The following is a 223,424-nucleotide window of genomic DNA, read 5'->3' as shown; positions in this document are numbered from 1 at the left end:
TGGAAACCGGCGTCGATCGAGCCGATGTACTCGCGCGGGATGCGACCACCGGTGACGGCGTTCACGAACTCGTACGTCTTCTCGTCGTCCAGATCGAGGGGCTCGATGTTGAACTGGATCTTGGCGAACTGGCCCGATCCACCCGTCTGCTTCTTGTGGGTGTAGTCGTGCTTCTCGACGGCCTTGCGGATCGTCTCGCGGTACGCCACCTGGGGCTTGCCGACGTTCGCCTCGACGTTGAACTCGCGCTTCATGCGATCCACGAGGATGTCGAGGTGCAGCTCGCCCATGCCCTTGATGGTCGTCTGACCGGTCTCGGGGTTGAGCTCCGTGCGGAAGGTCGGGTCCTCCTCAGCGAGCTTCTGGATGGCGACACCCAGCTTCTCCTGGTCGGCCTTGGTCTTCGGCTCGATGGCGACCTCGATGACGGGCTCGGGGAACGTCATCGACTCGAGGACGACCGGCGAGGCCGGGTCGGTCAGGGTGTCACCGGTGGTGGTGTCCTTCAGACCGATGACCGCGTAGATGTTCCCGGCGGTCACCGAGGCGACGGGGATCTCCTTGTTGGCGTGCATCTGGAAGATCTTGCCGATGCGCTCCTTCTTGCCCTTGGTCGAGTTGACGACCGCGGAGCCGGAGTCGAGGTGACCCGAGTAGACGCGCACGTAGGTGAGGCGACCGAAGAACGGGTGCACGGCGACCTTGAAGGCCAGGGCCGCGAACGGGTCGTTGGCGTCGGGGTGACGCTCGATGATCGTGTCGTAGTCCTTCGGGTCGTGAGCCTCGATCGAACCCACGTCGAGCGGGTTCGGGAGGTAGTCGACGACCGCGTCGAGCATCGGCTGGACGCCGCGGTTCTTGAAGGCCGAGCCGCAGAGGACCGGGTAGATCTCGGAAGCCACGGTGAGCTTGCGGATCGCGCCCTTGATCTCGGCGACCGTGAGCTCCTCGCCGCCGAAGAACTTCTCGAGCAGCGCGTCGTCGGTCTCGGCGACGGTCTCGAGGAGCTGCTGACGGTACTCGTCCGCCTTCTCCTTGAGGTCGGCCGGGATCTCCTGGATCTCGTAGGAGGCACCCATGGTGACGTCACCCTTGGAGTCGCCCGCCCAGACCAGTGCGCGCATCTCGACCAGGTCGACGACGCCGATGAAGTCGTTCTCGGCGCCGATGGGCAGCTGGATGACCAGCGGCTTCGCACCGAGACGGTTGATGATCGTGTCGACCGTGAAGTAGAAGTCGGCGCCGAGCTTGTCCATCTTGTTGACGAAGCAGATGCGCGGGACGTTGTACTTGTCGGCCTGACGCCACACGGTCTCGGACTGGGGCTCGACGCCCTCCTTGCCGTCGAAGACGGCGACGGCACCGTCGAGGACGCGGAGCGAGCGCTCCACCTCGACCGTGAAGTCCACGTGACCGGGGGTGTCGATGATGTTGATCTGGTTCTTGTTCCAGTAGCAGGTCACGGCGGCAGACGTGATCGTGATGCCGCGCTCCTTCTCCTGTTCCATCCAGTCGGTGGTCGAGGCGCCGTCGTGCGTCTCGCCGAGCTTGTGGTTGACGCCCGTGTAGAACAGGATGCGCTCGGTCGTCGTCGTCTTGCCGGCATCGATGTGCGCCATGATGCCGATGTTGCGGACCTTGCTCAGGTCGGTGAGCACGTCTTGTGCCACAGGAGTGTCCTTATCTTTTCGTGCAGTCGTACTGCGCGGAGGGTTTTGACAGGCTCAGGGACGCGGATGGGTCCCTGAGCCTGCCGAAGGTTTACCAGCGGTAGTGAGCGAACGCGCGGTTCGACTCGGCCATCTTGTGCGTGTCCTCACGGCGCTTGACCGCGGCACCGAGGCCGTTCGACGCGTCCAGGATCTCGTTCTGGAGACGCTCGGTCATCGTCTTCTCACGACGACCCTTGGCGTAGCTCACGAGCCAGCGCAGCGCGAGGGTGTTCGCGCGGTGCGGCTTGACCTCGACCGGCACCTGGTAGGTCGAGCCACCGACACGGCGGCTGCGGACCTCGAGGGTGGGGCGCACGTTGTCGAGCGCCTTCTTGAGGGTGGCGACGGCGTCCTGGCCGCCGTTCTTCGCCTCGACGCCGCGGAGGGCGCCGTAGACGATCGACTCGGCGAGCGACTTCTTGCCGTCGACGAGGATCTTGTTCACCAGCGAGGTGACGATCGGAGCGCCGTATACCGGGTCGTTGACGACGGGGCGCTTGGGGGCGGGACCCTTACGAGGCATCTAACTCAACCCTTCTTCGCGCCGTAGCGGGAACGAGCCTGCTTACGGTTCTTGACTGCCTGGGTGTCCAGGGCGCCACGGACGATCTTGTAACGCACACCGGGGAGGTCCTTGACACGACCGCCGCGGACGAGCACCAGCGAGTGCTCCTGCAGGTTGTGACCCTCACCGGGGATGTACGCGGTGACCTCGGTCCCGTTGCGGAGCTTCACACGAGCAACCTTGCGCATCGCCGAGTTCGGCTTCTTCGGGGTGGTGGTGTAGACGCGGGTGCAGACCCCGGCCTGCTGCGGGTTCGACTTCAGGGCGGGCGCCTTGGTCTTGGTGACCTTGGGCGAGCGACCCTTGCGAACCAACTGCTGAATGGTTGGCACGTTCTCTCCTCATAGTGCTGCACGGTGACAGCGTGATGGGTTTCACATCATGACCCACCGGCACGCCGGAACCGGCGGGCTTTGTGGTGTGGTGGGTATGCCGTGGAGGCGGACCGGCAGGTGCCGACGCCCGGTGCGCACGTCAAGACGTGCACACACCTGATCAAGTGTAATGCCGCGTAACCTGACGGTCAAATGAGCGCGACCCCGCGGCTAGGCGCCGTCGGGGTCGAACGGCGAGTCCAGCGACTGGGTCAGCTCGGCCAGCAGCGCCTCGATCTGCGGCTCGACGTGCTGCGAGATGGCGGCTTGGATGTGCAGCCGATGGCGCAGGAGGATGCCGCAGATCTCGCGTCCGACCATGTTGGCGTACTCGTCGGCGAGTGCGACCTCCTGACGCAGCGCGATCTTGGCCTCTTCCGTCAGGGGCGGGAGGGGCGGCAGCTGATCGGCGGCGTCATCGGCGAGCCCGGCGATCGTGAACAGGAAGGGGGCGCCCGGCACCGGCTCCGGATCGAGCGGGAGGCCGTCGAACTCGGGGTCGAGGTCCTCGGACGGCCGATAGCTGCGCGCGCGGTTGCGGGCGGCCTGATCGTCGAGCTCGCGCTGCAGCATCGGGAGATTCCGGGACGTGTAGTCGGCGACCGCGTGATCGACGATCGTCTTCATCCGGGTGGACAGACCGTGCTGCACGCCGTGCGGCGTGTTGGCGCCGATGCCGGCGGCCGACAGGATCGGCGATCCCAGGCAGCGGCGGCAGGGCGCGACGCGTCCGCGATGAGTCGCCGGTTCCCAGCGCGGCACCCAGCGCAACCAGGCCTCGACGGCCTGGTCCACCTGCGTCTCCAATGAGCGCTCCACCCCTCCAGCGTACGGCGCGTCGCGCGGCAGCGCCGCGATTTCCCGCGTCACGGCGGGGCGTCACTCGTCTTCGTCGCCCTCCCAGGGCCAGCGCGGGCGTGCGGAGCGGGTGCGGCGCAGGGCGATGCCGCCCCACGCGGCGATCGCGGCCGCCAGCAGCAGCACCGCGCTCGCTCCCCCGCGGACGAGGTCTCCCGCCACCGCCGTGGCGAGGATGACGTTGCCGACGCCGATGAGCACCGCCGCCCAGACGCCGACGAGATGGGCGAGCCCGGCGACAAGGGCGATCGCGATCGTCGCGACGAAAGACGGATGCTGTCGACGGAGTGTCGACCACAGCGCGACAGCGAAGGCGACGACCGCCGCCAGCATCCCGGTGACGCCGGGGACGGGGCCGAGCCCCGGCACCGCGATGACGTCGGCATCCGTCAGCAGGCTCACCGCGCCCAGTCCGCACACGGCGAGGGCGAAGAAGCCGATGGTGGCGAAGACGAGCGCCAGGACGGCCGAAACCCCCGCGGACTCGGGTCCGCGGGGGTTCGGCGTGGTGGAGTCCGTGATTACCTCGCGAGCGTCGGACCGGCTTCGAGGGTGCGCTCGTACTCGCGCTGCGCCTCGGCGTTGTACTCGGTCTTGCGTGCTCCGCTGCGCGCGACCCAGGCACCGAACCAGATCGTCAGCTCGCGGGCGAACACGAAGGCGGCGATCGCGAGCGGCGCGAGGAGCTGCGAGCCGACGAGATCGAGTCCCTCGGATGCCGTGAGCTTCCAGAACGGGGCCTCGAAGAGCTGGCCGAGGATGTGCCCGGCGTAGGCGATCACACCGACGACGATGCCGAAGACCACCCAGAGGCCCCAGCGTCCGCGGTTGATGATGGCGCCCAGCAGCCAGAAGCCGAGGAAGAACACCACGACCGGCGTCCAGTACCCCCAGGTGAGCAGCGGCGCGACGAGGGCCTCGCCGATGTTCTGTCCGGTCACGTCGCCGGCGATCGCGCCGAAGCCGATCGTGGCGCCGAGGTAGAGGACGGCGAAGGCGACGGTCGCGAGCAGGCCGATCGCACCGGCCGTGCCGCGGTTCCCACGGTCGCGCGGAGGCTCGGGAGCTTGCACGAAGATCGGCTGCGGAGCCTGCGCCGACGCGGCGACCAGCGGCTCCGAGGGGACGATGCGGGTCTCGGTCAGATCTGCGGACGGCGCGTAGGCCGTGTCGGCGACGGCCGTGTCCTCGCGGTCGTAGGACGACACGCGGTCGTACGAGGCGGTGGCGTCGTCGTGCCGCGAGACCGGCGGGACGAACGCTGCGGTCGTATCCGCGTCGGAGTAGTCCGTGGCGCCGGCCGACGTCGATCCGGACTCCGCGGGAGTCGGCGACGAGAACAGGCCGGGGTGCTCGCGCTCCGCTTCCTCGAACGCGGCGAGGTCGGGGTCGACGGGCTTGCTCTCCGTCGAATCGGGCGCGGTTCCGGGAACGTCCGCACCCGCCGCGGCGGCGGCGTCGAGCCCGGCGTTCGCGCTGCCGACGACGTCGTCGACGTCAGCCGGCTTCTCGGGCTTGTGAACCTCAGGGTCGCTCATGGGATGCGCCTCTCATCGGATGTGTGCAGTGCGAGGCTACCGCCGCGCGGGCGGCCGCTCACGGAGGCGTGCCGACGTGTCGGCATACCGCTGGATTCCCGGGTTTCGGTCGGGTTGCCGTCAGGGGAGCGCGCTGCGCAGCGCATCCCCGGCGAACTCGGCGAGGACCGGGAGGATGGGGATCGAGAACCACACGAGGGCGCCGATGATCCCGGCGCACATCACGCCGGCCACCCAGCTCATCGCGAGGTTGCGTCCACCGACCCGTGCCATGTCTCCACGGTAGGCCCGCGCGGGCGGTCGCACCGGCCGCAACGCCGATCAGCGGGCGCCGCGGGACCCACCGACTCAGCCCTTCGTGGCCCCGGCGGTGAGCCCGCCCACGATGTACTTCTGCAGGAAGAGGAACAGGATCATCACCGGGATCGCCGCCATCACGGCGCCCGCCGAGAACGCCGACCAGTCCGCGTAGCGCGGATTCGCGACGAGCTTCGTGAGCCCGACGACGAGCGTCTGCTGCTCGACGTCGACGAGCATCACGCTGGCGATCACGTACTCGTTGACGGTGCCGATGAAGGACAGGAGTCCGACGACCGCGAGGATGGGCGCGACCAGGCGCAGGATGATCGTGAAGAAGATGCGGGCGTGGCCGGCGCCGTCGATGCGGGCCGCCTCGTCGATCTCCTTCGGGATCGTGTTGAAGAAGCCGTACATCAGGTAGGTGTTCACGCCCAGCGCACCGCCGAGGTACACGAGGATGAGCCCGGTGTGCGTGTTCAGACCGATCGCGGGGAACCAGTCCCCCAGCGTCGACATCAGCAGGAAGATCGCCACCACGGCGAGCAGCTGCGGGAACATCTGCACCACGACGATCGTGACCAGTCCGACCCGGCGTCCGGCGAATCGCATGCGCGAGAAGGCATAGGCCGCGCAGGCGCCGATGAACACGGTGACCGCTCCGGTGACGACGGCGACGAGCAGCGTGTTCAGGAACCACAGCCCGTACGGATTCTGCGGATCGCTGAGGATGCGCACATAGCTGTCGATGCCGACGGCGGAGAAGAGCCGATTCGAACCGGTGAGCGTGCCCTTCGGATTCAATGAGGCCGAGACGACGTACAGCAGCGGGAAGAGCGCGAAGGCGCTCACGACGATCGCGACGAGGTGGCGCCATCCGGTGTCGGCGAACCAGGCGCCGAAGCTGCGGCGGCGCGGGGCGATGATCTCGGTGCTCATCAGTTCAGCTCCTCGAGGGCCTTGGTCTTGCGGAAGCTGACGATCGAGATCGTCGCCACCACGATGAAGATGAGGATCGTGAAGGCGGATGCCAGGCCGTAGTCGCGAGCCTGGCCCGTGAACGCCACCTTGTAGACCATCGAGATCAGGATGTCGGTGTGCCCGACCGGGATCGAGACGTCGCTGAAGCGCGGCCCGCCCTTGGTGAGCATGTAGATGAGGTTGAAGTTGTTGAAGTTGAACGCGAACGACGAGATCAGCAGCGGGGCGACCGTCACCAGCAGCAGCGGCAGCTTGATGCGACGGAAGACCTGCCACGGGTTCGCGCCGTCCATGACGGCTGCCTCGTTCACATCCTCGGGGATGCCCTGCAGCGCGCCCATGCAGACGAGGAACATGTAGGGGAAGCCGAGCCACAGGTTCACCAGCAGCACCGAGACCTTCGCCAGGGCCGGGTCGGTGAGCCACGGGATGGATGCTCCGCCGAAGATGACCTGGTTGATGAACCCGAAGCTCTCGTTCATCATGCCGGCCCACACGAGCGCCGAGAGGAACGCGGGGAACGCGTACGGGAGGATCAGGATGATGCGGTAGCCGTTGCGGAACCGCATCCGGGTGTTGTTGAACACCAGGGCGAGGAGCAGCCCCAGGAAGAAGGTGGACGCGACCGAGATCAGGGCGAAGGCGAAGGTCCAGATCGTGACCGAGATGAGCGGACCGCGGATCGACGCGTCGGTGACGGCGCGGACGAAGTTGTCGAAGCCGACCGTCGTCTGCCAGCCGGGCAGGAGCTCCTCCCCCGCGTCGGAGGTGAACGCCCCGGCGCCGGTGTCGGAGTAGACGGTCCCGGTGCGGGTGTCGGTGATCGCGTCGGCGTCCGCGTCGTACTCGAGCGTCGAGACGTAGAGGTAGCCCTTCTGCCCGTCCGGGGCTCGCAGGCTGCCGTCGTTCGGGTCGTCGCTGAACGGGACGGAGAGCTTCTCGAGCTCCTCCGAGAGCGTGAAGACGGTCGCCAGCGGCAGGGTGGTCCAGCCCTCGACCGAGACGGCCTGGCCGCCCTCGAAGTCGGCCTCGACCTCCTGCAGCGGCTGCTCGGCGGTGCCGAGGAGCGCGTCTCCGGTCTCGGGGTCGGTGACCAGCAGCCCGTATCCGCCGAACTGCTCGACGACGGTCACCGGGTACGTGGGCGAGTCCTCGACCCGCTCCTGCGCGGCAGCGAGGAGCGAGGAGATGGCCTGATCCTTGGTGCCGTTGTGACCGGTGCCGTAGTTCGTGAACCCGATGTAGCCCGTGTAGAGGAGCGTGAAGACCTGGAAGACCACCAGGAAGATGATGCCGGGGGTCAGATACTTCGCCGCGATGCGCTTGCGGGAGAAGTAGAGGTAGTTGACGAGGACGGCGACCGCGACGACGATCCCGAGGATCAGCCACTCCTGGTGCGTGAAGAGCACGAACGCCGCGTAGAGCGCGATCGCATCGACGACCGCGAGGAGCAGGATCTTCAGCAGCAGCCAGCCGATCGGGCCGGATGCCGCCTCGGCGATCCTCGCTGCCTGTCGCTGACGCGTGGTGGGCGGAGCCGTGGGCTCGACGGTCTCTGTCATGTCGTCCTCGTCATGATCCTGCCGGGGCGGGCGAAGGACGCCCGCCCCGGCAGAGTCGGTTTCCAGCGGTTACTTGATCGCGGCGGTCACGTCGTCGACGAGCTTCTGCCACGTCGTCGCCGGGTCCTCGCCATTGATGATGGCCGCCTCGGCGACGCCCCAGAACTGCCAGACCGAGCCCATGGCCGGGATGGCCGGCATCGGGACGGCGTCGGCACCGACGGCCTGGAAGCCGGCGATGATCGGATCGGATGCCGCGGAGTCGGCTGCAGCGGTGAGCGCGGGCAGGATGTTGCCGGCCTCGAACAGCGCGAGCTGAACCTCCTCCGTGCCGATGTAGTTCACGAGGAAGTCGTTGGCCGCGACCTTGTTCTTCGACTCGGAGCTCACGAAGAACCCCTTCACACCGGCGAACGGCGAGGCCGTCTCACCCGTGGGGCTGGGAACGGGGTCGATCGCGACGTTGATGCCGGCGTCGACGGCCGCCCCGACGTTCCACGGGCCGGTCAGCCAGAAGGCCGCGGTGCCGTCGAGGAACTGCTGCTTGGCGATCTCGCCGTCGATGTCGGTGTTCAGCGTGCCCGCGGCCCCCTGCGCGGCGAGCCAGTCGGCGAATGCCGTGCCGCCTGCGCTGCCGAGCTGCAGGTCGGTCGGGTCGTAGCTGCCCGACTCGTCGGTGCCGAAGACCGGAGCGCCGAAGGCGGTCTGGAACGGGTAGAGGTGGTACGGGTTGCCCTCGGCGCCCTGCTCCACCACGAACGCGCCCTTGGCGATCATGTCGTCGAAGCTGGTGGCTGCCGCGGGAACGAGGTCGGCGTTGCGCAGCACGGCGATGTTCTCGACCGCGTACGGGAGCATGTAGACGGTGCCGTCATAGGTGGCGGCCTGAAGTGCGACCGGCAGGTAGTCGGCGGAGCTGTCGCCGAGCTCGAGCGGCGCGACGACGCCGTTCGTGGAGAGCTCGCCGAGCCAGTCGTGCGCGCCCATGACGACGTCAGGGCCCTTTCCGGTCGGCACCTGCTGGATGAAGTCGTCCTTCATGTCGTCGACGGACTTGCCGACGAGCTCGACCTTGACGCCGGTCTTCTCCTCGTACGAGTCCGCGGCGCCCTGCAGCGCGTCGACGCGCTCCGCGTCGACCCACACGGTCAGCGCGCTGCCCTTGTCGCCGCCGGACGAGTCGTCGCCGCTGGTCCCCGTGGCGCAGCCGGCGAGCGTCAGAGTCGAAACGATGGCGATCGCGCCCGCGGCGACGATGCCCCTCTTGTTCACCTTCATTGGTGTGTGCCTCTCTCGGTGCTGATGGCCTGCAGTACTGCAAGCGCTTACAGTATGCATCGAGATCGAGTGGATTCACAATGCAAGAAGGCGTTGATATCAACCTGTGACCCGGCCTCGTGGCGGAAGAAGAGATGAAAACGCTTCCACGAGCTCGCACAAACCGCAGTCTCGATACACTTCTCCTATGGCTGACAGTTCCTTTGACATCGTCTCGAAAGTGGATCACCAGGAGGCCGAGAACGCTCTCAACCAGGCCCGCAAGGAGGTCGAGCAGCGCTACGACTTCAAGGGCACCGGGGCATCCATCGCGTGGAGCGGCGAGCAGATCCTCATCATCGCCAACTCCGAGGAGCGCGCGAAGGCCGTGCTCGACGTGTTCCAGTCCAAGCTCATCAAGCGCGGGATCTCTCTGAAGAGCCTCGACGCCGGGGAGCCCTTCGCGAGCGGCAAGGAGTTCCGCATCGTCTCGAGCCTCAAGGACGGCATCTCCTCCGAGAACGCGAAGAAGATCAACAAGATCATCCGCGACGAGGGTCCGAAGGGCGTGAAGAGCCAGATCCAGGGCGACGAGCTGCGCGTGCAGTCCAAGAGCCGTGACGACCTCCAGACCGTGATCAGCCTGCTCAAGGGCTCCGACCTCGAGGTCGACCTGCAGTTCATCAACTACCGCTGACCCTCTCGCCGGGCGCGACGCCCGGGTGCAGCGCGACGAGACGATTCATCGGATGCCGTGGCATCGGATGAATCGTTTCGTCATATCCGGATCGCATACCGATATATCGGAATGCGTGCCTGAGACTGAGAGGGGTCGCTTCTCGATGCGACCCACGACGCGCCAGCCGCGTGACGTACTGTCGTCGAACGGCCCCGCGCTCTCGGAATCGCGGGCCTCCCCCCGTGGGGACGGGGTTCGCGGCGGTTCCGCGCGACCGCGTCGGATGCGGCCGGCGGGCGCTCCGCGTCCGTCGGCCGCAGAGAACTCCGTCAGCGTCCTCGCGAGCCGCCGTGGCGCCCGTGCGTCATGTTCCGTGCGCGAGGACTTATGCGCGTAGTGTGTTGGCATCCTGCGCGATCTGTGATGAGAGGCCCACCCGGGCGCATCACGTAGCAGGAGAAGGAAGAGCAATTGGGGGCGGGGGTCCATGGGCAGCATGGGAACGAAGAACGTGGGCGAGAACAAGCAACTGCTGGCGGAGGAGGTCTTCCAGCACATCGGCCGGCAGATCGTCGAGGGCACACTGGCCCCGGGGCAGCGCATCCGCGATCTCGACGTGGCCGAGCGGATGCACGTCTCCCGGACGCCGGTGCGGGAAGCGCTGCAGCGCCTGGAGCGCCTGGGGATGGTGACGATGTACCCGAGTCGGTACACCGAGGTCACCGAGGTCACGACCGACACCGTGGCACAGTCGCTCGCCTTCGCGGGGTACCAGGCGGGTATCGCCGCCCGCCTCGCCGTCCCGCAGCTCAGCGCCGCGCAGCGCGCGCATGTCGCCGGACTCGTGGAGGCGATGTACGACTCGCTCCATGACAGCACGCTGACCACCGACACACGCTGGGACGTGTTCGCCTACCTCGGCGCGCACAGCCAGAACGCCCAACACTGCACGGTCATCGAGGAGACGACGGTCGCGCTCCTGCGCAATCTCCGTCACTGGACCGTGCCCGTCGACGACCGGGAGCGGATGCTGCAGGTCTACGTCGAGTTCCATGACGCCGTCCTCCGCGGCGACGGGGATGAGGCGGAGCGCCTCACCCGGGCGATGCACTACCTCTGAACGAGCGCTCCGCCGGACGCCTGCCAGCCGGTGACCCAGCGCTCGAGGCGCCGATAGGCGTCTTCCCTCGCCTCGCGCCGTGAGAGGAAGACGTCGTGCAGCGCCCCGTCGATCCGCTCGACGGTCACGGACGATCCGAGGCGCAGGGCCGCGCGCGCGATGTCGTCGACCACCAGCACGGAGTCGGCCGCGGTGAGCTCGTCCGACCAGCGGGTGGGCACGGCCGAACGGGCCGAGAGGAGCACGCACACCGGAACGGGGATCGAGAGTCCCGACGCGACGGTGCGATGGCCGGAGAGGATCGCGTGCAGCCAGCCGGCGTACACCGCCATCGTCTGGGTGGGGCGCCAGAGCGGATTCACCTCCATGGGATCGTCCGGATCGGCGACCTCCTGCTGCGCCCTCGAGTAGAAGCCCAGATCGACCTGAGGGGCCACCTCCCGCGGACGGAGCCGTGCCTGCAGCTCGACCATCGGCGCGATCGCCGCACGCACCGGGGCGATCTGGAACTCCAGCCACGGGCTGTTCAGGATCACCGCGTCCGCGGCATCCGGATGACGCGATGCCCACAGGCTCAGGGTCAGTCCGCCCGTCGAGTGACCGAGGAGCACGAGCCGTCGGCTGTCGCTCCCGTCGATCGCGTGACCCATCGCATCGAGCGCTGCAGCGATGTCCTCGTCGTAGGTCGCGAGATCGGCGACGTAGCCCGGCGTCTGGCCGTCGCGGAGACTGCGACCGTACTTGCGCAGGTCGAGCGCGAAGAAGCGCGCTCCCCTCGCCGTCCAGAACCGGGCGAGGCGCTTCTGGAAGAAGTAGTCGGACCACCCGTGCACATACAGCACGTCGACGTCATCCAGCAGGGGGCGCCTCCCCCGCAGCCGATCCCACCACCCCTGCGCGGGCGGCAGCGCCCGCACGAGAGTCGCCACGACCGGTCCCTGGTCGTCGTCGCCGAGCTCGAGGGTGAGCTGCTCGAACTCCTCGCCGAGAACGTCTGCGATCCAGTCGGCCATGCGCTCCACCCCCTGCGGCCAGGCTAGCCGAGGACGCTACTGCGGCGCCGGACGCCCGACCGTGAAGTTCTGCACGACGTGCTCGGCGACCTTCGTCAGGTCGGAGATCCCGGAGCCCTCGAAGGTGGTGAGGCGGATCCAATCGGAACCGACGCGCACATCGAGGACGGGGCGATCGAACTCGTCGACGCCGCGGAGCGCGGCATCCGCTCCCTCGATCTCGACGGCCGTGCCGCCCTCGATCAGCTCGAAGGCCCACGCGCCGCCGGGGAGCGTGGTGATCGTCAGGTATCCCTGCGACTCGTACTCGCTCTCGCCGGAGGCGTAGTAGCAGATGCGCGAGCCGTTGACGGCCTGGTAGACCTCCGACGGGATGCCCCAGCCCCCGAAGGAGTCGATGAGGAACACCTCTGTGCCGAGTTCCTCGGCGAGTTCGTCCTTGGTCAGGAACTGCGCGCACTCCACGCCGACGATGTCGCTGGGGGCGAGCTCGACATCCTTGCTCGTCGCGACGGCCGCGGCGGCGATGCGGCGAAGGCCCTCGTCGATGCGCGCGGCATCGCCGGAGCCGACCTCCGGCTCCATCATCTGAGCGGAGACGAGCACGTCTCCGTCGAGCACCTGGAAGACGCAGATCCCGTTGTCCTCGCAGCGCGACTCCTCGCCCCACCATCCGCCACGGGACTCCGCACCCGTGATCACGGTCTGCGCCCGGGGAACGACCGTGACCTCCCAGCTGCGCGAGTCGTCTCCCGTCGAGCAGGCGATGCCGCCGGCGCGCTGGAACGCGTACAGCGCGGGTCCGGGGTACCAGTTGGGCATCGAGACGCGCGAGAGGGTCTCCTCCACCGCCCCCGCCGGCGCGCCGACGAGAGCGGACATCTCCGCCGCGACGTCGTCGCACGTCACGTCGAACGCGGGCGTCGGCGCGACGATCGGATCCGAGGTCGGCGTCGGTGTCGGGCTGGGCGACGGGTCCACGGATGCCGTGGGAGTAGGCTCCGGCGTCGGTGCACATCCCGACACGAGGAGCAGCGCCACCGCGCCGAGGATGAGGAGAGGTCGCCGTCGCATGCTCTCAGCCTAGGAGGACAGCCCCGACACGAGGGGATCGGCTCGCAACGATCGGATGACGGTGCTACTCGCCGCGCGAGACCCGCACCATCTCGTCGCGCGGGACGACCTTCACGCGAGCGCGCTCGTGCGGTGCGCCGAGACCGATCTCGTGCTCGTCCAGGCGGTGCCATCCCTCGAGGTCGGTCCACTTCACGCCGCGCTCCTGCAGGAGAGCGGGGATCGACTCCTCCGAGGGGTCCTCCGGCTGCCACCACGACCCCTGGTCGTTGATGATATGCCGGACGGTCTCCATGGCGTCGGACTTGGTGTGACCGATCAGGCCGACCGGTCCGCGCTTGATCCAGCCCGTCGCGTAGATGCCGGGCACGCGCTGGTTGGAGTCCTTCGCGAGCACCTGCCCCTCGCGGTTCGGGATCACGCCGTGCTTCTTGTCGAACGGCACTCCGGGCAGCGGCGAGCCGAAGTAGCCGATCGCGCGGTACAGCGCCTGGATCGGGACCTCGCGCAGCTCACCGGTGCCGACCGCGCCGCCCTCGCCGTCCGGCTGGGTGCGCTCGTACACGAGCGCCGCCACGCGGCCGCTCTCGTCCTTGCGGACCTCGACGGGCCGCGCCCAGAAGTGCAGGTGCAGGCGTCGCGATGCGGTGCCGCCCGCGTTGTTCACCGAGTCGCGCTTGCGCCACGACTGCAGGACGCGGTCGATGACCATGACCTGCTTGTTGCTGGCGACCGCCTCCTTGGAGGCGTCGTCGTAGTCGAAGTCCTCGTCGTAGACGACCATGTCGACGTCGCGGAGCTCGCCGAGCTCGCGCAGCTCCAGCGGCGTGAACTTCACCTGCGCGGGGCCGCGGCGCCCGAACACGTGCACGTCGGTGACCGCGCTCGCCTGCAGGCCCTCGTAGACGTTCGCCGGGACCTCGGTGACGAGCAGATCCTCGGCATGCTTGGCCAGCATCCGCGCGACGTCGAGCGCCACGTTGCCGTTGCCGATCACGGCGACCGATTCGGCATCCAGCGGCCACTCGCGCGGCACGTCGGGGTGGCCGTCGAACCAGCTGACGTAGTCGGCGGCGCCGTAGGAGGCGACGGCGTCGACACCGGGGATGTCCATCGACGTGTCCCGGATGGCGCCGGTCGCGAAGATCACGGCGTTGTAGTGGTGCTTGAGGTCTTCGAGCGTGATGTCCTCGCCGAAGCGGACGTTCCCGAACAGGCGGATGTCGCCGCGGTCGAGCACATCGCGGAGGGCCGTGATGATGCCCTTGATGCGGGGGTGATCGGGGGCGACGCCGTAGCGGACGAGGCCGTAGGGCGCCGGAAGCTGCTCGAACAGGTCGATGGAGACGTCGAACTTGCGCTCGGCCTTCAGCAGGATGTCCGCGGCGTAGATGCCTGCGGGGCCCGCACCGACGATGGCCAGTCTGAGCTTGGTCATAGGAGGTCCTTTCGTGTGCCGTCGCGCCCGTCGTGCGACCGCGTGGGTCGCATCGCCGGATTCAGCTGGAGCGATCGGCGAGGGTCTCTGCGAATCGGGTCAGCGCCTCACGCACCGTGCCGCGCGGGAGCGGTCCGAGCGCGTCGATCGCGTCCTGCGTCCAGGCGTGGGCGAGTTCCAGGGTCTTCGTCGTCACGGCGTGATCGCGCAGCTCGTCGAGCGGTCCGTCGAGGATCGCCGGATCGGCGCCGTCGGCGATGAGCGCCACACCGGCATCGATACGCGCGCCGAGGTCGATCGATGTCGCGTCCGTCTCGGCCTTGAGCAGCAGGTACGGCATGGTGGGCACGCCGGCACGCAGATCGGTGCCCGGGACCTTGCCGGTGTCCTCGGGCTTCGCCGAGAGGTCGATCACGTCGTCCATGAGCTGGAAAGCGACGCCGATCTTCTCACCGTAGACGCGCATCGGCTCTTCGTACTCCACGGGAGCGTTCGAGAAGATCACGCCGCCCTGCGTCGCGGCGGCGATCAGCGAACCCGTCTTGTCGGCGAGCACCTGGATGTAGAACTGGATCGGATCGTCGTCGGGCTGCGCGCCGATGGTCTCGTGCATCTGGCCGAGCACGAGTCGTTCGAACGTGTCGGCCTGGAGACGGATGGCGCGCTCGCCCAGTCGCGACATGAGCTGGCTGGCGCGGGAGAACAGGATGTCGCCGGTGAGGATCGCGATGCTGTTGCCCCAGACCGCATGCGCGGCGGGGACCCCGCGGCGGCGATCGGCGCCGTCCATGACGTCGTCGTGGTACAGCGAGCCGAGATGCGTGATCTCGAGCGCCTTGGCGACGTCGATCACCTCGTCGGTGTTGCCGTCGCCGAGCTGCGCGGCGAGAAGGGTCAGCACGGGACGGATGCGCTTGCCACCGGCCTCGTAGAGATAGCGGCTGGCGGCGTCGGCGAGCGGATCGGCGACGCGCACGTCTTCGGCGAGTCCGGTCTCGACGCGCTCCAGACCGTCTTCGATGGCGCGCGCGACGCGGCGGGCGGCGGGGCCGATGAAGACGCGATCGCTGAAGCCGAGACGGCTCGCCAGTCGCGAACCCGGGGCGATGGGGCTCGAAGTCACGGTCCCAGCCTACCTTCGTCGGGTGCGGCGGTTTGCGCCCGGGATTCTCACTCGGGCTTGCGCGCTCTGTGGAGGGCCACGATGCCGAAGGAGAGGTTGCGATAGGCCACCTCGGCCCAGCCCGCCTCGCGGATCCAGGCGGAGAGCTTCTTCTGGTCGGGCCACTCCCGGATGGACTCGTTGAGGTAGTCGTAGGCGTCGCCGTTCGTCCCCGCGACACGGGCGACCCGGGGCAGCACCTGGTCGTTGTAGAACCGGTAGGCGCCGCGGAAGAGCTTGCCCGGAGGCGTGGAGAACTCGTTGATGACGAGGCGGCCTCCCGGCTTCGTCACGCGGAGCAGCTCGCGGAGCGCCTTCTTCGGATCGCTGACGTTGCGCAGGGCGTACGACATCGTGACCGCGTCGAACTCGGCATCCGCGAAGGGAAGGTCGGTCGCGTCGGCCTGCACGAAGGAGAGGTTGCGCATCGCGCCGTGTCGGCGCTGTCCCTCGGCCAGCATCCCCGGTGAGAAGTCGGCGGCGACCACCTCTGCGCCGCTGCGGGCGAGGGATGCCGACGACGATGCGGTGCCCGCCCCGAGGTCGAGGATGCGCTCCCCCGGCTTCGGCGCCACAGCCCTCGTCGTCGCCGCGCGCCAGAGCGCGTCGTTGCCGAAGGTCATCGCCGTGTTGGTGCGGTCGTAGCCGGCGGCGACCTGGTCGAACATGCCGCTGACGCGGGCGGGGTCCTTGCCGAGATCGGCGCGGTTCTTCTCGTTCGGGGTCACGCGTTCAGTCTAGGCGCGAGGTCCAGGGCTTCGAGGCGATCGAGCCAGGCATCGGCGGTGGCATCGTCGAACGGCGCGATCTGCGCGCGGACCCGCTCTTCGAGATCGAGCGCGAGCGCCTCGAGCCGTGTCATGATCTCCGCCGGGTACCCGTACTGCAGGCTGTGCTCCGCCCACTCGTCGCGATCGTCGACCCAGGTGCCACGCTCGCCCTCGACGCGCACGACATCGAGGTCCATGTCGATGCCGGTCGCGAGAAGCGGCTCCGCCGACCACCGGACATCCCATCCGAGGTCGATGTAGATGCGCATGCCGTTCGGGTGATCGCGGTTGACCGTGAGCGCGAAGTCGGTCTGCCGCGGCACGAGCGTGACGTTCGGGCCGGCGGCGACGAACTGCGCGCCGGGACGGGCGCTGCTCCACCCGACCGGCTGCCCGATCCAGTCGCCCCACTCGTCTGAGCCGAGGTACACGCACTCGTGGCGCCAGTGCGGCGCACCGTTCCACTTTCGCCACTGGAAGATCATCTCGGCACCTGTGGCAGGACGTGCATCGCTCATGCGCCCACCCTACGACGGCGCGGTTCCGGTCATCCGCGCGGCATAGGCTGGAGACGTGCACACCACCCACCTGGTCGTGGAGACCCGCGAGATCGACCCGGTCGAGGACCTCCTGGCCTACGCGGATCCCGCCCACCCGCTCGCCTGGCTGCGCCGCGGCGATGGCATCGTGTCGGTCGGCGAGCCCCTCGCCGCGATCCGCCCGCCCGCCGGAGACGAGCCGCGCGGCGCAGCCCTCGCCACGTTTTGGCGCGGCATGGCCGCCCAGGCGGAGATCGATGACGCCGTCGGCCTCCCCGGCACGGGGCTGGTGGCCTTCGGCGCCTTCGCCTTCGATGAGGAGTCGGCCGCCGACAGCGTGCTCGTGGTGCCCACGAAGGTGCTCGGTCGCCACGGCGACCGGTTCTGGGAGACCCGCATCCGCGTCGCCGGAGCATCGGATCCCGACGAGGAGTTCGCCACCCACCCGTACGGACCCCACTGGGCGGGCACTGTCGGCCCCGGTGCGCAGAGCCCGCAGGGCTACCAGGACTCCGTCCGCGCCGCGCTCGCGCGCATCGCCGGCGGCGAGCTGAGCAAGGTCGTGCTGGCCCGAGACCTCACCGGCAGCATCCCGGCCGGCTCCGATCTGCGCCGCCTGGTCCGCGCCCTGTCGACGGGCTACCCCGACACCTGGGCGTTCGCGGTCGACGGGCTGATCGGCGCGAGCCCCGAGACGCTGGTGACCGTGCAGAACGGCACCGTCACGGCCCGGGTCCTCGCCGGCACGATCGGGCGCGGGGCCGACGCGGATGCCGACACCGCGGCATCCGCTCATCTCGCCTCGAGCACGAAGGATCTCGACGAGCACCAGTACGCCGTGCAGAGCGTGCTCGCCTCGCTCCGCCCGCACACACGGGCGCTCGCTGCGAGCGAGCAGCCGTTCCTGCTCAAGCTGCCGAATCTGTTCCACCTGGCGACCGACGTCGAGGGCGAGCTCGGAAACGGCGAGTCGGCGCTCGATCTCGTGCGGGCGCTGCATCCGACCGCGGCGGTCGCCGGGACGCCGACGGCGGCCGCGATCGCCGCGATCCGCGACCTCGAGCCCTTCGACCGCGGCCGCTATGCGGGGCCGGTGGGGTGGGTGGATGCCGCGGGCAACGGCGAGTGGGCGATCGCGCTGCGCTGCGCCCAGTTCACCGCGGCCGCCGACGACATCCGGGTGACCGCCTATGCGGGCGCGGGCATCGTCGCCGGTTCCGACCCGGAGTCGGAGCTGCTCGAGACCAGGGTCAAGTTCCGCCCGCTGGTCGACGCCCTCGCCTGACGCGTTTCGTCTCGTCGCTGCGCTCCTCGCTCAACGACCGGTAGGGGTCAGCTCGCGGCGAGGCGCTTCTTCTCCGCCTCGACGTCGAAGTCGGCGCCCGGCCATTGCGGATCGATGTCCTCGAGAGCCGCGAGCAGCAGCTCCTGCACAGCCAGACGCGCGAACCACTTGGAGTTCGCCGGAACGACGTACCAGGGTGCGGCCTCGGTGGACGTGCGGTCGAGAACGGTCTGGTAGGCCTCCATGTACTTCGGCCACAGCAGTCGCTCGTCCACATCGCCCGGGTTGTACTTCCAGTGCTTGTCCGGTCGTTCGAGGCGCTCCATCAGCCGGGCCTTCTGCTCCTCGGGTGAGATGTGCAGCATGACCTTGACGATGCGGGTGCCGGACGCCGCGACCCGTGCCTCGAACTCGTTGATCGCGGCGTAGCGGCGCTCGATCTCGGGCCCGTCCGCGAGCTGGCGCACGCGTCCGATCAGCACGTCCTCGTAGTGGGACCGGTCGAAGACGCCGATGAATCCGGGCTCCGGCAGGCGCTTCTCGATGCGCCAGAGGAAGTCGTGCGAGCGCTCCTCGGCCGACGGCGCCTTGAAGGCCGCGAGCGAGACGCCCTGCGGGTCGACGCCACCGACGACGTGCCGCACGATCCCGCCCTTGCCTGCCGAGTCCATGGCCTGCAGCACCAGGAGCACGGAGTCCTGGGCTGTGCCGACCCGGCTCTCGGCGAAGAGCCTCTCCTGCAGGTCGTTGAGTCGCACGAGCCCGGCGGCGAGATCCTTCGCCCCCTGCGCCTTGCCCTCGTCGTAGCCGGGCTTGCTGTCGGGATCCACGTCAGCGAGGCGGAAACCGTCGCCGACTCGCAGCAGGTTCGTCCAGGTGTGCGCGTTCATACGCACATCCTGCCAGTCAGCGGGCCAGCGGGACCTCGATGATCTGACGACCGCCGCGTGGCGAGGTGAGCGCCTGGTCGAGCGCAGTGCGCGTCGTCACCCGCTGGTACTCCCAGCCGTAGGCGAGTGCGAGGTGCTCGAGCCGCACGGTGTGCGGCGTGTAGAAGGCCCGGTCGAGATCGTTCGGACGGGCGGATGCCGCGACCTCGAGCGCATCGAAGATCGTGCCGCCGCCGTCGTTGCCCACGATCACCTGCAGCCGGGGTTCGGTCTCGTCGGGAGGGAGCAGCAGCGCGCCGACATCGTGCAGGAAGGCGAGGTCGCCGAGCAGCACGCGGGTGATCCCCGGGGCGCCGGCGGCCTGGCTGGCGAGGGCGATGCCCGTGGCGGTGGCGATCGTGCCGTCGATGCCGGCCAGCCCGCGGTTGGCGTGCACCGGGACCTTCTTGCCGGCGAGCACCGCGTCTGCGACGCGCACGAGCCGCGACGATCCGAACATCAGCCGATCGTGCGGCCATGTCGCCCGCCACACGGCGTCGACGAGGAGCTCCCGGTCGAGAGGACGGCGGACGGCGTCGAGCTCGGCCTTGACGGCCTCGCGGCGGGCGGCGAAGTCCTTCGAGGCGAGCCCCTCGGGATCCGGGGCATGCTCGCTCAGGTCGACGACTTCGGCCGCGGAGGCCGCGAGCCATTCTCCGAGCCAGGCGCGGTCGGCGTCGCCGTCCGCGACGGCGACGGCACCGACGGCGAGGGTGCGGCCGTTGAGGTTGAGCTCCTCGCCACCCCGGCGCACGGCGACGACATCGACGCCGTCCCGCGACAGGAGCGCGGTCACCTCGCGGCTCAGCGTCGGATGGCCCAGGACGACCACCCGCTCGATGCGGCCGCCGAGGTCGTCGCGCCGCAGGAGCGCCCGGTAGCCGTGGACGAGCTGGCGGCCGAAGCGGGATCCGCTGACGATCTCGGCGATCAGGGGCCAGCTGCCGGCGTGCGCGATCTCCTCGGCGGCGGCTCCCGCGTCGGCGCCCGCGACGACCACGGTGCGAGGTCCGCGCTCGAGCACGAAGGACTCGGCGGGGATGGGGCGAGGGGCGTCGCCGGAGACGATCGAGAGCTCCGGTGGCAGCCCGGAGAGCGGCTCGCGGGACGGCAGGTTCAGATGCACGGGTCCGGCGACACCGGGGAGACCGGGCGGGGAGTCCGAGCCGCCCATCGCCGCCGCGACCGCGCGTGCGGCAAGGCCCGACCAGTCACCGTCGCCGGGGACGGGCGCGTCGATCTGGTCGCGCACCCAGCGCTGGAAGAGTCCATCCTGCCGGGTCGCCTGATTCGCCCCGATGCCCCGGAGCTCGGGCGGGCGGTCGGCCGTCAGCAGCAGCAGTGGCACCCCGGAGTGGAAGGCTTCCATCGTCGCCGGGAGCAGATTGGCGACGGCCGTGCCCGACGTGCACAGCACAGCCGCGGGCACGCCCGTCTCACGACTGATTCCGAGCGCGGTGAATCCGGCCACGCGCTCGTCGATGCGCACGTGCACCCGCAGGAGCCCCTCGTCGGCGACGCGCACCGCCGCGAGCGCGAGCGCCTGCGACCGGGAACCCGGCGAGAGCACGACGTCGCGCACGCCGTGCGCGACGAGATCGGCGAGCAGCGATGCCGCAGCATCGGTCGCCGGCGATGAGGTCACGGGCGCGGATCCGCGGCGGGAGGCTCGTCGGTCTCCTCGTCGAGGCGGGCGAGCTCCTCTTCGAGGCGCTTGATGCGGGCATCCTGCTCGGTCTTGCCGATGCTCTGGAGGAACGTGGGGTCGTCGTCGGGTGCGAGCACACGACGCTGGCCCTGATCGTTCGCGCGACGGCGGCCGATCGTGAACCAGAGGATGCCGCCGATGACGGGGATCAGCACCACGATGGCGATCCAGGCGGCCTTGGGCACACCACGGTGCCGCGTCGCCGGCTGCACAGCGCAGTCGACGATGCTGAACACCCAGAACACGGCGGCCAGGAAGCCCCCGACGATCAGTAGTCTCGCCACCCTTACAGTGTAGGCGCGTCGGCAGGCGCCCGGCCCCGGGGCCGGGCGCTCACCGGAAGTACCCGTTCCGTCCCGCCGCGGGCGGGTGCATGATGTCGGTATGGGCGAGCGCTCCTCGCCGGGGTCCTCGTCCGCGGACGGCAGCGAGGGCACGGCATCCGAGGTAGAGCGCACCGCACCGGCGACGGAGTCGGATGCGGCGCTCGCTCGGCGCGCGCAGATCCTGGCGACCGAGCACTGGGGGCTGCTCGCCGCGCGCAGCACCGCCCAGAGCGAGGTGCTGACCCGCATCACGATCTTCCTCACCCTCGTGTCGGCGGGACTCGTGACGATCGGGGTCCTGGGGCAGGCCTCGGGGTTCTCCGGATGGTTCGGCGGCGCATCGATAGCGATCCTGGCGTTCCTGAGCCTCATCGGCTTCATGACGCAGGTGCGGGTCATGAACGTCTCGGAGGAGGACATGATGTACGTGGTCGCCATGAACCGGCTCCGCGGCGCGTACGTCGACCTCGACCCGCACGTCGAGGAGATCTTCCTCGCCTCGACGTACGACGATCAGGACGGCATGAAACTGACCTACTCGTTCCTGCGGCGCCGCAGCGTCAGCATCCTGCTGGGCAGCTCCGTGATGCTGCTGATCGTGGTCAACGCCTGCGTGACGGGGCTCCTCGTCGGCTCGGCCATCGTCGCGGGCGGCGGGACGTTCGAGTGGGCCGTCGGCGTCGGGATCGCCGTCGGAGCGGTCTTCGCCGCCGGGTTCATGACGTTCGGCGGCGTGGGGTTCCGCTCCGCCTGGAAGAACTACGTGCCACGCCGCAGCACGCCCGCACCGACGCCGCGGTCACAGCGCTGATCCCGGACCGCGCGTCGGCCGGCCGATGATCAGGAATCGCGGGGGCGTTGACGCAGCTGCTTGACGTCGGTGCGGCGCTGCTTGGCCTTCAGCCGCCGTTCCTTCGAACCACGGCTCGGCTTCGTCGGTCGGCGCGACGGCGGCGGCGGCCGCAGCGCCTCGGCGACCAGGGCGGCGAGACGGGCGCGAGCGGCATCCCGATTGCGCAGCTGGGCGCGGTGCTCGGATGCCGCGATCGTCAGGACCCCGTCGACGAGTCGCCCGCTCAGCCGCTCGAGGAGACGCTCGCGCTGCGCCGGGGTCAGCGCCGAGGAGCCGGCGGCGTCCCAGACCAGCTCGGCACGGGAGTCGGCCGTGTTCACGCCCTGCCCGCCGGGCCCGGATGACCGGGAGAACCGCCAGGACAGCTCCGACTCCGGGATCGTGACCCCCGCCGTGACCCGGAGGCCGGGTCGATGAGGAGCGGCCATGAGACCATCATCCTCCCCCCGCACGAGGGCGGGCGACCCGGCGCGGCATCCGATCTCAGGCGACGACCGGAGCCTGCTCGACCGGCGCTGCGCTCGGCGACCTCTTCGCCGTGTTCGCGATGTGCGCACGACTCACGACGATCACGGCGACGATCATGAGCGCGGCGCCGAGCCAGTACGGCGCGGCGTGACTGATCGTGACGTAGAGGGCGCCGGCGATGAGCGGCGCCACCGTGCCCATCGCCGCGTTGAGGGACTGCGTCGCGCCGCCGAGCCAGCCCTGCTCGTCGTCGCCGACCGCGTTCGACATGGCACCGTCCATCGCCGCCTGCGAGGCCCCCTGCCCTGCGGCGAGCAGGAGCGCGCCGACGATGAACAGCCACGGCTGCGCGAAGATCGAGGCCACGACGGCGAGCCCGATGAGTCCGACCATCTGGGCGACGATGCCGCTCACGATGACGCCGCGCTCGCCCATCCGCGGAAGCAGGATGCCGAGCAGGACGCCCTGGATCAGGATGTCGATGATGCCGACCGCCGCCGTCATCAGCCCGATCTGGGTCGGCCCCCACTGGATCGAGTCGAGCGCGAGCACGCTGAAGTTGTTCACGAAGAAGCCGAACGGCAGGGCCAGGATTCCGAAGCCGATCATCAGTCCACGGAGCTCCCGACGGCCGAAAGCGTTCTTGAACACGGCGAACGGCTGGACGTCGCGCAGGGCGATCGCGCCGATGCGGTTCTCGGGCTTGAGGCTCTCGGGGAGCAGGAAGATGCTGAGGATCGCGATGGTCAGCGCCACGGCGGCGGTGAGGAAGACGGGGAGCTGGATGCTGATCGCCGCCAGGAGTCCGCCGATCGCCGGGCCGATCATCATGCCGATCCCGGAGAGCGCACCGAGGAGGCCGAATCGCTGCGCGCGTTTCTCGGGCGGGGTGATGTCGGCGAGGTACGCGAAGAGCGCCGGCAGGTCGCCCGCCGTCATCCCCTGGATGACACGCGCGAGCACGAGGACCCAGAGGGCACCGCCGATGCCGAACAGCGCCATGGAGAACGCCGCGCCGAATGCGGCGGCGATGATGACGGGCCGGCGACCGAAGCGATCGGAGAGGCGTCCGAGGAACGGCGCGATGAGGAAGGCGCAGAGTCCGTTGACGGCCTCGAGAATGCCGACCCAGATGGCCAGGTCCTTCTCCTCCGACACGTACTGCAGGACGACGAAGGGAAGAACGGGGAGGACGACCGTCATCCCGATGACGGTGAGCATCGTGAGAACGATGAGCATGACCCAGGCGCGCTTCGCACCTCGGACGGGGAGAATTGGTGAAGTCATACCGAAAGTGTATCGATACCAGTTTTGGTGTCAAGCCAGTTTTGTATCGAATGCGCGGTAGGCTGAGCGCATGGCATCCACCGAGCAGCCGTCCGCCGCGCCGATCGGGCGCAGAGAGCGGAAGAAGGCCGCGACGCGCAAGGCGATCTCCGACGTCGCGACGAAGATGTTCCTCGAGCGCGGATTCGACAACGTGAGCATCCGCGAGGTCGCAGACGCCGCAGACGTCTCCCCCACGACCGTGTTCGCGCACTTCCCGCAGAAGGAGGCGCTCGTCTTCGACGAGGACGACGAGCAGCGCGACCGGCTCGTCTCCGCCGTGCGCGACCGGCCGGAGGGCAGCACGATCAACCGGGCGATCCACGACTTCTACGCCGCCGAGATCCGTGCCAACGTCGACGAGCACGGTAATGACGTCACGCGCATCTTCCTGCGCTTCCTCAACGAGACTCCCGCACTGCGCGACTACGCGGCGAAGATGTGGCTGCGGCACGAGGACGCGCTCTCCGCCGCCATCGCCGAGGAGCTCGGCCTGCCGGGACCCACCGCCGAGACCCGCGTCTACGCGCGCTTCGTGCTGCAGATGCAACTGCTCGTCAACGAGGACGATGACCAGCTCGGCACGCTCGACGCCGGGTTCGCGGTGCTGGAGAGCGGGTGGGCTCCGATAGAGGCACGCCTCACCGCCTCTCGCTGATCGGTTGCTCTCCCGGCGGGCGTCCGCCAGTGTGGAACCACCCTCACCCACATCCCCAACGAGAGACCATCCGTGTCATCACAGGCCCCCGTCTCGCCCCTCACCCGACCGACACCGAGACGCCTGCAGGGCGGTCGGATGGGATCCCTCGAGATCGCGCTGATCTTCATCGGCATCCTCGCCGCGCTGACCGGCGTGATCGTGATCACCGTCGGCGCCACGGGCGCCGGTGACCCGGTCGCGGGCATCGGTCTGGTCGCGCTCGCGTGGATCTGGGCGGTCGCCGGGATCATCGCCTGGTGGCGGAGACCGACCAACGGGATCGGCCCGCTGCTTCTGATCGGCGCCGTCTCGGTCTTCCTCGTCAGCACGGGGTACGTCGGTGCTCCGGGGCTCTTCTGGGTGAATGCCGTCTTCGCGACCACCCCGCTGGGTGTGGCGATCCACCTGCTCATGGCGTTCCCGTCCGGCCGCGTGCGCGGACGCCTGGCGGTGCTCGCCGTCGTGCTCGGCTACGTGACCTGCATCGTGTTCGACACGGCGCGCGCCCTCACGGAGGGCACCGCGGCATTCGAGCTGCTGTCGTTCCTGCAGAGCGTGCTCGGCCTGACGTCGATGGCCCTGGCCGCGATCGTGCTCGCGCGCCGCCTGCGGGCGGCGGACGCCGCCCATCGGCGGGTGCTGCTCCCCCTGTTCACCTACGGCCTCCTCGCCGTCGTCTGCCTGCCGCTGCTCCCGAACCTCCTGTTCCCAATGGGCGTCGGATTCGACGTCGTCGTCTCCCTGCAGGGTCTGCTGCTCGCCGGGCTCCCGATCGCCTTCCTCCTCGGCGTGCTCCGCGGCGGCTTCACACGCACCACCCCGCTGGAGGCTCTGAGCGAATGGCTCGCGATCCGCGGGGCCAGCCGGCCCGCCGTCGCCCAGGCGCTCGCGACCACCGTCGGTGACGACACGCTCCGTGTCGCGTACTGGGACGCCTCCCGCGGTCAGTACATCGACGAGCGCGGCGAGAGGGCACCGGTCGATCCGGATGCCGCCGACCCCGACCGGGCCTGGCTGCAGGTGCGGGTCGACGACGAGCTCGTCGGCGGCATCGAGTACGACGCGCGCATGATCGCCGAGCCCTGGCCGGTGCGCCGCGCCGCCGAGGTGCTCGCCATCGCCCTCGACCGCGAGCGCCTGACCACGCAGCTGCTCGTCAGCAACGAGGCGCTCACCCGATCCCGTGTGCGCATCGTCGACGCCGCCGACCGCGAACGCTCGCGCATCGCCCGCGACCTGCACGACGGGCTGCAGATGCAGCTCGTCCTCCTCGGGATCGAGGCCCAGACCATCGCGGACGCCGCCGCGGAATCGGCGACGACCGGAGACATCGAGAAGCTGCGGCGCGGCATCGACCTGGCGGCGGCGGACCTGCGCCGGCTCGTGCACGACGTGCTGCCGGCGGCGCTGCTGGAGCGAGGGCTGGTGGCCGCGACCGAAGACCTCGTGGATCGTCTATCGGTGCCCGCCACCCTCGTCGCACAGGTCGACGAGACGGCCATCACGACGTCGACCGCCCACACGGCCTACTTCATCATCGCCGAGGCGCTGTCGAACACGGTCAAGCATGCCGATGCCTCCCATGTGCGCGTGACCCTGGACCAGCGCGACGGCCGGATCGCCATCGCGATCGAGGACGACGGCGTCGGCGGCGCGCGGATCGGGGCCGGCGTGGGGCTGCGGGGCCTCGCGGACCGGGTGGATGCCCTCCAGGGCACCATCGCGATCCGGTCGGAGCCGCTGCGCGGCACCAACATCGAGGTGGAGCTGCCATGCGCGTCGTGATCGGCGAGGACGAGGTGCTGCTGCGGGAGGGCATCGCGCACATCCTCACGAATGACGGATTCGAGGTGCTGGCAGCCGTCAGCGACGCTGTCGAGCTCGAACGCGAGGTCGAGCGCCATCTGCCCGACCTGGTGCTCACCGACATCCGGATGCCGCCCACCCACACCGACGAGGGGCTCCTCGCCGCGCTCCGGATCCGTCGCGCCCACCCGGGCATCGGCGTGGTCGTCGTCTCGCAGCATGTGCAGCGCCGTTACGCGGCCGAGCTCCTCGAGGACGGAGCCGGCGGGTTCGGATATCTGCTCAAGCAGCGGATCTCGGATGTCCGCACGTTCACGGCGGACATCCGCCGTGTCGCCGCCGGAGGCACCGCGCTCGATCCCGAGGTGGTCTCGGTGCTGGTCGCGCGGGCGAGCCGCGGAACCTCCGCTGTGGCGCACCTGACCCCGCGACAGGTCGAGGTGCTGGGCCTGATGGCGCAGGGCCGCAGCAACGCCGCGATCGCGGCCCAGCTGGTGCTGAGCGAGAAGGCCGTGGTGCAGCACACCTCGAGGATCTACGACGCGCTCGGCCTGCCGGTCGACGCGGACGATCACCGTCGCGTGCTCGCGGTCATCCGCCACCTGCAGGCCGCGGTCCCGCCCGCGCCCTGACTCGCAGGACACCGACGGGACCTCGGGCTCGCGTCAGAGGCCGTACATCTTCTCGATCAGCGACCGGGCGATGAGGGCAGCCGCCGGATTCCCCTCCATGTTCGGCGCGAGCGTGGCCCAGACGACCACGGTCACGTCGGTCTCGGGGTCGTACCCCATGAACGAGTTGTACCCCGGCATCTCGCCGATGTGCCCGTAGAACGACCCCATGCCGGCGACGCCCCAGCCGTACGCACCCTCTCCGTCGGACGGCTGGACGCTCTCGATGCGCTTCTGCTGCATCTCATCGCTCAGCACTCCGCCCCCGCCGAGTGCCTCGACCCACGTCGCGAGCTCCGGCGCGGTCGAGATGCCCGCCCCCGCGGACCACGCCCAGGACGGATTGTCGTCCGTGTGATCCGTCGGCAGCAGCTCCCCCGCCTGCGCCGCCGCGAGCTCATCGGCCGGCAGTGCCGAGCCCTCCATCGTGTCGACGTTGTTCGAGAACATGTAGCCATGGGCCACCGGCTCGGCGATCGACGCATCCGCGAGCGCGGGGAACGACGTCTCGGTGAGGCCCAGCGGCTCGAACAGCCTCTCCTGATAGATCTCGGGCAGCTTCTTCCCCTCGAGCTGCTCCGCGATCAGCCCCAGCAGGACCGTGTTCGTGTTGGAGTACATGTACCCCTCGCCCGGCGCGAAGTACGGCTCCCCCGCCAACCCCATCCGCACGAGCTCCTCCGGGTCCCACACCCGGTCGGGAGTCTCATCCAGCGCCGCGTTCAACTCGAGAGTCGTCGTGTAGTTGAACAGTCCGCTGCGCATCGTCAGCAGCTGCTCGATCGTGATGTTGTCGCCGTTGGGCACGTCGGGACGGTACTTCGACACGGGATCCTCGAGGGCGATCCTGCCGTCCTCCACCAGCTGCAGGATCACGGTGCCGGTCCAGGTCTTGGTGTTCGACCCGATGCGGATGTGGTCGTCGAGCGTGACGGGCGTCGAGCCTCCCCACTCCGTCACGCCGTACGGCACCTCGATGTCGCCGTCCGGAGTGCGCACGATCACCACGGCGCCCGGCAGCATCATCTCCTCGGCCTGCTCTTCGAACATCGCCGTCAGCGTCGCGGCATCGAACTCCACGGCGCCGTCTGCCGCTGCCGAGGGCTTCGCGGATGCCTCCGGCGCGGGCGCCGCGCACCCGGCGAGCCCCACGGCGACCGCCGCGGTCGCGACGACCGCGAGCAGGCGCTGCGACCGCGATGCTCCACGCCGCAGCGCTGATCTCTCGTAACCCACCATGTCCTCGACACCTTCCCCTCGGGTCTGCGGGCATGCAGAACCTCGATCAGTCTCCCGTGCGGCAGAGGCGGGGGCTATGGACCTGGGTCCCCTCTCGATCAGGGACCGGGGTCCATTGCGGACGACACCCCTCGGGGAGAAAAGTGGGCATGATGGGCCACCGCCCTCGGAATCCGACGCTGGGAGACCCCATGACACACCACATCCGTCGTCCGCTGCTCGCGCACACGCACGAGCGCGCGCGAACACCCCGATCCGATCGGCGCACCGTGGCGGGCATCGCCGCCGTCGGAGTCATCTCCCTGCTGCTGGCAGGGTGCGCGGGCTCCACCGCTCCGGAGGGGAGCGCGACGCCGACGGCCACGGACTCGCTCCGGCCCGCGGCGCCCGAGGGCGAGCTGCCCGCCGACCTCCAGACGGAGCTGCAGGAGATCGTCGACCGGACGATGGCCGAGTACGACGTGTCGGGCGCCGCGGTCGGCGTGTGGATTCCCGGCGAGGGATCGTGGACCTCGGCCGTCGGCCTCGCCGACATCGATGCCGACACGCCTGTGTCGCTCGACATGACCTGGCCGCTGCGCAGCGTCACGAAGTCGTACACCGTGACCCTCATCCTCCAGCTCGTCGACGAGGGGAAGCTCAGCCTCGACGACACGATCGGCAAGTACGTCGACGGGATCGCGAACGGCGACAGCATCACGATCCGCCAGCTCGCCGACATGTCGAGCGGCAACGCCGACTACACGTCGACGGAGGCCTTCGGCGCCGCCTACAGCGCGGACGAGGCGAGGATCTTCACTCTCGCCGAGCTGAACGACTTCCTCGTCGGCCAGCCGGCGGCATTCGCCCCCGGCGAGCGCAAGGTCTACACGAACGCGAACACCAACCTCCTCGGCGCCGTCGTCGAGAAGGTGACCGGTCAGCCGTTCGCGGACGCGCTCGACGAGCGGATCCTGCAGCCCCTCGGCCAGAGCGGCACCCGCTACACCCTGGACGCCTCCACCTGGACGGATCACCCGAACGGCTACGTGCTGCTCGACGGCGAGCAGGTCGTGCAGAACGACAACCTGTCGATCTACGGACCGGCGGGATCGATGGTGAGCACGCTCGACGACGCGCGCGTCTGGGCCGAGGCGCTCGGATCGGGGCTCCTGCTCGAACCGTCGACGCAGACCGAGCGGCAGAGCGGCGCTCCCCTCGAGGAGGGACCGCCCTATGACCAGTACGCACTGGGTATCGGCGAGACGAACGGCTGGTGGGGGCACAACGGCGAGGGACTGGGATTCACGGCTGCCGTGTTCCACGACCCCGAGACCGGTGCGAGCATCGCGGTGTTCATGAACGCCTCCAACGTGGTGCCCAAGGCCCACCCGGCCGATCAGACCTTCCGTCGGATCGCCGAGGCCCTCGCCGCCGGGAGCGGAGAATGACCCCGGGGTCCCTCCGCCGGGGGGCGGCGGCCGCCGCCGTGGCGGGTCTCTTCCTGGTCGGCACGACGGCCTGCACCGCCGAGGACGCCGCGGATCCGAACTCCGTCGACGGTCTGCCCGATGCCGCACTCGCGGTCATGAACCAGGAACGGTACGAGCACGCCACCTGGTCGATCGCGGTGACCGACCTCGAGACCGGCGAGGAGCTCATCGATCTCGGCGCGAACCGGATGGTCGAGCCGGGCTCGTTCGTGAAGACGTACAGCGCGGGCGCCGCGTGGCTCGAATGGGGACCGGACCACACCATCACGACGCCCGTCAAGCGCACCGGCGAGATCACCGCGGGAGTCCTCGGCGGCGACCTCGTGCTCGTCGGGATGGGCGATCTCACGATGGGCGGGCGCACGAAGGACGACGGGACCGTCGACTTCGCGAACCTCGACCACAACGACGCGAACTTCCTGCCCGGTTCGAGTCTCACCCCGCAGGACCCTCTCACCGGACTCGACGACCTCGCGGCCCAGGTGAAGGCGGCGGGCATCGACTCCGTCGCCGGAGACGTGCTGGTGGACGACCGTCTGTTCACCGGCAAGCTCGGCGGCCAGGCGGTGACCCCCATCATCGTCAACCAGAACCTGGTGGACGTCATGGTGCACCCGTCCGAGCCCGGTGAGCCTGCCACCACCGAGATGGTGCCGGTCGTCTCGCCGTGGATCGTCACATCGACCGTCGAGACCGTCGAGGCGGGCGGCGTCACCGCCATCACCCTCGAGGACTCCTCGCGCGACGGCGAGGTCGTCGTCTCAGGCACCATCGCCGCCGACAGCGTGCCGCAGCTCAAGTCCTACGCGTTCGACGACCCTGCCACGTTCGCGCGCACGGCGTTCATCGAGGCACTCGGGCGCGCGGGCGTGGCGGTGGGCACCGATCCCCTCGCCACCAACACGACCGAGACCCTCGCCGACTTCGCGGCCGTCGAGGCGCTGCCCTCGGTCGCCGAGCTGGAGTCGCTCCCGCTCGAGGAGGAGGTCACGTATGTGATGAAGATCAGCTACAACCGCGGTGCGCAGACCCTCGTCTGCCGCCTGGCCGTGGAGCGCGGCGAGACCGACTGCGACAAGGGCATACCGATCGCCGGCGAGATCTGGAAGGAGGCGGGCCTCGACGTCACCGGAGCGTCGCTGATCGACGGCTCGGGCCTGGAGGGCAACTACGTCACGCCCGCCAACGCCCTGCAGATCCAGACGCTGATGGCGGAGCGTCCCGATGCGGAGCGCTGGAAGGCCACGATGCCGGTGCTCGGTGTCGACGGCTCGCTCGTCATGGTCGAGGCCGACGGCCCTGCTGCCGGCAAGGTGTTCGCGAAGACCGGAACCCTCCTCAACAGCGACCCGTTCAACCAGAGGTTCCGCCTCTCCACGAAGACGCTCGGCGGCGTGATGGAGACGGCCTCCGGTCGCGACCTCGCGTTCACGATCATCGTCACGCAGGGGTTCCTCCCCGATCCGAACGGCATCCTCGACGCGAACGACGACGTCGGCGCGGTCGCCGCGATCATCCAGCAGGCGTATTGATCGGCTTCCGCCGACACAGAAGAGGACGCCCGGGCCTGAGCCCGGGCGTCCTCTTCTGTGCTGTCGCCGACTACTCGGCCGGGTGGTGCCGACGGCGCCGTGCGAACAGGAGCAGCCCGCCCGCGATCGTGAGGCCCGCCGCCAACGCGAACGTCAGCACGTCAGCGGTTCCGCCCGTCTGGGCCAGCGAGCCCTTTCCGGACGTCGCGCGTCCCGCCGCTGCGGCTGCTGCCGCGGCAGCTGCCGGATCGAGATCCGTGAGGGGCGGGTTCTGCACGCCTCCCACGCCTCCCGGCGTCCATCCGGGGATCGGCTCGCTCTCGTCCCAGAAGTTCCAGTTGTCGAGTCCGACCCGCGGGAAGTCGGCGATCACGTTCTGCAGGATGTAGAGCCTGTCTCCATGCAGAACGTAGATGTCGCCCTCGGTGTGGATCATCTGCGGTGCGCCGACGATGAAGGCGCTGCGACCGGGCTTGATCTCGACCTCCTGCTCATCGGTGTACGAGGTCTCGTTCGCGATCTCGTAGCCGAACGAGGCCTTGATCTCGGCCTTGTACTTGACACCGAGCCCTCCCTCGATCCCGAGCGTCAGCTCGGTCCCGAAGGATGTCGTGGTCGACTGCTTCGACGTGAACTTGAAGATGTGCTTGATCGGCTCGGGGTGCTCCATGTTGCCCCACTTGGGCGACATCACCCGATGGGTCCCCGGCTGCTGCACGACGGTCGCGAGCGAGAGGTCGCAGTCGTCCGGCCGGTTCGTGCACACGTCGCGGTAGAGCTCGCTCTGACGCGGGCGCTCCGTCGCCGGGATGACGATGATGTCGCGCTTGGCCACGATGATCGTCGCCGCCAGATGACCGCTGTCGACTCGATCGCCGGTCGCCGTGCAGGTGTACGGCGTGGCCCGCGGGCTCTTGAGGTCCTGCCACGGCGTCGAGCCCGTGGGATCCACATCGAAGATCCAGCACGACGTCTGGTTGCTCCCCGAACGGTTCCGGCTCACGATGCCGGCGATGTAGTACTTCGACGGGACCACGGTGGGCACCCCGGCGACGTCCTTCGTCTCCTGGATCCGGTAGGAGAACCACGTCTTGGCCGTGTCGGGTTCGACCGAAGCCTTCGTGTCGGACTCGCGCTGGAGCGTCGAGAAGGTGGTGGTGCCGCCCGCGACGACGTTCTCCGTCCCCGCGATCCGGAACGGCTGCTCGAAGGTGAAGTTCCCCTCCGAGAGCGACACCGGGCCGACGGCGTGGATCGTTCCCGACGACTCGACGTAGCGATTCATCTCGATCGCGAACGTGTAGCGCACGTTCGGGAAGCTCTGGGTGCGGTGCGGGAAGCACGTGTACGGCGCAGGGGTCGCGACCACTCCGCCCGCACGCGGGTCGCCCGTGAAGACGTCGCACTCCGCGTAGCTGGTTCCACCCTCGACGTGCATGCGCGCCTGGATCCAGGTGCTCTCATTCGGTGCGTGCGGCATGTCCATGCGGACCTTGTAGACGACCGTCGCATCGATACCCGTCGCGGCGGCGTCGGCGTAGGTCCCCGTCACGTTGAAGACGTTCGTCGCGGTCGCCGAGACGCTGCCGGGCACAGCGGAGACGTGCCCCTTCGTGGTCCCGGTGAGCGCCCCTTCCACGAGCGTGACCCGGTACAGGTCGACGCTCGCCCAGAGCGTGGCGTGCTGCTCGGCGAGCGCGCCGACGCCACCCGCGTCCTCAGCGGCGTCATCAGCGGCGTCATCAGCGGCGTCATCCTGCGGGACGACCGGCGCCTCTTCCTCGTCCGGCACGACCTCGTCGAGTCTCGGCTCAGGAGCGGCGCCCTCGTCGTCGGACGCCTCCGGCACACCGGCATCCGGCGTTCCCTCGGCATCCGGGGTTCCCTCGGCATCCGGCGTTCCTTCGGCATCCGACGGCGACACCGCCGGATCGACTGCCTCGACGATCGACTGTTCGGCCGACCCGTCGTCGGCGGCGGCGGGAAGCGCGAGCGCGCTCCCCATGGCGAGCGATGACGCGATCAGCATCCCGGCTGTCACGATCGCGGCGGCCTTTCTTCGTATTCCCATGTTCTCGTCCCTGGAGTCGGTCGCTCCGGTGCGAGGCACCCGAGCACGGTGAGTGACGCGGCGCGGCACTCCCGATCCATGCTCCGGGGCGCCCAAGGTGCACACCATGGACCTGGGTCGCGCCTGTGCGCGGGCAGGACCGGGGTCCTCGCCGAAAGGGGACTCAGGTCGCTTGTTCGGTGCCGGGCCGTGCAGGAGGGTGAGATCTGATCGCAGTGCACACCCTGCTCTCTCGAGAGGGACTCCCTTGTCTTCAGACCGCTCCATCTCCCCCCTCACCGATCCGACGCCGCGCCGGCTGCAGGGCGGGAGGGTGGGTTCGCTCGAGCTCGCCCTGATCTTCATCGGCCTGCTCTCCGGACTCATCGGCGTGATCGTGCTCGCGGTCGGGGCGGATGCCGGCGGCAGCCTGTTCGAGGTCGTCGAGTTCGTGGTGCTCTTCTGGATCTGGGTGGCTGCGGGCATCTGCGCCTGGTGGCGCCGACCGACGAACGGGATGGGCGGTCTGCTGCTCATCGGCGCCGTCTCGATCCTGCTCGTCGCGACGGGGTACCTCGACGCCCCGGCCCTGATCCCGCTCTACAAGGTCTTCGGCAGCAGCACCCTCGCCGTCGCGGTGCACCTGCTGCTCGCCTTCCCCTCCGGACGGCTGCGCGGCCGCTTCTCGACGTTCATCGTCGTGTACGTCTACATCATCGCGATCGGATTCGGCACCGCGCGAGCACTCGCGGAGGGGACGGCGGCCTTCGGTCCCCTCTCGTTCGCGCAGACCTGGCTCGGGCTCTCGGCGATGATCATGGCGGCGATCGTGATGGTGCGACGTCTGCGCGCCGCCGACCCCGCCCACCGACGTGTGCTGCTCCCGCTCTTCGTCTACGGCATCATCGCCGTCGTCGGGCTGCCGAACGTTCCGAACATCCTGTTCCCACTGGGCGCCTCACCGGTACTGATCGTCTCGCTGCAGATCCTGCTCCTTGCCGGTCTCCCGATCGCCTTCCTCCTCGGCGTGCTGCTCGGCAGCTTCATCCGGACGACGCCGCTCGAGGCGCTGAGCGAGTGGCTCGCCATCCGCGGGGCGAGCCGTCCGGCGGTCGCGCAGGCGCTCGCCACGACGCTCGGCGATCGCTCGTTGCGGGTCGTCTACTGGGATGCCGCACAGCATCGTTTCGTCGATGAGGACGGCGCCGAGGTCGCGATCGACGAGACCGACGGCGAGCGCGGCTGGCTCCAGGTCGTCGTCGACGAGGAGCTCGTCGGCGCCGTCGAGTACGACGCGCGGATCATCGCCGACCCGTCTCCCGTGCGCCGGGCCGCCGAGGTCCTCGCCATCGCCCTGGACCGCGAGCGCCTGACCACGCAGCTCCTGTCGAGCAACGAGGCGCTCACCCACTCCCGCATCCGCATCGTCGAGGCCGCCGACCGTGAGCGCTTCCGCATCGCCCGCGACCTGCACGACGGCCTGCAGATGCAGCTCGTCCTCCTCGCGATCGAGGCGCAGACGATCGCCAACTCGGCCTCGGACTCCTCCGTCACCGGAGAAGTCGAAGCCCTCCGCCACGGCATCGACGCGGCCGCCGCCGACCTGCGACACCTCGTGCACAACGTCCTTCCGGCCGCGCTGCTCGAACAGGGGCTCGTGGCCGCGACCGAGGACCTCGTGGATCGACTCGCCGTTCCCGCGACCCTGCACGCCGAACTCGACGAGACGATGATCGCCACCTCGACCGCCCACACCGCGTACTTCATCGTCGCCGAAGCGCTCTCGAACACGGTCAAGCACGCGCGGGCGTCGAACGTGCGCGTCACGATGGCGCAGCGCGACGGTGTCATGCGGCTCGAGATCGAGGATGACGGGATCGGCGGCGCGCGCATCGGTGCGGGAGTCGGCCTCCGTGGTCTCGCCGACCGGGTCGAGGCGCTCAAGGGCACGATCGAGATCCAGTCCGAGCCCTCGGCCGGAACGAATGTGAGAGTGGAGCTGCCATGCGTGTCGTGATCGGCGAGGACGAGGTGCTGCTGCGCGAGGGGATCGCGCACATCCTCGCGCGGGACGGCCTCGACGTGCTCGCGAGCGTCAGCGACGCGGCGCAGCTCGAACGAGAGGTGGCGCGTCACGCGCCCGACCTGGTCGTGACCGACATCCGGATGCCGCCGACGTACACGGACGAGGGCCTCGTGGCCGCGCTCCGCATCCGTCGCACCCACCCCGACATCGGCGTGGTCGTCGTGTCGCAGCATGTGCAGCGCCGCTACGCGACCGAGCTCCTCGAAGGAGGGGGCGGAGGCTTCGGGTATCTGCTCAAGCAGCGCATCGCCGACGCCCACACGTTCACGACCGACATCCGTCGCGTCGCCGCCGGCGGCACCGCGCTCGATCCCGAGCTGGTGTCGGTGCTGGTCGCGCGGGCGAGTCGGGGCACCTCGGCGATTGGCCGTCTGACGCCGCGTCAGGTCGAGGTGCTCGGCCTGATGGCCGAAGGGCGCAGCAACGCCGCCATCGCCGCCCAGCTGGTCCTCAGCGAGAAGGCCGTCGTCCAGCACACCTCGAACATCTACGACGCCCTCGGGCTCCCGGTCGACGCCGACGACCATCGCCGTGTGCTCGCCGTCATCCGGCACCTGCAGGCGGCCGTTCCCCCTGCGCGCTGAGGCGGGTTGCCGGCGCAGTTCGGGCGTGGACGCGGCGACATCCGAGGCTCAGGCGAGCTGGCGTCGGGCCTGCGCCGCGAAGGCTCCGTCGTGCGCCATGAGCTCGTCGAAGGTCCCTGATTCGAGGACGCGCCCCCGCTCGAGGTAGTAGATGCGGTCGGCATCCATCACGGTGCTCAGTCGGTGCGCGATCACGATCCTCGTCACCGAGAGGCGGGCCAGGCTCTCGGCGACGACCGCCTGCGTCACGTTGTCCAGCGCGCTCGTCGCCTCGTCGAAGAGCAGGATGCGCGGGTCCCCCGCGAGCGCTCGGGCGATGAGCAGCCGTTGACGCTGTCCGCCGGACAGCGTCGACCCGCCCTCCGAGACGACGGTGTGCATGCCCATGGGCATCGCGCGCACATCGTCGGCGAACCCCGCCCGCTCCGCCGCGCGCCAGGCGGCATCGATCCCGAGACCGACGGCATCCCCGAGGATGTTCGTGAGGATCGACCCGGGCAGGGGTTCGACCGTCTGCAGCACCACCCCGAGCTGCCGCCGCACGGCGCGCAGGTCGAGGCCGGCGAGATCCTGGTCGTCGAGATAGACGCCGCCCTCCTCGGGCGCCTCGAATCCGAGCAGGAGACGTCCGAGGGTCGACTTGCCCGAGCCGGAGGGACCGACGAGGGCGACCGCGCTGCCGGGAGGGACGCTGATCGACACGTCGTCGAGCACCGCCGGACCCTCCGGGTCGTAGCGGAAGGTGACGCCGCTGAACTGCACACCCCCGCGCAGCTCACCCGGCTCGGCCTTGTCGGCGTCGTCCTCCGGGTGCTCCTGCAGCACCGGCAGCACGCGCGTCATGCCGGGTGCCGCCTGCACGAGCTGCGTCACCACGGCGATGATCGAGAGCACCGCGCCGATCACCTGCCCGAAGGCGGCGTTGATCGCCAGGAACTCGCCCGGCCCCGCGAGCGGCGGATCGCTGAGCCCGACCGCGGCGAACAGCACGAGAGACGCGATGACGGGGAACGTGGCCATCGCCACGATCGACACGTTCTGCGCACGACGGACCCCGTTCTGCGCCGCCCGCCGCGCGCGGAACCGCTCGGCCCAGCGCTCGAAGGCCTTCTCGTGGGCTCCCGCGACCCGGAGCTTGCCGATGCCGGACACGAACTCCATCACGAGTCCGCTCAGCTGCCCCGCCGTGTCCTCCACGGCCCTCGAGCGCCGCAGCTGCGCCCTGCTCGAGAAGACGACGAACGCGGCGAGCACGGCGAGCAGCAGCGTCGCGATCATCCCGAACGCGACACTGTAGAACCAGATGAGACCGAGACTCAGCACGGTGGTCGCGACACCGAGGAGAGCGACGACGGCACCGCTCCCGAGCACCTGCACGATGGTCTCCACCGACTGCATCCGCACCGCGAGGTCACCGGACGAGTAGCGGCGGAAGAACGTGGCCGGCAACGAGAGCAGCCGATTCCAGACCGCCGCAGCGAGGAACGTGCTCACCCTCCCCTGCACGCGCAGCACGGCGATCGCCGTGGTGAGCTGCAGCAGGGCACCGGCCACGGCCGCCACGATCAGGGCGAGCGACAGCTGCAGGAGATCCGGCAGGTCGGCCTCGGGGATGACGGTCCCCACGATCCGCCCGGTCACGATCGGAACCGCGAGCGCCACGACGGCCGAGCCGAGCGCGAAAGCGACCAGGCGGGTGATGTCGCGACGGGAGTGGAGCAGGGCATCGCCGAGCAGTGCCGACAGCGACACCGCTCCTTCGGGGAGGGGCCGGTACACGACGACCGCATCCGCATCGATGGTCGAAGCGACCTTCTCGTCGACCAGCACGCGCGCCCGCGTCTGCGGATCGATCAACTCGTATCGTGTGAGTCCGCGGGGCAGCAGCGCGACGGGTGCGCCGCCGTCGACGAGGTGCGCGAGCATCGGGCCGGTGCTGTGCGTCCACCATCCGCGGGTCAGGCTCACGCTTCGCGTGCGCACCCGCGCGCGGCGCGCCAGCGTCGAGAGTCGATCCGTGATCCCGGCTTCTGCGGGCACCGGCGCGGAGGTCACCCCGAGCGACCGGGCGATCACGGCGAAAGCGGCGTCGAGAGGGTCACCGGCGGCCACGCCCGCGGCGACGGGATCGGGCCGTCCGACCAGGGAACGAAGGCTCTCGAGGCCGTTCGCCATCGACGACATCCGGCCCATACGCCGGGCACACACGCGCGCCGTCCCGTCGAGCTCGACGGCACGGCGTCGCGTCCGGATCGCCCGGAGGAGTCGTTCGGCGGCGTCCGCCGGCGCGGGCACCTCCTCCTCGGGCTTCTCTTCGTCGAGCGCCTCGTCCTCGGGCGACTGATCCTCGAGCGCCGCGGTCATCTCCTCGATCCACGAATCGCGCTCCGAGGCGCTCGGCGCGTCGAGCTCTCGGACGACCGTGCCCGCCGACCCGACCGCGAGCACGTCGACCTCGGACGCGCCCTGCCGAGGGATGCCGTGCACTCGGCCGCCCGCTCCGACCGTCCGCAGATGGATGCGCGGTGCCGACGTCGCGGCGTCGAACGAGGCGAACACCTCGAGCGCGCCGTGCACGACGAGCCACGATCCGTCGGCGCCCGAGAGCAGCAGCGGCGTGTTCGCCCCGACCGCCGTGCCGCTCGCGACCCGCTCCCCGCTCATCGGACACCCGCCTCGGCCGAGAAGAGGAGGCTGTACGGGCCGCCGCTGCCGATCATGTCCTCATGGGTCCCGCGCTCGACGATGCGCCCGCGGTCGAGGACGATGATCTCGTCGCAGTCGCGGATCGTGCTCAGCCGGTGCGCGACGATCAGCGTCGTGCACCCGCGCCGGCGGATGTTGCGGTCGATGAGCTCCTCCGTCGTCGGGTCGAGGGCGCTCGTGGCCTCGTCGAGGATCAGGATGCTCGGCTCCGCGACGAGCGCGCGGGCGATCTCGAGCCGCTGCGCCTCTCCGCCGCTGAAGTTGCCGCCGCTCTCGCGCACGTCCGCCGAGTAGCCGCCCGGTCGTCGTGCGATCTGGTCATGGATCAGGGCGTCCTGCGCCGCGCCGACGACACGCGCCGCCGGGATGCTCGCGTCCCACAGCGTGAGATTGTCGCGCACCGAGCCGCTGAACAGCCGGATGTCCTGGTCCACGAGGGCGACCGACGCGGTGATGGTGTCGGTCGGCCAGGAGTCGCGCGGGCGTCCGTCGAACAGCACCTCCCCGCTCCACGGCGCGTGGAGTCCCGCCACCAGACGGCTGATCGTCGACTTGCCGCTGCCCGACCCGCCGACGAGGGCGACGCGGCTTCCCGGATGCACCGCGATGTTCACGGCATCCAGCAGCGGCGGCTCGAGCGGGCTGTATCCGAAGGTGACGTCGCGCAGCTCCAGCATCCCCGCGAGCCGCACCTCGGGGTCCCCGTCCCCGCGCTCGTCGTCGTCGTCGACCACCGGGTTCGCCAGCACGTCGTCGAGCCGCTCCAGGTCTCCGCCGATCTCCTGCAGCGTCCCGCCGAGCTGCACGAAGCGCCCGATGGGCTCGGTGGCTCTTCCCATGAGGGTCTGGAAGGCGATGAGGGTGCCGAGACTCATCGCTCCCCCGATCACCTCGCGCCCGCCCCAGCCGAGGATCGCCGCCGTCGTGAGCGCGGCGATCAGCGGCGGCGCGACGGACAGCGGCAGCGAGGCGCGTCCGAGCCGCTGCGTGCCCGAGACCGTCCGCGCATGCAGGCCCATGATCTTCGTGAACAGGTCGGATTCGCGACCCGCCGCCTTGATCGACTCGATCGAGCGGATGCCGCTCATCGCGCTTCCGAGCAGGAGACCCTGGTCCTGCAGCATCCGCAGCACCTCATCGCGCCGTCGGGTTCCGACCGCGCGGAGGATGAGCACGTTGAGTGCGATCCCGACGACACCCAGCAGCGCGAGACCCGGGCTGTAGCCGAACATGACGACGAAGTAGAAGATGACGACGACCGAGTCGATGAGCGCGGTGGCCACCTCGCTCGACAGCAGCACAGCGACGCGGTCGTTGCGCGGCACACGGCCCGAGATCTCCCCCGGCGAGCGCGCGGCGTGGAACGGGATGGGCAGGCGCAGGACATGCCAGAGGAAGGCGCTCGAACTGTGCAGCGAGAGCTTCGTCTCGAGTGCGAGGAGGTAATGCTGCCGGAGGGCCGTGAGCAGTCCGATGGTCGCGGCGGCGCCGGCCAGAAGGCCGAGGATCGGCCAGATCGCCCCCGGCGTCTCAGCGACGAGCACCTGGTCGACGAACGCCTTCATCAACACGGCGGTCGCCAATCCGGGGATCACCAGGGCGAGGCCGGCCAGCACCACGTAGAGCAGTCCGGAGAGCGAGTGTCCGAGGCGCCGCCCGAGACTCGTCAGGAGCGGTGGCGGCTTCCCGCCCTTCGCGAACTCCTCGCCCGGCTCGAGGCGCAGGACGACTCCGGTGAAGCTCTTGTCGAACTTCTCCTCCGTGACGGTGCGCGAACCGACGGCCGGATCCTTCAGGAACCACCGGCCCGGCGCGTACCCCTCCACCACGAGGAAGTGATTGAAGTTCCAGAACACGATCGCCGGCAGCGCCCCGACACGGAGCTCGTCCGGCTCCTGGCGGTGGCCGGTCGCCGTCATGCCGTATCGCCGCGCGGCCTTGACGATGTTGCTCGCCTTGACCCCGTCCCGCGAGACACCGCTCGTCTCGCGGAGCTCGTCGAGGGGGACCCAGCGCCCGTGATGGGCGAGGACCATCCGCAGCGACGCCGCTCCGCACTCGGCGGCCTCCATCTGGATGACGGTGGGCACGCGCTCGCGCCGCGCCCGGGGGATGAGCGTCACGGGACGCGCGGTCGGCGACGGAGCGGTCGAGGTCATCCTGCGGCGCGATCGGCCGGGAACAGGAGGGTGATCGGGGTCTGCGAGGCGATCGTCACCGTCGAGTTGACCAGTGTTCCCGCGCTCAGCTGTTCGTCGGGGCCCTGACCGGACGTCCAGGCGTAGCCGCTGGGCGTATCCGCCGGGGTCAGCGCCACCTCGACCTGGAACACCGGAGCCCCGCCGACGACGATGCTGGTGATGTCGTCGTTGTTCAGGAGCGCTCCGACGCCGGCGCGCGTGGCCGGATGGGATCCGACCCGCGTCACCGTGCCGAGCAGCAGACCGTAGTCCTCCGGTGCGACCGTCGTCACCGCGATCTGCACCGACATCCCCGGCTTGATGGGCTGACTGCCCGCCACCGGGATGTACACGAACGACCGGAGCTCATCCTCGGGCTGGATCGAGACGAGGGTCCCGCCCGCTGCCACCGCATCGGTGGGATACGCGAGCACCTCCACCACCTCGCCGCTCGCGCTCGCCGGGATCTCGACCTCACCGGACGGGGTCTCGACCACGGCGACCGGCTCGCCCCGCGACACCTGGTCTCCCGGCGACACGAGCATCTCGGCGACCACGCCCTCCTCGGGCGACAGGCTGTTCGAGCTGCCGTACTGCGTGGCCAGCACTCCGGCCGCCGGCATCGTGGTCAGGACCGTGCCGAGGAAGCACCACACGATGAAGGCCACCAGCACGAGCCCGACGGCGGCGAGCGCCAGCCACCCGGCAGGCCGCACCAGCCGCACCTCGGTGTCGAGCTGCTCCGGACTGGAGAGGTGCGCCATCGCGCTCGCGCGGTACACCGGCGAACTCACCATGGCCTCCTGTCCTGCGCCCCGATCCTGCCGGCGCGCTCTCCCCGAAGCCCCCACGATGGCACCGGGTGCGTTCGGGAGCCATAGACCCAGGTCCCCTGGGTGCTCACGATCCGAGCATCAGCTCGCCGACCGATGTCTCTGCGAGCGGATCGGTGCCGGCGGCGCGGGAGAACGCCTCGCTGTCGCCTCCCCCGAGCGGGCAGCTGCCGAGGCCCATCGCGGTGGCCGCGAGCTGCATGGTCTGGTAGACGACGCCGACGTCCTTCAGGAGGAGCGCGTACGCGATGCTCTCGTACTTCCACGACAGTCGGGCGAAGTCGGCTGCGAGGATCACGAGCACGGGCGGGACAGCGACGGCACCGGATGCGCGGCGGGCCTCTTCGAGGAGATGGGAGACGAGGGGGCCGGCGGGAGCCACGAGCTCCAGCCGATGCCCGATCGGGTCGTAGCGGTAGAGACCGCCGTCGACCCCGTCGCAGGCCGAGATCGCGAGGTACGTGATGAGCTCGCTGATCCCGCCCGCCGCGGCGTGCGGGCGATCCAGTCGCGGGTATCCGTGCGCACCCGCTCCGGCGGCGATCTCGCGGCGCACCCGGACCGTGCGGAAGAGGAACTCGCCCAGTCGCGCGAGATCGAGCGGTGCGAGCTCTCGTCGGGATACGCGCTCCTCCGTGGCTCGCGCGAGCGGCACGTCATCGACCAGGAGCCGCTCCAGATCGGGGCGGGGCAGAGCGATCCCCGTCCGCCCCGCAGCATGCCGCAGGGCGGCCGGCGCCGGATGCCGCTCCGCGAAGCGGAAGGTGCCCCCGCGAGCATGGTCCCCCCTGCCGCCTCTCGAGCGCGCGTGCAGCTGCAGGTCGTGCGGCTCCCATGGCGCGATAGCGGGATCGCGATCCTCCCGCGCGGTACCGTCCTGATCGACCTCGACGAGGAGGCCTGCGGCGCACAGGTCGGCCACGAGCCGGGGATCGTCATCGCCTCGCGCGACCGGGCTGTGGGCGAAGGACAGGACCGTCGCCCCCGCCGCGGCCGAGAGCTCGACGCGCATCGACGCGATCGGCGATTCCAGCACGAGAGCGTCACCCCGGCGAGCCAGGTGGGCGAAACGCGACAGACGCGCTCGCGCCCAGGGAGCCGGCGGTTCGCGGGCGAGATCAGGAGCGTCGGCGTGCACCGGCACGAACACCGCGAGGAGCGACCCGTCCGCGGCGATGTGGCGGAACTCGATCAGCCCCTGAGCGATCGCCCGTCGGCTCCACAGCAGCCACCGCGCCCGTCCGAGCGGGTCACCGGCATCTGCCACGGCGTCGAGCGTGGCCGCATCGGCCTGGCCTGCCCGGAGGCGATCGAAGGCGCGGCGTTCCGGCGTCCCCGACCGCGGCACGGCGAGGGCGGACCGCGATCCTCGGAGGACGGATGCCGATCCGTGCGCAGCCGGAACCTCGACCACCTCGCCGCGCAGAGCGAGAAGCGCCCGCGCGTTCACAGGAAGAAGGGGATCGGGTTGAGCTCGGCGGGGGTCCTCGGCCGGTCGAGCCAGCCCAGCTGGACGGGAACGTCGTAGAGCCGCCCCTCGGCGAGACGCGACCAGAAGGGCCGCAGTCCCGGCACGATCACGCGCGCGACCGGGAGTCCGATGTCGGGTCGGGTCTGATCGAGCACGAGCAGCGAGAGCCCGGCGCGCTCGACCCGCTCGCGGCAGAGGCGCACGTCCTCCGCGAGATCGGGGCCCATCAGACTCGGATGGTCCACGAGCCGCCAGGGCTGCGCGCCCGGGTCCGCCACGAAGTGCGGCTGATCCTCGATGGTCGCCGTCCGCAGCCACGCGACGAGCTCCTCATCGGCATCCAGGAAGGCGGCATCCTCGAGGTGCTCGTCGGTCGTCGACATCTGCCCGATCTCACCGAGCGCCCGCGTGATCGCGACCAGCGGATCGAGATGGGCGCCGAACCCCATGAGCAGCGCCTCCGGTGAGCCGGCGGTGCGGCGCGAGATCGCCGCGAAGGTCGGGATGCCGAGATCCGTCGTGACGTCGATGGCCCAGATCTCGCGTCCCTTTCCGGCGTACTCGCGCACCACGCCGTCGATCCACGGATCCCCGAAGCTCCCGAGATCGACGGCGGGGCGGCGGACGCGGTTGTACCACCACATCGCGACTCCATCGCGTTCCACGAGCTCGAAGAACCCCTGCAGGATCGCCTCGGTGAGCGTGTTCCCTGCGGCGCATCCGTTCGAGTTCGACGAGATGCCCATCTCCCGCGCTCCCGGGGTGCCGTAGTAGCAGAGCGCGGTGGGCAGCAGCAGCTCGCGGTCGTCGCTCAGCGACCAGACCGGCGTCCAGTCGATCACCGCGTCCTCGTCGAAGCGGGCGGGCACGCGGTTGAACCACCCCGCCCCGGCATCCGTCGTCCCCGCCCCGTCGAGCTGATCCTCGCTGAAGAGCATGACGCGGTTGGGGTGCAGCGCTCGATCTCCGAGCCTGCGGAGACTCCCCCTCACCGTGTGCTCCTCCCCCTGACGCATCGAGGAGTACCTCTCGAGCGCCTCGGCGAGCGCGCCGGTGCGCGCCTGCTCCCGTGTCGCGCCCTTGCCCGCCGAGCGCGCGCGCACCGTCAGATCGAGGGTCAGGAGGTCTTCGGGCTCGAGGCCGAGGTTGGATCCGGCGGACCAGACGTGCATGCCGTCGTACCGGGTCGCCTGCTCCTCGAGTTCGGCGACGGCGCCGGAGAGGGCGCTGATGTGATGTCGGAATCGGCGGAACGTCTCCTCGGGTGTCGCGGTGCGCAACCCGCCGCCGACCTCGAGCCTCGCCCTCTCGGGACTCGGCTGCACCCGCGAGGTCGGCGGCGGTGTCGGATCGCCGCACGCGGGGCACTGCGGTCGGCGCACGACCACGTGGGGCGAGGTGGTCCAGTCGGCGACCGCCAGGCGGGCGATGTGCGACGATCCGGATGGCGCATCCGCGATCTCGAGGGGAGCGATGCCGCGCAGCACCTTCGCGACCTCGAGAGCGACGAGCCGCCCGACGAGCCCTGCAGACCGTTCGGTGGAGAGCATCGGCACCGTGAGCGGGCTGCCGTCGTCCGCGCCGAGCGCGGCATGGATCCTTCGTCGCGTGCGGCGCCTGTTCATCAGGCACTCCCAGCACGCCGTCTCACCCGGTCGGAAGAGCGGACCCATCCAGACGTCGTGCGCATCGGGGCGCACGAGCACCCACGGCACGCCGCTCGCGAGGCTCGACCGGTTGATCTGCTCGAGCGCCTGGTCGGTGTAGTCGTCGGCGAGGACGAGGCGCAGATCGGCGGAGACGGCGAGGAACGACGACGCATCCCGCGACACGTGCACGACGGCGGCGTCGTCTCGCAGTGCCACCGCGATGACCTCGAGGATGTCGTCGGGCACCCCGGCCGTCGCGAAGACGGCGACGGTCTGGAGCGAAAGGCTGCGATCGTCAGCGCCGAGTCCGGCCCAGAACGCCCGCTCCCGGTCGCCGGCGTGGTCGGTGTGCGGCGCGATCACTCCGCGCCGGTGCAGCTGGTGGATCGCGAAGAGCACGCGTTCGGCCGCATGGGCGCCGGCGAGCGCGGCCACGATCCCGTCGGATGTGCGGGTGCCGTCGACCAGCCCGAGGACCGCATCGAGCACGGCGCCGCGCAGCAGCGAGGAGTCCTCCCCCTGCAGCACGACGACACCGGCCCCGTCGAGTGCACGGACGACGACCCGGGGATCGAGCGCCCACGGAGCCCCCTCCGGCGGTGTGACCCGCGCCGTGGATGTCGCGGTAGCGGAGATGGTCATCGGAGAGGTCCGTTCGACGTCGGGAGCGGGAGAGGACGATGATCGCCGTGCGGTGCGGCCTCGAGGCACAGCACGGCACGGCGATCTCGTCAGCGCGGCGAGCCGACTACTTCTTGCCCAGCTTCCCGTAGTCCTCGGGACGCGACAGCTGCGGGTAGTAGAACCCGCCCGCGACCGAATCGAGCGCCTCGTCCGAGAGTTCGCTCGGACGAGCAGGCAGGGAGATGTTGATCACGTCAGCGGTGTCTTCGTTGACGACGACACGCTTGCCTGCCGGCAGTTCGACGCCCTCGGCGAGGAGCGTGGCGCCCGGGTCGGCGAGGAGTCGGGCACGGAAGTCGTCGTCGGCCCAGGCCTTGGCGATGATCTTGGCGTAGTCGTTCTGTTCGGACATGAGAACCTCTCGTTCACGTGCATCGGATGTTCGAACGCGGAGAGCCCCCGCTCGATGACCTCAACGATCCCCGCTGGGCGCCCGCACGACCATGGACCTGAATCCCCTCTCCGTGATCGCGCACCGGTCTCCCCTCCCGCCGAGAGGACGCACCGTGACGAAGGGGCGACCTGCGTCCATGGTGACGCCGTGCTGTGCCGTCACACGATGGACTGACAGACCGCAGCGCCAGCCCGGCGGCATCTGTCGAAGGGATGGAACGGTGGACGATCACAACGAGGAGAAGCCGACCTCGGCCTCCGGGGAGCTCACCGACGAGCAGCTGGCGGAGGTGGCCGGAGGGAGCACCGCCCCGTCCACGCCGATGCCGGACGCGAACCGGATGAAGCCCTATCCGCCCTGGCCGGGATCACTGCAATCGACCGAAACGGAGCCCACATGACCGACACCTCCCGCCCCGCCCCGCGGAGCGCGACCGCTTCCGAAGCGAGCATCCTGCCCAGCGACAAGCCGGCCACGCGCTCGCTCGGCCTGGCCATCGCCAGTCTCTTCTTCGCGCTGTCCGTCCCCATCCCGGTCTGGGGTCTGTTCATGCTCTTCCTGGCCGCGCCGCTGGGGATCGCCGCACTGATCAACGGGCACTCCTGGCTCAAGGCATCCCGGATGTCCGCGCCGGGACGGCGGAAGGTGCAGACCGCGCTCGTGCTCGCGTACATCAGTCTCGCGATCTGCGCCCTCACGACCCTCTTCTGGGTGATCACCATGGCCGTGCCGCGCTGAGGCGCCGGTCACTCGCGAACGAGAAGGGCCGCGATCTCCGGGGAGGGAGATCGCGGCCCTTCTGACGTGGACGCGACGGCGGGAGTCGAACCCGCAACGCCGTCAGATATGAGCTGAGGCCCGGGACCGCCCGGATCGCCGCGATGGAGACGACGTTACCGGGCCGTGACCTTCTTGGCCAGGATCGTTGCCTGAGATAACCCGATGAGTCTTCCGATGACTCCTCCGATCGTGCGGAGTCGTTCGGGATCCCCGTCGGCGGTCGGGTGTACCGTCACGGGCATGGCCCCTGCGCTCGACTCCGCGACCACCGCGCAGAAGACGCATCGGTACCTGCGGCTGTCGCTCGTCTTCGTGGTCTTCGCGCTCCTGGTGAGCGTGACGCTCGAGACGGTCGTCGTGTCGTGGGATCCCGTCTCCTTCGGCTGGGAGCCGCTCCCCTCGATCAGCCACTACTTCTACACGCCCGCACGCAACGTGTTCGTCGGGGCTCTGATCGCCGCTTCGCTCGCACTCCTCGCACTGTCCGGACGCAACCGGGCGACGATCCTGCTCGACATCGCCGCCCTCTTCGCGCCGCTCATCGCTCTCGTGCCGACGGGTATCGACCCCGAGCATCCGATCGACGGGCTCACCTGCCCCGGCACGGAGGAATGCGTCCCCGCCGCGTACCTCGATGATGTCCGCGCGGGTGTCGCCGCCTATGCCGTCGTCGTGATCGTCGTCGTGCTCACGCTGGCCGTGATCCGCGCGAAACGGGGAATCACGACGCCGGGTTCCGCCCTCGTCTCCGTCATCGCCGTCGTCACGGCGGTCGTGATGGCCGGCCTCGCCTTCCTCCCTGGGCTGAACGCCGACTTCCCGTTCAACTTCTGGCCGTACCCGCCCAGCATCCACTTCGCCGTGACGCTGATCTTCTTCGGGATCTTCGCCGCCGTGCCGATCCTGCACTCGCGCGGGCCCGTCGACGAGACCGAGACGCCGCCGACCGCGCGGCAGAGATCCGTCTATCGCTGGGTGGCAGGACTCATGATCGCGGATCTGCTGCTGCTCCTCGCCGCCTTCGTCTTCCGCGAGCAGCTGGGCGACGTCCCGCTCGTGCTCCTCGGCGAGACCGTCGCCCTCAGCCTCTTCGCGTGGTTCTGGTGGGTGCAGACCTTCCAGCGCTGGGACGACGCGAATCCGCCGAGTCTCACCTGAACGGCACCGCTGTCACGCCCGCGCCGCCGGCGTCGGCCGGTCGATCGCCCGCAGCAGACGCTCCACCGCCTCGCGCAGCTCGGCGCGATCCTGATCGGGGAAGGTGATCGCGTACTCGACGCCCTCGGGGATCCAGAGGAACGCGTACATCGCCTCGCGCCAGTCCGACCCGCCGATCGGCCACCGGGTGTGCGTATCCCCCTCGGCCGTCGCGCCCTGCCACCAGGGCCCGAAGCGGTCCTGCATCTCGGCGAGCGGCAGTTCCATCACGGCATCCCCCTCGACCTTCTGCGGCGACCACGACGACGCGATGAGCACCCGCTCCTCGATCTCCGCCTCGGTGATCTCCCGGCGCGGGAACAGGACGCGGGTGTGCTCGACCGATTCGATCCGGTCGACGCGGAACGTGCGCCAGTCGTCTCGATCGAGATCCCAGCACAGCAGGAACCACTTGCGCCCGGCGGGTGCCAGCGCGTGGGGCTCGACGCGGCGGATGCTCTCCGCACCGGCCGCGTCGACGTACCGCAGGCGCAGCCGCTCGGTGTCGCGGGTGGCGAGGGCGATCTCGCCGAGCACCACGGGCGAGACCACGGGACCGTCGCCGATGCGCGGGGTCTGCACCGAGGCCGCGAGCGCGTTCACGCGTCGACGCAGCGCCTGCGGCAGCACCTGCTCGAGCTTGGCGAGCGCGGTGAGCGTGACCTCCGGTCCGCCGACGAGCTGCTGCGTGGCCGCGACCCGCAGCCCGATGGCCATCGTGACGGCCTCGTCGTCGGTGAGCAGCAGCGGCGGCACGGCGCTCCCTGCTTCGAGGCGGTAGCCTCCTGCGGCTCCGGGCGTGGATTCGACCCGGTAGCCGAGCTCGCGCAGGCGGTCGACGTCACGGCGCACGGTGCGCTCGGTGACGCCGAGCCGCGTCGCGAGTTCGGTTCCCGGCCAGTGCCGATGCGTCTGCAGCAGGTTGAGCAGGGCGAGGGCTCGAGAGGTGGTGTCGGACATGTCTCACAGATTGCCAGACATCGCGGACAGGATCTGTCCTGGTTGCCTTCTAGCTTCGAAGTATGACGAACGAATCCATCATCGAAACCGAGGGCCTCACCAAGGTCTTCACCGTCAAGAAGAAGAAGGTCGAAGCCGTCACCGACCTCTCCTTCACAGCCGCCCGCGGCGAGCTCGTCGCGTTCCTCGGCCCGAACGGCGCCGGCAAGTCCACCAGCCTCCGGATGCTGACGACGCTCATCCCTCCGACCGCCGGCACCGCGCGGGTGGTCGGGCACGACATCAGGACGGATGCCGCCGGCGTCCGCGCCCGCATCGGCTACGTCGGACAGCTCACGAGCGGCAGCTTCTCGCAGCGCGTGCGCGACGAGCTGCTCAGTCAGGGCTCGTTCTACGGCATGTCGAAGCGCGACAGCATCCGTCGGGCCGATGAGTTGATCGAGTCGCTCGACCTCTCCTCGTTCGCGACGCGGAGCGTGCAGCAGCTCAGCGGCGGGCAGAAGCGCCGGCTCGACATCGCCCTCGGCCTGATGCACGCCCCGCCGCTGATCTTCCTCGACGAGCCCTCCACCGGACTCGACCCCCAGAGCAGGGCGAACCTCTGGGAGCACATCCTCGATCTCCGCACCCAGCACGGCACGACGGTCTTCCTCACCACGCACTACCTAGAGGAGGCCGACCGCTACGCGGAGCGCGTCATGGTCATGGACAAGGGCCGCATCATCGCCGACGACAGCGCGACGGCCCTCAAGGCGACGCTCGCCGGCGACGTGCTCACCTTCGGCTTCGCGGATGCCGCGACGGCGGCGAGCGCGCACCCCGTGGTCGCCCGCCTCAGCACCGCGAAGGTCGCGCTCGACGGCGACGCCGTGTCACTTGCCGTGCCGGACGGCGACCGGCTGCTGCCCGTGATCGTCCGCGAGTTGGATGCCGCGGGCATCTCCGTCACTCGGGCGACGGGCGTGCCGCCGACACTCGACGACGTGTTCCTCGCGCTCACCGGCCGCACCCTCCGTGAGGCCGGGGAAGGGGCGGATGCCGAGAACGAGACATCCGATTCCGACGCGGCAGACACCGCTTCCGAGACCAGCAAGACAGGAGTCCTCTCATGACCGCCATCGACACGCTCGTGCGCCCCAACCTCGCGCGCGACACGAGGAACGTGCTCACCCGCGAGCTCAAGCCCGTGATCCGCGATCCCTTCACGCTGATCTTCAGCCTGCTGCAGCCACTGATCTTCCTGGGGCTGTTCGCGCCGCTGCTGATCGGCGACTCCGGGCGTCCGGCCGGCGAGACGCTCGCCTGGTTCGTGCCGGGGGTCCTGGTGATGATCGTGCTCTTCGGCACCGGAGCCACCGGATCGAATCTGCAGTACGAGATGATGACCGGCTCGCACGAGCGCACGCTCGTCGCCCCGCTCGCCCGCTCCTCGCTGCTGGTCGGGCGCGCACTCAAGGAGATCGCGCCGATCGTGGTGCAGGCGCTGGTGATCGTCCTGATCGCGTGGCCGTTCGGGTTCGCCGCCGACATCCCGGGCCTGCTCATCGGACTGGCGCTGCTCGCCGTCTTCGGCGTGGGGCTCGGGTCGCTGTCCTACTCGCTGGCCCTCGCCACGAAGGACCGCGAGTGGCTGTTCTGGGGCGTGCAGCAGTCGCTCATCTTCCCGCTGCTGATCCTGTCGGGCATGCTGCTGCCGCTCGACGACGCTCCGGGCTGGATGCGGGCCGTGGCCTCGGTCAACCCGATCAACTGGGTCGTGCAGGCCGAACGCGCCCTGTTCGCGGGCGACCTCGGCGACATCACCGTGCTCTGGGGCTGGGTGTCCGCGCTCGCGGTCGCGATCGTCGGACTCGTGGTCGGGGTCCGCGCGATCAAGCGCAGCAGCTGAGTGCACAGCATTCGAAGCACAGCCGAGCGGGCCGTGGCGTCGGGAATCCCGGATGCCACGGCCCGCTCGCGGCGTGTCCGCAGGCGAATCGCCGTGCGCGCGAGACTTCGTCCGTATTTCCCCTGGCAGAGCGGATGCCGCTGCACAGCCGTCAAGAGCCTGAGGCAGCTCGTCGAATGGGGCCCCGGATGTCCGCGCCGCGGGCTCAGCGCCGGATCGAGTCGTGGAACGGGTTCGGCTCGAGCGTGAAGTCGGTCGACGGGTCGGCCCAGGTGCCGCCGTCCGACGGCTCCCGACGACGGCGCACCGCCGACAGAGCGCGCGTGGCCGGTGCTCCGACCGTCAGCGCCAGCCCGCCCCGGAGCGACCGGTCCTCGCGCCCGAGCACGCTCGCCCGATGCCACGCGTCGTGCAGAGCACCGCCTCGCGCTGCGGGGACGCGACGGTGCGGAAGGGCGCCGGCCCGGCGCATCGCCACGAGCTCCTCCACCCGCTGCCACCAGTCCGACTCCGCCTCGGGATGGAAGTAGTTGTCCCGCAGCCAGTCGGGGTGCGGATGCCGGAAGCGACCGGCCACGACCTCGTTCCGCCCGCCGAGCAGGCCGCTGCCCACGAACACCGTGTTCAGGAGGCTCTTGCTCACGCCGAAGGAGTCGAGCGCGATCACCGGGATGCCGAGGGCGGTCGCCTCGATGGCCGCGGTCGAGCTCACGGTGACAAGGCCCGCCGCGCTCTCCAGTGCCGACGCCATCGAGTCGTACGAGAAGACGAGGTTGCGGGGTCGGCGGGGCGGAAGCAGGGCGACGTAGGGATCGCGTTCGAGATGCGTCTCGGCCTCCCCCGGTCGCGACCGCAGCTTCACCACGACCCGACGGCCGGGATCCGCCTCGGCCGCCCGCACGAGAGTCGCGGCGATCTCCACGCGCTCCTCGTGCGCGACCGGCACGAGCGCCTGGGCCGCGAACACGATGTCGGTCGCCGGCGGACGCACCGCGACCGGCAGCGGCGGACGCTCGGCGACCGCGACCCCACCGGGACGAGCGGCGAGCGCCTCGACGCGAGCGCGCTCGGGACGCAGCATCCGCTGGCGTCGGCGCGCGAAGGGGAGGGTCGCGAGCGCTGTGGGCATCGTGACGCCGATGTGACGGCCGAGTTCCGCGAAGGCGCGCGCCTCCCGGTGCGAGTGGACCACCAGCAGATCCGTATGCCGCCGGTAGTCCAGCGCTCCGCGCTGCGCGGGGATCGCCATGCCGGGGAGGCCCGAGATCGTCACCGGCCGGTGCGTCAGAGAGTCGATCACTCGTCCCATGAGCCGGACGAACGGTCCGCGACCCGCCAGCAGCACCACATCGGGGCGCTGGCCTTCCAGCCATCCGGCCGTCTCGGCGAAGCTCACGCGCGTGACATCCTCGGGGCGCAGACCGGTGCCGGCGAGGGCCGTGCGCTGCTGCTCGACGCTGGCGGTGAGCGGAGTACGCACGAGGAGCAGATGCGGCCGAAGCCCCGGGACGCCGCCGAGGAGGGCAGCCGACCACTTCACGAACGAGTCGGCATCCGCGATCGCTATGACGCGGATGCCCGCGGCATCCGTCATGCGGGGATGCGGCGGAGCTTCGCCATCGGCGCGCGCTCGCTGTCGAACACCCGCTTGACGCCGTCGCCGAGCGCCTTCTCGATCACGCGGATGTCGCGGACGAGGTGCTCGAGACCGGTGGGCTCGAGAGAGGCGGCGTGGTCGGACCCCCACATCGTGCGGTCGAGCGTGATGTGGCGCTCGACCGCGACCGCGCCGAGCGCGACCGCCGCGAGGGAGATCTGCAGCCCGCGCTCGTGGCCGGAGTAGCCGACCGGCACGCCGGCGTAGCGGTCGCGGAGCGTCGAGATCACGCGCAGGTTCGCCTCCTCCGGCTCGAGCGGATAGGTCGAGGTGGCGTGCATCAGCACGACGCGATCCGTGCCGAGCGTGTCGAGCGCCCGGTCGATCTGCTCGATCGTCGACATCCCGGTGGAGAGGATGACGGGCTTGCCGGTCTCGCGCAGGGCGACCAGCAGCTCGGTGTCGGTGAGGCTCGCCGAGGCCACCTTGTGGGCGACGACGTTGAGCTCTTCGAGGAAGGCGACGCTCGGCACATCCCACGGCGAGGCGAACCAGTCGAGGCCCTGCATCGTGGCGTGGTCGCCGATCTCGACGTACTCGTCGCGGCCGAACTCCACACGGCGCCGGTAGTCGAGATAGCTCATGGTCCCCCACGGCGTCTCGCGCGGGACGTCGCGCATGTGCTCGGGGGTCGAGATCTCCGGCGTGCGCTTCTGGAACTTCACAGCGTCGGCGCCGGCGCGCGCGGCGACGTCGATGAGCCGCTTCGCGATGTCGACGTCTCCGTTGTGGTTCAAGCCGATCTCGGCGATGACGTAGGCGGGACGGCCGCCGCCGATCACCCGTGAGCCGATGCTGACAGTCATGATTCCTCCGGTCGTCGAACGGCCCTCGCGGACCCCTCCCTCCTGGGTACGCGGCGGGGGTGAACACCGCGCGACCGGAGGGTTACCGGCGGCGGTCAGCTCGACAACACCCGCTCGACCAGCTCGCGAACAGCACCGTCGCCGCCGCGACGCCGCAGCACGACGCGGGCCTCCGCGAGGACCAGCGGATGCGCATCCGCGACCGCGATCGGCCAGCCGACGATGCGCAGGGCGGGGAGGTCGTTGACGTCGTTGCCGAGATAGGCGATGTCGGCGAGGGGCAGATCGTTGTCGTGCGCCCAGACTCGCAGGGCGGCCTCCTTGTCCTCGATGCCGTGCAGCACCGGGACGCGCAGTTTGTCGGCGCGCGCGCGGACGACGGGATTGACCTCGGTCGACAGGATCAGCATCGGCACCCCCGCCCGGCGCAGCAGCGCCACGCCCATGCCGTCCTCACGGCTGACGCGCACGCGCTCCCCGCCGTCGGCGTCGATGATCGCCGTGTCATCGGTGTGCACGCCGTCGAAGTCGGTGACGACGGCCCGCACCGGGATCGGGCCGACGGTGTCATGCAGTGCGGCGAGCGCACGCGCGATGCGCAGCTGGTGCTCGTCGTCGATCTCGATCGCCGTCCACTCGGGCACCTCGGCGACGCGGGTGCGCCCGAAGAAGCGGTGTCGGCTCTGACGGAACCCCTCGGCGCGGAAGACGTAGAAGGCGCCCGTCTCGAGGTGGTGCGGCTCCCGGTCCTGACGCCGCGGCCGGTGCGATGCGTCGTGGTTGATCGCGACCGCCGCGCCCTCGGCGTCGCGCCGCCACAGGAACCCATAGGTCTGGTGCGCCGAGAAGACGCTGTCGGCGCGATCGGCGCGCACCTCGTCGACCGCTGCGGACAGGTCATCGCTCGGGATGAAGGGCGACGTCGCCTGCAGGAAGGCCACGATGTCGAAACGCTCGCCGTCGGCCTCGAGTGCGTCGAGCGCATGCAGGATCGCGCTCTCCGATGCGGCGGTGTCGCCGGAGAGCTCTGCCGGCCGACGGACCACCCGCGCGCCGGCCGCCGCGCTCACCGCCGCGATCTCCTCGTCGTCCGTCGAGACCACGACCAGGTCGATGGTCGCCGCCACTGCCGCCCGCACCGCGCGCTCGACGAGGGGAACACCGCCGACCCGCTGCAGATTCTTGCGCGGGACCTGCTTCGATCCACCGCGCGCCGGAATGATCGCCACCGTCCTCGGCACCGTCGTCTCCACCGTCGTCTCCACCGTCATCTCCCTCGTATCGCCCGCCATGCCCGCCCGACCCTGCGGCGAGCGCCGATGGCCGTGAGCCGCCACTCCTCGACTCTGCCCACTCCCCCGGCAGGGCGCAGCATCCGTCGCACGATGCCGTCGGCCGGGGCCCCGGGCAGCCGCAGGTCGGCGAGCCTCTCCGGCGCGAAGTACCGGTCGCGCTCGCGCGCATCGAGCCCGCGGAGGAACTCTTCGGCCCGGGGTCGCAGGTGCCCGGCGAGCTCCGGCTGCATCGAATAGCCGACCGCGTCGACCAGCAGCTGCAGGCGTGCGGGATCGGCGTACGGCGAGCGCTCGCGGGTGAGGGCGTCGACGATGGTCGCCGGGATCCTGTTGCTGTTCTCGAACGGGGTCAGCCGCCGGAGCACAGTATCGGCGCCGGCCGCACCGATCGCCCGGCCGAACAGCGCGTGCACGGTCGGGAGCGCGGTGGAGAACCCCGCCACCACGGCCACGGCGTCGAGCCGCTCGGCCAGCAGCTCGGCGGCGAGGCCGCCGCGATACTCCTCGAAGGCCGCACCCTGCGCCGTCGCCCGCGCCCGCACCGCATCGGTCAGCAGCGGAGGAGCCGACGGATGCGGCTTGAAGACGATGCGCCGTGGCGACCACCGTGCGGCGCGGTCGATCATCTGCTCCTGGAGGGCGATCTCCTCGGCGGGGCTCATCAGCCCGAGGGCCGAGAGGTACTGCCCGAGCACGAGCACGGTGGGGAGCTCCTCGTCGAACAGGGCGTCCGTCTCCGCGGCATCCGTCTCCGCGGCATCCGTCTCTCTGAGCGCGGCGGCGAAGACCGCGGGAGGCACCGGCACGATCTCGGCGTGCGGCGATCCGACGAGCGGGCGCACACCGGGCACGACGTCGGCGTGCACGACGCGTCCGATGCGGGCGGCGACCGTGTGCGGCAGGCGCACCCGCATCGGCGAGTAGGTCATCAGGCCGTCGCCGATCACGGTGATGCGGGCGTGCGGGAACAGCGACATCAGCGTGCGCGCCGGTGCGACCTGCGGACTCTGCACGAACAGCTCCAGATCGTGCGGATCCAGCGACCAGACGCGGGTGAGGAGGCGCTCGAGGATGGGCAGGTCGCCGTCGGACGGTTCCCACGAGCTCGGATGCAGCGGCCCGAGGATCCCCTCGAGCTCCTCGATGCGACCGAACCGCTCCCGCAGGGAGCGCAGCGCCGGGTCGACGGCGATGCCCACGGTGGTCTCCGGGACGCGCGACGAGGTGAACGGGACGAGGAGGCGGTCGACATGCTCGGGCGTCGTCGTGTCGAGCAGCCCGGCATCGATCGCCGCGGACGCCGTCGCGAGTCCGTAGGCGCTGTGCAGGGCGAAGAGCTGGGTCACGACGCCCTCCCCGCCTGCCGGAGCACCCGTGCGAGCACGCGCCGACGCGGGCCGTCGAAGCGTCCGAGCACGGCGGTGACCTCGGCATCGGGGAGCCTCGCCAGCACGTCGCGGATGCCGGCGCGCATCTCGGCACGCAGCGCCGGTCGCATCCTCCGGGCGCGCACGAGGTGGTGGGAGCTCAGCGCGAGCGCGGTCCACACGGCCTTCGCGCGGAAGCGGTCGGCTTCGGAGTCCGTGTCGACGGTGTCGAGCACCTGGTGCATCGCCTTCGCGAAGTCGAGCTGGCGCCGATCCCGCACCTGCGTCAGCGAGGTCGTGACACCGCGCCGGTAGAGCAGCGCGGGCGCGTCGACGACGGCGAAGCTGTCGGCCCGCAGGTGCAGTCGCCAGATCCACGGGCGGTCCTCCGCCGTGAACAGGCCGGGCGGGAAGGCGGCCAGGCCGCGGTCGATGATCCGACGGTGGAAGAGGCCCGCCCACGCGAAGGGGTAGTCGACCATCGTGGACTCGTTCTCTGGGAGGATCGCCTCCCGCGCCGGTGTGACCTGCTCGCGCCAGGGGTGCGGCGCGCGCACCAGAGCGCGACGGCCCGCGGTCACCGTGACGTGGTCGGTGCGGAGGAAGTCGCAGCCGAGTTCGCCGAGCCGCGAAGCGAGCACCTCGAGGCGCCGCGGCTGCATCCAGTCGTCGCCGTCGAGGAAGCAGAAGGCCTCTCCCTCGACATGCGCCAGCCCCTGGTTGCGCGCACTCGCCAGCCCGCGCGGCCGCGGATTGCGCACCAGCTCGGCCCGCCCGAAGCGCTCCGCGTAGCGCTGCATGATCGACCCCGTGTCATCGCGGGATCCGTCGTCGATCGCGACGAGCTTGAGCGCAGACGGGTCGGCGAACTGGCGGGTGAGCGTCTCCAGCGTCGTCCCGATGTACTCGCCGGCGTCCTTGGCAGGCAGGATGACGGTGACGAGGGGTGTGCGCACGGATCTCCCGGTGGTGAGCGGTGTCAGGCATGGTGTCAGGCGTTCGTTGCCGACCGGGGACGCGCAGGTGAACGCGCGGTGTCCTGCGCGGTCTCCCCGCGCCGCGCGTGGGCGAGTTCGCGCCGCGGCCTCCGATCGGCGACGATGGACGGCATGCTCTGGCCCTTCGGATCGACCTGGCGCCCCGTGCGCCAGAAGCGGCGCGACACCCTGGATCTGCGGTGGCTCAGCGCCCGGTCCTGGACTCAGCGCTGGTACCCGCAGGGCATCGATCTCGGCCTCTGGCGCGGGCGGCGCACCCTCGCCGTCAGCTGGTTCCGCCAGGACCGCGCCAGGAACCACCTCGCCTCCCGGGTCGCCTTCGTCGATCTGGAGCGGTCACGGCACCTCGACGTGCTGCTCGCGGTGGATGACGACGACGGCGAGCTCCTGCCGGCGCAGATCCACGCCGGCGGGCTCGCCTGGTTCGACGATCGCCTGTTCGTGGCGGCGACCGGTCGCGGCATCTGGGAGTTCGACCTCTCCGACATCCGCCGCGTGCGCGGCTCCCTCGCCCGGCGACTGGCCGGAGCCCGCGGCCGCGGCTGGCGAGCGACCGCGCTGGTCGCGGTGCGGACCAGGGTGCATCCGGTGGATCTGCGGTGCTCCTACCTCGGCCGCGTTTTCGACGCCGACGGCGAACCGCTGCGCCGCGTGCTCATCGGCGAGTACCGCACCGACGGCAGCGGCCGGATCGGCGAGTTCGACATCCCGGATGGCGACGATGACCGATTCGAGGAGGCGGAGCGCTTCGCCCCCGGCATCCGCTCGATGCAGGGCGCCGTCCGCTGGGGAGACCGCTATTTCGTCTCGCAGTCGGACCGGCTGCGCCCCGGCATCCTCTGGCGCGGCACGCGCGACCGACTCGAGCGAGACCCGGTCTCCCTGCCTGTCGGCTGCGAGGACCTCGCGCTCGATCCGGACGAGAGGCTCCTCTGGTCGCTCGGCGAGCATCCGTGGCGACGCGTGGTGCGCGGCATCCCGTTCGCCGGCCTCGGCATCGACGGCTGAGCGGTCGGGGAGCTCATAGGGCGCGAACGTAGACTGACGGGGTGAAGAAGACCGCCCCTTTCCTCGTCTACACCGTGCTGCGGCTGCTGGCGTTCCTCGTCCCGCTCGCGATCCTCTGGTTCTTCTTCCCGATCTTCCGCGAGTTCTGGTGGCTCGCCGCGATCTTCTCGGCCCTCATCGGCGTGAGCATCTCGATGCTGTTCCTGCGCGCCCCCCTGACCGATGCCTCCGCTCGCCTGCTCGAGCGTCGCGAGAGCCGCACCTCGGGCGCCCGGACCGACGCGGACGCCGAAGCCGAGGACGAGGCGATCGACGGAGACTCGAGGGCCTGAAGCTCGCTCGCTCTGGGCCTCTTCGTGAGCCCGCCGAGCCACCCCTCTCTGCGCGAACGGGCCCCGTGAATCCGCTCTCAAGGGGCGGGTTCGTTTCCCAGGGGCCGGTTCGGCGAGTGGCGGATGCCGTCGTCAGCCGACGAACGCCCAGAACAGCGCGCCCGCATACAGCAGCGCGGTGAGCGAGGTGAGCGCGAGGGCGACCACCAGCTCGCGCGGCTGACGATAGGTCCACACGATCAGGATGGCCGGGAGTCCCGCCAGCAGCGCGAGCAGCGCGATCCAGGCGATCGGGAACAGCAGAGCGAGGAACACCGCGATTCCGAACGGCGCGAGCACGAAGAGCGTGAACAGCACCTGGGTCGCGCGACGGCCGATCAGCACCGTCAGGGTGCGCTTGCCGACCTCGCGGTCCTGATCGATGTCGCGGAGGTTGTTGGCGAGCAGCACCGCGCACGCGAAAAGGCCGGCCGCGATCGCCCCGAGCCACGCCTGCTGCGGCAGGTCGAAGATCTGCACCCAGGTGGTGCCGAGCGTGGCGACGAGCCCGAAGAAGACGAAGACGAACACCTCGCCGAGGCCGTAGTACCCGTACGGGCGCTTGCCGCCGGTGTAGAACCAGGCGGCGACGATGCAGGCAGCGCCGATGGCGAGCATCCACCACTGTCCCGTCCGCACCACGATCGCGACGCCGACGGCGGCGGCGAGGGCGAAGAAGATCAGTCCGATGATGAGCACGGTGCGCGGCTTCACCCGGCCCGAGGCGGTGAGACGCGCGGGTCCGACCCGGTGCGCATCGGTGCCGCGGATGCCGTCGCTGTAGTCGTTCGTGAAGTTCACGCCGATCTGCAGCAGCACGGCGACGGCGAGGCAGGCGAGCGCGATGACCCAGTGGAACTCCGGTCCGGTGCTGCGCGCGGCTCCGGTGCCGATGACCACGGGAGCCACCGCGAGCGGCAGGGTCCGCAGGCGCGCAGCGCCGATCCAGTCGGACGCCGTGACGGGGCCCGCTTCGATCACCGGGCGCTTCGCGGGGTTGCCGCTGCGCTTCGCCGGGTTGCCGCTCGTGCGGGCCGGGGTGCGCTTCGCGCCCGTGCTCTTCTTCTTGCGCTGTGAGGATGCTGCCACGCAGGGAATCCTACTGGCCGCACCGATGCGGGCCCTTCGACCAGCTCAGGGACCCACTCGCTGGGTCGCTGAGCCGCTGGGTCGCTGAGCCGGTCGAAGCACTGCTGGGTCGAAGCATCGCTGGGTCGCTGAGCCCGTCGAAGCGTCAGGGATTCGGGTTGCTGTCCTTGCCGTCGAGCCAGAGCGTGTCGGACTTGTCTCCGTGCGCGCCGCCCTTGCCGACGTGCTTGTCGCTGATCTTGGGCCCCTTGAGGATCACGTGGACCATCGCCTGCGCGTGTCCGTGCCCGAGGCTGTACTCCTCTTTGAGCCAGTTCAGGACGACGGTCGACTTGGTGGTCTCGTCGAAGCCCTGCTCCTTCGCGAGAGCGATGAACTGCCGCGGGGTGAGGCCGGTCTGGGTCTCGACCTTGTCGAGGTATGCCTGGAAGGACATCGTGTTCTCCTGGTGTCAGTCCTCGTCGAGGAACGTCTGGATGATGGTGGCGGATGCGTGGATGCCGATGATCTTCAGGACGCCGTCCCCGACGTTCGTGAAGCAGTGCGGTGTGAACGCGGGACCGGTGGCGGTGTCTCCGGCGCCCGCGACGAAGGTGTCGTCGCCGACGGTGATGCGAGCGGTGCCCTCGAGCACGACCCAGGTCTCAGGATAGGGATGCCAGTGCAGGCCCGGGCCCTCGCCCGGCTGATTCTCGACATAGAAGTACGAGACGGCTGCGCCGTGCTCGGCGCCGACGAACCGGCGGCTGCGACCGGTGCCGATACGGATGTCAGCAGCGGCGATGATTCCTTCGGGGAGGAGTTCTGTGCTGTTCATGGCTCCAGTCTCGACAGCCGCCGGAGCCCACCCTAGAGTTTCGATGTGGATCGAAACAGCGTGCCGGTCGAGGGCGTCGAGCATCCGGATCACCGGGTCGAGTTCCACCTGAGCCCGGGAGACATCCAGGCGGTGCGCTTCGGCATCTCCCCCGGACACGAACTGGCCCACGCGGTGCGCGTGCTGCGGCGGCCCGAGCAGCATCCGCTGCAGTGGGGATGGCTCCGCGTCGTCCGCGACCGCCTCCCGCGCGACGCCTTCGGCCTGCTCGTGGCGGTGATCGGCGACGACGGGTATCTGCCCGACTTCCTCACGGCAGCTCCGCACTGGGACATGACCCCGGAGGCCGAGCTGGCCGCCCTGCGCGATGCCCCGCTCGACGGGATGCGCGTGGACTTCGGCAAGATGGTGCTCCGTTCGACCGGCGCGCGGCAGCGGGCGCTGCGCGAGATGCAGCACGATCCCGCTCGCGCGCGGCGCATGATCGCCGACGCCTGGTCGGAGGTGTGGGACGCCGCGCTCGCGCCGGTGTGGCCGCAGCTCGAGCGCCTGCTGCGCGCCGACGTCGCGGTGCGATCCCGCACGATCGCGACGGCGGGCATCGCGCGCATGGCCGGAGCCCTCCACCCGCAGGTGAGCTGGGGCGCAGACGCCGTGCGGGTCTCGCTCCGTCGGCACAGCGAGCAGGTCGACTGCCACGGCAGCGGGCTCGTGCTCGTGCCGTCGGTCCTGTCGTCGTGGGGGTGCATGGTGCTCACCGAGCCGCCGGCGCAGCCGACCCTGTTCTATCCCGCGCGTGGAGTGACCGCCGGCTGGGCACGAGACGAGACCGAGATCGCGGATGCTCTGGGCGCCCTGCTCGGCCCCGCCAGAGCCGGCATCCTGCTCCGCGCGGGGACCGCGCGCACGACCTCGCAGGTCGCCAGGGAGGCCGGGATCGCGGCGTCGACGGCCTCGCATCATCTCACCGTGCTCCGCGAGGCCGGGCTGATCGCCAGCGAGCGCGACGGCGCACGGATGCTGCACCTGCGCTCACCCCTCGGCGAGGCCATGGTCGGCGCGGTGCTCTGAGGCGGGCGGAAGTCTCCCGGGCGGCTACGCCTCGGTGGCCAGCGGGATGATCGGCCGGTGCTCGTAGTACGTCTGCAGGACGACCGTGGTGCGGGTGCTGACGTTCGCCGCCGTGCGCACGTCGCGCACCAGTTCCTCGAGCGCGCGCGGCGAGGCGACGCGCACGAACAGCATGTAGCTCGCATCGCCCGCGATCGAGTGGCATGCCTCGATCGCGTCGAGGTGCTCGAGCAGTTCGGGGGCGTTGTCGGGCTGCGCCGGGTCGAGGGGCGTGATCTCGATGAACGCGGACAGCGGCGTGCCCACCAGTTCGGGATCGAGGATGGCACGGTAGCCGGAGATCACGCCGCGCGTCTCGAGGCGACGCAGTCGCGACTGCACGGCAGAGACCGAGAGACCGATCGCCTCGGACAGCTGGGACAGCGTGGCCCGGCCGTCGCGGGCGATCTCCGCGACGATCGCGCGGTCGACAGAATCATCCATGGATGTAAGATTATCGTCAGTATTCCGTTATGACCGGAAAATTTCCGGCATTCCTCAGGATCGGAGGTCCCGATGTCCATCATTTCCGCCAACAGCTCCGCTGCACAGGCCATCGTCGGCGAACCCGAGGTCGTCGAGGACACTTCGACAGGCTCAGTGCAGGCGCACTCTGCATCGGAGGGCGTCGAGGACTCCGCCGCCTGGGCGCAGTTGAAGGATGCCGCGATCGCGATCCGCGAGCTGCAGGTCAAGGACGGTTCGATCCCGGAGGCATCGACCGACTCGGCCGTCCACGGGAAGGCCACCGAGCTCGTCGCGGCCATCACCGCCGGCATCCGCGCTCTGGCTCCCGTGTTCCCCCACGACGCCGACTACCTGGCCGCCTCGATCGTCGACTTCGACCGCTGGGCGTCGGAGGGCTTCGGAGTGCCGGACTTCCTCGACTCGCTCGTGGCCTTCCAGCCGCAGCAGCACCGCGTCGACGGCATCCGCCACCTCGTGGTCTTCCCGATGTACACGCAGAACGGTTCGAGCGACCGCCTCGTCGAGGCGCTCATCGTCGAGACCATCTGGCCGGAGTTCATCGCCGACCTCGAAGCCGGCGACTACGGCAACAAGCTGTTCGTCTCGCTGCGCCTCGTGGACTTCACCCCCGGCTACGACACGAACTCGGCCGTGCTCTTCCCCGAGACCGTCGCCATGCGCGAGATCCCGTCCTTCACCTGGGGTGCGATCTTCCAGGACCGCGAGGCCGCGCGCTACCGGCGCGTGACCCGTGCCGCCGCCGAGATCACGAAGCTCGACCTGCCGGAGCGCGCCGCCGCGATGCTCGACGACCAGGCGCTGACCGAGCGCGCGTTCGTGATGTGGGACATCATCCACGACCGCACGCACATGCGCGGCGACCTGCCGTTCGACCCGTTCATGATCAAGCAGCGGATGCCGTTCTTCCTCTACTCGCTCGAGGAGCTGCGCTGCGACCTGACCGCGTTCCGCGAGTCGGTGAAGATCGAGCGGTCGCTCGCCGCCCGCGCATCGGCCGGCGAGGACCTCACCGCGATCGAGCAGGAGACGCTCGACCAGGCCGGTCTCGTGCAGTACGCCGTGATCTTCGACCGCATCTTCCGGTTCGCGATCACGGGCTCGCGCGTGCGCAACTACGACGGCCTCGGCGGACAGCTGCTGTTCGCCTGGCTGCACCAGCGCGGCGTGCTGCACTGGACCGACACGGCCCTCGCGTTCGACTGGGACGCTGTCCCCGATGCGGTCGTCGCTCTGGGCGACGCGATCGACGAGCTCTACTGGCGCTCGATCGACCGTCCGAAGACCGCGCACTGGCTCGCGGCCTACGACCTGGTCCGCAGCGTGCTCACGCCGCACCCGGCGTCGAACTGGGCCCGCGGGCTCTCGGACGAGATCCTCTCCGGAGCCCCGAAGGGCTACACCGACGCCGTGCTGGACGACGAGTTCCCGCTGTCGATGTTCTTCGAGGCCCTCGACAAGAAGATGAAGCCCGTGATCGAGTCGACGGTCGGCATCCGCGGCACCGACGACTGATCCGCCGCCGACTTCTGCGGCCATTCCGAACTTCTGCGGCCATTCCGGGCCGGATCGGCCGCAGAAGTTCGCCTCATCCGCGAAAGTTGAGCACATGACCGTCATCGACCGCACCATCGTCCTCGCCGGAGCGACCAGCGCCTCCGGCCTCGCCGTCGCAGGGGCTCTGCTCGACGCCGGCGCGCGCGTCGTCGCCACGGGCCGCTCGGTCGAGCGACTTCGGCCGCTGAAGGATGCCGGTGCCGAGATCGAGGTCGCCGACGCGACGTCGCTCGACGACATGACCGCTCTCGCTGCGCACCTCGGCTCTGTCGACGGCGTGATCCCGCTCGTCGGGGGCTGGCGCGGCGGCGGCGGACTCGCCGGGCAGGCCGACGAGGACTTCCGTGCCCTGTTGCCCGCACTCGAGGCGGTGCGTGCGACGAGCCGCGCCTTCGACGGAGCGCTGCGCGCATCGGATGCCGGGCGATTCGCGATGGTCTCCGCGACAGCGGTGGCTCGACCGCTCGCCGGCGGGGCGAACTACGCCGCGGTGAAGGCTGCCAGCGAGGCGTGGACCCGCGCGGTCGCGCAGGGGTACGCGAAGGCCGCGCGGGATGCGGACGAGCCGCTGCGCGCAGCATCCGTCGTCTTCCGCGCGAAGGCTCTCGATCCGGCCGCGCTCGCGCCGGCGATCGTCGCGCTGTGGGACTCGGATGCCGCCGAGCTCAACGACCGGATCGTCGACCTGGCCTGAGCTCGCGGTGGGCGGCGGTGCAGCAGCGCCGTCAGATCGACCGCTTGGGCAGTTCCGGAGGCGACCCGCGCACCGGTGCAGGCGCATCGACACCTCGCTGCTCGGGCAGCTCTCGCTCATCACCTGCATCGCCCGCCGCGGCTTCCGGAGTGCTCGTGCCCTGCCCATCCTCATCTTCGGGCATCGGATCCGGCGCGGTCGCGTACAGCTCGGTGAGGTGGCGATACGAGCGCGTGAAGAAGGCCAGCGTGGCGGCGACGACCATCACGAGACCCGCGAACAGGCAGATCAGCGCGATGCCGCGCGCCTCTCCCTCGCCGAGCAGCCAGCCCCACTGCCGCTGCCCCGCGGAGCTGTCCATGTACGGGATGATGAGGAACTCCGCGAGCGGCGCGATGAGGAAGGCGGTGATCGGGGCTGCCGCCGCCTCCATGGCCGCGGCCACGCCGAACACCCTCCCCTGGCGTTCGAAAGGCACGACCTTCTGGATCACGGTCTGCTCTGCGGCCTCGACCGGCGGGACCAGGGCCATGTAGACCCACATGCCGATCACGTACAGCGGCCACCACTCGCGCAGCATGAAGACCGAGCCGAGCAGGCCCATCGCGATGACGACGAGCAGCATCGTGCGCACGGGTTTGCGCCCGAGGCCGAACTTCGCCACCAGGCCGCCGCCGATCAGGAACCCGGTCGAGGCGAACGCCAGAGCGAAGCCCCAGGTCTGCGCGTCGAACAGCGTGAGCCCGTACGGGTCCATCAGCGCCATGTAGACGCCGCCGATGAGGTTGTTGAACGTGGAGAAGATGATCAGGGCGAACAGCCCGGGCGCGAGCCGGATCGCCTGCACGCTGCCACGGAAGTCCAGCGCGCTCTTGCCGTTCGGATCGGGTTCCGGCGTGCCCTCGGGGATGCGGATGAACAGCAGGTGGCCGAACGTGACGGCCATCGCCCCGATCGCGATCGCGAGCGTCCATCCCATGCCGAGGAACCCGATCGAGAGTCCGGAGAACACGCTCGTCACCAGGAACGCGATGCCCTGCACGGTGCCGACGAGTCCGTTGGCGTTCGCGCGCTTCTCCTCCGGCACGAGGAGGGTGACCGTGGTGGACAGCGCGATGTTGCGCAGCTGCTCGATCACCCCGCCGAACAGGATGATTCCCGAGAACAGCCAGAACCAGGGGCCGCCGAGGTCGAGGAGCGGCGCCTCGCCCTGCCAGACGTAGAGCACGCCGGCGATGAGGAACGCCACGGCCGAGATCACGCTCGACAGCAGCATGACCGTGTGCTTGCGGTGCCGATCGACGATCGTGCCGAACAGCATCGCGAAGAACGCGATGAAGAGCATGTAGGCGCCGCCGATGATGCCGGTCGCCAGCACGGACTGCGTCTCGATGTACACCCAGAACGTGAGCGCGAACCACAGGAAGCTCGTCGTCACGTTCGCGATGAGCGTGTTGACGAGGACGTTGGCGAATGCGGTCTTCGCTGCGGTGCGCTCCATGTCTCCGAGGGTAGGACGAGCCTCGGACATCCGGAACCCCTCCGCGGTGCCCGCCCCCGTCATCCGGGACATAGGCTTGTGCGGTGAGCCTTACGCATGACCCCGCGATCCGGGGATTCGCCAGTGACAACTACTCCGGCATCCACCCCGAGGTCCTCGCGGCGATCGCCGCGGCGAACGGGGGCCACCAGGTCGCCTACGGCGAGGACGCGTACACCGTGCGCCTGCAGGAGGTCTTCCAGGCGCAGTTCGGCGAGGGCGTGCAGGCGTTCCCGGTGTTCAACGGCACCGGCGCGAACGTCACGGGCCTGCAGTCGATGCTCCCGCGCTGGGGTGCGGTGATCGCGGCCTCCACCGCGCACATCAACGTCGACGAGGGCGGTGCCCCCGAGAAGATCGGCGGATTCAAGCTGCTCACCGTCCCGACCGACGACGGCAAGCTCACCCCCGAGCTCATCGACCGCGAGGCCTGGGGCTGGGGCGACGAGCACCGCGCGCAGCCGCTGGTGGTCTCGATCACGCAGTCCACCGAACTCGGCACCCTCTACACGGCCGACGAGATCCGCGCGATCGCGGACCATGCCCACGAGCGCGGCATGAAGCTGCACCTCGACGGCGCGCGCCTGTCGAACGCCGCCGCTGCCCTCGACCTGCCGCTGCGCGCCTTCACGCGCGACGCCGGCGTCGACGTGCTCAGCTTCGGCGGCACGAAGAACGGCGCGATGCTCGGCGAAGCCGTCGTCGTGCTGAACCCCGCGGCATCCGACGGTCTCATCTACTCGCGCAAGTTCAACATGCAGCTCTCCTCGAAGATGCGCTTCGTCTCGGCCCAGCTGATCGCGCTGCTCGAGGGCGACCTGTGGCTGCGCAACGCCCGGCATGCCAACACGATGGCCGCGCGCCTCCGGGCATCCGTCGAGGCGGGCATCGCCGACGGCTCGATCCGCGGCGTCTCGTTCACGCAGCCGACCCAGTCGAACGGCGTCTTCGCGACGCTCCCCGACGGCGTCGCCGACAGCCTGCGCGAGTCCTTCCGCTTCTACGACTGGGATGCCGCGCGCAACGAGGTGCGCTGGATGTGCAGCTTCGACACCGAGGAGTCCGACGTCGACGCGTTCGTCGCGGAGCTGTCGCGCCTCACCACGGCCTGAGCCCACGGCCCTCGCGGCTCAGGCCGGCCCGCGGCGCGTCAGGATTCGACGACGCGGGTGAACTCCTCGCGCGTCGTCTGCAGATGCGCGCGCATCGCGGCATCCGCAGCCACGGCATCGCCACGGCGCACGGCCTCGAGGATCTGCTCGTGCGCGTCCCAGCTCGACTCCTTCACGAAGTCGAAGCTGATCAGGTCGACGGGCTCGAACATCCGCACCCTCGCCTCCTCGACCGCGTCGCGCACGAAGGAGTTGCCCGACGCCTCGGCGAGCGCGATGTGGAAGTCCGTGTCGGCGATGCGCGACTCCGCCTTCGTGGCGGCCTCCGCGAGGTCGCGCTGAGCCTGCGCCATCGCCTCCAAATCGTCCTCGCTGCGGCGGACAGCGGCCAGCGCCGCCCCGCCGGATTCGACGATCGCGCGGAACTCGGTGAGCTCGCCGATCTCGCCTGAACGCGTGCGGACCTCTTCGCGGATGAGCCGCGGGTCCAGTGCGGCATCCTGCACGATCGCGCCGCCGGAAGCGCCGCGCGAGATCACGATCTGACCGCTCCCCTCGAGGATGCGCAGGGCCTGCCGGAGGGTCTCTCGCGAGACGCCCAGCTGCTCGGAGAGCCGCCGCTCGGGTGGAAGTCGATCGCCGGGCCGGATGCGCCCGAGCGCCATCTCGCGCCGCAGGAAACCGGCGACGGCCTGGTACCCGGACACGGGCTGCAGCACCGCACGGGAGAAGTCGTGCGGCGCGTCGTCACGCTCGCTCATCCGCACTCCTCCGGTCAGAGGGGGAGCCCTGGGCGATCGGAGCCCACGACCTGCTTCCCTACGAAGAAGTCAAGCACATCGTCGTCTCCGTGCCCGCCGAGACCGCTCGCGCCGAAGAAGCTCTGCGCCGATTCCGGCGACATGTCGAGAACGCTCGTGCCGTTGACCTTGACCTCTCCTGCGACGAGCCGGGTGCCGAGTGCGGTCGCGGCCTCCTCGTCGGCGCCGAACACGTAGCCGGCGAGCCCGACCTGGCCGGTGTTCGCGAGGGCGACGGCTTCGTCCTCGTCGGCGTAGCCGCCCACGAGCAGCATCGGTCCGAACACCTCGTCGGCGAGACCCGGCCCGTCGAGCACCGCCACCGTGGGCGCGAAGAACCAGCCCTGCGCCGGGGTCTGCGAGACGCTCAGCACCTCCGCGCCGGCCTCCCTCAGCCGATCCCGTTGCGCGGCGAGCTCATCGCGGCGGCCGGCGAAGGCGACGGGCCCCACCTCGGTCGCGTCGTCGAGGCTCGATCCGATCGCGCGCCGTCCGAACTCGGCGATCAGCAGTCCCGCCAGCTCGTCGCGGCGTGCCCGGTCGACGAGCACGCGCCGCGGCGCCTCGCACCACTGGCCGGACAGCTTGAGAACGCCGTCGGTCAGCGCCTTCGCCGCAGCATCCAGGTCGGCATCCGCGCGGACGATGGCGGGGTTGTTGGAGCCGAGCTCCAGCTGCAGCCGGGCGAAGCGCGGGGCGGCCGTCGCGGCGATCGCCCGGCCCGTCGGCGTGGATCCCGTCATCGAGATCGCGGCGATCCGCTCGTCCGCGACCAGGGCGCGTCCGATCCCTCCGCTGCCCTGCACGAGCCCGACCACTCCGTCGGGGATGCCCGCCGCGTGCACGCCCTCGAGCAGCAGCTGGGCGCTCCACGGCGAGAACGACGAGGGCTTGAGCACGACGGTCGCTCCCGCCGCGAGCGCGAACGCCGTCTTCTTGACGGCCATCGCCGACGGCGCGTTCCAGGGCAGGATCAGCGCGGTCGGACCCCACGGCACCCGGTGCAGCCGCACGCCGCCCTGCGCGGAGGGCAGGTCGCGCACGTCGCCGACGGCCGCCGCGCGCTGTGCGGCATCCCGCAGCGTCGCGCCGTTCGCCCCGCCGAACAGTCGCGTGACCGAGATCGGGACGCCGCTGTTGAGCGCATCGAGGCGGGCGACCTCCTCGGTGCGCTCGTCGAGCCAGTCGGCGAGGGCGATGAGCTTCTCGGCCCGTCGCTCCGGTGCGAGACCGCGCCAGCGCGCGTCGTCATGCGCCTCCTGCGCGGCGGCCACCGCGCGGTCGACCTGCTCGAGCGTGCTCGACGCCGACGCGGCCAGCGGCTCCGCTGTGTTCGGGTCGTGCAGCCACGTGCCGTCGCTCTCGGGGCTCTCCTCGGCGACGCCGCCGATCCAGGTGCGCAGGGCGGGGTAGGTCATGTCAGATCCGATCGAAGTAGCGGTGCAGGTCCCAGTCCGTGACGCGGGACATGAACGTCGTCCACTCGTGCTCGAGCAGGACCTGCTGGTGCGAGATGACGTCGGGAGTGAGGAGCTCCCGCACCAGTGCACTCTCGCCGAACAGGATGCTTGCCTGACGCGGGTCCGCGGGCATCGCTCCGTCGCCGGGCAGGTCGTACGCGCTGCCGGTCACGGGGTCCGCGAGCGCGGTCTCCTTGTCCATCCCGTCCCGCGCAGAGGCCAGGAGCCCGGTGAGGGTGAAGTACGGGTTCGTGTCGGCCCCGGGGAGGCGGAACTCGAACCGCAGGGCCTTCGGCGAGTGCCCGACCACGCGCACGGTTGTCGTGCGGTTGTCGAAGCCCCAGGTGCGCCCGTTCCCCGCCACGTCCGCGGAGTTGCTGCGGCGGTAGGCGTTCACGGTCGGGGCGTACCACGCCATCAGTGCGGGAGCGTGCTCGAGCGCCCCGGCGATCGCCGCCCGCATCCGCCCGCTGAGGTGATCCGCGGCCGACTCGTCCCAGAACACCGCCGCACCCTGCTCGTCCACGAACGACACGTGCACGTGGCAGGACGACCCCGGCTGGTCGTTGAGCGGCCGGGCCATGAACGTCGCGGACATCCCGGCGCGCGCCGCGGTGTCGCGCACGGCCAGCTTGTAGAGCGCGTGCCGGTCGGCCATCTCCAGCGGATCCCCGTACTCGAACGTCATCTCCCACTGCCCGAGCCCCCACTCGCTCTGCGCGGTCTCGACCAGGATGCCGCTGGCCCGGAGGTCGGAGCGCAGCTTCTGGAAGAACGGCTCGTAGAGGTTCCCCTCGTGGATCAGGAAGTCCGAGGGGGTGAGGGTGGTCGGGTCGAGGTCGCGGAAGCCGGAACGGCGAAGCTCCCGAGGATCATTGCGGAACAGGTAGAACTCGAGCTCGGTCCCCGCGAGCGGGGTGAGCCCCCTCTCCCGGATGCGCGCGAGCTCCTGTTTCAGGAGCACGCGCGGCGAGATCGGCATGGGCTCGTGCGAATGCACGTCGACCGGGTCGGCGAGGCAGATCGCGACGCCCTCGAGCCACGCCGCGGGGCGGAGCGTGTCGAGATCGGGGATGAGCGTCACGTCGGGCACGCCGTTGTGCATGCCGCAGAGGGCGAACCGATTGGCGTCGATCAGCTCGAGCCCCTGCTCGATGTCCCACGACCACGCGCAGGTGCAGATGTCGACGCCGTTCTCGACCACACGGCCGAACCCCTCGACGGGGATGCGCCGGCCGACGAGCCGACCCTGCATGTCGGGCGTCGCGACGATCACCGTGCGGATGCCGGCGGCCTCGAGCTCATCGGGCGCGAGGCGTACATCATCGATCATCGTGTCAGCCACCCTCCGTCGACAGGGAGCTGGATGCCGTCGATCCAGGACGCCTCGTCGCTGAGCAGCCAGGATACGGCCGACGCGATGTCGGCGGGGAGCCCGACCCGGGGCACGAGGAGGCGCTGCTTCATGAACTCCAGTGCCTCGTCGCTCGTGACGCTCTCGTAGTCGAAGAAGTCGGTGGCGATGGGGCCAGGCGCGACGCAGTTGACGCGGATGTTCTTCGCGGCGAGCTCGACCGCCAGAGCCTTGGTGAGCATGGGCACCCCGCCCTTGCTCGCGTTGTAGTGCGGCTGCGCGGTGCCGGTGCTCGTCACGACGACGAGAGCCTCGACCGTGGAGAGGTTCACGATCGCGCCGCCGCCGGATTCGGCGATGAGCGGGGCGATCTCCTGGGCGACGAGGAACTGCCCCTTGAGGTTGATGTCGAAGACGAAGTCCCATGCCTCCTCCGTGAGGGTCTCGAACGAGTGCTCCGTCACGACGCCGGCGTTGTTGATCAGCAGGTGCAGCGCTCCCCATTCCTCACGGGCGCGCTCGACGGCGGCGCGGATCTGGTCCCGCGACCGCACGTCGACCACGGCGGCGAGGGCGGTGCCACCGGCTTCCTCGATGAGGCGTACGGTCTCGGCCGCACCGTCTGCCGAGACGTCGGTGACGAGAACCCGGGCGCCCTCGCTCGCGAGGCGGAGGGCCGTCTCCCGTCCGATTCCGGAGCCTGCGCCGGTGATGAAGGCGTTCTTGTCTGCGTGTCGCATTTCTTCTCCCTGTTCGGTGACGACCGTGTTCGGTGACGACTGTGTTCGGTGACGACTGTGTTCGGTGACGCCTAGGCGACGTTCTGCGTGGCGGACGCGACGCCGCGCGTCGCGCGGGCGGCTGCCTGATCGACCAGCCAGCCGAAGACGGGATCGGTCCCGAAGACCTCCGGATGCCACTGCACCCCGACGACCGGGAATCCCTCGAGCTCGATGGCCTCGACGATGCCGTCCGGCGCCCAGCCGGTCACCACGATCCCGCTCCCCGGCACGTCGACGGCCTGATGGTGGAACGAGTTGACCCGTGTCGTCTCTCCGTAGAGGGCGTGCGCGACGCTGCCCGCTGCCGTGTGCACGTCGTGCACGCGGTGCGCACGGGGGTAGGCGTACGAGCCGTGCGACTCTCCGTCGCCGTAAGCGAGGTGCGGATGGAGCGTGCCGCCGCGGACGACGTTGAGGAGCTGCGCGCCGCGGCAGACGCCCAGCAGAGGGACGGCTCCGTCGATCGCGGCCTCGATGAGTCCGGCCTCGAACTCATCACGCTGCGGATCGATCTGCGGCGTGAACGGTCCCGGCGTCCGACCGTAGCGGCGCGGGTCCACATCGTCGCCGCCGACGATCACGACGCCCTCGAGGCGTTCGACGAGCTCCGCCGGCGCAGCATCCATCGGTAGGTGCACCGGCAGGCCGCCGGCGTGGAGGACGGATGTCGAGTACTCGCTGAGATATGCCTCGAGCGGCGCGTCGGCGAAGCCGTGCGGTGCGCCGATCGCGGAGCCCCGCAGTCGTCGACCGGAGATGCCGATCAGGGGGCGGGCCAGGGCGGAGGTGCCGATGATTTCCATCCTTCGTCTGCAGTGGTCGGGGGCCTGGGTCAGGCGTTCTCGTCGAAGCGACGCATTATCTGCGCGTACGCCTCGGGGGCCTTCGCCCGCATGACGGCGGCCTGCACGAGGCCGATCACGGGCGCGAGGACGACGACGGCCACCAGCGTGACGCTGATCGGCCCCCAGGCGGGGTTCCCCTCTGCATCGACGTCGCTCACGAGCAGGGGGAAGTTGGCGGCGATGAGCACGGCGGAGACGGCCAGCCCGAGGAAGCCCAGGGTCGGAGCGATCACGGTGTGCCACGGGCTCCGCAGCTGGCGCGTGCGGCCGAAGTACACGACGACCGCGAGGCAGGTGACCGCCATGAGGATGACGATCGCGAGCGTCCCGATACCGGCGAACCAGGCGAAGATGTTCTCCGGCGCGAAGCCGATCAGCGCGAGCACGATGATCGCGAGGCCGGAGGTCGCCACCTGCACGATCGAGGCGACGTGCGGTGAGCCGTGGTGCCGGTGGACGGCGCCGACGCGGTGCGGCAGCACGCGGGCGTTCGCCATCGCGTGGTGGTAGCGGGTCAGCACGTTGTGCAGGGACAGGACCGCCGCGAACATGCTGCCGAGGAACAGGATGGCGACGGCGATCGAGCCGACCGGGCCGAGGTACTGTTCGGTCACGCGGGCGATCAGCGTCGTGGGGTCGGCGGCCGCCTCGTCGATGATCGCGCCTTCGCCGACGCCGATCACGATCGCCCAGGCTGCGAAAGCGTAGAACACGCCGATGACGATCGCGGAAGCGTAGGTGGCGCGCGGGATCGTGCGTTCCGGCGTGCGCACCTCGTCACGGTAGACGACCGTCGACTCGAACCCGATGAAGCTCGCGATGGCGAACATGAGGCCGAGGGCGGGAGCGCCCGAGAGCACGTTCTCGAGCAGGAACGAGCCGTAGGTCACGCCCTCCGCTCCCCCGGTGACCAGGATCACGATGCCGAGCAGCACCACGATGCCGATCTCGGCGAGCAGCACGACCACGAGCACGCGGGAGCTGAGCTCGATCTGCCGGTACCCGAGCGCGCCGACGATCGCCACGGTGGCGAGCGTGAGCAGCCACCACGGGATCTCGGGGCCGCCCAGGAGGGCGATGCTGGAGCTGATCGTCGCCCCCAGGTAGGAGAACACCGCGATCTGCACGGTCGTGTAGCAGATGAGGGCGAGGTACGCCGTGGCGAGGCCCGGGGTACGACCGAGTCCGTGCGTGGCGAAGACGAAGAACGAGCCCGCCTTGGGGAGATAGCGGCTCATCGCCGTGAGACCCACCGAGAAAAGCAGCAGGATCACGGTGGCGACGAGGAACATGACCGGGAAGCCGATGCCGTTCCCCACGAGATAGCCGATCGGCACCAGGCCGCCGACCACCGTGAGCGGCGCCGCCGCGGCGATCACCATGAAGGTGACCGAGACCGCCCCGAGGTTTCCGCGGAGGCTGCGGTCCTGTGCTGTTCCTGCGCTGCGCGACGTCGTTGTCGAAGCATCCATGCGAACATCCTTTTGCCGATTGGACTAATGGTCTACTTTCTAGCCCATTAGTTCAACCGGCGCAAGAGTCGCACGACGAAGAGGCCCCTTCTCCTCCCGTCATCACGCGAGAGGCAGGGCCGCAGACGGCGCGTTCGGTGTGGCTAGCGCAGCAGCCCGAGGTTCGCGAGAGCCAGGCGGATGAGCGTGCCGCGGCCGCCCTCCATCTCGGCGGCGACCGCGTCGGATGCCGCGGCCTCCGGCGGGAACCAGGTCACCTCGAGCGCGTCCTGACGCGGCTCGCAGGTGCCCGTCACCGGCACGACGAACGCCAGCGACACCGCGTGCTGACGGTCGTCGTGGTATGCGCTCACGCCCGGGATGGGGAAGTACTCCGCCACCGTGAACGGCAGCGGCTGCGGCGGGAGCAGCGGGAACGCCATCGGGCCGAGGTCGTTCTCGACGTGACGGAAGAGCGCGTCGCGGATCGTCTCGCCGAAGCGCACTCGACCGGACACGATCGTGCGGGTCATCTCGCCCATCGGCGTCGAACGCAGCAGGATGCCGATCTCGGTCACCTGCCCGGACCCGTCGGTGCGCACCGGGATCGCCTCGACGTAGAGCATCGGCAGATGCCGACGCGCCTCTTCGAGCTCGATGTCGCTCAGCCACCCGGGATTCGAGCGGGGTGCCGACGGATTCGCATCGCGGAAGGCGCCGAGACCGTCGTCTTCGGGTTCCGGGTCGGGATCAGGTGTGCGGACGGACATGTGTCCTTTCTACCAGCCGCGCCTGACCGTGCGAGGTGGGGCGCGTCGGATGCCGCTGGCAGGATGTCGGTGTGAGCGAGAACCTGACGATCGACGACGCCGCGACGAGATGGTCGTCCGAAGAACGAGGACGGATGCCGCTGCTCGTGCTCCTGCACGGCTACGGCGCCGACGAGCACGACCTGTTCGGCCTCGTCCCCTACCTGCCCGACGGCATCGCCGTGGCATCCGTCGCGGCTCCCCTCGCACCGCCGTGGCCGATGCCCGGCCGCTCGTGGTATCCGATCGAAGGACTCGACGGCCGGAGCCCCGACGCGGTGACATCCGCGGCCGAAGCGTTCCTGCGCTGGCTCGAGACCGCGGTCGGCGACGCCCCCTCGGTCGCACTGCTCGGCTTCTCGCAGGGGGCTGCGGTCGCGCTGCAGACCCTCCGCCTCGCGCCGGAGCGCTTCGGCGCGATCGTGGCGCTGAGCGGCTACGCGTCGCCCGGGCCACTCCCCCGCGATGAGGAGCTCCGGGAGCTGCGCCCCGCCGTCTTCTGGGGCCGCGGAACGAACGACGACGTCATCCCTCCCGCCCTGATCGACCACACCGCCCAGTGGCTGCCCGACCACTCCGAGCTCTCCGGCCGCGTCTACACGGGGCTGACGCACAGCATCTCCGAGGAGGAGCTCGCCGACGTGCGTCTGTTCCTCACCAAGTGGATCGACGGGATCGTCGCGTCCTGACCTGCGACACGCCCGGGGTTGCGCGTCGCGACACGCCCGGGTATCGTCGATGCGTCCTGTCCGCCGTGTCTGGAAGTCCTTTGATCTGATCCGTCGCCTCCGCGCCCCTCTTTCCGCGCGCTGACCCGACGACCCTTCGACAGGCTCAGGGACCCATCCCGTTCCGGGACCATCCCCTTCCGGGACCATCCCGCTCAGGGACCATCCCGCTCCGGGACCGCCCCGCGCAGGGACCGCCCCGCGCAGGGACCGCCCCGCTCCGGGACCATCCCGCTCCGGGACCATCCCCTTCCGGGACCCTTCTGCCTCTCCAGGACCTTCCGCCTCCGCTCCGACCGCTCGCGGCTCGTGACCGAGGTCCGGCGTCAGTGCACCCTCGCACTCGACAGGAGACATCCCATGTCACAACCCACCCTTCACGCGTCGGTCACTCTCGACCGACTCACCTTCACCTGGCCGGACGGCTCGCACGCTCTCGACGGACTCTCGGGCGCCTTCGGCTCCGGGCGCACCGGTCTCGTCGGCCGCAACGGCGCCGGGAAGTCCACGCTGCTGCGCCTGATGGCCGGCGAACTCGAACCGACATCGGGCGTCGTCACGGCATCCGGCGATGTCGCGTACCTTCCGCAGCAGCTGACGCTCGACGTCGATCGCCGCGTCGCCGAGCTCCTCGGCGTGTCCGAGGCGCTCGACGCGGTGCGCGCGATCAGCACCGGTGACGTCGACCCGGCGCACTTCGACGCGGTCGGCGACGACTGGGACATCGAGGCGCGCGCCCAGGCGTCGCTCGCAGAGGCGGGCCTCGCCCCGGACTTCCTCGACCGCCGGGTCGGCGAGCTCTCGGGCGGCGAGGCCGTGCTGGTCGCGATCGCCGGCATCCGCCTGCGTCGTGCGCCGATCACGCTCCTCGACGAGCCGACCAACAATCTCGACCGCGACGCCAGGGCGAAGCTGGGCGCGATGGTGCAGGCCTGGAAGGGCACGCTCATCGTGGTCAGTCACGATCTGTCGCTGCTCGAGCTCATGGACGACACCGCCGAGCTGTACGCGCAGAGCCTGAGCGTCTTCGGAGGCCCGTACTCCGAATGGCGCGCCTGGCTGGATGCCGAGCAGGATGCCGCCAAGCAGGCCGAGGTCACCGCCGCGCAGGCGTTCCGCAAGGAGAAGCGCCAGCGCATCGAGGCCGAGGTGAAGCTCTCGCACCGCACCCGCACGGCGAAGAAGGCCGAGATCGAGAAGCGCGTCCCGAAGATCATCGCGCATGGCCGCAAGATGGCGGCCGAGGTGTCGGCGGGCAAGCTCCGCACCGAAGTCGGAGCGAAGGAGGAGGCTGCGCGCGCGACCCTCGACGAGGCCGGGCGCCGGGTGCGCTCGGACGCGTCGATGAAGATCGAACTGCCGGATCCGCAGGTCTCCCGGTCGCGGCGCATCGCGATGCTCGGCGACGAGGAGCGGGCGTGGGTGCTCCAGGGCCCCGAGCGCGTCGCCCTGATCGGGCGGAACGGGGCCGGCAAGACGACCCTGCTCGAACGTCTGGTCGCCGGTGCACCGCAAGTCGGCGTTCACGATTCAGCAAGAACTCGCGACGACGGCGCGGATCCGGCGATCCCGACCGAATCCGGCGCGTTCTTGCTGAATACGGAACGGCCGCCCCTCGTCGCCGAGGCCCTCACCGACCGCATCGGCTACCTGCCGCAGCGGATCGACGGCCTCGACGCGGACCGCTCGGTGTTCGAGAACATCGCGGCTGCCGCCCCGCAGGTGCCCGAGAAGGAGCTGCGGAACCGGCTCGCCCGGTTCCTCATCCGCGGTGCGACCGCCGAGCGCCCGGTATCGGCGCTCTCCGGCGGCGAGCGCTTCCGGGTCGCTCTGGCGAAGCTGCTGCTCTCGGACCCGCCGCCGCACCTCGTGGTGCTCGACGAGCCGACGAACAACCTCGACATCGATACGGTCGACCAGCTCGTCGAGGCCCTGCGGGCCTACCGCGGAGCCGTGCTCGTCGTCAGCCACGACGATGCGTTCCTGGCGCGGCTCGACCTGGATCTCACGCTCGAGATCCAGGCCGACGGCACGCTGAGCGAGGTCTAGCTCAGCGGAGACACCCACCACGGCACGACTCCCACGGCGACCTGTCGGAGCGTGCCGTCCTCCTGCAGCACGAAGAGGGTGTTCGGGTACCAGGAGTCGGGGGCGGCGGCGAGGACCGCCGTCGTCCCCGACGGTCCGGTGATCGCGCGCACGGCATCCGCACCCATCTCGACCGTGTCGACGAGCTGTCCCGTCGCGATGTCCACACTGCTGAGCAGCCTCTTGTCGGCGTTCACCGATTCCCGATGCTGCACGAGTACGAACCCGGTGCCGGATGCCGCAGGGGCCGGGATCGACTCCCCGGTCAGTCGGCTCGCCGCCTCGAGGAGAGCCTCGATGTCGTCGGGATCGACCCCGGTGAAGTCGCCCTCCAGGAACTGGCCGGTGTCGAGCATCACGCCGGGACGCGGCTCCGCACCCGTCTCGGGGAGGATCTCCGCGTCGACCAGTTCGGTGCGGCGGACGAGCTGCTCATCGGACGACGTGATCACCAGGGCGTCGCGATCCACCGCCGCGGAGAGCGGCTCGATCGCGAAGGTCGTGCCGTCGGGGGCGATGGCCGTGTCGACGAAGCGCGTGAGCGCGCTGGTGTCCAGGAACGCCGAAGCGCTCAGCGTGCCCTGCCAGCGGCTCGCCACCGCGGCATCCGCCGGCTGCGCATCCAGCGCGCCGACAGGGATCTGCACGAATCCCCCCGAAGCGGTGAGTGCCACCACGGCGTTCGCCTCGGCGTCGTAGCCGTAGGCCGAGGCGGAGAGCACCGCGTCGGCGCCGAGCCCGGAGATGCCGGTGCCCTGCGCCTCGATCGCCCCTGTCGCCGCGTCGAGGATCACAAGGCCCTCGTCGGTGCCGATGTAGACCCGCGACGAGTCGCCGGCCAAGGCGACCGCCTCGCTCGCGAGCTCCTCGTTCAGCCGCTGGTCCCACAGGGCCTCGCCGTCGGAGAGCCGGATCGCAGTCGCCCGCGTCTGGAAGATGGACTCGAACAGGCCGGGACGGGAGGAGTCGGCGTAGACCACGACGGCCACGTCCTGCTCGTCGATGCTGAGGACGGCGGACCCCGGCAGGATCTCGACATCGCGGGTCGGCGGCGTGGAGATCCAGGCGACCAGGGCGATCGTGCCTCCGACGAGGACCGGCGCCAGGAAGAAGCCGAGGAACCGCAGCCGGATGCGCCGGCGCACCTTCCGCGGGTCCCGCGGCCCTCGCGTCGGCAGCGACGTCGACTGCAGCGGCAGGACCGTGGTGCCGTTGAGCACATATCCTCGCGACTCGTTGGTGTTCATGTCGCCAGGATGCCGTGGCGCGCGGGATCTCCCGATCACGGGTTCTCCGTCGTGCGCGCCCGAGCGGACCCTCTCTCTATAGGCTGGCGACATGAGTGCGCCTGCCGAGCTCACACCTGTGAGCGCCGACGTCGATGCGGTGGTCGCGCTGTATCCGCGGGCCCAGGTGATCGCGCAGGCATGGCAGGAGCTGGGCGACGGCGTCGCCCCGTTCAGCAACGGCTCCGGGCGCCCGCTGGCGCGCACGATGAAGCTCATCCTCGACCCGCTGGTGATCCGCCCCGTGCAGAATCCCGGTCTCGCGGGCGGCACGCTGACCGCCGAGGCCGCCGACGAGCTCCGGGACCGCATCCGCGCCGCGCGCGTCGAGCTGGCGGCGGCGTCCGCCTGGTTCCTGGAGCTCAAGGCCGCGCGGCGGCGGTTGCGCATCACCGAGGGCAATCCGCAGGAGAAGTACTTCCAGCGGTGCTACGAACTCGCCCGCAACGCCGGGGCCCCGAGTCACGATGCGGATGCCGTGGCCCGCGAGGTCGTGTCGGAGATCGCGCAGGCGTCCGGCGACTCGCTGCTCGCGCAGGTGCGGCAGCTGCTGCGCGACGGGGACGAGACCCCGCGGCTGGTCGCCGAGCTCGCCGACGCCTGGGCATCGCGTCCGACTCCCGGGGCGCACCCGGTCGCGCTCGACGCGATCGCGCGAGCTCTCGACGCCTGCACCGGCGACGGACCCGACGCGGACTTCGCCGCGCTGATCGAGGCGGATGCCGGGACAGCGGCCGCGTCCGCGCTCGACGGCGACGGCGCGGCCCGGGCGCTGGGACTGACGCGGAACCCCGCGCCGCTGCTGCCCTCTCTCGGCGGGACGGCCTCGAAGCGCGATCTGCCGCTCCCGTTCGACCGGTCGATCTTCGAGCGGCTGTTCGCCGCCCTGTCCGGCGGTGCCGCCCCTGAGCTGGCCGTCGACGCCCGCGGACTCGTCGAAGAGGAGATCCTCCGGTCGGCACGCGCGTGGGAGCTCGGCGAGGAGGAGAGCCGCGTGGCGATGGTGCTCGGCGTCGAGGCGAGTCGTGCTCTCGAGGCGGCCGAGGTGATCGACGCGCAGCGTCTCACCGCCGCGCACCGCCGGCTCGCCGCGCGCTGGCGGCGTGAAGCCTATGTACGGCGGGCGCTGCGGCTGCCGATCGAGTTCAGCGGGGTGCCGGCATCCGTCGTCGCCGACGTCCGCGACGTGCGCCGCGGCTATCTGCGGCGGCTCTGGGTGCGCCTGCACGGACGGGAGCTGCGCGATCAGGCGATCGCGGCGGATGATCTGTGGGATCTGCTCGACGGCGTGCTCCGCTCGGTCGTGATGGATCAGCGTCAGCGGCTGAAGGTCGCGATGGGCCGCGGAGCTGTCGGGGCCATCGGATCGGAGGCGGCGTGAGCACGCTGATCCGGGTGCGCGACGGGGTCGCGCACCTCTCGTCCGGAGTCTCCGGGGTAGAGGATCCCTCGTTCCTGACGGCGATCGTCGAGGGCGCCGGCGCACTGCTGCACTGGGACGCGACCGCGGGGGCGAACTGGCCGGATGCCGACATCGACGACATCGCGGCGGCGAGCGGATGGCTCGCCGACGTCTACGGTCCGGCGGTCGCCGCTGCCGCGTCGTCGGAATCGGACGCGGCCGTCGAGATCGCGGACGCCGATCCCGGCATCGTCGAGGCCGTGCTCCGGCTCGGGCACCTGGCATGGGCGCGCGCGTGGTGGCCGGCGGGCGCACGGATCCCCGCCCTCGACCCCGCACTGCTCGCGGCGGAGATCGCGCTGACGAGCCACCTCGTCTCGCATCTTCTCGACGACGAGGATGCCGTCGAGCACGCCCTGCGAGATGCGGCCGATGCCGCCTCCCGGCTCGCGGCGCTCCCACTCGCCCTCGCTCCCGACGGCGCGGCCGTATCGGCGGAACTCGCCGAACTGGCCGACGACCACGGCATCGCCCTCCTGCCCGTCACGACCGCCCGGGAGGAATGGGCGCTCGCGGCGGGTGGTGCAGGGCCCGCCTCGGCCGGGATCGAGCTCGCGACGGGTGCGGATGCCGTGCGCTGGGCCGACGTCCCCGCCCAGTCCGTCGACGCCGAGGGCGAGGCGCGCTGGTGGCTGCGGCAGCACGACGGACGCATGACGCTGCGCGTCGAGGTCCCGGCGGTCGACGCCGATGTCGCGGCGACGACGCTCGCGGCGCGGTTCGGACCGTCGGATTCCGCGGTCGATCTCGCTCTCGAACGCGTCGGCGACCGGTTCTCCGGAGAGACCGATGTGCCGGCATCCGTCGCCTTCCTCCCCGCCGGCGAACGCACCCTCTGGGTCCACGATCCGGTGCTGGCGCCGTCGCCGGGAGCGCCGGAGACCGCCGAGGCTCGCGACACCGTGATCCGGTTCGCCGCCGATCGCCTCGAGTCTCCGAGCACGTCGCTCGCGGAGCGCAGCGCAGGGGCGAGCCGGTGAGCGACGAGGAGGCCCGGCCACCGAGCGCGATCCGCGGACGCATTCCGGCGACGGCCCGCTGGAAGAGCGGGCGCGACATCAACAACGCGGCCGCGATGCTGCTGCACGAGGGGCGCGTCGACGAAGGGGCCGCGAAGCTGCGCGAGGCGGTGGCGCTCACACGGGTGGACGACATCGACGGCGAGGGGCTCGATCTCCGCGCGCGAGCACTGTTGAATCTGGCCTCGGCCCACGAGTTCGGCGGGGACCTCGACGGCGCCCTCCGCCTCACCGACGAGGGGCTCGACGCGGCCGCGCAGGCCATCGCCCTCATCGGCGACGAGCGTGCGACCCGCACGGTGCAGATCAACGGGATGCTGTCGCGCGCACAGACCCTGACGCTCATGGATCGCCTCGACGAGGCACTCGACGGCATCGCCGATGCCGAGGCCCGGCTCGACGACCCTGCCGACGACGAAGTCGACCAGCACGACCTGCTCGCCTTCGCGGTGCACAACGCCCGCACCGCGGCGCTGATCATGACCGGCCGCCTGCAGGAGGCCGAGGACGAGGCGAAGCGCGGCCTGGCCATCGCCGTGACGGTCGGCCCCGAGCTCTCCGGACACGCGTACGCCAACCTCGGCGTGATCGCCCAGCGCACCGGCGACGATGCCGCCGCGCGCGAGTATCTGCAGCTCGCGCAGCACGCCCAGGAGCTCGGCGGTGATGCCACCGGCCGACAGCTCGCGATCGAGAACCTCGCGCGGGAGGCGATGCAGGCGGGCAGGCACCGCGAGGCGGAGGACGGATTCCGGAAGGCGGCCGAGCTCGCCGGGCGTATCGGCCTGAAGACGCGGCTCGCCGCCAGCCGCACGGGGCTCGCCGCCGTGCAGCTGCAGGCCGGCCGTGCGGGCGCCGCCGCCAAGACCCTGCGCGTCCTGCTGAACGACCTCGGGCAGGATGCCGCGGTGCACGAGCGACTCGAGGCACAGGCGTTCCTGGGCGACGCGGAGTCGGCGCGGCACCGGTACCCGGCGGCGGACGACGCCTACCGGGCGGCCCTCGACCTCACCCGTTCCGCGAGCGAGCGCGCGCGGGTGAATCTGCGCCGCGCCGAGATGCACGCCGAATGGGCCGCCATGTCGATCACCTCGCGGTCTCGGATGCTGCGCCTGGAGAAGGCGCGCGATCTGGCCGTCCCCGTGCTGCTCGTCACCGAAGCGCTCCGCGACGGCTTCGCCCCCGGGGGCACGCGCGAGCGCTGGAGCCTGCAGGTCGCGGCGCCCGCACGCGAGCTGGCGTTCCGGCTGGCGCGCACGCTCGGAGACGCCGCGCTGCTGTTCGAGCTCGTGGAGAACGCGGCCGCCGCCGTCACGCTGCAGGCGGTCGCCGAGACCGCCGACACCGCGCCCTCCACCGGCGCGCTGCTGCCCTTCCGGATTTCTGAGCCCCCGTCCGAACCCGACGCGCCTTCCGACGCGCTGCCTTCCGACGACCTCGACCAGCTGCCCGCCGCGGCCGCCGGGCTGGCAGGCGGGCTGGCGGGCGGCGCGTCGGCGACGGCATCCGTCCGGTTCGCGCCACCGCCGCGCGTCGTCGCGATGCCGGGGGCAGCCCCCGTGCTCGCTGCCTGGATCGACACGGCAGAGGCCGAGTACGGCATGACCCTGCGATCGACGACGGTGGTGGCGACGTGGTGAGCGGGGGCAACTGGCGCGACATCCCGCAGCTGGGCGCCCCGCTGCCGATGACCCGGACCGACGGCGACGCCGTGCTGACCGACCTGCCGCCCGGCGTCCGTCCGACCGCCCGGCTGCGCTACATCGACGCCGACGACCTGCTCGTGAGTTGGGTGTGGGAGCACCAGCGCAGCTCGCCGCGCATGACGATCATCCCGCGCGCGCACGTCGCACCGGTCATGGACGAGCTCGCGCAGGCGCTTCCCTCCCCTCTGCCGGGCGAGAGCGGGCTTCAGGCGCTGCAGCGCGCACTCACGGATGGTGCGCTGCTCGATCCCGAGCGCGAGCAGTCCCTCGCGGCCCAGCTCGCCTCTGTGCTGGTCCCGTCGTGGCTGAGCGCCGAGCTGAACACGCTCGCACAGGCCGGGCTCCGACCGCTCCTGCGGGTGCAGCTGTCGCCGTCGACCGCGCAGGTGCCGTGGGAGCTGATGGGCATCTCGGGCGGCGAACGCGGCATCGACCTGGCCGATGTCTCGGTGCTGCTGCCGGCGACGCTGCGCAATGATCCCGCGCGCACGATATCGCCGTGGTCCCCCTCGTCGCCCGTGGCTGCTGTGCTGGACCCCGTGGTGCCCGGGTTCTCCGCGACCGGAGAGCTGGGGAGCGTGCTGGGTCCCGTGTCCGAGGGGTCGCCGCTCGCGAGGGCGATCACCGACCTCGGACCCCGACGGGTGCCGTTCGGCGAGACGTTCCGCCGGGCGGACATCGGTCGTCTCGCCCTCGCGGATGCGGTGGTCGATGCGGGGAGACTCCTCTATGTCGGGCACGTCACCGCGTCGACGCACGCCCTGGACGCGCGGCTGCATCTGTCGGACGGGGCAGATGCCCCGGGCACCACCCCGCTCATCGGAGCGCATCGGCCGTACTCCGCCGCCGAGATCGCGCTGGGCGGAGCAGGTCTCGCACCCCTCCGCGCACCGAACCGGGTGGCCCTGATCGCGTGCGACTCCGGCACGGACCTGCGCTTCGCCGAGCCCACCGGACTCGTGGCCGCCTTCCTGCACAGCGGCGCGGAGTACGTGACCGCCACGCGATGGACGCTGCCCACGGAGGCGGGGCTGCGCCGTCTCGTGCCGGGTCTCGGCGAGCGCGCCGAGGGGATGCTGACCGAGGCGATCGTCGCCGTGAACGCGGCGCACGAGCAGGACGACCCGATCAGTGCGCTCGGAGCCTGGCAGCGAGAGCGGCGTGAACTCTGGACCTCGACCGGCGACCCTCGTCACTCGCCGATCATCTGGGCCGCGTTCGCGACCGCGTGGGCCCCGGCACCGGCACTGCTCTGACGGCAGGTCTCACACACGTCTCGATCTCATCGCCTTCGTGTGGGCGAGCGCGGGGTCGGCGGCGAGCAGCTCGTATTGCTCGGATTCGCGCGGCACGAGCGCCACGCGACCTTCGGCGTCATGATGGATGCCCCAGCCGTAGCGCTTGCCGAGGGGCGAGGAGCGCAGACACGGCTGCCCCTTCGAGAAGAACTCCTCGCGTGCCGCGGCGTCGTCGACGGCGATGCCCCGCCGGAATGCATGCGTCTCGAAGATCACGTCGTCGGAGGTGCGACTGTAGGGCTGTTCCACGATCAGGCGATGATGCAGGGCGGCGATCGACGGCGACTCCGCCAGCGGCGGCTCTTCCGCGTGGTCGGTGGGGCAGTCCTCTGCGACCTCGATGAAGGTCTCGCGATAGTTCGTCGTGTGCGTCACCATGGCCTCAGCATCGCGCACAGGTCGGACATCCGTCGAGTGCGCCGTCAATCCCCGCCCCGATGTCGGTGGTCTCGGGGAAGATGGACGGATGGGGGATGTGCTCGAGCGCTTCACTCCGGCCACGCAGGACTGGTTCCGGGGTGCGTTTCCCGCGCCCACGCCGGCCCAGGCCGGCGCGTGGGACGCGATCTCCGCCGGCAAGCACGCGCTCGTGGTCGCTCCGACCGGTTCGGGAAAGACCCTGTCGGCCTTCCTCTGGGCGATCGACAGCGTGTTCCGCGAGCACATGGCCCCTTCGACAGGCTCAGGGACGCAGGGGAAGCCGTCGAAGTCGGAGAAGCTCTCCAAGCCAGAGAAGCTCAAGAAGGATGCCGCGCGCACCCGCATCCTCTACATCTCGCCATTGAAGGCCCTCGGCGTCGATGTCGAGCGCAACCTCCGCTCCCCACTCATCGGCATCGGCCAGTCGGCCAGACGCCTCGGGCTGCCCGCGCCGTCGGTCACGGTCGGCGTCCGGTCGGGTGACACCACCTCGAGCGATCGACGCAAGCTCGTCTCCGACCCGCCCGACATCCTCATCACGACCCCCGAGTCGCTGTATCTGATGCTCACCAGTCGCGCCGGCGAGACTCTGCGCGACGTGCACACCGTGATCATCGACGAGGTGCACGCGGTCGCGGCGACCAAGCGCGGTGCGCACCTCGCGGTGAGCCTGGAGCGCCTCGACGCCCTGCGCGCCTCGCACGGCAACGCGACCGCGGCGCAGCGCATCGGCCTGTCCGCGACCGTGCGCCCGATCGACGAGGTCGCCCGATTCCTCGGGGGTTCGGCTCCCGTCGACATCGTCGCCCCTCCGGCGTCGAAGACCTTCGAGCTCTCGGTGGTCGTGCCGATGGACGACATGACCAATCCCCCGCCGCCGCCGGGCCCTTCGACAAGCTCAGGGACCCCGCCCGCGGAAGACGCGGAATACACCGAGGTGACGGGTTCCGTCTGGCCGCACGTCGAAGAGGCGATCGTCGACCGCATCCTGCAGAACAACTCGACGATCGTGTTCTCGAACTCCCGGCGTCTGGCCGAGCGGCTGACCGGCCGCCTCAACGAGATCTACTCCGAGCGCATCGGGGCCGCGCTGCCTGCCGCCACCGTCCCCGCCGCGATGATGGCGCAGGCGGGCGCGACCGCGGGCGCCGATCCGGTGCTCGCCAAGGCGCACCACGGCTCGGTCTCGAAGGAGCAGCGGGCCCAGGTCGAAGAGGAGCTGAAGTCAGGCGTGCTCCGCTGCGTCGTCGCGACGAGCAGCCTCGAGCTCGGCATCGACATGGGCGCGGTCGACCTCGTGATCCAGGTCGAGGCACCGCCGTCCGCGGCATCCGGTCTGCAGCGCGTCGGGCGTGCGGGCCACCAGGTCGGCGAGATCAGTCGCGCGGCCCTGTTCCCCAAGCATCGCGGCGACGTGCTGCACACCGCGATCGTGACCGAGCGGATGCTCGCGGGCCGGATCGAGGCGATCCAGGTGCCGCGCAATCCGCTCGACATCCTCGCCCAGCAGACCGTCGCGGCGAGCGCGCTGGGCGCGATCAGCGTCGAGGAGTGGTTCGAGACGGTCCGCCGCTCGGCGCCCTTCCAGTCGCTGCCGCGCTCGGCGTACGAGGCGACGCTCGACCTGCTCGCGGGTCGGTTCCCCTCTGACGAGTTCGCCGAGCTCCGCCCGCGGCTGGTCTGGGACCGCGATGCCGGCACCCTCACCGGGCGTCCGGGCGCGCAGCGGATCGCGGTGACCAGCGGCGGCACGATCCCCGACCGCGGGCTCTTCGGCGTCTTCGTCGCGGGCGAGGGCGCCGGCCGCCGCGTCGGCGAGCTCGACGAGGAGATGGTCTACGAGTCGCGGGTCGGCGACGTCTTCACGCTCGGCACCACCAGCTGGCGGATCGCCGAGATCACGCACGACCGCGTCAACGTGATCCCGGCATACGGGCAGCCCGGCAAGGTGCCGTTCTGGCACGGCGACGGCATCGGGCGCCCGTTCGAGCTCGGCGAGGCCCTGGGCAAGTTCTCTCGCGAGGTCGCGGCGGCGACCCCCGAGAAGGCGGCGCAGCGCCTCATCGAGGCGGGCCTCGACGAGCAGGCGCGCACCAACCTCATGGCCCACCTCACCGAGCAGCGAGAGGCTACCGGCACCCTGCCGACCGATCGCACCCTCACGGTCGAGCGCGGGCACGACGAGGTCGGCGACTGGCGTGTGATCCTGCACTCGCCGTACGGCATGAAGGTGCACGCGCCCTGGGCTCTGGCGATCAACGCCCGCATGCGCGAGCGCCTCGGCGTCGAGGGTTCGGCGGTCGCGAGCGACGACGGCATCATCGTGCGCATCCCGGACGCCGAGGCCGAGCCGCCGGGCGCCGAGCTGTTCGTGTTCGACCCCGACGAGCTCGAGGTCCTCGTCACGCAGGAGGTCGGCGGTTCCGCACTGTTCGCCTCGCGCTTCCGCGAGTGCGCGGCACGCGCCCTGCTCATGCCCCGCACGAACCCGAACCGCCGCAGTCCGCTCTGGCAGCAGCGCCAGCGCTCGGCGCAGCTGCTCGAGGTCGCCCGGCGTCATCCCACGTTCCCGGTCATCCTCGAGACGCTCCGCGAGGTGCTGCAGGACGTGTACGACCTCCCGTCGCTGCGCAGACTCGCGACCTCGATCGCCGACCGCCGCATCCGCCTGGTCGAGACGCAGCCCGGCCAGCCCTCGCCGTATGCCCGCGACCTGCTGTTCGGGTACGTCGGCGCCTTCATGTACGAGGGCGACTCGCCGCTCGCCGAACGCCGCGCCGCCGCGCTCTCGGTCGACCCGGCTCTGCTGGGCGAGCTGCTCGGCACGGTCGAGCTGCGCGAGCTCCTCGACCCCGACGTCATCGCGCAGTTCGAGCGCGAGGCTCAGCGGCTCGACCCGGAGCGGCGCGCCCGCGGCCTCGAGGGCGTCGCCGATCTGCTGCGCATGCTCGGCCCGCTCGATGCCGACGAGGTCGCCGCGCGCCTCGATCCGGAGACGGTCAGCTCCTCGGCATCCGCTCTTCTCGATGAGCTGATCACCACCCGCCGCGCGATTCCCGTGACGATCGGCGGAGTGAGCCGTGTCGCGGCGATCGAAGACGCCGGGCGCCTCCGCGACGCGCTCGGCGCCGCGCTTCCCACGGGCATCCCGGTCGCCTTCCTCGAGCCGCTCGCCGATCCGCTCGGCGACCTCGTCGCCCGGCATGCCCGCACCCACGGCCCCTTCACGACGGATGCCGTCGCCACCCGCTTCGGCATCGGCGCGGCCGTCGCCCGACACACCCTCCAGCGTCTCGAGAACGCCGGTCGGCTCACGAGCGGGTACTTCCTTCCCGAGGCCGCCGGTTCCGGGTCCGACATCGAGTGGTGCGACACCGAGGTGCTGCGGCGCCTGCGCATGCGGTCGCTCGCGGCGATCCGCGGATCGGTCGAGCCGGTCTCCCCCGAGGCGTACGCGCGCTTCCTGCCTGACTGGCAGCACCTGGGGCGTCCGCTCGAGGGCCTCGACGGGGTGCTCACGGTGATCGAGCAGTTCGCCGGCGTCCCGATCCCGGCGAGCGCCTGGGAGTCCCTGGTGCTCCCGTCGCGCGTCCGCGACTACTCCCCCACCATGCTCGACGAGCTGACGACGGCCGGCGAGGTGATCTGGTCGGGCCACGGCACGCTGCCCGGTCGCGATGGCTGGGTCTCTCTGCACCCGGCTGATCTCGCGCCGTTCACGCTTCCCGAGCCGGATGCCGAGATCGCGACCGATTCGCTGGAGGCGCGCGTCCTCGCCGCGCTCCAGGCGGGCGGCGCGTACTTCGCGAGCCAGTTGAAGGAGATGGCCTCCGCCGAGAACGAGCAGTCCGTGCTCGAGGCCCTGTGGAACCTCACCTGGTCGGGGCACGTCACGAACGACACGTTCGCACCGATCCGCTCGTTGCTCGCCGGCGGTTCGCAGGCGCACAAGGTCACCCGCCGCGCCCCCCGGGCCCGCGCCTACCGGGGCATGTCGCTCACCCGCACCGCCCCGCGGCCCGCATCGATCGGCGGACGCTGGTCGGTGCTGCCCACGATCGAGACGGATGCCGCCCGTCGCGCGACCGTCACCGCAGGACTGCTCCTCGACCGCTACGGCGTTGTCACGCGGGGCGCCGTGCAATCCGAGGGTGTTCCCGGCGGATTCGCCCAGGCGTACCGCGTGCTCGCGGGCTTCGAGGAGGCCGGGCACTGCCGTCGCGGCTATGTGATCGAGCGGCTGGGCGCGGCGCAGTTCGCGGCATCCGCCACGGTCGATCGACTGCGCACCTACGCCGGGCTCGCCGATCCGCCTCCGCGCGCCGCCGTGACCCTGGCTGCGACCGACCCGGCCAACCCGTACGGCGCCGCGCTCGGGTGGCCCAAGCGCGACGAGGTGTCGCATCGCCCCGGGCGCAAGGCCGGCGGTCTCGTCGTCCTCGTCGACGGAGCGCTCGTGCTCTACCTCGAGCGCGGCGGCCGCACCGTGCTCTCGTTCAGCGACGACGGCGCCGTGCTGCGCGCGGCGGCGTCCGACCTCGCGGCGACGGCGCGGGCCCGCCGGCTCGACACGCTCACCGTGGAGAAGATCGACGGCGAGGGCGTCTACGGGACCGAGCTCGCCCTCGCCCTGCAGGAGGCCGGCTTCGTGGCGACGCCACGCGGCTACACCCTTCGCAAGGCCGTCTGAACGTTGGAGTGGTACCATATATGGTACGAGAAGGGACCGATATGGCCATCACCACCAGCGAAGCACGACGAGACCTCTTCGGGCTCATCGAGCGCGTGAACCTCGATCACTCCGAGGTGGAGATCACGTCGCGCCGGGGCTCTGCCGTCCTCATGTCGAAGGCCGAGTACGACTCGCTCATCGAGACCACGCACCTCCTCCGGTCCCCCGCGAATGCGAACCGCCTCCTGTCCGCCCTCGCGGCCGCCCGGGCGGGCGACGTCGCGGAGCACGAACTTTCCGAGGCATGAGTCAGCGACTCCTCGTCTGGACCGCCGAGGGCCGGGAGGACTACGTCTACTGGCAGACGCAGGATCGACGCTCTCTCAAGCGCATCAACATGCTCATCGCGGACGTGCTCCGAGACGATCCGTTCGACGGAGTCGGCAAGCCCGAGCCGCTGAAGCACGTCCTGGCAGGGGCCTGGTCGCGGCGTGTAGACGAGACGAACCGCCTCGTCTACACCGCGACGGATCACCACGTCACGATCCTGCAAGCCCGCTACCACTACTGACCTACGCTGAGAGCCATGATCCGAGAGTTCGCCGCCGGCATCCGCACCCTGCTCCGCGGGTTCGGCCTGTGGCGCACTCGCCCTGGACTGATGAACCTCGGTCTGATCCCCGCGATCATCACGATCGTCGTCCTGGGAGCGGTGCTGATCCCCCTGGCCCTCAACATGACCTCGATCGCGGCCTGGATCACGCCCTTCGCCGAGGAGTGGCCGGCGCCGTGGAAGGGCCTGGTCCGCGGTGCGGTCGGGTTCGTGGTCGTCGTCGCGGCGCTCGCGCTGTCGAGCGCCGTGTTCACCGCGCTGACCCTGACGATCGGCGACCCGTTCTATCAGCGCATCTGGCACGCGGTCGAGGTCGAGCTCGGCGATGCCCCGCCGGAGGACGGCGGGGGCTTCTGGACCACCGTGGCGGAAGGTCTGCAGCTGGTGGTGCTGGGCATCCTGATCGCGATCCTCGTGCTGCTCATCGGCCTCATCCCTGCCGTCGGCGGATTCCTGGGCCCGGTGGCCGGTGTGGTCCTCACCGGGCGGCTTCTCGCGCGCGAGCTCACCGGCCGCGCCTTCGATGCCCGCGACCTCTCCCCCGCCGATCGCGCGACCCTGTTCTCGGGGAGCCGTGCCCGGGTGCTCGGGTTCGGCGTCGCCACCCAGCTCTGCTTCCTCATCCCCGGCGGTGCCGTCGTCGTGATGCCGGTGGCTGTCGCCGGGAGCACGATGCTCGCGCGCGACATGCTCGCCCGGACCGCCCTTCCCTCGGGCCATTCGACAATCTCGGGCCCCCAGGTCCCGGGCTCAGGGCCCCAGGTCCCGGGCTCAGGCACCCACGCGCTCCCGGACACGCCCGGAGCCTCCTGATGCCCGAGGGCGACACCGTCTTCCGCACGGCGCGGCGCCTCGACGACGCGCTGGCCGGGGGCGAGGTCACGCGCTTCGACCTCCGGGTGCCGCGCTTCGCGACCCTCGACCTCACCGGTCAGCCGGTCCATGGCGCGGCCTCGCGCGGCAAGCATCTGCTGCTCCGCATCGGCGACAGCACGCTCCATTCCCATCTGCGCATGGACGGCGCCTGGTTCGTCTACCGTCCGGGCGAGAAGTGGCGTCATCCGGCGTTCAAGGTGAGGGCCATCGTCGGGACGGCCAAGCGCGAAGCCGTCGGCGTGGACATCGCCGAGATCGAGGTCGTGCCGACCCGCGACGAGGCTGAGCTCGTCGGATATCTGGGACCCGATCCGCTCGCCGACGACTGGGACATGGCCGAGGCCGTCCGCCGCCTGGGCGCTGACACGCGCAGCATCCACGTCGCCCTCCTCGACCAGCGCAACGTCGCGGGGTTCGGGAACGAGTACGCGGCGGAGCTCCTGTTCCTGCGAGGAATCCTTCCGACGACCCCGACACCGGAGGTCGACGTCGCCGCCCTCCTCTCGCTCGGCGTCCGCACCATCCGCGCCAATCGCGATCGCCCTTCCCGCACGTTCACCGGCATCGACCGCCCGGGCCAGGCCGCGTGGGTGTACGGACGCTCCGGCCGCCCCTGCCGACGCTGCGGAACGAGGGTCCTGCGCGGCGAGCTCGGCGCCGATCCGACCCGCGAGCGCGTCACGTTCTGGTGCCCGTTCTGCCAGCGCTGACGCGGTTCTCCGACCCCGCCGACACACATCCATCCGCGGGAATGAATCCGCGCGTCCTGTGGTTGTTGATATATCCGGGGAAACTCCGGAACACGGGAGGAATCGTGGGCAAGAACTACGTCGACATCGAGAACGACCAGGGAGCGACGCTGCGGTACCGCAAGCACGCCAACGGTCGCGGTCTCGTCGCGCATGGAGCCAAGGTGCACCCGAAGGCGCACGTCGAAGCCGGCGCGTACATCGAACCGGGCGCGCGCATCGGCGCCGGAGCGACCATCGCTCGCGGCGCGTGGATCGAACCGGATGCCGTGATCGGCGAGGGTGCGCACATCGAGGCGCACGCGCACATCGGTCAGGGTGCCGCCGTCGGCGACAACGCGTACGTCGGTGTCCGCACCGAGGTCGGACCCGGAGCGCGCATCGTCCGCGGCGCACGCATCGGCGACGACGAGACGGTCGCCGCCGGACTCACCGTCGCCACGACGTCGAAGGGCCTCTGGCTCGCCGCCTGAACGCGCGGAGGCATCGCCGACCCTCAGAGCAGGCGACGCTCCGACGCCCACACGGTGAGCTCGTGCCGTGACGAGAGCTGCAGCTTGCGCAGCACCGACGACACGTGGGTCTCGACCGTCTTGATCGAGATGAAGAGCTCCGAGGCGACCTCCTTGTAGGCGTAGCCGCGAGCGATCAGCCGCATGACCTCCTGCTCGCGCGCAGAGAGGCGGTCGAGCTCGTCGGTCGCGGTGGCGATCTCTCCGGCGACCGCGCCGAAGGCGTCGAGGACGAAACCCGCGAGCCTCGGCGAGAACACCGCATCGCCGCCGGCCACGGCGTGCACGGCGCGGCTCACCTCGGCACCGGACGACCCCTTGGTGATGTATCCGCGGGCCCCGGCCCGGATCACCCGCACCACGTCGGCGGCGGCATCCGACACGCTCAGCGCGAGGAACCGGGACGCCACCGGCATCGACCCTCGGATGACGGACTCCCCGCCCGTGGAGTCGTCGCCGCCTCCGCCGGGCAGATGCACGTCGAGCAGCACGACGTCGGGCTGCGTCTCGCGGATCACCGCGATCGCCGACGGCACGTCGGCGGCCTCCCCGACCACGTCGACGGTCGCGTCGAGATCGGCGCGGAGGCCGGAACGGAAGATCGAATGGTCGTCGACGATCACGATCCGGATGCTGTCAGCCACGGTCGCCCTCCTCTTCGCGGCGACTCTGCGCCGTCGGCTCGTCCTGCGGCGGGCCCGCCGGGTACGGGGCCGCTGAGCCGCGCGGCGCCGTCGTGATGCGCAGATGCACCTCGGTGCCGTTCTCGTCGCTGCGCAGGGTGCCGGAGCCGCCGGCACGCCGCATGCGCCCGATGATCGACTCGCGCACACCCAGCCGGTCGCTCGGCACGTCGTCGAGCCGGAATCCGGTGCCCCGATCGCGGACGAACACGTCCACGCCGGTCGCGCTGCCCTCGATGTACACCGAGATCTCGCCCTCGGCATGCCGCGCGGCGTTCAGCATCGCCTCGCGTGCCGCGGCGGCGAGCTCGCCGCTCGCGCGCTCCGTGGACAACCCGGCCGACACCACGTCGATCCGCACCGGGTAGTCGAGCTCCAGTCCCCCGGCGTAGTCGCGCAGGTCGGTCGCCAGGTCGCTGTCGGCGGGGGCGTCGCCGTCGTACAGCCAGGCGCGCAGCTCGCGCTCCTGCGCTCTCGCCAGACGCGCCGCCTCGCTCGACGCGCCGGCCCTGTTCTGGATCAGCGCGAGGGTCTGCAGCACGGAGTCGTGCAGATGCGCGGCCATCTCGCTGCGCTGCTCCTCGCGGATGCGTCGGACCCGCTCCCCCGCGAGCTCACGCCAGCGCGGGATCAGCGTCGACGAGATGACGGCGAGGAGTCCGGCGAGCGGGATCAGCACGAGCGCGACCCCGCTGCTGCCCACGGGGCTCGTGAGGAGCAGGCCGAACAGCAGCGCGAGGAGCAGGGCCGAGAGGATCCGCAGCGTCATCGTGTGCCGCGGACCGCGGGCCGTATCGGTCCGGTCGATCAGGGTCGCCCAGAGACCGGCGCCGGTCGCGAGGGCCACGGTGGCGAACACGACGACGGCGGCGGCGTCCGACGGGACGGCTCCGTCGATCCCGCCGACGCGGGCCTGCCAGAACACGACGATGAGCGTGCCCACGACCGCCGGCGCGAGCAGCAGCCAGGCCACCGGCATCCGTCTCGACGGCGATTCCTCGCCCTCCGCCCACGGCGCGAACGTCCAGCACCAGGCGTAGAGGAGGATGCCCGCGCCGCCGCACACCGCGAGAGCGAGGAAGAGCGCGCGCACCATCCAGACGCGCACGCCGAGGTGACGGGCGAGACCGGCGCTCACACCGGAGACCAGGCAGTCGCGGTCGCGCGTCAGCGCGGGTCGGGGCGCGCGTTCGGACGCCGCGACGCGGGAGGGTCGCGCGGAGGCGGGCGCCGAAGAGGACATGTCGACATCCAATCATCCGGGCCGGTCATCCGGGGCGTCCCCCGGCCAGAATCAGGGGTCGCTCAGGGGTTCACCCCATGGCAGGGAGGGAGTCTCCACCGTCAGGATCGAATCATGACGATTCCGACTGCGCCTCCGCCCCCCGCCGACCACGCCGATCCCGGCGCAGGCTCCCCGGGTCCGGTCGCCCCGCAGGGTGCCGAGCGCTTCCTCCTGTGGGTCGCCGGTCTCGGCGTCGCCCGCTCCGACGGATGGCTCGGCGGAGTCGCCGCAGGCATCGCAGCGCGGCTGCGCATCGACCCGCTCATCGTGCGCGGCGTGCTCGTGGTCGCGGCGCTCTTCGGCCTGCCCGTGATCTTCCTCTACGCCGTGGCCTGGGCCCTGCTGCCCGATGTCGACGGACGGGTCCACGCCCGCGACCTGCTCCGGCAGGACTACCAGCCGGTGCAGCTCGGCATCCTGGGGATGGCGATCGTCGGACTCATCCCGACGGCGCCGCTCACCGGCCGGCTGTTCGGGTTCGGCTACGAGAGCTGGTCGGCGCTCGCGCTGTTCGGCTGGATCGTCGGCCTCGTCGTCGTGGGCGGCCTGCTCTTCCTGATCGTGCGTGCTGCGAGCCGCACCCCGGGTGCTTCCGCGCCTGATCTGCCGATGGCTTCCGCAGATCAGGCGGCCCCGGCCGCGTCCGCCCCCCTCGTCGGTTCGGGTACCGCCGAGGGGGCGGACGCCACTTCCGCACCCGCTTCTGCACCCACCTCCGCACCCGCACAGCCGTTCGACGGCGTCGGAGAGGTTCCCCCCGCACCCCCGGCGCCCCTGCCTGCCGGCGTCCAGGACCCCGCCGACGTCGCCGCGTGGCGCGTGCAGCACACGGCGTGGAAGGAGCAGGACCAGGCCTGGCGCCGCCGCCAGCAGGATGCCGAGCGCGCCGCCCGAGACCAGCTCCGCCGCGAGCGCCAGGCCGAGGCCGCGGTGTTCGCCGTGGAGGCCGCCGAGAGGCGCCGGATCCGCCGCGCCTCGAACCCTCGCGCGGGCTTCGCGATCGTCGCATCCGTGATCGGCCTCGCGATCGTGACCGGTGCCGTCGTCGGGCTCTGGAGCGGCGCAGACGGCTCGGGCGGCGCGCTCGGCCTGCTGTCCGCGGCCCTGGTGCTCGCGCTCGGGATGATCGTGGCCGGCGCGTTCCGTCGGCGGAGCGGCTTCCTCGCCTTCACGACCGTGCTCACGCTCGCGGGCGGGCTCGTCGCCGGCGGCTTCTCCGCCTTCCAGGACGTGACGCTCGGCTGGGCATCGATCTCCAACAACGAGGCCGCTCACGTGCGGCAACCGTTCGGAGAGCTCTCCATCACCCTGAACAGGCACGATGGCGCGCCCCGACCGATCGTGGTCGAGAAGGGCACCGGCAGCACCTGGATCTCGGTCGATCCCGGCGTGCAGCTCGATCTGCGTGCCATGCTCGGGACCGCCGACGTGAGCTGGGTCCGCGTGGAGGCCGACACCGGCATGATCATCGACAGCGGCATCTGGACCGGCACGGAGCGCGGCGGCGAATCGGTCGTCTCCGAGGTCATCGGCGCGGAGAACGCCACGACGACCACCGTGCAGCGCGTGACCATCGCGCAGACCAGCGGCGAGATCAACATCACCGTCATCGAACCCGAGGAAGAGGACCAGCGATGAGCATCCCGACGACGACCCCCGCGACGACCGTCGCATCCGCTCTCCCCGCCGAGACGCCGACGCTGCCGCGCACGCGCTGGGCGGCCATCATCTGGGGGCTCCTGTTCGCCGCCGTGTCGGCGATCTCGCTCTGGCTGATCGCCGACGACGACCGCCGAGCGGGCATCTCCGACTGGGCGCTGTCTCTCACGCCCGTCACGATCACGACCCTCCTGATCCTGACGATCGGGGTGCTCCTGCTCGTCGCGGGCGCGTCGGCCCTGCTCCGCCGGGTGCAGCGCGGGAACGCGGCCCGCGGCGAGCAGCATCCGCTCGGCCACGTTCCCGCCGAGTAGGCGCCTGCCCGCCGGGGTCGTCCGCCCCGGCGGGTACCCTGGACCCCATGGCGAAGCATGCACGACGACCCGGACGCGGAACCGGCAAGCCGACCCCCGTGCGTCGGAACAAGGCCGCTCCCGCCGAGCGCTTCCCGCCCCCGAAGCCTCCGCGCAAGACCGCGAGGACCGATCAGAAGGTCGTCTTCGACGCCCCCGCATCCGACTCCGAGGAGCCGCGCACCTTCCGGCTCGGTGTCGTCCCGGGCGCGACGCCGGGCAGGTGGGTCGACGCGTGGAAGCAGCGGATGCCGCGCGTGCCGCTCGAACTCGTCCCGATCGACGTCGCCGGACAGCGTGCCGCGATCGACGAGCTCGACGCCGCCCTCGTACGGCTCCCGCTCACCGACCCGTCCCTGCACATCATCACGCTGTACGACGAGATCCCGGTCGTGGTCGCCGCCGCCGATTCGCACCTCATGGCCGTCGACGAGCTCACCGCGACCGACCTGGAGGGCGAGGTCGTCATCGGCCTGACCGACGACGTGCTCGGCCCGCTCGATCTGCCGGGCACCGTCCCGGCCGCATTCGCGCCGCTGCCGACGCATGAGGCGATCGCCACCGCGGCATCCGGGGTCGGCATCCTGATCGTGCCGATGTCGCTGGCCCGGATGCACCGCCGCAAGGACGCCGACCACCGGCGTCTGGTCGACGGGCCGACGTCGACCGTGGCCCTGGTCTGGCCCCGCGAGCGCACGACGCCCGACGTCGACACCTTCGTCGGAATCGTGCGCGGTCGCACCGCGAACTCCTCCCGGTGACGACACGGGCGGTCGCGTCCCCGCACGATCGTTAGAATCTCCTGATGGCCTCGCTTCTCTACGTGTGCGTGCGACCCGAGACCGGGGCGGCGGATGCCGAGCACGCCTCGTTCCGGCGGGCGCTCGGCGTCGACGTGGTCGACCGCCTGGATCTGCTCCAGGAGCCGCTCGACCCTGCGCGCCTGCGGGGCTATCGCGGCGTGGTCGTCGGCGGATCCCCGTTCAACGTGACGGACGAGGCGAAGTCCGTGGTGCAGCAACGGGTCGAGGCGAATCTCGAGGCGCTCGCCCGCTCCGCCATCGCCGGCGAGATCGCGGTGTTCTTCACCTGCTTCAGCATCGGCGTCGTCACACGGATGCTGGGCGGCGAGGTCGTCACCGACAGGCCCGAATCGGCCAGCGCCACCGTGATCGAGACGACTCCGGAGGGCGCGGAGGATCCGGTCTTCGGCCCCAGCGGGCGAGCCCTGACCGTGTTCACCGCTCACAAGGAGAGCGCGGCGAGCACTCCGCCCGGAGCCGTGCTGCTCGCGACCAACGAGGTCTGCCCCGTGCAGGCATACCGCGTCGGGACCCACCTGTACGCCGCGCAGTTCCACCCGGAGCCCACACCGCGTGACTTCGCCGACCGTATGACGTTCTATCGCACGACCGGCTACTTCGACCCCGACGAGTTCGATCGCGTGCAGGGGCAGGTGCTCGCGGCATCCGTCACCGAGGGCGCAGCGCTCCTCCGCCGGTTCGCCGAGACCTTCGCCTAGTCGGCGCCTCCGCGCAGCAGCTCCACCCGTTCGCGCAGGTATGCCTCCAACGGCATGAACCCGCCGGCGGCGCTCCAGCGCACCGAGGGAACGCCGTCGATCAGCGCGAGCGGACCGGACGCCCCGCCGGCGTCCACGGCATCCACGTCGATCACGCTCCATCCCACGTGCACCACGTCGCCCTCGTGGAATCCGCCGCGCAGCGCCTCCGCCCGCCGCTCCGCCCGCGCCCGCGCCGACTCGGCGCTGTAGCCGCGGCGTCCGGGATCCGCCGCCCGCAGCACCTCGGCGGTCGCCAGGGCATGCGTCTCGGTCAGCAGCAGCGCGCCCAGGTGCCACGCCTCGCCGACGCGCACGATGCGCCGGCCGCGCCATCGGGATTCGCGCTCCTCGCCGAGTCCTTCCTTCGGGGCGCCGGCGAGATGCCGGACAGCCTGGGTGAGCAGAGCGCTCGCGGTCATCACAGCTCCCCCTGGATACGTTCGTCTGCCGGCTTCGGGCCCGTGATGCGCGACCGCTCGCCGCGGAGGGTGATACCCACCAGCGGATAGATCAGCACCGACAGCATCCCCGCTCCGACCAGGGCGGCGCCCATCCCGGAGTCGATCATGTGCTGGTCGACGCCGATCGCCGCGACCGCCACGATGATCGGGAGGCCCGTCGCGGCGAGGAAGCCGAGCGCCGCCCGATCGCGGATGCTCGCCCCCGTCGGCGCGGAGACCTGCGCGGCCGCACCGCGGATCACGAGCATGGCGATCAGGAACACCGGCACGAGCCAGAGGGCCGCCGGCGACGTGACGAGGGCCTGCAGGTCGAGGGCGACACCGGTGGAGAGGAAGAAGATCGGCACGAGGAATCCGAACGCGATCGCCTCGATCTTGCTCTCCACCACCTCGGCGTCCTTCTTCGGCGCGCGCGCCATGAGGATCCGCCAGATCGCGCCGGCCACGAATGCCCCGAGCAGCATGTCGAGATCGAGCATGACGCTGAGTCCGACGAGCGCCGCGATGAGGAGCAGCACGAACCGCACGGCGAACTGCTCCGAGGTGTGCAGGGTCGCGCGCACGAGCCCGTGGAGGCGCCCGGGAGGAATGCGACGGGCCAGGAGCACGGCGAGCCCGGCCAGGATCACGAAGCCGAGGAGCACGGCAGCGGCGATCGGCGTGGCCCGCGTGCTGAGGAAGATCGAGATCGCGATCAGCGGGAGGAACTCGCCCACGGCGCCGATCACGCTGATGGCCTTGCCGAACGGGGTGTCCATCTCGCGCGCATCGCGCAGGATCGGCATCAGGGTGCCGAGCGCGGTCGAGCTCAGCGCGATGCCGATCACGACCATGCCCTCCCCCGGCGCGAGCAGGAATCCGAGGGCGATGCCGGCTGCGACGCTCAGGATCCAGCCGAGCGAGGCGCGCGCGAGCGGCTTTCCCGAGACCGCGCGGAAGTCGATCTCGGAGCCGGCGACGAAGAAGAGCGCGGCGAGCCCGAAATCGCTGAGCTTGTCGAGGAGCGGGCCCGGCTCGACCCACCCCAGCACCGCAGGCCCCACCAGGATGCCGAGCACGAGCTCGAACACGATGATGGGCACGCGCACGACCGGTCGGACACCGCGGGCGAGGAGAGGCGCCGCGACGGCCAGCAGGGGGATCAGCACCAGTGCCAGGTCGCTCGCGTCCACGGTCTCAGAGTAGCGACGCCGGGCGGCGATTCGCCCGGCGGCCTGCATCCACGGCAGAATCGATGCACACCCTCGAGGAGCCTCCATGTCTCAGCCCGATACCGCCCGCCTCCTGATCGCCTGCGATGACCAGCCCGGCATCGTCGCAGCGGTGGCCGGAGTGCTCGCTCGGCACGGCGCGAACATCATCTCGCTCGACCAGCACTCGACGGACTCCGAGGGCGGGCGCTTCTTCCAGCGCACGGTGATCCACCTCGACGGCCTCGCCGCCGCGCGCCCGGCGCTCGAGACCGACATCGCCGCTGTCGCCGAGCGCTTCGGCATGGAATGGTCGCTGCACGACGTCGCCCGCCGCAAGCGCGTCGCGATCTTCGTCTCGAAGTACGACCACTGCCTGATGGAGCTGCTCTGGCGCACGCAGCGCGGCCAGCTCGACATCGACATCACGATGGTCGTCTCGAACCACCCCGACCTCGCCGAGGCGGTGCGCTCGTTCGGCGTCCCGTTCGTGCACATCCCCTCGGGCGACAAGCAGCTCATGGAGCAGCGCCAGCTCGAGCTGCTGCAGGGCAACGTCGACCTGGTCGTGCTCGCCCGCTACATGCAGATCCTCACCGACGACTTCATCGAGCGGCTCGGCGCCCCGGTCATCAACATCCACCACTCCTTCCTGCCCGCGTTCATCGGCGCGAACCCGTACGCGCGAGCGAAGGATCGCGGGGTGAAGCTGATCGGCGCGACAGCGCACTACGCGACGGCCGACCTCGACGAGGGCCCCATCATCGAGCAGGACGTCACGCGCGTGACGCACTCGGAGTCCGCAGCGCAGCTGCAGAGCCGCGGCGCCGACGTCGAGCGCCAGGTGCTCGCCCGCGCCGTGCAGTGGCACGCCGAGGATCGCGTGATCGTGCACGGCAAGTCCACGGTCATCCTCTAGCGCAGGCGCAGGGAGCGCGTCAGGCTCTCGCACCGATGATGTCGACGGCGAGCCCATGTGATGCCGCAACCAAGCGCTTGTCGTTCGTCCACAGCTCTGTGCAGCCGGCCAGCTGAGCGGCAGCGAGGTGCACAGCATCCGGGGTCTTCAGGCCGAAGTCCGCGCGCAACTCGGCGGAGCGGATGAAGACTGCCGCATCGAGATCGATCGTCGCCATTCGCTCGAACGCACCCAGGTAACGGTCCCGCAGCTCGGCGTTGCGGTCTTTGATCGGACGAACGAGGCACTCGTGAAGCGCGAGGGGACTCGAGACCACCGCGACATCGATCTCCTTGAGCGCACGTCTCACGGCATCGCCCCTGGGGCCGCTGTCTTCGAGCGCGTAGATCAGGATGCACGAATCGAGATAGATCATTCCCAGGCGTCCCGGCTCTCGGCGATCTGGGCGTCAAGATCTGCAGCGGAACGAGTGAGCCGGTCCGGCAGCGGGTGCTGCTCGATCCATTCGACGAGGAACCGCCCGCTGTGCACGACATCGACCGGGCCGATGGGGACGATCTTCGCCACCGGCGTTCCGCGCTTGGTGATCACCACCTCTTCGCCTGCCTGGGAGTCGGCGATCAACCGCGAGAGGTTGTTACGCGCTTCGAGCACGTTGTAGATGGACATATGGCTAGCCTAGCCATCTTCCTGGCTAGGCTCCAGGGTCACTGATCGACGGGAACCCCCGCCACGAGCTCCGCGAAGACCTCGGCCGCGGTGTCGTGGCGGATCAGCGGGGCGACCTGCCCCATCCACAGACCCTGCAGCTCGCCGAGGCCCTGCTGATTGGCCGCGGTGCGGAAGCGCCCCGTCAGCCAGTTCTGCATCGGGAAGGGCGCGATGGTCCCGCTCGCCTCGATCGCGCGCACCACGCGGTTGCGCGCTCCGCGCGCGAGCCGGCCGCTCATCGCCCGGGTGAGCACGGTCTCGTCGGCGGCGGTGGCGCGGATCGCGGCACGGTGCGCGTCCGTCGTCGCGGATTCGTCGGTGGCCAGGAACGCCGTCCCGACCTGCACGCCTGACGCGCCGAGAGCGAAGGCCGCAGCGACACCTCGCCGGTCCGCGATGCCGCCCGCCGCGATCACCGGCACATCCACCGCGTCGACGACCTGCGGGATCAGCGCGAAGGTCCCGACCAGCGAGTCCTCGGCCGGGCGCAGGAACGAGACGCGGTGCCCCGCGGCCTCCATCCCCGTCGCCGCGATCGCGTCAACGCCCGCCTCGGCGAGAGCTGTGGCCTCGGCGACCGTCGTCGCCGTTCCCACCACGCGGATGCCGCGGCGGCGGGCCTCGTCGATCAGCTCGGCCGACGGCACCCCGAAGACGACGCTCAGCACCGCGGGCGAGATGTCCCAGATCGCCTCGAGCTGCTCGTCGAGCGACGGCAGGTACTGCTCCGGCCGCCCCGGCACCTCGACGCCGACCGCCTCGTAGAAGGGCTCCAGCGCCTGGGCGAACACCGTGTGCTGGGCATTGGGTGCGACCTCGTCGCCCGTCGGGAGCCAGATGTTGACCCCGAACGGCCGGTCGGTCGCGGCGTGCAGCTCAGCACCGGTCGCCCGGATGCGGTCGCCGTCGTAGCCGTACAGCCCGAACTGGCCGAAGCCGCCCGCGTCGCTCACGGCGGCGGTCAGCCCGACAGAGGAGAGTCCGCCGTACGGACCGAGGAAGATCGGATGCTCGATGCCGAGCAGCGCGCGAAGGTCACTCATGCTTCGACGTTACTCCCGCCGCGAACAGGGTGGATCGAGGCCGACATGGCCCGCCGGCCGATGCTAGCCTCGCTGCAGGAGAGGAGAGCGCGCATGAGCGAGTGGTTCGGGCAGATGCTGAGCATCCTCGCGACCGCGCTCGGGCTCGTCTCGATGCCGGATGCCGCGGCCCTCGGCCTCGCGGTGGCCCTCCTCGCCGTGACCGCCCTCACGCTCGCCGTCGTGCTGAGCGTGCGTCCGATGCTCGGCGCCGACGAGCCGCATCCGCTGCGCGCCATCGACGTCGGAACGCTTCTCTCGCAGAGCGATCCGGATGCCGCGGGCCACCCCCGTCCGCGGGCGCCGGGAGTCGCGACCGCCGCGTAGTCCGTTCACTCGGGATCGCGCGGCCTTCGCCGACCCTTCCCGACGTCTCGAACGGACACCTCCATGGACCCCTTTGCCTTTCCGCCCCTCGCCGCCCTCCTGAACGCCGCCTACGGCGCCCTGGTCGGCCTCTCCACGCTCCTCGAGCCCCTCGCCGGGGCATCCGCCGCAGCCCTCGCCGTCGTGCTCGTCACGCTGCTCGTGCGCGCCCTGCTCATCCCCGTCGGCATCTCGCAGGCCAAGGCCGAGCAGACCAGGTCCCGCCTCGCCCCGAAGCTGCGCGAGCTGCAGCGCCGCCACAAGAAGAACCCGGAGCGCCTGCAGAAGGAGACGCTCGCGCTGTACCGCGAGGAGAACACGTCCCCCTTCGCGGGGATGCTGCCGGTGCTCGCGCAGGCGCCCGTGGTCGGCATCCTCTACACGCTGTTCATCCGCACCGACATCGCGGGGCACGCGAACGACCTGCTCGCCCATGATCTGCTCGGTGCGCCGCTCGGCACGAGCCTCGTGTCGGCGCTCTTCGGCGGGACGGCCACGCCGTCGACCTGGCTCGTCTTCGGCGCCCTGCTCCTCGTGATGATCGCCGTCGCGGAGGTGACGCGTCGCGTCTTCCAGCCGGCGCCGATCGAGGGCGACGACTCCCCGCTGAACTCGCCGACCATGCTGCGCGTGGTCTCCGCGATGCACTACCTGACCGCGGTGTTCGCGGTGTTCGTGCCGCTCGCCGCGGCGCTCTACCTGACCGTGACCGTCGTCTGGACGCTCGTGCAGCGCGTCATCCTGCGGCGGCGATTCCCGCTCGCCGTCCCGGTGCGGGGCTGACGTCAGTCGGGCAGCGGGATCGGCGCCGTGAACGGGCCGGACCCGCTGTCCGTCCGGCGTTCGCGGCGCACGCCGAGCGTGGTGCCGACGCTCGCCGCGATCACGAGCACGACGGCCAGCATCCGCAGCGGGGTCGCGTCCTGTCCGAGGATGAGCCAGCCGGCGAGCGTGGCGAAGGCGGGCTCGAGACTCAGCAGCACACCGAACACGCGCTGCGGCAGCCTCCGGAGCGCCGCGAGCTCGAAGCTGTACGGGATGACGGACGACAGCACGGCGGTGATCGCGGCCAGCAGCAGCAGCTGCATGTCGCCGGCGACGATCGACACGGTCGGAACGCCCACCGGCAGAAGCAGCACCGCCGCCACGACGAGACCCATGGCCAGGCCGCTGCTGCCCGGGATGAGCGCGCCGACCTTGGCGCTCATCCGGATGTACATGATCCAGAAGCCCGCGGCTATGAGGATGAACACGACGCCGAGAGGGTCGAGCGGCTCGGCGCCGATCAGACCGTCGATCCCGAGCAGCGCCATGCCGAGGAGGGCGACCCCGACCCATGCGGCGTCCGCGAGTCGCCGGGTCAGCACCGCGGCGAGCACGAGCGGCCCGAGGAACTCGATGGCGACCGCCGGCCCGAGCGGGATGCGGTCGATCGCGGCGTAGAAGAAGCCGTTCATCGCGGCCAGCGACACTCCGAAGAGAGTCGCGGCCAGCCACTGCCTGCCCGTCCACCGTCGGGGGCGCGGTCGCACGATCACGACCAGCAGCAGGGCGGCGATCGCGACCCGCAGAGAGGTCACTCCCCACGGGCCGAGGACCGGGAACAGCTGCGCGGCGACCGCCGCGCCGAAAGGCAGGGAGAGGCAGGAGCCGACGACCAGCGCGACCCCGACGAGGGGACCGGATGCCGCGGGCTTCTGCACTCCCCCAGCCTAGGCGCGATCGCCGGGGCGACCACGCCGCGCCGGCAGTTCCCGCGGTGTCAGAGCGCCTTTCCGCCGGTGACCGCGATCACGGCTCCCGTGACGTACGACGACTCCGCCGAGGCCAGGTGCACGTAGGTGCCGGCGAGCTCCGCCGGCTGACCGGCGCGCCCGAGCGGGGTGTCGGCCCCGAACGTCGCGAGGCGCTCGGCATCCCATCCGGTGGCGGGGATCAGCGGCGTCCAGATCGGGCCGGGCGCGACGGCGTTGACCCGGATGCCGCGCGGTCCCGCCTCTTCGGCGAGCGCCTTGACGAAGGCCACCTGGGCGGCCTTGGTCATGGCGTAGTCGATGAGCCCCGGCGACGGCTGCGACGACTGGATCGACGAGGTCACGATGATGCTCGCGCCGGGCTCGAGGTCAGGGTAGGCGGCCCGCGCCGTGAACACGAGGCCGGCGAGGTTCGTGTCGAAGACGCGGCGCATCCGCTCGGTCGGAAGGTTCTCGAACCCGTCGATGTCGTGCTGGTAGGCGGCGTTCAGCACCAGCACGTCCAGCCCGCCGAACTCGCTCCTCGTGCGGGCGACGATGTCGGTGGCGAAGGCCTCGTCGCGCAGGTCGCCGGCGAGGCTCAGGCCCTTGCCTCCGGCCTCCCGGACGAGGGCGAGCGTCGCGTCGGCATCCGCCTGCTCCTCGGGCATGTGGGCGATCGCGACATCGGCGCCCTCACGGGCGAAGGCGATCGCGACGGCGCGGCCGATGCCGGAGTCGCCGCCGGTGATCAGAGCCCGCCGGCCGTCGAGGCGGCCGTGCCCGACATAGGTCTCCTCGCCGTGGTCCGGCGTCGGGGTCGTGTGGTCCGTGAGCCCCGGCTGGTCCTGCTGCTGCGCGGGGAAGCCCTCTTCGCGGTGGGCGTGCCGGGGGTCGGATGTGCTGTCGGCCATGCTGGCTCCTCGTCTGCTCGGCGTGCGCTCGAGCAGGTGTCGCCCGGGCGTCAGCGACGAGCCTCCCCGACGGCTTCCGCCGCGGGCAGGGGGTTGACAGCGGCGTCCGCCGGGCCGAAGGTGCCGGCTGCTACACCGGTGCGCCGGCCGGGGCGTCTCCTGCGCCCGCCGCCTCGCCCGCATCGGAGGGTTCGGGCACCAGGTACAAGCCGCTCGGCGCGTTGGCCGTGAAGGCGAGAGCCTCGATCCAGGCGCGGTTGATCGAGGGCTGACGGCTGCCGAAGTACTTGAAGACGAGGGAGCTGTTGGGCTGGATCCACACGGTGGTCCGTCCGCCGCCGACGCTCGCATCCTCGCGCCAGCTGAAGGGGAACGGCTCGCCGCGACGGAGCTTGGCGGTGATGACGAGCTGCAGGTGTGTGAGGGCGCGATCCTCGATCTCGGTCTTCACGCCGCCCTCGTAAATGAACTTGCCCATGTGCTCCTCATTCTCCCGGTGCGGCGGCCCGACGAGTCTTGTCTGATTCGTCCTCGTCTGCGTAGCGTAAAGCCTATGGGCATCCTGTACTACGGTGACGCAAGGAATCCGATCCAGATCGACGATCTCGTGCTGGCGCACCTCAAAGTCGTGATCGCGACCAAGCTGCGTCGGAACGAGAGCTTCACCCTGTCGTGGCGCCATCCCGAGGGCGATCCCGACGGCCGTTCGACGATCTGGCTCCACCCGTCGATCCCGCTGCGGTTCACCTTCGACGACCCCGTGGCCCCGGAGCTGGAGCCCGAGTGGATCACCGCGATGGCGACATCGGCGAACTCCAGCGGCGGGATCACCCTGCTGACCGCCGACATGATCCCGAAGGACGAGCGCGACGAGACGGACGCCCCGTGAGGGCGAAGTCAACCCCCTCACGCAGAACGGTGCCCGCCGCCTAGCGTGAAGGGACCGATCCGAGGAGGCCACCGCCATGAACGCACGACACATCGACGACCGCCCCGATGACGGCTACACGCCGACGACCACGCATGCCGAATGGGGTGCCGGCAACCCGCTGCTGCGCATCACGCGCGACGATGAGCGGTCGGAGTTCGCACTCGAGGCCGACGTCGTGCGCATCGGCTCGGCCGACGGCAACGAGCTGCGACTGCCCGACACGGATCCCGTGCACGCCACGATCACGCACGACGAGCGCGACGAGTACGTGCTGACCCTCCACGGCGAGGGCGAGATGAACGCCAACCCCGCAGCGGATGCCACGCACGAGGGCGATGCCACCGAGACGCTGCGCACCGGCGCGCGGTTCACCGCGGGGCCGTGGACGCTCGTCTTCGCGCGCGAGGAGTTCGCCGATCACGGTCGCCCCTTCGGCGGCCGCAAGGGTGGCGAGTACTCCGACCAGCCCCTGCAGCCTCCGCGTCCGGATTACGCCGCCGGCGAGGCGCCGGAGTCCGCCGACGAGCCGCAGCCGGAAGACCCCGCGTCCACCGATGCTCCCCAGACGAATGAGCCGCAGTCCGCGCCCGACCGGGGCGTCTGACCGCGCCAGCCGACACGAGCACCTGACCCGACGAGCAACCGACCGGGAGGACCGTTGAGCGACGAGGGCGGCTCCGCCGACATCATCCGACTCGGCGAACGTGCCGAGGCCCACGGCCTGAGGGTCGGCGTCGCGGAGTCGCTGACGGCCGGCCGACTGGCGAGCGCGGTCGGTGCCGGCCCCGACGCCTCGCAGTGGTTCGCCGGCGGGGTGGTGGCCTACCTCACCGATGTGAAGGAGCGCGTCCTCGGGCTGGTGCCGGGCACCGACCCGTGTTCCGCCGCCGCCGCGGAGCAGCTGGCCGTCGGCGCCCGGGAACTCCTCGACGCCGACATCTGCGTCTCGACCACCGGCGTCGGCGGTCCGGGCTCCGAGGGCGGGCATCCGGCTGGGACCGTCTACCTCGGATGGGCCACCGTCGACGAGGTCGGACATCGCCGCCTCGCCCTCGACGGCGATCCGGAGGACATACTCCGAGCGACCGTCGAGGCCGCGATCCGGATGCTGACGTTCCATGCCGACGGACTCGAGCCCGCACGTCCCGGGCACGCGATCGAGGGCGACGGGCCCGCCTGATTCTGCCTGTTCCTGACCGCTCCCGTCGGCCTCAGCGCCCGGGCACGAGGCCGATGCGCAGCGGTGCCTCCGGACCTGCGGCCTCGACGAGGGCCTCGTCGATGTCGAGCAGGGATCGGACGGCGCCGACCGCGTCGGCGAACGGATAGGCGCGACCGCGGCCGGCGAGGAACGCCACCGCCTCCGCCAGCTCCGCGCCGGTGTAGTTGTGGATGCCGGCGACGGTGACCAGGCGGCGCACGATGCTCTCCGCGTCGAACGGCGCGGGGTCGGCCGGGAAGACGCTGCCGACGAGCACGACCGTCCCGCCGACCGCGACCCCGTCGAGCGCGGCCACCACCGCGTGCCCCGACGCCTCGATGACGACGTCGGGTTCGCGCGGGAGGGCATCCGCAGCGCCGAAGCGCGTGGCCAGCGCCCGCCGTGCAGGGTTCGGATCGAGCACCTCGACCGTCGCTCCCTGCTCCGCCGCGATGGCCGCGGCGGACAGCCCGACGAGACCCGCGCCGTGGATGCGCACCGTCGCTCCGTCGAGGTCGTGGTCCCGACCGGCGCGCGCCACCGCCGCCCACGCCGTCGCGGTCGCGCAGGATGCCGGAGCGAGGACGGATGCCGGCAGCGCCTCCGGCACGCGGACGATGGCGGTGCCCTCTCGGAGCTGCACGTGGGTCCCGAACGCGCCGGTGAGGTCGCCGTGCGCGCCGACGCGGTCGTGGCCGTACTTGCCCAGGGTCCGGCATTTCTGCGGAAGGCCCTGCAGGCACCGGTCGCAGCTCGCGCACGAGACCGTGACCGACCAGACCACGCGGTCGCCGATGCGGAGCGGAGTGCCGTCGACCGCGTTCGCCCCGGAGTCGCCGGTCGCGATCACGCGGCCCACGCTCTCGTGACCGAGCACCAGGGGCGTCGGCGCCGACCGGCGTCCCTGCACGGTGTGCACGTCGGAGCCGCAGATCGTGGACATCTCGACGGCGACCAGCACGTCGCCGTCGGCGAGGGCGACCCCCGGCACCGCGATCGTCTCGTGCGGATGCCCCTCGCCGACCCACACCATCGCGGTCGCCGCGGGGCGGAGGGCCACGTCGCGCCGGTGGCCGGGCGGACGGATCAGCAGCGTGCCCATGTCGCGCCCGCGTCTCAGGTGGCGGGGACCGCGCGCAGCAGTCCGCGGTCGGCGAGCACGTCGCGGAGGACGGTGACGTCGTCGAGCACGGCATCCGCTCCCGCGCCCTCGAGAGCGACCCGGTCGTGGGCGCCGCTGAGGACGCCGGCGACGAAGCCCGCGCCCGCACGGCGTCCGGACTCGACGTCGCTGACGGTGTCGCCCGCGACGCCGACCGCCGCGACGGAGGACGTCTGCGTGCGGAGCAGGGCGGTGAGCACCAGGTCGGGGGCAGGGCGGCCGCGGCCGGCGTCGACCGGCGAGAGCACCAGGTCGACGAGTCCGTGCCAGCCGAGCCCGTCGATCAGCGCGTCGCGGGTGACCGGCGCGAAGCCCGTGGTCAGCACGACCGTGAGCCCGGCGTCCTTGAGCCCCTGGATCGCGTCGGCCGCACCCGGGATCTCCGTGACGCCCTGCTCGGCGACGATCTCGGCGTACGCGCCCTCGAAGGCGGCAGTGGCACGCTCGGCTGCCGCGACGTCGCCGCCGGCGAGGTGGGTGAAGACGTCGATCTTGGACTGGCCCATGGTGACGCGGACGTGGTCGAGCGCCTCGGCCCACGGCATCCGCTCGGCGACGCCCGTGCGCTCGGCGGCGCGCTGGAACGCCTGCTCCACGACGCCGTCGTCGAGCACCGTGGTTCCTGCCATGTCGAGGACGACGAGTTCGAGGGGAGTTGTCGTGGTCATGATCTTCCTTCCATTGCGGGTGCCCACCCGAAGGCGGCGGTGAGATTCTCTTCGGCGAGCCCCAGACCCGTGGTCATTCCGATGCCGGTGGTCGCGGCGAGCACCAGCGCTCCCTCCTCGCCCCGTTCGATGAGGAACTCCTGCGCGCCCTTGGCGTACACGCCCTGCCACCGCTCGAGCACGCGCGGCGTCGGCATGTCGAACAGAGCCTCCGCCTCGGCGAGGAACGCCGTGAACGCGGCCTCGGGCTGGAAGGGGGCGGGCGCGATCGCGGTCGCGTGGGAGTCGCCGATGATGAGCGAGCCGTCCGGCAGCTGCGTGTACATCTGGTTGAGGTCGAGGGCGGCGAGATCCGGCCGTTCGGCGTGCAGTCGATCGCGCAGTGCGGCGGACTCCGGACCGCCGGCGAATCGCCCGTACCGCACCAGCGACCAGCCGGTGAGCAGCGGGGCGGAGAGCGGATGCCGGAGCGTCACGGCCGCGCGCATCATGTCCAGCGCGCAGCGGACGATGCCATGGCGTTCGGCGACCTCCGGCAGCAGCTGATCGATGTCGTGGTTGACGGCGACGACGACGTTCGCGCAGGTGATAGTTCCGCGCGTCGTCTCGACGCGACCGGCTCCCAGCGCGGTGACGGCCGTGCGGAACCGGAACTCCACGCCCAGCGCCGCGAGGTGACGCACGATCGCAGCGGCCGCGGTGCGCGGGTCGGTCTGCAGATCGGTCTCGATGCGGGCGCCGCCGAGGAGGCCCTCGCGTCGCAGCGGCGCGAGGCGGAGCAGTTCGTCGGCCTCCAGCATCCGGATGCCACCGTCGCCGGCGGCCGCCTCGAGAACGGCGAGCTCGTCGTCATGGCGGGCGGCGACCAGCGTGCCCGACTCCCGCAGCCAGAACCCGGCGTCCTGGGAGAGGCGCAGCCAGAGCTCGCGAGAGACGTCGGCGTAGCGCCGGGCCTCTCCGGTCTGCGCCCCGATGCAGAGGTGCCCGAAGTTGCGGATCGTGGCTCCTGTCACGGCATCCGCACGGTCGACCACGATGACGCGAAGGCCGCGGCGGACCGCCCCATACGCGGCGCCGAGTCCGACGATGCCGGAGCCGACGACGACGAGGTCGGCGGAATCAGGTGACGTGGTCATCGGAACACCTTCCGCATCCACATGGCGAGACCCTCGACGACGAGCACGGTGGCGAGGATCATCAGGACGATCGCGGTCACGGTCTCGTACCGAGAGCCCTGGCTGGCGTTGAGCAGGTAGTAGCCCACGCCGCCGCCGCCGACGATGCCGAGGATCGTCGCCGCGCGGATGTTGGTGTCGAGCATGTAGAAGCTGTGACCGATCAGGGCCTGCATCCCCTGCGGCACCGTGGCCGACGTGTAGGTCTGCAGGCGGGTGGCGCCGACGGCGCGCAGCGCGCGCTCCGGTCCGCGGTCGACCTCCTCGAAGGAGTCGGCGATGAGCTTGCCGAGCAGGCCGACGCCGCCGATGGCGAGCGCGATGACGCCGGCCTGCGGACCGAGCCCGGTGACCACCACGAGCACGATCGCGAGGATGAGCTCCGGGATGCCCCGGATGCCGACGAGCAGGAAGCGCGCGGCGCCGCGCGCCCCGGGGCTCGGCGCGACGTTGCTCGCCGCGAGCGAGCCGAGGATGAGCGAGGGAAGCAGGGTCAGCACGGTCGCGGCGAGTGCGATCGCGACCGTGTCGCGCATGGCCTCGAACATGACGCTCGCGTCGTAGCTGCCGAAGGAGGGCGGCCAGAACTTCACGGCGACCTCGGGGAGCTTGCCCCAGAAGGTGAAGAAGTCGAGCCAGTTGATCTGGCTCACGACGACGCTGCCGACCACGATAAGCACCGCCACGACGCCGGCGATCGCGTGGCGCACACGCTGCGCCGTCCACGGGCGGCGCACGGCTGTCGCGGGGCTCGCCGCCCAGGCGGGACGCTCGGTCGATGCGGCTACAGACCCCCGCGAACCGAGGCGCGGGTGCAGCAGGCGGTCGATCCACGAGCGCGTCTGCTTCTGCTGTCCGAGCATCGCACCGCGCACCATGCTCGAGACGATCTCCATGACGATGCAGAGGATGAAGATGACCAGGGCGATGCCGAGACCCTTGCCGTAGTTGAGTGCCTTGAACGCGTAGGACATCTCGAGTCCGAGACCCGCGACGCCCACATAGCCGAGGACCACGCTGCCGCGGAGGTTGATGTCGTTGCGGTGCAGCACCGTCGCGACCCAGCTGGGGAGCACCTGCGGGAGGATGCCCGAGGTGAACTCCTGCAGCTTCGAGCCGCCGGCGGCGCGGATCGCGAGGCGGGGACCCTCGTCGATCTGCTCGATCGCATCGGCGAACATCTTCGAGATCATGCCGATCGAGTGGATGCCGATCGCCAGGATGCCGGGGAGCGTGCCGAGCGAGAACATGAGCACGAAGGCCATCGCGAGCACGACGTCCGGAAGCGCGCGGGTGAGCACGCCGATGAAGCGCGCCGCCGCGCGCCAGCCGTTGCCGGGCGTCGTGTTGGACGCCGCGAGGTAGGCGATCGGCACCGAGAGCACCGCGGCGAGCAGGGTGCCGACGAGCACGAGCCCGACGGTGAGTGCGATGAGCCAGGCGAGATCGCCGGGCTCCGGGAACGACAGCCCGCCGACGCGTGCCAGGAAGTTCTCGGCGTTGCCCCAGCTCTGTGCCATCGCGGGGAGCGAGATCCCGACCTCGTTCACGGCGAGGATGCCGATCACGAGGAGGGCGAGCAGCGTCAGCGACGCGGCGATCCGCTCCGGGGAGACGGCGCGGCGCGGCGCGCGCTCGGCGACATCACCCGGGGTCCCCGAGCCTCCCCCCTGGGTCCCTGAGCCTGCGCCCTGGGTCCCTGAGCCTGCGCCCTGGGTCCCTGAGCCTGCGCCCTGGGTCCCTGAGCCTGCACCCTGGGTCCCTGAGCCTGTCGAAGGGCGCACGACCGTCATGACGCCGCCACCTGCGACGCGGCATCCGCCAGTTCCATCGTGACGGCGGCGATCTCGGCGGTCGTCGTCGCGACCCGGCCGTAGATCTCCATGACCTCGGCCTTGGTGAGGTCGGTCGTCGGCATGTCCAGCACGATCTCGCCGTGGCGGAGCCCGACGATGCGGTCGGCCCAGGAGATCGCGAGGTCGACCTGGTGCAGGCTGCAGACCACGGTGAGGCCTTCGTCGGCCGCGATCTCGCGGATGAGTGCCATCACCTGGTCGCTCGACTCCGGGTCGAGCGAGGCGACGGGCTCATCGGCGAGCAGGATGTCGGGCTTCTGCATCAGGGCGCGCGCGATGGCGACCCGCTGCTGCTGTCCGCCGGAGAGCGTGTCGCTGCGCTGGTAGGCGCGGTCGAGCAGGCCCACCCGATCGAGGTGCTCGAGTGCGGTGAGCTTCGCGGCCTTCGAGTAGCCCCAGAGGCCGAGGCGCGGACCGCGGACCCCCGAGAGCGACCCGGTGAGCACGTTCTCGAGCACCGTGAGCGAGGGCACGAGCTCGAACTGCTGGAAGATGAAGCCCACGCGACTGCGCAGGTTGCGCAGCGCCCGACCCTTCAGCGTCGGCACCTGCCGGCCCAGCACCTCCACCGACCCGGCGGTCGGGAGCTCGAGTCCGTCGAGGTGGCGGAGAAGCGTCGACTTGCCGGAGCCGCTGAGGCCGAGCAAGACGACGATCTCGCCCCGGGAGACCTGCAACGAGGCATCCTTCAGCGCCGTGGTGGACCCGAAGGTCTTCGTCACGCCCTCGAGACGGATGAGGGCATCGGATGCCGCGTTCATGGGTTTCTCCTGGTGAGATCGAGCGAGAGATGGATGGCCCTTCGACAGGCTCAGGGACCCACTGGGTCGCTGAGCCGGGGCCCCGCGCCCGGAGGCTCCCGGCGGCGCCGAAGGCGCCGCCGGGAGGGGGCGTGGGGATCGAAGCGCACGGTCGAGCGGGCTGCGGGGCGTCAGCCCTGGCACTGCTCCGCTTCGGTCTCCTTGCAGATGTCGCGGATGAGGTCGTAGTACGCGTCGTCGACCGGCTTCGTGGCGTAGAACACGCTGCGGAACGAGTCGGAGTCGGCGCTGTCGATGCCGGCTGCGATGATGTCGTCGATCGTGATGTCGGCCAGGCCGTCGATCAGCTTCTTCGAGACGTCCTCGGGGAGGGTCGAGGAGTAGACCAGCGGGGCGCCCGGCACCATGGTCTCGTCGATGACCTTGACGGCATCCGACTTCTCGACCTCGGAGTCCTCGGCGAATCCGGCCTCGCACTCGACGCCCTCACCGGTCTTCTGCACGCTGACGTCGTGCTTGCCGGCGAAAACGGGGGTGATGTCGGTCTTGGGGTCGATGCCCGCCTTGAGCAGGTTGTACGAGGGGAAGAGGTAGCCCGAGGTCGAGGACGGGTCGACGAAGCAGACCTTCTTGCCCTTGAAATCGGCGATGCTGGAGATGTCGCTGTCCTTGGGCACGATCGCCTGCGAGTAGTACCCGGGCTCCTGGCCCTCCTCGGTGACGATGGAGGAGATCGGGGTGAGCTTGGCACCGTTGTTGGTGGCGGTGACGTAGGTGAAGCCGGAGAACGATGCGACGTCGACCTTGCCGGCGACCGCGGCCTCGATCAGCGCGGCGTAGTCGGTGGACTCGTGGTACTCGACCGTCTTGCCCGAGATCTCGGCGATGTAGTCCATCAGCGGCTGGTAGTTCGTCTCGGTGTCGACCGAGTCGGGCACGACGCCGAAGACGAGGGTGTTCTCGTCGACCGCGAAGCTGCTCGTGGACGACGACTCGTCCGCTCCGGGGGTGCCGGTGGCCTCGGCCGAGCCGGAACAGGCGGCGAGGCCGAGGGCGAGGATCGCCGCGCCGGCGAGGGCGGGGAGAGCGCGAAGCTTCATGAGGACCTTTCAGGGTGGGAGGGGTGAGCCACGAAGACTCTCGCACGCGCTCCATCGAGATATGTACCTAACTTGGAAGAGTTCAGCGGTCGTTTACCCGGGATTCTCCTGAATGAACACTGACGGAACGAGGCGCGGCCCGCTGAGGTGGTGAAGTAATGTACCTATGTGGCTGAAGCTGTGTACACCCAGATCGCGGACGACCTCCGCGACCAGATCGTCGCGGGCGTCTTGCGTCCGGGCGATGACGTCCCGACCGAGGCGGAGCTCGCCGAGAAGTGGCGCACGTCGCGCGGCCCGATCCGGAACGCGCTGGCGGCGCTCCGGAGCGAGGGGCTGATCGAGACGAGCCGCGGGCGGCCGGCACGCGTGGTCGCACGGAAGGCGAACCAGGCCGTCGACGTCTCGGTGCCGTTCACGCGATGGGCGCGCGAGCTGGGCGTCTCCCCCGGCGCTCAGACGCAGGAGCTGAGCCTGCGGCGCGCCGGCGACATGGCCGCCGCGCTCGGCGTGGAGCCCGACGACACGATCGTCAGCGTCGTCCGCCTCCGACTTCTCGACGGGCGCCCGACGATGCTGGAGCGTCTCGCGTACACCGAGGTCGCGGGCCGGCGGCTCTTCGAGGTCGACCTGGACGAGGTCTCGATCACCGAGCACCTCGCGTCGGTCGGGCATCCGATCGTGAGCCTGCAGCATGTGATCGACGCCGTGGCGGCGGACGATCAGGATGCCGCGCTGCTGCGGGTGGCTCGCGGGACGCCGATCCTGCGGCTCAGCCGCACGTCGCGAGACGCGGAGGGCCGGATCTTCGAGGCGTCGGAGGACCGCTACCTCAGCGAGGTCGTGCGCTTCACCGTCGCGGCATCCGGGATCTCGAACGACGGCCACTACATGAGAGCGGTGGGCGGCTAGCGAAGGAGCGCAGGCGCCCGGATGTCGGTCTGGCGACAGCGGGCGCAGCGAAGTAGCGGTGTCCGGAAGGACAGAAGGCGATCGCGAGCGCGCAAGTGTTTCAGAAGCCAGAAAGACCGCGCTCGCGATCGCAGCGCTGGGGACGCTTTATTCTGGGGAGGTTTCAGGATATGTGCCTGGAGAGCCCGATTTGTAGGGCCAAAGGTCGAGACCTTTAGTGGACTTTCGTCCAATATCGCGGAGATGCCACGCGATTCATCGGCCTACTATACCCCGCCGCGCGTCAGGCGATGGGAAGGCGGGCGGACACCAGCCAATGACCGTCGACCTCGCCCGCGCTGAACTCGCCACTCGCGCCGATCACCCGCTCCGCCATCCGTCCGAGACCCGTGCGGCTGGAGGACAGCTCGCGTCGGGGCGTCGTCGGGAGCGGGCTGCGCAACGTGAGCGCGGCCGCGTCGTCATCGAGTTCGAGACGGACCAGCACCTCTCCGGGGCCGGCGTACTTCAGGATGTTGGTGGCGGACTCGCGCACGATCCTCGCGAGCACGATCTCCGCAGCACGCGGGATGCGCTCATCCCGGAGGTCGCCTTCGAGACGCACCGGGTGGCCGGCGGATTCGAATTCCTGCCGCGCCTCGTCGATCGCGTCGGCGAGGTCACCCGTCTGCATCTCGGCGGACCGCGGTCCGTCGTCCGCGAGCTCGATCACGAATCGGAGATCCGCCATCGCCTTTCTCGCGGCGACGCGGATCGCTTCTCGCGAGTCGTTGCTGGTGGAGGGGTCCTCGAGCATCTGCACATGCAGCGCCACCACCGTGAGGTGATGGGCGATGCTGTCGTGCAGCTCGCCGGCGATCCACCGTCGCTCGGCGAGCACTGCTTCTTTCTCCTGCTCTGCCTGTTCGATCAGCTGCAGTTCCAGTCGGCGACCTCGTGCGAAGGCCAGCCGCAGGGCGAAGCCCACGGCGCCTGCCACGGTGGCGAAGACGAGGTACAGCCCGACGTTCACGTTCGCTTCGGCGTCGCCGTTCGCGACGAGCGCCGCCGCCACGAGGAACGCGCCGGTGTAGGAGAGGATCAGGGAAGTCCACCCCAACCGCATGACCAGCCCAGCGGCGACAGCGGCGGCGGTCAGAACCTGGAGTTCAGACCCGGGGATGAAGGACAACGCGAACACGGCACCGAGGGCGCATGTCGCGATGAGAGGTTTCCAGAGGTAGAGCGTGAACGCGGCCGTCGAGGCGATGCTCACGAGCAATGCGATCGGGTTTACCCCTGGTGTCGTGAAGAAACCTATGAGATCTGTGGCGACGGTGATGGAGACGATCACCAGGACGACGATCCGCTCGATGGTGCTGAGCTTCTCACCCCGGGCCAAGCGGAACGTGTCCGCGGATGCCCGGTCTGAGTGGTCGAAGGCCATGTTTCACTATCTCCTATTCGCCAGGTACTCTAGCTGTGAAGACCAAAGAACTTGCCAACCTGCTGCCAGAAAGTCATAACATTCACCTCATTTCCTAGTCGTTTGTCGATGTCTTTACCCATCTTCTCGGCGAAGCACAGTGAGCACATCTGACTTGCAGCTAGACCTTTTTGGCCAAAGGTCTACATGCGAGCGGCCCGAAGCAGCCGCCGTTAGGCTTCCCTCATGCCTGACATCCGAGTCCTGATCGTCGACGACGACCCATTGGTCCGCTCGGCGCTCTCGCACTTCGTCTCTCGCGACCCTGAGATCAAGGTCATCGGGCAGGCCGAGGATGGCGTCGAGGCCATCGCCACGGTGGAGCGCGAGCAGCCGGACGTGGTCATGATGGACGTGCAGATGCCGGAGATGAACGGCATCGAGGCGACGGGCGTCATCGTCGAGCGGTGGCCGCACGTGCGGGTCCTCGCCGTGACGACGCTCGACGGACGCGACACGGTCCTGCCGATGCTGAGCGCCGGAGCATCGGGGTACCTGCTCAAGGACTCCAGCGCCGAGGAGATCGTGATCGGCGTGCGCGAGGTGCACAGCGGCCAGAGCTCGCTGTCACCGCGGATCGCATCGATGCTCATCAAGCACGTACGCGATTCCGAACCGCTCACCGGGGACGCGACAGACCTCGAGCCGCTCACCGACCGGGAGGCGGAGGTGCTCCAGTGCCTGGCGAAGGGCATGTCCAACGCCGAGATCGCGCGGGCCCTCATCGTGTCCGAGGGGACCGTGAAGGCGCACCTCGGACGCATGATGTCGAAATGGCACCTGCGGGACCGCGTGCAGATCCTCGTCGCGGCCGCGCACGCCGGGCTCGTGAACTTCCGCTGACGAAGCCGCGTGCGGGCCCGGGCGACGGAGTCGACCCGCTCCGCTCACACGGCGAGCAGCACGATGCCGAGGACCACGACCAGTGACGCGCCGATGCGCCACCAGGGTCGCGATTCCCGCAGCACGAACACCCCGAAGAGGCTGACGAGCACCACGCTCACTTCCCGCAGGGGCGCGACCAGCGCCACGGGGGCGATCTGGATGGCGGTGAGCACGAGGATGTACGACAGCGGGGACAGGATGCCGAACACGAGGATCCGCCGCCAGTGCAGGCGACCGAGGGCCCACACGGCATCCCACCGCCGACGCACCGCCACGGAGTAGAACGGCACCTGCAGCAGAGTCGTCCCGACCATGAACGCGACCGGGGAGAGGTTCCAGGTGCGCACCGCGTGCGCGTCCCAGATCGTGTAGATCGCGATCGCGACACCGGTGAGCAGCCCGAACAGCAGGCCGGGATCGATCCGACGGGTCCGCGCTCCGGTCCCGCGGTCGACGAGACCGATCGCCACGACGCCGACGATGATCGCCGCGACGCCGACCAGTGCGACGACCGACGGCCGCTCGCCGAGCAGCAGCACGGCGACGATCACCGACAGGAACGGTCCCGTTCCCCGCGCGGTCGCGTACACGGTCGACAGGTTCCCTTCCCGGTACCCGCGCTGCAGCACCACCATGTAGCCCACGTGGAGGGTCGCGGAGACCCCCACCCCGAGCACGAACGATCCGAGGTCGTCGGCGCCGAGACCACCGGTGAACGGCACCGCCCCGATCCACACGACGGTGCTGGACACGGCGCCCCACCACAGGAACGGGAAGCCCGCTCGGCTCACGCCGTGCGCGATGACGTTCCATGCGGCGTGGGCTATCGCGGCGCCGAAGACCAGGACGAACGCGAGAGGGGACATGACGAGACCCTTCCGTCCGACGCGGGCGCGACGAACAGGGTCCTCCGGGCTTTTGTCCTGTCAGATGACGGCTCGCCTGCGGAGGCGGACCGTGGCGCCGCTCGGACCAGACGGGACGGACCCCGGAACCCTAGGCGCTATCGCGGTACACCATAACCCATCGTCGGGAACGGGAGATGAACAGGACGAACGCGTTGCGCCGCCTACGATCGAAGGACACCCCTGCAGGAAGGTCACGACATGCCCGTCACCCCGGACGCTCTCGCCCACGCCGAGGACCTCGCCGACTTCGTCGCCGCCTCTCCGTCGAGCTACCACGCGGCTGCCGAGGTCGCCCGCCGCCTCGAAGGCGCCGGATTCACCCGACTGCAGGAGGAAGAGGCGTGGCCTGCGCAGCCCGGCGGGCGCTTCGTCGTCGTCAGGGACGGCGCCACGATCGCCTGGGTGGTGCCGACGGATGCCGCGGCGACCACGCCCGTGCACGTCTTCGGCGCGCACACCGACTCCCCCGGCTTCAAGCTCAAGCCGCAGCCGACCACCGGTGCCCGCGGATGGCTGCAGGCGGCGGTCGAGGTGTACGGCGGTCCGCTGCTCAACTCCTGGCTCGACCGCGAGCTGCGCCTCGCCGGACGCCTCGCCCTCGCGGACGGCAGAGTGGTGCTCGCCGACACCGGTCCTCTGCTGAGGCTGCCGCAGCTGGCCATCCATCTCGATCGCGGCGTCAACAACGGGCTCTCCCTCGACAAGCAGACCGAGACGCAGCCCGTCTGGGGCCTCGGCGACCCGACCCAGGCCGACATCCTCGCGGAGCTCGGTGCGTCCGCCGGCGTGACGGCATCCGATGTCCGCGGCTACGACGTCGTCATCGCCGACACCGCGCGCGGCGCCGTCTTCGGCAAGGACGACGCGTTCTTCGCCTCCGGACGCCTCGATGACCTCGCGTCCGTGCACGCCGGAGTCGTCGCGCTCGGTGAGATCGCCGCCCGTTCGACAGGCTCAGGGTCCCGTGCGGGTCGCCCCGTCGCGGTGCTCGCCGCCTTCGACCACGAGGAGCTCGGTTCCGAATCCCGCTCAGGAGCGGCCGGCCCCTTCCTCGAGGACGTGCTCGAGCGCCTCTACGCCGGACTCGGCGCGGACGCCACCGACCGCCGTCGGGCGTACGCATCGTCCTGGTGCCTGTCCAGCGACGTCGGCCACTCGGTGCACCCGAACTACGTCGCCAAGCACGACCCGGTCGTGCAGCCCGTCCTCGGGTCGGGCCCGATCCTCAAGCTGAACGCGAACCAGCGCTACGCGACGGATGCCGTCGGCACGGCCGCGTGGCGCGAATGGTGCGAGCGGGTCGGGGTCACGACCCAGGAGTTCGTGTCGAACAACGGCGTGCCGTGCGGCTCGACGATCGGCCCGATCACCGCCACCCGGCTCGGCATCCGCACCGTCGACGTCGGCATCCCGATCCTGTCGATGCACTCCGCGCGCGAGCTCGCCGGCGTCTCCGACCTGTACGACCTCTCGCGCACCGCGGAGTCGTTCTTCACCGCCTGACCCCGATTGCCGCCCCCGGCACGCTCGCGCAGTGCCAAGATGTGTCCATGACGGACATCAAGCCTGCTCTCATCGAGCGCGCGGGCATCGAGATCATCCCCGAATCCGAGCGGAACGCGAAGCCCCGCGACCTGTTCTGGCCCTGGTTCGCAGCGAACGTGTCGGTCTTCGGCATGTCGTACGGGTCGTTCGTGCTCGGCTTCGGCATCTCGTTCTGGCAGGCGACCCTGGTGTCGATCATCGGCATCGTGGTGTCGTTCCTGCTGTGCGGACTCATCGCCATCGCCGGCAAGCGCGGCTCGGCGCCGACCATGGTGCTCTCCCGGGCCGCGTTCGGCGTGCAGGGGCAGAAGGTGCCCGGCATCATCTCGTGGCTGACGTCGATCGGCTGGGAGACGTTCCTCGCGATCCTCGCCGTGCTCGCCACCGCGACGATCATCACGCAGCTCGGCGGCGACGGCGACAGCGTCGCGCTGAAGATCATCGCGACCGTGATCGTCGCGGCGCTCATCGTGACGGCATCCGTCCTCGGGTACCACACGATCATGAAGCTGCAGTCGGTGCTCACCTGGATCACCGGCGTCGTCACCGTGCTCTACATCATCCTCGCGGCGCCGAGCATCGATCTCGCCGCCGTCATGGCGCGTCCCGACGGCGGCATCGGCCAGGTCGTCGGCGCCCTCGTCATGGTCATGACCGGATTCGGCCTCGGCTGGATCAACATCGCCGCGGACTGGTCGCGCTACCAGAAGCGCACGGCATCCGATGGCGCGATCGTCGCGTGGAACACGATCGGCGGCTCGGTGGCTCCGGTGATCCTGGTGGTGTTCGGCCTGCTGCTCGGCGGCTCGGACGACGACCTCATGAACGCGATCGCCGCCGACCCGATCGGCGCGCTCGCCTCGATCCTCCCGGTCTGGGTGCTGGTGCCGTTCCTGCTCACGGCCGTGCTCGCGCTCGTGTCGGGAGCGGTGCTGGGCATCTACTCCTCCGGGCTCACGCTGCTGAGCCTCGGCATCCGCATCCCCCGCCCCTCGGCGGCGGCGATCGACGGCGTGATCCTCACGATCGGAACGGTCTTCGTCGTCTTCTTCGCGACCGACTTCCTCGGACCGTTCCAGAGCTTCCTCATCACTCTCGGTGTGCCGCTCGCGTCGTGGGCCGGCATCCTGATCGCCGACATCCTGCGCCGTGGGAAGGACTATGACGAGGATGCCCTGTTCGACTCGGCCGGCCGCTACGGCGCCTGGGATTGGACCTCGATCGGCACCATGATCGTCGCCTCCGTGATCGGCTGGGGCTTCGTGATCAACAACTTCGCCGCCGATGCCCCCTGGAACAACTGGCAGGGGTACCTGTTGGTCCTGATCGGCGGCAAGGACGGCGAGTGGGCCTACGCGAACCTCGGCGTCTTCTTCGCGCTGGTGCTGTCGTTCCTCGTGACGTACTTCGCGCGCGCCGCGAAGATCCGGCGACAGGAAGAGGCGTGAGCCCTTCGACTGGCTCAGGGACCCAGGGACCCGGTGAGCGAGGCGCGCTCGACCACTCCCCGGTCGTCGAGCGAGGAGCGCAGCGACGAGACGAGACGCCAGGCCCCGACGCCTGGCTGGTCGTGATCGACCCGCAGACGATCTTCGCCGCACCCGACTCGGCCTGGGGATCGCCGTTCTTCGCCGACGCGATGCCGCGCATCCGCGCCCTGGCCGATGCCTTCGGCGAGCGCGTGATCGTGACGCGGTGGATGCCGACGGCCGACCGCTCGACCTCCTGGGGCGCCTACTTCGCCGCGTGGCCCTTCGCCGACCAGCCGCCGACCGATCCGCTGTTCGCCCTGGTACCCGAGGCGGTCGGGCTGTCGCCGCATCCGACGCTGGATCTGCCCACGTTCGGCAAGTGGGGCCCGGAGCTCGAGGCCCTGGTCGGGCGAGCGGCGCGTGTCCTGCTGGCCGGGGTGTCGACCGACTGCTGCGTGATCTCCACGGCGCTGGCCGCGGCGGATGCCGGGGCACACGTGACCATCGCCGCCGACGCCTGCGCAGGGTCGACGGCCGAGAACCACGCCGCGGCGATCCAGGTCATGGGCCTGTATCCGCCGCAGATCACCGTGAGCGACACGGCATCCGTCCTCGCGGCGCGCTGAGCCCTGTCCCGATCTGCATACCCTCTCCCGATCTGCGGGCGAATTCCCCGAAACCATCCGCTGATCGGGACGGACTCCGCGAATCGGGACCCCGGTCAGGCCGCAGCCCGCACCGCCGCGGCGATGCCGGCAGGCGACCCCTGCCACGGGGCGCCGTGCCCGGGCAGCACCCACGACGCCGACACCCCTGCCAACCGGTCGAGCGAGCTCATGGCCGTGTCGGGCTCGTCGGTGAACGGCGCCGGCTGAGCGCCCGTGCGACCGGTGAGCACGTGGCGTGTGGTGAGCGCGTCACCGACGAAGACCGCGTCGGCGACGGGCACGTGCACCGCGATGCTCCCCGGCGAGTGGCCCGGCATCCCGAGGATCACCGGAGCGCCGGGGAGAGCGAGCACGTCGCCGTCCGCGACCTCGACGACCTCGCTGACGTGGTGCGTGCGCAGGGCGTTCTTGCGGATGCCGTAGGCGAAGAAGCCCAGCGTCGGTCCGAGCCGTGCCGGCCCCATCGCCGTCTTCGGCTTCTCCCCGGTGCGCACGCGGTGGGCATCCGCCGCATGGATGAAGACGGGAACCCCGGCCTCCCGGCGCAGGCGCTCGGCGAACCCGATGTGATCGCTGTCGCCGTGCGTCAGCACGAGGCCCCGGATGTCGGACATCGGACGCCCGATCTCCGCCAGCTCGGCCTTCAGGTCGTTCCAGTGCCCGGGGAGTCCCGCGTCGATCAGCGTGATCCCCTCCGGGACGTCGATGAGGTACGACGCGACGATGTCGTTGCCGAGCCGATGCAGGTGCGGTGCGAGCTTCATGGCGGATTCCTTCCGGGGATGTTTGCGATGGCTACGATACGTAGCTATGATGGCTATTGTCAATAGCTATCAAGGAGTTCCCATGCCGACACCCGATCGGACCTCGCTCGAGCAGATCATCGCCGCGGGCCGCGAGATCCTCGACGCCTCCGGACCCGCCGGCGTGACGATGCAGGCCGTCGCCACGCGCGTCGGCGTGCGCGCTCCTTCGCTCTACAAGCGTGTGCGCGATCGCGACGCCCTGCTCTCGGCCATCGCCGAATCGATCATCGACGAACTCACCGCCCGCCTCGAAGCCGCGGATGCCGATCTCACCGACATCGCGGGCGCCTATCGGTCGTTCGCCCGGCAGCAGCCCGAGGCGTTCCGGCTCATGTTCAGCGCGGCCGCGCCGCATGCCGCTCTGCAGCGCTCGGCCGCCCCGCTCATCCGCGCGGCATCCGCCCTGGTCGGTGACGATGACGCGCTCGACGCCGCCCGCCTGTTCACAGCCTGGGCGACGGGCTTCCTGCAGATGGAGCTCTCCGGCGCCTTCCGACTCGGCGGCGACGTCGACCGCGCCTTCGACTACGGGCTGCGCCGACTGATCGCCGGGCTCACGGCCTGACGAGCGGCATCCGTTCGCGTTCCCGGGTCGGGCTTGCCCTCAGCCTCACGCCGAGAGGTGGGGCCGAATCAGCGATGGGGCCTCACCACGCGGTCCAGGCCGCCCACAGGTCCGCGTACGGGCCCGGCGCGGCGACCAGCTCGTCGTGCGTGCCGGACTGCACCACGCGGCCGTCCTGCATCACCAGGATGCGGTCGGCGGTGACGGCCTGACTCAGCCGGTGCGCGATCACGATGCCGGTGCGTTCGCCGATCGCAGCGAGTGCGGCCTCGTCGAGCAGCTCGGCATCGGCGGATCCCGCTTCGGCGGTGGCCTCGTCGAGGATGACGACGGATGCCGCGGCGAGCGCGACCCGCACGAGGGCGAGGTGCTGCGTCCGCCCCGGAGTGAGCGGCACTCCCGCCTCTCCGACGACCGTGTCGAGGCCCTCCGGCAGCGCGAGGATCCACCCCGCTCCGAGCTCGTCGATGACCCCGCGCACCCGCTGTTCGTCGGCGTCGCTGAAGAGCGCGAGGTCGTCGCGGATCGAGCCGGCGAAGACATGGGGCTCCTGCGTCAGCATCACCACAGCGTCGCGCAGATCGTGCGGATGCCAGGCCTCGATGTCGACCTCGTCGTGCCGCACCGCGCCCTCCCCGTGTGGCAGAGCGCCGGCCAGCACCCGCGCCAGAGTCGTCTTGCCCGCGCCGCTCGCACCGACGACGGCGATCTTCTCCCCCGGCTCCGCCGACATCGACACCGCGTCGAGGTCGCGCTGTCCCGGCCGATGCGCGAAACCGAGCTCGCGCACATCGATCGCGCCTCTGCGCGGTGCCGCGACCCCGTCTCGCGGGGCGGGCGAGGGCAGACCGATCACGCCGAACAGCCGGGCGAGGCTCGCGCCGGCATCCTGCAGCTCGTCGATCCGGAACAGGAGCGTCCCCATCGGCCCGAAGAGGCCGAGGAAGTACAGGGCGGCGGCGGTCGCAGCCCCCAGCTCGACCTGACCGTCGGCCACGAGGAAGTAGCCGACCACGAGCACCGCGGACAGACCGACCAGCTCGGCGCCGTTCAGGAAGACGTTGAAGTCGTTGCGCACCTTGGTCGCCCGGACCTCGAGCCCGATCGCGTCTTCGCTCGCCTCGGCGATGCGCTCCAGATGCCGTTCCTCCGTGCGCAGCGCCAGCACGGTGTCGACCCCGCGCACCGCCTCGATCGTGCGCTGTCCGCGCTCCGCGACCACGGCCCGGTGCCGACGGTAGACCGGGGCGGATCGACGCAGGAACCAGCGCAGCGAGAAGTACTGCACGGGAGCGGCCAGCAGGGCGGCGAGGGCGAACCGCCCGTCGAGCAGCCCCATGCCGGCGAGGCTCAGCACGATGCCGAACAGCGCGGCCAGGAAGGCCGGGAGCGCCTCCTCGACGACCTGCCCGACCGCACGCACGTCACCGGAGAGGCGGGCGACCAGGTCGCCTGTCCCGGCGGCCTCGATGCGAGCCGTGGGCTGTGCCAGCGCCGTGCGGAACGCGGCCTCCCGCACCTCGCGGATCGTGCCCTGGCCGAGGCGCGCCAGCAGCACGCGTCCCGCCCAGGTGAGCGCGGCACCCGCGGTGAGCGAGCCGACGAGCGCGAGCCCGTAGGGCAGCAGCGATCCGCCGCCCCGGGTGATGTCGTCGACCATGAGGCCGATGATCCAGGGGGCCACGAGCGCCGCACCGACGCCGGCGCACAGGGTGACCAGCGCCAGGATCGTCAGGCCCCGGCGCCGACCCAGCGCGGCGAGCAGACCGCGGGCGGTATCGCGACCCGAGGCGATGGGCAGCTTCTCGTCGATCATGACGCCGCCCTCCTCAGGTCGTGCACGCGATGACAGGCCGACAGCAGGGATGCCCGGTCCGTGAGCAGGACGATCGTGCGACCTTCGCCGGCGAGCCCGGCCGCGACCTGCGCCTCGGTGATGGGGTCTATCGCGGTGGTCGGCTCGTGCAGCACGAGAAGGCGCTGCGGCTGGTGCAGCGCACGGGCGAGCAGCAGGCGCTGGCGCTGCCCTCCCGACAGCCGCAGCCCGCGTTCCCCGATGCGCTCGTCGAGACCGTCGGGCAGTCGGTGCACGACCTCGTCGAAGGCGGATGCCGACAGGTGGGCGTCCTCAATCGTCTCGGCGATGTTCTCGGCGGCCGAGCCGGTGAACACGGCCGCGTCGTGCGGCGGCGCGAACACCAGCGCCCGCAGGCCCTCGGGTCCGAGGTGGATCGCGTCGATGTCGTCGACGACGAGCTCGCCCGCGTCGGCCTCCCTTCGCCCGCCGAACAGGTGGGCGAGATCGGAGATGCGCTCCGGGTCCGCACGGATGCCGGTGATCTCGCCGGCGGCGATGTCGAGGCGTCGCCCGTCGACGACCACCCGCGCGACGACGTCACTGCCTCCGGAAGGGGCGCCCGGCAGTGCGGCATCCGGCAGCACGGCATCCGAAGCGGCCGACGCCTCCCCCGCCTCCTGGGCGAACTCGGCGATGCGCGTCGCCGAACCGTGCTTCGACGCGATCTCCGCGGGGAGGTATCCGAGTGCCGACAGGGGTCCGCGGATCGTCTGCGCCAAACCCATCGCGGTGACGAAGCCGCCGACCGTGATCGCCCCGTCCAGAGCCAGCCACCCGCCGAGGACCGCGATGCCCGTGAAGGCGAGACCGCTGACGACGAGATTGAGCGCGGTCAGCGCCGCAGCCGCCTTCTCGGCGCGATAGGCCGCCCCCGCGGCGACCGCGCTCTCGGCGACGTAGCGCTCCGTCGCCCGCGTGGCGCCGCCCAGGGCGCCCAGCACACGGAGCCCGGTGGCGAAGTCCGTGCTCACCGCGTCGAGCCGGGCGGCCTGCCGCTGCGCCTCGTAGCCGCGCCGCCGCAGACCTCCGCTGACGGCGTTGACCACGAGCGCCTGCACGAGCGTGCCGATGACCACGGCGAGCGCGAGCGGCCAGGCGATGACCAGCAGGGTGATGCACGCGACGATCACGGCCGTCGCGGCCGCCGCCTGCTCGGCCACGACCCAGAAGAAGCCCGCCGTCTCACCGGCATCCGAGGAGGAGATCGTGAGGACCTCACCTGCCGGTCGGCGAGTGCGTCGGCGCAGGGCGAGACCGAGGATGCCCTGCCGGAGGGAGTGCTCGCCGCGCGCGTAGACGACGGTGCCGACACGGTCGCCGAGCTGCCAGGCGCAGATCAGCACCGCGAAGACCACGACCAGGAAGGCTAGCGACCAGGCCAGCGCGGCCGGGTCGTGCGGGGCGATGGCGCGATCGATCACGACGCCGACCGCCACCGGAACCATCACCTCGGCGAGCTGGTGGCCGCAGAAGCCCACGATCGAGAGCGCGGCTCGCGCGCGGCGACCCCTGCCCCAGACGGCTTCCCGGAACACTCCGCCGACGGTGGTCACGAGAGTGTCGCCGAGGCGGGGCGGAAGAACATGGGGCTCCTGAGGTCGGTAAGGGTTACCTTACTAACGTAGCCGACGCGCGAACCCGCGCCGACGTCGCGCGACGCTCATGCGAGGCGGACTGCGTGCGAGGCGAACCGGAATACTGGCACACTGATGCGCAGGGAGGGGTTCCATGAGCATTGGCGCGCACGCCGAAGAGTCCGATCACCCGAAGAAGGCCCGCCGGCCGTGGCACCGCACGAAGGTCGCCCTCGGGGTGATCATCGCCGTGGTCGCGGTGGTCGCGATCATCGGGTCGATCAGCCCCTGGCCCTCGGCGATGATCATCCGCGCGGTGTTCACGAAGGGCGGCGACGCGACCGCCGCCGAGATGGACAAGCACGTGCCCGACACGAAGCTCACCGAGACGCTCGACGTCTCGTACGGCGACGCGGGCGCCGACACCACGATGGACGTCTTCCGTCCGGCATCCGCCGACGGCCCCCTTCCGACCGTGGTCTGGATCCACGGCGGCGCCTGGATCTCAGGAGCCAAGGAGAACGTCGACCCGTACATGCGGATCCTCGCCGCCGAGGGCTACACGACCATCGCGGTGAACTACACGATCGGCCCGGAGGGCGTGTACCCGCTCGCCGTGAACCAGCTCAACGAGGCCCTCGCCTACATCGACGAGCACGCGGAGGAGCTCGGCGTCGACCCGAAGCAGATCGTGCTGGCCGGAGACTCCGCCGGCGGGCAGCTCGCCAGCCAGATGGCGACGCTCATCACGAGCCCGGACTACGCCGAGATCATGGGCATCGAGCCGACCATCGCGGCCGATCAGGTCGTCGCGACCGTGCTGAACTGCGGCGTGTACGACCTCGCCGCCCTCGCCCGACTGGACGGTATCGCCGGCTGGGGCTTCAAGTCGGCGATGTGGGCGTACTCCGGCACGCGCACCTGGGCCGAGGACTCGACCGGGGCGACCATGTCGACCGTCGACTGGGTGACCGCGGACTTCCCGACGACGTACATCTCCGGCGGCAACGGCGACGGTCTCACCTGGCTGCAGTCGATCCCCATGGCGCAGCGTCTCGAGGAGCTCGGCGTGGACGTGACGACGCAGTTCTGGCCCGCCCCGCACGAGCCCGCGCTGCCGCACGAGTACCAGTTCCACCTGGACATGCCCGACGCGCAGACGGCCCTGCAGAAGACGATCGCCTTCCTGAACGCGCACACCACGCGCTGACGGCATCCGGGTCCCGGCCGCGCTTCCGCTTCGGGGGCCGCCGCCCCGCGGCCTACTTCATCGTGTCGAGGATGCCGACCAGGTCGTCGAACGTCGTGAGCGGGTTGAGGATCGCGAAGCGCGTGTTCGGGCGGCCCGCATGCGAGCTCGGCACGACGAACGCGCGCTGCGAGTCGAGCAGCTCGGCCGACCAGCGGTCGTAGTCGGCGCGCTCCCAGCCCTCGCGCTCGAAGACCACGACCGACAGCTGCGGGTCCCGCACGAGCCGCAGCTCGGGGCGACGCGCGATCTCTCCGGCGATGCGCTTCGTGAGGGCGATCGTGCTGCTCACGGCATCCCGGTAGGCGGTGACGCCGTAGGTCGCGAGCGAGAACCACATCGGCAGCCCGCGCGGGCGTCGGGTGAGCTGGATCGAGTAGTCCGAGGGGCTGAACTCGTCGACGTCGGTGAGGATGTCGAGGTACTCGGCGTGCTGCGTGTGCGCGCGGCGGCCGTTGTCGGGATCGCGGTAGATCAGGGCGCAGCAGTCGAAGGGAGCGAACAGCCACTTGTGCGGGTCGACGATCACGGAGTCGGCGCGCTCGACGCCCGCGAAGATCGGCCGCGCCTCGGGCGCGAGCATCGCGGTGAGCCCGTAGGCGCCGTCGATGTGCAGCCAGAAGTCGAACTCGTCCTTCAGCGCCGCGATGCCTGCGATGTCGTCGACGATCCCGAAGTTGGTGGAGCCGCCCGTCGCGACGACCGCGCAGATCTCGTCGCCGTGCTCGGCCAGCGCCTCGCGCACGGCATCCGCCCGCAGCACGCCGTCGTCGCCGGCCGGGACCAGGAGCACGTCGGCATCCATGACCCTGGCGGCCGACTTGTTCGAGGAGTGCGCCTCGACGCTGCACACGATCTTCCACCGCGTCGGCAGCTCCTTGCCGGCGGCGATCAGCCGTGCCTTCGCCGCCTCGCGCGCGGCGACGAGCGCCGACAGGTTGCCGATCGTGCCGCCCTGCACGAACACGCCGCCGGCCGTGTCGGGCAGTCCGAACTCCTTCGCGAGGAACGACAGCACCTCGTTCTCGGCGTGCACCGCGCCCGCACCTTCGAGCCAGCTGCCTCCGTAGAGACCGGATGCCGAGACGACCAGGTCGAACGCGATGGCGGCCATCGTCGGAGCGGTCGGGATGAAGGACAGGTAGAGCGGATGACTGGTGGTCAGGCACGCCGGGGCGAGCACGTGCTCGAACAGGCTCAGCGCCCGAGAGGCCCCGAGCCCGGCATCCGTGATGGTCGCGCCGATCAGGCGGTTGAGCTCGGCCTCGGTCTGCGGCTTGTCGAGCGGCACGTCGGTGGCCAGCATCCGCCGCCGGGAGTAGTCGAGCACGGCGTCGACGATCGCGGTCGATTCGGGCGATGCGGCGTGCATGCGGTCGGCGCTCATGGGCGGTCCTCACTGATCGGGATGGCGGAATGTCGGTCGAGGACGGCCGCGACCGTGCGGCGGGCGAGGTCGGCGCGGTCGCGGGGCGCCCACTTCACGAGGGAGTGCGCGCTCATGCCGTCGACCATGGCCAGCAGCATCCACGCGGCGAAGGCCGGATCCGCGGAGTCGTCGGGGTCGGCCGAGTCGGCGTCGGCGATCACGGCCGCGAGCCGGCTCTGCCAGAGGTCCATCTCGGCGCGGACGCGCTCCCCCAGCGGCTCGTTGCGCACCCCGAGCGACCACGCCTGCACCCAGACGAGGGCGACGTCCTCACGGGAGTCGTCGAGCAGGGTCTCGACCAGCCGTTGCAGGCTCGCACGCAGACCGCCGGTCGGCGTGAAGTCGTCGAGCACCTCGTCTCGCTCGGCCGCGACGATCGTGCCGAAGACCTCGGCGACGAAGGCGTCCATGACGGGGCGGTAGTGCGCCACGAGGGCCGGGGTCACCCCGACGCGCGCGGCGACGGCGCGCACGGTGAGCGTGTCGATCCCGCTCTCGCGTGCCAGGGCGACGGCGCCGTCGACGATCGAACGCTCGCGTTCTTCCGGCGGCAACCGCCGCGGTGCGGGTGCTCTTGACGTGGTGTTCATCGAGGGATACCGTAGCACCCGTTGATCACGTGTTCAACAGCGTTGATGCTGTGAACGGGACCACCAGCGAGGAGATCACGATGAGCTGGCGCATGCCTGCCGAGACCGCACGCCACGACCGCACCTGGATGGCGTTCCCCGCCGAGGGCCAGACCCTGGGCGAGACTGCCGCCGAGCGCGAGGAGGGCTACGCGACCTGGACGGCCGTCGCCCACGCCGTCGCCGAGTTCGAGCCTGTCTCGATGCTCGTCGACCCGAGCGAGATCTCCCGGGCGCGCCGGATGCTGGGCGGGGGGATCGACATCATCGAGGCGCCGGTCGACGAGTTCTGGATGCGCGACTCCGGACCCACCTTCGTGATCGACGACGAGCGCCCCGGTGTGCTCGGCGCGGTCGACTGGATCTTCAACGGCTGGGGTGCACCCGACTGGGCCGAGTGGCGCCTGGCCGCCGAGCACGGACGCATCGTCGCGGGCTCCGTCGGAGCGGAGATCGTCAGCTCGGTGCTCGTGAACGAGGGCGGCGGCATCCACGTCGACGGTGAAGGCACGGTGCTGCTCACCGAGACCGTGCAGCTCGATCCGCGGCGCAATCCCTTCGCCGACAAGGCGCGCGTCGAGGCGGAGATGCTCCGCACGATCGGTGCGACGAAGGCCGTGTGGCTCCCCCGCGGCCTCACCCGCGACTACGACGACTTCGGCACGAACGGCCACGTCGACATCGTCGCGACCATCGTCTCCCCCGGCCGCATCCTGCTGCATGACCAGCAGGATGCCGATCACCCCGACCACGCCGTCACCCGCGACCTGCGGGCGCACCTGGAGCAGCAGACGGATGCCGCGGGCCGCCGCTTCGAGGTCATCGGCCTTCCCGCCCCCGCCACGCTGCGAGACGACCACGGCTTCGTCGACTGGAGCTACGTGAACCACCTCGTCACGAACGACGGCGTCGTGGCCTGCGGGTTCGGCGAGGAGAAGGCGGATGCCGCGGCGCGGGATGTCCTCGCCGACGCGTATCCCGGACGCCGCGTCGTGACCGTCGACGCGCGTCCCCTGTTCGACCGCGGCGGCGGCATCCACTGCATCACCCAGCAGCAGCCCGCGCTCCCGACCGCCGGTCGTTGAGCGAGCGCCGGCGAGACGAAACACCACCTCCGAAGGACCTCTCATGATCGACGTCACCGAAGCCACGATCGCCGACCTCCGCCGTGCACTCGACTCCGGCGCGACCACCGCGGTCGAGCTCGTCGACGCGTACCTCGCGCGCATCGCCGCGTACGACGGGACGGAGACCGCCACCGCCCTCAACGCGGTCGTGGTCGCGAACCCCGCGGCGCGCGACGAGGCCGCGGCATCCGACGCCCGCCGAGCCCGCGGCGAGACGCGCGGCCCGCTCGACGGCATCCCCTACACGGCGAAGGACAGCTATCTCGTCGAGGGCCTCACCGCGGCGGCCGGCAGCCCGGCGTTCGCGGATCTCGTGGCCCAGCGCGACGCCTTCACGATCGAGCGCCTGCGCGCGGGCGGCGCGATCTGCCTCGGGCTGACGAACATGCCCCCGATGGCCAACGGCGGGATGCAGCGCGGCGTCTACGGCCGGGCCGAGAGCCCGTACAACGGCGACTTCCTCACCGCGCCGTTCGCCTCCGGCTCGTCGAACGGATCGGGCACAGCGACCGCTGCGAGCTTCGCCGCCTTCGGCCTCGGGGAGGAGACCTGGTCGAGCGGCCGGGGACCCGCGACCAACAACGCGCTCTGCGCCTACACGCCCTCGCGCGGCGTGATCTCGACCCGCGGCAACTGGCCGCTCGTCCCCACGATGGACGTCGTCGTCCCGCACGCGCGCACCATGGCCGACCTCCTCGAAGTGCTCGACGTGATCGTCGCCGACGATGCCGAGACCCGGGGCGACTTCTGGCGCGCGCAGCCGTGGGTCGAGCTGCCGGCGGCATCCGCCGTGCGCCCGCCCTCGTACCCGGCGCTGGCCGAAGGCGCCTCGCTCGACGGCATCCGCATCGGGATCCCGACGATGTACATCAACGCCGATCCGGATGCCGGCACCGCCGACATCCCGGGAATCGGCGGACCGACCGGGCAGCGCATCAAGACGCGGGACTCGGTCATCGCGCAGTGGGAGTCCGCCCGACGAGACCTCGAGGCCGCCGGGGCGACCGTCGTCGAGGTCGACTTCCCGGTCGTGTCGAACTACGAGGGCGACCGACCGGGTGCGCCGACACTCGCGACCCGCGGACTGGTGTCGCCGGAGTACCTGCATCGGGAGATCGTCGATCTGTCGGCCTGGAGCTGGGAGGACTTCCTGCAGGCGAACGGCGACCCCGCGCTGCACACCCTCGCCGACGTCGACGGCGCGACGATCTCGCCACATCCGGAGGGTGCACTCCCCGACCGGTACACCGGTTTCGACGACGACATCGCCGAGTACCCGGACTGGGTGCGCCACAACCCCGGCGCGAGGTTCGAGGACATGCCCGAGCTCGCCGAGGGACTGCGCGGTCTCGAGGAGACCCGTCGCCTTGACCTCGAGGCATGGATGGACGGCCTCGGCCTCGACGCCGTGGTCTTCCCCGCCGTCGCCGATGTCGGCCCGGCAGACATGGACGTCAACCCGGCATCCGCGGATCTCGGCTGGCGCAACGGCACCTGGATCGCCAACGGCAACCTCGCGGTGCGCCACCTCGGCATCCCGACCGTGACGGTGCCGATGGGACTGATGGCCGACATCGGCATGCCGATCGGACTGACCTTCGTCGGGCGCGCCTACGACGACACGCGGCTGCTGCGGCTGGCTGCCGCGTTCGAGGCGGTCGGCGCACCTGGCACGCGGCGCACCCCGCCTCCGCGGACGCCGCGGCTCTAGGCAGCCTTTGCGGGAGGGGCTCTACTCTGGGGTCGTGGACAACGGGGTGATCTTCTACTTGCTGCTCTTCGGCCCGCTGCTGCCCGTCGTCATCGCGGTCGCGGGAGGGATCCTCTTCGCTCTGGGTGCCGCCGTCCACGCGCTGATCGGAGGGGCGGTCAGTTCTTTCGTCGAATACAGCCGTCCGCGCCGCGAGCGGGCGTACGTGAAGAAGCATCAGCGCGGCATCTCGCATCTCTGACGCGCGCCGGGCGGAGCACTCTTCCGAGACGCGATTCAGCGGATGCGGACCTCGCGCACGAGCGGACCGAAGTCCGCCGGACCGAGGTCGAGCAGCTGTGCCACGCCATCCAGCGGCTCTCCGAGGGGCGCGACCCGAGTGGCGCCGGGGAACCGCTCCCCGAGGATCTGTGCCCACCCGCCCTCGAGCAGATCGCTCGCCGCGCCCAGCCGTCCGATGAGGGCCCACCGGAACCCGTCGGCGAAACCGGAGCGCTCGGCCGCGGCGACGACGACGCCCCCGATGTGCGTCCCCGCTTCCGTCCAGATACGCGCCGCCACTGCATCGCCGGCGCGCGCCGCATCCGCCACATCCTTGGCGAAGGACGCGACGACCGCGACCGGCGAGGAGTCTGCGGCGAGCGCTGCGGGGAAGTCCGCGACGGGACCGAAACGCGCCTCCAGCCGCTTCAGGAGACCGACGGACGAGTCCGGGCGACCGTCGGCGGCGCTGATCGCGGCGATCAGGCCGCGTCGTCCGATCCACCAGCCCGCCCCATCGTCGCCGATCATTCCCCCGACGCCGTCGACCCGAGCCGCTCCGGCAGGGCCGTGTCCGAGCCCGACCATTCCGGTGCCCGCGGCCACGACCACTCCCGGAGCGGCGCCCACGGCGCCGAGATACGCGGTGACGGCGTCGTCGGCGACCACGACCCGCTTCACGCCGTACCGACGATGCAGATCCTCGGCCAACGCGTCGATGGCCGGGACGCTGCCGTACAGTCCGGTGCTCCCGACGCCGATCGCGTCGATGGTCGCGAGCTGCAGGCGCTTGGCCGCCTCGGCGACGATCTCGGGGATCACCGCGAGCAGGTTCGCGCCGTACGAGAATCCCGAGACCTGCAGCTCGGGTGCCGCCGCCGACAGCACGCGGATGCGCGCCTGCGTCTGACCGATGTCCACCGCGACTGCGACCATGGCTCTGCGTCCTTTCGAGAGAGTCGGACCGGAGAGGTCAGATGCCGACCCGGTCGACGCCGCCCTGGGCGGGGGCCGGCTCGTCGGTCAGCGCGCGGACGAACCACGAGGTGATCGACGTCGGATGGGTGATGGCCGTGCCGACGACCACGGAGTACGCACCGGCGTCCAGAGCGGCGCGAGCTTCGGCAGGGGTGTGGATGCGCCCCTCCGCGAACACCGGCACGGAAAGGCGGGATGCGAGCAGATGGACGAGCTCGAGGTCCGGCCCCGCCGTGCGTGCACGTTCCCCCGTGTACCCGGACAGCGTGGTGCCGACGATGTCGGCCCCGGCGTCTTCGGCGGCCACCGCGTCGTCGACGCTTCCGGCATCCGCCATCACCAGGAGCCCGGTGCGGTCCCTGATCTGCCGGACCGTCTCCGCGAGCGTCAGGCCGTCAGGACGCTCGCGGCGGGTGCCGTCGATCGCGACGATGTCGGCACCGGCATCCGCCACCGCCAGCGCGTGATCCAGCGTCGGGGTGATGAAGACGCCGTCCGCGCCCACCTTCCACAGTCCGATCTGCGGCACCGTCACGCTCTGCGCGATGGCGCGGATGTCCTGGATCCCCTGCGCCCGGATCGCGACGGCGCCCCCGAGCACGGCCGACTGCGCGATGCGCGCCATGGCCTCGGCGTTCCGGAGCGGTTCGCCGGGATACGCCTGACACGAGACGATGAGGCCGCCGCGGAGACTGTGGAGCATGGGGAGCTTTCTCTGCGTGCGCGCGGATGTCATTTGTCGTCCCGGGTGACGGCGAGCTGGAACGTGTAGCGATCGGCGCGGTAGATGGTGCGGGCGAACTCGATCAGATGACCACGGCGAGAGGAGCTGACCCGGGTGACCGACAGCGCCGCCTCGCCCTTCGCGACTTCCAAGAGCCGGCTCTCCTGCGCCGTCAGCGTGATCGCCTTGATCTCCTGCTCGGCACGGAACACCTCGTGTCCGGCGAGGCGCAGCTGCTCGTACAGCGAGGCACCGAGGTTCAGCGACTCGAGATCGAGCACCAGCCGCGGAACGTAGACGTCCTCGATCGCGATCGGCACATCGTCGGCGAGTCGGAGTCGCCGGATGTGCGTCGTCTCCTCCGACGGGGCGAGCCCGAGCGCGGCGGCGATGCTCTCGGGCGCTTCGATGCGGGCCAGCTCGAGAACCCGGGATGACGGGACCGCTCCGCGGCTGATCATGTCCTCCGTGAACGAGGTCAGCTTCGGCGTCTTGGAGAAGATGTCGGCCGATCCGACATACGTGCCCGAACCGTGGACGTTGTAGACCCGCCCCTCCTCGACGAGGGTCGCGATGGCCTTGCGCACCGTCATCCGGCTCACGCCATGGATGGCCATGAGCTCGCGCTCCGATGCCAGGGCATCGTGCGGCGCCATGGACTCCGCGATCGACTCCCGGATGCTGGCAGCGACCTCTTCATACTTGTGCGCCATGGTCTGGTCCTTCCTGAGCTGACCGCATCATCCCTTGACCGCCCCCGATGACAGGCCACTGACAAGGTATCGCTGGGCGAACACCGCGAAGAGCAGCGGCGGCAGCGTCGACAGCACGGAGGCTGCGGAGATGTCTCCCCAGCGGATGCCGGTGCTGGTGATGAAGTTCGCCGCACCGAGCGTCACCGGAGTGGCGTTCGACGTCGACAGCACCAGTGCGAAGAGGTAGTCGTTCCAGCTGAAGATGAACACGAGCACGGCGACCGCCACCACGGTGGGAGCGAGCAGCGGCAGGACGATCGAGCCCAGCGTGCGGTAGATGCTCGCGCCGTCGACCGCTGCCGCCTCCTCGATCTCCTGCGGGATGTCTCCGAGGGCGGACGACAGCAGGATGATCGCGAGCGGGAGGTTGAGGAACGCGTTCGCGGCGATCAGCCCCTGGATGGTGTCCTGCAGACCCAGCGTCGAGAACAGGATGAAGAACGGCACCACGAAGAAGATCGCGGGAAGCAGGCGCAGCCCGGATGCGCTGCTGATGATCCACCGTCCGCCGAAGCCGAGGCGCACGATCGCGTACGTCGCGGGGATCGCGATGACCAGGACGACGAGGACGGTGCCGATCGCGATCAGCGCCGAGTTCAGGAAGAAGCGCGGGAAGTCGTATCCCGAGGCGTAGAGCACGTTCGCGTAGTGATCGAGAGTGGGGGATGCCGGCGGTGCCAGCGGGTTCTTCGCGATCTCGCCGTCGGGCTTGAAGCTGACCAGCGCCGCGTTCAGCAGCGGCACGTTCACGATCAGGGCGACGACTCCGGCGAGCGCGGTGAACAGCCACTTCCTTCCGGATGCCGCGGGCTTCCGTGTCGCACGCGGGCGGATGGGCGCTGTCGAGGGTCGGACGGTCGTCGTGCTCATCGCCTGGCCTCCATTCCGGTCGAGGAGATGCGTCGCACGATGAACGGCACGAACGGGATCAGGCAGAGCAGCACGACCAGTGCCGCGGCTGCGGCCTTCCCGAAGTCACCGGCCTCGAAGGCGGTCTTGTAGATGAAGATGCTGAGAGTGGTGGTCGTCGTGCCCGGACCACCCGCCGTGAGCACATAGATCACGTCGAACGTGCGGATCGCATCGATCGCGCGCAGGAAGAACGCGGCGAACAGCACGGGCTTGAGCACCGGGACGACGACCGAGAACAGGGAGCGGAAGTACCCGGCTCCGTCCATCGCCGACGCCTCGAGCAGCTCCTTGGGCAGGGACTGGAGTCCTGCGTAGATTATCAGGAACGTGAAGGGCGTCCACTGGAGAACGTCGAGCACGACCAGCAGCGGGACGACCGAGTCCGGCGAGAACAGCGACACGCTCAGGCCGACGCTCTCCAGCAGCGTGGGCAGGGCACCGATGTCGCCGTTGAGCAGAAGCCGGAACATCACACCGAGCAGGGCGGGCGCGATCATGATCGGCAGCAGCAGCAACGTGAAGAAGAGCTTCTTGCCGGGGAACGCGCGGTTCATGACCAGGGCGAGCGCGAAGCCGAGGACCATCTCGAGGGCGACGACGATCGCGGAGAAGCCGACCGTGAAACCGGCCGCCTTGGCGAAGCCGTCGCTGCGGAACAGCGACACGAAGTTGTCGATGCCGTTCAGCTCGTTGGACTGGTCGAGCAGAGTGCTGCTCTGGAACGCGGTCAACGCGCCCGATGCGAGCGGGTAGAGCACGAAGACGGCCGCGAAGAGGATCAGGGGAAGGCTGAGAACGGTCGCCGCGAACGTCCTCTTGTGTCTCTCCGCGGCGATGGTCTTGGCGCGTTCGACGGTGTGGGGCATGGCGTCCATCCGGTCTGTCGTGCGATGTGCAGGGTGCTCCGGGGCGGGCCGCGCTGGCCCGCCCCGGAGTCGCTAGCGGTCCAGCAGCTCCTGCAGGTTGGCGTTCGCGGTCTCGAGCGCCTCATCGACGTCGGTCTGACCGACCCACGCTCCGCTCAGATCCTCGGCCAGCTTGCTGTAGGCCTGGAAGGTCTGCGGGAACACCGGCTCCGAGAAGCCGTACTCCGAGATGCTGTCGGAGACCTGCGCGAACGCGGGGTTGATGTCGGCCTTGGCCTCGAGCACCTCGGGCATCGCCGGGATCCCGCCCGCCTCGGCGTACTGCGTCATCGCATCGGTGGTGGCGAGGAACGAGAGGAACTTCTTCGCAGCATCCTTGTTCTCGCTGTACTTGTTCAGCGAGACGGCGAGCGCGTGCACGTGCGTCTGCCCGCCCGGCACGGGAGCGATGGCGATCTTGCCGGCGACGTCGGGCGATTGCTCCGGGTCGTTGAGTGCCGCGAACGCCGCAGACCACTGGATCGCGAAAGCGGTGTCACCCGACTGCAGGGCCGCCTGGGTCTCCGGGAACTCGGCCTGCGCGCTGTCCGGCGACGTCCACTTGTTCTCATAGATGTCTGCGTAGAGCTGGACGGCCTTCTTCGCGGCGTCGCTCGTGAGGGCGGCCTTGCCGTCCTCTTCCCAGTTGCCGCCGTAGCCCCACAGCACGTCGTTCCAGATCATCGTGTTGTACAGCAGGTTCTTGGCCTGCAGGATCGTGCCGTACTCGGTGGGCGAATCGGGGTTCGTGCTCTGCGAGAAGTAGGCGGCGGCGACCTTGAAGTCGTCGAGGTCCCACTCGCTCGGGTCCTTCGGGGCGCGCGCCTCCCCGAGCACCGTCTCGCTGATCTTCTCGTACTCGGCCTGCGCGGCCGGGTCGCTGAGCAGCGCGTCGATGAGGTCCTTCCGGTAGAGGAGGAAGTGATTGCTCACGTCGAGCGGAAGGGCATAGAGCTCGCCCTCGTACGTGAGCCCCTCGGCGGCGACCGGGAAGTATGCGGACGTGTCGATGTCGGTGAGGGGTTCGAGCGACGGAGCGAACTGCCCGACGTTGTACGACGCCGTCCAGTAGATGTCGACGTCGGAGGACTTCGATGCCATGAGCGCCGTCTCCTTCGAGAACGTGTCCTGCCGTGAGAGCAGGGTCACCTCGACCTCGACGCCGTCCTCCTTGCCCTGCCCGGCGTTGTAGGCGTCGACGACCTGAGCCATCGCATCGCCCTCCGGGCCCGGCCAGGCGACGAGCTTCACGGTGCCCTCGCCCGAGCCGTCGGAGCCGCCGGAGCCGCCCGATCCGGTCGAGCAGCCGGCCAGCAGCGCTGCGGACACAGCGATTGCGCCCAGCGTCAGTGCTCGGTTCTTCTGCATCATTCCTCCAAGTGGTACGGTCCAGTGGTGGTTCGACTATGCCAGACCATAGCAACCATGACGACAAAATGTAACCTCCTCGAAACAATTGGTACGGTCCAGTTGTGAAATTCCACCATCGCGCCAGCATTTCACACCTATGACGTTCGCCACAGAAGTGATATGTTCGGGGTCATGAGCACCGAGAACGAGCGCACCCTGGAGTCCGGCATCGTCACGGACCTGTCGGGAAAGATGACCTACGGGTCGTACCTCGGGCTCGATCAGCTGCTCACGGCGCAGCATCCGGTCAGCGCCCCGCAGCACCACGACGAGATGCTGTTCATCATCCAGCACCAGACCACGGAGCTCTGGCTCAAGCAGCTGCTGCACGAGCTCTCCTCGGCCCGTGAACTGCTCGCGAGCGACGACCTCCGCGAGGCGCTGAAGCGGGTCGCGCGCGTGAAGAGGATCCAGGACGTCATGACGCAGCAGTGGGCGATCCTGGCGACGCTCACGCCGACCGAGTACGCGCAGTTCCGCGGGGCGCTGGGCAACTCGTCCGGCTTCCAGTCGGTGCAGTACCGCGCGGTGGAGTTCGCCCTCGGCAACAAGAACGAGAAGATGCTGCAGGTCTTCGCCGATCATCCCGCCAATCTCGCGCTGCTGACGGCCGAGTGGGAGAAGCCGACCCTGTACGACGAGTTCCTCCGCTATGCCTCGCGGCGCGGACTGCCCGTGCCCGCCTCGATCCTCGAGCGCGATGTTCGCGAGCCCTACCGCGAGACCCCCGAGCTCGTGCCGGCGATCCGCGAGACCTACCAGAACCACCAGCAGAACTGGGACCTGTACGAGGCGTGCGAAGACCTCGTCGACCTCGAGGACAACTTCCAGTTCTGGCGCTTCCGCCACCTCAAGACCGTCGCCCGGACGATCGGCATGAAGGTCGGCACCGGCGGATCGAGCGGGGTGGGATTCCTGCAGCGCGCACTGGATCTCACGTTCTTCCCCGAGCTGTACACCGTGCGCACCGAGATCGGCGGCTGATGTTCGCCGTCACCTTCTTCGACGGCGAAGGATGGCGCGAGGGCGTCGTCGAGGCCGACGACGACGGACAGATGCTGCTGCGCGAAGTCGCGCTGCCGGCGGACCTGCCGCGCCTCGACGGCGTCATCGTCGGCGGATTCACCGACCACCACGTGCACCTGGAGCTCGTCGACGTCGACCTGCTGGCGGATTCGGTGCTGGGTCGCGTGGTGGATCTGGGCGGGAACGTCGAGGTGCTGGCACAGCTGGCCGTTCACAATTCAGCACGAACGTCGCTGAACAGCATCTCCCCGCCGGGTTCCGCCCGATTCGGCGAAGTTCTTGCTGAGTTGCGCACGCCGCTTGGCCCCACCGTCGAGTTCGCCGGCGCCTTTCTCACCCCGCCGGGCGGATACCCGTCCGACCGCGACTGGGCGCCGAGCGGTTCCTTCCGCGAGATCGCGAGCACCGACGACGCCGCCGCGGCCGTCGCGGAGATGGCGGATGCCGGTGCCACCCGCATCAAGGTCGCGAGCAACAGCGATGCCGGTCCCGTGTTCGACGATGACCTGCTCCGCACGATCATCGAGCTCGCCGCCGCGCGCGACCTCCCCGTCGTCGTGCACGCGCAGGGCCCCGGCGAGGCGCAGCGGGCGGCCCGACTCGGTGCCGCCGCGCTCGCCCACGCCCCTTTCTCCGAGCGGCTCTCCGACGAGGAGATCGCGGTGCAGGCGGCATCCGTCCGCTGGATCTCGACGCTCGCGATCCACGACGACCCCGAGCGGGCGACGGCGATCGACAACGTCCGACGCTTCCACGCCGCGGGCGGAACCGTGCTCTACGGCACCGACATGGGCAACGGTCCGACGCCCGTCGACCTGCATCCCGGCGAGGTCGCTGCACTCCGGGAGGCGGGCATCGACGGCCTCGCCCTCGTCCGCGCGCTCGCTCCGGCCGACCCGCGCGACCCGGCATCCGTCCTCCTCTTCCTCCGCGGCGACGCGGACCCGCTCCGCGCCCGCCGCCCCACCCCCGCCGATCTGAAGGTGTGACATGACCGACCTCCTCGACACCGCCCGCGCCCTCGATGCCGCCGACCCGCTCGGTGCGCACCTCGACGCGTTCCTCGACGCCCCCGGCGTCACGGCGTACCTCGACGGCAACTCGCTCGGCCGCCCGCTGCGCGACATCCCCGAGAAGCTCGCGACCTTCGTGCGCGAGGACTGGGGCACGCGACTGATCCGCTCGTGGGACGAGCAGTGGATGGCCCTGCCGATGGAGCTCGGCGACCGCATCGGCCGCGTCGCCCTGGGCGCCGCGGCCGGACAGACCGTCATCGCCGACTCGACCAGCGTGCTCATCTACAAGCTCATGCGCGCCGCCCTTCGACACGCTCAGGGACCCACGGGGCGAGCGCAGGGACCCACGGGGCGGGCTCAGGGATCGACGGATGGGCGTCAGGGCACGAACGGCGCGCCTGCGCGGACCGAGCTCGTCATCGAGGCGGGCAACTTCCCGACCGACCGCTTCCTCGCCGAAGGCGTGGCAGCCGAGGCCGGCATGACGCTGCGCTGGCTCGACCCCGACCCGGTGCGGGGTGTGACCGTGGCCGACGTGCACCACGCGGTGTCGGAGCGCACCGCGCTCGTCTCGCTCAGCCACGTGGACTACCGTTCGGGCGCCCTCGCCGACATGGAGGCGATCACGGCGGCCGTGCACGAGTCGGGCGCGCTGATGATGTGGGACCTGTGCCATTCCGCCGGTGTCGTCCCGATGCAGCTCGACGCCTGGGGGGTCGACATGGCAGTGGGGTGCACGTACAAGTACCTCAACGGCGGACCCGGCTCCCCCGCGTTCGCGTACCTCCGCCACGACCTGCAGGGCGTGCTGCGCCAGCCCGTCCAGGGGTGGTGGAGTGCGGCCGACATCTTCGCGATGGGTCCCGAGTACGCCCCGGCAGGCGACATCCGGCAGCTGCTCAGCGGCACTCCGCCGGTGACGTCCATGCTCGCGATGCAGGGGATGCTCGACCTCATCGAGCAGGCGACGATCGCTGAGGTGCGCGCGAAGTCGACATCGCTGACCGAGCTCGCGGTGCAGGCCTACGACGAGGTCCTCGCCCCCCTCGACGTGCGCCTGCTCAGCCCGCGCGATCCGCAGCTCCGCGGCGGCCACGTGACGATCGGCCACCCCGACTTCCGCGAGGTCACCCGGCGCCTGTGGGAGGACGGGATCATCCCCGACTTCCGCTTCCCCGACGGCATCCGCCTCGGGCTCTCGCCGCTGAGCACGTCGCACGTCGAGACGGTGACGGGCATCCTCGCGGTGCGCGACGCCCTGAAGTCCGATGGACGCTGACCCTTCGACAGGCTCAGGGACCCAGCGAGGCTCAGGGACCCAGGCGGGCTCGGGGAGCCCGGCCGTGCTGGACGACATCGATGCGCGACCCGGAAGCACCGCGTCACTGCTGCGCACGCTGATCGGGCTCTACCTGCGGCCGCTGGGCGGAGAGATCTCGGCCGCCGACCTTGTCGCGCTCGCAGGCGATCTCGGCATCCCCGCCGCACAGGCGCGGACCGGCATCACGCGGCTGAAGCAGAAGGGCCTCCTCATCCCGGAGCGCTCCGAGACGATCGGGTACCGCCTGAACCCGGCTGCCGTCGGGATGCTGGAGCGCGGTGACCGTCGCATCTTCGAGATGCGCGAGATGACGGATGCCGACACCTGGTGCCTCGTGTCGTTCTCGGTCCCCGAGAGCGCCCGCAGCGTGCGTCACCAGCTGCGCCGCCGGCTGCAGTGGATCGGCGCCGGCAACGTGTCGCCCGCCCTCTGGATCTGCCCGGGACACCTCCAGGACGAGGTGCTCGAGATCCTCGACGACCTCGGTGCCCGCCCCTGGACCACCCTGTTCCGGGCGTCCGACCCGCTGCCTGCCGGCTCGCTGATCGACGCCGCGGCGCACTGGTGGGATCTCGAGGCGCTGCGCGCCGAGCACCTCGCCTTCCAGGACTCGCTCGCCGCCCTTCCCGCCGAACCCTTCGCGGCGTACGTGCGGCTGATCGACAGCTGGCGCGTGCTGCCGTACACCGACCCCGGCCTGCCGCCGTCGATGCTGCCGTCGGACTGGCCGGCGCGCCGCAGCTTCGACGAGTTCGCCCGGCTGTCGGTCGGCCTTGCCGAGCCCGCGTGGGAGCACGTCCGGGCGGTCACCCGGCGGGACGCGCCGTCGTCGCCCTGACCACGAGCCGCGTCGGAAGGGTCACGTGCGTCTGCTCGATCTCGCGCCCCGCGAGGAGCGTGAAGACCATGTCCGCCGCCACCTGACCCAGGCGACGCATCGGCTGCTGGATCGTGGTGAGCGGAAGCGCTCGCCGTGATGCCTCCGGCACGTCGTCGAAGCCGATCACCGAGAGATCGTGCGGCACCCGCAGCCCCATCTCCTGCGCGACCTCGATCACGGCGATCGCGGAGAGGTCGTTCGCGGCGAACACGGCGGTGGGCCGCGTCGGACTCGCGAGCAGGAGCCGCGCGGACTCCCGCGTCGTCTCGAGCTCATAGCGGCCGACCCCGATCAGCGACGGATCGATCGGGATGCCGGCATCCGAGAGCGCACGACGGTACCCGGCATCGCGCAGTCCGGCCGAACGCAGGTCCGGGCGCCCCGCGAGGAACCCGATCCTGCGGTGACCGAGCTCGATGAGATGGCGCGTGGCGGTGAGCGCTCCGCCGAAGCTGTCGGACTCGACGGTGGGCAGGTCGGCCCGGCCCGTGTGCGGATCGATCGCCACGACCGGGATCTCGGTGGCGGCGCTCACGACCGTCGGCGTCACCATGATCGCCGCGTCGATCAGGGTGCCGGAGAGACGGCTGAGGGAGCGGCGCTCCCAGCCGTCACCGGCGCCGTGATGCGAGCCGCTGTAGGCCAGGAGATCGAAGGCGGTGTCGTGCACCGCGAGGCCGACGCCCTTGAGGATCTCGGCGCTGAACGGCTCGAAATCCGCCAGCAGGACTCCGATCACCCCCGTCCGACGAGCGCGCATGCTGCTCGCGACGAGGCTCGATTCGTAGCCGAGCTCGCGCACCGCGTCGAGCACACGCCGCACCGTGGCATCGGCGATCCCGTACCGGCCGTTGACCGCCTTGGAGACGGTCGACACCGACACCCCCGCCGCTCTCGCGACGTCGTGGATCGTGGTTCTCCCGCTCATGATCCGCCAGCGTAGACCCTGCGCATCCTCGATTGGAAACTGTTTTCGAAAACGTTTGACGACCAGTCTCGCCGGCAGAAGACTGCATCCCACCGCGGTCTCACCCGAGCCGCCGCGGGCGCCCGCATCGACGCGGCGCGCAACTCGATGAGGAGAACAATCACATGATCAGCAGAAGGCTCCCCCTTGCCTCCGCGGCGGTGCTCGCCGTCGGAGCACTCGCCCTCTCGGGCTGTACGGCAGGCGACACCGGCGGCGGCTCCGACGGAGACGGCGCCGCCATGACCCTCTGGCACAACTCCACCACCGGACCGGGTGTCGAGTTCTGGGAGGCGACGGTCGCCGACTTCGAGGAGGCGAACCCGGGCGTCACGATCGAGATCCAGTCCATCCAGAACGAAGACCTCGACGGCAAGCTCCAGACCGCTCTCAACTCCGGCGACGCCCCCGACATCTTCCTGCAGCGCGGCGGCGGCAAGATGGCCGCGATGGTGAAGGCGGGCCAGCTCAAAGACCTGACTGAGGCCATCTCCGGTCCTGCCGCCGAAGAGATCCCGGATGCCGCCTACTCGGCCAACAGCCTGGACGACAAGATCTACGCCATGCCGGTCGCCGTGCTCCCCGGCGGGCTCTTCTACAGCCAGGATCTGTTCGACCAGGCGGGCATCACCGAGAACCCGACCACGATCGACGAGCTCACAGCCGCGACCGAAGCCCTCCGGACCGCCGGCATCGAGCCCGTCGCCCTCGGCGCGAAGGACGCCTGGCCCGCCGCGCACTGGTACTACTGGTTCGCCCTGCGCGAGTGCAGCCCCGAGACGCTCGCCCAGGCGGCAGACGAGATGAACTTCGACGACGACTGCTGGATCCGTGCCGGTGAGGATCTGCAGGACTTCGCGGCCACAGAGCCGTTCAACAGCGGCTTCCTGACCACCACCGCCCAGCAGGGCGCGGCGAGCTCGGCCGGTCTCATCGCGAACCACCAGGCGGCGATGGAGCTCATGGGCGCCTGGAACCCCGGCGTGATCGGCTCGCTGACGCCGGACCAGAAGCCGCTCCCCGATCTGTCCTGGTTCCCGTTCCCCGAGGTCGAGGGCGGCGAGGGCGAGCCCGGATCGATGATGGGCGGCGTCGACGGCTACTCGTGCTCGGTGGATGCTCCGGACGCGTGCGTCGACTTCCTGAACTACCTGGGCACGTCCGAGGTACAGACCGCGTACTACAAGGCCTTCAACGCGCCGCCCGTGAACACGGTCGCTCAGGAGGCGGTCACGGAGCCGTATCTGCAGACCATCCTCGAGGCCTACAACGCGGCACCCTATGCGTCGCAGTGGCTCGACACCGTCTACGGGCAGAACGTCGGCAACGCGCTGAACGTCGCCGTGGTGACGATGCTCGCAGGCCAGGGCTCCCCGGAGGACATCGTCCAGGCTGTCAAGGATGCTGCAGCGAAGGCGTGAGGCGCTCGCCCGGCTGGAAGTGATCCTTCTGGCCGGGCCCGCCCTGCTCGTCTTCCTCGCCTTCGTGATCTTCCCCGTGCTGATGGCCGCGTACTACGGCTTCTTCAGCTGGCAGGGATACGGTCCGCCCACCGACTTCGTCGGCTTCAAGAACTACCTCACGATCCTGCAGGATCCGCTGTTCCACGATGCCCTGGCGCACAACGGCGTCATCCTCGTGATGTCGCTGGTGCTCCAGGGGCCGGTCGCGATCCTGCTCGCCCTGCTGCTGAACCGCCGGATGCGCGGACAGTCGCTGATCCGCGTGCTGATCTTCGTGCCGTACGTGATCTCCGAGGTCGTGGTCGGCACGGGCTGGAGCCTGATGCTCCAGACCAGCGGCGCCCTCAACGCGCTCCTGACGAACATGGGACTGGGGTTCCTCGCGAACGACTGGCTGTCCGATCCCGGCATCGCGATCTGGACCCTCATGGCCATCATCACGTGGAAGTACGTCGGCTTCGCCGTCATCCTGTTCCTCGCCGGGCTCCAGGGGATCCCGGAGGAGCTCCACGAGGCGGCGGCCATCGACGGCGCCTCCTACTGGCAGATCCAGTGGCGCATCACGCTGCCCCTGCTCGCACCGACGCTGCGCATCTGGGCGTTCCTGTCGATCATCGGCTCGCTGCAGCTGTTCGATCTCGTCTACATCATCTGGGGGCAGTACATCGCCTCCACCGCCGGCACCTCCACGATGGCCACCTACATGGTGTCCGAGGGGCGCAACGCCGGGAACTTCGGCTACGGGAACGCCGTCGCCGTCGTGCTGTTCCTGATCTCGCTCGTCGTCGCCCTGATCTACCAGCGGGCGATCCTCAAGCGCGACACGGATGGCGCCCTGACCGGCGCCGGAAGGAAGAAGGTCAAGCGATGACCGCCACTGCTGCACTCATCACGCCGCGGGCCGGCCGCCGGCTCGGCGCGCGACCACGGCTGCCCTGGGCGAGTCCCGCGGTCTACTTCGTCGCCCTGATCGTCGTGGGGCTGATGCTGGCTCCGATCGCGTACATCATCGTCGGCGGATTCCGCACGAACGCCCAGATCACGACCGATCCCTCGGGACTCCCGCAGCCCTGGGTGCTGTCGAACTACCTGGACGTGCTCACCGGCGGCGTCTTCTGGCGACAGGTGCTCAACTCGCTCATCGTCGCGCTCACGACCACGGTCGGCGTGGTCGCTCTCGGGCTGATGGCGGCCTACGTGCTCGCGCGCTACCGGTTCGCCGGTCGCGGGGTGCTGTACGCCTTCTTCGCGGCGGGACTCATGTTCCCGCTGACGGTCGCGATCACCCCGCTCTACATCGTGGTGCGCAGTCTCGGGTTGATGAACTCGCTCGGCGGTGTGATCCTCCCGCAGATCGCGTTCGCCCTGCCGACGACGATCATCATCCTGGTGCCGTTCCTGCGCGCGATCCCCGACGAGATCCAGGAGGCCGCGTTCATCGACGGATGCAGCCGCCTCGGCTTCTTCTGGCGGATGGTGCTGCCGCTCTCGCTCCCAGGGGTGATCACGACCGGCATCCTGGCCTTCATCGGCAGCTGGAACGGCTACCTGCTCCCGCTGTTCATCCTCAACGATGCGGCGGCCTTCACCCTCCCGCTCGGGGTCCAGTCGTTCGCCTCGCAGTACTCGGTCGACACGGCGAAGGTCCTGGCCTTCACCTCGCTGTCGATGATCCCGGCGCTCATCTTCTTCAGCGTCTTCGAGCGGCGCATCGTCGGCGGACTGACCGGCGCGGTGAAGGGATGACCGCGGTGCGCCCGACGGCAGGACCCACGACGATGAAAGAGACCACCGTGTCGCAGCAGACCGCCCTCCCCCACCTCTCACCCCGAGTGGAAGCGCTCCTCGCGCAGATGACGCTCGAGGAGAAGCAGGCCCAGCTCGTCGGGTTCTGGGTCGACCAGGGCGACGAGGTCGTCGCGCCCCTCTCCGGGGAGAAGAAGAGCTCGACGCGCTACGAGGCGGCGAGCGCGCACGGCATCGGGCACCTCACGCGCGTCTACGGCACGAGACCCGTCGACCCGGTCGCACGTGCCGAGTGGCTCTGGGCCGAGCAGTCTCGCCTGCAGCGCGAGACCCGGCTCGGCATCCCGGCGATCGTGCACGAGGAGTGCCTGACGGGCCTCGCGGCCTGGAAGGCGGCGACCTTCCCGACCCCGCTCGCCTGGGGCGCATCCTTCGACCCCGAGCTCGTCGAGGAGGTCGGGGCGGCGATCGGTGAATCGATGCGGACGCTGGGCATCCACCAGGGCCTCGCTCCGGTGCTCGACGTGATCCGCGACCCGCGCTGGGGTCGGGTCGACGAGTGCATCGCCGAGGATCCACTGGTGGTCGGCACGATCGGCACCGCCTACGTGAAGGGTCTGCAGTCCGCCGGTGTGCACGCGACGCTGAAGCACTTCGTCGGATACTCCGCCTCGCGCGCCGGGCGCAATCACGCCCCGGTCTCTGCGGGGCCGCGCGAGATCGAGGACGTGCTGCTCCCGCCGTTCGAGATGGCCGTTCGCGAGGGTGGAGCGCGGAGCGTCATGAACTCGTACACCGATATCGACGGCGTCCCCGTCGGTGCGGACCCGAGATATCTCACCGGTGTCCTGCGTGACAGATGGGGCTTCGACGGGGTCGTGGTGTCGGACTACTTCGCGGTCGACTTCCTCCGCAGCATGCACCGCGTCGCGGCGGATTCCGCGGATGCCGCGCGCCTCGCCCTCACCGCCGGGATCGACATCGAGCTGCCGTCACCCGACACCTACACGACGCTCGCGGAGCAGGTGCGCGACGGCCGACTGCCGGTGGCCGTGCTCGACCGCGCGGTCGGCCGCGTGCTGTCGCAGAAGGATGAGCTCGGGCTGCTGGATGCCGACTTCTCCGAGCCACCGGCATCCGTCGATCTGGACTCCCCTGCCCATCGCGCGCTGGCCCGGCGTCTCGCGGAGGAATCCGTCGTGCTGCTGAGCAACGACGGCATCCTGCCTCTGGCGCCGACGTCCCGCGCCCGCATCGCCGTGATCGGTCCGAATGCCGACAGCTCGGAGGCGCTCATGGGCTGCTATTCCTTCGTCAACCATGTGCTCGCGCATCATCCGGAGGTGCCCGCCGGCATCGCCCTGCCATCCGTTCTCGAATCGCTGCGGCACGAGTTCCCGGATGCCGTGGTCACGCACGCGATCGGCAGCGATGTGGAGAGCGCCGACCGGAGCGGCGTCGCCTCCGCGGTGGCCGACGCGTCGGCGGCCGATCTCGCGATCGTCGTCGTCGGCGATCGGGCCGGACTCTTCGGCCGCGGCACGGTCGGCGAGGGCAACGACGTCGAGTCGCTGGAGCTGCCCGGCATCCAGCGCGAGCTCGTCGAGGCGGTCGTCGCCACCGGCACTCCGGTGATCCTGATCGCGATGACCGGACGCCCGTACGCGCTCGACTGGGCCCTTCCTCCCCGCGCCGGCGCGGCCGGGGCGATGGTCGGACTCGGCGCCGTGAACTCGGCGGCCCCGACATCGGCATCCGACTCCCCCGCGGACACCGTCCGGCCGGCGGCCGTGCTGCAGACGTTCTTCCCCGGCGAGGAAGGCGGCCCCGCGATCGCACGCCTGCTCAGCGGTCGGGTGTCGCCGTCCGGGCGGCTCCCGGTGTCGATGCCGCGCTCCGCCGGCGCGCAGCCGTACTCCTACCTGCACCCGGTGCTCGGCGGTCGGGCCGATGTCACGAGCGCCGATCCGACCCCCGCACGCCCCTTCGGATTCGGCCTGGGCTACACGACCTTCGTGCACGAGGACCTCACTGTCGCCGAGACGGCAGCGGCCGGGGAGCTCCTGCGCGTATCCGTGCGGGTGCGGAACACCGGCGACCGTGACAGCGTCGACGTCGTGCAGCTCTACGCGCACGACGAGGTCGCGAGCGTCGCGCGACCCGTGGCGCAGTTGATCGGGTTCCGCCGGGTCGATCTCGCCGCCGGCGCCGAGGAGATCGTGACGTTCGACGTGCCCGTGGATCGGCTCGCGTTCACCGGCCTCGACGGAATCCGCCGGGTCGAGCCCGGCGGATTCCGCCTCTGGGTCGGCGGCGCCTGCGATGACGAGGAGACGGTGGCGACGTTCGATATTGCCTAGGCCGTCGTCCCCGCGACCTCGCGCAGGAACCCGGTGACGTGCTCCTGCAGGCGCAGGATGCGCATCTCGCGCGCGAGCTCGCGGTCGTAGCCCTGGTACGCCAGCGGGGGCAGGACCCGCACGTTGCGGGAGCATCCGAACTCCGCGCACGCGAGGTTGCCGACGGTGTCGCCCTTGCGACCGGCCGCGCCCGCCTTGCGTGCCACGAACAGCTGCACGTCGTTGCGGAGCGTGACGTCCTCGCACCAGGAGCACTGCGCACGGGCGAGCACGCGCTGCTCGGCGCGCTGCAGCACGACGCCGACGGGAGCATCGTCGATCCAGGCCACGACGTAGGCGCGGCGCGGCATCTTCGGATCGGTCCAGCCGAGGTAGTCGAGCTTGTCGAAGTCGATGTCCGCGAAGTCGGCGGGCAGGTGGAGGTCGGAGACCTCCTTGCGGGAGGCGTTGATGAAGGAGGCGCGGATGGCGCGCTCGTCGATGGGACGCATGAGAGAGGTGCTTTCGGAGTGGTCGCCGCAGCGGGCGAGTCGATCGGAGGTGGAGGTCACCGGCGATGGATGCCGGGTATGACGCAGCACCGGGGACGGGGATTCCGCCTCCGGCTGGTCCTCAGCCTCTGTCCGCGGCGCGGGGGGCGCCTGCGGCTCCGTTCTGCGCCGGAACGGCGCTCATCGAAAACAGCACCCGGCGAGCTTACACCTGTTTGTTTCACTCCGTGTCGGTGCGCCTATCGCCCCGCGGGATGCCGACCTACGCTTTCGGAAACGCCCGATCATGAAGGAGACCACCGTGTCCACGCCGCTGAACCGCCTTTCGCCCCTCCCGGTGCGTGAGCGTGCGGCGTGCATGTGCCAGCACGGCGACCGGTGCTCCTCGTTCGCTCCCGGCCACGCCCTGCACCTGATCCAGGCGCGCATCGCCTCGGCGACGCCGGCCGAATGGGTCGACGGCATCGTGGAGTCGGCGGATGCCAGGACCGGCGACCTCGTCGTGCGCGGGCTCGACGGCGCGGCGCACGCACTGTGGAACGGCTCGGGCGCCTCGCTCGAAGCGGGCCCCGGCACGCCGGTGGCCCTGCACGCGCGCTACGGCGTGCTCGCGATCGGGCGCACGCAGTACAACGTCGCCGCGGCCTGAGCCCGCCGGGCCACAAGCCGTTCTGGGCCCCGCTGGGTCCCTGAGCCTGTCGCTGGGTCCCTGAGCCTGTCGAAGGGTCAGGCGCTCGCCATCATCATGTCCTTCATGGCCATGCACGCGTCCATGCATGCCTGGCATGCCTGAGCGCACATCCTGCAGACCTCGCTGTGGTCGGCGTGCTTCATGCACTCGTCCATGCAGAGCTGACACATCGCGATGCAGGCGTTGAGCATCGACATCATGGTGGCGGGGGTCATCCCCTGCATCCGCATCATCGAGCGCATCATCGTATTGCACATGTCGGCGCAGTTCATGCATGCCGGCGCGCAGTCCATCAGCTGAGTGGAGCACACCGTACAGGCCTGCTCGCAGGCCGAGCACGCGTCCATGCAGGCCTGCAGGACGGACATGTCCATCATGGCCATGTCATCGGTCATCGACTCCATGTTCTTCGACATGGCGCCCATCATCATCGAGTCCATCGCACACCGCTTCCTTCTTCGAGAGGTCCGCGGGCAGGACACCCGCCTGGCGCCAGGCTAGTCCTTCGACGGAGCCACGTCGACGGGTTCGGCGTCGTTGACACGGCACCTGCGGATTGTCAATCCCTTGGCCGTCTTCGCCGCGGTTTGCGAGGGTGTGAAGGCAAACGATCCGCCTAGGAGAGGAGCAGCACATGAGTGCCGCAGATGACATCAAGAACGCCGCCGAGAAGGCCGCCGGCAAGGCGAAGGAAGGCCTCGGCAAGGTCACGGACAACGAGCGCCTCGAAGCCGAGGGCAAGGCCGACCAGGTCAAGGCCTCAGCCAAGCAGGCCGGCGAGAACGTGAAGGACGCCGCCAAGACGGCTTTCGACAAGTGAGGCCCGCCGACGGGCGGGCCTCACTTGTGGGGTCAGGCCCGTCGGCTCCCGCTGATCGCACGGATCAACCAGGCGATCACGGCGATGGCCAGCAGGACCAGTCCGACCCAGAGCAGGAACTGAAGCGACTGCACGAGTCCGCCGGTGATCGCGAGGATCACAGCGACGACGATGACGATGATCAACAGAATGTTCATCAGATTTCCTTTCGCCGGGGCACAGTGCGCCCGTCTACAGCGACCAAACGTAGCCACGTACGACTTTCCCCGTCAGGGGGTTGACTCAGGTACCTCCCAGGTGCCATCGCAAGGAGCTGAGGATCATGCCGGGCAGACGGAACAACTCTCTGAAGGATCCGGAACTCTACGAGGAGCTCCGCGATGACGGAGCATCCAAGGAGAAGGCCGCACGCATCTCGAACGCCGCGGCCAGAGACGGACGCAAGGCGGTCGGCCGCCGCGGCGGCGAGAGCGGCGACTACGAGGACTGGACCGTCCCCGAGTTGAAGAAGCGCGCCAAGGAGCTGGGCCTGACCGGCTACAGCGGGAAGCGGAAGTCCGAGCTCATCTCCGCCCTCCGGAATCACTGACCCGCGATGGCGCGATTCGGCATCGAGGAGGAGTTCCTCCTTCTCGACGAAGACGCCCTCGTGCCCCTGGCGATGGCCGCGGGCACGCGGGAGCGCTTCACGCGGCTCCGCACCGGCGGCAGTGTCACGGCCGAGTACCTGACCTCGCAGCTCGAGACCGCCACCGAGCCGGTCGATGACCGTGCCGAGGCCGAGAGGCAGCTCCGACACCTGCGCGGCCTGGTCGGATGGCATGCGCAGGAGCAGCGGGCGATCGCCGCCGCCACCGGACATCCGTTCGCCACGACGCGGACGTCGATCGTCTCCCCCTCCCCGCACTACGACGATGTCGCCTTCCGTCTCGGGCATCTCAGCCGCGACCACGAGGTGAACGGTCTGCACGTCCACGTCGAGATCGCCGACGACGAGGAGCGGGTCCGCGCGCTCAATCGGATCCGCGGCTGGCTCCCCGTGCTGCTGGCCCTCACCGGCAACAGCCCCTTCGCCAACGGCCTCGACACGGCGTTCGCCAGCTGGCGGAGCGTGCTGATCCACCGTCTCCCCTCGTCCTGGTGCCCGCCCCGGTTCCACGACCTCGAGGACTACCGGGGCCGCATCCGGCAGCTCCTCGACCTGGATGCGATCGGCGAGACGGCGTCGCTGTCCTGGGCCGTGCGCCTGTCGGAGCGCTTCCCGACGGTCGAGGTCCGGGTGTTCGACGCGCAGCTGGAGCCCGAGGACTCCGTCCTCGCCGCCGTGCTCTGCCGTGCCCTGCTGCTCTCCGACGACCGCTCCCTGCGGGGCGACCGACTCGACGCGGTCGATGCGTCGCTGTGGACGGCCGCGCGCTCCGGCATGGAGGCACGCATCATCGATCCCACGACGGGCGAGGCCGCCGATGCCTGGGCCGTCGTGGATCGGATGCGGGCCGCGAGCACGCCCGCGCTCCAGGAGTTCGGCGACGAGGGCTTCGTCACCGAACGACTCGAGCACATCCGCAGCGACGGCACCGGCGCGACGCGGCAGCGACGTGCGGTCGCACGCAAGGGCGTGCACGGACTGGCCGCGCTCCTCCGGGCGGGGACCCCGGCCCCGATCACCGGGCAGGACCAGGCACCGACCCCGTGACCCGGGCGGTGCCGTGCCCCGCGTCGCGCCCTGGGGCGGGCAGCCGGGAGTAGTCTCGGCCTGTGGCATCCTTCGCCCCTGTTCAGCGTCTCGTGATCTCGATCGCGGTGCTCGCCTCCTTCGTCACCTTCCTCGACGGCACGGTCGTCAACGTCGCGCTGCCGGCGATCAGCCGCGAGATCGGCGGTGGCATCACGACTCAGCAGTGGGTGGTCGACGCCTACCTGATCACGCTGAGCGCGCTCATCCTCCTGGCCGGCTCCGTGTCGGACGCCTACGGCCGCGTGCTGGTGATGCGCATCGGGCTGATCGCCTTCGGAGTGGCCTCGATCGCGGTGGCCGCGGCGTTCGATCCGCTGACGCTGATCATCGCCCGCGCGGCGCAGGGCGCGGCGGGAGCGCTCCTCGTTCCGAGCTCGCTCGCGCTGATCACGGCCACGATGCGCGCCGAGGTGCAGGCCAGCGCGATCGGGGTGTGGACGGCGTTCACGACCGGCGCCATGCTCGTCGGTCCGCTGCTCGGCGGCCTCTTCGTCGACTTCCTCTCCTGGCGCTTCGTCTTCCTCATCAACGTCGTCCCGATCGCCATCACGCTTCTCCTGCTCGCCCGCCTGCACCTGCCGGAGCATGAGCGCACGGTGCGGGTCGACTGGTGGAGCGGCGCGCTGTGCGCCCTCGGCCTCGGCGCGGTGGTGTTCGCGCTCATCGAGCAGCCGAACCTCGGCTGGCAGTCCCCCGCGATCTGGCTCCCCGCCCTGATCGGTGCCGGGCTGTTCGTCCTGTTCCTGCTGCGTCAGCGCACCTCCTCCACGCCACTGATGCCGCTCTGGCTCTTCCGCGTGCGCGACTTCGGCTGGGGGAACCTGGCGACGCTCTTCGTCTACGCCGCCCTCTCGCTCAACGGATTCGTCGTCGGCGTGTACCTGCAGCAGGGCGCGGGGCTCAGCGCCACGGCCGCCGGTCTCGCCAGCCTCCCCATGACGATCCTGATGATCCTGCTCAGCTCGCGCGCGGGAGCGTGGGCCGGGCGCTGGGGCCCGCGCATCTTCATGACGGTCGGCCCGATCGTGATGGCCGGAGGCGCCCTGCTGCTGCTCACGGTCGGCGCGGACTTCGACTACTGGTGGCAGGTGCTCCCGGCGATGATCGTGATGGGGCTCGGGCTGTCCCTCACGGTCGCTCCGCTGACCGCGGCGATCCTCGGCGCGATCGACGAGAAGCACTCCGGCATCGCCTCGGCGGTGAACAACGCGGTGTCGCGCGTCGCGGGCCTGCTCGTGGTGGCGATGCTGTCGACGATCGTCGGCGGGGCGCTCGACCTCGGCGGCTTCCACAACGCCGCCTGGGTCACCGCGTCACTGCTGGTGCTCGGCGGCGTCGTGTCGTGGATCGGCATCCGTCGGAACCCGGTCGAGCAACGCACCGCCGAACAGAGCACCGGCGAGTAAGGCCCTGCCGGGAAAAGCCCTGCCGAGCCACCCCCTTCGGGGCGAACCGGGCCTCTGCGAACGCACATTCCAGGCCGGATCGTCCACAACGGGGTGGGTCGGCGCTGAACTCCGTTGACGCTGTCGGTGGCCGCGCGCACACTGGATGCATCGTCTCATCAGCATCCGGAGGTCACCGTGAGCACTGCCCAGACGCCCCTTCCGCCCGTCGTCGACGCCGAGACCTGGCAGCGCGAGCTCGATGCGCTGCGGGTGCGCGAGAAGGCCGCCACCCGTGAGCTCGACGCCATCGCGGCGCAGCGACGACGCCTGCCGATGGTGCGGATGCCGGACTACACGCTCATGGGCGCCGACGGCCCGGTGCGGCTCGCCGACGTCTTCGGCGAGCAGTCGCAGCTCATCGTCTACAACCACATGTGGTCCGACGGCAACGAGTGGCAGTGCCCTGGCTGCACCGGGTTCACCTCGCAGTTCACGCGCCTGGACTTCCTCGACCGCTATTACGACGCGCGCTTCGTGATCGTCACGAACGGCCCGATCGACGAGGCCGTCGCCTATCGCGACCGGGTGGGGAACCGCATGGAGTGGTACTCGAGCGCCGACAGCACGTTCGGCTCCGACGTCGATGCGCCGCCGGACGGCGGGTTCGCGGTGAACGTGTTCCTGCGCGACGGCGACACCGTCTACCGCACCTGGCACACGAGCGGGCGAGGCACCGAGCGCTTCAGTCACCTGCAGGCGCTCGTCGACGTGCTCCCGTACGGTCGGCAGGAGGAGTGGGAGGACTCGCCGGAAGGCTGGCCGCAGCACGGGACCTACGACCAGGGCATGGGGTCGAAAGAGGTCGCGCAGCTGTACGGCGCCGGAAGCTGAGGCCCGGTCCCGATCAGCTGACCCCGTCCCGTTCTGCTGACTCCTCGTCGAGATGGGCCAGCAGAACGGGACAGCGACCGCTGATCGGGACAGCGACCGCGAGCTGACCGCGTCAGGTGACGGGGCTGAGCGTCTTCGCGATGTGCGTGTGCACGGCCTTCAGCCAGGAGACGAGGAACTCGACGGTCGAGTCATCGGTGACCTCGCCGTCCTCCGTGAACAGTCCGTCGCGCATGTGGATGTACGCCTCGGGCTGCGCGAGCTCGGGCGAGGCGAGGAACGACAGGATCGAGCGCAGCTGCTGCTGGGCGACGGCCGTGCCGATCGGTCCGATCGAGCCGCCGATGACGGCGGACGGCTTGCCGGCGAAGCTGTTCTGCCCCCACGGACGGCTCGCGGTGTCGAGCGCGTTCTTCAGCACACCGGGGACCGACCGGTTGTACTCCGGAGTCACGAGGATGATCGCGTCGGACGCCTCGATGCCCTTCTTGAACTCGGCCGCCTCGGCCGGGATCGCGGCATCGTGATCCGCGGAGTAGAACGGGAGGTCGGCGATCGGGATCTCGGTGAGAGTCAGATCGGCCTGCGGCGCGAGCTTCACCAGGGCGCGCGAGAGCCGGCGGTTGATCGAGGTCGAGGAGATGCTGCCGACGAGGAAGCCGACGTTGTAGATGGTCATACCGAAGAGGTCCTTTCCAAGGTCCATGCAATTGCATATAACGCCAACGACGCCTCCCCTCGGAGAATTCCCGATCGGCGCGGTAGGTTTCTGGAGTGCTCCGTCGCCCCTCCTCCGCCCGGACGCCGCGGGCCGCGCTGGCCGCACTGGCGGTCGGCATCCTGCTCGGACTCACGGGCTGCACCGCCGCGACCGGCGCCCCCGCGGCATCCGCTCCGCCCACCGACTGGTCGCTCCCTCCCGCGGGAGCCATGGTCGACTATCAGCTCGGCGGCGCCTACGCGCCCGCCGCAGAGGTCGCCGTCGTCGGGCGCGACCGCGCAGCCGATCCCGCTCCCGGCATCTACTCGGTCTGCTACGTGAACGGCTTCCAGACCCAGCCCGGCGAGCTCGACGCCTGGGATGCCGATCTGCTGCTGCACCGCGACGGCGACGTCGTGTTCGACCCGGACTGGCCGGATGAGGCGCTGCTCGACACGGCGACCCTGGAGAATCGTGAGCGCATCGCCGCACAGGTCGTCCCCTGGATCGACCTCTGCGCGGATGCCGGATTCGACGCGGTCGAGTTCGACAATCTCGACACCTACACGCGCTCGGACGAGGCGCTCTCCCTCGAGGACAACCTGGCGCTCGCCGCTGTTCTCGTCGACGCCGCGCACCGCGCCGGTCTCGCCGCCGGGCAGAAGAACTCCGCCGAGGATGCCGCCGCGCTGCACGAGCAGGCGGGATTCGACTTCGCCGTCGCGGAGGAATGCGCGGCCTACGAGGAATGCCACGCGTACACCGCGGTCTACGGGGATGCCGTGATCGACGTCGAGTACTCCGATGAGCTGCCGCGGACGTTCGCCGAGATGTGCGCCGACGAGGATTCCCCCGCGTCGATGGTGCTGCGCGACCGCGACCTGCTCACCCCTGCGGACGAGGGCCACGTGTTCGAGACCTGCCCGGACTGACACCCAGACGATCGCGTGCCTGTCAACGGGAGAGCCGGATCGCGACGGAACCGCGATCCTGGTGGTCCGACCAGAGAGGATCCCTCATGAGCGACCCCCGGAGCTACCCCGAGGACCACGGCCCCTTCGATGCCGCCGCAGCCGCGCCGGACGGCGAGAAGGTCTTCACGGCCGACGACCCGGCCACCCATGACGACCCCGCCGCTCCCGATGCCGTGCAGTACGGCGGTGCCCATCGAGACGGCTCCGGCGCCGACGATCCCGCGGCGGATGATGCCGGGCCCGAGCTGCTGGACACCCGGACGAACACGGATCCCGACATGAGCGTCGTCGACGAGGACTGACACCGGACGGCAGTCGGGGCGAAGCCCTCGCTAGGCTGACGTCGTGACGAGGACGCAGGGGGTGGCGACCGGTGCGCGGGTTGCCGCTGCCGGCGCGGCGCGCACGGTCGTGAGCCGCTCCGCGCTGCCGTTCTGGATCGCCGCCGCCGCGATCGTCGCCCTGCTCGCCGGGGTCATCGGCTTCGGCGGCCTCGCCCCGGCATCCCGGACGCCGGCTCAGGTCTCCGCCGGCGACGGCGCGCGCACCTCGCTGTACACCGTCTCCGTGCTCGACGCGGAGCTCACCGACGCCGTCGAGAGCCAGTTCCTGGAGGCGGAATCCGGCGAGACGCTGCTCGTGGTGACGGTGCGGCTGGAGAACCTCTCCGACCGGGCGGTCGGCGTCGAGCGCTCGGCCGACCGGGTCGATTCGCGGATGATCGTCGGGCGCGAGCCGATGCTCGAGATCTCCGGCGTCGCCGTGACCGGCACGGCGCGCTCGTGGCGCGCGGACGGCTCGCCCCGCGCCGTCATCCTGCAGCCGGGCGTCCCCGCCGAGGTGACGATCGCGTGGCCGGTCGCCGACGACGACGCCACCGTGCGCGCCCTCGCCGACGGAACGGCCCGGCTCGACGTCCACGACGCGACGGAGCAGGCCGGTCAGGTCATCCTCGCAGCCTCCACGATCAACTGGCGGCGGGCCGCGCTCAGCGCGCAGATCGAGTTGGCGGCTGCTCCGTGAAGCGCGTCGCGAAGGGCCGGGCGTCGGGTCGTGCTCTCCCCTGGGTCATCGGTGCCGTCCTCGTCCTCGTGGCCGGCGTCGTGACAGCCGCCACTCCGCCCGAGCAGGCGCTGCTCGATCCGTTCGTCGTGCGCGGTGCCGCCGACGGCGGCCCGGCAACGTCTCGCACGCTCGCCGCCGTCGTGGTCGACGTCACCCGCACCGAGCAGGTGACGATGACGGATGAGGAATGGGAGGCCGAGGGGAACTGGCTCGTCGTCGAGCTCGCCGTCTCCGCTCCGACGACCGAGGTCGATGCCGCGATCGGCGTGGCCAGTCTGCTGATCGACGGGCGGGTGTTCCAGGCGAGCGAACGGCCGCCGGCGACCCTCGTCGCCACGGATCTGCGCGTAGGGACGGACACGGTGGGGATGCTGGCGTTCGAGCTGCCCGACGAGCTGCGCTCGGGCGTCGGCGAGCTGCGGCTCAGCGGGCGCTATCCGACGCCGGAGCTCGATGACGTGATCGCCTTCCGGGTCGACCTCGACCAGGCGTCGACGGCGCCGAGCGTCGAGATCGAAGCCCCGCGTCTGGGGACGCCATGACGTCGTGGTGGCGCAGGCAGCGGGTCGCCCTCACGGCACTGATCGTGGCGGCCGCCGCTGTCGTCGCCGTGCACGTCTGGCTCGACGTGCTGCCCGCCTCGACCGGCGACCCGTCGACGGTCGAGGCAGAAGACGGCTCCGCCGAGATCGCCGGACAGACGCTCTCCGTCGAGTCCGCCCGCTGGGGCGAATTCGAGGCTCCGGAGGGATCCCGCACCCTCAGCATCCGGATCGATTCCCGTGGCGGTTCGCAGGCGACGACCTGCGGGCTGTTCACCCTCGCCGAGGCAGAGGGAGACCGCGTCTGGAGCAACGCGCGCTCCGTGCTGGACGTGCCGTTCGACGCCGGAGAGTCGTACTGCCAGGAGGCGTCAGGGCCCTACGCCCTGCTCGCCGTCTTCCTGCTTCCCGACGACGCCGACGGCCCGTTCGTGCTCGAGGTCCCCGGCGACGGCGAGATCGCCCGGTTCCCCGTCGAGCTCTGAGTCCCGCGTCCCCATCTCGGCCTCAGGACGTCCGATGACCGCATCGAAGGCGGTGGCCACGATCGCGACGCGGAGCGGCTCGGCGATCACTCCGACGGCCACGAGCAGGAGCGGGAGGAAGGCCGCCCAGAACGACGTCTCCTGTCCGCCGAAGATGCCGAGCACGGCCCGGGAGCCGACCTGCGTCGCCCAGGCCCACACCGCGTAGGCGACCGCCAGGCATCCGAAGACGACCGGTCCACCCCGCCAGATCAGGGCGACCGCGGCCCACAGCTCCTCGAAGCGGCGGGTGACGATCGTGACGAGGCGCGACACCGTCCCGTTCGACGCGCCCGCGAAGCGACGCAGCACGGGCGGCGTCTCATCGAACGCGGTGCCGTAGGTGACACCGGCGATGGTCAGCCAGGCAGCGGGAACGAAGACGGCCGCGACCAGGAAGCCGACGAGCCAGACCGCACCCTCCCACAGCGCGGCGACGGGGACCAGGTTCGCGGCGAACCAGTCGCCGACTCCGTCGAGCCAGACGGCCGCAGCCCGCTCGGCCAGCCACTCCTTCGTGTTCGCCCACCACTGCCCCACGAGCGTGAACAGCATGAAGGTCCAGAGCACCTCGGCGTACGCCGCGACGACGAGCGTCCACGACGGCAGCCGGGCGCCGAATCGGGCGAGGACGACACGGACGACGAGCGCGATCACGAGCACCGCGACCGGCAGCACTCCGATGGCGACGAGCCCACCGCGGTCACCGAGCTGGTCGAGGTCGTATCCGGCATCGCGCAGAGCGATGCTGCTGGCGATCCGGAAGAACTCGATGAGGTCGGCGTCGAGCAGACCCCAGGCCGCCGAGAACGCGAAGAACGGCAGGATCGCCGTGAGGATGGCCTGGGCGAAACGTCGCGGTCCCGACTCCCCCTCGGGAGCGGCATGCGGCAGCGAGGGCTGCACCGCGAGGTACATCGCGACGTAGGAGATGAGTCGCGCCGCGACCGCGAGCGGGAGCAGGAGCAGACCGCCGAGCGTGGTCAGGCCGCCGACGAATCCGGCCAGCTGCACGAGCAGCTGGTGCACCGCCTCGCCGCCGAGATACCAGGCCACGAGCGCCGGCCAATGCCGCGCGAGGATGCGCCCGAAGGTGCGGAGGGCCTGGAGCATGCCCCCACCGTATCGGGTCGGCATCGCCCGCGTTCCGTCGCGCATGCCTGACCGATGGCCGCGCGTCAAGTCCCTTGGACGCACATCGCTTTCGCGTCAGGCTCGGAACGTTCGAACCCCCAGGAGCCTGATCATGACCCTTTCCACCCTCTCCTCCGACACCGCTCTCGCCTTCGCGGACCGCGGGCCGCTCAGCCACGCGATCCTGTCGCGACTCACCGGCGGCGAGGACTCGGGCGGCTTCGACACCTCCGTACTCGCGGCGGATGCCGTCGCCGCGACCGCCGATATCGTGCACGACGACGACATCCAGCTCGCCCTCTTCCTCCTCTACTCCTCCGCGTACGGCTCTCTTCCCGAGCTCGATGCCGACCTGGAGTGGGATCCGGCACTCCTCACGACCCGTCGCATCCTGGAGGACGCGTTCGAGCGCGCACTGCGTGAGACGGTCCCGATGCCGGAGATCCCGGAGCCGACGGTGGATGCCGTCGGGCGGGCGCTGTTCGCCCTCGCCGCGGCCGACACGGGCCCCAGCCTGTCGCGCTACTTCGCGAGGAAGGCGACCACGCAGCAGGCCGAGGAGATGCTCCGGCAGCGCTCGATCTACACGCTGCGCGAAGCAGACCCGCACTCCTGGGCGATCCCGCGGCTCGAGGGCCGAGCCAAGGCCGCGCTCGTCGAGATTCAGTCCGACGAGTACGGCGGCGGGCGCCCCCATCGCGTGCACGCGGTGCTCTTCGCGAACGCGATGCGGGCGGCGGGTCTCGATGCCGCCTACGGCGCCTACGTCGACGAGGTCCCGGCGCTCACCCTCGCGTCGTTCAACATGATGTCGATGTTCGGGCTCAACCGCCGCCTGGTCGGCGCGGTCGTCGGTCACCTCGCCGCGTTCGAGATGACCTCGTCGATCCCCTGCCGGCTCTACGCCGACGGTCTGCGCCGACTCGGCTTCGATCAGGACGTCGTGGAGTACTTCGACGAGCACATCGAAGCGGATGCCGTGCACGAGCAGATCGCCGCGCGAGACCTGGCCGGCGGTCTGGCCGAGGATCGGCCGGAGCTGCTCGCCGACATCATGTTCGGCGCCGCCGCATGCCTCACGGTCGACGGCTGGTCGGGCGCGCACATGCTCGACGCGTGGTCGGCCGGCGAGTCCTCTCTGCGGAGAGCGGCGACGTCATGAGCGCTGACGTGGAACCGACGACGATCACCCCGTACCCCGACGGCCCGCTGCTGGTTCGGGGCGAGATCGAGCTGCGCACGCCGGAGGGCGAGCTCATCCGCCCGCATCGCCGCACCATGGCGCTGTGCCGGTGCGGGCTGTCGGTCATCAAGCCGTTCTGCGACGGCACGCACAAGGCCGCGGGATTCCGGACCGACGACTGATCTTCTCGACGCCGGGCCGGCTCCGTCAGACGGCCCCGTCAGGCGGTTCCGGCAGGCGGTTCCGTCAGACGGCTCCGTCAGGCGGTGGCGAGGTGTCGCGGGGCGCGCGGACGCGGTGCGCGCCAGCGCCCGAGAGGGTCCCACCAGGCGGGTCCACGGATCTCGGGTACTCCGTCGTTCATCCGGATCTCCCACCCGGACCAGTCCAACGATCGGTGATGCCACCAGCACAACGGGACACCGTTGTCGGTATGTGTCGGACCGCCGCGGGCATGCTCCGTGACATGGTGGATCTCGCACCACGACGCGGGCACGTGGCAGCCGGGGATGAGGCACTCCCTGTCACGGGCGATGATCGCTCGCCGTTGATGCACGGTGAAAACCCGATCGGTCACGCTGATCCCCACGATCCTGCCCTCGTCGAACAGCACCCGCTGAATCGCGCCGGTGCAGGCGGTGTGCGCGGCCACATGCAGCGGGATCGGGGACTCCGACCCGCCCATCGTCGCCCACCCGCGCCCTGCGGCCAGGTCTTTCGCGTCGACGTGGACGACCAGGGTCGGGGATGCTCCACCCAGGGTGGGCATGTCGGCGTGGCGCGCGGCGATGCCCAGCGCGGCGGCGAGGGCATCGTGCCGCTTCTGCGCGGAACTGCGCCGATCGAACGGCTCGTCGCCGTCAGGCGCATCCGCATCTGCGCCCACGCCCTCGCCGGCGTCGCCGGCGCTTTCGCTGTCGCCGCCGCATTCGCCGCCACTGTCGCTACCGCTTGCGCTTTCGCTGTCGTCGAACCGCACTCCGGGCTTCGGGGGTCCGTCGGTCTTCGGGTTGCACTGCGCGTCGAACACCGCCTGCATCTGGGCTGCGACATCCGGGAGGATGTTCCCGCGGATCGCGTGAAGCCCGTTGCGAAGGCGCCCGATCGTGAAGAACCGCTGGTTCTGCGCACTCCGATCCGAAGGCTCCGGCCCGTCGGGGTCCATCGCCGCGGCGATCATCTGCGCGTACTGTCGCAGGTCCTCCGGTGTCGCCGGCGGACCTGGCTCGTCAGTGCCCTCGGCCGTCTCGGCTTCGGCGCCCGCATCCACGTCAACGGGGTCAACCGGGTCATCGAACATCGTGCGGTACCCGCGGGCGCAGGCCGCCAACAGGGCATCCGCCTCGAGGACCGTCTCCCGCCCGACCTTGTGCGCCGCCTTGTCGATCGGCCCCACCGCCGCCAGGAGACCTGCGACACCGATCACCCCGTCGAGCATCGCCTCTCGCAACGCCGGAAACCTCGCCTGCAGCCGCTCCCCGGAGCTGACGCTGATCTGCCGCCGCACGGCATCCGCGGTCTTCCCGACCCGCGTCGCGCCCGCCACATCCGTCCGCAGCACCCGCTGCAGCAGCTCGTTCTGCCCACGGCATCCGAACGTGTGCGAGAAGTCCGCGTGTGCGGACGCGGTCGTCTCCACCACCACGGCCTCGACCCGCCGGAATGCGTCTCCCGCGACGCGCAGCACGTCCATCCGCTTTTCATCGGGCAACCCCGCCAGCACGTCCGCGGACAGCACCGCATCGAGGTCGGCGATGACCCGATCCAGGAGTTCCGCGGTGTTGTCCATGCCCCCAGTCAACCCGGGGCCACCGACATTCGGACCACGAGAATCACCAGATCAAAGGCCAAATCTGATATTCCGGCATACGTTGCACCGGCGAGAGCGCCTCGCCCCGACCCCGCCTGCGACGGCGCGCAACAGGCCGCGGAACCCATGCTCGCCACCCACTCGATCTTGCAGGATATTTCTGGTCTAGCTATCGTTAGAGAAATTCTTTCGAAGGAGCTGCGATGACGCCCGCCCGATTCCCACTGGACCCCCGATTCCCTGCACCCGCCGGCCAGGAGGATGCCGTCGTCCTCTGGTGGCTCGGCCAGGCGGGGTTCGCGATCCGCTCCGGCGACGAGCTCCTGTTCATCGATCCGTATCTGAGCGACGTGCTCGCCGACAAGTACCGCGGCCGGATCTTCCCGCACAGTCGGATGCACCCGAGCCCCGTGAACCCCTCAGACGTCACCGGGCTCTCCCTGGTACTGTGCACGCACGGGCACACGGACCACATGGATCTCGGGTCCATCCCCTACCTGCAGAGCGCGAGCGACCCGCTCTTCGTCGTCCCCCGCTCCGAAGCGGTGAAGGGCGTCGCGCGCGGCATCCCGGCACAGCGGCTGCTGGGTCTCGACGCCGGTGAGTCGTTCCGCAGCCGCGGCGGCATCACGGTGACCGCCGTCCCCGCCGCGCACGAGGAGCTCACGGCCGACGACCACGCGCAGAACCTGTTCCTCGGCTACGTCATCGAGGTCGGCTCCGCGCGGATCTACCACTCCGGCGACTGCGCCCCGTACCCCGGCCAGGCCGACATCGTCCGCGCCCTGAACGTCGATGTCGCCCTCCTGCCCGTGAACGGCCGCGATCCGCATCGCCGCGACCACGGCGTTCCGGGGAACTTCACGCTGGAGGAGGCGGTGGCGCTCTGCCGCGACGCCGGCATCCCCTCCCTGGTCTGCCACCACTGGGGTCTGTTCGAGTTCAACTCCGCCGACCCCGTCGACCTCGCCCAGCGGCTGTCCGACGTGGATGACATCGCCTGGCGCATCCCCGAGCTCGGCGTGCCGTTCATCACGGTGGGAGCGTCCGCATGACCTCCACCTTCTGGTTCTTCGGGGTCTCCACAGCCGAGTCCGCGATGCAGCGGATCTATCCGCTGTGGATGGACGAGCTCGGCATCCGATCCACGCTCGTCGGCGTCGACTTCCCCCTCGATGCTCCGGCCGCCGAGTATCGGGCCGCCGTCGAGCGCGTGATCGCGGAGCCCGGTTCGATCGGGGGACTCATCACGACGCACAAGCTCAACGTGCTCGCGGCGGCCCGCGATCTGTTCGCGGACCTCGACGACTCGGCCCGCCTGCTGCACGAGGTGAGCTGCCTGGCGATACGCGACGGCGAGCTTCATGGCGCGGCCCTCGACGACCGCACGAGCCGACGCGCCCTCGAGGCCCTGATCCCCGACGGCCACTGGGATCGCGGCGGCGAGCTCCTGCTCCTCGGCGCGGGAGGCGCGTCGATCGCGACGACGCTGGGCCTGCACCGGGCGGCCGCCGAAGGCCTGCCGGTCCCGTCGCGCATCCACGTCACCGCGCGCTCCCCGCAGCGGCTCGAGGAGATGCGCGCGCTGCACGAGCAGATCGGCTTCCCTATCCCCGTCGTCCCGCATGTCACGGCCGACCCCGGCGAGGCGGATGCCGTCGTCGCCGCCCTGCCCCCGGCATCCGTCCTCGTCAATGCGACGGGCATGGGCAAGGATCGACCGGGCTCTCCGCTCACCGACGACGTCGACTACCCGCTCGGTTCGATCATCTGGGACATGAACTACCGCGGACCACGGCTGTTCCTCACCCAGGCCGAAGCCCGACGGACGGAGCGCGAACTCATCGTCGAGGACGGCTGGGACTATTTCGTCCACTCCTGGACCTCGGTCGTCGCGGAGGTGCACGGGATCGACATCCCCGCCCGCGGCGAGCTCTTCGATCGCCTCTCGCAGATCGCCCGCTCCACGATGGCATGAGAGGAGGGGCGGCGGGATCCCGCCGCCCCTCCTCCGGGCCTCGTGCGCTCCCGTGCGCCTACACGCCGCCGTCGTAGCGCGAGGTGCTGTCGTAGTAGCCGCTCGGGAAGTACAGGCTCGGGATGCCGAACTCCCCGTACATGTCGATGATCTTGCGGTTGTCGTCGATGCCGAGGATCGGCTCGATGCCCCACGCGAGCATCCGCCCGATCTCGATCCGCTTGTAGTCAACGGCGACGGTGGCGTCGTCGTCCTCCTGCGGCGGCCGGCACACGAGCAGGTCGAAGCGGAGCCCCTGCGCGGCGAGCCACTCCCGGGTCACGATCGCGACCTCGTCGACCCGGGCGGTGAGGATGATGATCGTCACATCGTCGCGCATGCACGACAGCAGGGCGCGCCCCGCCTCGATCACGGCATCCGCGTGGACATCGCGATAGAACGACTCCCAGTCGGGCGTCTCGCGGTGCAGGAAGTGCTGCCGGTGCATCGCGTCCGCGAGCACACCATCGAGATCGAAGACGACCGCCGGGCCGGGGCGCACCTCGGTGGCGGCATGCCAGTGCGCGTGCGGGAGGGTCGCGGCGGTCATGCGAGAGCCTCCCGCGCGACGGCGGCGATGCCGGGCGCGTCCAGCCGGTAGTGGGCGTAGAGATGCGTGGGCGGCGCGATGAGACTGTACTCGTCGTGGATGCCGTGGCGCACGAGCCGGGCACGTGAGGGCGTCTCCGCCATGACCTCGGCGACCGCGGCACCCAGGCCCCCGAGGACGTTGTGCTCCTCCACGGTGAGCACGACCCCGCTGCGCCCGGCAGCGGCGCGGACGAGCTCGTCGTCGAGCGGCTTGATCGTCGGCATGTCGATGACCCCCACCGAGAGCCCCTCGGCCCGGAGTTCCTCGGCCGCGGCGAGCGCCGGGTGCACCTGCGTGCCGCACGCGATGATCGTGAGGTCGGTCCCGCTCGCGTGCTCGATGCCCTTCCCGAACTCGAAGACCACGTCATCGCCGTACACCTGCGGATCGCGGCCGCGGCTGGTGCGGAAGTAGATCGGCTCCGGCCAGTCCGCCGACGCCCTGATCGCCGCGCGGAGCTGCGGTCCGTCGGCGGGCGAGACGATCGTGAGCCCGGCGATGGCGCGCAGCGCCGAGATGTCCTCGGTGGCGTGATGGCTGGTTCCGTAGAAGCCGAGCGCGATGCCGGTGTGATGCCCGATGAGGCGCACGGGGAGCTGGGTGTAGGCGACGTCCATGCGGATCTGCTCGCAGCACAGCAGCGCGAGGAACGACGCGAAGGTCGCCACGAACGGCACGGCGCCGGTCGTGGCGAGCCCCGCCGCGGCCGAGACCATGTTCTGCTCGGAGATCCCGAACTGGACGAAGCGATCCGGATGCCGCTGCGCGAACTTCACCAGCCCGTTCGAGTACTGCAGGTCGGCGGTGCCGGCGACGACGGGCACTCCCGCCTCGACGAGGTCGAGCAGACCGTCGGAGAGGTGGTCGAGGCCCGGGTTCTGCGCGTTGATGCTCCGGTACTGCCAGGAGCCCTGGGTCAGCTGCGGCGCGCTCATGCGCGGCCTCCTTCGAGGATCTCGGCGACGGCTCTCTCGGCGTCGGCGGGCATGAGGTATCCGAGGTGCCATCCGGGCTCCTCCTCCATGTACGACACTCCCTTTCCCTTCTTCGTCTGCGCGATGACGCAGCTCGGCGCCTCCCCGTCGGGGCGCTCCGCCAGCGCGAGCAGCAGATCGCGCACGGCGGCCGCGTCGTGGCCGTCGACCTCGTGGACGTTCCACCCGAACGCCCGCCACTTGTCGGCGAGGGGTTCGATGCCGATCACGTCATCGACGCTGCCGTCGAGCTGGAAGCCGTTGCGGTCGACGATGGCGACGAGCTTTCCGAGCCGGTGGTGGGCGGCGCCGAGCGCGGCCTCCCAGACCTGGCCCTCCTGCATCTCGCCGTCGCCGAGCATGACGAAGACGCTGAAGTCGCGCCCTGCCATCCGGCCGCCGAGCGCCATGCCGAGCCCGTTCGACAGCGCGTGGCCGATCGACCCCGAGCTGAAGTCGATTCCGGGGACCTTGGTCATGTCCGGGTGGTCGCCCAGCGGGCTGCCGAGGCGCGTGTAGCCGTCGAGGAGCTCGGTCGGGAAGTACCCGAGGTCGGCCAGGATCGGGAAGAGACCGACGGCGGCATGCCCCTTGCCCATCAGGAATCGGTCGCGGTCGGGCCAGTCGGGGCGAGCGGCATCCGTGCGCATCACGCCGTAGTAGAGCGCGGCGAAGATCTCGGCGGCCGAGAAGACCGAGCTGTAGTGTCCGACCTTCGCGATCTCGATGAGGCGGATCGTCTCGGTCCGCACGAAGGCAGCTCGATCGGCCAGCAGAGCGGGGTCGGCGGTAGGTCGGTCGGGTGTGAGCGTCGTCGATGAGGGCACGGGAGACATGCTCATTGAAATTTCCCCCGGTGTCAAGCTACGGTCGAATAAATTTCGATACGTCAGGAGAGACCATGTCCCGCACGCCCCTCACCGAACCGCTCGCCGTGATCACGGGAGGAGGGACCGGCATCGGCCGGGCGGTCGCCGACCTGCTGGTGGAGCGCGGCTGGCGCATCGTGGCGCTGGGCCTCGACGCCGACGCAGACCTCCCCGACGGCATCACGTTCCGCCGCTGCGACGTCAGCGACGGCGCGGCGCTCGAGGAGTCGCTCGCCGACGTCGGGCCGGTCAGCGCCCTGGTGACCTGCGCGGCCGTGCTGCGCGACGACGAGTGGCAGCCCGACCAGTTCGACGCGGTGCTCGGAGTGAACGTCACGGGTGTGCTCGCGGTCGGCGAGCTGCTCCGCTCACGCCTCGCGGATGCCGGCGGATCGATCGTGAACTTCGCCTCGATGTGGAGCTACTTCGGCTCGGCGAACTCCCCCGCCTACGCGGCGTCGAAGGGTGCCGTCGTCGCGCTCACCCGCTCGCAGGCCGTGGCCTACGCTCCGGAGGGCATCCGCGTGAACGCCGTGGCTCCGGGCTGGATCGCGACGCCGATGTCGCGTCGCGCACGCGACGACGCCGAGCGCTTCGAGCGCATCAGCGCGCGCATCCCGCTCGCGCGCTGGGGCGAGGCCGACGATGTGGCACGCGCGATCGGCTTCCTCGTCTCCCGCGACGCCGCCTACATCACCGGCACGATCCTCAACGTCGACGGCGGCTACTCGATCGGCTGAAACACCACCAGCGTGCGGGCGCCGACCCCGGCCTCGAGGTCGGCGATCCCGTCGTTGATCTGCTCGAGCGGGATGCGGCGCCCGGCGAGGGCGTCGAGCTCGAGCCGTCCGGCGAGGTACTCCTCGACGAGCCGCGGCAGATCCTTCTGCGGCTCGAGAGATCCCGCGCGCACGCCCTGCACGCCCTTGCCGGCGTGCAGATGCCCGGCGGGGAAGGCGATCTCGGCCTCGTCGCCGAATACGCCGACCGCCCAGACCGACCCACCGCGGGCCGTCGCGTCGAGGGCGAGCCCGATCAGGCCCGGAACGCCGACCGCCTCGAACACGTGATCGGCACCGCCGTCCGTCAGTGCGCGCACAGTGGCCGCGGCATCCGCCACCACGGAGGTGTTGATCCCGTGGGTCGCGCCGAACCGCTCCTGGGCGAGACGCAGGCGCTCCTCGCTGCGGTCGATCGCGATCACGGTCGCCGCCCCGGCGAGCGCCGCGCCCTGGCAGACGTTCAGCCCGACACCGCCGGCGCCGATCACGACCACGTGGTCGCCCTCGGAGACTCCGGCGACCTTCCGCGCCGAGCCGACCCCCGTCGCGACGGCGCACCCGAGCATCGCCGCGAGGTCGAGCGGCATCCGGCGGTCGATGACCGTCACCGCGTTCCGGTGCAGGACCATCTCCTCCGCGAATCCGGCGATGTTGGTCCACTGCTGCACCTCGGCCCCGTGCTGCGACAGCCGCGGCTCCGCACCGCGACCGCGCATCGTCGCCTCCCGGTCCTGGCACATGGCCGGCTTCCCCGCACGGCACATGCGGCACGCGCCGCAGAACACGACGAAGCACGCGATGACGTGATCTCCGACAGCCACGTCCGCCACGGCGGACCCCACCTCGCTGACGATGCCGGAGGCCTCGTGGCCGAGCACGATCGGCATGGGTCGGGCGACGCGACCGTCGATGACGTGGAGGTCGGAGTGGCAGAGCCCGACGGCGGCCGTCGCGACGCGCACCTCGTGCGGCTCGAGGACGGCAGGCGTCTCGACATCCTCGATCCGCAGCGGCTCATGGGGGCTGAACAGGACGGCGGCGCGCATGGATGCTCCATTCGGTAAATATTTCTCTGATTCACTTGCTTTCAGAATAAACTTCGGTCACTCTAGTCACGGGCATGATGCCCGGTCAACACACGACGAAGTGGAACCGGTTCGAGGATGAACAAGACACACGTGATGGCGCTCGACGCCGGCACCGGCAGCGTTCGCGCGATTCTCTTCAGAGATGACGGGTCCATCGAGCACATCGCGCAGGAGGAGTTCGAGCAGCACTACCCCGCCCCCGGCTGGGCGGAGCACGACGCCGAGGTGATCTGGGAGTCGCAGCTCCGGGTCGCACACCGGGTGCTGTCCGACTCGGGAGTGCCGGCCGACGCCATCGCGGCGATCGGCATCACCAATCAGCGCGAGACCTGCGTCATCTGGGACCGCGTGACGGGAGAGCCCGTCCACAACGCCCTCGTGTGGCAGGACGGCCGCACCGCCGAGTTCTGCGACGTGCTGCGCGCGGACGGTCACGCCGAGTACATCCGCGAATCGACCGGGCTGCCGATCGACACCTACTTCTCCGGCACGAAGATCCGCTGGCTCCTCGAGAACGTCCCCGGCGTGCGCGAACGGGCCGAGGCCGGCGACCTGCTGTGCGGGACCATCGACTCCTGGCTCATCTGGAAGCTGACCGACGGCGCCGCGCACGTGACCGACTACTCCAACGCCTCCCGGACGATGTGCTTCAACATCCGCGAGCTCACGTGGGACCAGAAGATCCTCGACATCCTCGACATCCCGCGCGGCATCCTGCCCGAGGTGAGGCCCTCGAGCGAGGTGTACGGCACGACCGGCGCGACGGCGGGCTTCGGAACGGCCATCCCGGTCGCCTCGGCCACAGGCGATCAGCAGGGCGCCCTCTTCGGACAGGCGTGCTTCGCGCCCGGGGCCGTGAAGGCCACGTACGGCACGGGCGGCTCGGTGATGATGAACACCGGCACGACGCCGGTCCACTCCGAGGCGGGTCTGATCACGACGATCGCGTGGGGACTCGACGGCCGCGTCGAGTACGCGCTGGAGGGCGTGTTCTTCGGCGTCGGGGTGACCATCAAATGGCTCCGCGACGAACTCCGCATCATCGACGACGTCGAGGAGACCGCGGCGATCGCGGCATCCGTCCCCGACACCGGCGGGGTCTATCTCGTGCCCGCCTTCACGGGTCTCGCCTCACCCTATTGGGATCAGTACGCGCGCGCCGCCGTGTTCGGCATCACCCCCGGCACGGGTCGCGCGCAGCTGGTGCGCGCGGCACTGGAGTCGATGAGCTACTCCTATCGCGACGTCATCGACGCCATGACCGCGGAGTCGGGCACGCCGCTCCCCGAGCTGCGGGTCGACGGCGGCGCAGTGGCCAACGACTTCCACCTGCAGTTCCAGGCCGATCAGCTCGGCGTGCCGGTGCACCGTCCGCGTGTGACCGAGTCGACCGCGCGCGGCGCCGCGTTCCTCGCGGGGCTCGCGGTGGGATTCTGGGCCTCGCAGGACGAGCTGCGCGCCTCGATCGAGATCGAGCGCACGTTCGAGCCGCAGATGGATGCCGAGACGCGCGAGCGCCTCTACGCGGGCTGGAGGAAGGCCGTGTCGCGGTCGCTCGACTGGACCGACCACTGAGCGCATGATCGCCCCTGTGGTCGACCACCTCGAGGAGCAGGAACTCGGGCGTCGCGACGGTCAGGCGTCGACCGCGTCCTGCCACTCGCGGGGGTCGGACTGGAGCGCACGCAGCGCGTCGCGCAGTTCGGGCGCGACCGGGGTCGCGAGCAGCTCATGCGTCGCGGCGAGATCGCGGGTCGTGCGCATGCCGATGATCGTGCTGTCGATGCGCGGGTCCTCGGTCGAGAAGGCAAGGGACGCGGCGATGAGCGACACGCCCGCGTCCGCGCACAGTCGCGCCGCCGTCGCGGCGGTCCGTCGCACGCTCGGCCCCGCGGGCCCGTAGGCGTATCGCTCGGTTGGTGGCGGCCAATCGGTGAGGAAGCCTCCTCCGTAGGGCGACGCGTTCGTGACATGCACGCCGAGCGCGTGCGCGTGATCGAGCAGACGGTCGGCGCTGCGGTCGACGACCGTATAGCGGTTGTGGGTGATGAGCGCTTCGAAGTGCCCGGTGTCGAGATATCGCCGCATGAGGTCGGAGGGGCCGCCCGCGACGCCGAGCGTTCCGATGATCTCCGCCTCCCGGGCCGCCACCAGGGCGGCGACCGGGCCGTCGACGGCGAACGCCTGCTCCCAGGTGATGTTCTCAGGGTCGTGCAGGTAGACCACCGGCAGACGGTCGAAGCCGAGGCGCGTCCGGCTCTCGTCGAGGGAACGGCGGACGCGGGCTCCGGAGAAGTCCCCGGTCGTCATGTCGCGGTCCGCCTTGGTCTGGATCACGAAACCGTCGGGGACGAAGCCGTACTCCCGGATCGCCATGCCGATCCGCTCTTCGCTGGCTCCGAAGCCGTAGTTGTTCGCGGTGTCGAGCACACGCACGACGGGATCCTCGAAGAGCTCGTGCACGAGGTCGATGGATTCGGCGAGGGGAACGTCGTCTCCGACGCTCGCCGGGTTCCACCGCACCCAGCTGCCGGAGCCGGCGGCGATCTTCGACGTCGTCACCGTGATGGTCTCCTTTCGTGTGCGTCACGTGATTCGCGATGCTGGTACATTCTCGGAATGCGGTTTCCCGCCGTCTGATCGTAGCCCGCCGTCGCCGCATTCGCCAAGGAGAATCGATGATCGTTCCCCCGGACCAGGTGGAGAGTGCGCGCCCCCGCGCGCAGTTCGTGATGAGACGCGGTCTCGTGACGCAGCTGTTCGCTCCCGAGCAGTTCGCAGCCCTGGGCGCTCTGCTGGACTTCGGCGACCGCCCGGTGACGCAGTCCCTGGACGATCCGCGCCTCCGCACGGTCCACACGCTCATCACCGGCTGGGGCTGCCCGTGGATCGGGCCGGAGGAACTGGCTCGGATGCCCGCTCTCCGCGCGATCCACCACGCGGCCGGGACGGTCAAGGAGCATCTCGATCCGGAGGTCTGGCATCGGGGGATCCGCGTGACCACGGCGGCTGCGGCGAACGCCATACCCGTCGCGGAGTACACGCTCGCCATGATCCTCCTCGAGGGCAAGGGCGTCGCGGCAGCCGCGGCCGCGCACCGCCAGGATCCCGCGGGCGACCTCACGCCGCAGTTCGAGCGCATCGGCAACCATCGGCGCCGCATCGGCGTCCTGGGCGCATCGAAGATCGGGCGGCGGGTGATCGCGCTGCTGCGCGGTTTCGACGTCGACGTCGCGGTGAGCGATCCGTATCTGCCTGATGACGACCCGATCCGCGAGCACGCCAGGGTGGTCGAGCTCGACGAGCTCTTCGCGAGCAGCGACATCGTGAGCATCCATGCGCCGCTGCTCCCCGAGACGGTCGGACTCGTGAGTCGCCGACTGCTCGGGCTGATGCCCGACGGGGCCACCCTGATCAACACCGCCCGGGGTCCCATCGTCGATCATGCGGCTCTCGTGGACGAGATCCGTGCCGAGCGGCTGCGGGCCGTGCTCGATGTCACGGATCCGGAGCCGCTCCCCGCGGGACACGTGCTCCTGGAGTCGCCGTCGGTGATCGTCACCCCGCACATCGCCGGCGCGCTGGGCAACGAGCTCCGCCGGTTGGGTGAGTCCGTCGTCGGCGAGGCGCAGCGGGCCGCCCGCGGTGAGGACGCCATGCACGCGGTGTCACTCGGCGAGCTCGCGGCGATGGCGTGAGCGACCGCTTGACAGCCATGCGAGGTATCTTTATCCTCGAGGGAAAGCGCATTCCGAGATCGCTGTCCCTCCGTCACCCGAAGACATTCCCCCCATCAAAGGAGATGCACCATGAGAAGGACCCTGTTGGCCGCCGGGGCGATCGTCGCCTCCGCCGCGCTGCTCGCCGGCTGCGGAGCCGGCACCGGCTCCGAGAACGAGAGCAGCGGACCCGTCACGCTGCAGATGTGGTCGTGGGACCCGTCGATGCCCGAGATCGCCGAGGTCTGGAACGAGTCGCACCCTGACATCCAGGTCGAAGTCACCGACCCCGCCGGCGGCAACGAGCTCGTCAGCCGCATCCTCACCGCGCACAAGTCCGGTGACGCCGCCGACATCGTGAAGGTCGAGTACCAGGCGCTGCCGGCACTCGTCGCGAACGGGGTCGCCGCCGACATCACCGAGTACACGAAGGACGCTGCCGACAGCTTCACGCCCGCAGCCTTCGACCAGGTGTCCTTCGATGGCAAGGTCTTCGGCCTGCCCCAGGACTTCGCGCCGCTGGTGTTCTTCTACCGCAACGACATCTTCGAGCAGTACGGCCTCACGCCGCCCACCACGTGGGATGAGTACGCCGACGTCGCCCGCACGCTGCACGCGGCCGACCCGAGCAAGTATCTCGGCACGTTCAGCTCGGTCGACCCGGGCTGGTTCACCGGTCTCACCCAGCAGGCCGGGGCGAACTGGTGGTCCGCCGAGGGCGACACCTGGAAGGTCGAGATCGACGACGCCGACTCGGTGAAGGTCGCCGACTACTGGCAGGGGCTGATCGACGAGGGCGTCATCAAGGGCGAGCCGTTCTGGTCTCCGCAGTGGAACAAGGAGATGGACGACGGCACGTACGCCGGATGGATCTCCGGCGCCTGGGCCCCCGCCCAGTTCGGCGGCATCGCGCCCAACACCAAGGGCAAGTGGACCATGACGGCCCTTCCCGACTGGAACGCGGGCGACGCCACCACCGGCATCTGGGGTGGTTCGGCGACCGCCGTCACCACCGACTCGAAGCACCCGCAGGAGGCGGCCGCCTTCATCGAATGGTTCAACACCAGCGACGAGGCGCTCGCCCTCCAGGTCGAGAAGATCAACATCTTCCCGGCCGCCATCAACGGGCAGAAGCTCGACGCCCTGCAGACGCCTCCCGCGTACATGCCGAACCAGCCCGACTACTACTCGACGGTCGCGACGATCTCCGAGGGGGCGCGCACGTTCGACCTCTGGGGTCCGAACGCGACGGTCACGTTCGGCGCGTACAACGACGGCTTCGCCGCGGCGATCGAGTCCGGCTCGCCCTTCTCCGACGTGTTGAAGAACATGCAGGAGACGACGGTGGCCGACATGGAGAAGCTCGGCTTCACGGTCGAGAAGTAGCATGCCCGGCGGGTGGGGCGTCGTCGCCCCACCCGCCGTTCCAAGAGAAGGACAGACGTGACCACCACCACCGCACCGCGGCGCTCCGGCCGGCGGACCGAGGAAGAGCCACGCGGTCGACGCCGACCGAGGACGAACGCCGGCTTCGCCCTCGCGCTGCTGACGCCCGCTCTGATCCTGCTCGCCCTCTTCACCCTCGCCCCCGCGATCTACGCGCTCATCCTCAGCCTGATGCAGCGTCGGATCTCCGGCGGCCTGCTGGGCGGAGAGTCCTCGCTCGTGTTCGTCGGGATCGAGAACTACCTCGCCGCCTTCCTCGACTCCGAGCTGTGGGCGGGTCTCGGACGCATGCTGATCGTGGCCGGCATCGGCGTGCCGGGCACCATCATCCTCGCCGCGCTCTTCGCGCTCTGCCTCGATGCGGACCGCACCCGCCTCATCGGCGTCTGGCGGATCCTGATCTTCCTGCCCTACGCGGTCCCCGGCGTGATCGCCTCCCTGCTCTGGGGCTTCCTCTACCTTCCGGCCACCAGCCCGATCGGCGGCGAGGTCATCGACTTCTTCGGCGGGACGGAGATCTTCTTCTCCGTCGCGAACATCGCCGTCTGGGGTGTGGTCGGCTTCAACATGGTGATCATGTACACGGCCCTGCGCGGGCTGCCGCAGGAGATGTACGAGGCCGCGAAGCTCGACGGCGCCGGTGAGCTCCAGATCGCGCTGCGCATCAAGCTGCCCCTGATCCGCCCGGCGATCGTGATGTGCTCCCTGTTCTCCGTGCTCGGCGCTCTGCAGCTGTTCAACGAGCCGACGACCCTGCGCCCGCTCGCCAACGCGATCTCGTCGACCTGGGTCCCGCTGATGAAGGTCTACACCGACGCCTTCGTCAACGACGACATCCACCGGGCCGCGGCCACCTCGCTGCTGCTCGTGGTGCTGACGGTCGGGGCGTCCGTCCTCGTGAACCGTGTCGGAATCCTGATCGGAAAGAAGCGATGACCGCCGTCGTCACCAGTCCCCGGCGTCTGAGCCGCACCAACCTCTTCTCGACCATCGTGCTGTTCGTCGGCGCGCTCTACTGCGTGCTGCCGGTGCTGTGGATCGTGATCGCGTCGACCAAGAGCAGCACCGAGCTGTTCTCCACTCCCACCGCGCTCCCGTCGTTCACCGGCGGCCTGTTCGAGAACATCGCCCAGCTGCTCGCCTACCGCGACGGCATCTTCGGGCGCTGGATGCTCAACTCGGCGCTGTACGCCGGCGGCGGCGGCATCGCCTCCACCCTGATCGCCGCAGCTGCGGGTTACGCCCTCGCCAAGTACCGGTTCCGGGGGAGCACGTCGATCTTCCGCATCATCGTCGCGGCGGTGCTGCTGCCCCAGATCATGCTCGCGATCCCGCAGTACCTGCTGCTGGCCCAGGTCGGGATGACCAACAACTACTTCTCGGTGATCCTGCCGCTGCTGGTGAGTCCCTACGCGATCTACCTGTGCAAGATCTACGCCGAGGCCTCGGTGCCGAACGAGATCATGGAGGCCGCGCGCATCGACGGGGCCACGGAATGGCGCATCTTCCTGTCGACGGGTCTGCGGCTGATGTCGCCGGCGCTGGTGACGGTGTTCCTGCTGCAGTTCATCGCGATCTGGAACAACTTCCTGCTGCCGTTCATCATGCTGACGGACGACTCGAAGTTCCCGCTCACGCTCGGGCTCTACGCGATGCTCCGCGCCGGCGCCTCCCAGGCCGCGCTCTATTCGCTCGTGATCACGGGCGCGGCGATCGCGATCATCCCGGTCGTCGCCCTTTTCCTGTCGCTGCAGCGGTTCTGGCGCCTGGACCTCATGTCCGGCGGTGTGAAGGCATGACCCGCTCGCGCCGCACGTCGCCCCCGGACTCAGCGGGGCGGAGTGCTCGCGCGCACGACCGGGTGGGTGGGGATGACGCGTCGGCGCAGGTCTGCGGGCGCGGCGGTGGCCCGGTGGATCGCCTCGGCCGCCACCTCGTCGAGCGGCACGTGCACGCTCGTGAGGGGCGGCACGACGTCCCGCAGAGTCGTGATGTCGTCGAATCCGGCGACGCCGATCCGTCCCGGGGTGTCGATGCCTCGCTCGCGCAGGCCGTTCAACGCCCCCAGCGCCAGCACGTCGGTCACCGCGAACACGAGGTCGGTGGACGCGAGAACGTCGTCGTCGATCGTCGCCAGCAGCTCCCGTGCGGCATCCCAGTCGAATGCCGGTCGCAGGATGCGCGAGGGCGGGATCGCGATGCCCGCCTCGGCGAATCCGGCCGTGAAGCCGTCGATCCGCTCCTGCATGGAACGCAGCGGCAGGCCGCTCCCCAGGAGCAGCGGAGCGCGGTAGCCGCGCGCCAGCATCTCCACGGCGAGGCGGCGAGCCCCCTCGAAGTCGTCGAAGTACACGGTCTCGAAGGGCATGTCGGTGCGGCTGATCAGCACCACGCGCCCGCCGGTCTCCTGGTAGCGCAGCAGCTCGGCCTCGACGGCCGGGTCAGACCGCGCGTCGGTGTAGCCGGTGCCGGCGAGGATGATCGCGCGAGGCTGCTCGCCGCGGAGCTCGCGCACCAGCTCGAGCTCGCGCTCGGTGCTGCGCGAGCTGACCGCGAGGGAGACGCGGAGATCGATCTGCTCCGCGGCGTTCATGATCGACGCGGTCATCGCCGAGAAGTAGGCATCCGCGATGCCGCCCGTGATGAGCGCGATCCGGTGCGATGCGCCCCGCGCCACGGCCTGCGCAGCCGTGTTCGGCGCGTAGCCGAGCTGGCGCGCCGCGCCGAGGACGCGTTCGCGGTATCCGTCGTCGACGCGGCGCGCCGAGCCGTTCACGACGCGCGACGCGGTCGACTGGGAGACGCCGGCCAGGCGTGCGACGTCCGAGAGTGTCGGCGGTCGTCCGCCGCGGGCATCGAGGTTCATCGTGAAGAAGACTATCGCGAACCGACCGGGAATGCGCTTTCTGCGTCGGACGAGTTTATGATTGTTAGCGATAGAGATATCCCGGACAGCGCATTCCCACCACTTGAGAGATCTGAGGTGCTTCCATGACGTCAACGGAATCCGGATACCCGGAGATCGAGCTTCTCGTGGCCGGAAGGCGCATCGGCGCCGCCGACCGCGAGACGGCCGCCGTCGAGAACCCGGCGACCAGGGAGATCGTCGGACGAGTGCCGCTGGCGACCTCCGAGGACATCGCCGCCGCGCTCGCCGGTGCCGGCCGTGCCGCCGAAGGGTGGCGGGACACCTCGCCGCACCACCGCGCCGCGATCCTGATGCGCGCGGCGCAGCTGCTGCGTGACCGCCGCGAGCCGATCGCCCGTGCCATGACCCTCGAGAACGGCAAGCCCTACGGCGACTCGCTCGGCGAGGTGGACTACACGGCCGACATCATCGACTCCCTGGCCACAGAGGCACCACGGGCCTACGGAGTCGTCCTCCCCACGGCCGCCGACGACGGACGCACCCTGGTCGTCACCGAGCCGGTGGGGCCGGTCGCCGCCTTCACGCCGTGGAACTACCCCCTCACGGTGCCGGGTCGCAAGGTCGCCGCCGCCCTCGCCGCCGGCTGCACGGTCGTCATCAAGCCCGCCGAGGAGACCCCCGCCAGTGCCGTCGCGCTCGCGGACGCCCTCGTCGACGCCGGTCTGCCCGACGGCGTGCTGAGCATGCTGTTCGGCGACCCGGCGCAGATCTCCGAGACGCTGATCGCGTCGCCCGTCATCCGCAAGGTCTCGTTCACGGGGTCGATCGGCGTGGGCAAGCACCTCGCCCGACTCGCCGGCGACGCGGCGAAGCCCGTGATGCTGGAGCTGGGCGGGCACGCGCCGGTCCTGATCTTCGACGACGTCGATGTGGACGAGGTCGCGCGGCAGGCCCTCGGTGCCAAGCTCCACAACACGGGGCAGTCGTGCGGCTCTCCCGTGCGCTTCTACGTGCACGAGGCGGTCCACGCGCAGTTCGTCGCCCGCTTCGGCGAGCTCCTCGCGGCCTCACGCATCGGTGACGGCTTCGACGAGGCGACGGAGATGGGGCCGCTCGCGAACTCGCGCCGCTACGACGCGATGGCCCCGTTCGTCGAGGACGCGGTCGAGCGCGGGGCGACCGTGGTCGCCGGCGGCTCGGGAGACGACAGCGTCGGCTACTACTGGCCGGCCACGCTCCTCGCCGATGTCCCGGACGACGCCCTCGTGATGCACAACGAGCCGTTCGGTCCGATCGCGGCCACCAGCGTGTTCTCCGACGAGGACGAGGTGATCGCCCGCGCGAACGCCCTGCCGTACGGCCTCGCCGCCTACGTGTTCACGAAGGATGCCGACCGGGCGCTGCGTCTGCCGCGTCGCCTTGACGTCGGGATGGTGAGCGTCAACAAGTTCGGCGTCGGCGCCAGGGACACGTTCTTCGGCGGGCGCAAGGAGAGCGGCTTCGGCTCGGAAGGCGGCCCCGAAGCCGTGCACGAGTACTTGGTCAAGAAGCTGATCTCGCAGGGGTAGGCATGGTCGACGCCCTCATACTCACCGGAACCGGGCGCTACAGCGATCCGTGGCACGCGTACTCCGAGACCAGCCCGCTGTTGGCCGAGCTCGCTCGTGCAGCCGGCTTCTCCCCGCGGATCGAGACCGGAGCCGACGGAGCCCTGCGCCGACTCGACGACGGCGTACGGCTGCTCGTGATCAACGCGGGCGATCCCGAGGGCCCGGACTCCGTCGATCCGACCGGGACGCGGACGCCGGCGACCGAACCGGAGGAACCCGTCGCGTCCCTCGCAGAGGGGGATGCCGCGCTTGCGTCCGCGCTCGACCGCGGCATCGGCATCCTCGCCATGCACTCGGCGGCGGCGAGCCTGCGCGACTACCCGAGCTATGAACGCGCGCTCGGCGGACGCTGGGTGCGCGGTCGGTCGTGGCATCCGGACTTCGGCGAGGCGCACGTGCGGCTGGATCCGGAGCATCCGCTCGCGGCCGGACTTCGTGACTTCGCCGTGGACGATGAGCGCTACACCGACCTCCGACTGGATGCCGAGATCGACCGACTGGCATCGCATGAGCACGACGGCCTGCCGTACCCGCTCGTGTGGACCAGGGACCTCGGCCGGTCGCGGGTGGTCTACGACGCACTCGGACACGACCCGCGTTCGTATGCGTCGGCGGGTCATCGCGAGCTGCTCGCCCGCGCGCTGCGTTGGCTGCGCGAGGTGTAGCCCGCGGTGACGGGGCGGGCGGTGTCAGTCGCCGCCGCTCCCCCGCGTCGGCTTGATCGCCGACAGGTAGCTCTCCTGCAGATAGTCGGCCGTCTCCTCGAAGAAGCGCGTGGCGTAGGTCGCGTACAGCACATCGATCGCCAGCAGCTGACCCCACTTCGCGGTGACCGACTCGCCGTAGACGTCGGAGCTCGCGACGGTGCCGGCGGTGAGGAGCACATCGTCGACCACCGACGCCAGCGCGGAGTCCACGTTCGAGGTGACCCCGAGCACGTAGGCACCGTGGAACTTCGCGATCTGGGCCGACGAGACGACCGAGGTCGAGTCGCCGGAGTCGCTGATCGCGATCAGCACATCTCCTTCGCGCAGCGTCGCGCTGCCCATGGTCTGCACGCTCTGATCGCGGAAGAAGTGGCAGCGCTTGCCCGCGCGGACGAAGCGCATCATCGCGCTCTCGGCCGCGGTCGCCGACGATCCCATCGCGGCGAAGTAGACGGCCGACGCGTCGTGGATGCGGTCGACCGCGGCGCTCATGATCTCAGGGTCGAGCCGCTCCGTCGTGCGCGTCAGCGACTCGAAGCTGCCGTGCAGCACCTTCTCGACGATCTGCTCGCTGCTGTCCCCCTTGAGCACGCCCTCGTACACCCAGTTGGTGCGCTGCTCGGTCGAGACGGGACGCGAGTAGATCGCCTGCGCGATGCCGAGCCGCAGCTGGTTGTACCCGTCGAGCTGGAGCTCGCGGAGGAACCGCGACACCGTGGAGTCCGCGACGCCCGCTCGCCCGGCGAGCTCGGTGATCGACAGGGCCTGCGCCTCTTCGGGATCCGCGAGGATCACATCGGCGACGCCGCGCAGGGCCGGGCTCATCGCTCCGGCGCGACGGGAGATCTGGTGGAGGAGGTTCCCTCCCGTGTCCTGGTCAGTCACGTGTGGAGTCTAGACGGTCGTCCGGCTGATCCCATGGCAGCGCTCCGGGGCTCCGGCGTCAGCTCTGCCAGCGCGGGTTGTCCTGGAGCGTGGGCACCCCGTCGCGATCGACGACGATCTTGCGGAACCCCTTCGTCTCGATCGTGCCGTAGTCGTGCCCCGCGTCCCCGGGGAACGCGAAGAAGGTGATCAGCGGCTCGGTGGCCGAGGTGTTGATGCTGCGATGCGCGTAGCGGCCGGGCACGTACACCGAACGACCGGCGCGGAACTCCTCGACCTGCACGTCGCCCTCGGGGCTCTCCATCAGCATGAGGCCCTCGCCCGAAAGGCACAGATAGATCTCCGCGGCCTCGAGGCGGGTGTGGAAGTGCCCCTTGGTCATGAAGTACTCGTCGCCGACGCGACCGGGGTAGGTGATGCTCGTCCCGTAGGCGATCTCGGTCTCGAGCGCGGGAACGCCCATGTCGTAGAACTCGTAGCTGAGCACGTCGTCCGCGGCGACGGCGGCCTCGAACGCCGCCGCGTCCGCGTACATGCCGGCCATCGCCGACAGCGGGCGACGCAGCGACGGGGTGCCGTCGGCGAGTCCGGTGGTCAGGTCGAACCGGGTGACGACGGATCGGGTGGTGGGAGTGAGGGATGCGGTGCTCATGCGTGGTCCTTCTCTGTGTCGTTTCTTGGCTGTGTCTTCTTCTGGCGTGACGCCGCCGCTAGGCGCGCGATGCGGGAGAGCTCGTCGAATGCGGGACCGGATGTCGGGATGGCGATGTCGAAGACCTGCGCCATCACGCGCGTCCACCCGTGGAGGAAGTAGAACCACCCGTCGACGGCGCGGATGCCGCGATCGGCCTGCGCCCGCGCCTGGTCGAGGAACACGAGGTCGCCGCGGTAGTTGAAGTCCCAGGCGACGGCGCCGTCGGGGAACCGCGCCGCGCCCGTGAGAGGGGAGCCCGGCCGATCCTTGCCCAGTCCGGTCGCGTTGATGACCGTGGAACGCGGGGCCATGGTCGCGAGAGCGGCGTCGTTGACCGTCGGCTCCGGCGCCACCACGTACTCGATCGGCAGCGCGAACCCGATCCGCTCGTGGAACGCGCGCATCTCGTCGATGCGTCCGGGGCGCCGGTTGGTCACGACGATCCGACGCGGTACCCCGCCGCCCGCCCGGTGCTTCCGGTGCAGGTGCAGCGTGAGGGCGAGCGAGGACCCGCCGGCGCCGAGCAGGAGCACCTCGTCGTCGGCCTCGCCGACGATGGCGTCGTACGCCAGACCGCTCGTGACGTCGTCCATCGCGTGGCCGAGGAGGCGCCCGTCGCGCTTCGAGATGCTGCTGATCTCGGCGAGCTGCGCGGCCGACTCCCCGATCTCGTCGAACAGGTCACGGCTCGCCTGGAACAGGTTCAGCTTGTGCGTCGTGACCAGGGCGCCGAGCGAGAGCGGGTCGTCCGTGAAGAACCGGACGACCCGGCGGTACGTCTCGGGGTCGGCATCCAGCGGCACATCGATGCCGACGATGCGCGACGGGATGCCGAGATGCGCGGCCCACCGCGGGAAGACCTCCATGATCGACGACGCCCCGGTCGTGACGCCGACGAAGGCGAACGTCGGCTCCGTCGCGGGCACGAGCGTGTCGGGGGTGTAGACCTCCGCGGTCATCGCGCGCCTCCTCTGTCGAAAGTGATCAGCGACTTCATGCCGACTCCGGAGCGCGAGTGCTCCATCGCCGCCTCGATGTCGTCGAGGGCGAATCGCGCGGTGATGATCGGCGTGAGATCCACATCGCTCTCCGCGATGATGCCGATGACGTCGCCGTAGTCGGTCACGCTCGACCCCGTCGTCCCGGTGAGGGTCTGCTCCTGGTAGTGGAGCGCGTTCACGTCGATCGCGGGCCTGGCCTGATCGCCGAGCCCGGAGAACACGTTGATCCGTCCGAGGCGTCCGGCGAGGTCGGTCGTCGAGGCGATCACGTCGGGCTTGGAGACGCAGGTGATGACGACGTCCACGCCCTCGCCTCCCGTGAGCGCCATGACCTCCTCGTGCAGATCCTGCTCCGACACGTTGATGAGATGGTCGGCTCCCAGCCGGCCGGCGATGTCGAGCCGCGGCTGTCGGGTGTTCGCCACGATCACCTGACGGGCGCCGGCCCGCTTCGCGAGCACGGTGTGGAAGCATCCGATGGGGCCCGCGCCGATGATGAGCACCGAGTCCTCGGGTGAGACCTCGACCTTGCGCTGGCCGTGGAGGCAGCAGGACATCGGCTCCATGATCGCGGCGATCTCGTCGCCCACGGCATCCGGGACGTGGAAGAGGTTCCCGCGTTCGATCGCCACCGCCGGGACGAGCATGTACTCCTCGAACCCGCCGTTCAGCGTGATGCCGAACGCGTCGTACGTCGGGCACAGCTGGTTCAGCCCGCGGCGGCACATGGCGCAGACGCCGCAGCCGACGTTCGGAGCGACGCTGACCCGGTCGCCGACCGCGAAGCCGCGGACATCCGCCCCCGCCTCGACGATCCGACCCGTGAGCTCGTGCCCGAGCACGCGGCGCGTGCCCTCGGGGATGCGGAAGTGCCCGTGCTTCATGATGCGCAGGTCGGTGCCGCAGATGCTGGCCGCCCTCACCTCGACCAGCACGTCGCCGGGGCCCACCTCGGGCACCGGGATGTCCGTGACCTCGATGCGTCCCGGTCCCAGGAACACCGCGGCCTTCATCGCCGCGCCAATCGCGCGGAGAGGGATCCGCTGAGTGCGGCGTCCGCCTCGGCGACGGCCTCGTCGGAGACCGCGAAGATCGTCTTGTTCGACCATGCTCCGCGGTCGGCGAGCCGGGTGAAGACCTCCTGCGCGGCGTCGATGCCCTCGACGTGGCTCACGAGCCCGTCGACGATGAGCGACCGGCCGAGGCAGGCCACCACCATCTCCCAGTCGTTCGTCACCCGGGGCGTGATGACGGCGTTCCATGTTCCGCGCAGCACGAGCTCCCGGCGCAGCACGCGGGAGACGAGCTCCTTCGGCAGTGCGACGTCGTCGGCGAGGTCGCCGAGCAGGACGACCTGCCCGCGGTGCGCCGCCGCGCGGATCGCCTGGAGGAACGTCACGGAGATCCCGGAGGCCTCGACGGCGATGTCGACGCCGCGGCCGGCGGTCGCCGCCGTCGCGAGCTCGTCGGACGGCGCCGTCGACGCGTCCAGCGTCTCGAAGCCGAGGCTCTCCGCGATCTCGCGCTTGCGCGCATCGACATCCGCCACGAGCACGCGCACGACGCCGAGGATGCGCAGCCACTGCGCGGCGAGGATGCCGATCGGCCCTGCGCCGATGACGAGCGCTGTCGCGTTCGGGGGGACCACGGCCTTGCGGACGGCATGCAGGGCCACCCCCGCCGGTTCCACCATCGCACCGTCGATCAGAGAGGTGCCGGGACGCAGTGGGATCAGGTTGCGCTCGGGCACCCGCAGATACTCCTCGAGTCCGCCGTCGCGCCGGGAGCCGAAGTAGTCGTAGCGATCGGCGAGCGCGTACTCGCCGATCTCGCTCATCGGGTCCGAGGGCTCGGGGATGCACGGGAAGATCGCGACGCGATCGCCGGCCTTGAGCACTCCCGACGGGGAGTCCTCGACCAGGGTGCCCGACATCTCGTGGCCGAGCACCCGCGGGAAGCCGTATCCCTTGCCGATGCCGAAGCGGAGGACGTCGGACCCGCAGACGCCCACCGCCCCGATCCGCACGAGGACCGAGTCGACGCCGACGGGCTCCGGCATGGGCACATCGAGGACGGCGATGTCGCGGATGCCGCGCAGAACTGCAGCCTTCACGATCGCCTAGACCTCCATGCCGTACCGCAGCACCTTGTGCGTCGGGTACAGCGAGAAGGTGGGGATGGTCACGTCCGGCGTGCGCGTCCCGATGTAGAGCGCGGCCTCCGCGACGTTCCCGACATCGATGCAGCTGGCCGAGAGGCCCTCCTCGATCTCCTTCTCGTCGAGCCACCCGTCGGTGTAGGCGGGCAGGTCGCCGTCGTACAGGCCCTTGTCGATGATCTCGGTCATCGGCGTGCGCACGTGCGAGGGGTTCAGGACCGTGACGCCGATGTTCTTGTGCATGCCCTCGATCAGGATGTTCTTCGAGAATCCGAGCATGCCGTGCTTCGAGGCGCGGTACGGGCTGTGCCCCGGCCCCGAGGCGACCTTGGTCGAGGAGGAGCCCATGTTGATGATGCGCCCGCCCGTCTCCTGGCCCTCCATGACGAGGAAGGCCTCGCGGCAGCAGAGGAAGACACCGGTGAGGTTCGGCCCGATCGTCTTGTTCCACTCCTCCAGGGTCACCTGGGTGACGGGCGGTGCGAGGGAGTCCCGGCCGGCGCTGTTGATCACGAGGTCGATGCGACCCCAGCGGGCCACGGTCGCGGCGAAGAACGCGCGCACCTCGTCCTCCTCCACGACGTTCCCGACGAGGGAGAGCACCTCGCCGCCGCGTTCCGCGATGTCGGCGGCGACCTCTTCGAGGCGGGCCGCGTCGATGTCGATCAGGGCGACGCGACATCCGTTGGCGGCGTAGATGCGGGCGACCGCTTCGCCGATCCCGGAGGCGGCGCCGGTGATGAGCGCCACCTTGCCGTCGAGGGCTGTGCCGGGCACGGGGAGGTAGTTGGGCACCATGCGGGTGCTCCTTTCTTGAGGATTGTCTGCGGGGTCCTGCTGCGGGCTCATGAGGCGAGCCCGAGCTGCTCGGGGGTCTTCGCGCCGACCATCAGCGCCACGGCATCCGCCATGTCGATCTGCGACGTCTCGACGAGCGCGATGCGCTTTCCGAGACGCTGGATGTGGATGCGGTCGGCGACCTCGAAGATCTGCGGCATGTTGTGGCTGATCAGGATGACCGGGATGCCGCGGGCGTTGATGTCCTTGATGAGCTTGACGACGCGCCCCGACTCCTTGACGCCGAGGGCGGCGGTCGGCTCGTCGAGGATGACGACCTTCGAGCCGAAGGCCGCGGCACGCGCCACGGCGACGCCCTGACGCTGACCGCCGGAGAGGGTCTCGACCGACTGGCCGATGTTCTGGAGCGTCTGCAGCCCGAGCTGCGACATCACCTCGAGCGACTCCGCCCGCATCCGCTTCTTGTCGAGCATGCGGAACACGGAGCCGGCGATGCCGGGGCGGCGCAGCTCCCGGCCGAGGAAGATGTTGCTGGCGATGTCGAGCGCCGGCGAGACGGCGAGGCTCTGGAAGACGGTCTCGATGCCGAGCCGGCGAGCGTCGACCGGCGTCCTCAGCGTCGTGGGCTCCCCGCTCACCAGCAGCTCGCCCTCGTCGGGCTGCACGGCGCCCGACAGGCATTGGATCAGTGAGGACTTGCCGGCGCCGTTGTCGCCGATCACGGCGAGCACCTCCCCCTGACGGATCTCGAAGTCCGTCTGGTCGAGGGCGACGACGCGTCCGTAGCGCTTCACGATGCCGCGCGCTTCGAGCACCAGGTCGGTGGAGCGCGGGGTCTGGGTTCCGGTGGTCATGGTCAACGTCCGATCTTGCGGAGGCGCTGGTCGACGGCGACCGCGCCGATGATGAGGAGGCCGATGGTGAACTCCTGCCAGAGGCTGTCGAATCCTGCGAGGGACAGTCCGCTGGAGAAGACGCCGACGATAAGGGATCCGAGCAGCGTGCCCATGATCCGTCCGCGCCCGCCGAAGAGGCTCGTGCCGCCGATGACCACCGCGGTGATCGACGCGAGGTTGTAGGCGGCGCCCGCGGTGGGCGAGATCGAGCCGATGCGCCCGATGAGCAGCCAGGCGGTGACGCCGATGATGAGACCGGCCACCACGTACACCGACATGAGCACGCGGTTGACGCGGATGCCGCTGAGGCGCGCGGCCTCGAGGTTGTCGCCCACGGCGTAGATGTGCGTGCCCCAGGCGGTGTTGCGCAGGATGTAGGCGAACAGGATGAACATGAGGATCGTGAGCACCTGGCCGAAGGTGAACGTCGTGCCGAACACGCGGAAGCCCGTTCCGAGCCAGTTGAACAGCGGGGGCACGTCGGCGTACGGCACGCTCTCCCCGTCGGAGATGAAGATGTTCAGCGCGTAGAAGATGCTCAGGGTGCCGAGGGTCGCGATGAACGGCGGGATGTTGAGCTTCGTCACGATGAAGCCGTTGATCGCCCCGCAGGCGATGCCGACGACGATGCCGAGCACGAGCGAGATCTCGACAGGGAGTCCGACCGAGACGGCGAAACGACCCATGGCGACCTGCGACAGCAGCATGACCGCCGCGACGGAGAGGTCGATCCCTGCGGTGAGGATGATGAGGGTCTGCGCGATGCCGAGCATCGCGATCACCTGCACCTGCTGCAGGATCAGGGAGAAGTTCTGGAGCGTGCCGAAGTTCGGCGACACGATCGAGAAGACGATCAGCGCGATGATGAGCACCGCGACGGGACCGATCAGCGGGCGCGACAGCATCCGTCGTTCGATCCACTGGAGAGGGCTGAGACGGGCTCCCTGGTCGATCTCGACCAGTCCCATCGAGAATCCGGCGGTGACGGTGCTCGGTCGCTCGTCATCCGGGAGATCGGTGGCGCTTCGGTTCATGATGGGCTTTCCTACGTCGTTGTATGGAGGAGGAGGGTGAGGGCCGGTCGGCAAGAGCCGACCCTCACCCGGTAGGGAGGCAGCGGGGCGACTCAGCCCCAGCACTGCTCCAGTCCGAACGTCGTGTCCTCGGATTCGACGCCGTCCTGCGGCTGGTCGGTCACGAGCGTGACTCCGGTGTTGGTGAAGTCGAGGCCGTCGCTGTTCTTCGGCTTGGTGCCGTCGGCCAGGTAGTCCTCGACGGCCTGCAGGGCCTGCTTCGCCATCTCGAGCGGGAACTGCATCGAGGTCGCGGCGATGATGCCCTTCTGCACGTTGGTCACGCCGGGGCATCCGCCGTCGACCGAGACGATCGTGATCTGGTCCTCGAGCCCCGCGGCGACGACGGCCTGATAGGCGCCTGCGGCCGTGGGCTCGTTGATCGTGTAGACGAGGTTGATGGTCGGATCCTTCTGCAGGAGCTTCTCCATGCCGGTGCGCCCGCCCGCTTCGTTGGCATCCGTCACCTCGTGGCCGACCAGCTGCGGGTCGGTCTCGTCCCACATCTTCGACGGATCGCCGAGCTCGATGCCGAACCCCTCGAGGAAGCCCTGGTTGCGGGCGACGTCGACGGGGATCTGGTCGGTGCTGAGGTCGAGCGTGGCGACCCGGGGCTCGGTGTCGCCGAGCGCGGCCTTCGCCCATTCGCCGACGAGCACGCCCGCGAGGTAGTTGTCGGTCGCGAAGGTGCCGTCGATGCCGGAGTCCGCACCGAGCGGCGAGTCCATCGCGAACACGACGACGCCCGCCTCCTGCGCCTTCTTGACGGCGGGGATGATCCCGTCGCCGGCGGGTGTGACGAGGATCGCCTTGGCGCCCTGCGCCGTGAAGTTCTCGATGGCCTTGATCTGCGAGTCGACGTCGCTCTGCCCATCGCCGCTGGCGACCTGCAGATTGAGTCCGAGGGCTTCCGCCTCGTCCTTGGCCCCTTCCGTCATCTTGACGTAGAAGGGGTTGTCCTGCGTCTTGATGACGAGCCCCACGAGGGGTTCGTCGGATCCTGCGGAGGCGGCGCAGCCGCTGAGGCCGACGAGCGCCATCGCTCCGGCCGCTGCCGCAGCGACGATGCTGCGAGTTCGTGCGTGCATGATTTCCTCTCGACACGAAAAGTGAGAAATGATTACCGACGTGGCGACTCTACCGGAAATTTCTGTTTTGTCGAGAGGTGCGCGGAAATTGCTTTTGATGGGCCGGGAAAAGCCGCGGGCCGACGGACTCGGCCTCACGACGGTGCGTCAGCCGTTCGAGGAGTCGGGCCGCGTCGCGCTCGACCTGCTGCTCGGCATCGCGGCGGGCAACGCCGGCCCCGTGCGCCGGGTCGACCTCACGCCCTCGCTGGTCGTGCGGGCGAGCACGTGAGAGCCCGCGGTCACACCGGTTCGGTGGCGCGGACCAGACCGCAATCGACGCACGACCACACGACGAGGAACCGCTCGTCGTCGAGGATCTCGAACGTCAGGGCGTCGCCGCAGGTAGGACAGACCCGAGGATCCACGGCACGCGCGCTCATGCATCCAGCCTATGACGGGCCCCGAGCACCGGGGCGGTGAGCAGGACCCGGCCTCAGCCGCAGAAGGCCGAGGCCGATTCCTTGAGCTGCTCGATCGCCTCGATGGTCTCGGGCGCCTGCAGGTCGGTGACCTCGCCGAGCTGCTGGGCACCGGAGCGGATGAGATCGCCCAGCTGTCCGTCGACGTCGTCGGCGAGTCCGTCGAGCGTCGCGACGAGTTCGTCGCGCGCCGCATCGAGCTGCTCCTCCGTGGCACCGCCCTGGTCGATGACCGACTGGTACTGGCCGTAGGCGTCGTCGATGGTCGCGCAGGTCTCCTCGACAGGGGCGCCGACGACGTCTCCGGCGAACTGGGTCACCTGCGAGCATCCCGCGAGAAGACCGGCGACGAGCAGAAGGGGAAGGACGACGAGACGGCGCATGCCCCGAGGGTAGCCGGGGCACCTGCGGACGCACTGAGTGGCGCCCTGCGTCACATCCTCGCGTACCGCGCCCGGGCGAAGCAGAACAGGCCGTAGAGGATGAGTCCGGCGCCGACGGTCCAGAGGATGACGACGCCGAAGGGAAGCCCTGCCAGCGCGTGGAGCGCGGCATCCAGTCCCCCGGCTGTCTCCGGATCGTGGGTGAGCGCGGCGACCACGAACAGGATGCCGGCCACTCCGACGGCGATGCCCTTCGCGATGTAGCCGACGATGCCGAAGGCGGTGATTCCCTTTCGTGCCGGTCCCGCAGGCAGATCGAGGTGCTTCGTGAAGGCGCGGGTGATGCCGCGCACGACGAACGCCGCACCGACGGCGACGACGATCAGCCCGACCAGCACGAGCAGCACGACGCCCGCCGGTGCCGCCAGCAGACGGGCGCTGAGCGACTGCGAGGAGTCGGACGACTGCGACCGGCCGCCCAACGCGTACACGAGCGCCGTCCCGGCGATCGCGACGTACGCGGCGGCGGTGCCGAGGAACTTGACCCGATGGCCCCACTTCTTCTTGGCGTCGGGATCGCGTTCGAGGACGGCCTCGGCGATCTGCCAGATCGCCAGCGCCACGAGTCCCAGCGCGATGACCCACAGCAGGACCATGCCTGCCGGGGCCTGCTGGATCTGCTGCATCGCCCCGCCCTGGTCCGCTTCGCCGCCGCCGCCGGTCGCGATCGAGATCGCGATGCCGCCGATCAGGAGATGGAGGATGCCGAGGACCACGTAGCCGACGCGGGCGAGGGTGCGGAAGACGGTGGAGTCCTGTGCGGCCCGAGCCGCTGAGGCGGCGGAATCAGTGGAGTTCATGGGGTCGAGGTCCTTCGATCGGTGGTGCGATGGAGCTCTCGGTACGACGCAGGGCACAGCGGTCCCGTACCGCTTCGGCGGCGATCCAGACGAGCGAGGCCACGGCGACGCCCTCGAGCATGCCCGCGACGACGTCGCTGAGCCAATGGGCGTTGAGGTAGGTGCGACTCCACATCATCGTGAGCACCCACCCGGCGCCGAGCAGCCAGACGTACCAGCGTCGGAGCGCGAGGGCGAGGATCACGACCACGGTCGTCGCGACCGCCGTGTGGCCGGACGGGAACGACGTGGCCATGCGCTCCGCGAGGGAGTCGGCGGGCCGGGTGCGTCCGATGACGGCGGCCATCGTCGCGCCCACGGCGACGACCACGATCATCGCGGTCGCCAGGGTCGCGGCATCCGCTCTTCTCCGACGCCACACGAACAGCGCGATCAGGAGGGCTCCGACGACGATCATGCCGACCGTGCCGCCGACGATGGCCGGCACCCACGCGATGATCACGCCCACGTCGCTCCGCGACGCGGTCATCAGATCGTGCCAGCGGATGTCGACATCCAGGGGTTCGTGGCCGCCCGCCGCAACGAAGACGCGGAGCACGACGAAGGCGACGGTGGCCGAGACGCCCACGATGAGCGCGACGGCGCGATCTCTCGGCCGGGAGACGCGGTCAGGGTTCACGCGGCATCCTCAGTCATCGTCGTCCTTGCCGTTGTTCCCGTTGCCGTTGTCGTCGTTCTTCTTGCCGTTGTCGCTCTTGTTCTCGCTGTTGCCCTTGTCACCCTTGTCGGTGTCGGTGGTGTCGTCGGTGCCGGTGTCGTCGGTGGTGGTCTCCTCGGGTGAGGGCGTGACAGCGACATCGGCTTCGAGGTCCGATCGGACCACGGCGATGGACTGCTGGATGATCGCCGCTCGCTCGGCGCTGATGTCCCCGTCCGCGCGGGCCTGCGTCGTCTCCGTCTCGAGGGCATCGAGGTCGAGCAGAGCCGTCGGGATGTCGTCGGCCTCGGCGCTCTCGGCGATCGCCAGCACGCGGGACTGCCACTCCGCACTCGTCTGCGTGTCGAGCCCCGACGCCGTGGCCGAGCAGCCGGCGACCGCGAGGGCCGCGGCGATGACGGCGGCCGCGCAGCCGAGGCGAAGACGGCGGTTCACGGCGACACCGCGTCCATCAGCTGCTGCAGGTGTGCAGCGAGCGGCTCCTCGAGCGCGGGAAGCTCGGGCGGAGGGCCGGGCTGATCGCCTGCACCCCCGAGCGAGATCCCCGTGATCACCCCGGCGACGACGACCGCGGCCAGTGCCGCGCCGGCCAGCCATCGGCGTCGTCGTCGCGGCGCCCCGTCGGCGGTGTCCGGCGGAAGCGCCGCTGTCTCCATCGTCAGCACAGCCGTGCGGGTCGTCCCGGAATCGGGCGGGAGCGCCACGGTGGCCGACGAGGCGACGGTGACTCCGCCGCCCGCACGCAGGTTCCGCGCCGCGGCGACGACCTCCCGAGCGGTGGGTCGATCGGCAGGATCCCGTGCAGTCATGGCCGCGAGCAGGGCACCCCACTCGTGGCCGACCTCGGACGGGATGACCGGATCCTGCGAGAGGCGTGCGAGCACGGCCTCTCGCAGGTCGTTCTGGGCGAACGCCCGTCGTCCGGTGTGCGCTTCGAGCAGCACGAGGCCGAGGGAGTAGACGTCCGTCGAGGCCCGCGGATCCGCCCCGGTGACCTGCTCCGGGCTCAGGTACGCGGCCGACCCGATGACCGTTCCGGGCGTCGTCAGCCGCGTGGCATCGACTAGATAGGCGATCCCGAAATCGGCGAGCTTGGCGGAGAACTCCTCCCCCGAGACCCCGGGCGAACGCAGCAGCACGTTCGCGGGCTTGACGTCTCGATGCACGATGCCCGCCCGGTGCACGGCGTCGAGCGCGTCGGCGAGATCCTCGGCGAGCCGCGACACCGCGGGCTCCGGCAGAGGTCCCCGGCGGAGCCGCTCGTCGAGCGTGGGGCCCTCGACGTACTCCATCACCAGATATCGCGGGTCCTCCGTGCCCAGATGGGCGTCGTAGAGGGTCACGAGGGACGGGTGGTTGAGTGCGGCCAGCAGCTGCGACTCGGAGGCTGTCCTCGCGATCTCCGTGGTTCCCTCACGGAACACCTTCACGGCGACGTCGCGGCGCAGCATGGTGTCGTGGCCGCGATAGACCACCCCCATCCCGCCCTCACCCAGTCGTGTCGAGAGCTCGTACCGATCACCGAGGAGACGGCCGGTCAGGTCACCGGAGCGAGGCGACGCCACGACTCAGACGACGGGGTCGGTGTCGCGGCGGCTCCGCCGGGTCACCTGCTCGCCGCTGACGGGGTCGACCGAGGTGCGTGCGACGGTCTCGGTGCGACGGCTCCGCATGGTCAGGACGAGGCTGATGAGGAACACCACGACGCCTGCACCCATGAGGATGTAGCCGATCAGGTCGAGGTCGACGAATCCGCCGGTGTCGATGTTGACCGCGAACGCGAGGATGATGCCGATGACGAAGAGCGCGATACCGCTTCCGATTCCCATGATTGCCATGCCTCTCTGCGACCGCACGTGCGATGCGCAGTACGAGAATAGGGTCAATGACCGTTGAGTCAACCCTCATGGACACAGCCTCGCGACCGTGGTATGGATGAAGGCGATGACCGATCTCGAACGCCGCGCCGGCATCTTCGCCGCACTCGCGGATCAGACGCGCCTGCGCATGGTCGATCTCCTCACTCTCGGCGACCTGTCGTCGTCGGAGATCGGCGCGCAGCTCGGGCTCCGATCCAATCTCGTCGCCCACCACCTCGGCGTTCTCGAATCGGCCCAGATCATCGCGCGGGCGCGCTCGGAGTTCGATCAGCGGCGCAGCTACATCGGCCTGCGGCCCGAGGTCTTCGACACGCTCGCTCCGCCCAGCGTGCCGCCCCCGGACCGCGTCGTGTTCGTCTGCACGGCCAACTCCGCGCGATCGCAGCTCGCGGAAGTCGTCTGGCAGGACATGAGCGCCATCCCGGTCGCTTCCGCGGGCACCCGGCCGGCGGATGCGGTGAACCCGGGCGCCGTCGCCTCGGCCGAGAGGCATGGCCTGGCGATCGACCAGCGACGCCCGCCCCGCCACATCGACGATGTCCGCACCCCGGGCGACCTGGTCATCACCGTCTGCGACGACGCGCACGAGCGGCTCCTGACCCGCGACGACCTGCACTGGTCGATCCGCGACCCTGCTCGGATCGGAACGGCCGCCGCGTTCGACGCCGCGCTCGAGACCCTGCACCGACGGATCCGCGGGTTCGTCGCCCGCCTCGCCCCCGCCTGACGGCCGGGCGCGGCCCGCACCGCGGATCGTCAGTCCGCGGTCTCCCAGAGCAGCGCGCAGACGTCGAGCAGCTGCTGCGGGGACTCCGCGTCGAACGAGAGCTGCAGACGATCGATCTGCCGCATCCCCGGGATCAGCGCCCCGATCTCGGCGTGCAACGGGGTCTTCAGGTCGACGGTGAGCACGAGCCGGTCGGGCACCGCAGGCACCGGCATCCGCCCGGCGTTCTCGACCGCGGCGCGGGCCTCGGCGCGGATCGCCTCCCGTGCGCGGAGCGGATGCACCGAGTGCGCGGAGAACTGCCCGACCGCCTGCTTCACCTGGGCCGTGCGGATCCACGGGTACGCGGTGCGCGTGAGCCCGCAGATCTGGTCGTCGCCGGTGACCAGCCCCACCGGCACCCCGAGAGCCGCCGCCTGGAGCACGCCGAGATCGGTCTCCGACGCCGTCTCCCCGTTCACGCGGAATCGGGTGAACGCGAGAGACGACAGCGTGTGCGAGAACACGCCGGGGGCGCCGGCCGGAGCGTGGAATCCGACGAAGAGCGCGACATCGTGCTCGCGGGTCAGCCCCTGGATCATGCACTGCGCCTTGGGTCGTCCGTTGACGAGATCGGCACGTTCGTCCAGCTGCTCCGGGAGCAGATTGTCCATCGTCCCGTGGGCGTCGTTCACCACGACCGACGTCGCGCCGGCGTCGAACGCGCCCGCGATGGCCGCATTGGCCTCCTCGGTCATGAGGCGCTGCGACGCGGCGTAGTTGTGACCGCCGCGATAGGCCTGATCCGGGGTGGAGACCCCGGCGACGCCCTCCATGTCGACAGAGACGAAGACTCTCATTCCGCATCCTCTCGCGCAGCCCGCATGGGATCACTCTGATCGTCTGCGATCGGAGCCGCATCGGTGCTTCGAACAGGAACGACCGCGCATGATCGTCCGATTCGACGATCGCGCGCGGCCATGCGCCGGGCCGGCCGGCGCCTACCCGCGGCGGACGGGCTGCTGCAGCTCGGTCACCCAGTCGGACTGGTCGTCCGAGACCGCGCGCACGTACAGCTCGCGGCACGGGCCGTCGTGCACCAGGCCGCGCGCGAAGACCTCGGCGTGGATCGCCTGCCAGCTCTCGGCGATGCGCTCCATCGCACCGAGATGGATGCCGCACACGGCGGTCTCCACCGCGGGGAGCTCGATGATGTCGAAGCCGTCGCGAGCGGGTCCGCTGTACGCGTAGCCGACGATGATCTCCAGTCCGTCGTCGATCGTCTCGTACTGCGCGATCGGCGTCGTGAGCGCGCCGCTCTCGTCCCCGATGATCTCGGCGATGGCGTCGAAGGCCGGTCCCACGACGCCTGCGACTTCGGGCTGATCCGCGACGACCGTGCGGCTCGCCGCGAGGCGGACGGCCGGGAGGGGCTTCTCGATGATCTCGATCTGGGACATGTGGTTCTCTCTTTCGATGAGGTGGAGCCGCCGCTCCACGTCGACGAGTCTTCCCGCGGCCACCCGATGCTCTTCCTCGACCTCCGCGCGGCGGATCCGCAGCAGCGCCGCGATGCGATCCGCATCGACCCCCTGATCGAGGATCGACGCGATGTCATCGAGCCCGAAGCCGAGCTGACGCAGGGCGACGATCCGGTGCAGGCGCTCCAGTTGCGAGGGATCGTACGAGCGGTAGCCGCTGAACTCGTCCACGTGGGCGGGCTCGAGCAGGCCGGAGGAGTCCCAATGCCGCAGCATCCGATGGGTCACCTGGCCGATCTGCGCGAAGGCTCCGATGGACAACATGTCTCTGTTCTCCCGTCTGCCACAGTGTCAGGGTCAAGTATCCCCGCGAACCGGATCTCGATGTCGGTCGGCACGGCTATCGTCGCCCTCGTGCCGGAGCCAGTGCAGCAGTGGTGGGCGAGGAGGCAGTTCTCGCGCGGCGCCGCCGTGCCCTATGAGGTGGGCGCCTTCCGCAGCGGGTGGGCGGCGTACCCGGAGCTGATCCGGCAGTACCACCCGGAGCTCAACCACGGCGTCGCCCTCTCGCAGGTGCCGCTCGCGGCCGACGTGCTGCTCTGCTGGGAGTGCGCGGTCGGCCATCGCTTCGCCGCGACCCCGACCGAGCAGCGCGAGCGGCCGGGGCGGGTCCGCCGACGCTCGGCGTGGTGCCCGGAGTGCTCGGCCCTCGCCCGACCGCAGCCCGTCGTGCTGGGCGAGGCCCGCGCGATCCCCGCACGACCTCGGATGCCGGCTCCGGCCGTGTGCACGAAGACCCCGGATCTGCCGAAGGGGACGGCCTTCCTCAGCGCGTGCGCACCGAAGCCGGCGTCGGCCGCCGAGGAGAAGCTGCGCGCGGCGCTCACCTCGCGTCTGGTGTTCACCGGCGAGGTCAACGCGATCAAGGTGGCGCGCCCGTTCTTCCGTCACACCGAGGTGTGGCCCGACATCCTGCTTCCCGAGCTGCGCATCGCCGTCGAGTACGACACGGTCGGCCGGCACGGCCTCGAGCATGTCGGCAGACGCGAGGAGACCGACCGCCGGAAGGATCGCGCGGTGCGGAGCGCCGGATGGGAGGTCGTGCGCGTGCGCACCGGGAAGCTCGAGCCGCTCGGTCCGCACGACCTGCAGCTGGCGTCGGTCGGGACTCGCGGCGTCGCGCTCCTGATCGACAGGCTGCGCGAGATCCGCGGGGCGCTGATGGTCGACGCGTACCTGAGGTAGGGCGCGGCGCCGCCTGTGCCAGCGACCCGACGCCGGAGAATGGAGGCATGTCCCCGAAGTCCCCTCGGCGTCTGCTCGCCGCCGCGCGCAGACTCGTGCACACCGACCCCGCGAGCGTCGCGGCCACCGAGGTCATGCCGGTGATCGACGAGCGCACGGTGCCGAAGGTCCTCGACCTCTCGACCCGCATCGGCGAGTCCATGTTCGCGATCGGAGCCTCCGCGCACGAGGTCACGCTCGCCATCATGCGCGTCTGCGACGCCTACGGGCTTCGCGGGGTGCAGGTCGACGTCACATACAACTCCATCACGGTCTCGTTCCACCTCAGCGGCGAGGTCTGGCCCGAGACCCTCGTGCGCGTGGTGCGCGTCGCAGCACCCGATCACGCGAAGCTCCAGCGGGTGCAGGCGCTGGTCTCCGACATCCGGGGCGGGCTCGATCTGGAGTCGGCCCGCACCGCGTTCCGCGCGATCCGTCGGATGCCGTTCCGCTACCAGCAGCCGATCGTCGTGGTCGCCCGCGCCATGCTCGCGGTCGGCGTCAGCATCCTCCTCGGCGCGTCGCCGATCATCGTCGGCCTCACGTTCCTCGCGGCTCTGGCCGCGGCGATCACCCAGGCCGGGCTCTCCCGGCTGCAGGTGCCGCTGTTCTTCAACCAGATCGCCGGGGGCTTCGTCACGACGGTGGTGGCCGTGGCCGTGTCGGCGCTGGGCGCCGCGGGCATCGAGCCGTTCGTCGGCATCCGCCCGTCGATCATCGTGGCGTCCGGCATCGTGCTCATGCTCGCCGGCCTCACCGTGGTCGGTGCGGCGCAGGATGCCATCGACGGCTTCGCCCTCACGGCCGGCGGACGCATCCTCGACCTCACGATGCAGACGCTCGGTGTCGTGATCGGCATCCTGGTGGGTCTCGAGCTCGGCAGCGTGCTGGGGTTCACGATGGACCTTCCCGACGACCCTGCTCCCTTCGGACCGCTTCTCGGCGTGTTCGCCGGGGCGATCATCATCGCGGTCGCGGTGGCGGTGTTCAACGGCGCCGGCATCCGGATCATCCTCGTGAGCGCCCTCCTCAGCGCCATCACGATCGCGGGCTACACGCTCGCGTCGGCGGTGCAGCTTCATCCCGCCGCGGCGAGCGCCCTCGGCGCCCTGCTCGCGAGCTTCGTCGGGGTGATGATCGCGCACAACCTGCACGTGCCATCGGTGGCGGTGACGACCGCCGCGATCGTGCCGCTCGTCCCGGGTGTGGCGGTGTTCCAGGGGCTGCTCGAGATGGTCCACACCGGCGGTTCGGCATCGGATGTCGTCGTGGCCGGAAGCTCGCTGATCTACGCCGCCGTGATCGGGGTCGGGCTCGCGTCGGGCGCCTCGTTGGGGCTCTACCTGGGCACTCCGGTGCGGGCGACGCTCGGGAGCGTGAGCAGGGCGCGAGCCCGCACGCGCCGCTGACGGATGCCGCGTCCCTCGAGCGTCAGCTCGCCGCGCCGGCGTACATCTCGCCGACCGGGACCGCGACGGAGAGCACGTTGCCCGGCTGGGCGAGCGGGCAGGCCCACGCGGGGTCGTAGGCGCACGACGGGTTGTACGCGAAGTTGAAGTCCAGCACGATCGTGCCGCGCGCCGCATCCGAGCCGAGGTCGGCGCCCTTGATCGTGTCGATCAGGTAGCGCCCGCCGCCGTATGTGCCGTCGGGACGACCGGCGAGGGCGTCGCGCACGGGGATGAAGAGTCCCCCGCCGTACGAGGTCAGACGCCAGATGTCGAGCGTCCCGGTGTCGGGGATCTCGACCATGCCGATCCGCTCGAACGGCACGACGCCGTCGGTACCGGTCGCGAACTCGAAGCCGCCGGGCTCGGCGGGGAGGATGGGCAGCTCGAAGCGCCACTGCGGGTCGTAGGAGGCGATCGGCAGCCCGTCGAACAGCAGCCGATCCTCCGACAGCAGCGGCGTCGCCGGGTGGTGGAGCAGCAGCTCGTCGCGCTCGATCCGCCAGAGCTCGTGCGCATCCTCGGGGGACTCGGCATCGCGGACGGCGGCGTACAGGGCGAAGACCCGGCGTCGCCAGTCGACGACCTCGGCGGCGGTGCGGGCGTTCTCGAGCGTCATGAGGTTCAGGCTATGCCCTCGACTGAACGGGCACCCGGAATAATGGACGAGTGGAGCCGTGGGAGTCGAGAGAGTGGTTCGCCGAATACCTGGACGTCTGCAACGCCCACGATCTGGATGCCCTCCGCGAGTTCGTCGATCCGCAGGTGCGACGTGCGCACCTGCCCGGCGGGGCGGACGCGTGGATCGACGACATGGCCGACCTGTTCCATGCGTTCCCGGACTGGCGCTGGCGGCGCATCCAGCTCGTCATCGAGGATGATCGCATCGCCGCCCATCTGCGCGGCAGCGGCACGCACTCCGGGGTCTTCCAGGGCCTGTCAGCGACCCGTCGTCACGTGAACGTCGCCGAGTTCGGCATCTACCGCATCGCGGGCGGGCGCATCGTGGAGCACGCGGACTCGGAACCGCACCTGCGGATACGGGCGCAGCTCGAAGCCTGAGCGTCGACGCTCGGGATCAGTCGCCGAACGCGGCGAGCAGTTCGGTGAAGTGGTCGAGGTCCTCGGCCGACCAGCGGCGCAGCCGCTCCCCCAGCCGCTCCTCGTACCGCGAGCGGGCCAGCGCCACGCGCTCCTGGGCGAGGTCGGTCGCGACGAGCACGCGCGCCCGGCGGTCATCCGGGTCGCGGACGCTCTCCACGAGCCCCAGCTCCTCGAGCTGACGCACCTGTCGGCTCACGGCCGACTTGTCGGTCTGCAGGCGCTCGATGATGGCGCCGGCCGATGTGGCCTTGCCCGTCGCGATCGACGTCAGCACCTGGTAGCCGAGCGGCTGCAGATCAGGATGCACGGTCGTCGCGGCTTCACGCCAGCTCACGCGGATGCGGGCGAAGAGCCGCCCGAGCTCGTGCTCCACGCGCGAGATGGCCTGATCGAGCTCGGCGCTTCCGACCTCGCTGCTTCCCGCTCCTTCGGGAGCGGCGGCGGCGGGCGCGGCGTCCGGCGCGGCGGCGGATGCACCGGTTCCGGCGTGTTCGTCGGGCGAGGCGCTCATGACCGCCAGCTTACGGCGCGGCCCCGCCTCGCGAGATCAGGCGAACTCGCAGGATCAGGCGAGTTCGCCCCGTTTCGAACTGATCTCACGTGATCGCCTGATCCTGCGTGGCGTCAGATCTCGGCGAGCAGCCGGAAAACCTTGGATGCCGCGTCGACCTCGTCCTGCGTCAGCTCCGCCACGACCGTGCGCAGGCGTGTGGCATGGTCACGGCGCAGCTCGGCGAGAGCGGCGCGGGCCGACGGCGTCGCCGTCAGGACCCGCAGCCGCCCATCACGCTCGTCGGGGCGGGACTCGATCAGACCGAGATCCTCCAGCATCCGCACCTGACGGCTGATCACCGACTTGTCCATCTCGAAGCGCTCGGCGAGCTCGTGCGCGTTCGCCGTCTCGGCCCGCTCGATGAACGTCAGCAGCTTGTAGCCGCCGACCTGCAGCTCCGGGTCGATGCGCGCTGCGGATTCCTTCCAGAGCGTCCGGGTCCTCGCGAAGATGAGGCTCAGATGCGTCTGGAGGTCTCCGAGCGCGCTGTCCACGTCGCGAGACGCCGTCGCTTCCGACGTGACCGAGGTGACCACGTCAGCGCCTCTGCTCCCGATCCTCGCGCTCGAGCACGGTCACCGGCGCAGTGCTCGTCGACGTGGGCTCGGCGCTCGCGATCCGGATGGTTCCGGTCGAGAGCGATGCGCCGACCTCGGCCTCGGCGACCTCGATGACCGATTCCTCGGCCTGGTCGCGAAGCTGCTCGGCGGCGTTCTTCGTCGAGAGCGGCTTGTTCCTGATGAACGCGATCGCGATGACGGCGATCACGGCGAGCGGGATCGCGATGATGAACGCATCGGCGATGCCGTGACCGTAGGCGCCTTCGACGATCGCGCGGATCGTATCAGGGAGCTGGCCGACCTTCGGGACGTCGCCCGACGCGAGGTGCTCCAGCGCGCTGACCTCGTCGGGCGTCGTCGGCACGAAGCCGTCAAGGCCGTCGGTGATGTAGCTGGCGACGCTGGTCGACAGGAGCGAGCCCATCACGGTCACACCGATGGTCCCGGCGATCGTGCGGAAGAAGTTGACGTTCGACGAGGCCGCACCCAGCTGCTGCGGGGCGGTGTCGTTCTGCACGATCAGGGTGAGGTTCTGCATGACCATGCCGAGACCGGCGCCGAGGACGAACATGTAGACGGCCACGAGCGGGAACGGGGTGTCGTAGCGCAGGGTCGCCATGAGGCTCACGCCGACCGTGGTCAGGACTGAGCCGGTCAGCATCCAGCCCTTCCACTTGCCGAAGCGGCTCACGAGCTGGCCGATGACGATCGACGCACCCATCTGGCCGATGATCATCGGGATGGTCATGAGACCGGACTCGGTGGGCGTGGCGCCGCGGGCGAGCTGGAAGTACTGCGCGAGGAACACGGACGTCGCGAACATCGAGACGCCGATGGCGATCGACGCGATGACCGAGAGCGTGAAGGTGCGGTTGCGGAACAGCGACATCGGCACGATCGGCTCCTTGACGAAGAACTCGACCGTGATGAAGGCGGCGATCGCGACACCGGCGGTCACGGCGAGCATGATGCTCGTCGAGGAGTCCCAGTCGAACTGGCTGCCGCCCATCGAGACCCAGATGAGGAGCGTCGAGACGCCGACCGCGAGAAGCACGATGCCGAAGTAGTCGATCGACACCTTGGTGTCGCGCTGGGGCTTCGGCAGATGCAACGTGAACTGCAGCAGCACGAGCGCCAGGATCGCGAACGGCACACCGACGAAGAAGTTGGAGCGCCAGCCCCAGACGTCCGTGAGGAGTCCGCCGAGCAGCGGGCCGCCGATGGTGCCGAGTGCCATGATGCCGCCGACGACGCCCATGTACTTGCCGCGTTCGCGCGGGGAGATGATCAGCGCGACGGCGATCATGACCAGCGACATGAGACCGCCGACGCCGATGCCCTGCACGACGCGGACGGCGATGAGCATGTTCGTGTCAGTGGAGAATCCGGCGATCACGGTGCCCACGGTGAAGAGGATCAGGGAGATCTGGACGAGGATCTTGCGGTCGACCAGATCGGCGAGCTTGCCCCAGATGGGCGTGGAGACGGCGGTCGCCAGCAGGCTCGCGGTGATGACCCAGGTGTACTGGGACTGGGTGCCGCCGAGGTCGGCGATGATCACCGGCATCGAGGTCGACACCACGGTGCCCGAGAGCACGGCGACGAACATGCCGACGACGAGGCCGGATATCGCGGTGAAGACCTCGCGCGGTGAGCGCACGGCCTCGGCTGCGGAGGAAGGTGAGGCGTTTGTCACGGGGTGAATGCTCCTGAATTGAAAGTTGACAAGGGTCAACTATACGCCTCTTAGTTGCGAAAGTGCAACTATCGACCTGGGGCAACGATCGACCGGATGCCGAGAGGCGCCGATGTCCCCGGTGCGTGCGACGATCTCCCCGTCGACAGGAGACGGGATGCGGGACGAAGCCACCGTGCTGCACGCCGATCTCGACGCCTTCTTCGCGTCGGTCGAGCAGCGAGACGCACCGGCCCTGCGCGGGAGGCCGGTGATCGTCGGGGGCGGCGTGGTCCTGGCGGCGAGCTATGAGGCGAAGGCCCGCGGCGTGCGCACCGCGATGGGCGGACGGCAGGCGCTGCGGCTCTGCCCGGATGCCGTCGTCGTCCCGCCGCGTATGGACGCCTACTCCACGGCGAGCAAGGACGTGTTCGCGATCTTCCGCGACACGACCCCGCTCGTCGAGGGCCTCTCGATCGACGAGGCGTTCCTCGAGGTCGGCGGGCTCCGGCGCATCGCGGGCACACCCGAGCAGATCGCCGAGCAGCTCAGGGAGCGCGTGCGCGCCGAGGTCGGCCTGGCCATCTCGGTCGGCGTCGCGAGGACCAAGTTCCTGGCCAAGGTCGCGAGCGCGGTCAGCAAACCCGACGGACTCCTCGTGGTCGAGCCCGACCGCGAGGAGGAGTTCCTGCTCCCCCTGCCGGTCGAGCGGCTCTGGGGAGTCGGCGCCGTGACCGCCGAGAAGCTGCACCGACTCGGCATCCGCACGGTCGGGCAGCTCGCCGAGCTCGAGGCGTCCGCGGCCGAGAGACTCCTCGGCAAGGCGACCGGCGCCCATGTGCATGCGCTGGCCCGGCTGCGAGACCCCCGCCCGGTCGACGCGACGCGGCGCCGCGGCTCCATCGGCTCGCAGCGCGCCCTGGGCACCCGCCCGCGATCGGCCGAGGAGCTCGATCTCATCCTCACCCAGATCATCGATCGGCTCGGCCGCCGCCTGCGCGACGGCGACCGTGTCTGCCGCACCGTGGTGCTGCGTCTGCGCTTCGGCGACTTCGCGAAGGCGACCCGATCGCGCTCACTCGGTGCGCCGACCGATCGCACGAACCGATTGCTCACCGTGGCACGGATGCTCCTCGCTGCGGCGCAGTCCGAGATCGCGGAGCGCGGCATCACCCTCATCGGCGTCTCGCTGTCGCAGCTCGACCGTGCCGACCGGGTGCAGCCGGAGCTACCGCTCGATGAACTCGGATTCAGCGACGGCGAGCGCCTCGACACGGTGCTCGACGCGGTGCGCGACCGCTACGGTGCGACCTCGGTCGCCCGCGCCGCGCAGCTCGGTCGCGATCCGGGCTGGTCCGCGCCGCTGCTGCCGGAGCACGAGTGACCCTAGAATATCGCTCGACTTACGATCTCCGAGTAGCCTCTCGGCCATGACCGATGACCGCACCACCATCTCTCGCGCCCCGATCTCGCGACGCACCGTCGTGACGAGTGCGGCCTGGTCGATCCCCCTGATCGCCGTCGCCGCCGCCGCTCCCCTCGCCGCCGCGTCCGTCGGCGGCGCCGACCTCGCCTCCACGCTCGGCACGCCGGTGGACACCGTGTTCGACACCGGGTTCGGCCCGATCTTGACGTTCTCGATGCCGACGCAGCTGACCATCGCCAACAACGGGACGATCGATTCCGTCGCCGGTGCCACCGCCACTCTCACTTACGACGGGTGGCTCTGGGCGCTCACCCCGAGCGGCACCGGTGTCACCGCGTCCGGGACGGCCGGCAGCCTCGTCCTCACGCTTCCGGCGATCACGGCAGGAGCCTCGCTGACGATCGATCTCGGCGTCGCACTACAACCGGATGCTGCCTTCGAGACGTCTGAGTGGGTTCCCATCTACAATCGCGACGACGACGCGACCGTGACGGTGACGATCGCGGGCGACGACATCACCGGAAACAACGGCGAGTTCCTCGTCATCCCCGTCGTGACGAACTGACCCCCGCCCCCGACGCGATGCCGCTCTGCGGAACGCTACTCGCGAGGGGATCCCGGCTCCGCGAGCACAGCCCGGGCGGCCAATCCGATGATCGCGCTGTAGGTCGGATAGGCGAACCGCACACCCGCGAGCGTCGACACATCCACCCCGGCAGCCATCGCCGTCGTGACCGACTGGATGACCTCGATCGCGTTCTCCCCCACCGCATGGGCCCCGAGGATGAGCTGGCGGCGTCGATCGGCGATGAGCTTCAGGAAGCCGATCTCCCGGTCGTCGATCACCGCGCGCTCGAGGCTCGCATACGGCACCGAGACGACGACGCAGTCGGTGTCTCGCTCGCGCGCCTGATCCTCGGTGAGCCCCACTCCCGCGTAGTCGGGATCGGTGAACCCGCCGGCCGGGAGCAGATGGTGGGGGGTGCGACGGTTGGCACCCAGCACGGCGTTCTCCGCCGCAGCCTCGCCCTCGAACTGCGCGGCCTGCACCAGCATGTCCCGCCCGTTCGCGTCGCCGACCGCGAAGATGTGCGGCACGACGGTGCGGAAGTACCGGTCCGCGGGGATCGCGGAGCGCGCGATCTCGATCCCCGCGTTCTCCAGGCCGAGATCCTCGACGTCGGCCGGCCAGCCCGTCGCCATGATGACCGCGTCGAAGATCGACGAGCGCTCCTCGCCCGCCTCGCCCCACACGAGCCGGATCGCGTCGTCGTCCGCGCGCTCGAGACGGGTGACGGTCTCGATCCCGGTGCGCACATCGATGCCCTGTTCGGAGAACGCCGCCTCGACGGTCGCGGCGATCGCGGCATCCGACGCCATCAGCACCCGCGGTGCGACGTCGAGGAGCGTGACCTCGGAGCCGAAGGACGAGAAGACGGTGACGAGCTGCGCGCCCGTGTTCCCCGCCCCGATCACCGCGACCCGGCGGGGCAGGGCCGGGAGCGACAGCACGTCTTCGGGGACCGTGGCGAGCTCGGCCCCGGGGACCGGCAGCCGCTTCGAGTGACCGCCGACGCAGATGAGGATCGAATCAGCCGTGAGACGTCGGCCGCTGTCGAGCACGAGCGTGTGGTCGTCGGCGAAGCGCGCTCGCCCCTCGTGGATCAGGTCGACGCCGGCCGCCGCGAAGCGCGCCGCCTCCCGCTTGATCGATCGCACCCGGTCGACACGTTCGTGCACGCGCGCGACCGTGGTGGCCCAGTCGATCTCCGGGGCACCGACGCGCACCCCGTAGTCGTCCGCGTGACGGGACTCGCGGAGAAGCCGCGCGGTCTTTGCCAGCACACGGGTCGGCACACACCCGGTGTTGACGCAGGTGCCGCCGGTGCGTCCGGCCTCCAGCACGACGACTCCCGCCCTCAGCTCGGATGCCCGCAGCGCCGCGGCCGTGCCGGCCGGCCCCGCTCCGATCACGGCGACGTCGTAATGATCCTTGAACTCAGACATGCGCTGAGAGTATCGCGAGACGGAACCCCCTCTCGCGACAGGAGCCGGTGACACCATATAGTGTCGCCAGTTAACTAAATCGAGTAGGGTGTCCTTCATCGAGCCGGGGCCCGTCCCCCGCCGTTCCGTTCGAAGGAGAACCCATGACATCGCTCGACGACCACCGTGACGCGCTCGCGCATCCCCCGATCGAGTACCGTCCGGAGCTGCGCTGGTGGTTGGCCGAAGGCCTGCACACCGACGCCACGCTGCGCGACGAGATCGACACCGCGCACCGTCTCGGCTTCGGCGGGATGGAGTTCCTCGCCATGGACGAGGGCGACATCGACCACGCCCGTTACGGCTGGGGCTCGGAGGAATGGGTGCACGACTCCGCCATCGTGGTGGCCGAGACGACCGCACGGAACATGTCGGTGAGCTTCACCTCCGGCACGAACTGGTCGAACGCGAACCTGCCCACCATCGATCCCGATCACCCCGCAGCCGCCAAGGAGCTCGACGTCGAGGTCGAGGAGGTCGGCCCCGGCGCCCGCCGCCAGGGCGCACTCCCCCGCGTCGACCTGAACGCGGAGCGCCGCGGGTCGAACCTCCCCGGGCACCGCGTGGCGCCGCGCGAGCAGCACCTGGTCGCGGTCGTCGCCGCACCCGCGCTCACCGACGACGGCGCCGCGATCGACGCCGGCGCGATCGTCGATCTCACCGCGCAGGTCGAGGGCGAGACGCTCGACTGGACCGCTCCGGACACCCGCGACTGGCGCCTCTTCGTGTTCTGGTCGCACGGCACCGGGCAGACCGCGTCGCCCTCGGCATCCGTCAACTACACCGTGAACTACCTCGACCGCGCCGGCGTCGACGCGGTCATCGACTACTGGCGCGATGTCGTGCTCACCGACGAGCTGAAGGCCGACATCGCGAAGAACCCGCGCGCGCAGATGTACATGGACTCCCTCGAGCTCACCCTCTGGGGAGCGGGCGGCATGTTCTGGGGAGACACGGTCGCCGAGGAGTTCCGCACGCGCCGCGGCTACGACATCGCGCCCTGGCTGCCGTTCCTGGTCCGGCAGACGGGGATGTTCGTCGCGACCACGGTCTACACGTATGAGCCCGACGAGGCGCACCGTGTCGACGTCGAGAAGGTGCGCTTCGACTACGTGCGCACGCTGACCGACCTGTACATCGACAACATGCTGCGCCCTTTCGCGGACTTCCTGCACGAGAACGGACTGCTGCTGCGCGCCGAGATCAGCTACGGGCTGCCGTTCGAGCTCACGCGACCCGGCGTCGCGGTGGACGGCATCGAGACCGAGTCGCTCGAGTTCGCCTCGCAGATCGACGCATATCGGATGCTGGCCGGCCCCGCACACCTGTTCGGCAAGCAGTACTCGTCCGAGACCGGCGCCACCACCCGCAACCACATGCTCGACCACCGGTTCTACGATCAGATCATCAACACGCAGCTCGCCGCGGGTATCACCAAGACCGTGCTGCACGGATGGGCGAGTCGCGCGGGCGGCGAGCACGTCACGGAGTGGCCGGGCCACGAGGGCATGTGGCCGCTGTTCTCGGAGCGCTTCGACACGCGTCAGCCCGGCAGCGAGTTCTACCCCCAGTGGAACGAGGCGATCGGGCGCTTCCAGTACCTGCTGCGGCAGGGCCGGCCGCGCATCGACGTCGGCATCCTCCGCACCGACCACTTCATCGACAATCTGCTCGGCATCGCGGCCGTCGATGCCGACGGCAACCGTGTCGTCGACGAGGATGCCTACGGCCGACTCTGGATGCGCAACCGCGAGAACCAGTGGTGGCAGGACCTCGGGATGCAGGATGCCGGATGGACCTACGAGTTCTTCGACGGCTCGCTGCTCGCGCATCCGGAGGTCCGCTTCGACGGCGAGGTCGTGCAGCCCGAGGGCCCGGGGTACCAGGCGCTCATCATCTACCAGGAGGCGCTCGACCCCGATGTCGCCCGGCTCCTTCTGGAGTGGGCCCGGAACGGACTGAAGCTGCTCATCGTGAACGGCACGCGCGAGGTGAAGGTGCAGATGGAGCGCACCTTCACCGTCACCGAGCGCGCGGCCGTGCGCACACCCGGTCTCGACGGCCGCGATGCCGAGCTGGCCGCCACCCTCGCCGAGCTGCGCGCGCTGCCGAACGTCGCAGAGGTCTCGGAGGCCTCGGGCACCATCGGGGCACTGCGAGAGCTGGGCGTCATCGGTCGTGCCGAGTTCGCCGAGGACGATCCGAACATCCTCACCTACCTCCGCGAGGACGGCGATCTGCTGCACCTGTACGTCTACCACTTCCTCTACGAGACCGGCACGACGACCGAGGTCGAACTCCGGGTACCCGGAGAGGGAGTCGTGCACCGGATCGACGCCTGGTCGGGCGACATCCATCCGCACTCCGGCGTCGCGCACGTCGACGGCCGCACGCGGATCTCGCTCTCCCTCGCCCCCGGCGAGACGGCCCTGTTCACGATCGACCGATCCGCCCCCGCATCCGGGAGCGCTCCGGTCGAGGCCACCGAGGTGGCCGAGCTCGCGAACTGGTCCATCGTGGTGGAGAGCTGGGATGCCGGCGAGAACGAGCTCATCGTGGAGGACCGCGGACTCGGCTACGAGACGCGGGAGGTGCTTCCGCACACAGCCGTGACGCGCCTGCCGGTCCCCGGATCCGCCCTGCAACCCTGGACCCGGCTGGAGGGCGTCGGCGCCGCGGTCTCGGGGATCGCGACCTACACGACGACGGTGCGGGTGGAGGAAGTGGATGCCGCGAGCCGGCGGTACCTGCTCGATCTGGGCTCGACGAACGGCGGACTCGGCTCCGTCGTCGTCGGCGGCGGGGTCGCGCGCGGCTTCGACACCTCCCGTCCCGTCGTCGACATCACCGGTGACCTCGTCGTCGGTGAGAACACGGTCGTGGTGCGCGTGTCCAGCTCGTTGAACAACCGCCTCGTCGCCCGCGGGTACTACGACCAGCTCGCGGACATCGCCCTGCGCGCACTCGGCCTGGAGGGGTACCAGACCACGCGCGTGCGCGAGCACGGCCTGGTCGGGCCGGTCCGCCTGGTGTCGCTTCCTCGCCAGGTGTGACCTGGGATGATGAAGACCGAGGAGGTTCGATGAGCGAGAAGGCCCGCGCAACAGAGGCATCGGCATCCGATGTGGAGCTGGCGTCGCTGCTGCCTCCGGATCCGCTCGACCTGCGTCGCTCGGTGACCTCGATCGTGCACTGGGCCGACAGTCGCGAAGTGCGCCTGGAGGTGATGGAGGCGATCGGATTCCCCTTCGACGACATCCCGATGTTCCTCGTCGTCAACCAGCTCGCCTATCGCGGGGCGCTGCGTCCGACCGATCTGGCCTCCGTGCTCGGCACGACCAAGGCGAACATCAGCAAGATCGTGCGCCGACTCGAGGCCAGCGGCCATGTCGCGCGGGTCGACTCCCCCTACGACGAGCGCAGCGTGCTGGTCGCGCTGACGCCGGCTGGCCGGGAGATCGGTGTGCGCATCGTGTCGCGCGCGGCAGAGAAGCTCACCGACAGCCTCGCCACCTGGTCGGCCGACGATGTCGAGGCCTTCCGGCGGCTGCTCGCCCAGTTCAGTCGAAGCGCTCTGCTGCAGCTGCCTCAGCCGACTCCGTCGGCGTGGAGCGAGCCCGAACCCGATCACGAGAGTCCAGCGGCACCCTCGCGTTCAGCACGATGAGCGCGACGGCTCCCACGGCGGCGATCACGGCGGGGATCCAGAACAGCTGCGGGATGCCGAGCCACGTCGCCCCCACGCTCCCCGCGAATCCGCCGACCGCCGCGTTGATCGCGTAGGCGCTGAGGAAGACGCTGGAGGCCATGCCGACCCGCGTCGGGACCAGGCGCTGCGCCACCGTGATCCCGAGCACCCCGAACGTCGCGATCACGCCGGACATCAGGAGCTGCCCGACGACCAGCGGCACGAGGGGCGCGTCGACCAGAGAGGCCGACGCATAGGAGACGTGCGCGCCGACGGCGAGGGCGGCTCCGACGACGAGCACGCGCGCGATGCCGAACCTGCTCGCCAATCGCGCGGCGAGCGGCATCAGCAGCAGCTCGAGAAGGGGCTGCAGGCCGATGATCGCGCCGCGCACGCCGGCGTCGACGCGAAGCTCCCCGTCCATATAGAGAGGCAGGTAGGCGAGCTTCACCGTCTCACCGCACATGATGAGGATGTAGATGCCGGTGAAGATCACGAGGGGAACGATCGAGTGCTGCCGAGGCGTGGCGGACGTCGGCGTGCGCGCCGGCTCTCCGACGAACGGAGGACTCTTCTTCACGCCGATCAGGGGGACGAGGGACAGCAGCACGCAGATCCCGGTCACGAAGAGCAGGGGGCGCAGCCCCAGCACCGCGCCGAGGACGGCACCGAGCACCGGACCGATGATCCAGCCGAATGCCATCGCCATCCGGATCACCGCGACGACCTCGTTGTCGGCCGGGGTGGGCGACCGATTCAACTCGTCGCGGACCGCTGCCTGCAGCTGCGCGGCTCCGGCGCCGGCCGCGCTGAGGAGGATCGCGTTGATGACGAACGGCATCCACGCCTGCATCGCGACGGCCATCAGCGTCCAGCCGACGAACCCCGCGAGCACCGAGAGCCGGAAGACCAGCAGCCGGGAGCCCGCGCGATCGGACAGAGTTCCCACCACGTATCCGACGATCGGAGCCGTCAGGTTGGTCAGGAAATAGAGGCCCGCCTGCGCCTCCGTGAGGTGCAGCTCTCCGACGAGGAACAGGGTGATCTGCGGGATGGTGAGGGAGATGCCGATGCCCGAGATGACGAGGCTGACGAAGGATCCCCGAAGAAGCCGGGAGCGGAGAATGTATCGCGTCGCCGAGACCGGGTGGCCGTTCGAACCGATGGCAGGAGACTGCTGGGCCGTCACGCAGGACCGTCCTTGACTTCACGGAGTGGGAGAACAGAGTACTCCGAATGGTATCAATGTGGCTTGCAGTGGACTCTGCTGGCCGCAACCTCAGTCGAGCTCGGACTCGCCGCCCGCGGGAGACTCGAGGAGCGGACCGGTGGGCGACTCGACACCGCGCGTCAGGTCCTGGAGGTGCCGCACGAGGTCGCCGTCCTCCAGCTCGGCGCCACGACCGGCCACGCTCTTCGACACGATCTGGCTCGCTGGTCCGATCAGGAACTTGGCCGTGACGACCGAGCCGTCGTCCTCGCGAACCGGGATCTCGACGATCTCCGCGCGCACCTCGTCACCCAGCGCGCGGCCGTACGCCAGCAGGGCATCCGCGATCTCGTCGCCCGTCAGGAATTCCTCGCCGCCGTACATGATCAACTGCATGATCCCGTTCTACGTCATCGCCGCCCGAACCCCGCACCCCTTGCCCGGGGGCCGCGCTGCTGCTAGCGGCGGCAGCGGCGCGATGCGAGTAGCGTTGGCGCATGCCGGAACGTTCGCGGGAGAAGCAGCGGGTCTCGTCGGCCGGTCGACTCAGTCGAGAGCTGATCGTCACGACGGCCCTCGGGCAGATCGACCGTGACGGCGCGTCGATCCTGTCGATGCGATCGCTCGCACAGGAGCTCGGCGTCGAGGCGATGTCGCTGTACCGCTATGTGCACGGCAGAGAGGATCTGCTGGAGGGCGTCGTCGCGCTCCTCATGGACGACCTGACGACGAGTCTCGATGACGAGCTGACCGAGCACTGGCAGGGCTTCCTGCAGACGCTGGCCCATCGCGTGCGGCGGATCGCGATCGATCACCCGCGGGCGTTCCCGTTGATCGCCACCCGTCATCCGGCCGCGCCCTGGCTGCGCCCGCCTCTTAGGAGCGTCGAGGTCGTCGAGATGTTCCTCCGCACGCTCATCGAGCAGGGATTCTCCGACCGGCAGGCGGTCGACACGTACCGCTCCTTCAGCAGCTTCCTCCTCGGGCAGCTGCTCCTGGAGTCCGCCGTGCGCGGTGCGGAGATCAGTCCTCTCGAGGAGACCCTCGACGAGGGCGGCGCGGACATCCCGGAGAAAGACGGACAGGAGCAGGTCGACGACGACGCGCAGATCGTCCGACTCCGCCCGCTGCTGAGCGAGGACCGCAGCGACGAGGAGTTCGAGGCGTCTCTCGAGAGCCTGCTCGATCGTCTCAGCGGTGAGCTCTCGCAATAGGCTTACACTGTAATCTCACTTACGATGTAAGTCCGCAGAGCAGGAGTCAACACGCACGATGGGGCGATTCATCTATGAGGGCAGCGTCAAGACCGAGATCGAAGACCGCGCGCTGACCCACCTTCAGCTGGTCATGACCGCGAAGCTCCGCCGCGCGGAGCCGTTCAACTTCACGTGGCGCGAGGATCTCAGCGTCGGCGGCGGCCGCACGACCGTCTGGGTGCACGCGCGGAGCTCGCTCGTCTTCAAGTACAGCGGCAGCCGACAGCCGGCGATCAACCGCGAGTGGATCGAGGCTCTCGCCTTCACCGCGAACGCGCCGAGCGGTCTGTATCTCGTGCCGGAGCCCGCGGAGCAGAATCCGGCCGAACGGGTCGACGTCCCGACCTGAGCAGCGATCGCTCGCGACGGCCTACCAGGCGTACGCCTCCGGGGCCTGGCCGCCGGGGCCGGGGAAGATCTCGTCGAGTCGGCCGAGGTCCTCTGCGGTCAGCGTGATCTCCAACGCGGACACGGCGGACTCGAGCTGCGCGACCGTGCGCGGCCCGATGATCGGACCGGTGACGGCAGGCTGGCGCAGCAGCCAGGCGAGGCCGAGCGCGGAGGGTGCCCAGCCCCGCTCCTTCGCGAACAGCTCGTACGCATCGACCTTGTCGCGGTGAGCGGCACGCATCTCGGCCGCCCTCCCCGTGTTCGATCGGGCGTTGGCATCCGATGATCCGCCGCTCAGCAGACCTCCGGACAGCGGCGACCACGGCAGGATGCCGAGGCCGTAGTTCTGCGCCGCGGGGATGACCTCGAGTTCGATGGAGCGCTGGGCGAGGTTGTACAGCGACTGCTCGCTCACGAGCCCGAGGAAGTGGCGCTGCTGCGCGATCTCGTTCGCCTGCGCGATGTTCCACGCCGCGAAGTTCGAGCTGCCGGTGTAGACGACCTCGCCTCGGGCCACGAGCACCTCCATCGCCTGCCACAGCTCCGGCCAGGAGATGTGGCGGTCGATGTGGTGGAACTGGTACAGGTCGATCCGGTCGGTCTGCAGTCGGCGCAGCGAGCCGATCGCCTCCCGCCGCACCTGCCAGGCGGACGCACCGCGCGCGTTGGGCCGGTCGCCGCTCGCATCAGGGGCGACCATCGGGGAATGCACCTTGGTCGCCAGGACGATGTCGTCGCGCACCCCGGGGCGCGCCGCGAACCACCGACCGATGATCTCCTCGGTCGCACCTCGACCCGCCGACCCGCCGTAGGCGTTCGCCGTGTCGAAGAAGTTCACCCCCAGCTCGAGGGCGCGATCCATGATCGCGAACGACTCCTCCTCCGAGGTGCGGTCGCCGAAGTTCATCGTGCCCAGCACGATCCGTGAGACCGACGTACCCGTGCGACCCAGCTGCGTGTAGTCCATGGTTCCCGAGCCTATTGAGAATCGGGGCTGCGCGCGCCCCCCTGCACCGCTCTGCGAGGATGATCGGATGATCACCGTTCACCTGCGCTATGAGATCGACCCCGACAAGCTCGACGACTTCACCGAGTACGGCCGCACGTGGATCCGACTGGTCGCGAAGCACGGCGGCACCCACCACGGCTACTTCCTGCCGAGCGAAGGCGACAGCGACGAGGCCTTCGCGCTGTTCACATTCCCCTCGCTCGCCGAGTACGAGGTCTATCGCACGGCGTCGAAGACCGATCCCGAGTGCGTGGAGGCGTTCGACTTCGCGCGCAGGACGCAGTGCATCCGCCGCTACGAGCGTCGATTCCTCAGCCCGGTCTTCGACTGAAGCGCCCTAGGCGCCGCGCCTGACCGCTACCACCATCTCCTCGCCGCCTTCCAGGCTGGACCAGGAGGAAGCGTCGAGGTGAAGACCGAAACGGGCGACGACTTCGGTGATCATCCTCTGCACCCGCACGGTGCCGTTCTCGGTGAAGATGTCGTCGATCTCGACCTCGAACGCGTCGTAGGAGAGGGGTGCGCGAAGCGACTCGGCATCGGCGGCACCGATCAACTGCATGGGGTGCCGAGCGGGGGCACCGGGATGGGCGGGCTCACCGACCATCACGCGGAAGTAGTTGATGGCACGCTTGGCTGAGCCGCGCACGTCCTGCAGCATGGGAGCAGGCGCATCGCCCTGGCTCGGGAACATCGGGTCCATGGCCGTGCCTTTCGGTGTCATTTCAGGATGCCATGTCCTGAACCACCCGCGGAGCGCGCGTGAGCTGCGGCTGACCCAGAGTCCCGGAACCGGCGGGTCAGTCCTTCGCGGCGAGCTCGTCACGAAGCAGAGCCGCGCCGGCGCTGAGCGCGCGCAGCTTCCCGCGTGCGACGTCACGAGACAGCGGTGCCAAGCCGCAGTTCGTGCTCGGGATGAGCTTGTCCGCGTCGACGAAGCGGAGCGCGTTCCGGAGGGTGTCGGCGACCTCCTCCGGGGTCTCGATCGCGTCGCTGGCGACATCTATGGCTCCGAGCATGACCTTCTTGCCGCGGATGAGCTCGATGAGATCCAGAGGGACGTGCGAGTGGTGGCTCTCCAGCGAGATGGTGTCGATGCTCGAGCTCTGGAGCAGCGGGAAGGACTTCTCGTACTGGCGCCACTCCGCCCCGAGGGTCGCCTTCCAGTCCGTGTTGGCCTTGATCCCGTACCCGTAGCAGATGTGCACCACGGTCTCCGCGCGCAGTCCTTCGGCCGCCCTCTCCAGCGCCGCCACGCCCCAGTCCTGCACGTCGTCGAAGAAGACGTTGAACGCCGGCTCGTCGAACTGGATGATGTCCACCCCGGCCGCCTCGAGCTCCTTCGCCTCCTGATTGAGGATCGTCGCGAACTCCCACGCCAGCTTCTCGCGGCTCTTGTAGTGGCGATCGTAGAGCGTGTCGATCATCGTCATCGGACCGGGCAGCGCCCATTTGATGGGCTGATCGGTCTGCTGGCGGAGGAACTTCGCATCCTCCACGAACACCGGCTTCTCGCGGCTCACGGCGCCGACGACCGTCGGCACGCTGGCGTCGTAGCGGTCGCGGATCCGAACCGTCTCCCGCTGGTCGAAGTCGACGCCGGAGAGATGCTCGATGAACGTCGTGACGAAGTGCTGGCGGGTCTGCTCCCCGTCGCTGATGATGTCGAGGCCGGCCTGGCGCTGCTCCTGGACGGTGATGCGAAGCGCATCCTGTGCGCCCTCGGCCAAGGCGTCGCCCTGCAGTTTCCAGGGAGACCAGAGCGTTTCCGGCGCGGCCAGCCAGGAGGGCTTCGGCAGACTGCCGACGATCGAGGTGGGAAGAAGCGTGTTCATGGTCGGCGATTCTCCGTCAGTCATCCGACAGGAACGAGCGAGCCGGCGGCCCACCGCTCGAGCAGGTCGCCGTGCGGCTTCATGAGGTGCTCGTCCGCATACTTCCCCTGCTCGGTCGCGAGCCGGCTGCGCTCGTCGCGGTCGTAGGCGATCTTCGTCACCGAGTAGTCCTGCTGCTCGAGGGTCGGCTGATAGACGCTCGCCGCTGCCGAGTTCGCGTTGTAGATCTCCGGCCGGTAGATCTTCTGGAAGGTCTCCATCGTGCTGATCGTGCCGATGAGCTGGAGGTTCGTGTAGTCGCCGAGCAGATCGCCGCGGAAGTAGAAAGCCAGCGGCGCGACGCTGCCGCGCGGCATGAAGTACCGGACCGAGAGCCCCATCTTGCCGAAGTAGGCATCGGTCAGAGAGGGGTCCTTCTGCTCGTACTCCACGCCGAGGATCGGGTGATGGTTCTCGGTGCGACGGTAGACCTTGCTCGTCGAGACGCTGATGCAGATCACGGGCGACACCGTGAAATGCTCCCGATAGGTGTCCGAGTCGAGGAAGTGCTGGAAGAGCTTGCCGTGCAGGTCGCCGAAGTCATCCGGAACGCTGAACCCTCCTGCAGCCGCGCTGGCCGCCGGCAGCCGCACGCTGAAGTCGAAGTCGCGGACGTAGGACGAGAAGTTGTTCCCCACGATCCCGTGGCTGCGCCGTCCGGTGAGACGGTCGACGATCTGGATGTCGAGGACCTCGAGCAGCGGGAAGTCCTGGTCCTCGCCGTCAGCGGCGAACTGCACCGCCACCGAGACGATCTCGAGTTCGAGGGTGTAGCGGTCCGCGTTCGGGTTGTCCCAGTGCGCCAGATCGTTGAACCGGCGGTCGATCATCGTCAGGGCGTTGCGCAGATTCTGCTGACGATGCTCCCCCCGCGCCAGGTTGGCGAAGTTCGTGGTGATCCGTGAGTTCTCCGATGGCGTGTAGTCCTCGTCGAAGCGGGTCGTCGTGATGCGGAACGTGAAGTCGTCTGCCATGAGGGGCCAATCGGGGGTGGTCGGCCGGGCTCGGCCTCACGGAAAGGTGTCCCTCCATCGTGCGCCCAGAGTGCCCCCATCGAGTAATGCGCGGTGACTATGCCGTGCCATAGGCTGTCGCTATGGCACGGCGCTCGAGCGGCATCACTCTGCAGCAACTCACGTACTACATCGAGGTCGCCGCGGAGGGGTCGATCAGCGCTGCCGCCGACCTGCTCTACGTCGCCCAGCCCACCATGTCCGCGGCGATGAAAGACCTCGAGAGCAGGGTGGGGCGCGCGCTCCTCCTCCGCTCGGCCCGCGGCGTGACGCTCACCACCGACGGCGTGGAGTTCCTCGGATACGCGAGGCAGGTCGTCGAGCAGGTGGCGCTCCTCGAACAGCGATACCTCGGTCGGCCGCCGTCACGGCGCCTGCTCGGGGTGTCGACCCAGCACTACTCGTTCGCGGTCGACGCGCTCGTGCGGATGGTGAAGGCGACCTCGGCGGACGAGTACGAGTTCTCACTGCGCGAGACGAGGACGTGGGACATCATCGAAGACGTCCGCACGCTCCGCAGCGAGTTGGGGATCCTCTACCGGAACGACTTCAACCGCAGCGTGATCGACAAGCTCCTCCGCGACTCCGGGCTCGCGTTCCATCCGCTCTTCGTCGCGGAGCCGCACATCTTCATCTCCCGCAAGAACCCCCTCGCCGCCCGAGATCACGTGACGCTCGCCGATCTCGCCGACGTGCCGAGGCTCACCTTCGACCAGGGTGCGAACAACTCGTTCTACTTCGCCGAGGAGATCCTGTCCACCCTCTCGAGTTCGCGGGACATCCGCGTCTCCGACCGCGCGACCATCTTCAACCTCATGATCGGGCTCGACGGCTACACCATCTCGACAGGCATCATCAGCGACGACCTCGACCCCGAGATCGTCGCCATCCCGCTCGAGGTCGACGAGCACATCGAGATCGGCTGGATCGGCCACTCCGCGATCCCCCTCACCGAGCAGGCGCAGCGCTACCTCGCCGAGCTGCGGACGGTCGTCTCGGGTTTCGGGGTGGAACTGCTCGGCTGAGAGAGGCCGAGCCTCCCGCTGACGCTGCCGCCGTGGATCACGGACGAGTGCGCGGCAGCAGAGCGAACGCGCTCTCCGCGATCGAGGCCAGACGGGCGGGACTGTGACCGTACGCACCGACGATGTCGGTTCCGCGGATCACCGTCAGGAGAAGGTAGGCGAGGTCATCGGCATCCGCCTCGGGGTCGATGTCGCCGTTGCGCTGGGCGGCTCGCACGCATTCGGCCACGGCCGTGACGAGCACGGCGAAGCACTCGGCCGCCATGCGCTGCACCTCCGGGTCGGATGCTCCGATCTCCATGGCCATCTTGCCGGCGAAGCACGCCGCTGCGGTCCGGTCGGATGCGGGCGGCACATCGCCCGCCAGGGGCACCCCCTGGACGGCGCGGAGCAGATAGGCGTGCAATCTTTCGAGCGCGCCTTCGTCCGGCCCGGCGAGGGCACGCGGTGCCACCTGTCCGAGGCGGGCGACGTATCCCGCCATCGCCTGCATCAGCACCCCGTGCTTGCCGTCGAATGCCGCGTAGAGGCTGCCGCGACCGAGGCCGGTGGCCGCACTGATGTCGTCGACGCTCGTGCCGTTATACCCGGAGCTGCGGAACTGGCGTTCCGCGGCGTGGAGGACATGGTCGCGATCGAAGCTTCTGGGTCTTGCCATAGGGAGAAGATAGGCCACATCGAGCATATTTGACAAATCAGTACAGAACGGAATAGGTTCTTTACCATTCAGTACACAAACCGGCGATGACCCGAGAATCAGGGAAGCCGCTCCGACTGCCGAAGGATCGACATGCAGACACATCCGCCAGTAGCCCTCATCACGGGCGCCTCATCCGGGATCGGGAAGGCGACGGCACGAGCCCTGGTGAACGCCGGCTTCACCGTGGTCGGCACGAGTCGCAAGGCGGCAGATGCCGGCCGCGTCGCCGGCGTCACCCTTCTCGATCTCGACGTGTCCGACGACGACTCCGTCCACTCTCTGGTCGAGCGGGTCATCGCGAGGTTCGGTCGGATCGACGTCCTTGTCAACAACGCCGGTGTCGGAGCGGTCGGCGCCGGCGAAGAGAGCTCGATCAGCCAGACCCAGGCCGTCTTCGACGTCAACGTCTTCGGCGCGATGCGCATGACGAACGCCGTCCTGCCGCATATGCGCGCGCAGGGCCGCGGCCGGGTGATCAACGTCTCGTCTGTGCTCGGACTGATCCCCGGCCCCTTCATGGCCGGCTATGTCGCCACCAAGCACGCGATCGAGGGGTACTCCGAGTCCATCGATCACGAGGTTCGCGAGCACGGCATCCGGGTGCTGCTGGTCGAGCCGGCCTTCACCAGCACGAGCTTCGAGGCGAGCAGCCTGGCACCCGATGCGCCCCTGTCGGCCTACGCCTCACAACGGGAGGTCGCCCGCGAAGTCCTGGCCGGCGCTCTGCGCACCGCCGACGACCCCGATGTGGTCGCGAAGGTGATCGTCGCGGCCGCTGTCGACCCCCGACCCCGGCTCCGGTACACCGCCGGTGCGATGGCGGCGCGCGTCAGCCTCCTCCGCAGGCTCGTGCCCTCAGGCACGTTCGACAGACAGATCCGCAAGCTCAACCGACTGGATGCCGCACCCGCCGCAGCATCCTCCCCGCACGCCCCGACCATGCGCAGGAAAGGCTGAGGCCCGTGGACTTCGAGCACGTCACATTCGAACTGCCGCACGGCACGTTCCATGCGCTCCAGGGCGGCGACCCTCTGGGGAAGCCGACGATCTTCCTGCACGGGTTCCCTGATCACCCTCCGACCGCGAAGTCCTTTCTCTCCGAGCTCGCCGATCAAGGACGTTTCGTCCTCGCCCCCTGGCTTCGCGGGTACTCGCCGTCGCCGACCTCCGGGCCGTTCGACTTCGCATCACTCACGGGAGACGTCCTCGGCGTGATCGACCGATGGTCGCCCGGTGAGCCGGTGGATCTGATCGGTCACGATTGGGGAGCGTTGATCACCTACAGCGCGGCCGTCACCGCGCCGGAGCGGATCGAACGCGCGGTCACACTCGCCATCCCGCACCCCCTCACCTTCATTCTCCGGTCGCGGCCCGCGCAGCTGCGCCGAAGCTGGTACATGGGGCTGTTCCAGCTGCCCGGAAGCGGCATGATCGCCAAGGCACGCGACCTCTCTCTCATCGACCGACTCTGGCGCGAGTGGTCGCCCGGCCTCACGCTCGAACCGGATGTCCGGGAGGAGCTGCATGATCATCTGCGAGCGAGCATGCCCGCGCCCCTCAAGTACTACCGCGCGATGATGCGACCCGGCATGTTGAAGGCCGCACGCCGCCTGTCTCGACCCATCACTGTTCCCCTGCTGCACATCCACGGTGCGGACGATGCGTGCATCCTCCCTCCGCAGGTCGACGACCGGCATCGTTTCGCCGCGCCCCATGTGCGAGACGTCCTGCCCGGGCTCGGACACTTCCTGCACATCGAGGCTCCTGAAGCCATCGCGGACCGGATCGCCGCGTGGGTACGCGACGTCTCATCGATGCCCGGCGGGGCGACCGCCGCCACGACCACCCAGAGCGCGACAGGCTGACGGATCATGACCGAGGAGAAGACGAGCGATACCGGATCCGTGCGGAAGCAACCGGAGACCAGCGACGCACTGACCGAAGAAGTCGTCGATGCGCTGGTCGTCGGAGGCGGCGCTGCCGGGCTGAACGGTGCGCTGATCCTCGCCCGTTCCCGCCGCTCGGTCGTCGTGATCGACAGCGGCTCACCCCGCAATGCGCCGGCGGAGGCCGTGCACGGGCTTCTCGCCCTGGACGGCACCCCGCCGTCCGAGATCCTCCGACGGGGCCGCGCGCACGTGCGCCAGTACGGCGGACGCATCGTCTTCGGGGAGGTGGCATCGGCTGCATCCGCTCCGCCGTCGTCGGACGGCGATCTCCGATTCACGGTCGATCTGGTGGACGGGCGCCGCATCACCGCGCGCCGACTCCTGGTGGCCACCGGCGTCACGGACGTGCTGCCGGACCTGCCCGGGCTCGCCGACCACTGGGGACACAGTGTGGTGCACTGCCCGTACTGCCACGGGTGGGAGGTGCGAGATGAGCCCATCGGGATCCTCGCCACCGGCCCGGCATCCGTCGGCCACGCGTACCTGTTCCGTCAGCTGACCGAGGACCTGACCTACTTCACCCGCGGAACCGATCTGGAAGACGACGAACGCGCCCGTTTCGCCGCCCGCGGCATCCGCGTCATCGACACGCCGGTCACCGAGGTCGTCGACGACGAGGACGGCGCACTTGCGGGCGTGCGCCTGGCCGACGGCCAGGTCGTGCCGCGCCGGATCCTGGCGATCGCCGCCCCGATGCGGCCCCGCACGCAGGGCCTGGAAGGCCTTCGCCTGCCGATGCGAGAGGTTCCGCGCATCGGCCCCAGCGTGGCCGCCGGCATCGCGGGTGCGACAGAGGTTCCCGGGGTCTGGGTCGCCGGGAACATCACCGAACCGACTGCTCAGGTCGGGGCCTCTGCGGCGGCCGGCGCGCTCGCCGGCGCGGACATCAACCGGATGCTGGCGATGGCTGACGCCGATGCGGCACTCCACGAGGCGGAGAACTGAGGAGGGAACTCCGCGCCGTACGCGAAGACGCATCCGGGCCACGCCCCACCGCAGACACGGAAAAACCCCCTCACGAGGAGGGGGTTTCCATGGCGGTGACGGTGGGATTTGAACCCACGGTAGGGGGTTACCCTACACAACTTTTCGAGAGTTGCACCTTCGGCCGCTCGGACACGTCACCGCGGAATAGCTTACGCGAGACCGGCCCGCCGCGCGAATCCGCGAGTCGACCGGATGCTCACCAGGCCGCGGCGACCTCGGCGTGGGTCCGCAGGATGCCCTCGGTCGAACCGGCCGGAGCCCGCCCGATGCCGCACTCGGTCGCGACGCCGAACTCAGGCGCGAAGCGCAGAGCCACGGCGATCCGCCGCGCCGCCACCTCGGCCCCGTCCTCTCGGTGCACGAGCCCCAGGTACGGCTCCGAGACCGGGACCAAAGACGCGAGCGGCGCGAAGTACCCCTCGTCGTCACGGGCGATCGGCACCGGGAGGTGCAGCCACGTGATCTCCCGAGCGGATGCCGCCACCACGGCGTTCGCGTAGCGGACGAGGTTCGCGGCATCCGTCGGCTCGACGAAGTGCTTCTCCCCTGCGTCGCCGTAGCAGAGGTGCACGCCCACCTCGACATCGCCCGGCACGGCGTCGACCAGCGCGGCCAGACGCGAGACGAGACCGTCGAACGGATCGCCCGGCCACCACGCCTCCATGACCGCTCCATAGCCGGCGGCGCGCTCGATGATGCCCATCTCGCTCGCGACATCCCACTGCACGGCGAGGTCGTCGTGCGGGATGGCGGCGAGGATCTCGTCGAGCTCGCGCAGGATCGCTGCCGTGTACACCGGCTCGATCGCCGCGCGGTCGTCGCCGTGGAAGAACGACGAGATCACGGCGAGCGGCGTCGGCAGCGAGACCTGGAAGCGGATGCCGGCGGGCACGGCGCCGTCCTCGCGCAGCCGTACGAAGGTCGCGTACGACTCGATCGCGGCCGAGGCGTAGCCGAGCTGCGGAAGCTCGATCGCGGCGGCATCCGCTCCCTCCGCGATGCGCAGACCCCGGGCGTCGATGCCGGCCGGGAAGGGGATCGGCTGGTCGCCGACGCGCTCGATTCCGTCGGCCTGTCCGATCACGTCGGGCTGGAACATGATCCAGTGGAACCGCTTCCCGACCTCGCCGTCGGGAAGGCGTCGCAGGTGCGATCCGAGCATCGCAGCGGCCGTGCGCATCGTCGTCTCGGCGTCGTCGTAGTTCACGCTGCCCACGAGGAGGGCTCCCTGCGGCTGAGTCATCGCTCCAGAATATCGACGGGATCCCCCGCCGGTTTTCCCCGGCGCACCCTCCGGCGCCAGGACCCCTCCCGAGTTAGGATGTCCTAAGCACCCCGACGGAAGGATGCGACCGATGGGCTTCATCACGTCCGACGCGTTGGCCGAGACCGGCTACGTCGTCCTCGACGATCACCCCGCCGACATCGACTCCGCCGAGTGGCGCGATCTCGAGTACGTGCGCTGGCGCTCCTCGGGCATCACGCGCTTCGCTCCGCTCACCAGCTACGCCGGCGACGTCGACTGCAACGGCTTCTGGAACCACACGCCGCCCCGCACCGACAAGGACGGCGTCTGGATCGCATCCCAGGTCGCGACGGCGCCGACGCTGCAGCAGCGGGCGCTCGAGCCGGGGGCCGGCATCGGGCGGTGCCGGGTGATCGAGCTGCAGCCCAACGAGTACGCCGACGCGATCTACAACCTGCACCAGGACGACAACAACCGCCTCAACGACGACGGAACCGGCTGGGTCGTGCGCGGGTTCTTCAACCTCACCGACGACACCGCCTCGATGCTGATCCTCCGCTCCGACCGGTTCGACCCGGCGACCGAGGTGAGACTGCCGCTGAGCGCCGGATCGCGGATCATCGTCGACACGCAGCGCTTCTGGCACGCGGTCTGGCATCGCGGCACCGCACCGCGCTATGCGCTCATCGCCTCATGGACGAGCGGTCCCGAGCTCGACGCCTACATCGCGGCGCATCACGGAGACCCGCACCCCGCGACCGTCGACCTCGATCCGCAGGTCGTCGACGACGCCCAGGTCGAGCTGCACCGCCGCATCGAGGAACGCCGCAAGGCCTTCGAGGCGCAGGGCATCGTGATGGAGCCTCCGACGCCGCTGCACCGCTGAGCGATTCGAGGTCTCAGATCGTCCGGCCGCCCTCGAGCGGGATGACGCGATCGACCGTCCCCGCCGGCGGGGCGACGTGCGAGATCAGCAGCACGGACTGCTCGCCCGCCGCACCCAGCAGGTCGCGCAGCAGAGCGTCGGAGGCATCCGGATCGACGCCCGCTGTCGGCTCGTCGAGCACGAGCACCGGGAAGCCGCGGAGCAGCGCCCGCGCGAGAGCGATGCGCTGGGCCTGCCCGCCCGACACGAGAGCGCCGCGGTCGCCCACCCGAGCGTCGAGACCTCCGCGCTCCGCCACCCACTCCCCCAGTCCGACCCGGTCGAGCACCTCGAGCAGCTCCTGATCGCTCGCGGTGTCGCGCGCGAACAGCAGGTTCTGACGGATGTCCTCGTCGAACAGCTGAGGGCTCTGCTCGCACAGGCCGATGGTCCGGCGCAGCGCCGGGCCCGACATCGCCGCGGCATCCCGATCATCGATCAGGTACTCGCCCTCGGCACGGAGGAAACCCACCAGCACCGCAGCGAGAGAGCTCTTTCCCGCGCCGCTCGGGCCCGCGACCAGAACGCGCTCGCCCGGCCGCACGTCGAGGTCGATGCCACGCAGCGCCGCCGCGCCACCGGGCCAGTCCGCGCGCACGCCGCGCAGACGCAGGGCGGGTGTGCCGGTGATCTCCGTATGGTCGCCGTCGTCCGTCCGCAGCTCCTCGGGCATCCGCTCGGGCAGCACGTCGACGATGCGTTCAGCGCTCGACCGCACGCTCCGCCAGGATGCCGCGGCGATCGGCACCGCTCCGAAGATCTCGAACACGACCATCGGCACCAGCACCGCGACCGCCAGCCACGGCCCGTCGATGACTCCGCTCGCGAGACCGGGGGCAGCTGCGGCGAGCGCCCACACCGACGCCGCGCCGGCGACGGCCGACACCACCCCGGCAGCGATCGCCTGGGCGAGCGAGGCGCGGGCGACCAGCCGGCGGAGGGCGGCATCCGCCTCGGCGATCCGCGCACGCGCCTGCTCCTCGGCCCCGTAGGCCAGGAGCACATCGAGGCTGCCGAAGTAGTCGACGAGCGCAGCGGAGAGGTCGGCCCGTCGGGCGGACACGAGCGCCTCGGCACGCGAGCCGAAAACCCAGCCCAGACCGATCGATGCGGCAGCGGCGACCAGCAGGCAGGCGGCAAGGGTCAGCGCGGCCGGCGGGGAGACGAACGCGAGGAAGCCGACGGCCCCGACCGCGACGAGGCCTGCGACCGCAAGCGGCTGCACCACGCGGAGCGGCAGGTTCTGCAGGTTCTCCACGTCGTCGACGAGGGCCGCGAGCACCCGTCCGCGGTCGGTCGATCCGAGCCCCGCCGGCGACAGCGGGATGAGCCGGCGCACCATGTCGCCGCGCGTGGTCGCGAGCTGCCGCAGCGCGGCGTCGTGTCCGCTCAGCCGCTCGAGGTACCGGGTCACGGCGCGGGACACGGCGAAGAACCGCACCCCGACCACGGCGATCGACAGCGGCACGAGCGAGTCGACGATCGACGCGCTCACG

At 70.1% G+C, this 223,424-nt stretch carries 225 protein-coding genes, 1 tRNA gene and 1 pseudogene (2 of these 227 running past the window's edge); 102 read left to right on the top strand and 125 right to left on the bottom strand.

All coding sequences use genetic code 11. The features are described from left to right. From fusA to DC434_RS12720, 10 genes are all read right to left on the bottom strand, one after another. On the bottom strand, positions 1-1,670 hold the 5' portion of the coding sequence (gene fusA, locus DC434_RS12760; protein WP_116635677.1) for an elongation factor G. 448 nt of this gene lie to the left of the window's left edge; 1,670 of the gene's 2,118 nt are visible here — the first part of the coding sequence; it begins with the start codon at positions 1,668-1,670; its stop codon lies beyond the left edge, outside the window. A 91-nt stretch (positions 1,671-1,761) separates the two neighbouring features. Next, the gene (rpsG, locus tag DC434_RS12755) at positions 1,762-2,235 is read right to left on the bottom strand and encodes a 30S ribosomal protein S7 (protein WP_116635676.1); all 474 of its coding nucleotides are present in this window, start codon (positions 2,233-2,235) and stop codon (positions 1,762-1,764) included. Positions 2,236-2,240: 5 nt separating this feature from the next. Beyond that, positions 2,241-2,609 carry a 30S ribosomal protein S12 gene (gene rpsL, locus DC434_RS12750; RefSeq protein ID WP_017201609.1) on the bottom strand — a complete coding sequence of 123 codons (369 nt, stop codon included), beginning with the start codon at positions 2,607-2,609 and terminating at the stop codon, positions 2,241-2,243. A gap of 213 nt (positions 2,610-2,822) precedes the next feature. Then, positions 2,823-3,470 carry a spermidine/putrescine ABC transporter substrate-binding protein gene (locus tag DC434_RS12745; protein ID WP_207769970.1) on the bottom strand — a complete coding sequence of 216 codons (648 nt, stop codon included), beginning with the start codon at positions 3,468-3,470 and terminating at the stop codon, positions 2,823-2,825. Positions 3,471-3,530: 60 nt separating this feature from the next. Continuing rightward, the gene (locus DC434_RS12740) at positions 3,531-3,911 is read right to left on the bottom strand and encodes a hypothetical protein (RefSeq protein ID WP_243408921.1); all 381 of its coding nucleotides are present in this window, start codon (positions 3,909-3,911) and stop codon (positions 3,531-3,533) included. A 119-nt stretch (positions 3,912-4,030) separates the two neighbouring features. Next, positions 4,031-5,047, bottom strand: coding sequence for an ABC transporter (locus tag DC434_RS12735; RefSeq protein WP_116635673.1), 1,017 nt, complete (start codon positions 5,045-5,047; stop codon positions 4,031-4,033). Between the two features lie 120 nt (positions 5,048-5,167). Then, positions 5,168-5,320 carry a hypothetical protein gene (locus DC434_RS20145; protein ID WP_165808066.1) on the bottom strand — a complete coding sequence of 51 codons (153 nt, stop codon included), beginning with the start codon at positions 5,318-5,320 and terminating at the stop codon, positions 5,168-5,170. A 75-nt stretch (positions 5,321-5,395) separates the two neighbouring features. Beyond that, on the bottom strand, positions 5,396-6,283 hold the full coding sequence (locus DC434_RS12730) for a sugar ABC transporter permease (RefSeq protein WP_116635672.1): 888 nt from the start codon (positions 6,281-6,283) through the stop codon (positions 5,396-5,398). After that, on the bottom strand, positions 6,283-7,887 hold the full coding sequence (locus tag DC434_RS12725) for an ABC transporter permease subunit (RefSeq protein ID WP_116635671.1): 1,605 nt from the start codon (positions 7,885-7,887) through the stop codon (positions 6,283-6,285). Before DC434_RS12725 ends, DC434_RS12730 begins: the two co-directional genes overlap by 1 nt. 69 nt (positions 7,888-7,956) lie before the next feature. Next, positions 7,957-9,165 carry a maltose ABC transporter substrate-binding protein gene (locus DC434_RS12720; RefSeq protein WP_116635670.1) on the bottom strand — a complete coding sequence of 403 codons (1,209 nt, stop codon included), beginning with the start codon at positions 9,163-9,165 and terminating at the stop codon, positions 7,957-7,959. 187 nt (positions 9,166-9,352) lie between these two features. On the opposite strand from DC434_RS12720, the gene DC434_RS12715 reads away from it, so the two are divergent. Together DC434_RS12715 and DC434_RS12710 are read left to right on the top strand one after the other, a co-directional pair. Next, on the top strand, positions 9,353-9,841 hold the full coding sequence (locus DC434_RS12715) for a YajQ family cyclic di-GMP-binding protein (RefSeq protein WP_116635669.1): 489 nt from the start codon (positions 9,353-9,355) through the stop codon (positions 9,839-9,841). 478 nt (positions 9,842-10,319) lie between these two features. Next, on the top strand, positions 10,320-10,943 hold the full coding sequence (locus tag DC434_RS12710) for a GntR family transcriptional regulator (RefSeq protein ID WP_243408920.1): 624 nt from the start codon (positions 10,320-10,322) through the stop codon (positions 10,941-10,943). On the opposite strand, the gene DC434_RS12705 is transcribed toward DC434_RS12710, so the two are convergent. The 6 genes from DC434_RS12705 to DC434_RS12680 all read right to left on the bottom strand — a co-directional run bounded on the left by DC434_RS12705 (position 10,934) and on the right by DC434_RS12680 (position 16,918). Continuing rightward, entirely contained in the window at positions 10,934-11,956 is a 1,023-nt protein-coding gene (locus DC434_RS12705; protein ID WP_116635667.1) for an alpha/beta hydrolase, read from the bottom strand. The two genes, DC434_RS12710 and DC434_RS12705, sit on opposite strands and share 10 nt — an antisense overlap. Before the next feature lie 36 nt (positions 11,957-11,992). Further along, entirely contained in the window at positions 11,993-13,030 is a 1,038-nt protein-coding gene (locus tag DC434_RS12700; RefSeq protein WP_116635666.1) for a hypothetical protein, read from the bottom strand. A 64-nt stretch (positions 13,031-13,094) separates the two neighbouring features. After that, on the bottom strand, positions 13,095-14,468 hold the full coding sequence (locus DC434_RS12695) for an FAD-dependent oxidoreductase (RefSeq protein ID WP_116635665.1): 1,374 nt from the start codon (positions 14,466-14,468) through the stop codon (positions 13,095-13,097). 61 nt (positions 14,469-14,529) lie between these two features. Beyond that, complete coding sequence (locus tag DC434_RS12690) at positions 14,530-15,591, bottom strand: polyprenyl synthetase family protein (protein WP_116635664.1); 1,062 nt, start codon at positions 15,589-15,591, stop codon at positions 14,530-14,532. Between the two features lie 47 nt (positions 15,592-15,638). Then, complete coding sequence (locus tag DC434_RS12685; RefSeq protein WP_116635663.1) at positions 15,639-16,358, bottom strand: class I SAM-dependent methyltransferase; 720 nt, start codon at positions 16,356-16,358, stop codon at positions 15,639-15,641. Beyond that, positions 16,355-16,918: a DUF402 domain-containing protein gene (locus tag DC434_RS12680; protein ID WP_116635662.1), complete on the bottom strand. Its 564-nt coding sequence runs from the start codon at positions 16,916-16,918 to the stop codon at positions 16,355-16,357. Before DC434_RS12680 ends, DC434_RS12685 begins: the two co-directional genes overlap by 4 nt. 55 nt (positions 16,919-16,973) lie before the next feature. Between DC434_RS12680 and DC434_RS12675 the strand changes: the two genes are divergently transcribed. Beyond that, positions 16,974-18,224, top strand: coding sequence for an isochorismate synthase (locus DC434_RS12675; protein WP_116635661.1), 1,251 nt, complete (start codon positions 16,974-16,976; stop codon positions 18,222-18,224). A 47-nt stretch (positions 18,225-18,271) separates the two neighbouring features. Here the strand turns inward: DC434_RS12675 and DC434_RS12670 are convergent, their stop codons facing one another. The 3 genes from DC434_RS12670 to DC434_RS12660 are packed head-to-tail and all read right to left on the bottom strand — an operon-like array spanning position 18,272 to position 21,145. Next, complete coding sequence (locus DC434_RS12670) at positions 18,272-19,114, bottom strand: polyphosphate kinase 2 family protein (RefSeq protein ID WP_116635660.1); 843 nt, start codon at positions 19,112-19,114, stop codon at positions 18,272-18,274. Positions 19,115-19,130: 16 nt separating this feature from the next. After that, on the bottom strand, positions 19,131-20,798 hold the full coding sequence (gene menD, locus DC434_RS12665; protein WP_116635659.1) for a 2-succinyl-5-enolpyruvyl-6-hydroxy-3-cyclohexene-1-carboxylic-acid synthase: 1,668 nt from the start codon (positions 20,796-20,798) through the stop codon (positions 19,131-19,133). After that, entirely contained in the window at positions 20,795-21,145 is a 351-nt protein-coding gene (locus DC434_RS12660; protein ID WP_116635658.1) for a PLD nuclease N-terminal domain-containing protein, read from the bottom strand. The genes menD and DC434_RS12660 overlap by 4 nt, the downstream gene beginning before the upstream one ends. 100 nt (positions 21,146-21,245) lie before the next feature. Here DC434_RS12660 and DC434_RS12655 point away from each other — a divergent pair, with 100 nt between their 5' ends. Further along, positions 21,246-21,998, top strand: a complete 753-nt coding sequence (locus DC434_RS12655) for a hypothetical protein (RefSeq protein WP_116635657.1) — start codon at positions 21,246-21,248, stop codon at positions 21,996-21,998. A gap of 29 nt (positions 21,999-22,027) precedes the next feature. Here DC434_RS12655 and arfB read toward each other — a convergent pair whose 3' ends face one another. After that, a complete protein-coding gene (gene arfB / locus DC434_RS12650; RefSeq protein WP_116635656.1) occupies positions 22,028-22,468 on the bottom strand; it encodes an alternative ribosome rescue aminoacyl-tRNA hydrolase ArfB in 441 nt (146 codons plus the stop codon). A gap of 55 nt (positions 22,469-22,523) precedes the next feature. Next, on the bottom strand, positions 22,524-23,795 hold the full coding sequence (locus DC434_RS12645) for an MFS transporter (protein WP_243408919.1): 1,272 nt from the start codon (positions 23,793-23,795) through the stop codon (positions 22,524-22,526). Positions 23,796-23,865: 70 nt separating this feature from the next. On the opposite strand from DC434_RS12645, the gene DC434_RS12640 reads away from it, so the two are divergent. The 3 genes from DC434_RS12640 (at position 23,866) to DC434_RS12630 (ending at position 26,972) form a co-directional block, all read left to right on the top strand. Next, complete coding sequence (locus DC434_RS12640) at positions 23,866-24,492, top strand: TetR/AcrR family transcriptional regulator (protein ID WP_116635654.1); 627 nt, start codon at positions 23,866-23,868, stop codon at positions 24,490-24,492. A 138-nt stretch (positions 24,493-24,630) separates the two neighbouring features. Beyond that, a complete protein-coding gene (locus DC434_RS12635) occupies positions 24,631-26,319 on the top strand; it encodes an ATP-binding protein (RefSeq protein WP_116635653.1) in 1,689 nt (562 codons plus the stop codon). Beyond that, positions 26,307-26,972 (top strand): response regulator transcription factor, encoded by a 666-nt coding sequence (locus tag DC434_RS12630; protein ID WP_116635652.1) that lies wholly within the window; start codon positions 26,307-26,309, stop codon positions 26,970-26,972. Before DC434_RS12635 ends, DC434_RS12630 begins: the two co-directional genes overlap by 13 nt. Positions 26,973-27,005: 33 nt before the next feature. Here DC434_RS12630 and DC434_RS12625 read toward each other — a convergent pair whose 3' ends face one another. Beyond that, entirely contained in the window at positions 27,006-28,250 is a 1,245-nt protein-coding gene (locus DC434_RS12625; protein WP_116635651.1) for a serine hydrolase domain-containing protein, read from the bottom strand. Positions 28,251-28,441: 191 nt separating this feature from the next. Between DC434_RS12625 and DC434_RS12620 the strand changes: the two genes are divergently transcribed. Beyond that, positions 28,442-29,680, top strand: a complete 1,239-nt coding sequence (locus tag DC434_RS12620) for a serine hydrolase domain-containing protein (protein ID WP_165808065.1) — start codon at positions 28,442-28,444, stop codon at positions 29,678-29,680. Then, positions 29,677-31,254: a D-alanyl-D-alanine carboxypeptidase/D-alanyl-D-alanine-endopeptidase gene (gene dacB / locus DC434_RS12615; RefSeq protein WP_116635649.1), complete on the top strand. Its 1,578-nt coding sequence runs from the start codon at positions 29,677-29,679 to the stop codon at positions 31,252-31,254. The genes DC434_RS12620 and dacB overlap by 4 nt, the downstream gene beginning before the upstream one ends. A gap of 70 nt (positions 31,255-31,324) precedes the next feature. On the opposite strand, the gene DC434_RS12610 is transcribed toward dacB, so the two are convergent. Further along, entirely contained in the window at positions 31,325-33,325 is a 2,001-nt protein-coding gene (locus DC434_RS12610) for an LPXTG cell wall anchor domain-containing protein (RefSeq protein ID WP_165808064.1), read from the bottom strand. A 247-nt stretch (positions 33,326-33,572) separates the two neighbouring features. Here DC434_RS12610 and DC434_RS12605 point away from each other — a divergent pair, with 247 nt between their 5' ends. Continuing rightward, a complete protein-coding gene (locus DC434_RS12605) occupies positions 33,573-35,321 on the top strand; it encodes an ATP-binding protein (protein ID WP_243408918.1) in 1,749 nt (582 codons plus the stop codon). Beyond that, the gene (locus tag DC434_RS12600; RefSeq protein WP_116635647.1) at positions 35,309-35,974 is read left to right on the top strand and encodes a response regulator transcription factor; all 666 of its coding nucleotides are present in this window, start codon (positions 35,309-35,311) and stop codon (positions 35,972-35,974) included. The genes DC434_RS12605 and DC434_RS12600 overlap by 13 nt, the downstream gene beginning before the upstream one ends. A 48-nt stretch (positions 35,975-36,022) precedes the next feature. On the opposite strand, the gene DC434_RS12595 is transcribed toward DC434_RS12600, so the two are convergent. From DC434_RS12595 to DC434_RS12570, 6 genes are all read right to left on the bottom strand, one after another. Next, complete coding sequence (locus DC434_RS12595; protein WP_116635646.1) at positions 36,023-38,638, bottom strand: NHLP bacteriocin export ABC transporter permease/ATPase subunit; 2,616 nt, start codon at positions 38,636-38,638, stop codon at positions 36,023-36,025. Next, a complete protein-coding gene (locus DC434_RS12590) occupies positions 38,635-40,839 on the bottom strand; it encodes an NHLP family bacteriocin export ABC transporter peptidase/permease/ATPase subunit (RefSeq protein WP_116635645.1) in 2,205 nt (734 codons plus the stop codon). Before DC434_RS12590 ends, DC434_RS12595 begins: the two co-directional genes overlap by 4 nt. Continuing rightward, complete coding sequence (locus DC434_RS12585; RefSeq protein WP_165808063.1) at positions 40,836-41,654, bottom strand: HlyD family efflux transporter periplasmic adaptor subunit; 819 nt, start codon at positions 41,652-41,654, stop codon at positions 40,836-40,838. Before DC434_RS12585 ends, DC434_RS12590 begins: the two co-directional genes overlap by 4 nt. A gap of 106 nt (positions 41,655-41,760) precedes the next feature. Further along, positions 41,761-43,143 (bottom strand): SagB family peptide dehydrogenase, encoded by a 1,383-nt coding sequence (locus tag DC434_RS12580; protein WP_116635643.1) that lies wholly within the window; start codon positions 43,141-43,143, stop codon positions 41,761-41,763. Beyond that, positions 43,140-45,455 (bottom strand): TOMM precursor leader peptide-binding protein, encoded by a 2,316-nt coding sequence (locus DC434_RS12575; protein WP_116635642.1) that lies wholly within the window; start codon positions 45,453-45,455, stop codon positions 43,140-43,142. Before DC434_RS12575 ends, DC434_RS12580 begins: the two co-directional genes overlap by 4 nt. A gap of 106 nt (positions 45,456-45,561) precedes the next feature. Next, positions 45,562-45,849, bottom strand: coding sequence for an NHLP leader peptide family RiPP precursor (locus DC434_RS12570; RefSeq protein ID WP_116635641.1), 288 nt, complete (start codon positions 45,847-45,849; stop codon positions 45,562-45,564). A 262-nt stretch (positions 45,850-46,111) separates the two neighbouring features. Between DC434_RS12570 and DC434_RS12565 the strand changes: the two genes are divergently transcribed. Together DC434_RS12565 and DC434_RS12560 are read left to right on the top strand one after the other, a co-directional pair. After that, positions 46,112-46,291 (top strand): hypothetical protein, encoded by a 180-nt coding sequence (locus tag DC434_RS12565; RefSeq protein WP_116635640.1) that lies wholly within the window; start codon positions 46,112-46,114, stop codon positions 46,289-46,291. After that, positions 46,288-46,629, top strand: a complete 342-nt coding sequence (locus DC434_RS12560; protein ID WP_116635639.1) for a hypothetical protein — start codon at positions 46,288-46,290, stop codon at positions 46,627-46,629. The genes DC434_RS12565 and DC434_RS12560 overlap by 4 nt, the downstream gene beginning before the upstream one ends. Before the next feature lie 67 nt (positions 46,630-46,696). Here DC434_RS12560 and DC434_RS20140 read toward each other — a convergent pair. Next, positions 46,697-46,772, bottom strand: a pseudogene (locus DC434_RS20140). Between the two features lie 139 nt (positions 46,773-46,911). On the opposite strand from DC434_RS20140, the gene DC434_RS12555 reads away from it, so the two are divergent. Then, complete coding sequence (locus tag DC434_RS12555; protein WP_116635638.1) at positions 46,912-47,829, top strand: hypothetical protein; 918 nt, start codon at positions 46,912-46,914, stop codon at positions 47,827-47,829. Between the two features lie 12 nt (positions 47,830-47,841). Here the strand turns inward: DC434_RS12555 and DC434_RS12550 are convergent, their stop codons facing one another. After that, a complete protein-coding gene (locus DC434_RS12550) occupies positions 47,842-48,828 on the bottom strand; it encodes a WYL domain-containing protein (protein WP_116635637.1) in 987 nt (328 codons plus the stop codon). A gap of 62 nt (positions 48,829-48,890) precedes the next feature. Here DC434_RS12550 and DC434_RS12545 point away from each other — a divergent pair, with 62 nt between their 5' ends. Continuing rightward, positions 48,891-49,940 carry an ATP-binding cassette domain-containing protein gene (locus DC434_RS12545; RefSeq protein ID WP_116635636.1) on the top strand — a complete coding sequence of 350 codons (1,050 nt, stop codon included), beginning with the start codon at positions 48,891-48,893 and terminating at the stop codon, positions 49,938-49,940. Next, positions 49,937-50,716: an ABC transporter permease gene (locus DC434_RS12540; protein ID WP_116635635.1), complete on the top strand. Its 780-nt coding sequence runs from the start codon at positions 49,937-49,939 to the stop codon at positions 50,714-50,716. The genes DC434_RS12545 and DC434_RS12540 overlap by 4 nt, the downstream gene beginning before the upstream one ends. Positions 50,717-50,921: 205 nt before the next feature. Here DC434_RS12540 and DC434_RS12535 read toward each other — a convergent pair whose 3' ends face one another. The 5 genes from DC434_RS12535 to DC434_RS12515 all read right to left on the bottom strand — a co-directional run bounded on the left by DC434_RS12535 (position 50,922) and on the right by DC434_RS12515 (position 56,797). Then, positions 50,922-52,310 (bottom strand): DUF6716 putative glycosyltransferase, encoded by a 1,389-nt coding sequence (locus DC434_RS12535; RefSeq protein ID WP_116635634.1) that lies wholly within the window; start codon positions 52,308-52,310, stop codon positions 50,922-50,924. Then, complete coding sequence (locus tag DC434_RS12530) at positions 52,307-53,179, bottom strand: N-acetylneuraminate synthase family protein (protein ID WP_116635633.1); 873 nt, start codon at positions 53,177-53,179, stop codon at positions 52,307-52,309. Before DC434_RS12530 ends, DC434_RS12535 begins: the two co-directional genes overlap by 4 nt. Positions 53,180-53,274: 95 nt before the next feature. Further along, positions 53,275-54,450, bottom strand: a complete 1,176-nt coding sequence (locus tag DC434_RS12525; protein WP_116635632.1) for an acylneuraminate cytidylyltransferase — start codon at positions 54,448-54,450, stop codon at positions 53,275-53,277. Then, positions 54,447-55,820 carry a polysialyltransferase family glycosyltransferase gene (locus DC434_RS12520; RefSeq protein ID WP_116635631.1) on the bottom strand — a complete coding sequence of 458 codons (1,374 nt, stop codon included), beginning with the start codon at positions 55,818-55,820 and terminating at the stop codon, positions 54,447-54,449. Before DC434_RS12520 ends, DC434_RS12525 begins: the two co-directional genes overlap by 4 nt. After that, complete coding sequence (locus DC434_RS12515) at positions 55,817-56,797, bottom strand: glycosyltransferase family 2 protein (protein ID WP_116635630.1); 981 nt, start codon at positions 56,795-56,797, stop codon at positions 55,817-55,819. The genes DC434_RS12520 and DC434_RS12515 overlap by 4 nt, the downstream gene beginning before the upstream one ends. A gap of 153 nt (positions 56,798-56,950) precedes the next feature. On the opposite strand from DC434_RS12515, the gene DC434_RS12510 reads away from it, so the two are divergent. Beyond that, on the top strand, positions 56,951-57,847 hold the full coding sequence (locus DC434_RS12510; protein ID WP_133192803.1) for a hypothetical protein: 897 nt from the start codon (positions 56,951-56,953) through the stop codon (positions 57,845-57,847). Between the two features lie 41 nt (positions 57,848-57,888). Then, the gene (locus tag DC434_RS12505) at positions 57,889-58,179 is read left to right on the top strand and encodes a DUF4229 domain-containing protein (RefSeq protein ID WP_116635628.1); all 291 of its coding nucleotides are present in this window, start codon (positions 57,889-57,891) and stop codon (positions 58,177-58,179) included. Between the two features lie 132 nt (positions 58,180-58,311). Here DC434_RS12505 and DC434_RS12500 read toward each other — a convergent pair whose 3' ends face one another. From DC434_RS12500 to DC434_RS12490, 3 genes are all read right to left on the bottom strand, one after another. After that, positions 58,312-59,307: a 1,4-dihydroxy-2-naphthoate polyprenyltransferase gene (locus tag DC434_RS12500; RefSeq protein ID WP_116635627.1), complete on the bottom strand. Its 996-nt coding sequence runs from the start codon at positions 59,305-59,307 to the stop codon at positions 58,312-58,314. A gap of 145 nt (positions 59,308-59,452) precedes the next feature. After that, positions 59,453-59,743: a DUF4287 domain-containing protein gene (locus DC434_RS12495; RefSeq protein WP_116635626.1), complete on the bottom strand. Its 291-nt coding sequence runs from the start codon at positions 59,741-59,743 to the stop codon at positions 59,453-59,455. A gap of 15 nt (positions 59,744-59,758) precedes the next feature. Further along, a complete protein-coding gene (locus tag DC434_RS12490; RefSeq protein WP_116635625.1) occupies positions 59,759-60,124 on the bottom strand; it encodes a cupin domain-containing protein in 366 nt (121 codons plus the stop codon). Positions 60,125-60,169: 45 nt separating this feature from the next. Between DC434_RS12490 and DC434_RS12485 the strand changes: the two genes are divergently transcribed. Further along, on the top strand, positions 60,170-61,195 hold the full coding sequence (locus DC434_RS12485; protein WP_116635624.1) for a DUF5937 family protein: 1,026 nt from the start codon (positions 60,170-60,172) through the stop codon (positions 61,193-61,195). 24 nt (positions 61,196-61,219) lie between these two features. Here DC434_RS12485 and DC434_RS12480 read toward each other — a convergent pair whose 3' ends face one another. Beyond that, a complete protein-coding gene (locus DC434_RS12480; RefSeq protein ID WP_116635623.1) occupies positions 61,220-61,678 on the bottom strand; it encodes an Lrp/AsnC family transcriptional regulator in 459 nt (152 codons plus the stop codon). Between the two features lie 72 nt (positions 61,679-61,750). Here DC434_RS12480 and DC434_RS12475 point away from each other — a divergent pair, with 72 nt between their 5' ends. Beyond that, entirely contained in the window at positions 61,751-63,235 is a 1,485-nt protein-coding gene (locus DC434_RS12475) for a DUF6421 family protein (protein WP_116635622.1), read from the top strand. 94 nt (positions 63,236-63,329) lie between these two features. Continuing rightward, entirely contained in the window at positions 63,330-63,971 is a 642-nt protein-coding gene (locus tag DC434_RS12470) for an SDR family oxidoreductase (RefSeq protein WP_116635621.1), read from the top strand. A gap of 31 nt (positions 63,972-64,002) precedes the next feature. Here the strand turns inward: DC434_RS12470 and DC434_RS12465 are convergent, their stop codons facing one another. Then, the gene (locus DC434_RS12465; protein WP_116635620.1) at positions 64,003-65,472 is read right to left on the bottom strand and encodes an MFS transporter; all 1,470 of its coding nucleotides are present in this window, start codon (positions 65,470-65,472) and stop codon (positions 64,003-64,005) included. 83 nt (positions 65,473-65,555) lie between these two features. Between DC434_RS12465 and DC434_RS12460 the strand changes: the two genes are divergently transcribed. Continuing rightward, positions 65,556-66,623 carry a low specificity L-threonine aldolase gene (locus DC434_RS12460; RefSeq protein ID WP_116635619.1) on the top strand — a complete coding sequence of 356 codons (1,068 nt, stop codon included), beginning with the start codon at positions 65,556-65,558 and terminating at the stop codon, positions 66,621-66,623. Between the two features lie 38 nt (positions 66,624-66,661). On the opposite strand, the gene DC434_RS12455 is transcribed toward DC434_RS12460, so the two are convergent. The 7 genes from DC434_RS12455 to DC434_RS12425 all read right to left on the bottom strand — a co-directional run bounded on the left by DC434_RS12455 (position 66,662) and on the right by DC434_RS12425 (position 74,085). Then, positions 66,662-67,384, bottom strand: coding sequence for an FCD domain-containing protein (locus DC434_RS12455; protein WP_116635618.1), 723 nt, complete (start codon positions 67,382-67,384; stop codon positions 66,662-66,664). A 14-nt stretch (positions 67,385-67,398) separates the two neighbouring features. Then, entirely contained in the window at positions 67,399-68,841 is a 1,443-nt protein-coding gene (locus DC434_RS12450) for an aldehyde dehydrogenase family protein (RefSeq protein ID WP_116635617.1), read from the bottom strand. Position 68,842: 1 nt separating this feature from the next. Beyond that, a complete protein-coding gene (locus DC434_RS12445) occupies positions 68,843-70,216 on the bottom strand; it encodes a glutamine synthetase family protein (RefSeq protein WP_116635616.1) in 1,374 nt (457 codons plus the stop codon). After that, the gene (locus tag DC434_RS12440; protein ID WP_116635615.1) at positions 70,213-70,977 is read right to left on the bottom strand and encodes a glucose 1-dehydrogenase; all 765 of its coding nucleotides are present in this window, start codon (positions 70,975-70,977) and stop codon (positions 70,213-70,215) included. The genes DC434_RS12445 and DC434_RS12440 overlap by 4 nt, the downstream gene beginning before the upstream one ends. 71 nt (positions 70,978-71,048) lie before the next feature. Beyond that, positions 71,049-71,822, bottom strand: a complete 774-nt coding sequence (locus tag DC434_RS12435) for a gamma-glutamyl-gamma-aminobutyrate hydrolase family protein (protein ID WP_116635614.1) — start codon at positions 71,820-71,822, stop codon at positions 71,049-71,051. A gap of 29 nt (positions 71,823-71,851) precedes the next feature. After that, positions 71,852-73,336 carry an APC family permease gene (locus DC434_RS12430; RefSeq protein ID WP_116635613.1) on the bottom strand — a complete coding sequence of 495 codons (1,485 nt, stop codon included), beginning with the start codon at positions 73,334-73,336 and terminating at the stop codon, positions 71,852-71,854. 143 nt (positions 73,337-73,479) lie between these two features. Continuing rightward, a complete protein-coding gene (locus DC434_RS12425; RefSeq protein WP_116635612.1) occupies positions 73,480-74,085 on the bottom strand; it encodes a DUF4916 domain-containing protein in 606 nt (201 codons plus the stop codon). Between the two features lie 71 nt (positions 74,086-74,156). Here DC434_RS12425 and DC434_RS12420 point away from each other — a divergent pair, with 71 nt between their 5' ends. Both DC434_RS12420 and DC434_RS12415 read left to right on the top strand, forming a co-directional pair. Continuing rightward, a complete protein-coding gene (locus DC434_RS12420; RefSeq protein WP_207769968.1) occupies positions 74,157-74,813 on the top strand; it encodes an alpha/beta fold hydrolase in 657 nt (218 codons plus the stop codon). Between the two features lie 399 nt (positions 74,814-75,212). Next, positions 75,213-76,901 (top strand): ABC-F family ATP-binding cassette domain-containing protein, encoded by a 1,689-nt coding sequence (locus DC434_RS12415; protein ID WP_116635611.1) that lies wholly within the window; start codon positions 75,213-75,215, stop codon positions 76,899-76,901. Here the strand turns inward: DC434_RS12415 and DC434_RS12410 are convergent. Further along, positions 76,898-78,187 carry a PA2928 family protein gene (locus DC434_RS12410; protein ID WP_116635610.1) on the bottom strand — a complete coding sequence of 430 codons (1,290 nt, stop codon included), beginning with the start codon at positions 78,185-78,187 and terminating at the stop codon, positions 76,898-76,900. The genes DC434_RS12415 and DC434_RS12410 overlap by 4 nt on opposite strands. A gap of 91 nt (positions 78,188-78,278) precedes the next feature. On the opposite strand from DC434_RS12410, the gene DC434_RS12405 reads away from it, so the two are divergent. The 4 genes from DC434_RS12405 to DC434_RS12390 are packed head-to-tail and all read left to right on the top strand — an operon-like array spanning position 78,279 to position 83,669. After that, complete coding sequence (locus tag DC434_RS12405; RefSeq protein ID WP_133192802.1) at positions 78,279-79,607, top strand: hypothetical protein; 1,329 nt, start codon at positions 78,279-78,281, stop codon at positions 79,605-79,607. Further along, positions 79,604-80,668: a hypothetical protein gene (locus DC434_RS12400; protein ID WP_116635608.1), complete on the top strand. Its 1,065-nt coding sequence runs from the start codon at positions 79,604-79,606 to the stop codon at positions 80,666-80,668. Before DC434_RS12405 ends, DC434_RS12400 begins: the two co-directional genes overlap by 4 nt. Next, a complete protein-coding gene (locus tag DC434_RS12395) occupies positions 80,665-82,347 on the top strand; it encodes a hypothetical protein (protein WP_116635607.1) in 1,683 nt (560 codons plus the stop codon). The genes DC434_RS12400 and DC434_RS12395 overlap by 4 nt, the downstream gene beginning before the upstream one ends. Beyond that, the gene (locus tag DC434_RS12390) at positions 82,344-83,669 is read left to right on the top strand and encodes a CHAT domain-containing protein (protein WP_133192801.1); all 1,326 of its coding nucleotides are present in this window, start codon (positions 82,344-82,346) and stop codon (positions 83,667-83,669) included. Before DC434_RS12395 ends, DC434_RS12390 begins: the two co-directional genes overlap by 4 nt. Positions 83,670-83,678: 9 nt before the next feature. On the opposite strand, the gene DC434_RS12385 is transcribed toward DC434_RS12390, so the two are convergent. Beyond that, positions 83,679-84,089 (bottom strand): DUF6157 family protein, encoded by a 411-nt coding sequence (locus tag DC434_RS12385; RefSeq protein WP_116635605.1) that lies wholly within the window; start codon positions 84,087-84,089, stop codon positions 83,679-83,681. A gap of 88 nt (positions 84,090-84,177) precedes the next feature. Here DC434_RS12385 and DC434_RS12380 point away from each other — a divergent pair, with 88 nt between their 5' ends. The 6 genes from DC434_RS12380 to DC434_RS12355 all read left to right on the top strand — a co-directional run bounded on the left by DC434_RS12380 (position 84,178) and on the right by DC434_RS12355 (position 91,514). Further along, on the top strand, positions 84,178-88,821 hold the full coding sequence (locus DC434_RS12380; RefSeq protein ID WP_116635604.1) for an ATP-dependent helicase: 4,644 nt from the start codon (positions 84,178-84,180) through the stop codon (positions 88,819-88,821). 41 nt (positions 88,822-88,862) lie between these two features. Next, a complete protein-coding gene (locus tag DC434_RS12375) occupies positions 88,863-89,111 on the top strand; it encodes a type II toxin-antitoxin system prevent-host-death family antitoxin (RefSeq protein WP_116635603.1) in 249 nt (82 codons plus the stop codon). Then, the gene (locus tag DC434_RS12370) at positions 89,108-89,374 is read left to right on the top strand and encodes a Txe/YoeB family addiction module toxin (protein ID WP_116635602.1); all 267 of its coding nucleotides are present in this window, start codon (positions 89,108-89,110) and stop codon (positions 89,372-89,374) included. Before DC434_RS12375 ends, DC434_RS12370 begins: the two co-directional genes overlap by 4 nt. 15 nt (positions 89,375-89,389) lie before the next feature. Continuing rightward, on the top strand, positions 89,390-90,229 hold the full coding sequence (locus DC434_RS12365) for an EI24 domain-containing protein (protein WP_116635601.1): 840 nt from the start codon (positions 89,390-89,392) through the stop codon (positions 90,227-90,229). Continuing rightward, the gene (locus tag DC434_RS12360) at positions 90,229-91,002 is read left to right on the top strand and encodes a DNA-formamidopyrimidine glycosylase family protein (RefSeq protein ID WP_116635600.1); all 774 of its coding nucleotides are present in this window, start codon (positions 90,229-90,231) and stop codon (positions 91,000-91,002) included. Before DC434_RS12365 ends, DC434_RS12360 begins: the two co-directional genes overlap by 1 nt. Positions 91,003-91,106: 104 nt before the next feature. Beyond that, the gene (locus tag DC434_RS12355) at positions 91,107-91,514 is read left to right on the top strand and encodes a DapH/DapD/GlmU-related protein (RefSeq protein ID WP_116635599.1); all 408 of its coding nucleotides are present in this window, start codon (positions 91,107-91,109) and stop codon (positions 91,512-91,514) included. 23 nt (positions 91,515-91,537) lie between these two features. Here the strand turns inward: DC434_RS12355 and DC434_RS12350 are convergent, their stop codons facing one another. Both DC434_RS12350 and DC434_RS12345 read right to left on the bottom strand, forming a co-directional pair. Continuing rightward, a complete protein-coding gene (locus tag DC434_RS12350; RefSeq protein ID WP_116635598.1) occupies positions 91,538-92,197 on the bottom strand; it encodes a response regulator transcription factor in 660 nt (219 codons plus the stop codon). Beyond that, positions 92,190-93,479, bottom strand: coding sequence for an ATP-binding protein (locus DC434_RS12345; protein WP_116635597.1), 1,290 nt, complete (start codon positions 93,477-93,479; stop codon positions 92,190-92,192). Before DC434_RS12345 ends, DC434_RS12350 begins: the two co-directional genes overlap by 8 nt. A gap of 114 nt (positions 93,480-93,593) precedes the next feature. Here DC434_RS12345 and DC434_RS12340 point away from each other — a divergent pair, with 114 nt between their 5' ends. Genes DC434_RS12340 through DC434_RS12325 form a run of 4 tightly spaced genes read left to right on the top strand, consistent with a single transcriptional unit; the run spans position 93,594 to position 97,055 of the window. Next, positions 93,594-95,159: a PspC domain-containing protein gene (locus DC434_RS12340; RefSeq protein ID WP_116635596.1), complete on the top strand. Its 1,566-nt coding sequence runs from the start codon at positions 93,594-93,596 to the stop codon at positions 95,157-95,159. Beyond that, positions 95,156-95,494, top strand: coding sequence for a hypothetical protein (locus DC434_RS12335; RefSeq protein ID WP_243408917.1), 339 nt, complete (start codon positions 95,156-95,158; stop codon positions 95,492-95,494). Before DC434_RS12340 ends, DC434_RS12335 begins: the two co-directional genes overlap by 4 nt. A 47-nt stretch (positions 95,495-95,541) precedes the next feature. Then, positions 95,542-96,294 carry a LysR substrate-binding domain-containing protein gene (locus DC434_RS12330; protein ID WP_243408916.1) on the top strand — a complete coding sequence of 251 codons (753 nt, stop codon included), beginning with the start codon at positions 95,542-95,544 and terminating at the stop codon, positions 96,292-96,294. Between the two features lie 44 nt (positions 96,295-96,338). Then, entirely contained in the window at positions 96,339-97,055 is a 717-nt protein-coding gene (locus tag DC434_RS12325; protein WP_116635595.1) for a GMP synthase, read from the top strand. Here DC434_RS12325 and DC434_RS12320 read toward each other — a convergent pair. Together DC434_RS12320 and DC434_RS12315 are read right to left on the bottom strand one after the other, a co-directional pair. Further along, entirely contained in the window at positions 97,052-97,516 is a 465-nt protein-coding gene (locus tag DC434_RS12320; RefSeq protein ID WP_116635594.1) for a glutaminase, read from the bottom strand. The two genes, DC434_RS12325 and DC434_RS12320, sit on opposite strands and share 4 nt — an antisense overlap. Next, positions 97,516-98,730 (bottom strand): cation:proton antiporter, encoded by a 1,215-nt coding sequence (locus DC434_RS12315; protein WP_116635942.1) that lies wholly within the window; start codon positions 98,728-98,730, stop codon positions 97,516-97,518. Before DC434_RS12315 ends, DC434_RS12320 begins: the two co-directional genes overlap by 1 nt. Positions 98,731-98,815: 85 nt before the next feature. On the opposite strand from DC434_RS12315, the gene purU reads away from it, so the two are divergent. Next, positions 98,816-99,667: a formyltetrahydrofolate deformylase gene (gene purU / locus DC434_RS12310; protein ID WP_116635593.1), complete on the top strand. Its 852-nt coding sequence runs from the start codon at positions 98,816-98,818 to the stop codon at positions 99,665-99,667. 19 nt (positions 99,668-99,686) lie between these two features. Here purU and DC434_RS12305 read toward each other — a convergent pair whose 3' ends face one another. The 3 genes from DC434_RS12305 to DC434_RS12295 are packed head-to-tail and all read right to left on the bottom strand — an operon-like array spanning position 99,687 to position 101,421. Beyond that, positions 99,687-100,082 carry a type II toxin-antitoxin system VapC family toxin gene (locus DC434_RS12305; RefSeq protein WP_116635592.1) on the bottom strand — a complete coding sequence of 132 codons (396 nt, stop codon included), beginning with the start codon at positions 100,080-100,082 and terminating at the stop codon, positions 99,687-99,689. Continuing rightward, the gene (locus tag DC434_RS12300; protein ID WP_116635591.1) at positions 100,079-100,336 is read right to left on the bottom strand and encodes a type II toxin-antitoxin system prevent-host-death family antitoxin; all 258 of its coding nucleotides are present in this window, start codon (positions 100,334-100,336) and stop codon (positions 100,079-100,081) included. The genes DC434_RS12305 and DC434_RS12300 overlap by 4 nt, the downstream gene beginning before the upstream one ends. Before the next feature lie 38 nt (positions 100,337-100,374). Continuing rightward, positions 100,375-101,421 carry a DUF561 domain-containing protein gene (locus DC434_RS12295; RefSeq protein WP_116635590.1) on the bottom strand — a complete coding sequence of 349 codons (1,047 nt, stop codon included), beginning with the start codon at positions 101,419-101,421 and terminating at the stop codon, positions 100,375-100,377. A 93-nt stretch (positions 101,422-101,514) separates the two neighbouring features. Here DC434_RS12295 and DC434_RS12290 point away from each other — a divergent pair, with 93 nt between their 5' ends. Both DC434_RS12290 and yidC read left to right on the top strand, forming a co-directional pair. Then, positions 101,515-101,787 carry a DUF6412 domain-containing protein gene (locus DC434_RS12290; protein WP_116635589.1) on the top strand — a complete coding sequence of 91 codons (273 nt, stop codon included), beginning with the start codon at positions 101,515-101,517 and terminating at the stop codon, positions 101,785-101,787. 63 nt (positions 101,788-101,850) lie between these two features. Next, entirely contained in the window at positions 101,851-102,609 is a 759-nt protein-coding gene (gene yidC, locus DC434_RS12285; protein ID WP_116635588.1) for a membrane protein insertase YidC, read from the top strand. Between the two features lie 2 nt (positions 102,610-102,611). On the opposite strand, the gene DC434_RS12280 is transcribed toward yidC, so the two are convergent. The 3 genes from DC434_RS12280 to DC434_RS12270 form a co-directional block, all read right to left on the bottom strand. Continuing rightward, positions 102,612-103,529: a DMT family transporter gene (locus tag DC434_RS12280; RefSeq protein WP_116635587.1), complete on the bottom strand. Its 918-nt coding sequence runs from the start codon at positions 103,527-103,529 to the stop codon at positions 102,612-102,614. 59 nt (positions 103,530-103,588) lie between these two features. Then, positions 103,589-104,473: an SDR family oxidoreductase gene (locus DC434_RS12275; RefSeq protein WP_116635586.1), complete on the bottom strand. Its 885-nt coding sequence runs from the start codon at positions 104,471-104,473 to the stop codon at positions 103,589-103,591. A 130-nt stretch (positions 104,474-104,603) separates the two neighbouring features. Further along, entirely contained in the window at positions 104,604-104,951 is a 348-nt protein-coding gene (locus DC434_RS12270; protein WP_116635585.1) for an ATP-dependent DNA ligase, read from the bottom strand. A 75-nt stretch (positions 104,952-105,026) separates the two neighbouring features. Between DC434_RS12270 and DC434_RS12265 the strand changes: the two genes are divergently transcribed. The 3 genes from DC434_RS12265 (at position 105,027) to DC434_RS12255 (ending at position 106,584) form a co-directional block, all read left to right on the top strand. Beyond that, a complete protein-coding gene (locus tag DC434_RS12265; RefSeq protein ID WP_116635584.1) occupies positions 105,027-105,362 on the top strand; it encodes a hypothetical protein in 336 nt (111 codons plus the stop codon). Between the two features lie 76 nt (positions 105,363-105,438). Next, a complete protein-coding gene (locus DC434_RS12260) occupies positions 105,439-106,008 on the top strand; it encodes an FHA domain-containing protein (protein ID WP_243408915.1) in 570 nt (189 codons plus the stop codon). A gap of 54 nt (positions 106,009-106,062) precedes the next feature. Then, positions 106,063-106,584, top strand: a complete 522-nt coding sequence (locus DC434_RS12255; protein WP_116635583.1) for a CinA family protein — start codon at positions 106,063-106,065, stop codon at positions 106,582-106,584. Between the two features lie 31 nt (positions 106,585-106,615). Here DC434_RS12255 and DC434_RS12250 read toward each other — a convergent pair whose 3' ends face one another. The 6 genes from DC434_RS12250 to DC434_RS12220 all read right to left on the bottom strand — a co-directional run bounded on the left by DC434_RS12250 (position 106,616) and on the right by DC434_RS12220 (position 113,327). Next, positions 106,616-107,707 (bottom strand): alcohol dehydrogenase catalytic domain-containing protein, encoded by a 1,092-nt coding sequence (locus DC434_RS12250; RefSeq protein WP_116635582.1) that lies wholly within the window; start codon positions 107,705-107,707, stop codon positions 106,616-106,618. A gap of 14 nt (positions 107,708-107,721) precedes the next feature. After that, complete coding sequence (locus tag DC434_RS12245) at positions 107,722-108,435, bottom strand: HAD family hydrolase (protein ID WP_116635581.1); 714 nt, start codon at positions 108,433-108,435, stop codon at positions 107,722-107,724. Continuing rightward, on the bottom strand, positions 108,432-109,571 hold the full coding sequence (locus tag DC434_RS12240; protein WP_116635580.1) for a TIGR03364 family FAD-dependent oxidoreductase: 1,140 nt from the start codon (positions 109,569-109,571) through the stop codon (positions 108,432-108,434). The genes DC434_RS12245 and DC434_RS12240 overlap by 4 nt, the downstream gene beginning before the upstream one ends. Further along, positions 109,568-111,403, bottom strand: coding sequence for a phosphonate ABC transporter, permease protein PhnE (gene phnE, locus DC434_RS12235; protein WP_243408914.1), 1,836 nt, complete (start codon positions 111,401-111,403; stop codon positions 109,568-109,570). Before phnE ends, DC434_RS12240 begins: the two co-directional genes overlap by 4 nt. Continuing rightward, complete coding sequence (gene phnC / locus DC434_RS12225; RefSeq protein WP_116635579.1) at positions 111,400-112,227, bottom strand: phosphonate ABC transporter ATP-binding protein; 828 nt, start codon at positions 112,225-112,227, stop codon at positions 111,400-111,402. The genes phnE and phnC overlap by 4 nt, the downstream gene beginning before the upstream one ends. A gap of 170 nt (positions 112,228-112,397) precedes the next feature. Next, positions 112,398-113,327 (bottom strand): phosphate/phosphite/phosphonate ABC transporter substrate-binding protein, encoded by a 930-nt coding sequence (locus tag DC434_RS12220; RefSeq protein WP_116635578.1) that lies wholly within the window; start codon positions 113,325-113,327, stop codon positions 112,398-112,400. A 168-nt stretch (positions 113,328-113,495) separates the two neighbouring features. Here DC434_RS12220 and DC434_RS12215 point away from each other — a divergent pair, with 168 nt between their 5' ends. Continuing rightward, positions 113,496-114,239, top strand: a complete 744-nt coding sequence (locus DC434_RS12215) for a GntR family transcriptional regulator (protein ID WP_243408913.1) — start codon at positions 113,496-113,498, stop codon at positions 114,237-114,239. Positions 114,240-114,522: 283 nt separating this feature from the next. On the opposite strand, the gene DC434_RS12210 is transcribed toward DC434_RS12215, so the two are convergent. Further along, on the bottom strand, positions 114,523-115,665 hold the full coding sequence (locus tag DC434_RS12210) for a histidine kinase (protein WP_116635576.1): 1,143 nt from the start codon (positions 115,663-115,665) through the stop codon (positions 114,523-114,525). Between the two features lie 225 nt (positions 115,666-115,890). Between DC434_RS12210 and DC434_RS12205 the strand changes: the two genes are divergently transcribed. Beyond that, positions 115,891-116,547 (top strand): response regulator transcription factor, encoded by a 657-nt coding sequence (locus tag DC434_RS12205; RefSeq protein WP_243408912.1) that lies wholly within the window; start codon positions 115,891-115,893, stop codon positions 116,545-116,547. A 44-nt stretch (positions 116,548-116,591) separates the two neighbouring features. Here DC434_RS12205 and DC434_RS12200 read toward each other — a convergent pair whose 3' ends face one another. Further along, positions 116,592-117,455 (bottom strand): EamA family transporter, encoded by an 864-nt coding sequence (locus tag DC434_RS12200; RefSeq protein ID WP_116635575.1) that lies wholly within the window; start codon positions 117,453-117,455, stop codon positions 116,592-116,594. A gap of 240 nt (positions 117,456-117,695) precedes the next feature. Here DC434_RS12200 and DC434_RS12195 point away from each other — a divergent pair, with 240 nt between their 5' ends. The 3 genes from DC434_RS12195 to DC434_RS12185 all read left to right on the top strand — a co-directional run bounded on the left by DC434_RS12195 (position 117,696) and on the right by DC434_RS12185 (position 121,140). Beyond that, on the top strand, positions 117,696-119,000 hold the full coding sequence (locus tag DC434_RS12195) for a M18 family aminopeptidase (protein WP_116635574.1): 1,305 nt from the start codon (positions 117,696-117,698) through the stop codon (positions 118,998-119,000). Between the two features lie 47 nt (positions 119,001-119,047). After that, complete coding sequence (locus DC434_RS12190) at positions 119,048-120,490, top strand: cytosine permease (RefSeq protein ID WP_116635573.1); 1,443 nt, start codon at positions 119,048-119,050, stop codon at positions 120,488-120,490. A gap of 116 nt (positions 120,491-120,606) precedes the next feature. Next, a complete protein-coding gene (locus DC434_RS12185; protein WP_116635939.1) occupies positions 120,607-121,140 on the top strand; it encodes an isochorismatase family protein in 534 nt (177 codons plus the stop codon). Positions 121,141-121,235: 95 nt separating this feature from the next. Here DC434_RS12185 and DC434_RS12180 read toward each other — a convergent pair whose 3' ends face one another. Then, the gene (locus DC434_RS12180) at positions 121,236-121,946 is read right to left on the bottom strand and encodes an MBL fold metallo-hydrolase (protein ID WP_116635572.1); all 711 of its coding nucleotides are present in this window, start codon (positions 121,944-121,946) and stop codon (positions 121,236-121,238) included. 82 nt (positions 121,947-122,028) lie between these two features. On the opposite strand from DC434_RS12180, the gene DC434_RS12175 reads away from it, so the two are divergent. Then, on the top strand, positions 122,029-122,553 hold the full coding sequence (locus DC434_RS12175; RefSeq protein ID WP_116635571.1) for a TetR/AcrR family transcriptional regulator: 525 nt from the start codon (positions 122,029-122,031) through the stop codon (positions 122,551-122,553). Between the two features lie 82 nt (positions 122,554-122,635). Here DC434_RS12175 and DC434_RS12170 read toward each other — a convergent pair whose 3' ends face one another. Both DC434_RS12170 and DC434_RS12165 read right to left on the bottom strand, forming a co-directional pair. Beyond that, positions 122,636-124,369, bottom strand: a complete 1,734-nt coding sequence (locus tag DC434_RS12170; RefSeq protein WP_116635570.1) for an ABC transporter ATP-binding protein — start codon at positions 124,367-124,369, stop codon at positions 122,636-122,638. Next, positions 124,366-125,964, bottom strand: coding sequence for an ABC transporter ATP-binding protein (locus tag DC434_RS12165; protein ID WP_116635569.1), 1,599 nt, complete (start codon positions 125,962-125,964; stop codon positions 124,366-124,368). Before DC434_RS12165 ends, DC434_RS12170 begins: the two co-directional genes overlap by 4 nt. Before the next feature lie 175 nt (positions 125,965-126,139). Here DC434_RS12165 and DC434_RS12160 point away from each other — a divergent pair, with 175 nt between their 5' ends. Continuing rightward, on the top strand, positions 126,140-127,195 hold the full coding sequence (locus tag DC434_RS12160; RefSeq protein ID WP_116635568.1) for an alpha/beta hydrolase: 1,056 nt from the start codon (positions 126,140-126,142) through the stop codon (positions 127,193-127,195). A 52-nt stretch (positions 127,196-127,247) separates the two neighbouring features. On the opposite strand, the gene DC434_RS12155 is transcribed toward DC434_RS12160, so the two are convergent. Then, the gene (locus DC434_RS12155; RefSeq protein WP_116635567.1) at positions 127,248-128,621 is read right to left on the bottom strand and encodes an aminotransferase class V-fold PLP-dependent enzyme; all 1,374 of its coding nucleotides are present in this window, start codon (positions 128,619-128,621) and stop codon (positions 127,248-127,250) included. Then, complete coding sequence (locus tag DC434_RS12150) at positions 128,618-129,253, bottom strand: TetR/AcrR family transcriptional regulator (RefSeq protein WP_116635566.1); 636 nt, start codon at positions 129,251-129,253, stop codon at positions 128,618-128,620. The genes DC434_RS12155 and DC434_RS12150 overlap by 4 nt, the downstream gene beginning before the upstream one ends. An 80-nt stretch (positions 129,254-129,333) precedes the next feature. Here DC434_RS12150 and DC434_RS12145 point away from each other — a divergent pair, with 80 nt between their 5' ends. Genes DC434_RS12145 through DC434_RS12135 form a run of 3 tightly spaced genes read left to right on the top strand, consistent with a single transcriptional unit; the run spans position 129,334 to position 132,371 of the window. After that, entirely contained in the window at positions 129,334-130,377 is a 1,044-nt protein-coding gene (locus DC434_RS12145; protein ID WP_116635938.1) for an agmatine deiminase family protein, read from the top strand. A gap of 43 nt (positions 130,378-130,420) precedes the next feature. Further along, positions 130,421-132,130 (top strand): amidase, encoded by a 1,710-nt coding sequence (locus tag DC434_RS12140; RefSeq protein WP_116635565.1) that lies wholly within the window; start codon positions 130,421-130,423, stop codon positions 132,128-132,130. Positions 132,131-132,164: 34 nt separating this feature from the next. After that, positions 132,165-132,371 carry a hypothetical protein gene (locus DC434_RS12135; protein ID WP_116635564.1) on the top strand — a complete coding sequence of 69 codons (207 nt, stop codon included), beginning with the start codon at positions 132,165-132,167 and terminating at the stop codon, positions 132,369-132,371. A 35-nt stretch (positions 132,372-132,406) separates the two neighbouring features. Here DC434_RS12135 and DC434_RS12130 read toward each other — a convergent pair whose 3' ends face one another. The 6 genes from DC434_RS12130 to DC434_RS12105 form a co-directional block, all read right to left on the bottom strand. Next, on the bottom strand, positions 132,407-133,327 hold the full coding sequence (locus tag DC434_RS12130) for a BadF/BadG/BcrA/BcrD ATPase family protein (protein ID WP_116635563.1): 921 nt from the start codon (positions 133,325-133,327) through the stop codon (positions 132,407-132,409). Positions 133,328-133,364: 37 nt separating this feature from the next. Beyond that, positions 133,365-134,072 carry an N-acetylmannosamine-6-phosphate 2-epimerase gene (locus DC434_RS12125; RefSeq protein WP_207769966.1) on the bottom strand — a complete coding sequence of 236 codons (708 nt, stop codon included), beginning with the start codon at positions 134,070-134,072 and terminating at the stop codon, positions 133,365-133,367. A 29-nt stretch (positions 134,073-134,101) separates the two neighbouring features. Then, a complete protein-coding gene (locus DC434_RS12120; RefSeq protein ID WP_116635561.1) occupies positions 134,102-134,806 on the bottom strand; it encodes a GntR family transcriptional regulator in 705 nt (234 codons plus the stop codon). A 27-nt stretch (positions 134,807-134,833) separates the two neighbouring features. Then, the gene (locus DC434_RS12115) at positions 134,834-135,718 is read right to left on the bottom strand and encodes a carbohydrate ABC transporter permease (protein ID WP_116635560.1); all 885 of its coding nucleotides are present in this window, start codon (positions 135,716-135,718) and stop codon (positions 134,834-134,836) included. Further along, a complete protein-coding gene (locus tag DC434_RS12110) occupies positions 135,715-136,626 on the bottom strand; it encodes a sugar ABC transporter permease (RefSeq protein ID WP_165808062.1) in 912 nt (303 codons plus the stop codon). The genes DC434_RS12115 and DC434_RS12110 overlap by 4 nt, the downstream gene beginning before the upstream one ends. A gap of 72 nt (positions 136,627-136,698) precedes the next feature. After that, positions 136,699-138,033: an extracellular solute-binding protein gene (locus DC434_RS12105; protein WP_165808061.1), complete on the bottom strand. Its 1,335-nt coding sequence runs from the start codon at positions 138,031-138,033 to the stop codon at positions 136,699-136,701. Positions 138,034-138,207: 174 nt separating this feature from the next. Here DC434_RS12105 and DC434_RS12100 point away from each other — a divergent pair, with 174 nt between their 5' ends. Genes DC434_RS12100 through DC434_RS12085 form a run of 4 tightly spaced genes read left to right on the top strand, consistent with a single transcriptional unit; the run spans position 138,208 to position 142,276 of the window. Next, on the top strand, positions 138,208-139,059 hold the full coding sequence (locus DC434_RS12100; protein ID WP_116635937.1) for a tryptophan 2,3-dioxygenase family protein: 852 nt from the start codon (positions 138,208-138,210) through the stop codon (positions 139,057-139,059). Continuing rightward, positions 139,059-140,090 carry a hydrolase gene (locus DC434_RS12095; protein WP_116635557.1) on the top strand — a complete coding sequence of 344 codons (1,032 nt, stop codon included), beginning with the start codon at positions 139,059-139,061 and terminating at the stop codon, positions 140,088-140,090. The genes DC434_RS12100 and DC434_RS12095 overlap by 1 nt, the downstream gene beginning before the upstream one ends. A 1-nt stretch (position 140,091) precedes the next feature. Further along, positions 140,092-141,396 (top strand): aminotransferase class V-fold PLP-dependent enzyme, encoded by a 1,305-nt coding sequence (locus DC434_RS12090; RefSeq protein WP_116635556.1) that lies wholly within the window; start codon positions 140,092-140,094, stop codon positions 141,394-141,396. Then, positions 141,386-142,276 carry a PaaX family transcriptional regulator C-terminal domain-containing protein gene (locus DC434_RS12085; protein ID WP_116635555.1) on the top strand — a complete coding sequence of 297 codons (891 nt, stop codon included), beginning with the start codon at positions 141,386-141,388 and terminating at the stop codon, positions 142,274-142,276. Before DC434_RS12090 ends, DC434_RS12085 begins: the two co-directional genes overlap by 11 nt. Here DC434_RS12085 and DC434_RS12080 read toward each other — a convergent pair. Then, positions 142,245-143,246: a LacI family DNA-binding transcriptional regulator gene (locus DC434_RS12080; RefSeq protein WP_116635554.1), complete on the bottom strand. Its 1,002-nt coding sequence runs from the start codon at positions 143,244-143,246 to the stop codon at positions 142,245-142,247. The two genes, DC434_RS12085 and DC434_RS12080, sit on opposite strands and share 32 nt — an antisense overlap. Positions 143,247-143,410: 164 nt before the next feature. Here DC434_RS12080 and DC434_RS12075 point away from each other — a divergent pair, with 164 nt between their 5' ends. Genes DC434_RS12075 through DC434_RS12060 form a run of 4 tightly spaced genes read left to right on the top strand, consistent with a single transcriptional unit; the run spans position 143,411 to position 148,854 of the window. Then, positions 143,411-144,706, top strand: a complete 1,296-nt coding sequence (locus DC434_RS12075; protein ID WP_116635553.1) for an extracellular solute-binding protein — start codon at positions 143,411-143,413, stop codon at positions 144,704-144,706. Continuing rightward, a complete protein-coding gene (locus DC434_RS12070) occupies positions 144,687-145,619 on the top strand; it encodes a sugar ABC transporter permease (protein ID WP_116635552.1) in 933 nt (310 codons plus the stop codon). The genes DC434_RS12075 and DC434_RS12070 overlap by 20 nt, the downstream gene beginning before the upstream one ends. After that, a complete protein-coding gene (locus DC434_RS12065) occupies positions 145,616-146,494 on the top strand; it encodes a carbohydrate ABC transporter permease (protein WP_116635551.1) in 879 nt (292 codons plus the stop codon). The genes DC434_RS12070 and DC434_RS12065 overlap by 4 nt, the downstream gene beginning before the upstream one ends. Positions 146,495-146,526: 32 nt before the next feature. Further along, entirely contained in the window at positions 146,527-148,854 is a 2,328-nt protein-coding gene (locus tag DC434_RS12060; RefSeq protein WP_116635936.1) for a glycoside hydrolase family 3 N-terminal domain-containing protein, read from the top strand. Here the strand turns inward: DC434_RS12060 and DC434_RS12055 are convergent. Then, positions 148,851-149,345: an FBP domain-containing protein gene (locus DC434_RS12055; protein ID WP_116635550.1), complete on the bottom strand. Its 495-nt coding sequence runs from the start codon at positions 149,343-149,345 to the stop codon at positions 148,851-148,853. The genes DC434_RS12060 and DC434_RS12055 overlap by 4 nt on opposite strands. Positions 149,346-149,646: 301 nt before the next feature. On the opposite strand from DC434_RS12055, the gene DC434_RS12050 reads away from it, so the two are divergent. Next, the gene (locus DC434_RS12050) at positions 149,647-149,994 is read left to right on the top strand and encodes a hypothetical protein (protein WP_116635935.1); all 348 of its coding nucleotides are present in this window, start codon (positions 149,647-149,649) and stop codon (positions 149,992-149,994) included. 77 nt (positions 149,995-150,071) lie between these two features. On the opposite strand, the gene DC434_RS12045 is transcribed toward DC434_RS12050, so the two are convergent. Then, positions 150,072-150,476, bottom strand: a complete 405-nt coding sequence (locus DC434_RS12045; protein WP_116635549.1) for a hypothetical protein — start codon at positions 150,474-150,476, stop codon at positions 150,072-150,074. A gap of 194 nt (positions 150,477-150,670) precedes the next feature. Between DC434_RS12045 and DC434_RS12040 the strand changes: the two genes are divergently transcribed. Beyond that, positions 150,671-150,856 (top strand): CsbD family protein, encoded by a 186-nt coding sequence (locus DC434_RS12040; RefSeq protein WP_116635548.1) that lies wholly within the window; start codon positions 150,671-150,673, stop codon positions 150,854-150,856. 32 nt (positions 150,857-150,888) lie between these two features. Here DC434_RS12040 and DC434_RS20135 read toward each other — a convergent pair whose 3' ends face one another. After that, complete coding sequence (locus tag DC434_RS20135; RefSeq protein ID WP_162836769.1) at positions 150,889-151,053, bottom strand: hypothetical protein; 165 nt, start codon at positions 151,051-151,053, stop codon at positions 150,889-150,891. Between the two features lie 125 nt (positions 151,054-151,178). On the opposite strand from DC434_RS20135, the gene DC434_RS12035 reads away from it, so the two are divergent. From DC434_RS12035 to DC434_RS12020, 4 genes are all read left to right on the top strand, one after another. Then, on the top strand, positions 151,179-151,445 hold the full coding sequence (locus tag DC434_RS12035; RefSeq protein WP_116635547.1) for a Rho termination factor N-terminal domain-containing protein: 267 nt from the start codon (positions 151,179-151,181) through the stop codon (positions 151,443-151,445). 6 nt (positions 151,446-151,451) lie between these two features. Continuing rightward, on the top strand, positions 151,452-152,552 hold the full coding sequence (locus DC434_RS12030; RefSeq protein WP_116635546.1) for a YbdK family carboxylate-amine ligase: 1,101 nt from the start codon (positions 151,452-151,454) through the stop codon (positions 152,550-152,552). Between the two features lie 62 nt (positions 152,553-152,614). Continuing rightward, on the top strand, positions 152,615-154,000 hold the full coding sequence (locus DC434_RS12025) for an MFS transporter (RefSeq protein ID WP_116635545.1): 1,386 nt from the start codon (positions 152,615-152,617) through the stop codon (positions 153,998-154,000). Positions 154,001-154,177: 177 nt separating this feature from the next. Further along, positions 154,178-154,873 (top strand): DUF899 family protein, encoded by a 696-nt coding sequence (locus tag DC434_RS12020; protein WP_116635934.1) that lies wholly within the window; start codon positions 154,178-154,180, stop codon positions 154,871-154,873. A gap of 112 nt (positions 154,874-154,985) precedes the next feature. Here the strand turns inward: DC434_RS12020 and DC434_RS12015 are convergent, their stop codons facing one another. Further along, entirely contained in the window at positions 154,986-155,552 is a 567-nt protein-coding gene (locus DC434_RS12015) for an NADPH-dependent FMN reductase (RefSeq protein ID WP_116635544.1), read from the bottom strand. 95 nt (positions 155,553-155,647) lie between these two features. Here DC434_RS12015 and DC434_RS12010 point away from each other — a divergent pair, with 95 nt between their 5' ends. From DC434_RS12010 to DC434_RS11990, 5 genes are all read left to right on the top strand, one after another. Beyond that, positions 155,648-156,505: an endo alpha-1,4 polygalactosaminidase gene (locus DC434_RS12010; RefSeq protein ID WP_207769965.1), complete on the top strand. Its 858-nt coding sequence runs from the start codon at positions 155,648-155,650 to the stop codon at positions 156,503-156,505. Positions 156,506-156,591: 86 nt separating this feature from the next. Then, positions 156,592-156,849: a hypothetical protein gene (locus tag DC434_RS12005; RefSeq protein ID WP_116635543.1), complete on the top strand. Its 258-nt coding sequence runs from the start codon at positions 156,592-156,594 to the stop codon at positions 156,847-156,849. A gap of 43 nt (positions 156,850-156,892) precedes the next feature. Further along, positions 156,893-157,570, top strand: a complete 678-nt coding sequence (locus DC434_RS12000; protein ID WP_133192800.1) for a hypothetical protein — start codon at positions 156,893-156,895, stop codon at positions 157,568-157,570. Then, a complete protein-coding gene (locus DC434_RS11995; protein ID WP_116635541.1) occupies positions 157,567-158,154 on the top strand; it encodes a hypothetical protein in 588 nt (195 codons plus the stop codon). Before DC434_RS12000 ends, DC434_RS11995 begins: the two co-directional genes overlap by 4 nt. Further along, positions 158,151-158,639: a hypothetical protein gene (locus DC434_RS11990; protein ID WP_116635540.1), complete on the top strand. Its 489-nt coding sequence runs from the start codon at positions 158,151-158,153 to the stop codon at positions 158,637-158,639. Before DC434_RS11995 ends, DC434_RS11990 begins: the two co-directional genes overlap by 4 nt. Here the strand turns inward: DC434_RS11990 and DC434_RS11985 are convergent. Next, complete coding sequence (locus DC434_RS11985; RefSeq protein ID WP_116635539.1) at positions 158,526-159,791, bottom strand: hypothetical protein; 1,266 nt, start codon at positions 159,789-159,791, stop codon at positions 158,526-158,528. The genes DC434_RS11990 and DC434_RS11985 overlap by 114 nt on opposite strands. Before the next feature lie 133 nt (positions 159,792-159,924). On the opposite strand from DC434_RS11985, the gene DC434_RS11980 reads away from it, so the two are divergent. Continuing rightward, complete coding sequence (locus DC434_RS11980; protein WP_116635538.1) at positions 159,925-160,974, top strand: iron-containing redox enzyme family protein; 1,050 nt, start codon at positions 159,925-159,927, stop codon at positions 160,972-160,974. After that, positions 160,971-161,177 carry a CDGSH iron-sulfur domain-containing protein gene (locus DC434_RS11975; protein ID WP_116635537.1) on the top strand — a complete coding sequence of 69 codons (207 nt, stop codon included), beginning with the start codon at positions 160,971-160,973 and terminating at the stop codon, positions 161,175-161,177. The genes DC434_RS11980 and DC434_RS11975 overlap by 4 nt, the downstream gene beginning before the upstream one ends. Before the next feature lie 77 nt (positions 161,178-161,254). Here the strand turns inward: DC434_RS11975 and DC434_RS11970 are convergent, their stop codons facing one another. Continuing rightward, the gene (locus tag DC434_RS11970; RefSeq protein ID WP_116635536.1) at positions 161,255-162,784 is read right to left on the bottom strand and encodes a DUF222 domain-containing protein; all 1,530 of its coding nucleotides are present in this window, start codon (positions 162,782-162,784) and stop codon (positions 161,255-161,257) included. A gap of 224 nt (positions 162,785-163,008) precedes the next feature. Between DC434_RS11970 and DC434_RS11965 the strand changes: the two genes are divergently transcribed. Beyond that, positions 163,009-163,860, top strand: a complete 852-nt coding sequence (locus tag DC434_RS11965) for an MBL fold metallo-hydrolase (RefSeq protein ID WP_116635535.1) — start codon at positions 163,009-163,011, stop codon at positions 163,858-163,860. Further along, entirely contained in the window at positions 163,857-164,783 is a 927-nt protein-coding gene (locus DC434_RS11960) for a shikimate dehydrogenase (protein ID WP_116635534.1), read from the top strand. Before DC434_RS11965 ends, DC434_RS11960 begins: the two co-directional genes overlap by 4 nt. A 58-nt stretch (positions 164,784-164,841) precedes the next feature. Here the strand turns inward: DC434_RS11960 and DC434_RS11955 are convergent, their stop codons facing one another. The 3 genes from DC434_RS11955 to DC434_RS11945 are packed head-to-tail and all read right to left on the bottom strand — an operon-like array spanning position 164,842 to position 167,215. Further along, the gene (locus tag DC434_RS11955; protein WP_116635533.1) at positions 164,842-165,372 is read right to left on the bottom strand and encodes a hypothetical protein; all 531 of its coding nucleotides are present in this window, start codon (positions 165,370-165,372) and stop codon (positions 164,842-164,844) included. Next, positions 165,369-166,349, bottom strand: coding sequence for a transketolase C-terminal domain-containing protein (locus DC434_RS11950; RefSeq protein ID WP_116635532.1), 981 nt, complete (start codon positions 166,347-166,349; stop codon positions 165,369-165,371). The genes DC434_RS11955 and DC434_RS11950 overlap by 4 nt, the downstream gene beginning before the upstream one ends. Continuing rightward, positions 166,346-167,215, bottom strand: coding sequence for a transketolase (locus DC434_RS11945; protein ID WP_207769964.1), 870 nt, complete (start codon positions 167,213-167,215; stop codon positions 166,346-166,348). The genes DC434_RS11950 and DC434_RS11945 overlap by 4 nt, the downstream gene beginning before the upstream one ends. A 74-nt stretch (positions 167,216-167,289) precedes the next feature. Between DC434_RS11945 and DC434_RS11940 the strand changes: the two genes are divergently transcribed. After that, positions 167,290-167,997: an SDR family oxidoreductase gene (locus tag DC434_RS11940; protein WP_116635530.1), complete on the top strand. Its 708-nt coding sequence runs from the start codon at positions 167,290-167,292 to the stop codon at positions 167,995-167,997. Here DC434_RS11940 and DC434_RS11935 read toward each other — a convergent pair. After that, a complete protein-coding gene (locus DC434_RS11935) occupies positions 167,982-169,085 on the bottom strand; it encodes an alcohol dehydrogenase catalytic domain-containing protein (protein ID WP_116635529.1) in 1,104 nt (367 codons plus the stop codon). The two genes, DC434_RS11940 and DC434_RS11935, sit on opposite strands and share 16 nt — an antisense overlap. Before the next feature lie 117 nt (positions 169,086-169,202). Here DC434_RS11935 and glpK point away from each other — a divergent pair, with 117 nt between their 5' ends. Next, positions 169,203-170,702: a glycerol kinase GlpK gene (gene glpK / locus DC434_RS11930; protein ID WP_116635528.1), complete on the top strand. Its 1,500-nt coding sequence runs from the start codon at positions 169,203-169,205 to the stop codon at positions 170,700-170,702. A 60-nt stretch (positions 170,703-170,762) separates the two neighbouring features. On the opposite strand, the gene DC434_RS11925 is transcribed toward glpK, so the two are convergent. Further along, positions 170,763-171,689: an aldo/keto reductase gene (locus DC434_RS11925; RefSeq protein ID WP_165808060.1), complete on the bottom strand. Its 927-nt coding sequence runs from the start codon at positions 171,687-171,689 to the stop codon at positions 170,763-170,765. 116 nt (positions 171,690-171,805) lie between these two features. Between DC434_RS11925 and DC434_RS11920 the strand changes: the two genes are divergently transcribed. From DC434_RS11920 to DC434_RS11905, 4 genes are all read left to right on the top strand, one after another. Further along, positions 171,806-172,825: a hydroxyacid dehydrogenase gene (locus tag DC434_RS11920; RefSeq protein ID WP_243408911.1), complete on the top strand. Its 1,020-nt coding sequence runs from the start codon at positions 171,806-171,808 to the stop codon at positions 172,823-172,825. Positions 172,826-172,936: 111 nt separating this feature from the next. Further along, complete coding sequence (locus DC434_RS11915; RefSeq protein WP_116635526.1) at positions 172,937-174,232, top strand: sugar ABC transporter substrate-binding protein; 1,296 nt, start codon at positions 172,937-172,939, stop codon at positions 174,230-174,232. A gap of 57 nt (positions 174,233-174,289) precedes the next feature. Next, positions 174,290-175,228, top strand: coding sequence for a sugar ABC transporter permease (locus DC434_RS11910; RefSeq protein WP_243408910.1), 939 nt, complete (start codon positions 174,290-174,292; stop codon positions 175,226-175,228). Then, positions 175,225-176,091 (top strand): carbohydrate ABC transporter permease, encoded by an 867-nt coding sequence (locus DC434_RS11905; protein ID WP_116635525.1) that lies wholly within the window; start codon positions 175,225-175,227, stop codon positions 176,089-176,091. Before DC434_RS11910 ends, DC434_RS11905 begins: the two co-directional genes overlap by 4 nt. 29 nt (positions 176,092-176,120) lie before the next feature. Here DC434_RS11905 and DC434_RS11900 read toward each other — a convergent pair whose 3' ends face one another. After that, entirely contained in the window at positions 176,121-177,158 is a 1,038-nt protein-coding gene (locus DC434_RS11900) for a LacI family DNA-binding transcriptional regulator (protein WP_116635524.1), read from the bottom strand. A 125-nt stretch (positions 177,159-177,283) separates the two neighbouring features. Here DC434_RS11900 and DC434_RS11895 point away from each other — a divergent pair, with 125 nt between their 5' ends. Further along, positions 177,284-178,729 (top strand): NAD-dependent succinate-semialdehyde dehydrogenase, encoded by a 1,446-nt coding sequence (locus DC434_RS11895; protein WP_116635523.1) that lies wholly within the window; start codon positions 177,284-177,286, stop codon positions 178,727-178,729. A gap of 2 nt (positions 178,730-178,731) precedes the next feature. Then, positions 178,732-179,436 (top strand): ThuA domain-containing protein, encoded by a 705-nt coding sequence (locus DC434_RS11890; RefSeq protein WP_116635522.1) that lies wholly within the window; start codon positions 178,732-178,734, stop codon positions 179,434-179,436. Positions 179,437-179,460: 24 nt separating this feature from the next. Here DC434_RS11890 and DC434_RS11885 read toward each other — a convergent pair whose 3' ends face one another. The 9 genes from DC434_RS11885 to DC434_RS11845 form a co-directional block, all read right to left on the bottom strand. After that, complete coding sequence (locus tag DC434_RS11885) at positions 179,461-180,363, bottom strand: MurR/RpiR family transcriptional regulator (protein WP_207769963.1); 903 nt, start codon at positions 180,361-180,363, stop codon at positions 179,461-179,463. A gap of 58 nt (positions 180,364-180,421) precedes the next feature. Then, on the bottom strand, positions 180,422-181,015 hold the full coding sequence (locus DC434_RS11880) for a glucose-6-phosphate isomerase family protein (protein ID WP_116635521.1): 594 nt from the start codon (positions 181,013-181,015) through the stop codon (positions 180,422-180,424). Further along, the gene (locus DC434_RS11875) at positions 181,012-182,016 is read right to left on the bottom strand and encodes a shikimate dehydrogenase (RefSeq protein ID WP_116635520.1); all 1,005 of its coding nucleotides are present in this window, start codon (positions 182,014-182,016) and stop codon (positions 181,012-181,014) included. The genes DC434_RS11880 and DC434_RS11875 overlap by 4 nt, the downstream gene beginning before the upstream one ends. Beyond that, complete coding sequence (locus DC434_RS11870; RefSeq protein ID WP_116635519.1) at positions 182,013-183,071, bottom strand: zinc-dependent dehydrogenase; 1,059 nt, start codon at positions 183,069-183,071, stop codon at positions 182,013-182,015. The genes DC434_RS11875 and DC434_RS11870 overlap by 4 nt, the downstream gene beginning before the upstream one ends. Beyond that, positions 183,068-184,171: a galactitol-1-phosphate 5-dehydrogenase gene (locus DC434_RS11865; RefSeq protein ID WP_116635518.1), complete on the bottom strand. Its 1,104-nt coding sequence runs from the start codon at positions 184,169-184,171 to the stop codon at positions 183,068-183,070. The genes DC434_RS11870 and DC434_RS11865 overlap by 4 nt, the downstream gene beginning before the upstream one ends. A gap of 6 nt (positions 184,172-184,177) precedes the next feature. Next, on the bottom strand, positions 184,178-185,014 hold the full coding sequence (locus DC434_RS11860) for an SDR family oxidoreductase (RefSeq protein ID WP_116635517.1): 837 nt from the start codon (positions 185,012-185,014) through the stop codon (positions 184,178-184,180). A gap of 47 nt (positions 185,015-185,061) precedes the next feature. Next, complete coding sequence (locus DC434_RS11855; RefSeq protein WP_116635516.1) at positions 185,062-185,868, bottom strand: ATP-binding cassette domain-containing protein; 807 nt, start codon at positions 185,866-185,868, stop codon at positions 185,062-185,064. Between the two features lie 2 nt (positions 185,869-185,870). Continuing rightward, positions 185,871-186,944 (bottom strand): ABC transporter permease, encoded by a 1,074-nt coding sequence (locus DC434_RS11850; RefSeq protein WP_116635515.1) that lies wholly within the window; start codon positions 186,942-186,944, stop codon positions 185,871-185,873. A gap of 92 nt (positions 186,945-187,036) precedes the next feature. Next, positions 187,037-188,071, bottom strand: a complete 1,035-nt coding sequence (locus tag DC434_RS11845) for a substrate-binding domain-containing protein (RefSeq protein ID WP_116635514.1) — start codon at positions 188,069-188,071, stop codon at positions 187,037-187,039. Between the two features lie 97 nt (positions 188,072-188,168). Here DC434_RS11845 and DC434_RS11840 point away from each other — a divergent pair, with 97 nt between their 5' ends. Further along, entirely contained in the window at positions 188,169-188,342 is a 174-nt protein-coding gene (locus tag DC434_RS11840) for a substrate-binding domain-containing protein (protein ID WP_207769962.1), read from the top strand. 10 nt (positions 188,343-188,352) lie between these two features. On the opposite strand, the gene DC434_RS20130 is transcribed toward DC434_RS11840, so the two are convergent. The 7 genes from DC434_RS20130 to DC434_RS11810 are packed head-to-tail and all read right to left on the bottom strand — an operon-like array spanning position 188,353 to position 192,322. Then, complete coding sequence (locus DC434_RS20130; RefSeq protein ID WP_165808059.1) at positions 188,353-188,493, bottom strand: hypothetical protein; 141 nt, start codon at positions 188,491-188,493, stop codon at positions 188,353-188,355. A gap of 53 nt (positions 188,494-188,546) precedes the next feature. Then, entirely contained in the window at positions 188,547-188,915 is a 369-nt protein-coding gene (locus DC434_RS11835) for a hypothetical protein (RefSeq protein ID WP_116635512.1), read from the bottom strand. Between the two features lie 50 nt (positions 188,916-188,965). Continuing rightward, a complete protein-coding gene (locus tag DC434_RS11830; RefSeq protein ID WP_116635511.1) occupies positions 188,966-189,775 on the bottom strand; it encodes a DUF1206 domain-containing protein in 810 nt (269 codons plus the stop codon). After that, on the bottom strand, positions 189,762-190,454 hold the full coding sequence (locus DC434_RS11825; RefSeq protein ID WP_116635510.1) for a phosphatase PAP2 family protein: 693 nt from the start codon (positions 190,452-190,454) through the stop codon (positions 189,762-189,764). Before DC434_RS11825 ends, DC434_RS11830 begins: the two co-directional genes overlap by 14 nt. Before the next feature lie 9 nt (positions 190,455-190,463). Further along, positions 190,464-190,928 (bottom strand): hypothetical protein, encoded by a 465-nt coding sequence (locus tag DC434_RS11820; RefSeq protein ID WP_116635509.1) that lies wholly within the window; start codon positions 190,926-190,928, stop codon positions 190,464-190,466. After that, positions 190,925-192,058 (bottom strand): serine/threonine-protein kinase, encoded by a 1,134-nt coding sequence (locus tag DC434_RS11815; protein ID WP_116635508.1) that lies wholly within the window; start codon positions 192,056-192,058, stop codon positions 190,925-190,927. The genes DC434_RS11820 and DC434_RS11815 overlap by 4 nt, the downstream gene beginning before the upstream one ends. A 3-nt stretch (positions 192,059-192,061) precedes the next feature. After that, on the bottom strand, positions 192,062-192,322 hold the full coding sequence (locus DC434_RS11810) for a DUF6458 family protein (RefSeq protein ID WP_116635507.1): 261 nt from the start codon (positions 192,320-192,322) through the stop codon (positions 192,062-192,064). Positions 192,323-192,437: 115 nt separating this feature from the next. Here DC434_RS11810 and DC434_RS11805 point away from each other — a divergent pair, with 115 nt between their 5' ends. Next, positions 192,438-193,100, top strand: coding sequence for a helix-turn-helix domain-containing protein (locus DC434_RS11805; protein WP_243408909.1), 663 nt, complete (start codon positions 192,438-192,440; stop codon positions 193,098-193,100). Positions 193,101-193,129: 29 nt separating this feature from the next. Here DC434_RS11805 and DC434_RS11800 read toward each other — a convergent pair whose 3' ends face one another. Further along, positions 193,130-193,939: a M55 family metallopeptidase gene (locus tag DC434_RS11800; protein WP_116635505.1), complete on the bottom strand. Its 810-nt coding sequence runs from the start codon at positions 193,937-193,939 to the stop codon at positions 193,130-193,132. 141 nt (positions 193,940-194,080) lie between these two features. After that, positions 194,081-194,884, bottom strand: coding sequence for a MerR family transcriptional regulator (locus DC434_RS11795; protein ID WP_116635504.1), 804 nt, complete (start codon positions 194,882-194,884; stop codon positions 194,081-194,083). A gap of 90 nt (positions 194,885-194,974) precedes the next feature. Here DC434_RS11795 and DC434_RS11790 point away from each other — a divergent pair, with 90 nt between their 5' ends. Then, positions 194,975-195,805, top strand: coding sequence for a zinc-ribbon domain-containing protein (locus tag DC434_RS11790; RefSeq protein ID WP_116635929.1), 831 nt, complete (start codon positions 194,975-194,977; stop codon positions 195,803-195,805). Positions 195,806-195,852: 47 nt separating this feature from the next. Then, positions 195,853-197,253, top strand: coding sequence for a threonine/serine exporter family protein (locus tag DC434_RS11785; protein ID WP_116635503.1), 1,401 nt, complete (start codon positions 195,853-195,855; stop codon positions 197,251-197,253). 22 nt (positions 197,254-197,275) lie between these two features. Here the strand turns inward: DC434_RS11785 and DC434_RS11780 are convergent, their stop codons facing one another. Beyond that, the gene (locus DC434_RS11780) at positions 197,276-197,911 is read right to left on the bottom strand and encodes a DUF1684 domain-containing protein (RefSeq protein WP_116635502.1); all 636 of its coding nucleotides are present in this window, start codon (positions 197,909-197,911) and stop codon (positions 197,276-197,278) included. A 50-nt stretch (positions 197,912-197,961) separates the two neighbouring features. Here DC434_RS11780 and DC434_RS11775 point away from each other — a divergent pair, with 50 nt between their 5' ends. Beyond that, positions 197,962-198,354: an ester cyclase gene (locus tag DC434_RS11775; RefSeq protein ID WP_116635501.1), complete on the top strand. Its 393-nt coding sequence runs from the start codon at positions 197,962-197,964 to the stop codon at positions 198,352-198,354. A 16-nt stretch (positions 198,355-198,370) separates the two neighbouring features. On the opposite strand, the gene DC434_RS11770 is transcribed toward DC434_RS11775, so the two are convergent. From DC434_RS11770 to DC434_RS11760, 3 genes are all read right to left on the bottom strand, one after another. Next, entirely contained in the window at positions 198,371-198,907 is a 537-nt protein-coding gene (locus DC434_RS11770; RefSeq protein ID WP_116635500.1) for a MarR family transcriptional regulator, read from the bottom strand. Positions 198,908-199,020: 113 nt separating this feature from the next. Beyond that, a complete protein-coding gene (locus DC434_RS11765; protein WP_116635499.1) occupies positions 199,021-199,485 on the bottom strand; it encodes a MarR family transcriptional regulator in 465 nt (154 codons plus the stop codon). A 1-nt stretch (position 199,486) separates the two neighbouring features. Continuing rightward, the gene (locus DC434_RS11760) at positions 199,487-201,205 is read right to left on the bottom strand and encodes a DHA2 family efflux MFS transporter permease subunit (RefSeq protein ID WP_207769961.1); all 1,719 of its coding nucleotides are present in this window, start codon (positions 201,203-201,205) and stop codon (positions 199,487-199,489) included. Positions 201,206-201,362: 157 nt separating this feature from the next. Here DC434_RS11760 and dinB point away from each other — a divergent pair, with 157 nt between their 5' ends. Together dinB and DC434_RS11750 are read left to right on the top strand one after the other, a co-directional pair. After that, complete coding sequence (dinB, locus tag DC434_RS11755) at positions 201,363-202,568, top strand: DNA polymerase IV (RefSeq protein ID WP_116635928.1); 1,206 nt, start codon at positions 201,363-201,365, stop codon at positions 202,566-202,568. Between the two features lie 46 nt (positions 202,569-202,614). Next, the gene (locus DC434_RS11750; protein WP_116635497.1) at positions 202,615-203,175 is read left to right on the top strand and encodes a hypothetical protein; all 561 of its coding nucleotides are present in this window, start codon (positions 202,615-202,617) and stop codon (positions 203,173-203,175) included. Positions 203,176-203,210: 35 nt separating this feature from the next. On the opposite strand, the gene DC434_RS11745 is transcribed toward DC434_RS11750, so the two are convergent. Then, positions 203,211-204,617: an NAD(P)/FAD-dependent oxidoreductase gene (locus tag DC434_RS11745; protein ID WP_116635496.1), complete on the bottom strand. Its 1,407-nt coding sequence runs from the start codon at positions 204,615-204,617 to the stop codon at positions 203,211-203,213. A 143-nt stretch (positions 204,618-204,760) separates the two neighbouring features. Between DC434_RS11745 and DC434_RS11740 the strand changes: the two genes are divergently transcribed. Then, positions 204,761-207,709 (top strand): glycosyl hydrolase, encoded by a 2,949-nt coding sequence (locus tag DC434_RS11740; RefSeq protein WP_116635495.1) that lies wholly within the window; start codon positions 204,761-204,763, stop codon positions 207,707-207,709. A 29-nt stretch (positions 207,710-207,738) separates the two neighbouring features. Next, positions 207,739-208,323, top strand: a complete 585-nt coding sequence (locus tag DC434_RS11735; protein WP_116635494.1) for a MarR family transcriptional regulator — start codon at positions 207,739-207,741, stop codon at positions 208,321-208,323. Here the strand turns inward: DC434_RS11735 and DC434_RS11730 are convergent. Both DC434_RS11730 and DC434_RS11725 read right to left on the bottom strand, forming a co-directional pair. Next, positions 208,217-209,533, bottom strand: coding sequence for an MFS transporter (locus DC434_RS11730; protein ID WP_116635493.1), 1,317 nt, complete (start codon positions 209,531-209,533; stop codon positions 208,217-208,219). The genes DC434_RS11735 and DC434_RS11730 overlap by 107 nt on opposite strands. 90 nt (positions 209,534-209,623) lie before the next feature. After that, a complete protein-coding gene (locus DC434_RS11725) occupies positions 209,624-209,950 on the bottom strand; it encodes a hypothetical protein (RefSeq protein ID WP_116635492.1) in 327 nt (108 codons plus the stop codon). 101 nt (positions 209,951-210,051) lie between these two features. On the opposite strand from DC434_RS11725, the gene DC434_RS11720 reads away from it, so the two are divergent. Both DC434_RS11720 and DC434_RS11715 read left to right on the top strand, forming a co-directional pair. After that, the gene (locus tag DC434_RS11720; RefSeq protein WP_116635491.1) at positions 210,052-210,768 is read left to right on the top strand and encodes a TetR/AcrR family transcriptional regulator C-terminal domain-containing protein; all 717 of its coding nucleotides are present in this window, start codon (positions 210,052-210,054) and stop codon (positions 210,766-210,768) included. Between the two features lie 58 nt (positions 210,769-210,826). After that, on the top strand, positions 210,827-211,159 hold the full coding sequence (locus DC434_RS11715; protein ID WP_116635490.1) for an ATP-dependent DNA ligase: 333 nt from the start codon (positions 210,827-210,829) through the stop codon (positions 211,157-211,159). A gap of 21 nt (positions 211,160-211,180) precedes the next feature. On the opposite strand, the gene DC434_RS11710 is transcribed toward DC434_RS11715, so the two are convergent. Further along, entirely contained in the window at positions 211,181-212,167 is a 987-nt protein-coding gene (locus DC434_RS11710) for an aldo/keto reductase (RefSeq protein ID WP_116635489.1), read from the bottom strand. Between the two features lie 67 nt (positions 212,168-212,234). Between DC434_RS11710 and DC434_RS11705 the strand changes: the two genes are divergently transcribed. Beyond that, on the top strand, positions 212,235-212,540 hold the full coding sequence (locus DC434_RS11705) for an NIPSNAP family protein (RefSeq protein WP_116635488.1): 306 nt from the start codon (positions 212,235-212,237) through the stop codon (positions 212,538-212,540). A gap of 6 nt (positions 212,541-212,546) precedes the next feature. On the opposite strand, the gene DC434_RS11700 is transcribed toward DC434_RS11705, so the two are convergent. From DC434_RS11700 to DC434_RS11690, 3 genes are all read right to left on the bottom strand, one after another. After that, the gene (locus tag DC434_RS11700; RefSeq protein ID WP_116635487.1) at positions 212,547-212,912 is read right to left on the bottom strand and encodes a hypothetical protein; all 366 of its coding nucleotides are present in this window, start codon (positions 212,910-212,912) and stop codon (positions 212,547-212,549) included. Positions 212,913-213,009: 97 nt separating this feature from the next. Beyond that, positions 213,010-214,044: a methionine synthase gene (locus DC434_RS11695; RefSeq protein ID WP_116635486.1), complete on the bottom strand. Its 1,035-nt coding sequence runs from the start codon at positions 214,042-214,044 to the stop codon at positions 213,010-213,012. 20 nt (positions 214,045-214,064) lie between these two features. Continuing rightward, a complete protein-coding gene (locus tag DC434_RS11690; protein ID WP_116635485.1) occupies positions 214,065-215,057 on the bottom strand; it encodes a DUF1852 domain-containing protein in 993 nt (330 codons plus the stop codon). A gap of 122 nt (positions 215,058-215,179) precedes the next feature. On the opposite strand from DC434_RS11690, the gene DC434_RS11685 reads away from it, so the two are divergent. Beyond that, positions 215,180-216,121 (top strand): LysR family transcriptional regulator, encoded by a 942-nt coding sequence (locus tag DC434_RS11685; RefSeq protein ID WP_116635484.1) that lies wholly within the window; start codon positions 215,180-215,182, stop codon positions 216,119-216,121. Positions 216,122-216,158: 37 nt separating this feature from the next. Here DC434_RS11685 and DC434_RS11680 read toward each other — a convergent pair whose 3' ends face one another. Next, positions 216,159-216,779 (bottom strand): TetR/AcrR family transcriptional regulator, encoded by a 621-nt coding sequence (locus tag DC434_RS11680; protein WP_165808058.1) that lies wholly within the window; start codon positions 216,777-216,779, stop codon positions 216,159-216,161. 132 nt (positions 216,780-216,911) lie between these two features. Here DC434_RS11680 and DC434_RS11675 point away from each other — a divergent pair, with 132 nt between their 5' ends. From DC434_RS11675 to DC434_RS11665, 3 genes are read left to right on the top strand one after another with little or no spacing between them, the layout of a single operon-like run. After that, complete coding sequence (locus DC434_RS11675; RefSeq protein ID WP_116635482.1) at positions 216,912-217,778, top strand: oxidoreductase; 867 nt, start codon at positions 216,912-216,914, stop codon at positions 217,776-217,778. Between the two features lie 5 nt (positions 217,779-217,783). Then, a complete protein-coding gene (locus tag DC434_RS11670) occupies positions 217,784-218,686 on the top strand; it encodes an alpha/beta fold hydrolase (RefSeq protein ID WP_116635481.1) in 903 nt (300 codons plus the stop codon). 6 nt (positions 218,687-218,692) lie between these two features. Further along, positions 218,693-219,715, top strand: a complete 1,023-nt coding sequence (locus DC434_RS11665; protein WP_116635480.1) for an NAD(P)/FAD-dependent oxidoreductase — start codon at positions 218,693-218,695, stop codon at positions 219,713-219,715. A 90-nt stretch (positions 219,716-219,805) separates the two neighbouring features. On the opposite strand, the gene DC434_RS11660 is transcribed toward DC434_RS11665, so the two are convergent. Both DC434_RS11660 and DC434_RS11655 read right to left on the bottom strand, forming a co-directional pair. Beyond that, positions 219,806-219,896: transfer RNA gene (locus tag DC434_RS11660), tRNA-Ser, on the bottom strand. A 57-nt stretch (positions 219,897-219,953) separates the two neighbouring features. Further along, a complete protein-coding gene (locus tag DC434_RS11655; RefSeq protein WP_116635479.1) occupies positions 219,954-221,000 on the bottom strand; it encodes a hypothetical protein in 1,047 nt (348 codons plus the stop codon). 112 nt (positions 221,001-221,112) lie between these two features. On the opposite strand from DC434_RS11655, the gene DC434_RS11650 reads away from it, so the two are divergent. Then, a complete protein-coding gene (locus DC434_RS11650) occupies positions 221,113-221,889 on the top strand; it encodes a hypothetical protein (RefSeq protein WP_116635478.1) in 777 nt (258 codons plus the stop codon). Positions 221,890-221,902: 13 nt separating this feature from the next. Here the strand turns inward: DC434_RS11650 and cydC are convergent, their stop codons facing one another. After that, a protein-coding gene (cydC, locus tag DC434_RS11645) for a thiol reductant ABC exporter subunit CydC (protein ID WP_116635477.1) crosses the window boundary here: on the bottom strand, positions 221,903-223,424 show its 3' portion. The gene runs 146 nt beyond the window's last position; only the last 1,522 of its 1,668 coding nucleotides appear in the window; its start codon lies beyond the right edge, outside the window; it ends in the stop codon at positions 221,903-221,905.

It is taken from the genome of Microbacterium sp. TPD7012 (assembly GCF_003075395.1).
Taxonomy (GTDB): Bacteria; Actinomycetota; Actinomycetes; order Actinomycetales; family Microbacteriaceae; genus Microbacterium.
The sequence above is the reverse complement of the archived record's forward strand: the minus strand, read 5'-3'. Positions and strand labels throughout refer to the sequence as shown.

Bases quoted from the DNA above. Each gene is read 5' to 3' on its own strand.
- DC434_RS12120 (WP_116635561.1), bottom strand. From the start codon at position 134,806: ATGGCGCACAAGTATGAAGAGGTCGCTGCCAGCATCCGGGAGTCGATC.
- DC434_RS12265 (WP_116635584.1), top strand. From the start codon at position 105,027: ATGGGCATCCTGTACTACGGTGACGCAAGGAATCCGATCCAGATCGAC.
- DC434_RS12475 (WP_116635622.1), top strand. From the start codon at position 61,751: ATGTCCATCATTTCCGCCAACAGCTCCGCTGCACAGGCCATCGTCGGC.
- DC434_RS11810 (WP_116635507.1), bottom strand. From the start codon at position 192,322: ATGGGAATCGGAAGCGGTATCGCGCTCTTCGTCATCGGCATCATCCTC.
- DC434_RS12015 (WP_116635544.1), bottom strand. From the start codon at position 155,552: ATGACCATCTACAACGTCGGCTTCCTCGTCGGCAGCATCTCCTCGACC.
- DC434_RS11840 (WP_207769962.1), top strand. From the start codon at position 188,169: ATGGGCCGGGAAAAGCCGCGGGCCGACGGACTCGGCCTCACGACGGTG.
- DC434_RS12030 (WP_116635546.1), top strand. From the start codon at position 151,452: ATGGCGCGATTCGGCATCGAGGAGGAGTTCCTCCTTCTCGACGAAGAC.
- DC434_RS11745 (WP_116635496.1), bottom strand. From the start codon at position 204,617: ATGTCTGAGTTCAAGGATCATTACGACGTCGCCGTGATCGGAGCGGGG.
- DC434_RS12680 (WP_116635662.1), bottom strand. From the start codon at position 16,918: ATGAGCGATGCACGTCCTGCCACAGGTGCCGAGATGATCTTCCAGTGG.
- DC434_RS11735 (WP_116635494.1), top strand. From the start codon at position 207,739: ATGAGCGAGAAGGCCCGCGCAACAGAGGCATCGGCATCCGATGTGGAG.
- DC434_RS12545 (WP_116635636.1), top strand. From the start codon at position 48,891: ATGACGAACGAATCCATCATCGAAACCGAGGGCCTCACCAAGGTCTTC.
- DC434_RS12410 (WP_116635610.1), bottom strand. From the start codon at position 78,187: ATGAACACCAACGAGTCGCGAGGATATGTGCTCAACGGCACCACGGTC.
- DC434_RS11940 (WP_116635530.1), top strand. From the start codon at position 167,290: ATGTCCCGCACGCCCCTCACCGAACCGCTCGCCGTGATCACGGGAGGA.
- DC434_RS12075 (WP_116635553.1), top strand. From the start codon at position 143,411: ATGATCAGCAGAAGGCTCCCCCTTGCCTCCGCGGCGGTGCTCGCCGTC.
- DC434_RS12510 (WP_133192803.1), top strand. From the start codon at position 56,951: ATGCTCTGGCCCTTCGGATCGACCTGGCGCCCCGTGCGCCAGAAGCGG.
- DC434_RS11835 (WP_116635512.1), bottom strand. From the start codon at position 188,915: ATGCGCCGTCTCGTCGTCCTTCCCCTTCTGCTCGTCGCCGGTCTTCTC.
- DC434_RS12160 (WP_116635568.1), top strand. From the start codon at position 126,140: ATGAGCATTGGCGCGCACGCCGAAGAGTCCGATCACCCGAAGAAGGCC.
- DC434_RS12440 (WP_116635615.1), bottom strand. From the start codon at position 70,977: ATGCGACACGCAGACAAGAACGCCTTCATCACCGGCGCAGGCTCCGGA.
- DC434_RS12070 (WP_116635552.1), top strand. From the start codon at position 144,687: ATGCTGCAGCGAAGGCGTGAGGCGCTCGCCCGGCTGGAAGTGATCCTT.
- DC434_RS20145 (WP_165808066.1), bottom strand. From the start codon at position 5,320: ATGGCACGGGTCGGTGGACGCAACCTCGCGATGAGCTGGGTGGCCGGC.
- DC434_RS11800 (WP_116635505.1), bottom strand. From the start codon at position 193,939: ATGAGAGTCTTCGTCTCTGTCGACATGGAGGGCGTCGCCGGGGTCTCC.
- DC434_RS12275 (WP_116635586.1), bottom strand. From the start codon at position 104,473: ATGGCCGACAGCACATCCGACCCCCGGCACGCCCACCGCGAAGAGGGC.
- DC434_RS12735 (WP_116635673.1), bottom strand. From the start codon at position 5,047: ATGAGCGACCCTGAGGTTCACAAGCCCGAGAAGCCGGCTGACGTCGAC.
- DC434_RS12100 (WP_116635937.1), top strand. From the start codon at position 138,208: ATGAGCACCGAGAACGAGCGCACCCTGGAGTCCGGCATCGTCACGGAC.
- DC434_RS12325 (WP_116635595.1), top strand. From the start codon at position 96,339: ATGGCCTCGCTTCTCTACGTGTGCGTGCGACCCGAGACCGGGGCGGCG.
- DC434_RS11725 (WP_116635492.1), bottom strand. From the start codon at position 209,950: ATGCAGTTGATCATGTACGGCGGCGAGGAATTCCTGACGGGCGACGAG.
- DC434_RS12365 (WP_116635601.1), top strand. From the start codon at position 89,390: ATGATCCGAGAGTTCGCCGCCGGCATCCGCACCCTGCTCCGCGGGTTC.
- glpK (WP_116635528.1), top strand. From the start codon at position 169,203: ATGAACAAGACACACGTGATGGCGCTCGACGCCGGCACCGGCAGCGTT.
- DC434_RS12555 (WP_116635638.1), top strand. From the start codon at position 46,912: ATGGCCCCTGCGCTCGACTCCGCGACCACCGCGCAGAAGACGCATCGG.
- DC434_RS12595 (WP_116635646.1), bottom strand. From the start codon at position 38,638: ATGAGCGGGGAGCGGGTCGCGAGCGGCACGGCGGTCGGGGCGAACACG.
- DC434_RS11850 (WP_116635515.1), bottom strand. From the start codon at position 186,944: ATGAACCGAAGCGCCACCGATCTCCCGGATGACGAGCGACCGAGCACC.
- DC434_RS12195 (WP_116635574.1), top strand. From the start codon at position 117,696: ATGCCCGTCACCCCGGACGCTCTCGCCCACGCCGAGGACCTCGCCGAC.
- DC434_RS12415 (WP_116635611.1), top strand. From the start codon at position 75,213: ATGTCACAACCCACCCTTCACGCGTCGGTCACTCTCGACCGACTCACC.
- DC434_RS12590 (WP_116635645.1), bottom strand. From the start codon at position 40,839: ATGACCTCGACCGCTCCGTCGCCGACCGCGCGTCCCGTGACGCTCATC.
- DC434_RS12180 (WP_116635572.1), bottom strand. From the start codon at position 121,946: ATGAAGCTCGCACCGCACCTGCATCGGCTCGGCAACGACATCGTCGCG.
- DC434_RS12005 (WP_116635543.1), top strand. From the start codon at position 156,592: ATGAGCGACCCCCGGAGCTACCCCGAGGACCACGGCCCCTTCGATGCC.
- DC434_RS11795 (WP_116635504.1), bottom strand. From the start codon at position 194,884: ATGTTGTCCATCGGAGCCTTCGCGCAGATCGGCCAGGTGACCCATCGG.
- DC434_RS12480 (WP_116635623.1), bottom strand. From the start codon at position 61,678: ATGGATGATTCTGTCGACCGCGCGATCGTCGCGGAGATCGCCCGCGAC.
- DC434_RS12130 (WP_116635563.1), bottom strand. From the start codon at position 133,327: ATGGTCGCAGTCGCGGTGGACATCGGTCAGACGCAGGCGCGCATCCGC.
- DC434_RS12150 (WP_116635566.1), bottom strand. From the start codon at position 129,253: ATGAACACCACGTCAAGAGCACCCGCACCGCGGCGGTTGCCGCCGGAA.
- DC434_RS12710 (WP_243408920.1), top strand. From the start codon at position 10,320: ATGGGAACGAAGAACGTGGGCGAGAACAAGCAACTGCTGGCGGAGGAG.
- DC434_RS11975 (WP_116635537.1), top strand. From the start codon at position 160,971: ATGAGCGCTGACGTGGAACCGACGACGATCACCCCGTACCCCGACGGC.
- DC434_RS12495 (WP_116635626.1), bottom strand. From the start codon at position 59,743: ATGTCCTTCCAGGCATACCTCGACAAGGTCGAGACCCAGACCGGCCTC.
- DC434_RS12705 (WP_116635667.1), bottom strand. From the start codon at position 11,956: ATGGCCGACTGGATCGCAGACGTTCTCGGCGAGGAGTTCGAGCAGCTC.
- DC434_RS12035 (WP_116635547.1), top strand. From the start codon at position 151,179: ATGCCGGGCAGACGGAACAACTCTCTGAAGGATCCGGAACTCTACGAG.
- DC434_RS12725 (WP_116635671.1), bottom strand. From the start codon at position 7,887: ATGACAGAGACCGTCGAGCCCACGGCTCCGCCCACCACGCGTCAGCGA.
- DC434_RS12375 (WP_116635603.1), top strand. From the start codon at position 88,863: ATGGCCATCACCACCAGCGAAGCACGACGAGACCTCTTCGGGCTCATC.
- DC434_RS12610 (WP_165808064.1), bottom strand. From the start codon at position 33,325: ATGGGAATACGAAGAAAGGCCGCCGCGATCGTGACAGCCGGGATGCTG.
- DC434_RS11685 (WP_116635484.1), top strand. From the start codon at position 215,180: ATGGCACGGCGCTCGAGCGGCATCACTCTGCAGCAACTCACGTACTAC.
- DC434_RS12200 (WP_116635575.1), bottom strand. From the start codon at position 117,455: ATGTCCCCTCTCGCGTTCGTCCTGGTCTTCGGCGCCGCGATAGCCCAC.
- DC434_RS12320 (WP_116635594.1), bottom strand. From the start codon at position 97,516: ATGACCGCGAGCGCTCTGCTCACCCAGGCTGTCCGGCATCTCGCCGGC.
- DC434_RS12175 (WP_116635571.1), top strand. From the start codon at position 122,029: ATGCCGACACCCGATCGGACCTCGCTCGAGCAGATCATCGCCGCGGGC.
- DC434_RS12450 (WP_116635617.1), bottom strand. From the start codon at position 68,841: ATGACCTACCCCGCCCTGCGCACCTGGATCGGCGGCGTCGCCGAGGAG.
- DC434_RS12430 (WP_116635613.1), bottom strand. From the start codon at position 73,336: ATGGATGCTTCGACAACGACGTCGCGCAGCGCAGGAACAGCACAGGAC.
- DC434_RS12250 (WP_116635582.1), bottom strand. From the start codon at position 107,707: ATGGGCACGCTGCTGATCCGTCCGCCCGGCCACCGGCGCGACGTGGCC.
- DC434_RS11675 (WP_116635482.1), top strand. From the start codon at position 216,912: ATGCAGACACATCCGCCAGTAGCCCTCATCACGGGCGCCTCATCCGGG.
- DC434_RS12625 (WP_116635651.1), bottom strand. From the start codon at position 28,250: ATGGTGGGTTACGAGAGATCAGCGCTGCGGCGTGGAGCATCGCGGTCG.
- DC434_RS11985 (WP_116635539.1), bottom strand. From the start codon at position 159,791: ATGCTCCAGGCCCTCCGCACCTTCGGGCGCATCCTCGCGCGGCATTGG.
- phnC (WP_116635579.1), bottom strand. From the start codon at position 112,227: ATGAACGCGGCATCCGATGCCCTCATCCGTCTCGAGGGCGTGACGAAG.
- DC434_RS12190 (WP_116635573.1), top strand. From the start codon at position 119,048: ATGACGGACATCAAGCCTGCTCTCATCGAGCGCGCGGGCATCGAGATC.
- DC434_RS11785 (WP_116635503.1), top strand. From the start codon at position 195,853: ATGTCCCCGAAGTCCCCTCGGCGTCTGCTCGCCGCCGCGCGCAGACTC.
- DC434_RS12260 (WP_243408915.1), top strand. From the start codon at position 105,439: ATGAACGCACGACACATCGACGACCGCCCCGATGACGGCTACACGCCG.
- DC434_RS11680 (WP_165808058.1), bottom strand. From the start codon at position 216,779: ATGGCAAGACCCAGAAGCTTCGATCGCGACCATGTCCTCCACGCCGCG.
- DC434_RS11700 (WP_116635487.1), bottom strand. From the start codon at position 212,912: ATGGACCCGATGTTCCCGAGCCAGGGCGATGCGCCTGCTCCCATGCTG.
- DC434_RS12645 (WP_243408919.1), bottom strand. From the start codon at position 23,795: ATGACTTCACCAATTCTCCCCGTCCGAGGTGCGAAGCGCGCCTGGGTC.
- DC434_RS12720 (WP_116635670.1), bottom strand. From the start codon at position 9,165: ATGAAGGTGAACAAGAGGGGCATCGTCGCCGCGGGCGCGATCGCCATC.
- DC434_RS11650 (WP_116635478.1), top strand. From the start codon at position 221,113: ATGGGCTTCATCACGTCCGACGCGTTGGCCGAGACCGGCTACGTCGTC.
- DC434_RS12655 (WP_116635657.1), top strand. From the start codon at position 21,246: ATGGGCGAGCGCTCCTCGCCGGGGTCCTCGTCCGCGGACGGCAGCGAG.
- DC434_RS12270 (WP_116635585.1), bottom strand. From the start codon at position 104,951: ATGGGCAAGTTCATTTACGAGGGCGGCGTGAAGACCGAGATCGAGGAT.
- DC434_RS12535 (WP_116635634.1), bottom strand. From the start codon at position 52,310: ATGACGGATGCCGCGGGCATCCGCGTCATAGCGATCGCGGATGCCGAC.
- DC434_RS12115 (WP_116635560.1), bottom strand. From the start codon at position 135,718: ATGAGCACGACGACCGTCCGACCCTCGACAGCGCCCATCCGCCCGCGT.
- DC434_RS12105 (WP_165808061.1), bottom strand. From the start codon at position 138,033: ATGCAGAAGAACCGAGCACTGACGCTGGGCGCAATCGCTGTGTCCGCA.
- DC434_RS12345 (WP_116635597.1), bottom strand. From the start codon at position 93,479: ATGTCCTCTTCGGCGCCCGCCTCCGCGCGACCCTCCCGCGTCGCGGCG.
- DC434_RS11860 (WP_116635517.1), bottom strand. From the start codon at position 185,014: ATGGTGCCCAACTACCTCCCCGTGCCCGGCACAGCCCTCGACGGCAAG.
- DC434_RS12060 (WP_116635936.1), top strand. From the start codon at position 146,527: ATGAAAGAGACCACCGTGTCGCAGCAGACCGCCCTCCCCCACCTCTCA.
- DC434_RS11805 (WP_243408909.1), top strand. From the start codon at position 192,438: ATGACCGATCTCGAACGCCGCGCCGGCATCTTCGCCGCACTCGCGGAT.
- DC434_RS12240 (WP_116635580.1), bottom strand. From the start codon at position 109,571: ATGACCACGTCACCTGATTCCGCCGACCTCGTCGTCGTCGGCTCCGGC.
- DC434_RS12045 (WP_116635549.1), bottom strand. From the start codon at position 150,476: ATGGACTCGATGATGATGGGCGCCATGTCGAAGAACATGGAGTCGATG.
- DC434_RS12385 (WP_116635605.1), bottom strand. From the start codon at position 84,089: ATGGTGACGCACACGACGAACTATCGCGAGACCTTCATCGAGGTCGCA.
- DC434_RS12145 (WP_116635938.1), top strand. From the start codon at position 129,334: ATGAGCTGGCGCATGCCTGCCGAGACCGCACGCCACGACCGCACCTGG.
- DC434_RS12700 (WP_116635666.1), bottom strand. From the start codon at position 13,030: ATGCGACGGCGACCTCTCCTCATCCTCGGCGCGGTGGCGCTGCTCCTC.
- DC434_RS12550 (WP_116635637.1), bottom strand. From the start codon at position 48,828: ATGTCCGACACCACCTCTCGAGCCCTCGCCCTGCTCAACCTGCTGCAG.
- DC434_RS12140 (WP_116635565.1), top strand. From the start codon at position 130,421: ATGATCGACGTCACCGAAGCCACGATCGCCGACCTCCGCCGTGCACTC.
- DC434_RS12245 (WP_116635581.1), bottom strand. From the start codon at position 108,435: ATGACCACGACAACTCCCCTCGAACTCGTCGTCCTCGACATGGCAGGA.
- DC434_RS12340 (WP_116635596.1), top strand. From the start codon at position 93,594: ATGACGATTCCGACTGCGCCTCCGCCCCCCGCCGACCACGCCGATCCC.
- DC434_RS12405 (WP_133192802.1), top strand. From the start codon at position 78,279: ATGAGTGCGCCTGCCGAGCTCACACCTGTGAGCGCCGACGTCGATGCG.
- DC434_RS20130 (WP_165808059.1), bottom strand. From the start codon at position 188,493: ATGAGCGCGCGTGCCGTGGATCCTCGGGTCTGTCCTACCTGCGGCGAC.
- DC434_RS12170 (WP_116635570.1), bottom strand. From the start codon at position 124,369: ATGATCGACGAGAAGCTGCCCATCGCCTCGGGTCGCGATACCGCCCGC.
- DC434_RS12295 (WP_116635590.1), bottom strand. From the start codon at position 101,421: ATGAGTGACCTTCGCGCGCTGCTCGGCATCGAGCATCCGATCTTCCTC.
- phnE (WP_243408914.1), bottom strand. From the start codon at position 111,403: ATGACGGTCGTGCGCCCTTCGACAGGCTCAGGGACCCAGGGTGCAGGC.
- arfB (WP_116635656.1), bottom strand. From the start codon at position 22,468: ATGGCCGCTCCTCATCGACCCGGCCTCCGGGTCACGGCGGGGGTCACG.
- DC434_RS12695 (WP_116635665.1), bottom strand. From the start codon at position 14,468: ATGACCAAGCTCAGACTGGCCATCGTCGGTGCGGGCCCCGCAGGCATC.
- DC434_RS12540 (WP_116635635.1), top strand. From the start codon at position 49,937: ATGACCGCCATCGACACGCTCGTGCGCCCCAACCTCGCGCGCGACACG.
- DC434_RS12040 (WP_116635548.1), top strand. From the start codon at position 150,671: ATGAGTGCCGCAGATGACATCAAGAACGCCGCCGAGAAGGCCGCCGGC.
- DC434_RS12090 (WP_116635556.1), top strand. From the start codon at position 140,092: ATGACCGACCTCCTCGACACCGCCCGCGCCCTCGATGCCGCCGACCCG.
- DC434_RS11690 (WP_116635485.1), bottom strand. From the start codon at position 215,057: ATGGCAGACGACTTCACGTTCCGCATCACGACGACCCGCTTCGACGAG.
- DC434_RS12125 (WP_207769966.1), bottom strand. From the start codon at position 134,072: ATGCTCCACAGTCTCCGCGGCGGCCTCATCGTCTCGTGTCAGGCGTAT.
- DC434_RS12305 (WP_116635592.1), bottom strand. From the start codon at position 100,082: ATGATCTATCTCGATTCGTGCATCCTGATCTACGCGCTCGAAGACAGC.
- DC434_RS12445 (WP_116635616.1), bottom strand. From the start codon at position 70,216: ATGATCGATGATGTACGCCTCGCGCCCGATGAGCTCGAGGCCGCCGGC.
- DC434_RS11855 (WP_116635516.1), bottom strand. From the start codon at position 185,868: ATGACCACCGGAACCCAGACCCCGCGCTCCACCGACCTGGTGCTCGAA.
- DC434_RS12055 (WP_116635550.1), bottom strand. From the start codon at position 149,345: ATGCGTCCCATCGACGAGCGCGCCATCCGCGCCTCCTTCATCAACGCC.
- DC434_RS11720 (WP_116635491.1), top strand. From the start codon at position 210,052: ATGCCGGAACGTTCGCGGGAGAAGCAGCGGGTCTCGTCGGCCGGTCGA.
- DC434_RS12095 (WP_116635557.1), top strand. From the start codon at position 139,059: ATGTTCGCCGTCACCTTCTTCGACGGCGAAGGATGGCGCGAGGGCGTC.
- DC434_RS12220 (WP_116635578.1), bottom strand. From the start codon at position 113,327: ATGAAGCTTCGCGCTCTCCCCGCCCTCGCCGGCGCGGCGATCCTCGCC.
- DC434_RS12530 (WP_116635633.1), bottom strand. From the start codon at position 53,179: ATGACTGTCAGCATCGGCTCACGGGTGATCGGCGGCGGCCGTCCCGCC.
- DC434_RS11770 (WP_116635500.1), bottom strand. From the start codon at position 198,907: ATGAGCGCCTCGCCCGACGAACACGCCGGAACCGGTGCATCCGCCGCC.
- DC434_RS11715 (WP_116635490.1), top strand. From the start codon at position 210,827: ATGGGGCGATTCATCTATGAGGGCAGCGTCAAGACCGAGATCGAAGAC.
- DC434_RS12110 (WP_165808062.1), bottom strand. From the start codon at position 136,626: ATGCCCCACACCGTCGAACGCGCCAAGACCATCGCCGCGGAGAGACAC.
- DC434_RS12290 (WP_116635589.1), top strand. From the start codon at position 101,515: ATGAGCGAGTGGTTCGGGCAGATGCTGAGCATCCTCGCGACCGCGCTC.
- DC434_RS12730 (WP_116635672.1), bottom strand. From the start codon at position 6,283: ATGAGCACCGAGATCATCGCCCCGCGCCGCCGCAGCTTCGGCGCCTGG.
- DC434_RS12155 (WP_116635567.1), bottom strand. From the start codon at position 128,621: ATGAGCGCCGACCGCATGCACGCCGCATCGCCCGAATCGACCGCGATC.
- DC434_RS11750 (WP_116635497.1), top strand. From the start codon at position 202,615: ATGACCGATGACCGCACCACCATCTCTCGCGCCCCGATCTCGCGACGC.
- DC434_RS12080 (WP_116635554.1), bottom strand. From the start codon at position 143,246: ATGAGCGGGAGAACCACGATCCACGACGTCGCGAGAGCGGCGGGGGTG.
- DC434_RS11915 (WP_116635526.1), top strand. From the start codon at position 172,937: ATGAGAAGGACCCTGTTGGCCGCCGGGGCGATCGTCGCCTCCGCCGCG.
- DC434_RS11695 (WP_116635486.1), bottom strand. From the start codon at position 214,044: ATGAACACGCTTCTTCCCACCTCGATCGTCGGCAGTCTGCCGAAGCCC.
- DC434_RS12465 (WP_116635620.1), bottom strand. From the start codon at position 65,472: ATGGAGCGCACCGCAGCGAAGACCGCATTCGCCAACGTCCTCGTCAAC.
- DC434_RS12300 (WP_116635591.1), bottom strand. From the start codon at position 100,336: ATGTCCATCTACAACGTGCTCGAAGCGCGTAACAACCTCTCGCGGTTG.
- DC434_RS12620 (WP_165808065.1), top strand. From the start codon at position 28,442: ATGACACACCACATCCGTCGTCCGCTGCTCGCGCACACGCACGAGCGC.
- DC434_RS12330 (WP_243408916.1), top strand. From the start codon at position 95,542: ATGGCGAAGCATGCACGACGACCCGGACGCGGAACCGGCAAGCCGACC.
- DC434_RS12335 (WP_243408917.1), top strand. From the start codon at position 95,156: ATGAGCATCCCGACGACGACCCCCGCGACGACCGTCGCATCCGCTCTC.
- DC434_RS12570 (WP_116635641.1), bottom strand. From the start codon at position 45,849: ATGTCCGAACAGAACGACTACGCCAAGATCATCGCCAAGGCCTGGGCC.
- DC434_RS12715 (WP_116635669.1), top strand. From the start codon at position 9,353: ATGGCTGACAGTTCCTTTGACATCGTCTCGAAAGTGGATCACCAGGAG.
- dinB (WP_116635928.1), top strand. From the start codon at position 201,363: ATGCGGGACGAAGCCACCGTGCTGCACGCCGATCTCGACGCCTTCTTC.
- DC434_RS11905 (WP_116635525.1), top strand. From the start codon at position 175,225: ATGACCGCCGTCGTCACCAGTCCCCGGCGTCTGAGCCGCACCAACCTC.
- DC434_RS11780 (WP_116635502.1), bottom strand. From the start codon at position 197,911: ATGACGCTCGAGAACGCCCGCACCGCCGCCGAGGTCGTCGACTGGCGA.
- DC434_RS12490 (WP_116635625.1), bottom strand. From the start codon at position 60,124: ATGAACAGCACAGAACTCCTCCCCGAAGGAATCATCGCCGCTGCTGAC.
- DC434_RS12435 (WP_116635614.1), bottom strand. From the start codon at position 71,822: ATGGAAATCATCGGCACCTCCGCCCTGGCCCGCCCCCTGATCGGCATC.
- yidC (WP_116635588.1), top strand. From the start codon at position 101,851: ATGGACCCCTTTGCCTTTCCGCCCCTCGCCGCCCTCCTGAACGCCGCC.
- DC434_RS12380 (WP_116635604.1), top strand. From the start codon at position 84,178: ATGGGGGATGTGCTCGAGCGCTTCACTCCGGCCACGCAGGACTGGTTC.
- DC434_RS12635 (WP_116635653.1), top strand. From the start codon at position 24,631: ATGGGATCCCTCGAGATCGCGCTGATCTTCATCGGCATCCTCGCCGCG.
- DC434_RS11895 (WP_116635523.1), top strand. From the start codon at position 177,284: ATGACGTCAACGGAATCCGGATACCCGGAGATCGAGCTTCTCGTGGCC.
- purU (WP_116635593.1), top strand. From the start codon at position 98,816: ATGTCTCAGCCCGATACCGCCCGCCTCCTGATCGCCTGCGATGACCAG.
- DC434_RS11990 (WP_116635540.1), top strand. From the start codon at position 158,151: ATGACGTCGTGGTGGCGCAGGCAGCGGGTCGCCCTCACGGCACTGATC.
- DC434_RS12630 (WP_116635652.1), top strand. From the start codon at position 26,307: ATGCGCGTCGTGATCGGCGAGGACGAGGTGCTGCTGCGGGAGGGCATC.
- DC434_RS12360 (WP_116635600.1), top strand. From the start codon at position 90,229: ATGCCCGAGGGCGACACCGTCTTCCGCACGGCGCGGCGCCTCGACGAC.
- DC434_RS11870 (WP_116635519.1), bottom strand. From the start codon at position 183,071: ATGAAGGCCGCGGTGTTCCTGGGACCGGGACGCATCGAGGTCACGGAC.
- dacB (WP_116635649.1), top strand. From the start codon at position 29,677: ATGACCCCGGGGTCCCTCCGCCGGGGGGCGGCGGCCGCCGCCGTGGCG.
- DC434_RS12600 (WP_116635647.1), top strand. From the start codon at position 35,309: ATGCGTGTCGTGATCGGCGAGGACGAGGTGCTGCTGCGCGAGGGGATC.
- DC434_RS11935 (WP_116635529.1), bottom strand. From the start codon at position 169,085: ATGCGCGCCGCCGTCCTGTTCAGCCCCCATGAGCCGCTGCGGATCGAG.
- DC434_RS11960 (WP_116635534.1), top strand. From the start codon at position 163,857: ATGACCTCCACCTTCTGGTTCTTCGGGGTCTCCACAGCCGAGTCCGCG.
- DC434_RS11955 (WP_116635533.1), bottom strand. From the start codon at position 165,372: ATGACCGCCGCGACCCTCCCGCACGCGCACTGGCATGCCGCCACCGAG.
- DC434_RS12560 (WP_116635639.1), top strand. From the start codon at position 46,288: ATGACCGACACCTCCCGCCCCGCCCCGCGGAGCGCGACCGCTTCCGAA.
- DC434_RS12085 (WP_116635555.1), top strand. From the start codon at position 141,386: ATGGACGCTGACCCTTCGACAGGCTCAGGGACCCAGCGAGGCTCAGGG.
- DC434_RS11740 (WP_116635495.1), top strand. From the start codon at position 204,761: ATGACATCGCTCGACGACCACCGTGACGCGCTCGCGCATCCCCCGATC.
- DC434_RS12525 (WP_116635632.1), bottom strand. From the start codon at position 54,450: ATGACGGTGGAGACGACGGTGGAGACGACGGTGCCGAGGACGGTGGCG.
- DC434_RS11710 (WP_116635489.1), bottom strand. From the start codon at position 212,167: ATGGACTACACGCAGCTGGGTCGCACGGGTACGTCGGTCTCACGGATC.
- DC434_RS11665 (WP_116635480.1), top strand. From the start codon at position 218,693: ATGACCGAGGAGAAGACGAGCGATACCGGATCCGTGCGGAAGCAACCG.
- DC434_RS12455 (WP_116635618.1), bottom strand. From the start codon at position 67,384: ATGAGCGAGCGTGACGACGCGCCGCACGACTTCTCCCGTGCGGTGCTG.
- DC434_RS11920 (WP_243408911.1), top strand. From the start codon at position 171,806: ATGATCGTTCCCCCGGACCAGGTGGAGAGTGCGCGCCCCCGCGCGCAG.
- DC434_RS12425 (WP_116635612.1), bottom strand. From the start codon at position 74,085: ATGTCCGTCCGCACACCTGATCCCGACCCGGAACCCGAAGACGACGGT.
- DC434_RS12470 (WP_116635621.1), top strand. From the start codon at position 63,330: ATGACCGTCATCGACCGCACCATCGTCCTCGCCGGAGCGACCAGCGCC.
- DC434_RS11970 (WP_116635536.1), bottom strand. From the start codon at position 162,784: ATGGACAACACCGCGGAACTCCTGGATCGGGTCATCGCCGACCTCGAT.
- DC434_RS11705 (WP_116635488.1), top strand. From the start codon at position 212,235: ATGATCACCGTTCACCTGCGCTATGAGATCGACCCCGACAAGCTCGAC.
- DC434_RS11965 (WP_116635535.1), top strand. From the start codon at position 163,009: ATGACGCCCGCCCGATTCCCACTGGACCCCCGATTCCCTGCACCCGCC.
- DC434_RS11890 (WP_116635522.1), top strand. From the start codon at position 178,732: ATGGTCGACGCCCTCATACTCACCGGAACCGGGCGCTACAGCGATCCG.
- DC434_RS12670 (WP_116635660.1), bottom strand. From the start codon at position 19,114: ATGAACGCGCACACCTGGACGAACCTGCTGCGAGTCGGCGACGGTTTC.
- rpsG (WP_116635676.1), bottom strand. From the start codon at position 2,235: ATGCCTCGTAAGGGTCCCGCCCCCAAGCGCCCCGTCGTCAACGACCCG.
- DC434_RS11900 (WP_116635524.1), bottom strand. From the start codon at position 177,158: ATGAACCTCGATGCCCGCGGCGGACGACCGCCGACACTCTCGGACGTC.
- DC434_RS12065 (WP_116635551.1), top strand. From the start codon at position 145,616: ATGACCGCCACTGCTGCACTCATCACGCCGCGGGCCGGCCGCCGGCTC.
- DC434_RS20135 (WP_162836769.1), bottom strand. From the start codon at position 151,053: ATGAACATTCTGTTGATCATCGTCATCGTCGTCGCTGTGATCCTCGCG.
- DC434_RS12210 (WP_116635576.1), bottom strand. From the start codon at position 115,665: ATGGCCTTCGACCACTCAGACCGGGCATCCGCGGACACGTTCCGCTTG.
- DC434_RS12640 (WP_116635654.1), top strand. From the start codon at position 23,866: ATGGCATCCACCGAGCAGCCGTCCGCCGCGCCGATCGGGCGCAGAGAG.
- DC434_RS11875 (WP_116635520.1), bottom strand. From the start codon at position 182,016: ATGACCGCGGAGGTCTACACCCCCGACACGCTCGTGCCCGCGACGGAG.
- DC434_RS11655 (WP_116635479.1), bottom strand. From the start codon at position 221,000: ATGACTCAGCCGCAGGGAGCCCTCCTCGTGGGCAGCGTGAACTACGAC.
- DC434_RS11845 (WP_116635514.1), bottom strand. From the start codon at position 188,071: ATGCACGCACGAACTCGCAGCATCGTCGCTGCGGCAGCGGCCGGAGCG.
- DC434_RS12575 (WP_116635642.1), bottom strand. From the start codon at position 45,455: ATGACCATCTCCGCTACCGCGACATCCACGGCGCGGGTCACACCGCCG.
- DC434_RS11950 (WP_116635532.1), bottom strand. From the start codon at position 166,349: ATGAGCGCGCCGCAGCTGACCCAGGGCTCCTGGCAGTACCGGAGCATC.
- DC434_RS11880 (WP_116635521.1), bottom strand. From the start codon at position 181,015: ATGAGCACCGCATCCCTCACTCCCACCACCCGATCCGTCGTCACCCGG.
- DC434_RS11980 (WP_116635538.1), top strand. From the start codon at position 159,925: ATGACCCTTTCCACCCTCTCCTCCGACACCGCTCTCGCCTTCGCGGAC.
- DC434_RS12370 (WP_116635602.1), top strand. From the start codon at position 89,108: ATGAGTCAGCGACTCCTCGTCTGGACCGCCGAGGGCCGGGAGGACTAC.
- DC434_RS11830 (WP_116635511.1), bottom strand. From the start codon at position 189,775: ATGAACTCCACTGATTCCGCCGCCTCAGCGGCTCGGGCCGCACAGGAC.
- DC434_RS12205 (WP_243408912.1), top strand. From the start codon at position 115,891: ATGCCTGACATCCGAGTCCTGATCGTCGACGACGACCCATTGGTCCGC.